This is a genomic window from Zooshikella sp. RANM57, assembly GCF_050749885.1.
GTDB lineage: Bacteria > Pseudomonadota > Gammaproteobacteria > Pseudomonadales > Zooshikellaceae > Zooshikella.
Genome location: NZ_JBOIUB010000001.1, coordinates 345,236 through 575,921, shown reverse-complemented (window position 1 = coordinate 575,921; position 230,686 = coordinate 345,236). Strand labels below are relative to the sequence as shown.

The 230,686-nt window shown below is 40.7% G+C and carries 173 protein-coding genes and 2 pseudogenes (1 of these 175 only partly in view); 57 read left to right on the top strand and 118 right to left on the bottom strand.

What is annotated here, in order from left to right; translation table 11 throughout:
- The 3 genes from ACQ96U_RS02065 to sufB all read right to left on the bottom strand — a co-directional run.
- A protein-coding gene (locus ACQ96U_RS02065; RefSeq protein WP_431719565.1) for a SufB/SufD family protein crosses the window boundary here: on the bottom strand, positions 1-1,104 show its 5' portion. Its footprint begins 258 nt before the window's first position; 1,104 of the gene's 1,362 nt are visible here — the first part of the coding sequence; the start codon lies at positions 1,102-1,104; its stop codon lies off the left edge, out of view.
- 64 nt (positions 1,105-1,168) lie between these two features.
- The gene (sufC, locus tag ACQ96U_RS02060) at positions 1,169-1,909 is read right to left on the bottom strand and encodes a Fe-S cluster assembly ATPase SufC (RefSeq protein WP_431719564.1); all 741 of its coding nucleotides are present in this window, start codon (positions 1,907-1,909) and stop codon (positions 1,169-1,171) included.
- Between the two features lie 9 nt (positions 1,910-1,918).
- The gene (sufB, locus tag ACQ96U_RS02055) at positions 1,919-3,367 is read right to left on the bottom strand and encodes a Fe-S cluster assembly protein SufB (protein ID WP_431719563.1); all 1,449 of its coding nucleotides are present in this window, start codon (positions 3,365-3,367) and stop codon (positions 1,919-1,921) included.
- 391 nt (positions 3,368-3,758) lie between these two features.
- Here sufB and ACQ96U_RS02050 point away from each other — a divergent pair, with 391 nt between their 5' ends.
- Positions 3,759-4,241 carry an SUF system Fe-S cluster assembly regulator gene (locus tag ACQ96U_RS02050; RefSeq protein ID WP_431719562.1) on the top strand — a complete coding sequence of 161 codons (483 nt, stop codon included), beginning with the start codon at positions 3,759-3,761 and terminating at the stop codon, positions 4,239-4,241.
- Positions 4,242-4,243: 2 nt separating this feature from the next.
- On the opposite strand, the gene ACQ96U_RS02045 is transcribed toward ACQ96U_RS02050, so the two are convergent.
- The 7 genes from ACQ96U_RS02045 to ACQ96U_RS02015 form a co-directional block, all read right to left on the bottom strand.
- Positions 4,244-4,651, bottom strand: a complete 408-nt coding sequence (locus tag ACQ96U_RS02045) for a phnA protein (protein WP_431719561.1) — start codon at positions 4,649-4,651, stop codon at positions 4,244-4,246.
- Between the two features lie 10 nt (positions 4,652-4,661).
- Positions 4,662-5,198, bottom strand: coding sequence for a hypothetical protein (locus ACQ96U_RS02040; RefSeq protein ID WP_431719560.1), 537 nt, complete (start codon positions 5,196-5,198; stop codon positions 4,662-4,664).
- Positions 5,199-5,333: 135 nt separating this feature from the next.
- Positions 5,334-6,269, bottom strand: coding sequence for a diguanylate cyclase (locus ACQ96U_RS02035; RefSeq protein WP_431719559.1), 936 nt, complete (start codon positions 6,267-6,269; stop codon positions 5,334-5,336).
- 72 nt (positions 6,270-6,341) lie between these two features.
- Complete coding sequence (locus ACQ96U_RS02030; protein WP_431719558.1) at positions 6,342-6,728, bottom strand: response regulator; 387 nt, start codon at positions 6,726-6,728, stop codon at positions 6,342-6,344.
- 2 nt (positions 6,729-6,730) lie between these two features.
- Entirely contained in the window at positions 6,731-7,246 is a 516-nt protein-coding gene (locus ACQ96U_RS02025; RefSeq protein ID WP_431719557.1) for a chemotaxis protein CheX, read from the bottom strand.
- A gap of 123 nt (positions 7,247-7,369) precedes the next feature.
- Positions 7,370-13,531 carry a transporter substrate-binding domain-containing protein gene (locus ACQ96U_RS02020; protein WP_431719556.1) on the bottom strand — a complete coding sequence of 2,054 codons (6,162 nt, stop codon included), beginning with the start codon at positions 13,529-13,531 and terminating at the stop codon, positions 7,370-7,372.
- 472 nt (positions 13,532-14,003) lie between these two features.
- Entirely contained in the window at positions 14,004-15,209 is a 1,206-nt protein-coding gene (locus ACQ96U_RS02015) for a multidrug effflux MFS transporter (protein WP_431719555.1), read from the bottom strand.
- A 138-nt stretch (positions 15,210-15,347) separates the two neighbouring features.
- On the opposite strand from ACQ96U_RS02015, the gene ACQ96U_RS02010 reads away from it, so the two are divergent.
- Entirely contained in the window at positions 15,348-16,325 is a 978-nt protein-coding gene (locus ACQ96U_RS02010) for a LysR family transcriptional regulator (RefSeq protein WP_431719554.1), read from the top strand.
- Between the two features lie 36 nt (positions 16,326-16,361).
- Here the strand turns inward: ACQ96U_RS02010 and ACQ96U_RS02005 are convergent, their stop codons facing one another.
- On the bottom strand, positions 16,362-16,727 hold the full coding sequence (locus ACQ96U_RS02005; RefSeq protein ID WP_431719553.1) for a hypothetical protein: 366 nt from the start codon (positions 16,725-16,727) through the stop codon (positions 16,362-16,364).
- Between the two features lie 295 nt (positions 16,728-17,022).
- Between ACQ96U_RS02005 and ACQ96U_RS02000 the strand changes: the two genes are divergently transcribed.
- The 3 genes from ACQ96U_RS02000 to ACQ96U_RS01990 all read left to right on the top strand — a co-directional run bounded on the left by ACQ96U_RS02000 (position 17,023) and on the right by ACQ96U_RS01990 (position 20,233).
- A complete protein-coding gene (locus ACQ96U_RS02000) occupies positions 17,023-18,249 on the top strand; it encodes an EAL and HDOD domain-containing protein (protein WP_431719552.1) in 1,227 nt (408 codons plus the stop codon).
- Between the two features lie 127 nt (positions 18,250-18,376).
- Positions 18,377-19,141 carry a substrate-binding periplasmic protein gene (locus ACQ96U_RS01995; RefSeq protein ID WP_431719551.1) on the top strand — a complete coding sequence of 255 codons (765 nt, stop codon included), beginning with the start codon at positions 18,377-18,379 and terminating at the stop codon, positions 19,139-19,141.
- A gap of 276 nt (positions 19,142-19,417) precedes the next feature.
- Positions 19,418-20,233, top strand: a complete 816-nt coding sequence (locus ACQ96U_RS01990) for a class I SAM-dependent methyltransferase (RefSeq protein ID WP_431719550.1) — start codon at positions 19,418-19,420, stop codon at positions 20,231-20,233.
- A gap of 5 nt (positions 20,234-20,238) precedes the next feature.
- On the opposite strand, the gene ACQ96U_RS01985 is transcribed toward ACQ96U_RS01990, so the two are convergent.
- Complete coding sequence (locus ACQ96U_RS01985) at positions 20,239-20,847, bottom strand: YiiX/YebB-like N1pC/P60 family cysteine hydrolase (protein WP_431719549.1); 609 nt, start codon at positions 20,845-20,847, stop codon at positions 20,239-20,241.
- Between the two features lie 257 nt (positions 20,848-21,104).
- Between ACQ96U_RS01985 and ACQ96U_RS01980 the strand changes: the two genes are divergently transcribed.
- Both ACQ96U_RS01980 and ACQ96U_RS01975 read left to right on the top strand, forming a co-directional pair.
- Positions 21,105-22,874: a bifunctional alpha/beta hydrolase/class I SAM-dependent methyltransferase gene (locus ACQ96U_RS01980; RefSeq protein WP_431719548.1), complete on the top strand. Its 1,770-nt coding sequence runs from the start codon at positions 21,105-21,107 to the stop codon at positions 22,872-22,874.
- A 134-nt stretch (positions 22,875-23,008) separates the two neighbouring features.
- Positions 23,009-24,274 (top strand): dual specificity protein phosphatase family protein, encoded by a 1,266-nt coding sequence (locus ACQ96U_RS01975; protein ID WP_431719547.1) that lies wholly within the window; start codon positions 23,009-23,011, stop codon positions 24,272-24,274.
- A 109-nt stretch (positions 24,275-24,383) separates the two neighbouring features.
- On the opposite strand, the gene ACQ96U_RS01970 is transcribed toward ACQ96U_RS01975, so the two are convergent.
- The 6 genes from ACQ96U_RS01970 to ACQ96U_RS01945 all read right to left on the bottom strand — a co-directional run bounded on the left by ACQ96U_RS01970 (position 24,384) and on the right by ACQ96U_RS01945 (position 37,431).
- Positions 24,384-24,794: a hypothetical protein gene (locus ACQ96U_RS01970; protein WP_431719546.1), complete on the bottom strand. Its 411-nt coding sequence runs from the start codon at positions 24,792-24,794 to the stop codon at positions 24,384-24,386.
- A gap of 45 nt (positions 24,795-24,839) precedes the next feature.
- Entirely contained in the window at positions 24,840-25,496 is a 657-nt protein-coding gene (locus ACQ96U_RS01965) for a hypothetical protein (RefSeq protein WP_431719545.1), read from the bottom strand.
- 248 nt (positions 25,497-25,744) lie between these two features.
- Complete coding sequence (locus ACQ96U_RS01960) at positions 25,745-26,638, bottom strand: glycosyltransferase (RefSeq protein ID WP_431719544.1); 894 nt, start codon at positions 26,636-26,638, stop codon at positions 25,745-25,747.
- Between the two features lie 295 nt (positions 26,639-26,933).
- Entirely contained in the window at positions 26,934-27,575 is a 642-nt protein-coding gene (locus tag ACQ96U_RS01955; protein WP_431720124.1) for an MBL fold metallo-hydrolase, read from the bottom strand.
- A gap of 141 nt (positions 27,576-27,716) precedes the next feature.
- Positions 27,717-35,639, bottom strand: a complete 7,923-nt coding sequence (locus ACQ96U_RS01950) for an amino acid adenylation domain-containing protein (protein ID WP_431719543.1) — start codon at positions 35,637-35,639, stop codon at positions 27,717-27,719.
- A gap of 616 nt (positions 35,640-36,255) precedes the next feature.
- A complete protein-coding gene (locus ACQ96U_RS01945; protein ID WP_431719542.1) occupies positions 36,256-37,431 on the bottom strand; it encodes a DUF5610 domain-containing protein in 1,176 nt (391 codons plus the stop codon).
- A gap of 170 nt (positions 37,432-37,601) precedes the next feature.
- Here ACQ96U_RS01945 and ACQ96U_RS01940 point away from each other — a divergent pair, with 170 nt between their 5' ends.
- Both ACQ96U_RS01940 and ACQ96U_RS01935 read left to right on the top strand, forming a co-directional pair.
- Entirely contained in the window at positions 37,602-39,080 is a 1,479-nt protein-coding gene (locus ACQ96U_RS01940) for a DnaJ domain-containing protein (protein ID WP_431719541.1), read from the top strand.
- A 151-nt stretch (positions 39,081-39,231) separates the two neighbouring features.
- On the top strand, positions 39,232-39,750 hold the full coding sequence (locus ACQ96U_RS01935; RefSeq protein WP_431719540.1) for a hypothetical protein: 519 nt from the start codon (positions 39,232-39,234) through the stop codon (positions 39,748-39,750).
- Between the two features lie 107 nt (positions 39,751-39,857).
- Here ACQ96U_RS01935 and ACQ96U_RS01930 read toward each other — a convergent pair whose 3' ends face one another.
- The 11 genes from ACQ96U_RS01930 to ACQ96U_RS01880 all read right to left on the bottom strand — a co-directional run bounded on the left by ACQ96U_RS01930 (position 39,858) and on the right by ACQ96U_RS01880 (position 47,767).
- Positions 39,858-40,253, bottom strand: a complete 396-nt coding sequence (locus tag ACQ96U_RS01930; protein ID WP_431719539.1) for a tautomerase family protein — start codon at positions 40,251-40,253, stop codon at positions 39,858-39,860.
- 67 nt (positions 40,254-40,320) lie between these two features.
- Positions 40,321-40,662, bottom strand: coding sequence for a darcynin family protein (locus ACQ96U_RS01925; RefSeq protein WP_431719538.1), 342 nt, complete (start codon positions 40,660-40,662; stop codon positions 40,321-40,323).
- Positions 40,663-40,729: 67 nt separating this feature from the next.
- On the bottom strand, positions 40,730-41,254 hold the full coding sequence (locus ACQ96U_RS01920) for a GNAT family N-acetyltransferase (RefSeq protein WP_431719537.1): 525 nt from the start codon (positions 41,252-41,254) through the stop codon (positions 40,730-40,732).
- Between the two features lie 46 nt (positions 41,255-41,300).
- Positions 41,301-42,317, bottom strand: a complete 1,017-nt coding sequence (locus ACQ96U_RS01915) for a hypothetical protein (RefSeq protein ID WP_431719536.1) — start codon at positions 42,315-42,317, stop codon at positions 41,301-41,303.
- Between the two features lie 96 nt (positions 42,318-42,413).
- Positions 42,414-43,172, bottom strand: coding sequence for an HvfC/BufC N-terminal domain-containing protein (locus tag ACQ96U_RS01910; RefSeq protein WP_431719535.1), 759 nt, complete (start codon positions 43,170-43,172; stop codon positions 42,414-42,416).
- Positions 43,165-44,079, bottom strand: coding sequence for an MNIO family bufferin maturase (gene bufB / locus ACQ96U_RS01905; RefSeq protein WP_431719534.1), 915 nt, complete (start codon positions 44,077-44,079; stop codon positions 43,165-43,167). Before bufB ends, ACQ96U_RS01910 begins: the two co-directional genes overlap by 8 nt.
- Positions 44,080-44,269: 190 nt before the next feature.
- A complete protein-coding gene (gene bufA2, locus ACQ96U_RS01900) occupies positions 44,270-44,533 on the bottom strand; it encodes a BufA2 family periplasmic bufferin-type metallophore (RefSeq protein WP_431719533.1) in 264 nt (87 codons plus the stop codon).
- 536 nt (positions 44,534-45,069) lie between these two features.
- Positions 45,070-45,204 carry a hypothetical protein gene (locus ACQ96U_RS01895; RefSeq protein ID WP_431719532.1) on the bottom strand — a complete coding sequence of 45 codons (135 nt, stop codon included), beginning with the start codon at positions 45,202-45,204 and terminating at the stop codon, positions 45,070-45,072.
- A complete protein-coding gene (gene cydB, locus ACQ96U_RS01890) occupies positions 45,204-46,205 on the bottom strand; it encodes a cytochrome d ubiquinol oxidase subunit II (protein ID WP_431719531.1) in 1,002 nt (333 codons plus the stop codon). Before cydB ends, ACQ96U_RS01895 begins: the two co-directional genes overlap by 1 nt.
- A 9-nt stretch (positions 46,206-46,214) precedes the next feature.
- Positions 46,215-47,615, bottom strand: a complete 1,401-nt coding sequence (locus ACQ96U_RS01885) for a cytochrome ubiquinol oxidase subunit I (RefSeq protein ID WP_431719530.1) — start codon at positions 47,613-47,615, stop codon at positions 46,215-46,217.
- A gap of 5 nt (positions 47,616-47,620) precedes the next feature.
- Positions 47,621-47,767 carry a hypothetical protein gene (locus ACQ96U_RS01880; protein ID WP_431719529.1) on the bottom strand — a complete coding sequence of 49 codons (147 nt, stop codon included), beginning with the start codon at positions 47,765-47,767 and terminating at the stop codon, positions 47,621-47,623.
- Positions 47,768-48,064: 297 nt separating this feature from the next.
- Between ACQ96U_RS01880 and ACQ96U_RS01875 the strand changes: the two genes are divergently transcribed.
- From ACQ96U_RS01875 to ACQ96U_RS01860, 4 genes are all read left to right on the top strand, one after another.
- Positions 48,065-49,969 carry an ATP-binding protein gene (locus tag ACQ96U_RS01875; protein WP_431719528.1) on the top strand — a complete coding sequence of 635 codons (1,905 nt, stop codon included), beginning with the start codon at positions 48,065-48,067 and terminating at the stop codon, positions 49,967-49,969.
- 3 nt (positions 49,970-49,972) lie between these two features.
- The gene (locus ACQ96U_RS01870) at positions 49,973-51,364 is read left to right on the top strand and encodes a sigma-54-dependent transcriptional regulator (RefSeq protein WP_431719527.1); all 1,392 of its coding nucleotides are present in this window, start codon (positions 49,973-49,975) and stop codon (positions 51,362-51,364) included.
- A gap of 295 nt (positions 51,365-51,659) precedes the next feature.
- Positions 51,660-52,271 (top strand): PH domain-containing protein, encoded by a 612-nt coding sequence (locus ACQ96U_RS01865; RefSeq protein ID WP_431719526.1) that lies wholly within the window; start codon positions 51,660-51,662, stop codon positions 52,269-52,271.
- Positions 52,272-52,518: 247 nt separating this feature from the next.
- Positions 52,519-53,280, top strand: coding sequence for a substrate-binding periplasmic protein (locus ACQ96U_RS01860; protein ID WP_431719525.1), 762 nt, complete (start codon positions 52,519-52,521; stop codon positions 53,278-53,280).
- Positions 53,281-53,363: 83 nt separating this feature from the next.
- Here ACQ96U_RS01860 and ACQ96U_RS01855 read toward each other — a convergent pair whose 3' ends face one another.
- From ACQ96U_RS01855 to ACQ96U_RS01835, 5 genes are all read right to left on the bottom strand, one after another.
- Positions 53,364-53,945, bottom strand: coding sequence for a hypothetical protein (locus tag ACQ96U_RS01855; protein WP_431719524.1), 582 nt, complete (start codon positions 53,943-53,945; stop codon positions 53,364-53,366).
- Between the two features lie 452 nt (positions 53,946-54,397).
- On the bottom strand, positions 54,398-54,985 hold the full coding sequence (locus tag ACQ96U_RS01850; protein WP_431719523.1) for a hypothetical protein: 588 nt from the start codon (positions 54,983-54,985) through the stop codon (positions 54,398-54,400).
- A gap of 648 nt (positions 54,986-55,633) precedes the next feature.
- A complete protein-coding gene (locus tag ACQ96U_RS01845) occupies positions 55,634-57,163 on the bottom strand; it encodes a DHA2 family efflux MFS transporter permease subunit (protein WP_431719522.1) in 1,530 nt (509 codons plus the stop codon).
- Positions 57,164-57,172: 9 nt separating this feature from the next.
- Entirely contained in the window at positions 57,173-58,267 is a 1,095-nt protein-coding gene (locus tag ACQ96U_RS01840; RefSeq protein ID WP_431719521.1) for an HlyD family secretion protein, read from the bottom strand.
- A 30-nt stretch (positions 58,268-58,297) separates the two neighbouring features.
- Positions 58,298-58,729: a MarR family winged helix-turn-helix transcriptional regulator gene (locus ACQ96U_RS01835; RefSeq protein ID WP_431719520.1), complete on the bottom strand. Its 432-nt coding sequence runs from the start codon at positions 58,727-58,729 to the stop codon at positions 58,298-58,300.
- A gap of 457 nt (positions 58,730-59,186) precedes the next feature.
- On the opposite strand from ACQ96U_RS01835, the gene ACQ96U_RS01830 reads away from it, so the two are divergent.
- Positions 59,187-59,786: a hypothetical protein gene (locus tag ACQ96U_RS01830; protein ID WP_431719519.1), complete on the top strand. Its 600-nt coding sequence runs from the start codon at positions 59,187-59,189 to the stop codon at positions 59,784-59,786.
- Between the two features lie 166 nt (positions 59,787-59,952).
- Here ACQ96U_RS01830 and ACQ96U_RS01825 read toward each other — a convergent pair whose 3' ends face one another.
- The 8 genes from ACQ96U_RS01825 to ACQ96U_RS01790 form a co-directional block, all read right to left on the bottom strand.
- Entirely contained in the window at positions 59,953-65,034 is a 5,082-nt protein-coding gene (locus ACQ96U_RS01825; protein ID WP_431719518.1) for an OmpA family protein, read from the bottom strand.
- Positions 65,035-65,131: 97 nt separating this feature from the next.
- The gene (locus ACQ96U_RS01820) at positions 65,132-66,169 is read right to left on the bottom strand and encodes a hypothetical protein (protein WP_431719517.1); all 1,038 of its coding nucleotides are present in this window, start codon (positions 66,167-66,169) and stop codon (positions 65,132-65,134) included.
- A 1,206-nt stretch (positions 66,170-67,375) separates the two neighbouring features.
- On the bottom strand, positions 67,376-68,413 hold the full coding sequence (locus ACQ96U_RS01815; RefSeq protein WP_431719516.1) for a hypothetical protein: 1,038 nt from the start codon (positions 68,411-68,413) through the stop codon (positions 67,376-67,378).
- Between the two features lie 38 nt (positions 68,414-68,451).
- Positions 68,452-69,996: a hypothetical protein gene (locus tag ACQ96U_RS01810; protein WP_431719515.1), complete on the bottom strand. Its 1,545-nt coding sequence runs from the start codon at positions 69,994-69,996 to the stop codon at positions 68,452-68,454.
- A gap of 275 nt (positions 69,997-70,271) precedes the next feature.
- Complete coding sequence (locus ACQ96U_RS01805; protein ID WP_431719514.1) at positions 70,272-72,587, bottom strand: pre-peptidase C-terminal domain-containing protein; 2,316 nt, start codon at positions 72,585-72,587, stop codon at positions 70,272-70,274.
- Between the two features lie 326 nt (positions 72,588-72,913).
- A complete protein-coding gene (locus tag ACQ96U_RS01800; protein ID WP_431719513.1) occupies positions 72,914-73,315 on the bottom strand; it encodes a VOC family protein in 402 nt (133 codons plus the stop codon).
- A 22-nt stretch (positions 73,316-73,337) separates the two neighbouring features.
- Complete coding sequence (locus ACQ96U_RS01795) at positions 73,338-74,012, bottom strand: hypothetical protein (protein ID WP_431719512.1); 675 nt, start codon at positions 74,010-74,012, stop codon at positions 73,338-73,340.
- 118 nt (positions 74,013-74,130) lie between these two features.
- Positions 74,131-75,072, bottom strand: coding sequence for a LysR substrate-binding domain-containing protein (locus ACQ96U_RS01790; RefSeq protein WP_431719511.1), 942 nt, complete (start codon positions 75,070-75,072; stop codon positions 74,131-74,133).
- 299 nt (positions 75,073-75,371) lie between these two features.
- Here ACQ96U_RS01790 and ACQ96U_RS01785 point away from each other — a divergent pair, with 299 nt between their 5' ends.
- The 6 genes from ACQ96U_RS01785 to choV all read left to right on the top strand — a co-directional run bounded on the left by ACQ96U_RS01785 (position 75,372) and on the right by choV (position 83,546).
- Complete coding sequence (locus ACQ96U_RS01785; protein WP_431719510.1) at positions 75,372-75,992, top strand: sugar O-acetyltransferase; 621 nt, start codon at positions 75,372-75,374, stop codon at positions 75,990-75,992.
- A 993-nt stretch (positions 75,993-76,985) separates the two neighbouring features.
- Entirely contained in the window at positions 76,986-78,452 is a 1,467-nt protein-coding gene (betB, locus tag ACQ96U_RS01780; protein ID WP_431719509.1) for a betaine-aldehyde dehydrogenase, read from the top strand.
- 68 nt (positions 78,453-78,520) lie between these two features.
- Complete coding sequence (gene betA / locus ACQ96U_RS01775; protein WP_431719508.1) at positions 78,521-80,188, top strand: choline dehydrogenase; 1,668 nt, start codon at positions 78,521-78,523, stop codon at positions 80,186-80,188.
- A gap of 129 nt (positions 80,189-80,317) precedes the next feature.
- A complete protein-coding gene (locus ACQ96U_RS01770; RefSeq protein ID WP_431719507.1) occupies positions 80,318-81,253 on the top strand; it encodes a choline ABC transporter substrate-binding protein in 936 nt (311 codons plus the stop codon).
- Positions 81,254-81,462: 209 nt separating this feature from the next.
- Positions 81,463-82,308, top strand: a complete 846-nt coding sequence (choW, locus tag ACQ96U_RS01765; protein ID WP_431719506.1) for a choline ABC transporter permease subunit — start codon at positions 81,463-81,465, stop codon at positions 82,306-82,308.
- Between the two features lie 62 nt (positions 82,309-82,370).
- Positions 82,371-83,546: a choline ABC transporter ATP-binding protein gene (choV, locus tag ACQ96U_RS01760; protein WP_431719505.1), complete on the top strand. Its 1,176-nt coding sequence runs from the start codon at positions 82,371-82,373 to the stop codon at positions 83,544-83,546.
- Positions 83,547-83,824: 278 nt separating this feature from the next.
- Here choV and ACQ96U_RS01755 read toward each other — a convergent pair whose 3' ends face one another.
- Entirely contained in the window at positions 83,825-83,980 is a 156-nt protein-coding gene (locus tag ACQ96U_RS01755) for a hypothetical protein (protein ID WP_431719504.1), read from the bottom strand.
- Positions 83,981-84,486: 506 nt separating this feature from the next.
- On the opposite strand from ACQ96U_RS01755, the gene ACQ96U_RS01750 reads away from it, so the two are divergent.
- Positions 84,487-85,161 (top strand): TIGR01621 family pseudouridine synthase, encoded by a 675-nt coding sequence (locus ACQ96U_RS01750; protein WP_431719503.1) that lies wholly within the window; start codon positions 84,487-84,489, stop codon positions 85,159-85,161.
- A 27-nt stretch (positions 85,162-85,188) separates the two neighbouring features.
- Here the strand turns inward: ACQ96U_RS01750 and ACQ96U_RS01745 are convergent, their stop codons facing one another.
- Together ACQ96U_RS01745 and ACQ96U_RS01740 are read right to left on the bottom strand one after the other, a co-directional pair.
- Positions 85,189-90,489: a hypothetical protein gene (locus ACQ96U_RS01745; RefSeq protein WP_431719502.1), complete on the bottom strand. Its 5,301-nt coding sequence runs from the start codon at positions 90,487-90,489 to the stop codon at positions 85,189-85,191.
- Between the two features lie 226 nt (positions 90,490-90,715).
- Positions 90,716-91,474 (bottom strand): hypothetical protein, encoded by a 759-nt coding sequence (locus ACQ96U_RS01740; RefSeq protein WP_431719501.1) that lies wholly within the window; start codon positions 91,472-91,474, stop codon positions 90,716-90,718.
- 793 nt (positions 91,475-92,267) lie between these two features.
- Between ACQ96U_RS01740 and ACQ96U_RS01735 the strand changes: the two genes are divergently transcribed.
- Complete coding sequence (locus tag ACQ96U_RS01735; protein WP_431719500.1) at positions 92,268-93,281, top strand: sphingomyelin phosphodiesterase; 1,014 nt, start codon at positions 92,268-92,270, stop codon at positions 93,279-93,281.
- Between the two features lie 411 nt (positions 93,282-93,692).
- On the opposite strand, the gene ACQ96U_RS01730 is transcribed toward ACQ96U_RS01735, so the two are convergent.
- Entirely contained in the window at positions 93,693-95,024 is a 1,332-nt protein-coding gene (locus tag ACQ96U_RS01730) for a VWA domain-containing protein (protein WP_431719499.1), read from the bottom strand.
- Positions 95,025-95,424: 400 nt separating this feature from the next.
- Here ACQ96U_RS01730 and ACQ96U_RS01725 point away from each other — a divergent pair.
- From ACQ96U_RS01725 to ACQ96U_RS01660, 14 genes and pseudogenes are all read left to right on the top strand, one after another.
- Positions 95,425-95,562: pseudogene (locus ACQ96U_RS01725) on the top strand (transposase); the annotation flags it as partial.
- Positions 95,563-95,571: 9 nt separating this feature from the next.
- A pseudogene (locus tag ACQ96U_RS01720) lies at positions 95,572-95,790 on the top strand (integrase core domain-containing protein); the annotation flags it as partial.
- A 375-nt stretch (positions 95,791-96,165) separates the two neighbouring features.
- Positions 96,166-97,716 carry a TerD family protein gene (locus ACQ96U_RS01715; RefSeq protein WP_431719498.1) on the top strand — a complete coding sequence of 517 codons (1,551 nt, stop codon included), beginning with the start codon at positions 96,166-96,168 and terminating at the stop codon, positions 97,714-97,716.
- Between the two features lie 387 nt (positions 97,717-98,103).
- Positions 98,104-98,712 carry a TerD family protein gene (locus tag ACQ96U_RS01710; protein ID WP_431719497.1) on the top strand — a complete coding sequence of 203 codons (609 nt, stop codon included), beginning with the start codon at positions 98,104-98,106 and terminating at the stop codon, positions 98,710-98,712.
- A gap of 25 nt (positions 98,713-98,737) precedes the next feature.
- Positions 98,738-99,832: a TerD family protein gene (locus ACQ96U_RS01705; RefSeq protein WP_431719496.1), complete on the top strand. Its 1,095-nt coding sequence runs from the start codon at positions 98,738-98,740 to the stop codon at positions 99,830-99,832.
- An 11-nt stretch (positions 99,833-99,843) separates the two neighbouring features.
- A complete protein-coding gene (locus tag ACQ96U_RS01700) occupies positions 99,844-100,302 on the top strand; it encodes a tellurite resistance TerB family protein (RefSeq protein WP_431719495.1) in 459 nt (152 codons plus the stop codon).
- A gap of 28 nt (positions 100,303-100,330) precedes the next feature.
- Positions 100,331-101,359: a TerC/Alx family metal homeostasis membrane protein gene (locus tag ACQ96U_RS01695; RefSeq protein ID WP_431719494.1), complete on the top strand. Its 1,029-nt coding sequence runs from the start codon at positions 100,331-100,333 to the stop codon at positions 101,357-101,359.
- A 38-nt stretch (positions 101,360-101,397) separates the two neighbouring features.
- A complete protein-coding gene (locus tag ACQ96U_RS01690; protein ID WP_431719493.1) occupies positions 101,398-101,970 on the top strand; it encodes a TerD family protein in 573 nt (190 codons plus the stop codon).
- Positions 101,971-102,020: 50 nt separating this feature from the next.
- Positions 102,021-102,599, top strand: coding sequence for a TerD family protein (locus ACQ96U_RS01685; RefSeq protein ID WP_431719492.1), 579 nt, complete (start codon positions 102,021-102,023; stop codon positions 102,597-102,599).
- A gap of 83 nt (positions 102,600-102,682) precedes the next feature.
- Positions 102,683-103,819 (top strand): phosphoribosyltransferase domain-containing protein, encoded by a 1,137-nt coding sequence (locus ACQ96U_RS01680; protein ID WP_431719491.1) that lies wholly within the window; start codon positions 102,683-102,685, stop codon positions 103,817-103,819.
- A complete protein-coding gene (locus ACQ96U_RS01675) occupies positions 103,819-104,565 on the top strand; it encodes an HAD family hydrolase (protein ID WP_431719490.1) in 747 nt (248 codons plus the stop codon). Before ACQ96U_RS01680 ends, ACQ96U_RS01675 begins: the two co-directional genes overlap by 1 nt.
- A gap of 14 nt (positions 104,566-104,579) precedes the next feature.
- On the top strand, positions 104,580-105,689 hold the full coding sequence (locus tag ACQ96U_RS01670) for a cysteine protease StiP family protein (RefSeq protein WP_431719489.1): 1,110 nt from the start codon (positions 104,580-104,582) through the stop codon (positions 105,687-105,689).
- Positions 105,686-106,564 carry an aldolase/citrate lyase family protein gene (locus tag ACQ96U_RS01665; RefSeq protein ID WP_431719488.1) on the top strand — a complete coding sequence of 293 codons (879 nt, stop codon included), beginning with the start codon at positions 105,686-105,688 and terminating at the stop codon, positions 106,562-106,564. The genes ACQ96U_RS01670 and ACQ96U_RS01665 overlap by 4 nt, the downstream gene beginning before the upstream one ends.
- A gap of 3 nt (positions 106,565-106,567) precedes the next feature.
- Positions 106,568-106,840, top strand: a complete 273-nt coding sequence (locus ACQ96U_RS01660) for a DUF6471 domain-containing protein (RefSeq protein WP_431719487.1) — start codon at positions 106,568-106,570, stop codon at positions 106,838-106,840.
- A gap of 256 nt (positions 106,841-107,096) precedes the next feature.
- Here ACQ96U_RS01660 and htpG read toward each other — a convergent pair whose 3' ends face one another.
- The 3 genes from htpG to ACQ96U_RS01645 all read right to left on the bottom strand — a co-directional run bounded on the left by htpG (position 107,097) and on the right by ACQ96U_RS01645 (position 110,796).
- Positions 107,097-109,010 carry a molecular chaperone HtpG gene (htpG, locus tag ACQ96U_RS01655; RefSeq protein ID WP_431719486.1) on the bottom strand — a complete coding sequence of 638 codons (1,914 nt, stop codon included), beginning with the start codon at positions 109,008-109,010 and terminating at the stop codon, positions 107,097-107,099.
- 82 nt (positions 109,011-109,092) lie between these two features.
- The gene (locus ACQ96U_RS01650) at positions 109,093-109,749 is read right to left on the bottom strand and encodes a hypothetical protein (RefSeq protein ID WP_431719485.1); all 657 of its coding nucleotides are present in this window, start codon (positions 109,747-109,749) and stop codon (positions 109,093-109,095) included.
- Positions 109,750-110,073: 324 nt separating this feature from the next.
- A complete protein-coding gene (locus tag ACQ96U_RS01645; RefSeq protein WP_431719484.1) occupies positions 110,074-110,796 on the bottom strand; it encodes a DUF599 domain-containing protein in 723 nt (240 codons plus the stop codon).
- A gap of 289 nt (positions 110,797-111,085) precedes the next feature.
- Here ACQ96U_RS01645 and ACQ96U_RS01640 point away from each other — a divergent pair, with 289 nt between their 5' ends.
- Positions 111,086-112,021: a DMT family transporter gene (locus ACQ96U_RS01640; RefSeq protein WP_431719483.1), complete on the top strand. Its 936-nt coding sequence runs from the start codon at positions 111,086-111,088 to the stop codon at positions 112,019-112,021.
- On the opposite strand, the gene ACQ96U_RS01635 is transcribed toward ACQ96U_RS01640, so the two are convergent.
- From ACQ96U_RS01635 to ACQ96U_RS01595, 9 genes are all read right to left on the bottom strand, one after another.
- Positions 111,927-112,793, bottom strand: coding sequence for a prenyltransferase (locus tag ACQ96U_RS01635; protein WP_431719482.1), 867 nt, complete (start codon positions 112,791-112,793; stop codon positions 111,927-111,929). The genes ACQ96U_RS01640 and ACQ96U_RS01635 overlap by 95 nt on opposite strands.
- A gap of 289 nt (positions 112,794-113,082) precedes the next feature.
- Positions 113,083-113,829, bottom strand: a complete 747-nt coding sequence (locus tag ACQ96U_RS01630) for a M48 family metallopeptidase (RefSeq protein WP_431719481.1) — start codon at positions 113,827-113,829, stop codon at positions 113,083-113,085.
- A gap of 358 nt (positions 113,830-114,187) precedes the next feature.
- Entirely contained in the window at positions 114,188-115,291 is a 1,104-nt protein-coding gene (locus tag ACQ96U_RS01625; protein ID WP_431719480.1) for an ACP S-malonyltransferase, read from the bottom strand.
- Positions 115,288-117,633 carry a thiamine pyrophosphate-dependent enzyme gene (locus ACQ96U_RS01620; protein ID WP_431719479.1) on the bottom strand — a complete coding sequence of 782 codons (2,346 nt, stop codon included), beginning with the start codon at positions 117,631-117,633 and terminating at the stop codon, positions 115,288-115,290. The genes ACQ96U_RS01625 and ACQ96U_RS01620 overlap by 4 nt, the downstream gene beginning before the upstream one ends.
- Positions 117,634-117,659: 26 nt before the next feature.
- Positions 117,660-118,853: an acyl-CoA dehydrogenase gene (locus ACQ96U_RS01615; RefSeq protein ID WP_431719478.1), complete on the bottom strand. Its 1,194-nt coding sequence runs from the start codon at positions 118,851-118,853 to the stop codon at positions 117,660-117,662.
- Positions 118,854-119,430: 577 nt separating this feature from the next.
- Positions 119,431-119,643: a hypothetical protein gene (locus ACQ96U_RS01610; RefSeq protein ID WP_431719477.1), complete on the bottom strand. Its 213-nt coding sequence runs from the start codon at positions 119,641-119,643 to the stop codon at positions 119,431-119,433.
- Positions 119,644-119,877: 234 nt separating this feature from the next.
- Positions 119,878-120,738, bottom strand: coding sequence for a PEP-CTERM sorting domain-containing protein (locus tag ACQ96U_RS01605; protein WP_431719476.1), 861 nt, complete (start codon positions 120,736-120,738; stop codon positions 119,878-119,880).
- Between the two features lie 450 nt (positions 120,739-121,188).
- Positions 121,189-122,190, bottom strand: coding sequence for a PilW family protein (locus ACQ96U_RS01600; RefSeq protein ID WP_431719475.1), 1,002 nt, complete (start codon positions 122,188-122,190; stop codon positions 121,189-121,191).
- Positions 122,191-122,390: 200 nt separating this feature from the next.
- Entirely contained in the window at positions 122,391-122,672 is a 282-nt protein-coding gene (locus ACQ96U_RS01595) for a hypothetical protein (protein WP_431719474.1), read from the bottom strand.
- Positions 122,673-123,212: 540 nt separating this feature from the next.
- Here ACQ96U_RS01595 and ACQ96U_RS01590 point away from each other — a divergent pair.
- The 3 genes from ACQ96U_RS01590 (at position 123,213) to ACQ96U_RS01580 (ending at position 126,117) form a co-directional block, all read left to right on the top strand.
- Positions 123,213-124,298, top strand: a complete 1,086-nt coding sequence (locus tag ACQ96U_RS01590; RefSeq protein WP_431719473.1) for a hypothetical protein — start codon at positions 123,213-123,215, stop codon at positions 124,296-124,298.
- 140 nt (positions 124,299-124,438) lie between these two features.
- Positions 124,439-125,245 carry a hypothetical protein gene (locus ACQ96U_RS01585; protein ID WP_431719472.1) on the top strand — a complete coding sequence of 269 codons (807 nt, stop codon included), beginning with the start codon at positions 124,439-124,441 and terminating at the stop codon, positions 125,243-125,245.
- A 119-nt stretch (positions 125,246-125,364) separates the two neighbouring features.
- Positions 125,365-126,117 carry a hypothetical protein gene (locus ACQ96U_RS01580; RefSeq protein WP_431719471.1) on the top strand — a complete coding sequence of 251 codons (753 nt, stop codon included), beginning with the start codon at positions 125,365-125,367 and terminating at the stop codon, positions 126,115-126,117.
- A gap of 346 nt (positions 126,118-126,463) precedes the next feature.
- Here ACQ96U_RS01580 and ACQ96U_RS01575 read toward each other — a convergent pair whose 3' ends face one another.
- On the bottom strand, positions 126,464-127,024 hold the full coding sequence (locus ACQ96U_RS01575) for a hypothetical protein (protein ID WP_431719470.1): 561 nt from the start codon (positions 127,022-127,024) through the stop codon (positions 126,464-126,466).
- A 684-nt stretch (positions 127,025-127,708) separates the two neighbouring features.
- On the opposite strand from ACQ96U_RS01575, the gene ACQ96U_RS01570 reads away from it, so the two are divergent.
- On the top strand, positions 127,709-128,143 hold the full coding sequence (locus ACQ96U_RS01570) for a SulA-like leucine-rich domain-containing protein (RefSeq protein ID WP_431719469.1): 435 nt from the start codon (positions 127,709-127,711) through the stop codon (positions 128,141-128,143).
- Between the two features lie 158 nt (positions 128,144-128,301).
- On the opposite strand, the gene ACQ96U_RS01565 is transcribed toward ACQ96U_RS01570, so the two are convergent.
- The 6 genes from ACQ96U_RS01565 to ACQ96U_RS01540 all read right to left on the bottom strand — a co-directional run bounded on the left by ACQ96U_RS01565 (position 128,302) and on the right by ACQ96U_RS01540 (position 137,077).
- Positions 128,302-128,538 carry a hypothetical protein gene (locus ACQ96U_RS01565; RefSeq protein WP_215819395.1) on the bottom strand — a complete coding sequence of 79 codons (237 nt, stop codon included), beginning with the start codon at positions 128,536-128,538 and terminating at the stop codon, positions 128,302-128,304.
- Positions 128,539-128,967: 429 nt separating this feature from the next.
- Positions 128,968-129,630, bottom strand: a complete 663-nt coding sequence (locus ACQ96U_RS01560; protein ID WP_431719468.1) for a hypothetical protein — start codon at positions 129,628-129,630, stop codon at positions 128,968-128,970.
- A 94-nt stretch (positions 129,631-129,724) separates the two neighbouring features.
- Entirely contained in the window at positions 129,725-132,391 is a 2,667-nt protein-coding gene (topA, locus tag ACQ96U_RS01555) for a type I DNA topoisomerase (RefSeq protein ID WP_431719467.1), read from the bottom strand.
- 303 nt (positions 132,392-132,694) lie between these two features.
- Positions 132,695-133,870 carry an acetyl-CoA C-acyltransferase FadA gene (gene fadA, locus ACQ96U_RS01550; protein WP_431719466.1) on the bottom strand — a complete coding sequence of 392 codons (1,176 nt, stop codon included), beginning with the start codon at positions 133,868-133,870 and terminating at the stop codon, positions 132,695-132,697.
- A 29-nt stretch (positions 133,871-133,899) separates the two neighbouring features.
- Positions 133,900-136,050, bottom strand: coding sequence for a fatty acid oxidation complex subunit alpha FadB (gene fadB / locus ACQ96U_RS01545; protein ID WP_431719465.1), 2,151 nt, complete (start codon positions 136,048-136,050; stop codon positions 133,900-133,902).
- A gap of 553 nt (positions 136,051-136,603) precedes the next feature.
- Positions 136,604-137,077 carry a hypothetical protein gene (locus tag ACQ96U_RS01540; protein WP_431719464.1) on the bottom strand — a complete coding sequence of 158 codons (474 nt, stop codon included), beginning with the start codon at positions 137,075-137,077 and terminating at the stop codon, positions 136,604-136,606.
- Between the two features lie 161 nt (positions 137,078-137,238).
- Here ACQ96U_RS01540 and ACQ96U_RS01535 point away from each other — a divergent pair, with 161 nt between their 5' ends.
- Complete coding sequence (locus tag ACQ96U_RS01535) at positions 137,239-137,670, top strand: universal stress protein (protein WP_431719463.1); 432 nt, start codon at positions 137,239-137,241, stop codon at positions 137,668-137,670.
- A gap of 66 nt (positions 137,671-137,736) precedes the next feature.
- Here ACQ96U_RS01535 and uup read toward each other — a convergent pair whose 3' ends face one another.
- On the bottom strand, positions 137,737-139,674 hold the full coding sequence (gene uup, locus ACQ96U_RS01530) for an ATP-binding cassette ATPase Uup (protein WP_431719462.1): 1,938 nt from the start codon (positions 139,672-139,674) through the stop codon (positions 137,737-137,739).
- 562 nt (positions 139,675-140,236) lie between these two features.
- On the opposite strand from uup, the gene ACQ96U_RS01525 reads away from it, so the two are divergent.
- Complete coding sequence (locus tag ACQ96U_RS01525) at positions 140,237-142,156, top strand: transglycosylase SLT domain-containing protein (RefSeq protein ID WP_431719461.1); 1,920 nt, start codon at positions 140,237-140,239, stop codon at positions 142,154-142,156.
- Positions 142,157-142,251: 95 nt separating this feature from the next.
- Here ACQ96U_RS01525 and ACQ96U_RS01520 read toward each other — a convergent pair whose 3' ends face one another.
- Both ACQ96U_RS01520 and ACQ96U_RS01515 read right to left on the bottom strand, forming a co-directional pair.
- Positions 142,252-143,718, bottom strand: a complete 1,467-nt coding sequence (locus tag ACQ96U_RS01520; protein WP_431719460.1) for a S8 family peptidase — start codon at positions 143,716-143,718, stop codon at positions 142,252-142,254.
- Between the two features lie 641 nt (positions 143,719-144,359).
- Positions 144,360-144,599, bottom strand: a complete 240-nt coding sequence (locus tag ACQ96U_RS01515; protein WP_431719459.1) for a hypothetical protein — start codon at positions 144,597-144,599, stop codon at positions 144,360-144,362.
- Positions 144,600-145,047: 448 nt separating this feature from the next.
- Between ACQ96U_RS01515 and ACQ96U_RS01510 the strand changes: the two genes are divergently transcribed.
- Entirely contained in the window at positions 145,048-147,021 is a 1,974-nt protein-coding gene (locus ACQ96U_RS01510) for a bifunctional 2',3'-cyclic-nucleotide 2'-phosphodiesterase/3'-nucleotidase (protein WP_431719458.1), read from the top strand.
- Between the two features lie 159 nt (positions 147,022-147,180).
- Here ACQ96U_RS01510 and ACQ96U_RS01505 read toward each other — a convergent pair whose 3' ends face one another.
- The 4 genes from ACQ96U_RS01505 to ACQ96U_RS01490 form a co-directional block, all read right to left on the bottom strand.
- Positions 147,181-147,534 carry a beta-eliminating lyase-related protein gene (locus ACQ96U_RS01505; RefSeq protein ID WP_431719457.1) on the bottom strand — a complete coding sequence of 118 codons (354 nt, stop codon included), beginning with the start codon at positions 147,532-147,534 and terminating at the stop codon, positions 147,181-147,183.
- A 142-nt stretch (positions 147,535-147,676) separates the two neighbouring features.
- Entirely contained in the window at positions 147,677-148,162 is a 486-nt protein-coding gene (locus tag ACQ96U_RS01500; RefSeq protein ID WP_431719456.1) for a GNAT family N-acetyltransferase, read from the bottom strand.
- 104 nt (positions 148,163-148,266) lie between these two features.
- Positions 148,267-148,620 (bottom strand): hypothetical protein, encoded by a 354-nt coding sequence (locus ACQ96U_RS01495; protein ID WP_431719455.1) that lies wholly within the window; start codon positions 148,618-148,620, stop codon positions 148,267-148,269.
- A 144-nt stretch (positions 148,621-148,764) separates the two neighbouring features.
- Positions 148,765-151,410: a M9 family metallopeptidase gene (locus ACQ96U_RS01490; protein WP_431719454.1), complete on the bottom strand. Its 2,646-nt coding sequence runs from the start codon at positions 151,408-151,410 to the stop codon at positions 148,765-148,767.
- A gap of 2,010 nt (positions 151,411-153,420) precedes the next feature.
- On the opposite strand from ACQ96U_RS01490, the gene ACQ96U_RS01485 reads away from it, so the two are divergent.
- Positions 153,421-153,906: an SPOR domain-containing protein gene (locus ACQ96U_RS01485; protein ID WP_431719453.1), complete on the top strand. Its 486-nt coding sequence runs from the start codon at positions 153,421-153,423 to the stop codon at positions 153,904-153,906.
- A 10-nt stretch (positions 153,907-153,916) separates the two neighbouring features.
- Positions 153,917-154,369: a hypothetical protein gene (locus ACQ96U_RS01480; RefSeq protein ID WP_431719452.1), complete on the top strand. Its 453-nt coding sequence runs from the start codon at positions 153,917-153,919 to the stop codon at positions 154,367-154,369.
- Between the two features lie 18 nt (positions 154,370-154,387).
- On the opposite strand, the gene tssA is transcribed toward ACQ96U_RS01480, so the two are convergent.
- The 18 genes from tssA to ACQ96U_RS01390 all read right to left on the bottom strand — a co-directional run bounded on the left by tssA (position 154,388) and on the right by ACQ96U_RS01390 (position 179,771).
- Entirely contained in the window at positions 154,388-155,455 is a 1,068-nt protein-coding gene (gene tssA, locus ACQ96U_RS01475) for a type VI secretion system protein TssA (protein WP_431719451.1), read from the bottom strand.
- 85 nt (positions 155,456-155,540) lie between these two features.
- Positions 155,541-159,503 carry a type VI secretion system protein gene (locus ACQ96U_RS01470; protein ID WP_431719450.1) on the bottom strand — a complete coding sequence of 1,321 codons (3,963 nt, stop codon included), beginning with the start codon at positions 159,501-159,503 and terminating at the stop codon, positions 155,541-155,543.
- Positions 159,504-159,559: 56 nt separating this feature from the next.
- Entirely contained in the window at positions 159,560-160,318 is a 759-nt protein-coding gene (locus ACQ96U_RS01465) for a DotU family type IV/VI secretion system protein (RefSeq protein WP_431719449.1), read from the bottom strand.
- Positions 160,302-161,696, bottom strand: coding sequence for a type VI secretion system baseplate subunit TssK (gene tssK / locus ACQ96U_RS01460; RefSeq protein ID WP_431719448.1), 1,395 nt, complete (start codon positions 161,694-161,696; stop codon positions 160,302-160,304). The genes ACQ96U_RS01465 and tssK overlap by 17 nt, the downstream gene beginning before the upstream one ends.
- 55 nt (positions 161,697-161,751) lie before the next feature.
- Positions 161,752-162,249: a hypothetical protein gene (locus ACQ96U_RS01455; protein WP_431719447.1), complete on the bottom strand. Its 498-nt coding sequence runs from the start codon at positions 162,247-162,249 to the stop codon at positions 161,752-161,754.
- A 38-nt stretch (positions 162,250-162,287) separates the two neighbouring features.
- Entirely contained in the window at positions 162,288-162,683 is a 396-nt protein-coding gene (locus tag ACQ96U_RS01450; protein WP_431719446.1) for a DUF4150 domain-containing protein, read from the bottom strand.
- A gap of 103 nt (positions 162,684-162,786) precedes the next feature.
- A complete protein-coding gene (locus ACQ96U_RS01445) occupies positions 162,787-163,356 on the bottom strand; it encodes a DUF3540 domain-containing protein (protein ID WP_431719445.1) in 570 nt (189 codons plus the stop codon).
- A gap of 39 nt (positions 163,357-163,395) precedes the next feature.
- Positions 163,396-164,466 carry a pentapeptide repeat-containing protein gene (locus tag ACQ96U_RS01440; protein ID WP_431719444.1) on the bottom strand — a complete coding sequence of 357 codons (1,071 nt, stop codon included), beginning with the start codon at positions 164,464-164,466 and terminating at the stop codon, positions 163,396-163,398.
- Positions 164,467-164,551: 85 nt separating this feature from the next.
- Complete coding sequence (locus ACQ96U_RS01435) at positions 164,552-167,251, bottom strand: DUF2169 domain-containing protein (RefSeq protein ID WP_431719443.1); 2,700 nt, start codon at positions 167,249-167,251, stop codon at positions 164,552-164,554.
- An 11-nt stretch (positions 167,252-167,262) separates the two neighbouring features.
- Entirely contained in the window at positions 167,263-169,962 is a 2,700-nt protein-coding gene (locus ACQ96U_RS01430; RefSeq protein ID WP_431719442.1) for a contractile injection system protein, VgrG/Pvc8 family, read from the bottom strand.
- A complete protein-coding gene (gene tssG / locus ACQ96U_RS01425; RefSeq protein ID WP_431719441.1) occupies positions 169,959-171,080 on the bottom strand; it encodes a type VI secretion system baseplate subunit TssG in 1,122 nt (373 codons plus the stop codon). Before tssG ends, ACQ96U_RS01430 begins: the two co-directional genes overlap by 4 nt.
- A complete protein-coding gene (gene tssF, locus ACQ96U_RS01420) occupies positions 171,035-172,858 on the bottom strand; it encodes a type VI secretion system baseplate subunit TssF (protein WP_431719440.1) in 1,824 nt (607 codons plus the stop codon). The genes tssG and tssF overlap by 46 nt, the downstream gene beginning before the upstream one ends.
- A gap of 1 nt (position 172,859) precedes the next feature.
- Positions 172,860-173,243, bottom strand: a complete 384-nt coding sequence (gene tssE / locus ACQ96U_RS01415) for a type VI secretion system baseplate subunit TssE (RefSeq protein ID WP_431719439.1) — start codon at positions 173,241-173,243, stop codon at positions 172,860-172,862.
- A 97-nt stretch (positions 173,244-173,340) separates the two neighbouring features.
- Positions 173,341-173,910 (bottom strand): Hcp family type VI secretion system effector, encoded by a 570-nt coding sequence (locus tag ACQ96U_RS01410; protein WP_027706630.1) that lies wholly within the window; start codon positions 173,908-173,910, stop codon positions 173,341-173,343.
- Positions 173,911-174,003: 93 nt separating this feature from the next.
- Positions 174,004-175,977, bottom strand: a complete 1,974-nt coding sequence (gene tssC, locus ACQ96U_RS01405) for a type VI secretion system contractile sheath large subunit (RefSeq protein WP_431719438.1) — start codon at positions 175,975-175,977, stop codon at positions 174,004-174,006.
- 436 nt (positions 175,978-176,413) lie between these two features.
- Positions 176,414-177,322 (bottom strand): DMT family transporter, encoded by a 909-nt coding sequence (locus ACQ96U_RS01400; RefSeq protein WP_431719437.1) that lies wholly within the window; start codon positions 177,320-177,322, stop codon positions 176,414-176,416.
- The gene (locus ACQ96U_RS01395; protein ID WP_431719436.1) at positions 177,319-178,023 is read right to left on the bottom strand and encodes a hypothetical protein; all 705 of its coding nucleotides are present in this window, start codon (positions 178,021-178,023) and stop codon (positions 177,319-177,321) included. The genes ACQ96U_RS01400 and ACQ96U_RS01395 overlap by 4 nt, the downstream gene beginning before the upstream one ends.
- Before the next feature lie 359 nt (positions 178,024-178,382).
- Positions 178,383-179,771, bottom strand: a complete 1,389-nt coding sequence (locus ACQ96U_RS01390; RefSeq protein WP_431719435.1) for a S8/S53 family peptidase — start codon at positions 179,769-179,771, stop codon at positions 178,383-178,385.
- Between the two features lie 160 nt (positions 179,772-179,931).
- Between ACQ96U_RS01390 and ACQ96U_RS01385 the strand changes: the two genes are divergently transcribed.
- Positions 179,932-181,473 carry a methyl-accepting chemotaxis protein gene (locus ACQ96U_RS01385; protein WP_431719434.1) on the top strand — a complete coding sequence of 514 codons (1,542 nt, stop codon included), beginning with the start codon at positions 179,932-179,934 and terminating at the stop codon, positions 181,471-181,473.
- A gap of 189 nt (positions 181,474-181,662) precedes the next feature.
- Here ACQ96U_RS01385 and ACQ96U_RS01380 read toward each other — a convergent pair whose 3' ends face one another.
- The gene (locus ACQ96U_RS01380; protein ID WP_431719433.1) at positions 181,663-183,861 is read right to left on the bottom strand and encodes a M14 family zinc carboxypeptidase; all 2,199 of its coding nucleotides are present in this window, start codon (positions 183,859-183,861) and stop codon (positions 181,663-181,665) included.
- 517 nt (positions 183,862-184,378) lie between these two features.
- On the opposite strand from ACQ96U_RS01380, the gene ACQ96U_RS01375 reads away from it, so the two are divergent.
- Positions 184,379-185,116 (top strand): substrate-binding periplasmic protein, encoded by a 738-nt coding sequence (locus ACQ96U_RS01375; protein WP_431719432.1) that lies wholly within the window; start codon positions 184,379-184,381, stop codon positions 185,114-185,116.
- A 55-nt stretch (positions 185,117-185,171) separates the two neighbouring features.
- On the opposite strand, the gene ACQ96U_RS01370 is transcribed toward ACQ96U_RS01375, so the two are convergent.
- The 3 genes from ACQ96U_RS01370 to ACQ96U_RS01360 form a co-directional block, all read right to left on the bottom strand.
- Positions 185,172-185,582: a phosphate ABC transporter substrate-binding protein gene (locus ACQ96U_RS01370; RefSeq protein WP_431719431.1), complete on the bottom strand. Its 411-nt coding sequence runs from the start codon at positions 185,580-185,582 to the stop codon at positions 185,172-185,174.
- A gap of 9 nt (positions 185,583-185,591) precedes the next feature.
- Positions 185,592-186,746 (bottom strand): porin, encoded by a 1,155-nt coding sequence (locus ACQ96U_RS01365; protein ID WP_431719430.1) that lies wholly within the window; start codon positions 186,744-186,746, stop codon positions 185,592-185,594.
- Between the two features lie 219 nt (positions 186,747-186,965).
- The gene (locus ACQ96U_RS01360) at positions 186,966-188,585 is read right to left on the bottom strand and encodes a methyl-accepting chemotaxis protein (protein ID WP_431719429.1); all 1,620 of its coding nucleotides are present in this window, start codon (positions 188,583-188,585) and stop codon (positions 186,966-186,968) included.
- 430 nt (positions 188,586-189,015) lie between these two features.
- Here ACQ96U_RS01360 and ACQ96U_RS01355 point away from each other — a divergent pair, with 430 nt between their 5' ends.
- Together ACQ96U_RS01355 and ACQ96U_RS01350 are read left to right on the top strand one after the other, a co-directional pair.
- Positions 189,016-190,092, top strand: a complete 1,077-nt coding sequence (locus tag ACQ96U_RS01355; protein ID WP_431719428.1) for an ABC transporter substrate-binding protein — start codon at positions 189,016-189,018, stop codon at positions 190,090-190,092.
- 360 nt (positions 190,093-190,452) lie between these two features.
- Complete coding sequence (locus ACQ96U_RS01350) at positions 190,453-190,815, top strand: hypothetical protein (protein WP_431719427.1); 363 nt, start codon at positions 190,453-190,455, stop codon at positions 190,813-190,815.
- Positions 190,816-190,828: 13 nt separating this feature from the next.
- Here ACQ96U_RS01350 and ACQ96U_RS01345 read toward each other — a convergent pair whose 3' ends face one another.
- From ACQ96U_RS01345 to ACQ96U_RS01335, 3 genes are all read right to left on the bottom strand, one after another.
- Positions 190,829-191,557, bottom strand: a complete 729-nt coding sequence (locus tag ACQ96U_RS01345) for a sulfite exporter TauE/SafE family protein (protein ID WP_431719426.1) — start codon at positions 191,555-191,557, stop codon at positions 190,829-190,831.
- Positions 191,558-191,920: 363 nt separating this feature from the next.
- Positions 191,921-192,685 (bottom strand): substrate-binding periplasmic protein, encoded by a 765-nt coding sequence (locus ACQ96U_RS01340; protein WP_431719425.1) that lies wholly within the window; start codon positions 192,683-192,685, stop codon positions 191,921-191,923.
- Between the two features lie 430 nt (positions 192,686-193,115).
- Complete coding sequence (locus ACQ96U_RS01335) at positions 193,116-193,691, bottom strand: hypothetical protein (protein ID WP_431719424.1); 576 nt, start codon at positions 193,689-193,691, stop codon at positions 193,116-193,118.
- A gap of 529 nt (positions 193,692-194,220) precedes the next feature.
- Between ACQ96U_RS01335 and ACQ96U_RS01330 the strand changes: the two genes are divergently transcribed.
- Complete coding sequence (locus ACQ96U_RS01330; protein ID WP_431719423.1) at positions 194,221-195,852, top strand: peptide ABC transporter substrate-binding protein; 1,632 nt, start codon at positions 194,221-194,223, stop codon at positions 195,850-195,852.
- Positions 195,853-196,040: 188 nt separating this feature from the next.
- On the opposite strand, the gene ald is transcribed toward ACQ96U_RS01330, so the two are convergent.
- Positions 196,041-197,162 (bottom strand): alanine dehydrogenase, encoded by a 1,122-nt coding sequence (gene ald / locus ACQ96U_RS01325; RefSeq protein ID WP_431719422.1) that lies wholly within the window; start codon positions 197,160-197,162, stop codon positions 196,041-196,043.
- 645 nt (positions 197,163-197,807) lie between these two features.
- Here ald and ACQ96U_RS01320 point away from each other — a divergent pair.
- On the top strand, positions 197,808-199,106 hold the full coding sequence (locus ACQ96U_RS01320) for a YdgA family protein (RefSeq protein ID WP_431719421.1): 1,299 nt from the start codon (positions 197,808-197,810) through the stop codon (positions 199,104-199,106).
- A 57-nt stretch (positions 199,107-199,163) separates the two neighbouring features.
- On the opposite strand, the gene iolE is transcribed toward ACQ96U_RS01320, so the two are convergent.
- The 7 genes from iolE to ACQ96U_RS01285 form a co-directional block, all read right to left on the bottom strand.
- Positions 199,164-200,051, bottom strand: a complete 888-nt coding sequence (gene iolE / locus ACQ96U_RS01315) for a myo-inosose-2 dehydratase (RefSeq protein WP_431719420.1) — start codon at positions 200,049-200,051, stop codon at positions 199,164-199,166.
- A 60-nt stretch (positions 200,052-200,111) separates the two neighbouring features.
- On the bottom strand, positions 200,112-202,067 hold the full coding sequence (gene iolD / locus ACQ96U_RS01310) for a 3D-(3,5/4)-trihydroxycyclohexane-1,2-dione acylhydrolase (decyclizing) (RefSeq protein WP_431719419.1): 1,956 nt from the start codon (positions 202,065-202,067) through the stop codon (positions 200,112-200,114).
- Positions 202,064-204,067: a bifunctional 5-dehydro-2-deoxygluconokinase/5-dehydro-2-deoxyphosphogluconate aldolase gene (locus ACQ96U_RS01305; RefSeq protein WP_431719418.1), complete on the bottom strand. Its 2,004-nt coding sequence runs from the start codon at positions 204,065-204,067 to the stop codon at positions 202,064-202,066. The genes iolD and ACQ96U_RS01305 overlap by 4 nt, the downstream gene beginning before the upstream one ends.
- A 107-nt stretch (positions 204,068-204,174) precedes the next feature.
- On the bottom strand, positions 204,175-205,071 hold the full coding sequence (locus ACQ96U_RS01300; RefSeq protein WP_431719417.1) for a 5-deoxy-glucuronate isomerase: 897 nt from the start codon (positions 205,069-205,071) through the stop codon (positions 204,175-204,177).
- Positions 205,072-205,105: 34 nt separating this feature from the next.
- Positions 205,106-205,888: an ATP-binding cassette domain-containing protein gene (locus tag ACQ96U_RS01295; RefSeq protein ID WP_431719416.1), complete on the bottom strand. Its 783-nt coding sequence runs from the start codon at positions 205,886-205,888 to the stop codon at positions 205,106-205,108.
- A gap of 138 nt (positions 205,889-206,026) precedes the next feature.
- Positions 206,027-207,142, bottom strand: coding sequence for an ABC transporter permease (locus tag ACQ96U_RS01290; protein ID WP_431719415.1), 1,116 nt, complete (start codon positions 207,140-207,142; stop codon positions 206,027-206,029).
- Positions 207,143-207,213: 71 nt separating this feature from the next.
- A complete protein-coding gene (locus ACQ96U_RS01285) occupies positions 207,214-208,140 on the bottom strand; it encodes a sugar ABC transporter substrate-binding protein (protein WP_431719414.1) in 927 nt (308 codons plus the stop codon).
- 441 nt (positions 208,141-208,581) lie between these two features.
- Between ACQ96U_RS01285 and ACQ96U_RS01280 the strand changes: the two genes are divergently transcribed.
- Both ACQ96U_RS01280 and iolG read left to right on the top strand, forming a co-directional pair.
- A complete protein-coding gene (locus tag ACQ96U_RS01280) occupies positions 208,582-209,442 on the top strand; it encodes a MurR/RpiR family transcriptional regulator (protein WP_431719413.1) in 861 nt (286 codons plus the stop codon).
- 58 nt (positions 209,443-209,500) lie between these two features.
- Positions 209,501-210,490: an inositol 2-dehydrogenase gene (iolG, locus tag ACQ96U_RS01275; RefSeq protein WP_431719412.1), complete on the top strand. Its 990-nt coding sequence runs from the start codon at positions 209,501-209,503 to the stop codon at positions 210,488-210,490.
- A 368-nt stretch (positions 210,491-210,858) separates the two neighbouring features.
- On the opposite strand, the gene ACQ96U_RS01270 is transcribed toward iolG, so the two are convergent.
- Positions 210,859-211,713, bottom strand: coding sequence for a substrate-binding periplasmic protein (locus ACQ96U_RS01270; RefSeq protein ID WP_431719411.1), 855 nt, complete (start codon positions 211,711-211,713; stop codon positions 210,859-210,861).
- A gap of 89 nt (positions 211,714-211,802) precedes the next feature.
- On the bottom strand, positions 211,803-212,717 hold the full coding sequence (locus tag ACQ96U_RS01265) for an SPFH domain-containing protein (protein ID WP_431719410.1): 915 nt from the start codon (positions 212,715-212,717) through the stop codon (positions 211,803-211,805).
- 529 nt (positions 212,718-213,246) lie between these two features.
- Here ACQ96U_RS01265 and ACQ96U_RS01260 point away from each other — a divergent pair.
- Positions 213,247-214,092, top strand: a complete 846-nt coding sequence (locus ACQ96U_RS01260) for a hypothetical protein (RefSeq protein ID WP_431719409.1) — start codon at positions 213,247-213,249, stop codon at positions 214,090-214,092.
- Positions 214,093-214,302: 210 nt separating this feature from the next.
- On the opposite strand, the gene ACQ96U_RS01255 is transcribed toward ACQ96U_RS01260, so the two are convergent.
- Positions 214,303-214,425: a hypothetical protein gene (locus ACQ96U_RS01255; protein ID WP_431719408.1), complete on the bottom strand. Its 123-nt coding sequence runs from the start codon at positions 214,423-214,425 to the stop codon at positions 214,303-214,305.
- A 902-nt stretch (positions 214,426-215,327) separates the two neighbouring features.
- Here ACQ96U_RS01255 and ACQ96U_RS01250 point away from each other — a divergent pair.
- On the top strand, positions 215,328-216,182 hold the full coding sequence (locus tag ACQ96U_RS01250) for a hypothetical protein (protein ID WP_431719407.1): 855 nt from the start codon (positions 215,328-215,330) through the stop codon (positions 216,180-216,182).
- A gap of 128 nt (positions 216,183-216,310) precedes the next feature.
- Here the strand turns inward: ACQ96U_RS01250 and sucD are convergent, their stop codons facing one another.
- From sucD to sdhC, 9 genes are all read right to left on the bottom strand, one after another.
- The gene (sucD, locus tag ACQ96U_RS01245) at positions 216,311-217,186 is read right to left on the bottom strand and encodes a succinate--CoA ligase subunit alpha (protein WP_431719406.1); all 876 of its coding nucleotides are present in this window, start codon (positions 217,184-217,186) and stop codon (positions 216,311-216,313) included.
- A 2-nt stretch (positions 217,187-217,188) separates the two neighbouring features.
- A complete protein-coding gene (gene sucC / locus ACQ96U_RS01240; protein ID WP_431719405.1) occupies positions 217,189-218,355 on the bottom strand; it encodes an ADP-forming succinate--CoA ligase subunit beta in 1,167 nt (388 codons plus the stop codon).
- Positions 218,356-218,681: 326 nt separating this feature from the next.
- Complete coding sequence (lpdA, locus tag ACQ96U_RS01235; RefSeq protein ID WP_431719404.1) at positions 218,682-220,124, bottom strand: dihydrolipoyl dehydrogenase; 1,443 nt, start codon at positions 220,122-220,124, stop codon at positions 218,682-218,684.
- 91 nt (positions 220,125-220,215) lie between these two features.
- Positions 220,216-221,448: a 2-oxoglutarate dehydrogenase complex dihydrolipoyllysine-residue succinyltransferase gene (gene odhB, locus ACQ96U_RS01230; RefSeq protein WP_431719403.1), complete on the bottom strand. Its 1,233-nt coding sequence runs from the start codon at positions 221,446-221,448 to the stop codon at positions 220,216-220,218.
- A gap of 65 nt (positions 221,449-221,513) precedes the next feature.
- Positions 221,514-224,348 carry a 2-oxoglutarate dehydrogenase E1 component gene (locus ACQ96U_RS01225; RefSeq protein WP_431719402.1) on the bottom strand — a complete coding sequence of 945 codons (2,835 nt, stop codon included), beginning with the start codon at positions 224,346-224,348 and terminating at the stop codon, positions 221,514-221,516.
- A 186-nt stretch (positions 224,349-224,534) separates the two neighbouring features.
- On the bottom strand, positions 224,535-225,242 hold the full coding sequence (locus ACQ96U_RS01220; RefSeq protein ID WP_431719401.1) for a succinate dehydrogenase iron-sulfur subunit: 708 nt from the start codon (positions 225,240-225,242) through the stop codon (positions 224,535-224,537).
- Positions 225,243-225,254: 12 nt separating this feature from the next.
- On the bottom strand, positions 225,255-227,027 hold the full coding sequence (sdhA, locus tag ACQ96U_RS01215; RefSeq protein WP_431719400.1) for a succinate dehydrogenase flavoprotein subunit: 1,773 nt from the start codon (positions 227,025-227,027) through the stop codon (positions 225,255-225,257).
- 3 nt (positions 227,028-227,030) lie between these two features.
- Positions 227,031-227,399: a succinate dehydrogenase, hydrophobic membrane anchor protein gene (sdhD, locus tag ACQ96U_RS01210; RefSeq protein WP_431719399.1), complete on the bottom strand. Its 369-nt coding sequence runs from the start codon at positions 227,397-227,399 to the stop codon at positions 227,031-227,033.
- A complete protein-coding gene (gene sdhC, locus ACQ96U_RS01205; RefSeq protein WP_431719398.1) occupies positions 227,393-227,767 on the bottom strand; it encodes a succinate dehydrogenase, cytochrome b556 subunit in 375 nt (124 codons plus the stop codon). Before sdhC ends, sdhD begins: the two co-directional genes overlap by 7 nt.
- Before the next feature lie 1,035 nt (positions 227,768-228,802).
- On the opposite strand from sdhC, the gene gltA reads away from it, so the two are divergent.
- Positions 228,803-230,092, top strand: coding sequence for a citrate synthase (gltA, locus tag ACQ96U_RS01200; RefSeq protein WP_431719397.1), 1,290 nt, complete (start codon positions 228,803-228,805; stop codon positions 230,090-230,092).
- Positions 230,093-230,258: 166 nt separating this feature from the next.
- Here the strand turns inward: gltA and ACQ96U_RS01195 are convergent, their stop codons facing one another.
- Complete coding sequence (locus ACQ96U_RS01195) at positions 230,259-230,513, bottom strand: YkgJ family cysteine cluster protein (protein ID WP_431719396.1); 255 nt, start codon at positions 230,511-230,513, stop codon at positions 230,259-230,261.
- Positions 230,514-230,686: the final 173 nt, after the last annotated feature.

The window sequence follows — 230,686 nt, the reverse complement described above, 5'->3', positions numbered from 1 at the left end:
CCGACTTTCTTTACTGAGCAACATATTACGACTGTACATGTTCCCTTCTGCTTGATGGGCTTCAGGTGTCATTAATATGCGGCCATTAAATACCCCTTTTGCCTTGCCGGCTAATAAGCCTTTATGCAAACAATAGCTCTCAGAATCCTCCGCTAAGTGGCGAAATACCATACGATGATCAAGATGCTGCTGTGCCTGTCCTAGCAACAACGCATTCACTTTGGCAGAACAGCCTTTACCCGCTAACCGATGAATAAGCTGCAAACGAGAGGTTCGACTGCCTAATGCCGCCAACCAACTCTGTATCTTTGCACTATCTTCCAGATCAACCAGTAATTGATGTATATGCTGGCATAAGGGTGAAAATTGATTGAGATACACATAAGAAACATCTGCTGAGGAAGCAATATGCAGTTGAGTCAAACTGTTACATAAACTGTCAACCTGAGGAATATCAGACACTGAAATAGCATGTTCCACGAGCGTCAACTGACTGCCTGTTGATACATGAATACGGAGACTGGGCTGAGTCCAGCCTATTTCTGTGACAACATAAACTATGTGTAATGACATTTGACTATCGGCGGGTATAGTCAGTTGCGGCAATGAGGTAGATAACGCTAGATTTAGCAGTGCAAAACCATCACTGTCTTCATCCAGTAAATCCTGAGTGGGCAAGAACAATGAAGACGGTGATGAGTCATGTGCTTGCCAATCTAGTTGAAACGCACTGTCATTATCGCCATAAAACTGACCATTCACACAATAAACAACCACCGTGTTTGGTAACGGGTTAATGGCTTGCTGAAGTTTATCTATGCTGATATTAGCCGATAACTGTTTTATATCGGCAATCACTTGCTTTTCTTTTTTAGGTGGAAAAGCACTCAGATTCTGTACAGGATGACTTAATAAAGACTCAGTAAAAAACTGTTCAGCCCGGGTATATTTCCAGGACTCATGATGACGTGTGGGTAATCCCTGTTGTTGCCAACGCAGCCACGCACGGTGTTGTGCTGGTGATACCGTATTAGCCGAAGAGTGTGTAACTGAATCCCACCACTGCTGGCAATGATCATAAATCGCTTGACGTGTCACACTCATTCACAAAACCCTCTGTGAAGAAATAGCCTTCAAATTACCTAATTTTTCATTTCATCAATAACCATCACGCTGCAAAAGCCTGAAACCCATGGTCTGCCACTTGATCAGCCAGTTCAGCTCCACCAGACTGGACGATACGACCACCCACTAAAATATGTACTTGATCAGGTGTTAAGTACTCTAACCAATGCGGATAATGGGTGATTAATAAAAAGCCTGTGCCTTGTTGCTGCAAATGCCGTATACCTTGGCCAATAATTTTTAACGCATCAACATCCAACCCTGAATCAATTTCATCCACGACGGCAAATCGTGGTGAAAGCAACAGCATCTGTAACAGCTCATTTCGTTTTTTTTCTCCACCAGAAAAACCATCATTCAGGCCTCGGTATAAAAAGTCCTCACTCAGACCCGATTGTTGTGCTGCGTCTTTCACTTGGCCCAACAGTTCAATCGCATCCAAAGGCTCCTGGTGTTGAGCCTGACGATGCGCATTCACCATGGCTTTGTAAAACTGTAAATTACTGACGCCAGGAATCGTTACTGGGTGCTGAAAAGCAACAAATAATCCCTGGTGAGCACGCTGCTCAATAGACAAAGGCAATAAATCTTGTCCTGCTAGCTGTACTGAGCCTGACTCAATGGTGTAGTTTTCATCGCCCAGTAATGCTCGAGTTAACGTACTTTTACCCACCCCATTAGGCCCCATTAATACATGGATTTCCCCAGAGTTAATGGTCAACTCAATCGCCTTAAGAATGGTTTTATTCGCTACGCTTACCGCCAATGAGTGAATTTCCAGCATATTTCCCCCTTAACCGATACAGCCTTCCAAACTGACTTGCATAAGACGATTGGCTTCTACCGCAAACTCCATGGGTAACTGTTCGAAAACATCCTTACAAAAGCCATTAACCACCAATGCAACAGCCTGCTCAGGATCAAGACCTCTTTGTTGTAAATACAACAATTGTTCATCCGCAATTTTCGATGTTGTGGCTTCGTGTTCAACCGTACCAGAGTGCTCCCCCGCTTCGATATACGGAAAGGTATTGGCAGAACATCCATCACCAATTAATAAGGAATCACATTGGGTGTAATTTCGGGCATCAGTTGCCGTAGGGTTCACTTTAACTAAACCACGATAGGTATTTTGGCTTTTCCCTGCTGAAATTCCTTTAGACAAAATCGTGCTTCGGGTATTTTTCCCGACATGGATCATCTTGGTACCCGTATCGGCCTGCTGATAATGACGGGTCACGGCCACTGAGTAAAATTCACCCACCGCATGATCTCCACGAAGAATCACACTGGGGTATTTCCAGGTGATTGCTGAGCCGGTTTCAACTTGTGTCCAACTGATTTTGCTGCGAGTACCTGCACAGAGGCCTCGTTTGGTCACAAAATTATAAATCCCTCCCCGTCCTTGCTCATCACCGGGATACCAGTTCTGTACTGTGGAATACTTAATCTCTGCATCATCTAATGCCACTAGCTCTACGACAGCCGCATGTAATTGGTTTTCATCCCGCATTGGTGCCGTACAGCCTTCAAGATAGCTGACATAACTCCCTTTATCCGCAATGATCAGTGTACGCTCAAACTGCCCAGTATTTGCTGCATTAATTCTGAAATAAGTAGATAGCTCTAAGGGACAGCGCACCCCCTCTGGTACATATACAAATGAACCATCACTAAATACCGCAGCATTCAATGCCGCATAAAAATTATCTCCTGGGGGAACAACACGCCCGAGATAAGTGCGGATAAGCTCAGGATGTTGCTGAATGGCTTCTGATATGGGGCAAAAAATAACTCCGGCTTTTGCTAAAGTATCCTTAAATGTGGTGGCTACAGAGACACTGTCAAACACGGCATCAACCGCAACCCCCGCAAGCATCTCCTGTTCATGCAGTGGAATACCGAGTTTCTCATAGGTTTGCAGTAACTCTGGATCAACCTCATCAAGGCTTTTTGGACGGTCGGCAAGTGATTTAGGTGAGGAATAATAAGCAATACTTTGAAAATCAATAGGAGCATACTTCACCTGTGCCCAGGTAGGAGGCTTCATTTTGCACCATCGTTGAAAAGCCTGTAGCCGCCAATTTAGAACAAATTCAGGCTCCTGCTTTTTAGCCGACAATTGACGAATAATGGACTCATCAAGTCCTACGGGAAAAGTATCGGCTTCAATATCGGTCACGAAGCCCGCACTGTAGCGTTGCTGCAAATGATGTTGTAAGTCGGTATTGGCTGCACACATAGTGACTGTCCTCTATCACTTTAGCCCTTAAACACTTTTGACAAACTTATTAGCAAGCAAATAACTACTCGCCTACACTGCGTGTCTTTAAAAAAATAGTCAACGTAGCAATCTATGCATACTAGAATATTTTCCTCCCAACCCGCCTAACCCGCCAAAAACCATACTAAATTAGTAAACTTTACATATCATGGTAATCCTTGAAAGCTTTAAAATCAATACTGATTTGGTATAGAATAAACAATAGAGGATGTCTGATATTAACGAAAACGGTCGCGATGAAAGCATTGTGTCATATGACTGAACACAAATTCTTAACAGCTCAACGACAGGGTTAGCTATCAAAGGCTGACTCTTTAGATATACTCAATCATAGAGGGAAGGGTTAAATATGCTTCGTATCAGCCGCTTAGCCGATTACGCGTTGATTATTGCACATCACCTACAACAGCAAGCCAACCTTATCAGTCTGGAAGCCATTGCAGAAAATACGAAAATTCCACTGGCTACCGTTCGGAAACTGTTAAGATGCCTAGTACAACACCAGATCGTTAAATCCGTTAGGGGTGCTCGAGGCGGCTATCTTCTCGCTAAACCTGGAGACTGCATTTCTGTCGCGGATATTATTGAAGCCATTGAAGGCCCTATCGCATTAACTGAGTGCGCCAAAGTCACCCAAAGCTGTCAGTGTGAACTCTCGCCTCATTGTCATTTAAAAGAACCCTGGCAGCAAATTAATCAACAACTCCATATGACACTTAAAACGGTAAAACTCACAGATATCAATGCCTCGATTTCATCTACACAACAAGCGCCCCTAGATGCACCACAGCCGATAACTACCATCGAACCTTCACCCATCAAAATTAATTAGGCCTAAACAAAGGACTCAACATCTGCCAGCCATTGATCCGCTTCCGGCGATAGGTACAACGTGTCTTCCAAATTTGTAGCCCAGTCATGCGTCTTCGCAAAATAACGTGTTAGCAATACAGCCATCACTTGAGCAGGCAAGTGATTACTCCATACCGCCGTAGAAAGGCACCGCCAATGGTCTATATTACGTTGCTTGGGATAACAGATTTGTTGCAAACAAGTTTCACATAGCAAAATACAATGCTCTATGTTGATATCAGAAGACACTGGCGGTACTTCAAATACAACTAATTTTGTTTTCCGTGCACCACAAAGTTCACACTGAGCACTGTATCGACGCACTAATTCTCTTGTGAAGTTTTCCAGCTGCTGTTTTCGCAACGTATCCCTTTGGAAACCTTTTGCCATTTGCTTTTATCTAATCTAATGCCATTAATGTATGGACCATAGCACTTGGTAACAGGAGATACCACTGTTGATTTTTGTAAGTTAATTCAACATTGACAACCTGTGACGTTTTTTTGTTACCCGCCACAGGTTCTAACCTGATAGTAACCTGCCCTTGGTGATTATTATGCCATGTACTGATTACCTTCAATTCACGATTCTGCCACGGTTTTTTTTCCATTGTCTGTTTTGCCAGCCACATCAACAATGCCTCACCTGATGTAGGCCACTGACATGGTTTCACAGCCAACTGTAAACAAACACGTTGACGATCACGTGCTGATGGCCATCGCTGCTGCAATGCACTTAACGTATCAGGGTCCACATAAGCAGCGGTATCAGTATAGTCTCCTGTGACAGAAGCTTTGGCTATCACCTTTGCTAAACACTCAATCACCTTATTGGTATTATTTGACTGATAACAGGGCAAGCTGGATTTATCAGATGAGGCAAATACACTTGTACTGAGGGATATTATTATCCCCAATAATAAACCGAATACTTTCAATTGTTGCTCCTAACCAAAGCGTTCTACCATCAGGAAAAAATCGTAAACACTTATTAAAGCACAGCTTAGCCACATTCAGAGGTAACTTGTCGCATAGTCAGTAATAAACAACAAAAAATGAGACCGAAAGAAAAACTAACCGGGAATTTCGCGAAGAGGGATTAAATTATTTGAATCAATCACGCGCACACAGTTACGCCCTGCGTGCTTGGCCAAATAAAGTGCATTATCAGCACGCCTAACCATTGTTTCAGGTCGATCGCCAGGCATGTAACTGGTTATTCCAAAGCTTCCTGTACACTGTGCAGTACCATGATTATAGTTTTCCAATGCACGTCGGAGCTTTTCAGCAAGATAAACACACTGCTGAGTACTCGTTTCTGGACAGATAATCAAAAACTCCTCTCCTCCCCACCGTCCCACCGTGTCAACTTTTCGTAAATTTGCTCTAAGCAGTCCTGCAATATTAATTAAGACACTATCACCCATTTGATGCCCATATTGATCATTGACCTCTTTAAAATTATCAAGGTCTAATAGCATAATTGAACACGGGTGCTTAAAACGTTCTGCCCGTTGTACTTCTTGGAGGTGAATTTCATCGAGTTTCAGGCGGTTATTCAGTGAGGTTAATCGATCTAAATTGGCCAGTTTTTCCAACTCACGATTTTTTAATGCTAATTCCGCATGCGCTTCAGCTAACGAATTTTGAGCGTCCTTGAGTTGACTGATATCGACAGAGATTGAATATTTAACAATTCTACCATCATGCCAAACCATGGCACTTTCCTGTAACTGATACCAACAGTCATTGGTATCATTAAAATACTCAAAAACAACCACTTTACCATTTGGTTTTCCTGAATCGTCCACCAGCTCAGGAATTTTGCAAAAGAGACATGGCTGATCCTGTTGGTAAATTTGTTGCCAACATTTTAATCCCGGCTTATGTTCTACCGCTTGTTTAAATGCATGATTAACATAAACAACCTCTCGGTAATTAACATCAACCACATAAATTCCAAATGGAATTGCATCAAACAACGCTTCAAAAATACTATCATCCAGCATGGACGAAATACCATTATTAACACTTATGGACTAAATACCATGTACTTCCTTCCTATTACCTCAAAAACCAAATTACTCAGCCTCATCACTGTATGTTTTCAATACTTTTCGAATGACTTCCTGTAACCGTGTTTCTTTGACGGGCTTCAACACGTAACCCTGAGCACCCGCATCAATCGCTTCCAGCACCATCTGCTCCTGTCCATGGGAAGTCACCATAATGATGTTAGCCTGAGGGTCACTGGCCATAATAGCTTTGGTCGCCTCAATACCATCCATATCAGGCATGGTAATATCCATCGTCACAATATCAGGCTTGACTTTTGGGTAGCTTTCAACAGCCAGTACGCCACTACGACACTGACTTACCACGTCATACCCTAGCTCCGTCAACATTTTCGTTAGCTTATTGATGGTAATGAGTGAGTCATCCACAACCATCACCCGCAGCCCTGTCATACTCACTCCAGATAGTTTAAATATTGATCAAACATATCCTTTGGTCCAACACAGACAATAACTAAATCCCCAAACTGGGTTTGTAGTGTGGTTCGATAAAACTGTGCATGACGATGTTTAACCAGACTTTTCCCTCCTGAAAACGCAACGGGAGGAGAAAAGTGAACAAGTTCTTTACAGCCTAGTAACGCTGTGCAATTACCAATAATGGTATTCAGTAAGTCACTGCCTGTTTCTTCTAAATACACTTCTTTTTCTTCAGGGGGAAAGTCAATACCAGACATGAAACAATTCATCAGATAATGCAGTAATGACACATCAAAACTGAATGCAATCATCATATTGACGGGGCCGCCCATACTTAAGATTGAAGTATAGTCACGTAGCGTTAATAACTGCACATCTTCTAAAACAAAGTCAGTTCTTTGTACTTCTATCGCGGCTTCTTCAACCAGAATTTCTTTCGCTCGGTTAGCTATGAGCGTCATTACATGGCCAATATCCACTGGCTTTGTCATATACTTACCCTTCAATCCGATACTTACTTCAGCGACTTCATTCCTAGCGTATCTTCATGCCATTTTGCTTTTTAACTCTATGAGCTTGGTAATATTCCACAGTTTAACTGAACAACTGAGCAATCACATATCATCATACTGCAGAGGAATACTCATTTTAAACTGAGTCCCTTTTCCTCGCTGACTGGTAACGCTGATCGTACCATGTAATTCTTCAACGGCTTCTTTTACGGCTGCCAGGCCAATGCCTCTACCTGATATTTCATTTGCACTTGAACAGGTTGAAATACCATGCTCAAAAACAAAAGGCAGTAATTCAGCATCACTCATCTTGGCAAATTCTGCTACTTTCGCTACATAACGCTCTTGTAACTGTGTCCGTAACGAGGTAATGGAAATACCTGCACCATCATCAACCACGGTAATTATGCAGAAACCTTCTTTGGCTGTTACTGTACAGAGTATTTCACCACAAGCTTCTTTGCCAGCTTCAAGCCGCACATCCGGAGCTTCAATTCCATGATCAACTGCATTTCTAAACAAATGAATCAAGCTATGAATTAACTTGGTGAATCGATCAGGATTAACAATGACTGACTCACCTTCCAACACAAATGACACTTCTTTAGCACAGCGTTTAGCCAAACGTTGTACTGTTTTTTCATAAGCAGCCAGCATAGTATGCAAATCGACTGCTTTCATATTCAATGCATAACGCGCAAGTGCCCTTGTTTGTTCAGGGTCAACTTCATTCGCTAACACCTGTTTAGCTTTTTTTACTAGCATATCTAACTGTTGATTACCGATAACAACCCCGCCCTTATTAGCTAAAAAGTCGTCACCAAACATTCTACGTACAACATTAAGATCTTGCTCTAAACATGTCATTAAATTACTCTCAACGACATGAATTAATACCTTTTTATAATCTTTTTTATCAGGAAGATTTATGATTTTTTGCTCCACTTCATGAATGGCATCAGGCAACCGCTTAAAACCATACTGATAAAATATACCTTTAAAGGTATGGAATTCCTGCAGAACCTGCCTCACATTGACACTGAGTGCGAGCGCTTGCGAAGATGCATATAATTGCTGTAAATTCGAAATAAACTGTTCAAATTCATCTAATAAATAAAAAATATCCTGCCCATCTGTCAAAATCGATACCACAAACTCAAGGTTTCGTCGCTCTTCTTCAAGATTTTCCTGTAATTCTTTTTCTTCTGTCATATCTGTTAAGATCATCATGATCTTTTGTTGCACATAGCGATATTCTGCGGCAATAAAACGACCAGCAATAACAAAACTTGAAGGCAACAAAGATAGAAGCATTTCTACTTTGAGAGGATTAACCGTTCTTTTTAACCGACTCAGCACTCGTTCATATAAACTAGCATCAGTATCATTGGCTAACGGTAGTAATGATGTTATTTTTTTACCCGAAGGGGGACAATGAAAAATTCGTTCACACTCAATACTGTATTGAGGCTCAACAAATAAGTTATCATCAAATGTTAAAAAGCCTTGCCCAGAATTATGTAATAGACTTTCAATTTGGTTAGACTTATATTGTAGCTGCCGATAAAGAGTGGTTATTTTTCTATTCCAAAAAACAACCACAATGATGATGCCACTGACAATCATTAATACATTCCATAGCAAACTATAATCAACGTACTCTTCCATGGTCACCTTCATCCAGTGGTTATAAATCTGCTCTTGATCTTGAACAGTGAGCGTCTCAATTGTTTTATCTAAAATACTTAATAACTCAGGGTAGTATTTACTTACACCAATACTCAGTACTTTCTCAAGATCTAATCGACCTGCAATTTTTATTTCATGAGCACGTTTTTTTTGAAGCCAGTAACTAATGGCCGCAATATCATCAACAAAACCATCGATATCACCCGAAACAACATCATTAAACCCTTTTTCTACCGTTTCATATTCAACAATATTGATACCCACATTATTTTTCTGCAGGATTTCTTTAGTAATACTGTTTGAAATAACACCAATACGTAGTCCCTGTAATGAATTAATATTTTCAATAAAAGATTTTTCCAATCTCACCGCCACCACCAACGGCAGGCGTAATAATGGTCTGGTAAAATTATACTTCTCCCGTAATGAAGGTAAATCCATTGCCGCCAATAACACATCACACGATGATCTTACGCCCTCTTTAGCGGTTACCAGTGAAAAACTCAATCCTGTTCTTTCAGTAATCAACTGCAAATAATCAGCTGTCATACCACTATGTTCACTCGTTGGTGTAATGAACTCCACAGGTTGCCAATGCTCATTAATACAGTATTTTATCTGCCGCTTTTGAGCGACAAATTTTTTCTCATTAAACGTTAAATCCAGTCTTAATCCTTCCATCACCGCATGAGAGTAGTCACCTATCCATTTCGCATTAATTTGCTGCACTTCATTTAAGCTTAATTCACTGATGCCTTTATTTAAAATACTTAACAATATTTTATTCTTTTTATTAACAGCAAAATGCAGTGCTTCATGCTGTTTATCAAGCTCAAGCACATTATTTGCAAGCACAAGATTAGTTATCCCTTCTCTTTCAATAAGGTATTTCCCAGTAGCACTACTTTCAATGGTTGCATCAGCCTTTCCTAAACTCACAAGCTTTAATGCTTCCCGACTACTATTCGTTAATCTGATATTTATTTTTGGAAAAGATTTTTTTAAAAATTCACCAATATAAAAACCTTCAGTAAATGCCAATACTTTCCCTGTTAACTGTTGTAACGTTTGATAATGATCCTCTTGACGACTAATTAATGTATTAGGAAGCTTTGCATAAGGCTTGGTAAAGACCAAATGTTCACTACGTTCAGGTGTTTTAACAATATTCACAAGGATATCAAGATTTTTTTCATACCCTTGGTTCAGCAATTTATTCCAAGAAGACTCTGTAATAAATTCAACAGTGAAACCAATTTTTTTAGCTAATAAATTGATATAGTCAACAGATAACCCCTGTGGTTTGCCATCTTCATAAAAGTCAAATGGAGGCCAATCTGTCTCATTGGCCACTTTTAACACCGGATTCCTTTTTAACCACTCTTGCTCCTCTGACGTAAGTTGTACTGTTTGTTGATGATCAGAAACGGTAGATTGTAACCATCGACTGCTTAACACCTGTTTCTCTGCATCAGATATATTGGTCAGCGCTTTATTAATAATATTTCTGAGTATTGGCCAATCATTCCTCACAGCAACGGTTAACTCATCATTGTCAATGTTCACATTGCTAGGCGCATCCACAACTTGCAACTGATGCATATTATATCGTTCTAATAAATAATGCAGCACAGGTTTAGAATCCATATACATATCTGCATCATTAAACAACACCGACTGTAACCCTTTTACGGGATCGGTTACAGAAACTAGTTTTGCTCCAGGAAAATACTCTTTTAACGTGCGCTCGTAATTATACCCTTTGACAATGGCTATACGTTGTTGCTGAAAGTTTGATTGCATTGCTTGTTGAGCTTTATTTTTATCAATCGCGGCAACAGCCATTGGTAAAATAAGGTAAGGTTGCGAAAACAACATGTACTGCTCTCGCTCGGGAGAAACAAACGCTGTATGCAATAAATCCAGTTCATGCTTACGCATCATATCGAGAAAATGTTGCCACGGAGGGCCCGTTATATACTCAAACCGTAATCCTAGATGCTTGGCAAGCAAATTCATTAAGTCAATGGAATATCCTTTTGGCACACCCTCTTCAGCATAATCAAACGGTGGCCAATCCGTTTCATTTGATACTCTAATTAATGGGTGTTGGCGAAGCCACTGCAATTCATCTTCTGTGAGTACCAACTTCATCCGTGAACTGGGTTCAAGCCTCGGAGATTTAATCCATTTTCGTTGTAATTGCTGTAATTCAATAGGTGTTATTTGTTGAATGCCTTCATTAAGGATACTAAATAATTGGGGGTCTTTTTGCGAGACGATAAAATGCCAGGAAAGGGATTTATCTACCGAGACTATTTGAGGTTGCCCTGTTATATAGATATCTGGTAGCCAATAATTCCGTGTAATATAATTAAATGTTGCTTCATGCAAAATAGCGGCATCAACATCCTGCTTACTTACTGCTTTCAACAGTGTCTGGGCATCCGAATAAACTTCCCACTGTGTTAAAGGATACTTTTTTACTAACAAATGGTATGCCGTGGTGTGCTCTACAACGCCTACTTTTTTTTGTTCAAGATCCTCTATTTGGGTTAACGCACTTTTTGCTCGGTTACCCACAAAGACTAAAGGATCAGTAAGAACCGTTGGACTGAGTACTGTATTACTGGTTGTCAGCAAATCTGGCAATTCACTGATCATTAATGAATAGTTTTCCTGTTGAAAATGCTGACGCAATGACATGACAGAATCAAGTGGAAAAAACTGAACACGTAAACCCACTTTACTTGCGAGCAGTGAAATATAATCAATAATGAACCCTTGAAACTTCTCAGGTTGCTTTTCAAATATAAATGGTGGCTGGTTATCGACTAAAGGTACTCGTAACACCGGATTTTTTCTAATCCAGCCTCGATGTTCAGGTGATAAATTCGCCTCTTCTAATTGCCTTTGTTTGGCACTTGCCTCTAAGGTTAATAAGGCTTGAGTTAAGATTGGGTATTGATGTTGATATTGAGTGATATACGCCAATTGTTCCTTAGCAGAGGTAACCGATGAAAAGGATTGAGAAAAAATATCATTTAACTGTTTTCCTCGACTATTATTCGCAAAAGCTATGTGTAATTGTTGCGTCCCAAGCCAGCGTTGGTTGAGTTTTAATGACTCCTCATTACCACGTAACTCAGGATGAGTTTGCATTAAATAGTAGTAAACTGCAGGATCAACCACACTGGCATCCACTAAACCTTTTGAAAGCGCTTGCAAGTTTCTTGCATCATCGACACTGTTATAAGTTTCAACCTCCCCAAGAGAAATCTTTCGATCCAATAAAGGATGATTTAAATAACCTTCTACAACACCAATACGATATTTTTCCAAGTCATCAATAATTCGCCAATGGATGGGATAAGCTTTACGCTGAGCCAGTGCAACATAACTTTGACCGACAGGCTTTGAGTAAATAAAACGCTTGGCTAATTCTGGATCATAATATTCAGGGAAATAACCATCATATTCTTCATTTGAAGTTCGACGAACCGCTTCCGTCCATGGTAAAAAATCAACCTTTACCTGATAGCCTACTTTCGCAAAAGCATCAACCACAATGGCTGAAGTCATCCCATTCTCAGGAAGTGTATTCCCCACAAATGGAGGCCATTCGAGTGATGCCAAACGTACCTGCTTCCCCTGCAAGCTCTCAAATAACATTTCATTTAGCTGCATATCAGAGCCAAACACGCCCATCGCCAGTAAAGCTCGACCCATCTTACGCAATTCCCCCCAGTCTGCACTGCCAATCTCAAGCTCTCCTTTTTCTAAAATAATTTCTTTTAAAGCATCAGCCTGCTGCATAAGTTTCTCTACACTGACCTGGGGTGAATAACGCTGATGAATGAGCTGTGCAGTCTCTTTGGGATGCTTTAATGCATATTGCCAACCACGAAGTGAAGCGGCGATAAAGTCTTTCACTAATTGCGGGTGTTTGGAGACATAAGCTTCAGAGGTAAATAAGTTTCCTTCATAAAAATGTATTCCCCAATCGCTCATACGCAGTACTGTATGAGGTATTTTCAATGCTTCTACTTCGGCTAACTGATCCAACCTTGACGTAAATCCGGCAATCTTTCCCTGTTGCCAGGCTTGTAGAGGATTTTGCTCCACGACAAGTTTGACCTGGTCCAAAGGAATCCCTTGTTGGTATAAAAAAACACGTGTCACCAAGTCAAGGTTATACGGATTCTCAACCGCTAAACGCTGCTCTTTTAACGCTTGAGGTGATTTATCTATTCCTTTTAATACAATCACCTTTGGGGTTTGCTTGAACAGATTGGCCAATAATAAAACAGGTTTATTCGCCAACCGTGCTTGAATAAGTTTGGCACCGGCAACGCCAAACTCAGCTTGCTGATTGCTGACAAGGTTAATGACATCATGGTCCGAGTCCCCAGTTTCAATCGTCACGGTAAGACCAAATGCACGAAAATAGCCATTATCTATAGCCGCATAATAGCCCGCATAAGCAAACTGATGAGGACCATTAATCTTGAGTTTTACATGGTGAAGTGAGATAGGTTCAGCAGCAAAAGCCACTAAGGGAGAAAACAAGGGCACAACTACACATTGAAGCACCAAAAGCCACAGAAATATGCACTGTATCAGCTTCATACAGCACAAATAATAATGAAGCTTATTTAATAATTGCTGAGAAAAACTCATTAAGCTTACTGCTCCAGGGATACCCTGATGTTTCCCTACTGCAAGTTACCTGCACTCCTTTAAAAAATTAATTACAAACAATTATCTTTCAGGCCATATAGGGTGAACCTGATTAATTTTTACTTCGTTGTAACAACTGCACATCATAAATCACATGTTCAGTAACATCACGCTTACAAATCATGTGAATCAATTATAGTCAGGTTACCTTGGTACTGCAGAAGTAATAACAAGACATATTACGTTATTGATTGGGCTTTTATTTTTTAAAAGAAAATTGCTATTTGCCTATTTGTTAAGCTTAAAAAAAAGCCGTACCCTGAATAAGAGTACGGCTTAATGGTAAGGCATTCAGTAAAAAAATAATTTATGCGCAGCTATGATTTTCCACAGGCATTGCTTGGCCTAACCAGCTTTTACTTATTAATAATGGAATAATAGCTAAGGTAATCATCACCAGCGCCAGCGACATAACATGAGGGAAAGGCATCTGCACAGTAATAATACTTGCCGCAGAAGCCATGACCATCTGTAAACAGCCTAGTGTTGCAGAAGCTGTACCCGCACTTTTGCCAAAGGGTGCTAATGCATAGCTCGCAGCCGAACCTAATATCAACGAAAAGCCACAACCCGCCACCATCACAGGTAATAAAAATCCGACTAAAGTGGTGCCTTGTGCCATGAACCCAAGTAGCATGAGTACCCCAGCAATAACAATCAGTAAACAACCCAACATCACACAGCGGTGACGCCCTAAGTAGGTCATAAGCTTGGGGGCAACTAAAAAGCTAGATGCCATAATAACCAATGCATTTGCACCAAAGCAGAGGGCAAACTGAATCTGGGTGAGCTTTAACGTTTCAATCATGATGAAGCTAGCCACAGATACATAACTACAGATCATGCCTAATGCAACCATGCAGCAGTAGCAGTAAAATTGAAAACGTCGATGTTGAAGAATTTCCCAATAGGGTCGCCAGTGCCAACGCACAGCCTCGGTATCACTGGGCCGGGTTTCATCCAACCAGCACCAAACCATAATACCTATGATACCGGCAAAGCAGGCTAAGAAATAAAAGTTTGCCTGCCATCCCCACTGAGTAGCGAGTAAGCCGCCTAACATGGGCGCCAGCGCTGGAGCAACACTAACGCAACCATTAAGATAACTATACATCTTCGCACCCTGCGCTGCAGAGAACACATCTCTAACCACAGCAAAGGCAACGACAGAGGCACAACAACTTCCGATACCCTGTAAAGCTCTCGCTGTGATTAACCAGTTTATTGTAGGAGCCCAGGCAGCGGCCAGACTACAAAGCAAATACACAACAATACCAACAAGCACGACTGGCCGCCGACCAAAACGATCACATAACGGACCCACAACCAACTGCCCAATACCCACCGTGAATAAAAACACACTCAATGTGTATTGCACTTGGTTTGCATCAGTGTGGAAGTAATCAACCAGTGACGCCATAGAGGGCAGGTAAATATCAATACCCATTGGCCCAAACAAAACAAGCGGCACGAGGGCCGCTACAAAAAATTGACTTACAACTTTAGACTTCATGTTGCAGTTTTTAAGCAGAAAGAGGTTAAAAAAAATCAACTCACACGAGGTGGTTGCGCGTTCAATTTAGTACGATTAAGATATGAATTCAAATGACTAATATTCAAGGTAATATTTCCGCCATGGAATATCACAGCCATGAAGCTAGATAAACTATCACGATATGACCTGAACTTGCTAATTAATCTTCAAGTATTACTGGAAGAGCAGAGCGTCAGTAAGGCAGCCAAACGCCTCCATGTCACCCAATCTGCCATGAGTAAAACACTGGCTCGACTACGCGATCTTTTTGAAGATCCTCTTTTTATACGCTCTGCACATGGTTTAAGACCGACACCCCGTGCCGAAAGCCTACAACCGCAGCTCGCCAGTGCCTTACAAGATATTCAGCAGCTTATTCAACCACCCAAGTTTGATCCCGCCACAACTCAACGAGACTTTACTATTGTAACAGTGGATAGTGCCTATCAGCTTTTCTTACCAAGTTTCTTTGCCCCCCTGCTACAAGCAGCTCCCAACATGGTACTTACTTTTGAAGACTGGTCTGAAGAGTCACTTCAATCGATTGCTCAAGGACGAATTGACCTTGGCATTACCGCGAGAGAGAACGCTATAGATTCTCGCCACCAACTGGAACCCATCCCACCTGGTGTAAAATTTCAACATTTATTAGAAGATCACGAAGACCATTTTGTTTGCTTAGTTCGCAAGGATCATCCCATCCTGTCAAAGCCTTCATGGCAAATTGCCGATTACCTATCACTCTCCCACGTGCAGGCTTCCTGTGAAGGGCATGACCGCTGGGCACTTGATATCACCCTGGCCAAACAAAATAAATCTCGCCGAATTGTAGTTCAGGTACCAGAATTCCATGCTGCGCTGGAAATTACCCGAAATAGTGACCTGGTATTTACCTGTCCCCATATATTTGCACGACATGCTGTACAAAACTATCCACTCGCCATGCTACCTCTTCCCATTACCATCGATACCATTACCTATCTGATGACTTGGCATCAACGGTATGAAAGTGACCCTGGGCACAAGTGGCTTCGAGAAACGCTCTACCAACATATTCGTGATAATCAAGCCTCAACAATCAACTTCAATTACTAAACAAAAACCAAGCAGGCTGTTGAAACAAATGATGGCTTATTCTTGGCGTTGGTAACTTAACAATGTCACCAATTGATCATAGAACTGATTAAATCCATAAGATCTAGCTAATACAGCTAACTGCTGCCAATCGACCTTAGGATTCATAAAAGCTTCCAACATAGGATGATCAGGAGGAAGGCGATAACGCCATTCATCCACTAGCCACTCTAACAAATCGTCAGGTAACCAGTGGTAAGGAAAGTTTTGCTGTAAAAAATGCTGCCGCGCTTGATGATTTGGCAAGTGCTGAAACTGCTCAAACAAAGACTCCATCTCTCTTTCTGTTGGGTATCGAATACTGTCTCTTTCCTCCGAGTCCATGGGAGGAGATTCTTGAAAGCACTCTCGAAATGTAGTCATGTGATAGCTCCTTGCCACATCTTTATGGGGTCGTCCATCCTCTGCCCCATTTTGCTTAATGAGTTGTTGTCCTACACACACTCACCCTGCATGCAGCAAACTTGAGGTAGTGTTCATTCAACAAACACCTGTAAACAGTATAGCTATGATTTATTCCATCAAGTTGCCAAACAGTGTCCAGAATATTAACCACAAACTAAGAGCTAATTTGATACCTCTTGTCTCCTACCCCCCATATTTCTCAGACTGAGCATCCTCATGTGCTATATTTTTTCGTGTATTAGAGATTCGCAGTATGAATGAAGAAACAACACAAATATTAATGGCACGCCAGCCTATCATTGACACTAGCTATCGAATTCAAGGCTATGAGCTATTATTTCGTGATGCTAACTTAGGTCCAACAGATATTAGTGGCGATAAGACAACATCTCGATTAATTGATCGCTTGCTGACAACCTTCACACTTGAAGAAATCACTGATAATAGTAGAGCATTTATTAATTTTACTCGCTTCTGGCTGCTCAACCCTCCCTCCTTATCTCCAGAAAACACGGTTATTGAAATATTAGAAACCGTACCGTTGGACGATGCCGTGCTTGCAGCCATTGCGCACTTAAAAAAACAAGGTTTTACACTCGCACTGGATGATGTCATTGATACTGAACGCCTGTCGCCTCTACTCAAACTCATCGATATTGTGAAAGTCGACGTATTGCATTTAAGTCCGAATGAAATTGAGCAAATAATACAACAATTAAAGCCTTATCAAATCACACTTCTAGCTGAAAAAATTGAAGATCATGAAGTTTTTCATTTTTGCAAGTCATTAGGTTTTTCATTATTTCAAGGTTTTTTCTTCAGCAAACCTCAACTTTTGTCAGGAAAGGAACTTAATGCCAGTAGTTTGGCTGTCATGAACTTGATAGCACAATTACAAGACCCCGATTGTAAAATCGAAAATATTGAACAAATTATAAAACAAGACCCTACCCTTTCCATAAAACTTTTAAAATGGGTCAATAGTCCTTTATACCGCCGCCGTAAAGAAATAGATTCCATAAAACAAGCCATACTACAGTTGGGGCTTGATAGAGTTCGTAACTTTGTCACTTTATTATCGTTAAGTCATTTGCAAGAAAAACCTTCTATCCTTTCTCAGATGGCTCTGACCCGTGCCAGCATGTGTGAATGGTTAGCAAAACATCACTTAAAGGTTCCCGCCGCCCCTTACTTCCTAGGCGGTTTATTGTCTTTAATTGATGCATTCTTTGACCAACCTAAGGCTGATGTACTTGATAAACTTCCTATCGACGCCAGACTAAAGTCAGCCATTCTTAATTACGAAGGTCAACTTGGACAAACCATTTTAGCGGTTTCCTATTATCAACAAGCATTATGGGACTACATTCAATTTTCAACGTTAGAGTCTATCCAAGCAGGTCTATCCGATTTAAATCAGGCATACATCAACGCGATTCAGGAAACCAACCAATGGCTGGACGTTGCCAGTGGTCAATAATATTCATCCATTGTTATTACAAATTATTCTAACCTTTCTGTAGAAAACTGCTCTCTGCATACGTATTATCCGAAATAGCACACATAAATAAAAAGAATTCAAGTGCTTAACAGAGGAGAGCTGTAATATGCGCTGTACGCTGCAAAAAGTACTTTTAGGAATCTGTTTTTCTCTCACCCCACTCGTTTCTTATAGCTACCAAAGCGATACCATCCAATTAGCCACCGGTGAATGGGCTCCTTATGTCACTGAATTTGAGCCAGGCAATGGATTTATCACTGAAATTATTAAAGGAACCTTTGAGACTCAAATGAAACTCACGCCTAACGTTAAATTCATGGCCTGGCGTGGTTGTGAAGCACATTTACGTTATAGTAAGGTAAGGGCCATTTATCCTTATTATCATAATAAAAAGCGAGAAAGATACTTTGCTTTTTCAGACCCCATTGCAGACTCAAATACTGTTTTCTTTTATGTTAAAGATAATATCCAATCTCCACCTCACCAGTGGGAGTCATTAGCAGACTTTACGCAATACCGTATGATTATTCCGAACGGTTACTCTGATGAAGAAAAGTTACGTGCCGCTAACTTACAAGTAAGCCTGGCAAAAGATGAAGAAACGGCTTTTATCGAACTATCTGCAGGCAAGCACGACTTTTTACCACTTGCAGAATTAGTTGGCTGGAATTTATTACTTAAAAAATTCCCTGACGCCAAACAACGCTTTGCGACACTGAAGAAGCCATTTAACCATGCCCAGCTTCATTTAATGTTTAATAAACATGACTCACGTGGTTTACAGATTATGGAAAAATTTAATAAGGCATTGAGTGCTTTCAAAACAACTGATGACTATCAAAAAATACTCAATAAATACGGCATAAATTAGAACCTATCTTATTATTGCCTTAATAGCCAAGGACGGTGAACACCACCAACATTAAACCAGTCTAAACCTTCTAAATTCTTTCACATAACCTTTCATAATTGATTTACATAAATTAAGCGATACTATTCGCTTTGTTTTCGCTAGAATAGTCAAACGTTGTACAGTGCTTAGTCCATGAAGCATAATTTTTTTGTTATCGATATAACGCTCCATAATAAAACCGGACAAAGCAATCAATTGCAAAGGATAGTGCTCTAGATACCAAGGAGGTGTCAAATGACTCCGCTGGCTACACGGTCAACACGTGCCAACACTTTTACTGTTACCACTTCTTCGCACCTAACGCCTGATGACGACATGAACCACTATCAACAAGAGTATAAAGTTGATTTCGTTGATAAATGGGATGAGGTCATCGACTGGAAACGTCGCCAGCAAAGTGAAGGAAATTTTTTTATAAATACGTTACATGAATATGGCGTAAAACGAGTACTTGATGTCGCAACAGGCACTGGTTTTCACTCTATTCAACTCTTAAACGCCGGTTTTGATGTAATAAGTGCAGATGGCAGCACTCATATGCTGACAAAAGCATGCAACAATGCAAAGCAATATGGTCTCCACTTAAAAGTAACCCAAGCCGATTGGCGATGGCTAAACCGCACCATTCATGACAAATTTGATGCAATTATTTGTTTAGGCAACTCATTCACTCACCTTTTTAAAGAAAACGACCAAAAAAATGCTTTAGCAGAATTTTATCGTTGCTTAAAACATAATGGCATACTGATTATAGATCAACGAAATTACGATGCTATTTTGGATACGGGATTCAACGCGGCACACCAGTACTACTACTGTGGAAAAAGCGTCTCAATTCAACCAGATTATATTGACGAGCAACTACTTCGTTTGCGTTATGCTTTTTCTGATGGCACTCAGCATCATCTTAACCTTCACCCACTCCGTTTTAGTAAAATGGTAGCACTTCTAAACGGAGCAGGATTCAAATACAAAAAAACATTGGGTGACTTTAAAGAGGTATACCATACCAATGAACCTGACTTTTTGATTCATATTGTTGAAAAATAAGTGGCCTAGTTTTCAGATAATAAAATGGTTTCTAACTGTTGATCAACTAACTGACTTTGAGGTGTGAGTGTTTTTCGGTTCCAAGGAATACGACCAAAATACCATAACCGCCAAAACCATAAATTTGTATCTGGGTTACTTTTTAATAATTCTTCAAATGTTACTACTTTACCCAGCTTCAAATTTAACGCCTCAGCATATACATGGTGGACAAATTTAGAACAATATTGTCGTTTAGCATTAAAATCAAAACCTAAGTGATACAAAATTCCCATACGGCTATCAATGCTTGCTTTCAGTAGCAATAACTGTTCTCTTGATAAACCTCCATTAAGACGACGTATACAAACTTGCGTACCCACGGTTCTTTTTAAAAACTTTTTTAATCGTGTTTTTCGGCTAAAAGGAACGGCACTTTCTGCTACCCACCATTCATTGTTTTCCCGAATCACAATACCTACGTGGGATGTCCAAGTATTCGTCGTTTGTGCAACCTGCTTGTATAATGCACTTTTGATCGAAATAAAAATTAAATCACCTTCCTGTAAATGACAAGCTACATGATCATGAAAATCTGTCAGTGAATCACTTACCTTTGCAATGACCTGATGCATTAGGACCTCTCCTTAAAGGGCTGTTCTATGGTGCGCTAAAGTTAAATGCACTGTAATCACTAAAAGACTTATAGCACAGCATCCTGATTAAGGTATTATATAGTGATACTTACGACGGTATGAGGTGAGAGGTTATCTATCCCCAGTGGCTCTTCCAGCAAAGTTAGGAGAAACTGGCCTAACTATGAATCACATCACATACTTATTTCCATTCAGCTTTTTTACCTGCAAAGAAAACGGTAGAGGGAGATCCACTCATGACACGTGCACCGTTAGAACGTAACTTCAATAGCTGGGATAACACACAACTGTTTTACCGGTATTGGCCCCCTCACCCAACTGGACACTACGCCATTATCCTCTTTCATCGAGGACATGAACACTCAGGGCGTTGGCAAGAAATGGTCGATCAACTCAATATCCCTACCCTTCACCTGTTTGCCTGGGATGCCCGTGGCCATGGATTATCGCCAGGTGAGCGAGGATATGCGAACAACCTGAATGAACTCGTCAAAGATGCTGATAGCTTTATTCGCCATATCGAAAAGGACTACCAAATTTCAATGGACCGAATGATTATTCTTGGCCATAGCGTGGGTAGTGTCATTGCCAGTACCTGGGTCCATGACTATGCTCCAGCGATTCGCGGTTTGATCTTAGGTAGTCCTGCACTACGCGTTCGGCTCTATGTACCCTTCGCCATTCCAGCATTACGGCTCCTCTTAAAGTACCGCCCCAAATCGTTTATCAGCAGCTACGTCAAAGGGCGTCTACTCACTCATGATCCAGAAAAAATAATTGAATATGACAATGATCCACTAATATGCCCTGCAATTGCTGTCAATGTCTTGGTTGATTTATACGATGCAGGTACTCGATTAATACAAGATGCAGGCGCAATCACGGCTCCAACCTTGCTACTTTGTTCTGGGGCTGATTTTGTTGTCAAACAACATGCTCAACGCCACTTTTATAATCACTTACCTAACTTACGAAAAGAAATGCAAGTTTTTCCTGGTTTTTTTCATGATACCTTCAATGAAATCAACCGCCATTTACCTATTGCAAAAACACGGATGTTTATTCAAGACTTATTAGCCCGGCCTACTCCAGACATCGATCTTACCAATGCGGATAAACAGGGCTATACCTATGAAGAGTACCAACGACTTTTAAAACCTTTACCTAAAACCAACCCTAAATTTTGGTGGTTTAAATTACAGCAGAAATTACTCTATTCTGTTGGTTCTCTGAGTGATGGCATTCGCATTGGTATTCAAGATGGCTTTGATTCTGGACGTATGCTTGATTATGTCTACGCCAATAAACCAGCAGGAAAATTCCTGGTCGGTAAATGGATAGACTGGTGTTATCTTAACGCTATTGGATGGCGTGGTATTAGGCTACGACGAAAACTGATTGAAGAAGTCCTAAATGATGCGATAGAGCAACAGCTCACACAGCTTAAAGAAGTAGCTATTCTTGATGTCGCTGCAGGTCATGGACGCTATGTGTTGGATGTCATTCAACGCTACCAAAACCAACCATTACATGTATTTTTACAAGATTATTCAAAAGCGAATGTCGAACAAGGACGACAACGTATAGCTGAACTCAATTTATCATCACAAGCCCAGTTTCAACGGGGAGATGCATTTGATGCACAAGCGATAGAACAACTTAGCTTCCGTCCCTCAATTATAATCGTTTCAGGGTTATACGAACTTTTTAGTGACAATGATGCAGTGATGGGCTCTTTACATGCGTTATATTCTATCCTCGCCCCTCAGGGTTTATTAATTTACACCAACCAGCCCTGGCACCCTCAGTTAGAGTCGATTGCACGAGTATTAACCAGCCACCAAGGGGGTAAACCATGGATAATGAGGCGTAGAACTCAACAAGAAATGGATCAATTAGTTCATAAAGCTGGCTTTTATAAAGTAGATATGTCCATAGAAAAGCACGGCATTTTCAGTGTATCAACCGCAGTAAAAAAACCACAGTGTCATCCGCAATTACCATGAAAAATCAAAACGTATTCAAGCAAGCATGTTTTTCACTGGCTCTTTTAGGGCCACTTTTTTTTATCAGTTATGGACTTGCAAACTATATAACTTTTCTACGAGCTCCTGTACCCTCAATATACTTTGAGTGGGAAATGTCAATTCCCGTCATCCCCTGGATGATTATTCCTTATTGGAGCATCGACCTGTTTTTTGCCTTATCACTTTTTTGTTGTAAATCAACGCAAGCTCTCGCTGTTCTGACCAGACGTTTAGGATTTGCTATTTTAGTCGCGGTACTTTGTTTTTTAATTTACCCTCTACAGTTTGCCTTTTCACGACCAGAAGTTAATGGCTTATTAGGTGACTTATTTAACTTATTGTATGCCTTTGATCAACCTTATAATCAGGCACCTTCACTGCATATTGCATTATTAGTTATTCTCTGGCTGCACTATCTCCCCCTTTGTAATCGCCTTTTTAAGTTTATAATCCATATTTGGTTTAGTTTAATTATTGTCTCTGTTTTATTCACCTATCAGCATCATTTTATTGATATTCCTACTGGGCTAGCACTAGGTTGGCTAAGCTGCTACCTGTTTCCAACCATCAACAACGAAAATCAGCAATCCCACCTGACTAGCCGAAATAGTTCATCTTTTTGGCAATGGCAAGGATTGATCAATTCGCGCTATAGTATCATTTATGGTTTGTCGGCATGTTTGTGTGTAGGACTTTCTTTTATCAATCCTCCAGCCACACTTATTTTTTTATGGCCTGCTTGCTCGCTACTGATTATTAGTCTTGGCTATGCTGGATTGGGTGCAAATATTTTTCAAAAAAATCGAGGTAAACTTCAACCAGCAGCTCGCTGGTTACTTTTTCCCTATCACTTAGGCGCTTTACTTTCATGGTTTTGGTACACAAAAAATCAACCCGCTTATCAAATTGTAGATACTCAATTAGCCATTGGTCGAAAACTGAATACAAGAGATTTAAATGCTTTATCAGCACTGAAACCTCTAGCAATGATTGACTTAGCAAGTGAGTATAGTGAGCATTTTCAACTTATAAATCCACAAGTACCTTATTTATCCATCGCCATCATGGACCTTACCCCACCTAATAATGAACAATACATCCAGGCCACTCAATTTATTCGTCATTACCAACAACAGGGCTATCAAGTTTTAGTCCATTGTGCACTTGGTTACTCTCGTAGTGCTGCCATGATTATTGCTTATTGGCTAGCAATTGATCGTTTTAACACGCTTGATGAAGCAATACATCATCTACAAACATTACGTCCTAATACCGTACTCAATCAGCACTTTATAAGCTCGCTGAATACATTCCATCAAAACAACGATTCACATCACTTAGTAGAAACATCCGTGAAAAACTTTTCAAATGCCTGCTGACACTTTTTATATAGCATTTTATACCAACAACATTGTTTAATGAGGCTAGCCTGATTGTCAAAGGCTAGCAATAATCATAAAAATGATTTATGAAGGGTATCAGGTATTATTACTCAGGTAGTTTGGGAATACACAACGCAAAAGCTGACTCACTATCGGCACCAGCCATACAAACTGCAGAAAGTTGATATTTTTTCCAACGTGCTTGACAGTCTAAAGTCATATTATGCAGCTCGTTGCTATTAGTAATAGCCAGTGTTAGCTGTTGAACTTGTTTATCCTTTGTTAAATCTACACCTTGTTTTGCTGCTCTTTTTTTTGCTTTATCGAGTATATTAGGCATGTAATGCTTCATATTTTTCATCGCTTTATTACAGTACTGCTTAATGGACTCTTGCTTCTGCTGTGTTTGTTCAACTGTTTCACTCACAGCCGCATTGACATTTATTCCTCCAAATAAAAAAAGACATAGTAGATAATGTAAAAAATGCTTTTTTATTTGCCATAACCTGAATTTCATGGGCATTACCCTCAAATTATAATAAATTGCCAGCGGTATAAAGAATCACATAATCTCTGCAATAGACCAATAATAAATATCACTAGGTGCTAACCAATAGACGGTTTCAAAAGGAAAATTCAAGGTAAACCAATAAAAGGCTTCACTAATCCCTAAACGTTGATAATATGCTAAAAAACTTTGATGTTCAGAGGACTCGGCAGTAAACTCCCAACCTTGTTTACCACTCACACCTTGCCAGGAATGCACCCCCAATCGAGCGTCAGAATGGATGTAACGCTGCTTGCCCGCGAGAAAAAAATCTACGCCGCCTGAAATGATGGTACTCTTTGCAGTTGCGCACAGTGTAATACCAGACTTTCTTATGATTACCCCAGCCTGTCGATTCGCCTCATCATCAATTGAGCCTGGTACATAGCCCATCACAATAAGTTTTATTGACTCATCACTCACTAATGCCTGAACTTTTTTTACAATAGAGCTATCAATCACCCCTTGCATTAAAACCCAATCCGCCCCCTGTTTTATAAAGGTCACAGAACCAACAAAAGAAGAAGTCGCTTGTAAAGTATGACAGGCTGTCAGGGGATTCGCCTTACAATAAGCATCACCAGAAAAATAAACACATAATGTGAAAGTCAAACAATATCCGTAGTGATTACATCGTGCCTGAAGGTCTATTAATATAGAATTTTTCTTCACAGCAACAGCCTTTAGAAAAACATTAGTTTATGAACAGAAATAGTTTTATAAGCGTAGTCTATTCAATAAATCCTTTTAGTTTTTTTTATAGATTCAGCATACCCTTTTATGCTAAACATTTATTTTGACCATAAAAAAATGGTTGATACTCTTATTACCGAGTCAACCATTTTTAGAAATCAGAGTCTAACCTTGCTGTTAATCATTACGACATATTAACGGGAACCTGAGTAAAATCATTCTATATACTAAGTTTCCTTATTTATTTTTCGCCAGGCCAATATATCAAAGTAAGTATCGAGCCCACGCCAACTTAACTGTATTTCTTGCAAATAATGTTGATACATGAACTTCACATGTTCAGGTAAGTATTGTGGACCTTTAGTCGTTAAAATGGCTTTTATCATTTTATTTTGCCAGTGACGAATGCTATAACGCTGTTTACGCCGGTAGTATACTTTCCACTCCTGCCAGGATAGCCAATTCATTGGTTTATATGTAAAACGTGCCAACTCACAGACACCTATTCGCGTTCTGTCCCAGCCTCTTGTTAAATCAAGATCAAAACATGCTAGTGCACCAACCAGGCTATCTTCACCAATCGTACCCACAGGTAGTTTGATATTTTCATCTCGCACACGTTTCACAAACTGGTGTGGTAATGCATATAAATTACCTGCCAAACCACCACGCGTAATCATTGTAATGGTCTGTTGCTTAGTTCCCCGTCCCACATCCATTGGTATCGCTGCCAGTGCATTCTTTTTAGGATGCGCTTTTTGATACTGATATAACTGGTATAGAGAATCGCCTACGACCTCACAGTCCCCATCCAAAAAAATGTAAGTTTCAGCCTCTGCCACGACTTCATGAACAAACACATTCCAGGCATTTGATTTATCACCTTCCTTGATATCCACTAGATTTACCCATGAATGTTGCTGCTGATACTCTGCAACAACCTGTGCCGTGTTATCAGTGCAACCATTTGCCAGCACATAACACTGGTATGCCCCTTCAGGCAACGCATTGTGTGGTGAATTGATAATACTGATACGAATGCTTTCTAAGCAGGTAGTGATACGAGCAGCTTCATTATGTGCAAAAACTGCAATCGCTAGGGCAGGATTTGAGTCCATCATGCATTTGAATCCGTGATTACTACTATTACGTGTATTGTTACGTGAACTATGGGTTTTTAAATCCCTTCTTCATCCCTAAACTGACACAACCCCGCATCAGTGACTAAAGGGTATTTAAACCACGGTAAGTTTCCAAAAAATAGACATGATGGCTAGCATTCACATACAAAAACGTGAACTAACGTGAGTAAAGTTGCTTATTTATCAAGGGAAATCACAAAATGCTGTAGCGACAAGGTGCCCTTATCCTCAAAGAACATGTTAAGAGCACCTTAATTAAAAAGGATGTATCAGCTCAACCAAACTGACCACTCACGAAAGGGTTGGTGCGACGTTCTCTTCCCAATGTGGAGTTGGGCCCATGACCGGGTATAAATTCTACATCATCACCCAACGGGAAAAGTACAGATTTAATTGAATGGATTAAAGTATCAAAGTCGCCTTGAGCGAAATCAGTTCGTCCAATAGACCCTGCAAACAGTACATCTCCCACAAACGCCAGCTTGCTTTCCGCTTGAAAAAAGACTACATGGCCTGGCGAATGTCCTGGACAATGCAATACTTGAAATTTCAGTGCACCTACTTGTACTTCATCCCCTTGCTGTAACCAACGATCAGGCTGGAAGCTCCTCACAGGTGGAAAACCAAACATTGAGGCTTGCATCGATAATTGATCAATCCAAAAACGATCCGCTTCATGAGGCCCTTCAATCGGCACATTATAGTGCTCTGCTAGGCTGGCGGTGCCTCCCACATGGTCCAAATGTCCATGAGTCAGTAACAATTTTTCGATAACCGCCCCCGTTTCGTCAACGGCTCGTTTTAAAATATCTGTATCACCACCAGGATCAATTAACGCGGCACGCTTTGTCTGCTGACAAATGACTAAAGAACAGTTTTGCTGGAAAGGTGTAACAGGAATGGTAAGAACTTTCATCGGGGCTAATGCTGTAGTGGTCATTGTTATCCAAAGACTAAAAAAGGCAGTTGTTATATATCCACATAGCACCAACCTTACTGTATCCAGTAAGGTTTAGCAATTTTGCCAAGGCGCATTGAAGCGCCTTAAAGCTTCATGTTAAATCATAGACAACTGATCTTCTTCAATTTCCTCTGTCGCATAATGGGTTGACTCATTTTCTTGTTGGTGGCAAGCCATTCTCTGTGAAATAACCACAGACTGAGCCTCTAGATAAGCAGATAGTGCTTCTTTTGACAGCAGGGGTTGTTGCAAGCCTAACTGATGTAATAAGCATTGCGTCTGCTGTTCGGTGACCTCTATAGCCTGATCAACCTTAGCATCTATTAACCCACTAAACAGGTAGGGTGCAAAAGGCAGCTCTTTTCCAGATGATATCCACGCCTCTGCTTTAACTTGCCACTCAGCCAAACTAATTGTTTTCAAGCCCGGCTTATCAGCTAAAAGCGAATTCCAGTCTATTTGTTGGCAACCTAGTAAATGAAAAACATGTTCAGAAACACTTTGCTGGCTTAATGTGACTATAGCTGCTGCCGTATAATCAACAGGAATGAAATGCTCTGTAAAAGACAGCATAGGAACACATTTAAGCATTAAACAACTTTGTAAATAGCGGGCAATAACATCTGTCGTATTGCCCAAGTGTGGATGTATAGCAGGTGTTCCAACCCTTCCTAAGCGTATTAGCTGTACATTCATACCTTGAGAGTAAGCTTCTTCAACAAGCTGCTCTGCCACCCATTTGGAGGCTAAATACCCACCATTTTGTACATGTTGCTGTTCACAAATAGAAGATAATTCATTGTAAGGGTGTTTGGCTGCCGTATTGAATACCCCTGAAGTGGAAATAAAAACAAACCGACATGCTGGACGTTTTACAGCTAAAGATAGCAGTTCAAATGTTGAGCCAACATTTGCCGCTTCCAGACACGTGTAGGGTAATAAGTGATTAACATGTGCACCATTATGAAGAATTAAATCCAGTTCACTTGATAGCGTATCCCACTGTAAATCCGTCAACCCTAGTTTGGGTGACGATAAATCACCTACTAAAACAGAAATTCGGTCAACAAATTCTGGTTGCCATAAACCATAGTCCTGTAAGTGTGTTTTAATTCTAACTAAAGCACTGAACTCATCTTCAGCACGAACCAAACAATAGCAGTGTATATGATCATTTTGAACTAACAACTGGTGCAATAAATGACCACCAACATAACCAGTAACACCCGTTAATAACGCATATTTTAATGTTCCTACACAAAAACTGTTGTCCATTTTATTTATTGGGCGTAACTGGTTTTTAGCCCGCAATAACCAGTCATCAGCAACAACGTTATCCACACTCAAACAATGCTCATTTACCTGTTTGCTAATAACCTGTCCACCCGCTTCATCCAGCGTATGCAGGTGTAAATAACGTGCTAACTGTTGTATGGTGGGATAGGCAAAAACAGTTTGCACGGTGATTTGTGCATTTAAGCGCTGCTTTATTTCTGAGACCATTTTCACCGCCAACATTGAATGTCCGCCAAGCTCAAAAAAGTCAGCCGTAATACTTAACTGCTTATGTCCCAACAACTGCTGCCAAATCTCACACAGTGAAATCTCTAATGTGTCGGTAGGTGCCGTATATTCTTGGGTAATATAGAAATCACTCTGTTTAGGATCTGGTAATAAGTGATGGTCAACTTTGCCATTAACTGTTAATGGTAAAGCATCAATAATGATATAAGCAGCAGGAACCATATAGCTTGGTAAGTGCTCAACCAATTTCATTCTTAATGCAGTGATGACATCTGTTTTTTCCACATCCACTGCTTGATTATCGTCGCATTTAACTGGATTATTAAGAATAATATAAGCCACGAGTTGCGCTTGTGGTGTATTCGGCGCATGCAACACAACACAAGCCTGATTAACCATTGCTTGCTCTGTCAACGCAGACTCTATCTCCCCAAGTTCAATTCGATAACCACGCAGTTTGACCTGATTATCTGCACGACCTAAAAAGCAGATATTGCCATCCGCTAATACCCTGACTAAATCCCCAGTTCTATATAGACGCAGCTTATTATTATCAGCAAAGCTATAATGAATAAAACTTGTCTCATTAAGAGAAGAACGATTTAAATAACCTCTCGCGACCCCTTCTCCACCAATATACAATTCGCCAACCGCCCCTTCAGGAACAACACGTTGCTGACCATCCAGCACCACTAACTGTACATGCGATAAGCCCTGGCCAATAGGTACATTTTCTCCCTTGAAGCCTGCTGGTACCTTATAAATACTGGCAGCTATTGTTGCTTCTGTAGGTCCATAGGCATTTAACAAATCACAATGACTCACTGCCACACTGGCAGCCCACTGTTGTGCAAAATGAGCATTCAATGCCTCCCCGCCCACAACAATTCGAGCCAATCGAGTTTGCCGTTGCCAAAACTCAATATCCTGTAATACAGGGCTAAATGCTTCCTGCGCATAAACGGGAGGAATATCAATATGCGTTATTTGATGAGTGATCAGCCACTGACGAAAAGCCTCTGCCGACCATAATGATTCCTCACGCATGACTAACGTAGCCCCAACGCCAAGTGCCTCCCATGCTTGTTCTAATGACGCATCAAAACCAATATTGGCAAAGGCCAATACACGGTCAGTGCCATTGAGCTGATACCAGTCAATCATTTCCTGTATATGTCGAGCAAAAGAGTGATGCTCAATCAACACACCTTTAGGTATACCTGTTGAACCCGACGTATAAATAATATAGGCCAGCTGTTTTATATTAATATGCTCCTGCGTTTTAATACTATTCATCAAACCACATACTTCATCCTTAGATTTAATCAAAGCATAATCCGTTAATGCATCGCTGGTATTCAGTAGGCCATCAGACGAAGTTATTAAACGGTGTCCTCGAGTCATTAAAGCAGGCTCTGAAATAATATGCTTAATTTCGGCATCTTGTAATATAAAATGTAATCGTTCATCAGGGTACTTTGGATCAAGTGGCACATAAATCCCACCAGCATACCAAATACCCAACATAGCGACGATCCAATCTATAGAGTGATGCGTTAATACACCAATAGTGTCTTCTGATTGAATACCACAAGCCACCAACTGCTCTGCTAAACGTAAAGCACAAGTTTGTAACTGCAAATAAGTGATTGAATTATTACCTGCTTGTACGGCAATATAATTACTTTGAGCGTGACACTGTGAATTAAATAAGTCGCAAATCGTTTTTGGATACGTCAATAACCATTGGTCAAACTGTTGAGTTAACCACTGCTGCTGTTGAATTTCTGAGTGTAATAAGCATTGGTCTAATGCTTGGTCTGGAGTTGTCGTCAATTGTTGAAATAACTGTAAAAAGCACTGATTAAATTGTGCAATCGTTCCTTCACTAAACAGCTCACGATTAAATTCCCACAGCAGATCCGCACCTTCAGCATTTTTGGTTAATTGCAAACTTAAATCAAACTTGGCAGGTAACTCTGGATAGGGTAATGCTGTAGCATGCTGACCTCCCAAGCTAAAGGTCGTATTTTCATCATCTTCAACCGTTAACATAATTTGAAATAGCGGGTGAAAACTTAACGAACGCTCAGGTTGAATCAATTCAACGACACGTTCAAAAGGATAATGCTGATGTGTATAAGCCCCTTGTACAACCTGCATTGATTCGTTGAGTAATTGATTAAAGGTATGGCACCCATTGACTCGCCATCGTAAAACGACAGTATTAACAAAATAACCAATTAACTCACTAAATGCTGGGTTATCACGATTGGCCATAGGGGTACCCATAACCACATCCTGTTCACCGGTAAAACGATATAAAAATGCAGTAAATAGCGCATAAACACCACTAAATACACTGACTCCCTGCTGTTCGCATAGTTGTTGCAACTGTGTTAGTTTTTCGAGTGATACTTTTGCGTGAAACAACCCTCCTTTATGTTGTAAACGATCAGGCCGACTGTAATCAAGAGGTAACTGATGCAACTTTGGTAAATCAGTAAGCTGTTGCTGCCAATAATCTGCTTGTTTTTTTGCATCATCCGTCATAAGCCACTGCCGCTGCCAGGCCGAATAATCCACATACTGAAAAGGTAATGGTAAACGTTGTTCAGGATGCTTCTCAAAATACTGTTGATAAAAAAACTGTAGCTCTTGAATAAAGAGTGCTACAGACCAACCATCAGCGGCAATATGATGAAATGTAATTAATAATACATGGCCGTTTTCTTCGCCAAGATCTAACCGCTTAACTCTAACTAAATAGCGATCGTCAGTTAAATTAAAGGATTGAAACACTTCTTCATATCGAAGTTTATTAACTTCATTCCACAGTTTATCTGTGCAATTTTTTTTGTTGTGAGAGTCTCTGACTAAGTTAACCACCTGAATTAGATTTTCATGAGGTGGTGGCAAAATTGTTTGTAAAACGTCACCCTGTTCAAGCACAAACTGAGTTCGCAGCGTTTCATGGCGGGTAATAATTTGAGTCAGCGCATAATTTAAAGCATTATCATCAATCGACCCTCGAATATGATAAGCCGCAGGCATATTATAATGCGTACTACCCTGCTCCATGTGATCAAGAAACCATAAACTCCGTTGTGCATAAGATGCATAAAGTTTTTTAGTTCTATCGGCTGATGTCATGACCTCTTTGCTATTCACTTCACTCTGAGCACGAAGAATCTCTTCAGCAATACCTTTAATGCTTGGATTTGCAAAAACATGACTTACTGGAAGATCTACCGAAAATATATTTCGTATAGCACCTACCATTTTCATAACCAGTAATGAATGACCACCTAAACGAAAAAAATTATCTGTTGTCTTCATCGCTGACTGGTGTGGTAATAGCATTTGCCAAATTTCACCAATGCGTCGTTCAGTATCATTCGAAAACAGGTCACACATATTAGTCGGTGATACTCGTTGTTTTTTCTCTACCATCAATGACAAAGCCCGATAATCCACTTTACCATTCACGTTTAACGGAAGCTTATCAACAATATACCACTTTGAAGGTAGCATATACTCTGGTAACTTCTGCTGTAATTGCTCCCTTAAGACTTGAATAATTTTATATTCGTCCTTGATATCAACTATTTTTCCCTGCTGACTTTCATTTTTTGTTATTTCTGTTTCACACACTATAAATGCAATAATACAACGACTCTCATCTTCAACTTCTGTGCTAACAGCAGCCTGGCAAACACCTGTAAGTTGCTCAAGTTTACATTTAATTTCCCCTAGCTCTATTCTAAAACCACGAATTTTCACTTGATCATCTGTTCTTCCAACAAATTCAAGATTGCCATCAGGTAGCCAACGCACTAAGTCACCTGTTGCATACAACCGCTGCTTAGTAGTATCAAAAGCTGATATTTCAGAAAATGGGTTTAACCAACAAAACTTTTTCGCGGTCAGCTCCGGTTGACCAAGGTAACCCAAAGTAACACCATTACCACCAATATAAAGCTCTCCTATAGCACCCAGAGGCAATAAATGTTGCTGCTTATCCAACACATAAGCAGAATACCCCTTTATTGGCTTGCCAATAGGTAGTTTATGCTGCTCCGCTTGATAGGCACCCAATGTAGCACATATTGTAGTTTCTGTTGGACCATAAACATTGATTAACGATACTTTTTGTGACCATTCTTCAGCCACCTGGATATTACACGCTTCTCCACCAATAAAGAGTTGTTGTAATCCACTCCAATACTTCACATCCAAAGAAGGTAATAAACCTGGTGTTAAGAAAGCATGAGTGATACCTAATTGATTTACTTGCTCATTTAATAGCCATGGATCATAATTGACTGACTTTGGTAGCAAATAAAGACAAGCTCCGGAGTAAAACGCTACCCCCCACTCAAGTACAGATGCATCAAATGTTATTGCTGCAAACTGTAAAACACGACTATTTGGATTAATACTAAAATATTCCACCGACCGAAAAAGATTGATGACATTAGCGTGAGAAACGAGTACACCTTTTGGTTGCCCCGTTGTACCCGAGGTATAAATAGCATACGCATAATTCTCACTGGGAACGGGTCTTTCACGCTGTAAATTTTTCTTAGGTAATTCCTGTAGCTTTTTATAAAAAAGCTCATCATCAATAATGCAAACAGAAGTATCTTGACAGTCTGGCAATAATCGATCAAGTGTACGTGAAATTGCTTTTTCTGAAATAATACACTGGCATTGGCTGTCATTTATAATATACTTCAAACGCGCATCCGGTAGTGCTGTACTTAACGGCAGATAACCAGCCCCTGTTTTTAATACCGCCATCATTACAATAAATAAGGCGGGAGAACGTTCGAGATAAATACCCACTAACTCATTAGACTTAACACCCTTATTTACCAAGTAATGAGCCAGCTGATTGGCCTGTTCATTAAACTCTTTGTAAGTAATAGTCTTACCGTCAAAAAACATAGCCGGGTTATTCGGAACTATCTCTGAGTTATGTTCCAACCAGTGATTTAAGTAATCAGTTTTATACTCAAACAGAGCCTTTTCATTATTTACACCATGCCCTTGAACCAACGCTTTTTTTATTATTTTTTCTTGTTCATCCGACACTTTATTCTCGACAATATTATTTTTCACATAATCAGGAAGAATATTGTCAGTATCTAAGGGATTTACAGACCAACTCAGTAATTGTTTATACTCATCCAAACAACAAATGCTGATATCATCAAGCAATTTGTCTGAATTTTCGGTCATAAATGTCCAAATTTTTAATAATCTTTTTGCTAACAGTGAGATTTCTAACGGTGCAAAAAAATCTTTACGATACGTGATAGCTAATTGTTGTCCAAAACAATCACCATGATCCAATATTCTAATATTTAACGGACAGTTTACGTCATCAGTATAGATATCATCTAACCGATATAATAATTTGTTAAAATCAGTATCTAAAGCAAATGTATTATAGGAAAATAACACATCAAATAATCGTTCATTAATACCACTCATATGTTTAATCTGACTGGTGGAGACATATTGATGACGATAAACTTGTTTAACGACCTGAGCAACGTGTTTGATTAGATCGCTACAAGATTTTGAGTGGTCAACGGTAATATAAAATGGTAATACGCCTGCAAACATTCCTACAACATTACGTTGATCTTTTCCTTTACGTTTATGTAATATCGATCCAAGTGTAATAATAGACGACTGCTGATAAATAGAAAAATGAAGGGCTAATCCAGCCAAACACAGTGCAAGAGGTCCACCGATATTCAACCTAGTTGAAGTGGAATACATGGCTTCTTTTAAAGAGCTTGGCATAGCACAACAGTATTTTTCCACTCCTTTATTGAATTTTCCCATATATTTTAAGGGTAACAACTCAACATTAGGATAGTTAGATTGAACTGTTTTCTTCCAATAGGCCTCACTTCTTTGGTAGGCTTCCGTCTTACAATAAGCTTCACTATCAATGACACAAGGCAAATACTTTAGGCAATTATTCTCCCACTCAAGACACTGCACATTGGCAACATAAGCGTCCCCCAAACTATTGACAAAGTTAATGATACCATAACCATCAACGACGATATGATGTGCTAATACCACTAAAACATGACGCTGATCAGACTCACTTAACAACGCCACTCGAACTAAATCACCACGCTCTAAAGAAAATTCATGTGATATTTCATTCTTTAGCCATGTCTGAAGCTGCTGACTAGGACTTAATGCCTCACTAAAGTCAATAATAGCGAGTTCAGGATATCGTTGTGCATTATACTGTTTGGGTACATTATCAATGATTGTAAACTGAAGCCCTGCAAAATCTAACGACTGAATTACCTGAGAGACTGCTTTTGATAACGCGTCTTTATCCAATACCCCATGCAAGTTTATAGATAAACCAAGCGTGTATTTTGTTGAAGTAGTATCCTGACACTGGTCAAAATAAATGGCTTGTTGCTCTGGGTGAAGTGGGTAGTGTTCAAACTTCATGTTAACTCCCTAATATATCAAGCATAATCGATTACTACGTTAAAATTACTTGTCATGCCCTTAGTGACGATGTGTTATATAAATTAATTAGCCATATGGCAGACAAAAGTCGAAAGCAAGTGGAGTCAATAAATCAAGTCATGACTTAATTTATTGACTCCACTTGCTAAAAATCACTTAGTAAACATATTTTCTGGGATAAAATAAAATGGAAGTGATCATAACTCCAATAGGTAAAGTAATTACACTATTTATCAACTAGTAAAAAGAATGAGTATCTTTTAGTCAGAAGAGTGAATGATATTCATACTATCAGCTCCATGATGCTCACCTGCTTTGCAGACTACAGGCGCGCTAATCCTAAAACAAGCTCAGTTATTCATTAAAACCCTTAACATAGGGTAAAATAAGACGGGTGAAGGGTAACAGAAATCAGCTGAATTACCATCCGTAAAATACGAAATAAATCAAGCTGAGCATTGATGTGTATCAGTCAGTGTAATTATAGACACTACTTCATTCATATAAGCCGTTAATTCAAAATAAACAAATACTAACCTATCTTCTTATAGAGAAAGAAAATAGGTTAGGTATTTAACTAATTTCAGCGTCAATATCAGCTTTCTAACGAAGAGAGTAAATAGTCAGTTACTTCCTGCAACTTTGCTAACTGTTCAGTTAATGTACTTTCCTGCTTCTCAGTGTTTTCTAATTTGACAGGTTCTAACTGACTCAATAATTTAGCTAACAGTTTTCCTGGTTGCTCAAAAAACAGGCCTGCTTTGTGGTGTGCACTCTGTAAGTCTTGACCAAATTCAGCTAATTGGGCAACAGGAGAGCGATTATTTAACGAGTGCAAGCCTCCACCATTAGCTGAAGCATATGCCTGCTGCATCTGTTGTACTTCAGTTTGTTGCAAAGTAAGAGAAAACTCGCTGAGTGTAGAAGCATCAATTCCCAACGACAATGCCTGATCGAATGCGCCACTGACATCGCCATCAAAAAAATCGTTGGCTAATGATGTCACATCAGATAATAACTCATTGATAGCATTTAATTCCGCTTCATTTAAATCGCCTTCCACTCGTAGCTGAAATCCGCTTTGATACTGCATTTGACTATAAGTTGCGGCAGCTTGTCCTTGTTGAAAGGAGCCATTCGACGTTGATAGTTGTTTAAATGCATTTATAGTCACCACATCGCCTTCTTTCGTGGTAACTTGAAAGGAAAACTGGTTATCTAGCTGGTAAAATTGCTGATGACTACGAAGGGTGACAGGTTGAGGCTCCCCACCTAATGCCGCTTCACTTAACGAAATTTTATCCGCATTACCCGTAAATTTATTGTCTAGCTCATCCAGTCCAGTTGTGACTAGATCATAGCTAGTATCAATATCAGCTTCTAAATTGGGGTTTAATAAGCCTAAAGCCTTAAGGTCTTCTCGCGCCTGATCAAATCCTTTTGCCACACCTTCTCTGGCTTGGCCTAATAAATTTTGCAAACGTTCGTTATCAGCACCTTCGGCTTGCTCAGCTAATAAACGTTGTTCAACAAACTTTAAAATAGTGTCAGCGACTTGCTCTGGCCGATACCCAGAAGACTCCACTTGCATCGGCTCAGTGGCACCTAATTGCTGTCCCACGCGATGCAATAAGGTATCTTGCAGTAACTGGCGGGTACTTCCTCCAGACTTTGATAACATCATTGCCTGACGACTGGTTGCCGTTTGCTGATGATGCTCGGCATGTTCTGGCCGCATTGATTTCAGTAAGTGCCCTGGTGCGATATTCATTGATGTAACCCTCCACATCGCTCTCTATGACACTGACATCCCCCAAACATGCCCTAAAGAACGCACTGTTTAGTCCTCTATAAACTTGTTATCGGCATATGCCGCCTATACTTTAAGGCTGCTATACTCATTTAAAAGTCATCAAAATTCATTGGAAACTCATTCAAGCCATGACGGCTCCGTCCAAGCAACGAATTCACGATTTACTGCAACAATTAGGCCTACCTCTTGATGCTTCACTACACGATGTTAAGCAAGCTTATCGACAGCGCGTAAAAACCTTACACCCCGATAAAAATCCAGGACAAGATACCACTGCTCAGTTTCAACAGCTGCAACAAACCTACCAAAGCCTGGTACAGTATTACCAATACGGGTCACACTCTTCTCCAACCCAGTCTAGCCCCCACTACTCCAAAGAAGAAATCACTACTCCAGTATCATTTACTGATCAAGACTCACAATCTCCCCCCCCCATTCCTAACCCCGTCATTAAACAAGTCATCGTGTGTCGTCGTTGTCGTAAGGACAAACAAGGACTACGTTATCGCCGTTGGCTGATGGTTACAGGTATCATCTTTATCACCCACCAGAAAACAGTTTCTGGTATTTGGTGCCAGCGCTGTAGCGCTCGCTTAGCACTCAAGTTTAATCTATGGAATTTACTACTGGGTTGGTGGAGCCTGACTGGCCCTTGGCACTCTATTCGTGGCTGGTGGATAAATACATTAGGAGGAGTAACCCCCCTTGCCGAAAATAGTAAATTAGAATATCGATTGGCTTTGCAGCATATTGCAAAAAGCCGGTTTAATGAAGCTATCGGTCACTTATATTGGTTAAAACATTATTGTCAAAACCAAGCTATGCAAGACAAAGTTAAACAATTATTACATCAATTAGGTGACCCCAGCGAGGCAGTTGCTCAACCGCCAGAATCTACTCATTTCTTTTTTAGCCAGTGTATCTTGCTAAGCTTACTCGTATTGCTTATTAGTCTCCCAATACTCATATGGCAGCAAGCCTTTGAGCCTCTTGCACTCGTAAACAAACCAGCGATTACAGCTAATCCCATTGTTCCAGAAGCTCAACATCAGTCACTTTATACAAGCCATCGTTTGGGTAAACATTATACCCTTGAGCCTGTCGCGCTACTCTCTACACCCGATATTAATAGCGCCATTGTGGCTCAAATAGCTCAGTATGCCCCTGTGAATGTAATCTCTGCAGAACCACAAGGTTGGGTGACGGTATCAACGCCTCAAGGTTTTAAAGGCTTTATTGCTGAGCAGCTTATTGGTTTTGGCAGTCATACCATTGCTAAACGTTATCAATGCCATCAGTATCCAGGTCCGCGTCCATTTAACGGCGAATTACTAGGACAAAATAATGGTAAAAAACGTTTATCTATCGAAAATCCTCATCCTAATGATGCCATTGTTTTATTTAGACAACAGAATAAAACCGTCCAACTCGTCTATGTTTATGCTCAGCAACAAGTTGATGTTCAACGCTTACCTAACCGAATTGACAATATAATTATTCGCCATGGGCTATTTTATAATCACGCCTGCCAGACGTTCACTGCCAACTTAGATGAACGGAAAGAACCTCTTACCCTTATTAGTAATCAACAGAAGCTAAAATTATAACACTCTTACATTAAAACAATGATACAGACTATATAGACGACGAATACCGTCTAAATAGGTCATTTTTACGCTAGAGTAGTTACTTAAATTTTCATACAATCTCTACGTTAGTTCGAATTGATACTAAAAATTTGGATAGGGAGATTCAATTGTGAATAAACACTTAGTAGGTATCCCATTAGCGTCACTTATACTTACACTATCTATGTCTTCTATTGCTGAAGAAACTATAGATACAAGCTTTTCTAATATTGAAAATGCACTGATGGCTCCTGCCTCCGATGCTGAGTATAAAGCCGCAGTAAAACTAAAAGCCATGCGGTCATCAACTGCACAACTATCGGATGCTGCTCTTAATGCTGCACGCCCACCTTGTTATAGTGCATTACCAGGTAAAACCAATCAATCTTTAATCATGGTACCACTGCCCGATAACCAGGTAGATCTTGATGCAGTTTGTCATGTTGCTATTAACAGTACCTGGCACGCAGGCGGAGTCGCAAAAGGTCATTATTACTATCAGAATTGCGGACAACTGGACAATAAATTATATGGCGGCGGGTATACATCGTTTGTAACTGAGCAGTATTTTGAAGCGAATAGAACAAAGTTCTCTAGCTGTAATGCCACAAATGCTGTTGTCTGTTGTTCACCTCAATTTAGCAATTAATAAATAGAAAAAATGCCCCTCGTTTAAAATAAACGAAGGGCACATTTTTTAATTTTTCCGATGCTCTTTTCATAATATGAGGAACATTTCAGTATTAAGAACTTACTTTACACCTCAACCTCAAATCCTAAATCAATATCACAAGCGGCATATCCACCTCTAATACCCCAATTTTCTGCTGTAATTTCTCGTAGCATAATTTTAATGTGATTATTTGGAATACCAAATGTCTCTAAGTTATTTACGATAGTTTTATAAAGCTGCCTTTTGGCATCACGACTACGACCCGCGAAGCAGTCAATGCTAATATGGGTGTAATATTCAGGTTGCTCTCGATCTGGAGGACATTGAAATCGATGAGACTCATGAACAATAAGCCTAACATTCCGGTCGCCTGGTAAAATTTTAAAACTCTCTCTTAGTGCAGAATGTACAGCCTCCATAATACCTTTCTCTATTTCGGCAGGGTATTGTTGGCGAACTTCAATCAGTACACTTGGCATTATACTATCCTTTTTGTTTAACACACACTTAAGGTCTCAAGTTCACATACGTTATATTTAATTTATATTATACATTGTTAGAAATACTGGACTCATATTCTATAAAGCCTTCTTCTATCGCAGGGAAAATATCCACTATCTCAAAGTAAGGCACGGTATATATTTTACTATCACGTAATGCATCTATTAAAAAATAATAATCTTGAATACTTTCAGTTTCATATACTGCTATATCACTACACTTTGAGCTGAATGCCTCGACATCATATAGTTTTATCGAAACACTTGGATATTTTGAAAAAATATCTGTTTGAATACTTTCAAAGTATTGAGTTCTTTCTTCTCTGCTAAGAGATAGCCATTCTTTTGTTGCATTCATATGGACAAAGAATGTGTATTTTCTTGGCATCACTGACTCCAAACTTATAAAAGGCCGTTACCCTCATTAAAGTTGACTACAAAATACAAAGAGTTTTTTATTTTTTTAAATACTGAGCTTTAGTAAGCTTAAATATATCACATTGTTTACCCATCACTGTTTGAGAGTGACTATAAACCTCTCCTACTTTTAGCGCTACACTCTTTGAGGCTTCATTGTCAGGATGAATGAGACTAATAAGCTCAGATGTATCCAGATAAGTAAATCCCCATTCAATGGCGGCCAATGCCGCTTCGGTTGCATACCCCTTACCCCAATATTCGGGCGCAATACCCCAACCTACTTCTATCCCAGGCCAACCTTCAGGCTCCCAAATGCCTACTCTACCCAAGAAGTCACTCGTTTTTTTATCTTCAACAACCCAATACCCAAATCCCTTTAAAACCCAATGGCCCGCAAGGATAGCAAGTACCCTCCAACTTTCTGCTTTATTTATTGGCTTTCCGCCACCAATATATTTAGCAAAATCAGAATTTGCATTTAGCTTTGCAAATGCATCAGCATCTGCTAATGACCATCCTCTTAAACGAAGTCGCGATGTTTCAATAATAGGGATTTCCATTGATATACTTCTCTTTTTTTCTTTGGTAACGGTTAACACCCAACAGCTATTCTTTGTCAACATAACGTGGTTTTATGTATCGATATGCATAAGGTGACTCTGAAATAGGATAGTCTGCTAATTGTTTACCTTCTTTACTCCAATCCTTTGGCATTAAATCGCCCAAGGGTTGAACTACAATTGGTTGTTGCTGACACACAAAAAAAGGCATCGCAGCAACTGGTGTAAGCGGTACCTGATGGACTTTATCTGTCGTACCCTCTTTATAGTAAAAAATATTGCCTCGGGGATGAGGTCTAATAACACGATAATCCGCAAACAATAACTCATTGTCTGGTAGCCCTTCCAGAGCCTCCACGTTCATTCTAAGACGTACCAATTTTCCGGGTGCTACATTGTTATCAAAATAAGGTTTAGAACAAGTACCTTTGCCATAGTGTGCTTCCGCTTCAGTAATCAGTCTGGATCGAAAATCAGCCACTGAAACTTGTCGCCCACCGACGCCTTTTCTGCGCCAATGGAATTGCACTTTGGCGATTGTAAGGGGGCGCACTTCATCTTCAGGTGAAAACAATGGCACTTGCCGATATGCCTGTAAAAATACAACGGTTTCTTGCCTTGGCCCTCGGACATATTTATGCATATGACGTCGTATTCTTTGAGGCAATGCAGCCATTGCCTGGCGTAACCTTTCTTTCTGGCTATTAAATAACTGAAGTTGCTGATAACTTTGCAAACTTACGTTTACCAACCCAGTCAACCGTTTAGTCGTATTGATATTTTGCTCTGGTGACTTATAAAAATCTGTTAAAATATCAATAATGGCTGCTCGTGTATCATGTGACACGGCGGGTAAAGGTTCAACATGAATTGCGGTAGGCACTTCAGCTTGATCACGGATAGGGATATGACTGGCACAGTAAACCTGCCACTCATTATCATGAGCTAATTGATCGCGTACGGAGTGAGCAACTGCTAATAATTTTTCAAATTCAATTCTGACAGTCTCTCGCAATAAAGACTCTTCAGCAGAAAATTTCGGTGTAGTGATTTGACCAGACATAAGCTCACTGTAATGTCCATTACCAAGAGTGAGCAGTTTTACTGATTAAAAAGACAAAAGCAAGTATACCCTCCTTTAAGAGTGATATTCGTAGAGCTAAGAAATCACTTGTTTAATAAGCTCATCACTTAACCATTGCTGTAAGAGTTGTACGACACGTGTAGTAACCGCTTCAGGTTCATGCCATTGACAAAGATGCTCACATAGTGAGGCAAAATTATGTCCTTGAAGCGTAAGTGTTAACGCCGCACGCTCATCATCATGAATTGAGCGAAAGTTTGTCACTAGCCCCTTGCGCCAAATAATCCAATCTGTATGCTCTTCGGCAATCGCAGGAGGTGTCTGCTGTTGCTCAAGGGCCTGCCATACAGCCACAGCATTTGTCTGCCAGGATACTAATTGTAGCGAAGGAACAAGCTCAAATCGTAATGTTGGCCACTGATCAGCCGTCAATTGTTGTACATGATTAATAACGGCTATTTCACTTCCTGCAGCATCAAAAGCTAGCCTCAAGCGCCACTCCCACTCCGCTAACTCAGCAACAATCGGCATTGCTTGATAATGTGCTTGTTCTCGGACAAATGCGGGTAAATGCTGGCCAAACCAGCGTAAAGAAGGATCTGATGAAGGATGGTAGGTAATATAATCAGACACCAGTTGATTAAATTGCTCATCACCCAATAAAAGACCTAGACAGGGATAATCGCCATCAAGTGCTTCCCTAAGCCGTTGGTGATAAGCATTGGCATATATTGCTAACCCAGGCTGTTCTTTCGCAACATAGTGTTTGATCGGTGTTAACTTGCCTTGTAAATGCGCCAGAAAAACCTTTTGTAAATTCTCCAACTCAACCATAGTGTTGCTCCTGCACACTCATCGTCTTAGCTGGATTTGCAAAATGAAAACGACTTGTTGTTGGTAATACGACAGATGTCTGCTGTTGTGTATAAGTTGGTTCTGCCAGAGTTCTAGCGTAATTTAATTCAGCCAATAACTCAGAGAATGGAGGCATATTATCATCCCGCTCAATCATTGTTGAAACGGGGCCAAATAATTCTGCAGCCACTTTATATAACTGCCATACAGGATCAACGACAGGTGCATCATGGGTATCAATAATGTATTCACCATAATCACTATGACCCGCCAAATGATGTTGCATAACACGTCCTGCTGGTACACCTTTTAAATAATCAATAGGATCAAACTGATGATTTCGTGCACTCACATAAATATTATTAATATCAAGTAATAATAAGCAGTCAGCACGCTCAGTAATTTCGCTCACAAAATCCCATTCCGTCATATCTGACTCTGCAAACATGATATAACTTGAAAGGTTTTCCAATAATATTTGTCGTCCTAAATAATCCTGGACAGCGTTTATACGCTCAACAATATGTTTGATTGACGCTTCAGTATAAGGAAGAGGTAATAAATCATGACTATTGATTCCCCCCACACTGGTCCAACATAAATGATCTGAAATAAATATCGGGTTAATACGATCGGCCAGGGATTTTAGATTTTTTAAATAGTGCGTATTTAAAGGATCAGTACTACCAATCGATAAAGAAACGCCATGCATGGCAATAGGATATTGCTCACGAATAGCCTCTAAAAAATAAAGCGGTTTTCCTCCATCAACAAAATAATTTTCAGAAATAATCTCAAACCAATCAACAGCAGGCTGTGTGGCTAAAATTTCACTATAATAGTCTTTTCGCAAGCCTAAACCAAAGCCATGGAATACTTTTTTCACAGCATGCTCTCACATATATACTTATAATTATCGAGTAAATCACCACGTCATCTATGGTAAAAAATACCTGGATTTTTTTTAAATCCAGGTACACTCGCAAGCATTCAATGAAGGGTTGAAGGTTTCTTGACCTCAACTAAAGGGCACAAACACCCCAACCCTTAGAAACTTAAAAAGGTAAAGCTAATGCTTACTCCTTAACTGTACCACCTTTTTCTTTACACTCTTCTGCAGACATATTCAAATAACCCTGACCTTTACATGAGCCCATACCTTTACAGTCATTCGTGGCTGTCGCACAGTCATTGTGGCCTTTACAGCTATTGATTCCCCAGCATTTCACCTGATCAGCTTGACCTGACTGACCTGCAACAGCTAACTCCGCACCCATCGTAAACAAGCCTGCTGCAGCAACGGCTAATGCAGTACCACTTACTTTTTTCATTGTGCTCATAATAAAGTTCCTAAACTCTGCAATTAATCATTTGCAGCTCAACTTATTTTAAGAAAGACAAGCTTTCAGTACGCTGAAGTCAGCGTTTATACCCTAACTTATAGGCATAATAAGCTGTGCTACAGTTTTTTTGTTCACATGTAAAAAGTCATTCACATTGACTTTCAACTAAAGACAGCTAAGGAAAGAAAAAAATTTCATTGATTTTGGCTATTTTTTTCTTCATATGAAAATAGTCGAGTTTTTTTTGGAAAGCACGTTTAGTATCTACTTAAAATCAATATTACGACATGGTGTACAAACAACATGTATATTTATGATGTTTACTTTTGCTGACTAGATTCATTAAAAAATGGTTTTAGTGAAAACACCCATCAAATGTTAGGATGGTCTATATAAACAACTAAAAAAACGACTTTCCTTCAAAATGAAGTACTCAACATATACAGCAGTGTGGGGTTGTATAAAACAAAGTAGAGGTTAGCTTGCTAGCTACTGTTGATTTGGGTAGCTAGCAACTAGTGTATTGCAGAATGTTAGAAAATTAACCAGCGAACACCATACGCAAGCAACGTTGTGCCACTAATGCCGACAAGGTATAGCAACAAAAACCACCCCCAGGGATGCTGGATCTGATCCGTTGCAGGTTGCTCAATCGATTTTTTCATCATTAATACCCCCCGTCTAAAGTATCCAGCTTTCCGCTAAAGACCTTATAGCCAAACAAGGTATACGCCAAAATCACTGGCACTAATACCAGAACCCCAGGCAAGATAAAGTTTAAACTTTTAGCGGGTGCGATTGCTTCCCAAAGAGTAAGCTGCCAGGGAATTAAAAATGGAAAAACACTCACCACTAAACCTATAAATGACAAGCCAAAGACTCCAATTACCCAGGCGAAAGGCAACCATTCACGCTCAGTGGGGTGCATTAAACCACGCCAAGCACGCCAAAGTGCATACCCTGTCAATACAGGCAAAGGCGCTAGCCAAAGTATATTAGGAAAACTAAACCAGCGATCCATAATGCGTTCGTCCAATAACGTGGACCAACCACTCACCACACACAATAAAACAGCAATGACAGCCAACAAAATAAGTGCAAGCCCACGGCTATGCTGTTGAATCGCCCCAGAGGTTTTCCATACCAGCCACAAACTACCCAGCAAGGCATAACCCACCATCAACGCAAACCCTGTAAAGATGCTAAATGGCGTCAACCAACTCCACGAACTTATGGTGAGTTGCCCCTCTTCCAGCGTTAAGCCTTGCAGTAATACGCCTAGCATTAAACCCTGACAAAATGTTGCAATAGAAGAACCTGCAAAAAATGCAAAATCCCACCAATGCTTACTGGTGGTTGCTTTAAAGCGGTATTCAAAAGCAACTCCACGAAATATCAACGCCCAAAGCATTATCATAATGGGCAGGTACAAATGGCTAAGTACTAAGCTGTAGGCGGGTGGAAAAGCCGCAAAGAGCAAGACGCCTCCCAGCACCAACCATGTTTCATTACCATCCCAGATATGCTTAATACTGTTCATCATCAACAGACGCTCATCAGGCTGATACCAGGGATAAAGAATCCCTAACCCTAAATCAAAGCCATCCAGCACGACATACATAAATACGCCAAAACCCAGCAATAAAAACCAAACAATTGCCCAGTCCATAATCACTCCTTAGGATGGTGTGCCGGTTGTTGAAGATGAAGTAGCCAAATATGCCGCAGATTGTGTCTGCCTAGGCTCTTTTTCATTAGCATGAGCCTCTATAGCAGGCAAACGTTTTAATAGCTTGCGCATAAAGTAGAGATAAACTGCAAACAACAGGCTGTAGACCACCAAAAAGAGGATTAACGTGAATAGCACCCGCTGTTCAGGATGTGCAGATACCATCGCATTCGTTCTTAAGAAACCATGCACCAACCAAGGTTGCCGCCCTACTTCAACAACATACCAACCTGCCAGCGTCGCCACTAAACCCGCAGGTATCATCCACTGTAACCCTTTATGAAACCAGCGGGTGGTGTACAACGTACCCCGCCAGCGTAACCAGGCACCCATCACTGCTGCTAATAACATCAACACTCCAATGCCAACCATAATACGAAAACTATAAAATACGACAGCGACTGGAGGTCGTTCATCAGCGGGCACAGACTTCAACCCTTGTAATGTGCCTTCTGCGTCATGAGTTAAAATTAAGCTGGCCAGATAAGGGATTTTGACTTCAAAGTGGTTTGTTTCCTGCTGTTGTTCTGGTACAGCAAATAAGCGTAACCCTGCTCCTTGCTCGGTATCCCAAATCCCTTCCATAGCAGCGACTTTCATAGGTTGATGTTCAAGCACATTGAGTCCATGAAGGTCTCCAACCCACGCTTGCAGTGGTGCGAGTAGCAAAGCAGCCCATAACGCAACACTTAACCCCTTACGCGCCACAGGATTCTGTCGATCTTGACGTAGATGCCAAGCCGATACCCCTGCTATCAGGAAGGAAACGGTTAAGAAGGAAGCCAAGAGCATATGTACCAGACGGTAAGGGAATGAAGGATTGAATATCACTTCCATCCAACTCACGACCTGAAATACACCATGCTTATCTAATACTACACCTGCAGGTGTCTGCATCCATGAGTTGGCCGCCAATATCCAAAATGCTGAAATAATGGTACCGATTGCCACGATAACCGTTGCCACAAAGTGCATTCGCTCACTGACCCGGTTCCAGCCAAACAGCATAATGCCCAGGAAGCCTGCTTCTAGAAAAAAAGCGGTTAAAACTTCATACGTCAGCAACGGCCCTAATACCGTTGATGTTGCCATTGAAAACTGACTAAAGTTTGTACCAAACTCATAGGATAAAACGATGCCAGACACCACCCCCATGCCAAAGGTCACGGCAAAGGGTTTAATCCAAAAGAACAACTGTGCACGATAAACAGGGTTGCGTGTTTTCAGCCACAAGCCTTCCATAATGGCCAAATAGCTTGCTAAGCCAATCGTCACGGTGGGAAATAAAATATGAAAGCTGACTGTCCAGGCAAACTGGATACGCGATAACAAAGCACCATCAATTTCCATAGTGATTACCCCCTGCCTTGCTCACCTACCCCAACATCAGCGCGTCGACTTTGCAGCACTTGACGCCACTGGGCAACTCCTCCAGGAACAAGTGCCAGACTGATAATACAAACAACGGTCAGCAGGTCTTGCCACACAAGTGCAGAACTCATATGCTTCTCCTACAACTTATACTTCACGGTAATAAATTAAAAAGTTTTAATACCTTTAATTAATACAAATATCGTGCCATAAAAAACATATACTTCGATTACACTGATTTACATCAAAACACACCCAAGTAAACCCAACCTCTGTAAACCTCGTTTACAGTTTGGTAAGCTTACAACTGTCAACGTTGTTCACACTTCTCCTGATTGCAATGACCTAAGATGCCTTTCAACAATTTCCGCTGTTGATGGGTAACGTTCTATAGTCTTGTTTAAGGGAATATTCACTCTGGAAAACGAATGTCTTTATTGCTTGTTTTTAATGCAGCGATGCTGATTACGACACTGGCAGGTACTGTCGTTGGCAGCTGGCTTTGCTGGGGTATCAAAGAACCAGAACATCTTGCCTTACGACCGCTTGGGGGATTTTGCTTAGGGATGGCTATTTGGTGTGGTAGCCATGTATTACTTCAACACACAAACCCCGCCATAAGTCAGCTAGCTCTGCTGGGGTTACTGGCGAATCCTTTTATTCCAACGACTTTTTTGCACTTTGCTTTACTGTTTATAGCCCCAGGTGACTCACCTCAAAGACTTCAACATCGTTTACGTACACCAGTAGCAGTACTTTATTTACTGGCCCTGGCGGTCACCTTTATCAGTTTTAAAACAACAAATGCCGCCTTTCCAGCTTGGCTCGTATTTCCCGCATTTATTATGTTGGACTCTGCTGGCTGGTTAAACCTGTTCTATACCATTGTGGTGGGTGTCGTGGCCCATGCTATTTTAATCTGGGGCTGGCATATTAGTAGTGCCAATAAACGACGTTCAATTGTGGCATTATTTATTGCGGGTGGTTGGGGACTGGTACTCGCCAGCAGCTTTGTACTGCCATCTCTGGGTATAGCCTGGTTTCCCTACCCCATGCTACTACTTCCCAGTTATGTATTACTACTGGTCTATGGCATCGTGCGTTATCAGCTAGTAGTTGTTAATCGTTGGGCTGTACGTGCCGTATTTTGGCTATGTATTTTACTGGCATTATTACTGTTTATTACGTTATTCACCACAATAGCCGATTTGCTCGGGGTTAAACCATTCACTGATATCCCCCTTTGGGAACTCTGGCTATATTCCGCCTTTGTATTATTAGTTGGCAGTTCACTCTATCGACCTGCACAACGTTTAGCCGAAAAATTAATTTACCCCGGAGCTCAACTTCGCGAACAAACACTCCAATATTGGCTCTCAGAATTACAAAGCTGTGGTAGTTGGGACACCTTAAAACAAACCGCATCGCTTTTATTAGAAAAACATTTGACGATGCCTGTACATATTTGCTTTGAACACCCTAATGCATCGATCACGCTACCTACCTTGTACTGCCAACGTTATCACGAGGGTTGGCAACTTCATTTATTACATTGGGAAAATGCTACACCTGGCGCTGTTCATGTAGCAGAAATGTTCGGCACATTATTAGCCAGCAGTTGTCGTGGACTTCAACAACAACTTCACCTGGCAGAACAAACCCAACAACGCTTAAAAGAACAGCATTTAGTTGAATTAGGTGCGTTAGCTGCCGCCATGGCTCATGAGTTACGTAACCCACTCAATATTATTGCTATGGCAAGCACTCAATGTGATCAAACCACCCGCCAACATATAAAAATACAAATTGATCGGGCTGATCACTTAATTACAGATATGCTTTGCTATGCAGGCCCTTTAACATTGCAGCGAGAACCACTCACATTACATCCCTTTTGTCAGTCAATCGCCCATTTCATTGGACAGCGTTATCAAGTACCTATCACCATAGACGTCGCCACGGATCTCACCTTAAATGCTGACCGCCATCGTCTACAGCAAGTGCTGACTAATTTATTAGAAAATGCCGCCGCTTTTACCCGCAATATCACCAATGGTCAAATACATATTTCGGCAGTTAAAACAATAAACCACTCTTTACAACTTGGGATTCATAATAATGGCCCCGCCATTCCAGATGAAATCCAACAACATCTTTTTCAGCCTTTTATTAGTAAACGGCAAGGTGGTAGCGGTTTAGGTTTGGCTATCGTCAGACGAATTATGGATGCACACCAGGGACATGTTTGGCACACCCATAGTGAACAGTGGCCCTGTAGTTTTATTTGTGAATTTTCCCTCACCACCCTTGATGATCATGCGAGTAGAGAATAAAAAATGGCAGAGCAACCTATTTTAGAACATATTCTACTTGTTGATGATGAGCCTGCCTTTTGTGAACTTTGTAGCCAATGGCTACATCAAGCAGGCTATCACGTTGATAGCTGTCACGATATAGCGTCAGCTCAGCAACAACTACAACAAAAGACGTATAGTTTACTATTACTGGACTTAGCACTCCCTCCTTCTTTTACACCACAAGAAGGCCTAAAACTGCTTAGCATCATTAATTCTATCCCTGTCATTGTACTCACTGGACATGCAGATCGAGAACTGGCGCTAGCCGCTATTGCACAAGGCGCATGGGATTTTCTAGCCAAGCCTGTTGATCCCGACATGTTAGCCATTGTCGTCAAACGCGCTTTAACCAAGCGCAGCTTAGAAAATGAAGTACGACAGTTAAAAGCTCAACTTGCTGAGCAACAATCAGTACTGGGTTTAATTGGTGTTAGTCAGCACACTGAAATGCTACGCAACCTTATTAGCCGAATTGCTCCTACGGATGTATCCGTATTAATCAGCGGTCCCAGTGGTACCGGTAAAGAAGTAATAGCCAAAGCCATACACCAGTTGAGTCATCGCAAAAACCAACCTTTTATTTCAGTACACTGCGGTGCTATCCCCAGTGAATTATTGGAAAGTGAATTATTTGGCTATAAAAAAGGCGCTTTTACTGGAGCAGATCGTGATCGACAAGGTCTTTTAGCACTAGCTCACCAAGGCACATTATTTTTGGATGAAATTGGTGAAATGCCACTGAATATGCAAGTCAAATTATTACGTGTATTACAGGAAGGTAAATTCTACCCCGTAGGTGGCAGAGAAATTGTGTCGATTGATATACGTTTAATCAGTGCGACAAATAAAGATTTACCAAGTGCGGTAAACACAGGTGTTTTTCGTGATGATCTCTATTATCGGCTTAAAGGTATTACAATTAATACCCAACGTCTTGCAGACCGGCCAGACGATATTCCGGTTTTAGCTCAACACTTCTTACAACGTTACAGCCAGAAACACCAGCGCCCCTTACAACTGGATGCTAATGCTTTACACTGGTTTATTACCCAATCCTGGCCAGGCAATGTGCGAGAGTTAAAAAATACCCTGGAAAGTGTCGCCGCCATTGCTCAACAGTCCATTATCGGTATAAGTGATATAGAGTTTCTCAATGGTAATAAATTTTCTCAATCGTCAACGACTATGCCTGAGCTCTCTGATGAAACCCTTGAGAATCAAGTAAGACATTTAGAGATACGATTAATCCTTGATGCATTACAACAATTTCAAGGCAACCGAACACATGCTGCCCGCAAATTAGGCCTATCCCGTCAGGGATTGTTAAAAAAGATGGAACGCTATGGCATTCAGGATATAGATCACAGTTAGCAATTGCCTATAAAAATAATTTGTAAGGCTGAGTAACGCTCGTAGAACTGTTCACTGTAAATGAAACAACCAATTATCCAAGGAGGGATTCATAGCATGTTCGAAGAGTATTATGCGATCTTTGAACAAAGAGGCTTTAGAAAAAGGCTTATTAAGTCGTTAAATTTAAAACTCTTGTTTTGTGCTATATTGACCAAATTAGTACACGACAACTGGTTCAGCAAAATAAAGTATGTCACCCTTATCTAACATGTAATAACACAGTTTAAGACTACTTATCACTCAGGAAGATTGTATGTTCAAACGTGTAGCGGCCGATGCTTTAGGATTAAGTGATATTGGAGAAATCATTGATCCACAGGACTTTGATAAAGTTGATGCTGATGATTATGTCATGCACGAAGATAGCGAAAAAATCTATTTTTTGATCAAATCAAAAACAGATGAGTATTGCTTTACCAACCTCGCACTTATTCACCTTGATGGTACGAGCGCACTTAGTAAGAAAAGATTATTAAAGCGTTTTAGTTATTATGACCACGACATTCGTGATGTCCTGCTTGAAACTGCAGGTACAGTGGACTTAGATGCCGAAATTAAATTCTCAATAGGAAGTACACCTTACTCAATCGATGTCAAAAAAACTCAAATTGAGCATCTGAAAGATTTATACAAAACCTTGTACACAATCAGTTCTATCCAAAAAGAAAATAGCTATCATTATCGCAACGCCGAACGCAGTATAGAAGTTGCATCAAATACAGTACATCGCTCCTCAAGCGCAACCACTCTCGAAGATCAGTTTAAAGAAATCAACCAACATACCTTCAACTGGCTCCATTCTGCTCGCAAAGCCTATTGTCGTAAAGATTTTAGTGAAGTTTTCGAAAAATACATTAATAGCTAATATAAATACTTAGGGTTTCATTTTTCTGGTGAAGCCCTAGCTAAACAGTTTATTTACCTCCCCACTTTATCATCTAACAAACCCTTTTAATGAGTTTCTTCACAAGCTTACATTAAATCAAAGAAACATTTTTTTAGTTTACGAGTTAACCTTTTTGCAAACTCAATTTTTTATTTAAGCTACTATAAATAGAGGCACATAAATATGCTTGGAATACAAACTCTCATTCAATAATTGGCTAAATCGTATGAAAAAAATCTTATTACTATTCACAGGAATATTAATATCAGGTCATTTACTAGCGGACAAACAGATAAACATTTGTACTGATAACAACTTTTGGTATCCCTTCACCCTGGTAAAAGAGGATATTCCCGCAGGTATACATATTGATATTATAAGCAAAGCGCTCAACAATTTGGGATACCAACCCAACTTCAAAGCATTGCCCTGGAAGCGTTGTCTTGACCAAGCAAAACAAGGTGAGTTTGATGCAGTAGCTACAGCATCTTATAATGAAGATCGTGCTTCTTTTATGTATTACCCTGATGATGCTGCTTCGGCAAGTAAATCTTCTCACCGGGTTATGCAAGTTGAGTATGTAGTGGTCACAGTAACATCAAATGATTATGAGTTCGATGGTAACCTGCAATCTTTACCCACCCCTATTAGAGCACCTCGTGGCTATTCAATTTCTGAAGACCTCAAAAAAGAAGGCTTAAATGTTGATGATAAAGCATCTGGTGATGAAAACAATATAAAGAAGCTATTAAGAAATAATAAAGGGTCAGTCGTTACAATTCCAGAAGTGGTAAATGTGTTAAGTAAACAATCAACCTACACAGGCAAGTTAAAAATAAGCTCAAAACCTATAAAGTCTAAGTCTTACTTTATGCCATTTTCAAAAGCGAGCAATATAGCAAGAGAGCAACAACAAGCTATTTGGAATGAAATTGCTAAAGTACGAGATGATACTGATTTTATGTCAAAAATCGCTTCAAAGTATTAATACTTCACCTATTAGTACATGCTACAATGACTGTATGATCCCCCTTAATTTTTTTATGAGGGGGATCGATTTTACTAAATATGTTAGCTTAGTTGACTGCTTGATCGTTTTTGCCACAACAGAGCAATCAAACCAATAAGGCCAAGTATGTGCATATTAGGTTCTGTAACTTTTGTATACGACACCGCATCTAATAGCAGATGCCCATAAGATCCCCCTAACAGGTTTTGAATAGCCAGAGCGCCATTCTCCGAGCCAGTAAACTCATAACTAAAAGAATGCCATGTCCCTGTTTGACCAGACATACCATCAGCAAAATTTCCTTCATATGGCCAATTAGGAAACAATAATAGTGCTCCTTGAGCAGCTTCTGTTAGCAAATACTTAAACGTTAATCGATCACCTTTTGACCACTCAAGGTCAGTCCAAATTAGTGCTGCACCGATGGGAAGCACTGCAAAATATTCACCAGATGCAGGGTTGTAAACTTGTCCTGCCGGGTCAGTAAACGATTGTACAATAGTAGGAGCTTCTAGACCTACCTCATACATTCGATCACCAAGTTCTCCATCTTCAAAATCATCTTGTAACAATAATGCTTGTGCATTACTTATCCAACCAATCATGATGAGACACGCCATTAACGCCTGAATTTTTTTTTGCATAGTTAATCCTCTTAATTCACTACCATTCTCAAACAAAACTTAATGGCTTAAAAGTATACAAAATATTCAATATAGTTGTTGATACAAAACCATATTTTTTGTAAGGATTAACATCCTTAACTAAATTAGTTATATAATTTGAGCAGTCACACATTCATCAACAGAATAAAGTATAAGAAACATAATTATATGCTTACACATTTTTACAATGGAAGGCTTGAACACACTTAGATTCGATATGGAGGTCGCTGTTTGTCAAGGTAGTTGCCGCATCCATGCAGCAAACAGTTCGATGTGCATTATTCATAGTTTACTACCAGAGATATACATCGAAATATTATAGGTGTTCATTTAATGATGAGGTAGAACAAAATGTGGATTTGTTGTACTTTCTTATTTGCACAACTAAATCACGTTTTTTAGAGGTATTCTATTTTCTCACCGACTCAAATTTATTGAATAATTTTCTCAAAAAATGCAGTTGAACGTTGTTCGAATGCTTGTATAAGCTCGTTACTCACTCGTCCATTTTGTATTTTATCACAAGGAATAACTTCAGCGTAATACATTGAGAAAAGTCTTCTATCATTCGGAGGCATTACTCGTATATAACCTTTTTCAATAAAACAGTTCTTTGTTCCCTCATTACAAAATGTAGATACATAGTAATGAGTAGAATAGTTTTTACCTTTTACAACACTGTTCCCATAATTAAAATACTCTTCATCCTTTAATGTTCTAGAAAAAGACAAGTTTGTTTCATAAAAATAAAACGAAAGCAGTTTTTCCTTTTTGCCTTTTTGATCGTAAGTAGCGAAAGCATATTTCTCTTTCTTACCATAATCGCCACTAAAGCCACTTACTCGATTAAAAAAACCACCACCAGAAGAACTGTTTACAAGTTTAAAATCATTTGGAATCTTGACATCAATTTTTGGCGAGATATTAGACGTTAAAACATGATTTTCATAATTACGTTGAATTTTAACACCACAACCTGAAACCATAAAAAAAAGCAAAAGAACTATAATCTTATTCATACAAATTTAACTCAATCATCCACGACAAAAAATATGAATTGGTCAAAAAATTTCGCGGATAATAACACCCAAAATGACGCCTACAAACCTCAACAACCATAATCATTGATTTAGCTCAAACCAATCCTTCAACTGCTATAAATAACTCAAAATTATTTTGAGAAAGTACTCAGTTTTATTCTGACAAGACTATCTTTTCTTTATATATTCTTTACCGGAATATTTTTACTTTAATAAAAAACAGCCTACAGCGCAAAATTTACAAAACAAACCCTAAAAATTACAAACAATAATATTCACAAAAAATAAAAACATTTATTCACCCTTAAATACACTTATATTTAGCCACAGTGAACCCACGTTTATCGCTATCTTACAGATTTTGATTAAGGGTACCTCTAAAAATGCACCTCATGCATGCCATATCACTTCTACAGAGCCTGACTATATAATAAACAACCAGATCGTTTGCGACTATTTAGACCTTTTTGATATTACTGCTTTCATATTAATATAGCACACCGAAACACACATAAGAGTCCACTGACATCACAGCAGAGTAACTTAGCAACGGTTGTATTTCTTCGGATACACACCAATGACCAACAAAGGCTGGATAACTCAGGTCGAACTGTTTCTAAGGTACAATTATTTACGATTCCCCTGATTTGTCCCCTGCAGCAAAAAGGTTAATGGCAAGGCCGCTAATGTAATCCACATCATTAGTCGAAAATCCTGCAAATACGCTAAAATAGTTGCCTGTCTAGAAACTTCACCATTAATAGCCATTAGCCCTTGCTGAGTTATTAAATTATATTTGCCTACCTCTGTGGCATGTTTCAACGCCTGATTAAACGGATTAATAAAGTCAGCAAATGAAGCATGGTTGGCTTGCACCATTTGTGCAAGATAAGTAATGACTAACGATATACCAATACTACTGCCAATATTTCGCATAAGACTAAATAATGCTGTACCTTCATTTCGATATTGCGGCGCTAGCGTTGCAAACGAAATTGTTGATAGCGGAACAAAAATAAACCCTAATCCTAAACCTTGAATAACACCCGTACGCACAATATCCCAACCAGAGATATTCATATTAAAACATGTCATTTCCCATAGCGAAAAACTGATTAAAATAAGGCCAAGGAAAATTTTATATCTGACATCAATTCTACCTGAAAGCTTGCCTACTGCCATCATCGCAACCATAGTACCCATACCGCGTGGAGCTAATAAATAGCCCACATCGATCACCGGGTAGCCCAGTAAATTTTGCATAAATGGCGGTAGCAACGCCATTGTTGCCAGTAAAATAATACCGACAATAAATATAAATATTAATCCAACACTAAAATTTCGGTCTTTAAAAATGGCTGGTTCAATAAAGGGGTGATCATGCGTAAAAATATGCGCGATGAAAAGATAAAAGCCAAAACCTGCTAACATCGCTTCAATAATGATTTCAGTACTGGAAAACCAATCAAGCGTTTCACCACGATCAAGCATCATCTGTAATGCACCAATGCTAAGACTCAAAAAGGCAAAACCCAAAAAATCAAAACGACGTGAACGGTTGATAGGCGTTTCATTCACAAACGCTGCCAACCCAAACCATGCTAAAAGACCAAAGGGAAGGTTAATATAAAAAACCCAACGCCAACTGTAGTATTCTGTTAACCAGCCGCCGAGTGAAGGACCAAGAATAGGCCCAACCATGACCCCTACCCCCCACATAGCCATTGCAGAACCATGTCGTTCAACAGGGTAAGTATCCAGTAACACCGCTTGTGATAGTGGTACCAGACTCGCGCCAAAAACCCCTTGTAACAGTCGAAATACCACAATTTGCGTTAAACTCTGGGCTGCACCACATAACATTGACGCAATAGTAAAGCCAATCACCGACCAAATAAAAACGCGTTTACGCCCTAGCTTCGCACTTAAAAAACCAGTTAAGGGCATAAAAATAGCAGCCGCCACAATATAGGAAGTTAACACCCAGGAAATCTGATCTTGGGTTGCCCCCATCGCACCCTGCATATGTGGAAGCGCAACATTAGCAATCGTTGTATCCAACGCCTGCATAATCGTCGCCAACATCACAGAGATGGTAATCAGTCCACGATGAGCGTTAGCTTTAGGCTCTGAGGTCACACTCGCTATACTAGTCATCTCATTCTCCTATAATGAGAGACCTAATAGAGTACGACGATGTCCCGTATCCACTTCAACAATAGCACTTAATCCAGCCCGCAACTGTCGTTGATCAAGAGGATCATTTATTTTAATTCTGACGGGTACGCGCTGACTAATTTTCACCCAATTTCCTGTCGCATTTTGCGCAGGTATCACGGAAAACTCTGCGCCCGTTGCAGGACTCAAGCTTTCTACGGTACCAATCCAGACTTTATTAGGATAAGTATCAACACGCACCTCAACCGATTGTCCAGGATTAATATAGGTTAAGTCCGTTTCCGTAAAATTAGCTTCAACCCATAAGTTATCAATGGCAATCAGTGCAAGTGCTGTTGAGCCTGCTGTCACATACTGACCTGGCTTAGGAAGTTTAGTCACAATTCCTGTTTTTGAAGCTTTAACGGCTGTTCGCTGTAAATCTAATTGAACCTGTGCTAACGCTGCTGAAGCCACACGAAAACGAGGATGTTGTTCTATAGGCAAATCAACACTTCCACCTAATGAGTCTGCAATACGTTTTAGATCTTTTTCCAAAACAATAATCTGCTGCTTTGCAAGGTCTGCACGTTGTTTAACATCATCAAACCGTGATGTTGAAACAAAATGTCGCTTAAGCAAGTCAGCCTCTCGGTGTAATTCTTTCAGCGCAAACGCATACTTGGTCTGTGCTAAAGTAATTTCTGCCTGTTTTTCTCTATAACTGGCTTTCAGTGCTTTTAAATCTGTTCGAACCTGTGCCAAATTTGCTTCCGCTTTAGTAACACGCACCTGAAAGGGCTCAGGATCTAAGCGAAATAATAAATCGCCAGCATTTACATATTGGTTTTCACTGACTAAAACATCGACAACAGCACCAGATACTTCTGCTGCAACAGGAATCATATCAGCTTTAACATAAGCATTATCCGTTTCTACATAACGCCCACCCATCAAATACATAACACCAATGGCTAATAATGTAAGGACAGGTACGACAATCAGCAGTAACAAGCGTCTAACTTGACGATTGAATGGACGTATCACTTTAAGTGAAGCAGCTTCCTGCACAGAGGGTGCATGATGGGTTTCAGCATGACTCATAAACGTGTTGACCCAATAACAAAATATTCATTAACTTCGTGAGCAAAGATTCTCCCGCATTGTTTTTAATGCAAAAAAAAGTGTTGCTACCTGTTCTTGATTCAGCCCTGCTAAAGCTTCAGACTGAACCTCTGCACCAAACTGACGGATTTTAGTCAAATGATCACCTGCTGCCGGCCGCAAAAAAATTTGGTGAGCCCGGCGATCGTTAGGATCAGGACGTCGCTCAACGAGATCAACTTCAACCAGTTGATCGATTAATCGCGCCAGGGTAATAGGTTTTACTTCCAACATTTCTGCCAGGTCAATTTGGCGTACGCCTTCAAAACGTGCGACATAAAGTAATAAACGCGCCTGGGCTAAAGTAAGTCCACAGCCTTCGATTCGCTGATAAGTTTGTCGCATTAACCTTGAGATATCAGCAAGTAGAAAGCCTAAGCTTTCCTGTTGTTCCAGAGCCATGAATCACCTTATCAGTATTAGTAAGCATTGCTTATTATATGTGTTACTTATTATTTTTCAATATGTACACTACGCAAAGTCGAACATCTGCAAAACTTATTAAACTCTTTACTTGTGATGAACATGCTATAAAAACGTTTGTGATTTTTTAAAATTTGTTAATCACGTTAATTTCCACATGCATCTTTTTTGGGAACAACAAAAAACCAAAACACTCACACCCTAAAATGACGTACTTTTTTTAAGATTATTTTTTGCAAAGAGTATAATGACGAATAGTATTTTAAAGACCAAACAGTCAAATAAAGTTTCTAACATTTGCGAAACTTTTTAAATTAAGCGCTATATTGAATCATAATAAAAGCTTTTTAAGGGAAACACTTAGGAATTGATTTTAACCTTTAACCCTTTTTCTTAAAAAAATAACTCATGACAGGTCTATCTTGGAGATAACATTATGCTTAGAAGGACCACTCAATCTCTATTTAGGCCGTTAACAATCGTCAAACGGAGCATAAGTTATCAGGTAAGTCCTACATCCGTGAATAATATTCGAAATGCGCGGAAACAATCACAACATATGGACAGTATCTTTAGCCAGATAGAACACCATGAATCACAACAAGATCAAAGAATGCGGCAACGCGCTCAACGACTTGAACAACGAGCTACTACATCACAAGGTTTTCTACACCCTGAGTTTACTGCACATAACTTATACCGTGTAATGAAAGCGAATAACCCTGAATTCACGATTACAAAAGATTCTTCACAAAACTACTATGATCACACAACCCAGAAAGCAGGACTTATTGAACCTGAAAAGTTTGAGAAAGTGGATATGATCGCACATGAAGCACAACACCATTTGGATAATCTGACCAATCCTAAATTTCACGAAATGCATGTTGTGGATAAAGAGTATTCTGCATTCTCTTCACAGTTTGAAGTTGCCAAACAATTAGGAATTAAAGCCAATATGCCTTTCCCTCAAAGCCCATTACAATCCGCAGAAACCTATCGAGAAAAAAGCACAAGTCGTTTTAAAAAGCTCTAAAAATACACCTGTTGTCAAGATAGTTACCGCATCCTTGCGGCAAACAGTTCGATGCGCATTATCCAGCCTTTGTCTGATCACGGCCTACATCGAAATACCACAGCGGTTCATTTAATCATGATTGAGGTATCGCCTATAGTGAGTTTACAAGGTTTATATCATAACATTACTCACTAAACACTTGGGCCTCTGGCTTCTCTGGTTTTTCAATCCAGTCTTTAATGGCTATTTTTTGATAATTATACTGACCTTTTTTATCCAGTTGGGTATAAAAATACCATTTAACGGCCGGTTCATTAGTTGGTAATTTAGGTAGTTTATCTTTAGTCAGGTTAAATTTTTCACCATTACGCTTCATATCCTGCAAAATATCAATAAATTTTTGCTCCGCGGCTTTGAGTACTTCGGGATCTTTTGCGTTGGCAGCCCAGGGCGCAACGGATTCATCCGTCCACTTTTTCGGCGCGGGAATATAAAAGAAACAATCATCATCGTCATGTTGAGGAGCTTTAAAATGTTCATCATTAAGACCTGACTCCCCCTGGCTCTTCATATTTCTAATCCAGAATTTAAAGTCATGCATTTTACCAGTATCAAGCTCGATTTTATCTTCATCAAGCAAACCAAATAAATCCCAAAACCCAGTATGCCCTGCTTTATTCCCAAAAGGTCGAAGACCATTTATTTGATGCCCTGCGGGTGCTTTATAACTCAATTTACTCACACTCGCATAAACATGAAATGTGAGCGTTTGCTTTGGTTGAAAACCGGCTGTATTTGTTTTTGTCATACCCGTACGGATGATTTCTAGCATCTGCTGTTTTTGTATCTTTTCATCCGTCATAAGCATTTTTATCAATTCGCGTGAGCGATAATGTTTTTCATATACATCTTCTGCCAGTATATTTTGAGCAAGAGCGCTAATTTTTAACAACTTGATCGTCGATTTATCAGCATTAATGGCATACGTATAACGTTCACTATTACCATAACCGACGGTTGTAACATCATACTTTGCCTCTACTTCAACCTGACCGACATAAACAAGCTGTCCTTTAATTTCAGGTCCTAAGGTTGAACCATTGGATTCTTCAGACAAGTTGACTGTATAAGACAATAGATCAGAACGGTGTTTCATTTCCTTATATTTTTGGGTATCCAACTTATCTGCAAAGACCAAAATACCCAGGTCAACTTCATCATTCCAATCAAAATCATCAAGCTTGTCCTGATGCTCTACCCCTTTATTCTTACCACTAAATGGCGTACCACTTAAACAATACGCATACTTCGACGACATAAAGAATGGGCCTTGATTACGCACACGTAACAAAGGCGCACCAATCGTATTACCTGTAAATAATTTGGGGTACTGATAAATACGCTCTTTTGATTTGAGAAATTCTTTATCAAACAGCAAATGCTCAAAGTGTTGGTCTTTAACATGTTCGCCCTCTGGATCCCAAATAGGATTATTTCGCGAACTATCCACTGAAAGCATAAATTGACTGTTTAAACTAATGTTAGGCGCATCTTTTACTAAACGCTCATACATTTCAACACCAAATCTAACCGTTGAAGCAACACCGGTTGTGTATTTAAGAATATCAATTACCGGTAAACTCCCATCTTTCATCAATTTATAGTAGTCGGCATCCTGGCCATCAATGCTAATTGGCCTTACCAGTCGTGTACTGCGCGTATCCCGACCGACTTTAACCTCATATTGATAGTGCATGGTGATACATTGCTCATTAGTATTCCATTGCGCCCAATCAGCGAGATAAACTGTTGAACTGCTCATAGGTTTGGTGCCTTTGATGATTTTATGTTCACCAAACTTAAATCGCGGATAAAAGATGGCACCGTAGTGATCTTTAAAGGCTTGTTCTTCTGTTAATAGCTCACCGTCATCAAACTTCTGAGTGATATCAGTGTAAGCAGGGCCTTCATTATCAGGCCAACCCGTATTCACACGAATGGGTTTAACACAAATAGGTAATGGCCGCTCTATGGTACGATTTGCATTTTTATCACCATCTTCATAATAGTCAGTATTGATGGTTTTATACTCTTCATCCCGACGTAGTACGATAATAATGCGTATTTCATCTAACGGAGAAATCGGCTTATTATCCGTGCGTTGCAAGTATTTATCCAGCCGTTCCCATTCCGTTTTTTCTTGAGTACAAGGCTTAATATAAATGGCCGTATATTTATAGATACCTTGGTCTAATCCCGCATAAGATAAATCCATTGTCGAAATGAGCGCCTCAGCACTGCTACTTCCCATATTATGAATAGGAAAACACCGCTGGAAGTTTACAGGAATCATGTTCTTATCAATATTCGCCGGTCCTACTGGCAAAAACATACCATTAACACTGATAGAATGTGATTCATGATTTTTCTTTAAAGCCTGTTTACTGTAATTTTCAAACTGTGTCATTAACAAAGCGGGGTTACTTTTCAACGTAACATTATCTTCCCAGATGTCTTCCATCCCCAAATAATCCATCCAAAACTGGTCCAGCGGATAATTCTGATAAGTATCATTTGGGTAAGGCCATTCTTTATTCAATACAAACAATTCGATAAATTTATCAATTTGATATTTTTTCAAGCCACGCTGATAACGATTCCAATCTAGTTCACGGGTATTTTTCAGAAAACTAAAGGTAAAGTCATATTCATGCGCAACGCGAACCAGCAGCTTAACTAAACTATTCAACACTTCAGCACGAATTCGATATTGGTTATTTAAATATTTAACGTAGTCGATTTCGCCTTTTTGTGGACTGTAGTTGGTAATAAACGTCCTATTATATTTTGATTTTTTTTCCAGATCACCTTCCAGTTTATTATAGGCAATATACTCATTAATAAGATTATCATGAAATAAATCATCTAAATGCTGCGCGACCGAGACCATGGTTTTAGAAGCTTCTCGAACAATTAAGATACAATTCGCGATTAACATCGTCTGCGGCACCATGGTTAATACGCCACATGCAGAGTCAAATAGCGTCCAAAGAAAATCACTGACGGCCTGTTCATAAGCACAATAAGCCGCCACCTGTTGCTGACGGGTTTGCTCCAGGTTATACATCGCTTCTCGTGAAGGACGAAAGATCCGCTCGCCACAAGGCACACTGATCATTAACTCAACACGCCGACTTGCTGGTAAATCAACCGTCTTATCCTTCTTACGCACAGGACGTGTTTCACCATGCCAGGTAATGGCCATGTTATCCGTCGCTATCCCGTTTTGCTCTAATTGCTGCTTGATATGCAATACACGCCGGCGTGATAAATCATCGTTATAGTGATCCGTACCTTCTGGGCTGGCATGCCCTTCTAACCCAATCTGTGCATCTGGTCGGGTAAGAAGCTGTTTAATTTTATTAAAGGGCAGATCTGCCGTGTAGTCTTCATCATATTCAAAAATTAAGGCCGTTCGCATAATATAGCGACCTTCTTTAAACCCGGATGTCACTTTCGATGTCGTTGACGTAAGCTTAGTTATTTCTTCTAATTGTTGCTGAGCCTGTTTAAAATCTTCTGTGGCAGATTCCCCTACTTTTTCTTCATACAGTGCCAGTGTTTCATCAAAAAAAGCTTTACTATCCTCAGCAGCCTCTCTCTTCTCGTTAACCTCAAGGCAGCTATTAATAACACCTTTAACATCCATTGCAAAATTATAAGCCGCAAATGCTCGTGTACCAAAGTGAATAAACCTGGGGTTAATCCCAATACGCGTGCCGTTAAGCCATGTATTTTCAAAGTCTTTAATCCACTTTTCCGCTTCCTTTAAGGCATTTTTACCTGGCGCGAACCACTCAGGCAGGTTATAAATTTGTTTAAGTTTTCCAAACTCAATATATTGCCTTTCCTGCAAACTTCGTAGAACCTCCATTGTGCCAACACGGCGACCAGCATGAGTAGTATTGTTAAGCAAGTGCATTGCGCGTGCTATTTGATCTTGACGCCGGATATATTTTTGCTGACTGGATAATGCATCTTTAAAATCACCCCAGGACTTCCACAATGCTTGACTATCAAAACCAAGACGTACGATAAGTGCAGCATCTGTATGGCCTTGCTCAGTTAATACATTCTCTAAAAGTTGGCCTGCACTTTCCAAGTAACTGGTATAACTGGTACCCGGCTTCTTTTCACTTGGATCAGGGTTAGGATTATTGGCATAAGCTGTTGCTTTACTTTGGTCCTGATGTATTGTCGTTATGACACCCTGTAAAATCGACGAATATTCATGACGCACACTAATATCATGCATATAACTGGACAAGCCAGGACGAACATCCTGTTTTAAGTTACCACTGGACATTTCACGGGTTATTTTTATAGTATCGCGAAACACATCTGGGAATTGCTTAATAATAGTTTCTTCAAGGCTGACAGGGTCAGCATTGATAAGACAAATATCCGCGGTTGGTAGCCTAACATTGAATTTTATTTGTTCTTTTAGCTCGTAATAGTACTGGCCACTTTCATTTTTAAAATAAGAATAATTTCCTTTATCAATAATACTGTTTGCCTCTTTAAGAAAAGTAACCCTAATATTATAAAGTCCCTCATTACTTGCTACTTTATCACTTACCAAAAAAGCAAATGGCATTATTCCATCTTTGTAGGTAACAGAAAAACTTTGACTTGGTATAAATGGAGTATTATGTCGCCAAATATGTACCGTAGCACCATCAAACAACTTAGATTGTGAAAAAGCAAATATCACTAAAGTGATTCGTGGAATTACAATTCCTTCATAAATATAATCATAAGGTTTGTTTGATTCCTCAGGCTTCTCAAGCATTTTCTGTTCAATTTTAGTATTAACCTTGACACTAATACAAGTATTAAGCTCTTTTTTACCTATAAGCTCTTCAATTTTTTCTAAGAATAAATCAGAACCATAACCTGCATAGAGTTGTGCAATCACTTCTAAAGGAGGGAAGTATAACTTGATTTCATCATCATTAGGAAAAGTTCTAATACGACAACCTAAAGTAAAGTCTCCATTAACTTGATCAATAAAACCTTCTTCATTCGTCGATAATAAAGCTGTTTTATCTTCTTTACCTACTACAGGACTTTCTGCCAGCAATAACATATTGGGGATAGGCCGTACCGTGCCAGGCTTAATATCACCTGAATGCAGTTCCATCTCAGCAGAAAAAAGATAACGCTCTTTAATAAAGCGACATTCATTTAATTTTTTTTTGCTCATATATAATACTGCTAGCTAATACTTTACAAAAAAACAAAATAAGTAATCGGCTTAGTAAATAGCTACCAAACTATTCAATCAACCAATATAACACTCATCAATCATTTAAATTTTTTCTATGATTGTAATAGTATGGATAACCCTGCCAACCTTGTAATCTCAACAAAGGCGATTCAATTTTAAAGCTTTCAAACTTATTATTTTTCGCATCCCATTCACTTAAAAAAGAATCTCTTATTCTTGTATAATTGTTCAGACTAAAGTCGTACATATGAGTTTGCACCTTCTCATTTTTCAATAAATCCCTATCAGGATTATTAATATTCTTAACAACAAAACCACCCTGTACTTTAAAACCAAATATTTTACCATCCTTATATTTTATTAAGCCATCATGATATACCCTGGGATAAGACTGTTGATATATTTTCTTTCCAGTTTCCACATCACGAATAATGAGTTCTTCATTACGAGTAAACACAAATTTAGTATCGTTATCCATTAGCAAAAATGAATTACCATGTTCTTCATACTTGGTTACAATAGACAGTTTTTGACTAGGCACATGAAACTTTTTCATATTTCCAGCTTCATTAAAATAAAGTGTATTACTGTCTTGCGTCCATTCAAATGCCGGCACTACAGGGCCTTCACTTACAGGAATCATTGTTTTTGTTTTAATATCGTAAATCTTTTTAACGACCTTATCTTTCAAAAACGCTAGAGCAACATAACGACCATTAGGTGAGGGCTTGGTGTCAAAAATAGTCCCCTCAATCAGCTCTTTTGGGACACGTAACTTAGGGTCTGTAAAGTCTGCTTTGACACTCCAAATTTCTTTACTCGTTTTTTTATTAATATCTTCTACTCTAGCCTCGGTAGGAGGATTATCCCAAATAAACTGTATTCTGGGTTGGTCATAACTATCAGGGTCTTGCCATACTTCTTCTTCAATCGTCATCCCTCTTTCTTCCAGCAAACTGTCAACGATCATCTCGTCTGTTTGCTCTTGTTGCTGGTCAGCAGAAGGCGGCGCCGTTGTTGACGAAGTGCTGTTATCTTCATTACAGCCACTGATAGCTAAACAGCCTGCCAGTATTAGTGTAAATAGGTGTTTTTTATAGAGTGTGCTCATGAATTTCATAATCCCCAAACCAACATTTACAGTTAAACTATTACAAGTCTCTCTAAAAATACCTTAACAACGTGGTATAAACATTGTCAGTTGCTTATTAATACTCGCTTTCAAGAGTACATCAACTTATACATATCTTACGCTCACTTCCCACTACTCCATAACTTGCTTGCATGAAGCTCAAGACGCAAAATCACCTATTTGAAATAGTTCAACTTTTATACTCAACAGCAGCGACCTCGAATAACCATAAGAAGTTTACGCGCCTAAGGCTTTCATTACTTTTTGATGTGTCTCAAAACATATGTAAGAATTAATCTATTTGTTACTTGTGTTGTATTTTGTAAGCATACCGTTAACGAAAGTTAACAATGCAGTCCCTCATCGTGTCGGTCTCTGGCGAAGATGCCATAAGGTAATGTCTAATCAGCATATTTTTAAAGATTAACGTTCTACCAATCCTCCACTCCGACATGCTGTTAATTCCTCCTGAAGCTTCATCGCTTAACAGCCGCCCTTTGAGCCCTAGAGAGTATAAAAACCTTCGTATTGGGTCTAGATTGTGCCAATGCAGCGCATGAATTAATTTGTTCCTCCCGCAGCAGAAGACCATCCTTGGTCTCTACTGCTCACGGTGCTCCCAGCACCTGCTTCACAAACCAATTCAAGCACTGCAAACCCACATGTTGCTATACCTCAATTATTATTCATCTATGGTATTTCGATGCACGCTAATGGTAGACAAAGGCTGGATAATGCGCATCGAACTGTTTGCCGCAAGGATGCGGCAACCAAGCCTCCAAGGAAGGATTCACGGCGTGTTCGAAGGGCGTTATGCAGACGTTGAACAATGGTGATTTAGCAAGTGGCTTTTATAAAGGTAAAGTTATAGGCAATTGCCCTACCTAACTTTAAAAAACTTTAGCCTCTTCTGTTACAACATTAAAGCGAGTTTCGTTTACTTGGTTCCTTTTTAGCTTAACCATTACTCGCCTTAATGTAGAGCTATTTACGCAAAGAATAACGATTTTTAATAAAACAACATTCATTTAATTTTTCCTGGCTCATATATAATACTGCTTATATAATTAACACTGTAGCAAACGAACTAAAACCACAAAACATATTAAAAAATAACATCCAGGAATATAAAAGCCTTCAATACGAACAAGCAACGCCAAAGAAAAGATTATTTATAAATTTTTATTATTGAACTCTATGATTATAATAATAAGGTTCACCCTGAGTACCTTGGCGTTTCAATAAAGGTGCTTTGATATCATCATTAATTGCTTTATCATTTTGTATATCCCACTCTCGAGTAAAATCAGCTTTAATTCGTGTATAGCTATGCAAACTAAAATCATGAACATAAAGCTGACCTCTCCCTTTGCGTAATAAATCCTTCTCTGGATGATCTATATGCTTAACAACAAAGTCACCTCGAACCTTAAAACCAAATATTTTATTATCTTTATACTTAATCAGCCCCCAATGATAAACTCTTGGATAACTTTGTTGATAAAGTTTTTTCCCCGTTTTCACGTCACGGATAATAATTTCTTTATTTCGAGTAAACACAAACTTAGTATCGTTATCCATTAATAAAAATGAGTTACCCCCTTCTTCATATTTAGTTACAATAGATAGTTTTTGGCTAGGCACATGAAACTTTTTCATATCCTTTGCCTCGTTGAAGTAAAGTGTATTACTGTCTTGCGTCCATTCAAATGCAGGCACTACAGGGCCTTCACTCACGGAAATCATTGTTTTTGTTTTAATATCGTAAATCTTTTTAACGACCTTATCTTTCAAAAACGCTAGAGCAACATAACGGCCATTAGGTGAGGGTTTGGTGTCAAAAATAGTCCCCTCAATCAGCTCTTTTGGGACACGTAGCTTAGGGTCTGTAAAGTCTGCTTTGACACTCCAAATTTCTTTACTCGTTTTTTTATTAATATCTTCTACTCTAGCCTCGGTAGGCGGGTTAGCCCAAATAAACTGTATTCTGGGCTGATCATAGCTATCCGGGTCCTGCCATACTTCTTCTTCAATGTTCATTCCTCTCTCTTCCAGCAAACTGTCAATGACCATCTCGTTTGTCTGCTCTTGTTGCTGGTCAGCAGAAGGCGGCGCTGTTGTTGACGAAGCGTTGTTATCTTCATTACAGCCACTGATAGCAAAACACCCCAAAAGTATCAGTGAGAGTAAGTATTTTTTATAGATAGTGCGAGCAAATTTCACAATCCAAAACCCAAATATGTTGATTATTTAATAGCGGTTTAACTTTGATAATTCAATGTTCGTAATGTCTCATAAGACATATTCCGAAAGATGTAAAACGGCTTTTTACTCTTTTCTTGCGGGTCTTGAATTAAGTTAAATGCGCCACTTTCAGGCACATCATGAAAAACAAGCTCCAACCATGATGTTGACGTACCATCGACATACTCACAGGTTTCGACGGTTGGTTTAGACGCATGTTGCCAACTATTATCGGTTGTTTTTAATGTGAAAAGATCATTACGTGATTTAGGTGCATGAGAGTCCATTTCAAAGTGCAAAATAATCCTTTTATCTATAGCTTTTAAATACACAACAGGAATTTTAGTCGCACGTTGTCTGTCTAATAATTTGGGATGTTTTGACAGACGTGGTATATCTTGCTCGTTTAAGTTTTGCTCTTCTTCTGTTTTGACTTGATGAGTTAATGCATTGACAATAGGACCAATACTCCCCGTTTGATGATCAAAATGTTTACCACTTTCATAGCTGATAATTTGATCGATTGAAGTACCTTCCGTTTGCAACTTGGCAGTATTATTTTCCAGCTCACTGATTTTGTCCCAGCTCCATTGCACTTGGCTATATAACAGATGAACCGCATTGGCTCCTTGTTGTATTTCGCCATTCAGTTTAAAAGGTACCCAAATGCTATGAAGCTGCATACCCAACGCAGGTCTTAGATCACCATTCACTTTGATAAGGCGACCATGACGTTGATTTCGAAAATACTCCACCCGCACATCGCGAAAAAACATACCATTAATGACTTTTAGTTCACGCCAAAGTTTTCCCTGCCAAAATACGTAGACCCATCCCCCATCAGGAAGCAGCGCAGACTGATCACGCCGCATCGCTTCAGTGATATAGCCCAGAGGTTTTAAAGGTACAATAATATTTTCCCAAATGGCTTTCTCTGTTGTGTCTTCCACAGGAGAAGCGGCTTCGACTAACCGTAAACGTAAAGCCGGTTCACCTTTCATGGGAATATAAATAAAGATTCCCCGAGGCTCATTGGGGATGCCTTTCAGTGTCACTAAACTGCGGTGTTTGCTCGCTTCAGTGTTATAGGGCTGCGGGCCTTGCATTGCATCCCGCCCTTCACTGTCTTTTGATAAATTGATACGTTGACTATCCCCAGGCCCTACACCTGCTACTTCCACCACAATTTTATAGTCGAGGCATTCACCTTCCGGTTCGGGTACTGGTGGGGGTTTAGGCAATACAATTTCAGGCTGTTTATATCGGGGCCTAACCATCGCTGGCATTTCTGTAGGAGAATCCAGCGTAACCTCCAGCTTTTTTTCCATAACCAGCTTAACGAAGGTGTCTTCCAATGCTTCCTGGGAATCACAGTGACGCAATAATGGGAGTTTTAAGAGGCTTTCTTTGGCATACCACGATTTAGCCAAAACCATTTGAATATAATCACGACACTCTTTTTCATTATAGAAATAACGATAGTTAAAGGCATTTCGCTTAGGAAATCCTTTTTGGATGACTTCATGTGGCTTGCCATCAATATAATACTGGGCAAATAGCATCTCAAACACCTAGACCAATAACCTGGAGTGGCTATTTTACGAGCCAGGGTGAGATAATGCCTCAAGCTATGTCTCATATTTTATGGTGCTATTGGATTAGCATGTAGCATTCTGTAACTAACTGCATAGATCTGTTAGTTTTTTGGTAGATTGGTAGGTACCAAGTGATAGGGATAAGTCACCGTGTTTAAAAAACACAACAGAAGCGATATGACTATCACTTCTGTTGGGTAAGTACTATGTCCTTTGCACAAACACAAATACTGTTGTCTTAGCTACTTCAACTTAGCACTAATAATAATCCCTTTATGGGCAGTCACTGCGGGTAATGTAATCAGGTAATCCTTACCCGTTTTGGCATTAGGAATCACCACTTTTTCATGACTTCCTGAATTGGTTGAGCCAAATACAATATCGGGACGTTGTTCATAATGCTCTTCATGAGGAAACTGACCTAAATCGGCTGAAACCAGCAAATCAGCATTACCTTCCTCACCATGTAAATTAATTTCCAACGTTTTACCTGCCTGATCATCAGCTAAGCGAATATAAAAATGACGATAATATTCTTTTGCCGGTGCTGCAGTGACACAAACAGGTTTATCTAAATAAATTTGTACTTCAGATGTTGGCTTTTGTGTTGCACACGCCCCTTGCTGATGATCGCCATGATCATCCCCGTCACTGGAGTCACTATCATCATCATAATCTGCCATTAATGACACACCTGAAAACGTACTTTCACTGTTTAAAAGTACATACCAAGTACCTTTCAGTCCCATTTTAGGATTATCAAATTGACAGGATTCTTTGGTGCCTTGCTCATAAGGGCGACAGTCAAATTGCTGTAGTGTTGGTTTTTTTCCATGGCGTACATACATGTCAACATCACCCGTTCCGCCCTTCATTGAAAAAGACAATGCACTGGGATTACCGTGGACATGCAATGTATATAACTGTTGTTTTCCCGTTTTACTACTCAGGTTCGCTAAGGCTTTGCCTTTAAATAATGGTTTAACGGGTAAACCATCTGTGTCATTACCATCGTCTGGTGGTGTAGGTTTATCACTATCGGGTGGTTCAGGAGTGCCATCGCCATTATCCGGAGGTTCTGGCTTATCATTATCGCCTCCATCATCGGGTGGTATTGGTTTACCATTATCATCGCCATCATCCGGTGATGCAGGTTTGCCAATAGTATCCGCACTAATATTATCTGCTAACAATTGACAAAAAGACGTGGTGATATAATCCATACTTTGGTGAATTCGTAAATAATCTATATCATAGTAGCTTTCCCTTGCTTTTTGTCTGGCTTCATTGCGTAATATCAAGTTTGCATACTGCTTGTGTTTAAAATGGCCTTTCAATGTTGAAAATGGATTGCCACAACTGGTCATACTCCAGGAAGCCGGATTGCTTTCTAACAGTTGATTAACCTGTGTATTCTCCTCTGCTAACTCTAATAAAATAATTAAATCAAACACTTCCCTAATACGACCAACGCCTGTATTCCAATCTAAATCTTGTCGAGTGACTTGGTCTTTTTCAGTTTCCAGTTTATGCAAAGGCAATTCATGCTCTGGATTTAATCCCCACAAACGCAGCACATCACTCCAATGGGGTAAACCATTATAACCTGTCGTTTTACCTTGTTTACTTTCTATTAATGCTTTAAGCTTTTCTTTTGCTTGCTGGCTTAATACGCCCGCAGATGTATCACAATAACTTAACGCTAAATATTCCTCTCTTAATCCATTATAATTAGCCGATTTTTTTGCTCTTTTATAAATACTTTCCGTTACAGCCCCTGCTAACTCATTATTAAAAATTGTCAATGCTGGCCCATAGACATGATCAGGTAAATGCATTGCAGTGCCAACCTGATCAAAATAATAATCAGCAATTTTTAACTGCTGAAAACGATCATTATTTTGCTGACCATTTTTAATATTATGCAACGTTTGCACTTGCCTGCTGGTCACTTGTTCCTGACCCTGGCCGTTATCAGAAAAAACGCCGGGCCAATCTAAATATTGTCCCCAAAAAGGCCGGGCTGGCTTGCCATGGCATTGTTGACAGTCCGAATCATTTTGACTTAAAACAGGTGCTCCTGAAGAAAAATCCAATGCCCGAAAATTCCAATTACCCTGGTCATCCAGCTGAGCCATATCCACTATTTCATAACGAGGATCTGTTTTTTTAGTACTAATATTCACCATAAAACGTGCATCAGAACCAAACATGAGTAATCCTGGATGATTAATATCGGTTTGCCCCAGTGCACGAGTTTTCTCAATAAGCGCATAGTTTTTATGCATACTATCCGGCAACGCACTAATGAATTCCTTCACACTGCGTATGTCTTTTTCCTTCAAAATCGGCATTATTTTTTGTATATCCAGTGGTAATTTTCCATCTGGAGATCCTGGGTCAGGGTCAGGTATAGGTACTGCAAAACGATCAGGTGCAGTTGGACAAGTATTAGCATAAACAGGCGAATATGCGGCAGAAATACATAAACTAAGATATAAAGAGACCTTACGAACACCTAATGCAATGTTCGTATTCTTGAATTGTTTACAGCTCATAGCAGGCTCACTTGTTGTTTTTTCACATCATAAGTGAAAATTAACTATGAACGATCATAAACAGTTCACAAGTAAAATAGCAGGGAATCAGTAAATAATAAAAATACTACTTATGTCGCTTAAACGCTCCATACTTAGAACCAACGTCCTTGCAACCCTAATATTTTTTCTAACCACCCCCCTCTACACTTTTTCTAGAGCTGTATTCTGTCAATTTACAACTTGCCGAATCTGATAATAAATGCCTCAATCGTGGCTCAGTAAAATACTTCGCTGTCAATATACGCCTAATAAACCTTTATAAAATTCAGGTTTTTACTTAAACTCTACACCTGCACAACCTCAACATAATTCCCCTCAGGATCCTGAATAAAAAAATACTGAATTCCGGTCTTTCCTTGTTGTATTTCTGAAGGTCTTAACTCAAGTTTATCGATAAACCACGCTCGGGCAGCCGTTAAATCAGTTACCTTTAAAGCAATATGTTGCCATCCTGGTTGTTTAAGATGTTGTGCTAATGGTTTGGACTTTATAAGGGGTGATGCATTTTCGGTGAAGGTAAAAAGTTCAAGACAAAAATTTTCCAACAACAGATGTATTATTGAGCATTGATCATCTGAATAACGACGTTGTTCCGTAAAACCTAAAGCTGCATAAAAATCAAACATTACACTCAGATTTTGGCATGTTAATGCAACATGGTGTATTGCAAAATCAGGCTTATTCATAAAAGTACCGTTTATTTTTCATTTAATCCAACTGTAGTGTATTCATTACCAAGGTTTGGACTGAGCTTGGCATATTTTTACCACGAATCACTAACATTTTATTTTCAACATATTCATTGGCAATAAATAACCAACGCGAGGTATCCCCTTCTGCCACAAAAACCAACCAATCATCCCATGCAATACGTGATAATTTTACAGGCTCCGTAAATAGTCCTTTCAGGCTATAACCTTTTCTTAGTTGGCGTTTAGTGTAGGGTAAAACGCCCTGTAAACGACTGGCAGGCGTTGTAAAAACAATATCCAGTAAATCCCGCGCTTGATAAAGGTCAAATATATAGTAAGCCACATAATAGTCAGGGTATTTAATAACGGCCATACTATCACTGGCTGAACGCATTCCCTGCGGCATCGCCGGTAATTGAAAAGCAAATTCCGCTGTACCAAAATCAACAGTTTTACTGTTAATCTTTGCATCGTCACTTGTTGCCATTTCACTCAATTGTGCTTTGTTAACAAAAGATTCCTTAGCACGTCTTTGGCTTTCTTTATCCGGTTTAACTTGTTCTGCCACTAATTCACAATACTCTACCTCACAAACATCATGAAAAACCCTAAACTCCCCTGTCATCCAAAAACAACCTGATAATAAGCCTGTCCCAGTGACGAGCAACAAAGTGGCAAATACACGAAACATAGTGGCATCCTATCGACTTAAGCAACAACTGAATTATCTTGAGCGCTATACAATAATGCGCCAGACTGTCCCTCACAAGCAGATAAAAGCCACTTCGTGAACCAAATGTTGGTGTTATTTAACGTTTAGTGTTCAAGTCCAATCCTGAGGGAAGGCTATGCTGGGTAATTTCATCATGAAGCCAGCGTATAAAGGTTTGGTAGCGAGGCCTTGCACCATGTTCACGCGGATAAATCAAAGTGTAATCCAAACCAGCGGGCACTTGCTGGGGTATAGGCGTCACCAGCGTGCCTGAGGCCAAATAATCAGCAACAAGGTGTAAGCGCCCCATTGCAATCCCCATATGCTGTAACGTTGCTTGCAGCGTCATATGATAGTGATTAAAAAAATACTCTGTGCAGCTTTCGCTGGGTCCTATGCCTACCGCCTGTTGCCACTGTAACCACTCGGCCCGAGGATCAGCATGATCAAGACATTCTGAACAATGTAACAGTAAGCACTGGGATAATCGTTCAGGATGATCATAAAGCTGGTGTCGTTCAGCATACTCTGGCGTACAAACAGGTACGAGCTGCTCACTGAGTAAGGTATCCACGACCACGCCTCGATAATCACTGCGCCCATAGTATATGCCCAAATCAACAGGTTCATAGCGAAAATCGAGAGCACTTGCTTTAATCCTAAGTCTTAAACTCAGTGCTGGATATAACTGTTGAAAACGTGCCAATCTGGGCATCACCCATAACTGAGCAAACGTGGGTGATATACCAATATAAAGCAAACCCCGTAAGTCATTACGACGAATATCTTCTATCTCTTCTTCAATACGGAGTAATGAATCTGTGAGTGTCACCAAAAGCTGCTCACCCTCTTTTGTGAGTTTTAGCTTTCTGGTCAGGCGAATAAACAACTTGAACCCCAGCTCTTCCTCAAGCCGTTTAATTCGATGACTTACGGCCGCTTGAGTCATATGCAATGCTTCACCGGCTTTGGTGAAACTCATAAACTGCGCCGCCATTTTAAATGTATGCAATAAATCTAATAATGCAGGATTATGCATACCAACCATCCCATTACGTCATTAAACTTCATTTCAAAGGGTTCCAGCGAAATATTCACTCATTATTTTTACTTTTTCTTAGCGATAGATTAGCGCTATTTATCTATAAAGTTTGACTTTTCATTTGTCAACAACTTGTTTTCTAATTTCAATAGAAGACACATAGCAATGCTTCAGGATACTCGCTGTTTACCTTTGATTCGTTGATGTACATTGGCTCCAGAAAAATCGAAAGCAAAGGTATGCGTATCCTAAAGAGCAAAACGAGCCAAGCCTAAAGCTTTTTGGAACGTAAATCGATGTGTGAATTAGAGAAAATGCTCGCAGGAGAAGTTTTTGATGGGAAAGATCAAAGCATTGCAGTACTTCGAAATCAAGGCCAATTTTATCTAACACAACTTAACCAAACACCCAGTAGCGACGCAGAACAAAGAACAAAAATATGTCAGCAGCTCTTTGCGGCATTTGATGAGTCAAGCCTAATCATGTCGCCCTTTATCTGCGAATTTGGCAGTAACATCATTATTGGTCAAAACACCTTCATTAACTTTCAAGTGACAATATTAGATGTTTCATCCGTGATAATTGGCAATAATGTACTCATCGCCCCCAATGTACAACTGTATACTGCAAGTCATCCCTTAAATATCAACCAACGCCGTCAGTGGGCAGTTTATGGCAAACCCATTGTCATAGAAGACGATGTCTGGCTTGGTGGTGGTGTAATTGTGTGTCCTGGCGTAAAAATTGGCAAAGGCTCTGTTATTGGCGCAGGTGCCATAGTGACACACTCTATTCCAGAAGGGGTATTAGCGGCAGGCAATCCTTGTCGGATCATTCGCTCACTTACTGCAGAAGAAATGAGTCCTTTAGGGTCAAAAGATTCTACCGCTATAACATTAGCGTCAACTGAAAGTTAATTACAGCTCAAAGTTTCTTTACTTCCCTCCTATCAACCAGTCAAGCGTATCATAACGAATATGACTGGTTTGTTATATTTAAATTTCAGGGTTGAAATTTAGATTTCAAAACAATAGTATAAAAAGAGAATCTTATGACTAACTACATTATTTTAAATGAGCATGAACTTAAACAACAAAAATTAGAGAGGAAACCAGCATTTTCATTATTGTATAAATAAACTTTTAACAACATAGCACTCAATGCGACTGTATAGTTTTAGCCGTTTGTAATTAATACTGTACCCTTACGTATAATATAACGCTTCACAGCTGAGCTATCTTTATAGCTGAGTTGGAGTGGTATTTTTAATTTAATCTACAGTTATCGTATTTTAGCTAAACTATTTAGTCATCGGCGTATTTTTCAATGCAATACACATTATTTAAAATAATTTAAGTATTTGCATGGGGGGTAAAAAACGCTAATTTTTCTGCGCCTTGTTCTCGTGACTTAAGGTTTATCCCTAATAAAAGCTAACTAAACGCCTGTTAACCCTGAAAAATGATAGTTAATAGTACTCACTGCCTACTTAGTTATTCGCAAGTATTGATAACATGAGTAAGTGAATTCGCTGACATAGCTATGGGTTTGGCTTTTTATTAAAAAAGGCGTCATGGCAAGAGGGCTGAAAAAGTTAAGGGTATCAAAACGCTATTTCTCTTTTTACAAATATAGCCTTTACAAAGGGCATAAATAAAATATTTATTATTTTATTTCATGAAATTTATTCAATTTTTTTAATCACTATATTGGTGCTCATTAAGATTAAACTATAACGTACTGTCTCGTTTTACGGTATTATCATCATTATGGGTGTATCGTATATCTTTGCAGAAATTAACCACAAAAATACAGTTTTTAAAGATAACTGTATAACCATGCATTAATAAATACAACAATAGCAGTGTAGAAAAAGTAGATTTTTTGTAATTATTAAAGGTTGAACATTTATGAGCTTGCCTTTATATCGCTCATTTATTAATGGCGATTATGTATCCAATACAACAGGTGAAAAATTTCCTGTCGTAAACCCTGCGACAGGAAATGTTATTTATGAGGTAGAACAAGCCGATAACACCCTGATCTCTGCAGCTATCCAATCTGCAGAAGAAGGCTTTTCTCAATGGTCTTCACTTTCGGGAATGGAACGCAGTCGAATTTTGATCAAAGCAACTCAATTATTACGTGAGCGCAATGATGAGCTGGCTAAAATAGAGGTTATTGATACAGGTAAACCCTGGCAAGAAGCCAGTACCGTTGATATTCAAACCGGTGCTGACAGTATCGAATATTATGCAGGGCTTGCTTCTTCTGCACTGACAGGTCAGCAACAGTCTATTGGCACTGATTTCTACTACACACGCCGTGAACCTTTAGGTATCTGTGCAGGCATTGGTGCGTGGAACTATCCATTACAAATTGCCTGTTGGAAAGCAGGTCCTGCATTAGCCTGTGGCAATAGCATGATTTTTAAGCCCTCAGAAGAAACACCCTTAGGCGCACTAAAACTTGCTGAAATATTTATCGAAGCTGGTTTACCGGCAGGTGTTTTTAATGTAGTGCAAGGTGATTATCGTGTTGGTCAAATGCTTACTCAACACCCCGCCATAGCCAAAATATCTTTTACGGGTGAAGTCAATACTGGCAAAACGGTCATGGCCGATGCCGCTTCATCGCTTAAATCAGTCACGATGGAACTTGGTGGTAAATCACCGTTGATTATCTTTCCAGATGCTGACTTAGATAATGCCATCAGTGGTGCTATGGTGGGTAATTTTTATACTCAAGGTGAAGTCTGCACTAATGGTACTCGTGTCTTTGTCCATGAAAGCATTGCTGATACCTTTATTGAAAAACTACTTACACGTATTCGCCATAATATTCAAATCGGAAACCCTCTAGACCCAGTAACAAATATGGGTGCACTTATTTCCGCCAATCACCTGGATAAAGTTTTAGGCTACATCGATCAAGCAAAACAACAAGGGGCGAAATGTATTATTGGTGGCCACCGTGTACATCCTGAAGGTCATGAGCAAGGCTTTTTTGTCTCGCCCACGGTATTTACTGAATGCACCGATGACATGAGTATTGTGCAGGAAGAAATATTCGGCCCAGTGATGAGTATTCTTACCTTTAAAGATGAAAAAGAAGTGATTCAACGGGCTAACCAAACTCATTACGGGTTGGCTGCCGGTGTTTTCACCCAGAATATTCAACGGGCTCACCGTGTTATTCAGCAACTTCAAGCCGGTATTTGCTGGATTAATCAATATGGTGCCTCCCCCGCCGAAATGCCTGTCGGAGGCTATAAACAGTCTGGTATAGGCCGTGAAAATGGCACAGTCACCCTTGAACACTATACCCAATTAAAAGCTGTTTATGTTGGCATGACGCCAATGGAATCCCCCTTCTAGCGTATTACACATGATATTTACCACCCTTAATGATTGGTATGTACAACGTGTAAAGGAAACTACTAACCATGCACTTTGATCAAGACGTTGACTATATTATTGTTGGTACTGGCTCTGCAGGCTGTGTACTGGCAAACAGATTATCTGAAGACGAAAACTGTCGTGTTCTTGTATTAGAAGCAGGTCGAAAAGATGATACCTGGAAAATCCATATGCCTGCCGCTCTCACCTATAATCTCAATGATGATAAATATAATTGGTATTATCATACTGAACCGCAAGCATTCATGAATAACCGCAAATTATACTGGCCTCGCGGTAAAGTGTGGGGAGGCGGTTCAGCATTAAATGCAATGGTTTATATTCGTGGGCATGCTTTTGACTACGACCGCTGGGAACAAGAAGGTGCATCAGGCTGGTCTTATTTTGATGTACTCCCTTACTTCCGTAAAGCAGAAAGCCGCGAACAAGGGGGCGATGATTACCGAGGCAATAATGGACCATTAAATGTTCATACTGGTAATGAGCCAAACCCATTGTTCAATGCCTTTATTAAAGCTGGACAACAAGCAGGCTATCCCTTTACTGAAGACATGAATGGTTTTCAGCAGGAAGGCGTAGGCCTTATGGATATGACAATAAAAGAAGGTAAGCGCTGGAGTGCGGCTCAAGCTTATCTTCGTCCCGCATTGCAACGCCCTAATTTATCGGCCGAAACAGGTGCAATGACAACGCGCATTTTATTTTCGGGTAAAAAAGCCATTGGGGTTGAGTACATACAAAAAGGTAAAACCTTTAAGGTCAAGGCTAATTGCGAAGTCATTCTAAGTGCAGGTGCTATTAATTCACCACAACTACTGATGCTTTCTGGAATTGGTCCTGCGACCACACTCAACCAGCTAGGTATTGATGTTGTTGAAGACCGACAAGGCGTAGGTCAAAACTTACAAGATCACCTTGAGCTTTATATACAACATGCCTGTAAAGAACCCGTTACGCTTTATAAATACACCTCCCAGCCTGGCAAAACCGTTGCCGGCGTAAAATGGTTTGCTAACCATGATTGGGGTCCCTGCCGAACAGCACATTTAGAAGTAGGTGGATTTATACGCACTGAGGCAGGTGTTCGCCATCCCGATTTACAGTTCCACTTCTTGCCTTCCCAAGTCATTGACCATGGTCGAAAAGATCCTGAGTGTCATGCATTTCAGGTGCATGTAGGTCCTATGCGAGCAACCAGTAAAGGTTATCTAACATTAAAATCTGCCGATCCTTTAACGCATCCTGTCCTACAACCGAATTATCTTAGTACAGAACGTGACCGATGGGAAATGCGCCAAGCCGTAAAATTAACCCGGGAAATGTTTCAGCAAACGGCTTTTGATGAATTTCGTGGCGCAGAGTTAAGACCAGGCCCGGCCACCAAAACTGATGAAGAAATAGATGAGTTTATACGGCAGTATGCGGATAGTGCCTATCATCCTTCTTGTACATGTAAAATGGGAAGTGCAAATGATCCGCTGTCGGTAGTGGATGCTGAAGCGCGTGTCTATGGAATTGAAGGATTGCGCGTCGTTGACGCATCCATTATGCCCAGTATTGTCAGCGGTAATCTTAATGCACCGACCATCATGCTCGCCGAAAAATGTGCAGATCATATAAAAGGAGCCCCTCTGCTTCCAACCTCCCCAGTTCCTGTATGGGAGCACCCACACTATAAAACAAAACAACGTTAAATAAATAAGCATAATCAACCAATGCGGTTATCTCTCAATTTGTCACCAACAATTTTCCCTCATTGAGGGAGGCATAAATAACGTGGCCCATCAATTCCCATTGAGAGAACATAATTTTAAGAGGACGTTATGAATTATATACGCTCACTACTTATACTTAGCTTGACGTTTTTTTCATCACTGGTTGCTGCAGATAATCAGTGCCGAACCATTCGTTTTGCTGATGTAGGCTGGACTGATATTACGGCCACTACAGCACTCACCTCTGTCATTCTGGAAGGACTTGGTTATCAAACTGAAACTAAACTGCTCTCAGTGCCTGTGACTTATAAATCGCTGGCCAGCGGTGATATTGATGTGTTCCTGGGTAACTGGATGCCAACCATGGAAAACGATATTGCCCCTTACCGCAAAAAAGACACTATCGATATTTTAGGCAAAAACCTGACAGGAGCGAAATATACATTAGCCGTACCCCGTTATGTTTATGAAAAAGGCGTCAAATCCTTTGCGGATATTGTCAAGTATGCCAGTAAATTCCAACAGCGTATTTATGGTATAGAACCTGGTAATGATGGTAATCGTATTATTCAAGATATGATTAACCAAAATGCATTTAAACTAGGCGAGTTTAAAGTTGTCGAGTCCTCAGAAGCCGGTATGCTTTCTCAAGTCAAACGCGCAATAAAAAGAAAAAAATGGATTGTATTTTTAGGTTGGGAACCCCACCCGATGAATACACAATTTGATTTAGTGTATTTGCCAGGTGGAGATAAATTCTTCGGTCCCAACTTAGGAGGCGCAGAAGTCTACACGAACGTCAGAAAAAACTTTGCCCAAGAATGTAGCAATGCAGGCCAGCTACTTAATAACATGCAGTTTTCCCTGACCATGGAAAATGCGGTAATGGATAGCATATTAAATCAGGGACTATCCCCCAAAGAAGCATCAAAACAATGGCTCCAAAAAAATCCAAAAGTACTTACCCAGTGGTTAAAAAATATTAAGACCGTTGATGGTAAACCTGGCCATAATGCCGTCACCGAATCACTGAAACAAAGTTAGTAAACACCACAAAAAAATGTTTCCCATGAGTGATTTTTACTCACACCTTATTGGAGATGCCCATATGGCATCTCTCGCCTATTTTAATACAAGGGCGCCTCTAAGTCGTTCAATCATGATTATTAGTTATGAGCGATGTCCTTCATTAATCGCCGCCAAAAATCACGATATCATGGGAATTTATTTACCACCTTTATTGTATTAAACGTATGAGCATTATTACTGAATATAAAATTCCGCTTGGTCAATACATGGAAAACTTTATTGACCTACTGGTTGAACATGGCAGTTGGTTTTTTGATTATACGGCAATCACCCTGGAATGGTTGATTGAATCCCTAACCCAGTTTTTACTTTGGTTCCCGCCTCTCATATTTATTGGTTTAATGGCAAGTTTAGCTTACCTGATCCACCGAAAAGTCGGTATTGTCATCTATACGGTTCTTTCATTATTACTGATTCTTAATTTAGGTTATTGGGCTGCCACCATGACCACGTTAGCCCTGGTGTTATATGCCACTTTTTTTTGTGTGCTGATTGGTACACCTGTGGGTATATATGCAGCACATCACCCCTGGTTATACCAATTGTTACGCCCTCTGCTTGACTTGATGCAAACCATTCCTACCTTTGTTTATTTAATACCCACACTTACCCTCTTTGGTTTAGGCGTGGTGCCAGGATTAATTTCAACCGTTATTTTTGCAATAGCAGCACCGATACGCCTAACCTATTTAGGTATTAGTGAAGTTCCTAAAGAATTAATTGAAGCAGGTAAGTCATTTGGTTGTACCCCACGACAACTCCTGTACAAAGTTGAGCTTCCTGCCGCTATGAGCAGTATTGCAGCAGGCATTACTCAATGCATTATGCTGGCATTGTCCATGGTAGTAATTGCTGCACTGGTTGGCGCAGATGGCCTGGGCAAACCTGTTATCCGTGCACTCAATACTGTTGATATCGCAAAAGGTTTTGAAGCAGGTTTAGCCATCGTTCTTATCGCGATTCTGCTTGACCGCCTTTTCAAGCAAGAGTCGGCCACACAATCGTCTTAAGTGCAAAAAAAGCAAAAAATGTGACCGTTATAATCGCGAATTTTTAAATAGAACCTGAGCATATGATTACGTTAAAAAATATAGATGTCATTTTTGGTGATCGACCTGAACAAGCTTTTCCTTTAATTGATCAAGGGTATAACAGAGAACAGATTCAACAAGCAACAGGCCTCATCACTGGCGTTCAACAAGCCAACCTGACCATTAAAAAAGGGGAAATTTGTGTTCTGATGGGGCTATCAGGATCAGGGAAATCTACTCTGCTCCGCTGCCTTAATGGTCTAAACACTATTTCCCGTGGTGAAATTTTAATTGACTACCAACAGCAACAAATAAACTTAAGTGAAGCATCTGCCGCACTACAGCGGGAAATTCGTATGCATCACATAGCCATGGTATTTCAAAGCTTTGCGTTGATGCCTTGGCTCACCGTAGCGGAAAACGTTGCCTTTGGATTAGACTTACAAAAAATCAGCAAAAAAGAAAAAACTAAACGAGTCACACAACAATTGTCGTTAGTTGGCTTAACTGAGTGGAAAAATGCTTTTCCTCATGAACTATCAGGAGGTATGCGTCAACGTGTTGGACTTGCCCGTGCCCTTGCCGCTGAGTCACCTGTCCTGCTCATGGATGAACCTTTTTCTGCCTTAGATCCACTCATTCGCCAACAATTACAAGATGAGTTATTAACGCTTCAGGCTGAACTGCAAAAAACCATCGTTTTCGTAAGTCATGATCTGGATGAAGCTTTAAAACTTGGGACTCAAATTGCGATTATGAAAGATGGGTGTATTGTGCAACATGGTACTCCAGAAGAAATTGTACTGAATCCTGCCAATGACTACGTTCGTAACTTTGTCGCCCATACCAATCCATTAGGTGTGCTGAAGGCCAATACATTAATGACACAATACGAAGTATCTGGAAAAGAAGCCGTCCCCATCAACAACGGTCATTATAGTCAATTACTGGTGAATGGCGATAAACTTCAACAGGCTTATATTAACCAAGAAGGGAAAAAACTCGATTTACAACACTGGCTACCTGGACACTCAATACAGCAGCTTAAAAGCTTACCGACAACAATTCCTTTAGATACACCCATGCAGGATATTATTGCTATAAAAAATGCGACCCGACAAAATATTTTTGTTGTGGGTGCAGATAAAATCATAGGCTACATCACGGAAAGCGAACTTTATCATGGGTTTTTAGGAAAGCATTTAGCTTCGGCATAATCCGCGTCTTAACGGCTCAGCGATTGTATTGGTACAAATAACCCAGACGACTAGCAAACTGAAGTACACGAAACACCGATTATGGTTATCATAATGGTGTACTTCAGTTTAGTCTTGACACCAAAGCACTAAAATTATCAGAACAAATCACGCTTAGACTCAACTAATAAGTGCAACTCACCAGAAAGCGGATTAAGGTTAGCCGCAAGAAAATAGTTTCAGTTGGAAAAGCTAATAAACCTCAAAAAGACAGGGTTACACTACTGTCCATGAAGCTATTATGACATTTGAATCGCAGAAAGAGCAGCTAAGGCACCAGTGAAAAGTACTGGAGCAACCAGCCAATAGGTCACATCTTCAACAAACTGCACAGTTTTGTTCAACAGAGTAAAACGAGTATTATCATTTTGTTTTTTGGATAGCTTTTTATTCATAATATAATTCCTTAGTCAATTACAACTCGTATAGCCTTTCCCCATTCCCAGGGATTCTGGTTATAAAGTTATAATATTTATGGTTGAATACCTCTTATAAAGTCCTCCTTACAAGTATAGGCATAGCTTTAAATTTTAGCATATTTTTTTTATATGAATACTAGTAGATTTGCTTATTTGTTAAAAGTTCCCAAAAAAAAAAACGCTTTCGTGCACCTCTTAATGTATTTTTTGATGAATGAAAACATGCTGGCGAACTTACATACATCACTAATACAACCAATCCTGGAAACGAAATACTTCTCCTCCCCAATCGAAGTTACCCCTTAAATACTACACTATTTGTATTTTAGGCTCATCATGAATGACTGACGGTCTCTATGCTCAAAATAGGCACCACTGACAGGAAACCAGTTGACATTAACAACACCCACAGTTAAAACCTTGCCAAGAGTACTTATTTATTATGACCTGAACCATCGCTATGCCCTTTACTGTGGATTTATATGCTTAACATTATTTCAGAACATCCAGATTTTTACGTTATTTATAAACCTGCAAATGTGAGTGTTCATCAAACGTCAGAGCAGCTAGGTATTATTCCTTTAGTACAAAATCACCTTGGGAACCAATCCCCCTTATGGCTTGTTCACCGACTTGATCAAGTGACCTCGGGTTTATTAGTTTTAGCACGTAATCAACAGGCAGCCCAAACATTTGGCCATCTATTTAGCGGTCAACAAATCACCAAGTATTATTTAGCCATTACGGCTGGCCGTCCGAAAAAGAAACAAGGAAAAATTATTGGGGATATGACAAAAACACGTAATGGTAGTTGGAAACTACTGCATACCAAACAAAACCCAGCCATTACAGAGTTTATCAGTACCCATTTAACACCTGGAAAACGTCTGTGCCTTATTCACCCCCTCACGGGAAAAACACACCAGATACGTGTTGCACTAAAAAGTCTGGGAACACCTATTTTAGGCGATCCACGTTATTACCCTAAAAACCTTGAGCCTGCTGATCGCTGTTATCTTCATGCTTTTGCATTACAATTTAATTGGCAAGGCCAACTACAAAGGTTTTGTGTGCCACCACAAGAAGGTCAGTATTTTTTAGGCACTCCTTGCCAAGAAGCATTATCGGGTTATAACCCGCCATGGACTTTTTTTTAGCGCTACCCTTTGCATAAACGACTTTGTCTATTTACTCACTTTTTCTGGTAATAAATACGACAGTGGAAGTAACAACCAATCGAAGGGTATATTTTCCTGCTCAATCGAAATAACATGCAACAACCCATTATGTTGAAATATCAACTTAAATTGATTGGGCATAGACTCTTCATGTTGAAGCCACTGCAATAAATTCACCGTACCAGGTATTTGCAATTGTTTTTCAGAAACCCAAAGTGCATCCTGATGGCTTCGTGTTACCTGAACAGGTGCCAACTGTTGCCACAGCATAGAAAATTGCTGCTCACCCTCTTGCCATTGCCAGCGTAACGCTGAATGTTTTGGTACTTTTTCCACAGTAAAAAAGGTGGGAGGATCAGGCCATTGTTGACGCGTTTGTTGGTAGGAAATAATTTTTTGCTTTAATGATTTAAAATTGGATTTCGCCGTGGTTAATGTCTTTTCATCCATTTTTTGCGCTAGCGATGTTTTATAGTGACCACTGCTTCGACTATGACTGTCCCTATTATGCTCAGCCTTTTTATCCGAAGCAGATTGATCTAACGTTTCACTTTCAGCTTGTTGGTCATACATCCCTTCTTCTGTAGACTGCACATCCAATTCACACATCATCCACGCTGTTGTAAATGATTCAGCCGATAGTGACTGGTTCGCTTCCAACGCCGCGTGACTAAAAAATTCGCAGGCCGTTGACAGTAAACCACCAGGTAACTGAGGCAGTGCTTTATCAATAATCTGCCACCAGGGCATAGCCGCTTTTTCTTTCTCCTGCCAGGCTAAGCGAGCCAAATAATAGGCTGCTGCGCCTTCACCTTTTTCCCACTGTTGCTGCCAAAATTGCCACAGTTTATCAAAATAGGGATCTTGGTAGTTTTTTGAAACTTTCTGCTGCATTTGCCATCGTCGATATGCCTGCTCTATCACCGGAAATAATGAAGGTATGACTAACTCAGGATTAGACTGTATTACCTGCATTATATTATTCAGTACTTGTTGTATATCTACCCGCAAAAACCGACCCGGTGAAAATAAATTATGTTGTCGAGCAAACAACAACGCCAATGCTCGCTGTGCATATGGATTTTGCTGCTCATTGGCAAGCTGAATAATCACATCCAATGGTTCAAAAGGCCCTGGCTCTAATAGAACCGTTAATAATTGAGCCATGACCTGCGCGTAAGGTTCCTGTTGTTGTGCCGCTTTGGTATACCAAAGCAATGATTGCTGTAAAACATACTCGTTACTGGCACTCTGTTCTAACCAATCACCCAGTTGCCGTTGTGCAGAAACTTCATTATCACTGGCTGAGCGCTGTATTCTTGTTAATTCAGCTAAATACTGCTCCCATAAACTGGCCAATTTATTTGCAGCTTGATCCTGGCGCTGTTGGTAATGTGCAATGAGTAAACGAACGGCTTCAGTATTACCCGCCGCAGCCAGCTGAACAGCCATAGCGCGTTGAGCTGGCTGCTTTGGCAACTGCTGTTGACTTTGCCATTGCTGCAATAAGTTAAGCAGCGCTTGCCACTTAGCCTTGTTATCTGGTGGCGGCCAGTTTCTGGTGCTGGCTTTAACCAACCAATGTGCGGCAAGATCAACATTCTTCTCTACACCCAGTCCCAATTGATAAAGCTGTGCGAGTAAGAATGCTCTTGAAGGGGGGACAACCGCCTGCTTATCTGCAATCAACAAATCAGCCACAACATCCTTGGCTATGTCGGGTTGACTCGCAGACAGCGTCTGTAGCTGCGCCAGCCCTTGTTGCTGAACACGATAATCTTGACTGCGTAACCAGTACTGCAAAGCCGGTATTTGCCACTGTTTATCCAGAGCCGCAGCCTTCGCGAGCCAGTATCTGGCCATTGACTGATCCCCCTTTTCCAGCAGCCACTGCCCTAACGCCCATGCAGATCGAGCATGTCCCCTTTGCGCTGCATGCTGCCACCAATAAACCGGGGGTACTAACAATTGCTGTGCTGGTACAACCACTAACGTATCATCAACTGCTAACAACTCTGCCAACCAATAGGCAGACTCCACATCCGTTTGAGCCTCTTTGTGTAGAGCCAAAGCCCAGGGTTTCATTGCCCCATGAACCGCTCTGGGTTCGAGGGCAAAGGCTTTACGGTAGTAGCCAATCGCCTTTTGCGGCTGAAGATCCAGTCCTTCTCCTTTTGCATATGCCTTAGCTACTTGCAACAGTGCAGAGACACTTAATGGCCCCTCTACAGCGGCTAACCCTTTAACGGCTTCAGGCGTTTTCATCACGGCCAGATGATCAATAATCAACGCACGCAACGGTTTGGATACGCCTGGCGGTTGCTGAAGCAGTTTAACCAGCGCAGACACAGTGACCTGTTGATCCAGTTTGTGCAGTGTCGCCATGATCGCCGTGAGTAATGCATCATCCGCACTTGGCAAATAGGCAACCAGCGCCTCTATAGTGTCATTAAAGCCACGAATGCCTATCGCTTCAACAGCCGCAATACGCATCATTGTATTGTCTGAAGTATCCAGAAGAGAAACGAGTACATCCGCTAAATTTTGATCCGAGGCAGTCAGTGACAGCCAATCCAGTAACGCCTGAGGATCGCCCTGTTGAGCAGCCTTTTCTAACCAGGTAACCGCAGCGTCTTGCTGATCGGTTGCCATCAGGTACTGGCCTAGAGCACGTTGTGCCTTTAGAAATCCTCGGCTTGCGGCCTGCTGTAAGTAATCTTGAGCTAATTCTGCAGGAATCAAAACCACCGCAGACTCTTTACCGGTTTGTAACCACCGCCATAAGGCATACTGAGCTTCCACTTCGCCTTGTGCTGCAGCCTGTAAATAGAGTCGAATAATATCGCTTTCAGTGCCTTGTAAACTTTCATCCTGCTCATACCACTGGGCGAGGATTAACTGTGCTTTTGCCTCACCCAGTTTGGCGGCCTCTTGATACCAGTGCAGAGCTTCATGGGGTTGTGGCCCCAATAAAAACTGTCCATGCTGGCTTTGTATGCCTTGATAGTAAAGATCAGCCAATTTCAACATAGCACCACTACTACCCTCACGAGCGGCATACTGGAAATAGCGATATGCCTCAAAAGCTCGATCACTTTGTTGATGCAATTGACCAAGGTAGTAATAACTTTGTGCTGAACCCAGCTCAGCAGACTTTTCAAGCCAGTACTGAGCCGCATTTAGATCTTGCTCTCCTGCTATGCCATACCAACAACGAAGACCCCAGAGCTGCCACAACCGCTGCTGAAAATCTCTGTTCGTTTCAGTTTTAACAGGAAAATCATGCGTCGTTAAACCTGTAAGCCACTGTTTTGCTGTTTCATCGTTCTGCGTAGCTGCTTTTTCCAGCCAAAATGCTGCTTGCGTTAAATTCCGTGGTTGTCCCCAGCCCACCAAAGCGCTCATGCCTAACCAACGTTGTGCAGACACCCAACCTAATCTTCCTGCGCGCAGCATTAACTGAAATGTTGTTATCTCTTTATTCCGCCCACTTTGACCTTGCCATACTCCTTGAGCCAAAAGCCAATAAGCCTCTGCAGCTTGAGGATTTGACTTAATCGCCTGTTGTAGCAGCTTGGCGGTATCAGCCCAAGCTACCGTCATCTGGTTTGCTAATTGCCACTTAGCCAGTTGAATAGCGGCATGACTGCTGCCACCCTCACTGGCTTTTTCTAATAACTGAATACTGGCCTCAGTCCATTCATCCTGCTGTTGATGCATCACCATCGCTAACCAGTAAGCGCCATCTGGATGCTGATGTTGTTGCCACGCGGACTGAGCCCAAAATAAGGCTTTGTCTAATTTTTTATCAGTAAAAAAGTGTTCTGCTAGCGCAAGCTGACTATAAACCCAGCCCTGTGCGGCTGACTTTTCATACCAGTGCAGCGCATCCTGCTCATTCACGGCAAAATAGCCACCATAGTGATAACTTTGAGCCAACTGAAACTGGGCGGCTGCATCACCTTTTAATGCTTTGGCAAGAAAGTCTGGTGTCGGCCTTTTTCCTGGCACAGACCTCAGGGGGACTTCCAATGAGGTTACTTGATCCTCAGCCAGGTTTGTCCAAACCGTCAACGTAGCGTGAGTCGCTTGCCAGGGTATGTGATAGATCGCATAGCCTTCGTTATCAGTCTGCCCTTCATAACGTTCACCAACCACTTCAAGCTTATAAGGACGACGACGCAGTACTTGCCCATTATCACCTACCAATTTAATCATTAAATAAGCATCACCTGGCTGCCGCTCGCGTGCTTCTTGTTCAAGCATTTGCTGTTCTTGTGCTAATAAAACTTTACTCTTAAAAATTTCACGGGTTCGGTGGGCTCGTTGTCGACGATGAAACGTTAACGCTTGAGTTTGTTTTGTACCTGGCAGTGTCAGTTTAAGTTGTAAAACCTGTTCGCCTAATTGGTGTATTGGCCAATGAAAGTCTTGTAACTGGTTAGCCATACCATCCCATTCAATGACATGAATGATTCGTTGTATGTTGTCAGGCTGAGAACGATCAACGTTTAGCTCATAGGTACAATAATGATGATCCGATAGCACCACATCACTCGGTGCACACAATAGCGGCTTATTTTTTTGGGCAAGTGCAAAATAATTATTGGGCTCCATCACCATAATAATGGCTTCACCTTCACTAAAGGCAACCCACTCACCGGGAGTAATGGTTTCAGCGTTATCATCTGGAGGTACTAAATTATTTAACAGCTGATGGGTTATTTGTTGACGTAAAGGCAATGTCAGTGAAGTACCTTCCATACCGACAAACTGTAACTCGCTCAACTGCTCGATACCTGGCAGCGCATTAATCGAAGTAGAGGCAATGTTCAAGTAAGCCAATTGTTGGAGATTTTCTAAACCAACCAATTTTTGAAGAGGATTATCACTCACCTCTAACACTTTTAATGTTTGCCAACTGGCAGGTATGGTGAGTTGATTTAAACCAACACCCACCAGCTGCAGCCCTTCCAGATTTTGTAATCCCAATAACGGTTCAATACTAATAACAGGTTGTCCATGTACCGCTAACCAGCGAATTTGTCCTTTCTCATCCATCAACACACACTGCTGACATAGAAGAGGTATCCACGTTACCAATTCTGTAACATCTGCATTATTAGGAAATGGGGGGAATTGATCCAGAGGCAGTAATTCAAAACCAGGAAAAAGGCCATTCACTTCTGCAAAGTGCACAACCCGTGTCGTTTCATCTATACGACCAGCAACCGCTAGTCCAAAACAGCTAAATATGCCAACTACAATGGCAATAACTGCGTTAACTTTGCGCAGCATAACGATCATCGTGTGACTACTCAATTTACTACTAGTATTCGTTAATACTCACTGACAGCACTGCGACGTTTTACAAGCTCATCAGTAATTCATTACTGTACTCATAAATGAAATAGGCAGTTTTCAGTAGTATAGGCAAAGACAGGATAGGCATTCAGATAAAATTAAATGAATAATGATTCATTTAATTATTTTAGAGTAAGGCATATCAATAATATGATTTATTTAGCCCCCCTTAAAGCACTACCTGAAAGGGAAATAAATCCGGTTGAACCTGCATCAACGTTATGATGAGCATAGCGAATAAACTACTGAGATAAAAACAACCTGGTAAAATCAAAAACCAACATATTGACCGCCACCCCTGTTGACTGTAACACGTTCGTACACCTTGATACGTTATCCATATGGACCATGCAGGTAATAATATCAAACCATATTCAACCATAAACACGGGATGTGCCCACGCATCAATATACATAGCATATTGACAGCTTTCATAGACTGTTAATAACAAAATAGGCAATGTGGTTATCAATGAAGGCAAAATAAATAATTCTTTAACGCCTGAATATATCAGTGACGAATGAGGCGGTTTTTTTGAATGAGAACTACAAAATATTATTCCCAATCTGACCCAGTAGCACCCTACAAAAACCACAATGATGCCAATGGGCAGTCCCATTGCGATAACACATAGCCAATACCAAAACCACTGTGTCATAACTATTTGCCAATATGCAAATGAGCCACCCAGTTGAATATCAAGCATTTGTCGATTAATAACATCGACCATAACAGCCATTCCCAACAACCAACTGCCGATAAATACCAGTTTAGGTAAACGACAGATTGAGTAATCTTTAAAAAACCGGGAAGGAAAAAAGAAAGCTTTGACTAATGCATACCATGGCACCGAAGAAGGCACCTGCTGATTATTTTCAAGTGGTTCAAGAAGACTCGCTTCAGGTGGATGATAAAACCTGTTTATCATAATACTCAAAAGTAAAATCTGACCAGTTTCATGTTAACTAGCCAAATAATGTAATCAGTTAATTATTTTATCACACTCAAAATGTAGTACAGCTCTCTTCTGTGTGCCACATCGATGTAATTAACGTTACCTTTAAGCCATTATCCCTTTCGTTCAACAGTCTGCATAACGCCCTTCGAACACACCGTCAATCCTTCCCTGGAGGCTTGATTGCCGTATCCTTGCGGCAAACAGTTCGATGTGAGTTATCCCGCCTTTATCTACCACACTAGCGTATACCAAAGTCCCAGAAGTTCATTTAATCCCGCAGATCCCTCATTCCAAACAAACGTTTAAAACTATTTAATTTTTGAAAGCAAGTTTTAAGAATAACGCGTATCAAAATTAAAGATCATTTTTTTCATTGTGCTGTTAAATTTCCGTCATATTCCTTTGCTAGAAATAAATACAACACTCAGTTACTCATCATTAGACAGCAAATATTTTTCACTGAACAACAGTCATAGCGATTAGCAAGCACTTAATTAACCTAAGATGGTATTAAGTATTTCCTTTATTATGCCATGTATTGGAGAAAAACTATGGATCCGCCTTAAGCTTAAATTTCAAATTTAACACAACGATGTCCTTATCTTATTTAGGTATATTGCTATTCAATAAAATCAAAAATAATCATCACACCATCACGTCAACAAAAAAACAATAATAAGAAAAATCAAATAAAAAAAACAATCATCAAACGAAAACTATCCCCGCAACGGAGGGATAGACTACTAACATGGGACACTAAAATATGTTAAACCTGAGCAAATATTTGCTATTGGCAACTATTGTTTTATTTTCTGTTTATTCCCAGGCCAAAACATCACTCACAGTGATGAGTTACAATATTATGCAGTTACCTTTTCAAGATTGGGATCAAACTGCTCGCTTGCAAAATACTGCAAAAACGATTCGTCATTTACCTGTTCAAGCCGATATTCTGGTTATTAACGAGGCGTTTACCGATGATGCCTATAATACGCTGACTCAAGCGCTTGGGGATATATATCCTTATGCAACACCTGTTGTCGGCCAGCATTGCTCGACCAATCACTCAAGTTGGCATACGATACAAGGCCGTTGCAGTAACTCCCCTTTCGTTATTCGAGGTGGCACTTTTATTTTAAGTCGTTACCCTATTCTCGAACAACATGCCTATGTCTTCACTCACTACAGCAAATTATTTGAAGCAGCTGACTATTTTTCTAATAAAGGGGCTGTTTTAATCAAAATAGCACAAAGTGGAAAATCTCGTTATATTGTGGGTACACATCTTCAAGCTGATTATAAAAAGTATGTAGACAAAGCACATAGCGTAAGGATGCAACAGTTTGATGAAATAAACAGTTGGTTAAAACAGTTCAAAATATCCCCTATCCACCCCATTGTGTTTGCTGGAGATTTTAATGTTGAATATAAAAACACCCCAAAAAAACATTTGGCCATGTTAGATCATTGTCAATGTATGATTAATTATTCTTTTGATGGCGGATCCTTTTCTTCTGCAACAAACTGGCTGGCCAAGGCTGGAGCTTATTATGATGGTTATGATTTAAATTATGATGATACGCTGGATTACATTGCCTACCACCAACACTATCAACAACCCATCCAGTATTATATGGAAATTATAAAAGCTAAAGCAGATACTCAATGGTATTGGCATTATTTAGCGGGCAAGTGGAATGACCAACTTTATCATAACGGATACTACAGTGATATTTCTGATCACTACCCTGCAATGGGTTACTTTTATTTTAATTAAATGATCACTAATACCGTGCAGGCTGCTTATTGTTAAACCCAATCATTATCTAATGAACACATGTTGTACTTCGGTATAGGTCAGTGGTAAACAAAAGCTGGATAACGTTCGTTGAACTGTAGGCCGCAGGTATGCGGCAGCCAAGCCTCCAAGGAAGGATTGACGACGTTATTCAGTCTTTGAACAAAGGTTCTTTAGAACATGCTTTTAACAGCAAATTTATATGCGATTACTCTGCTCTTCAAGGTGGGTGGAGCTGTGATTGATGTGGTGAGTGATGACGACGAAGATGAAGATGAAGATGATTAATCTGAGCCTTGGCTCTCTACCAAGGCATGTTTAAAAATTATTCAAACTGCTTAGTCAGAATGTCCTGAGTCTTTGGTATGCACCAATATTCATGCCTTTAGGTCAACTAATGATACCAACTCTTTTAGCTTCACGTAGCCAACCAGGGAATTCATTTAATAATCGATCATATAACTCTTGGTCTTGCACTTTCTTGAAGTCATCAATAGGAAAGAAGTCAGCATTGTCAACAGTGCGTCCCGCTAAATCATCTAACCTCTCTAGAATGCCATAATTCGAGCCACCTAGCCCTACAAACTGCCAAAATATTGGATAGTCTGCGGCTTGTTTGATAAGTTTTTCTATTTCTCTATCTTTATAAATGCCACCATCTGTAATAAAGATAATATAAGCAGGTAAATTTGAGGTTTGATAGTTTTTTATTATATCACTGATCACTGGCGGTTCATTATTACCAAAGCCTAAACCTTCAATTACTTCTGAAATCATTGAAGAAAAAAATCCTTTTTTCTTCGTTTTTTTAGTAAGCTCTTCTATATAATCATCTAAATTGTCAAGTGACACATCAGCATATTTTTTAAATTTATCAGCAAAAGCCCATAACTCTAGTGCTTCATCATCGTCAAACTGAACTGCAAGTGTCGTAATTCTATCTAATGCAGCTTGTACGTTGCCTTCCTTGAACTGGTTAGTCATAGAGCCTGAAGCATCTAACACAAAAGCAACTTTAGCTTTGACATCCGTAAGTTGTTTTTTCTCTAAGCAGACTTTAATTGGTTTGGCTAGATTAATTAGCCTAGGCGCTTTTTCTTGTAATCTCTTTTCTAAATCAATAGGTTTAGATGGGCTTGCCTGAGAAGTGGCACCTGACGTACTTGATTGAGAAGCTTGGTCGTTATGAGAAGGGCTGGTAGTATCATCTGTTGGTTTTTCAGCAATATCCACTCCGTAGCCTGTCGCCAAAGGTGCTAATCCCCCATTATAACCTTGACCTAATGCTTTAAACTTCCAGTTACCCTGATGACGATAGAGCTGTCCCATAATTAAGGCCTTCTCTTTCATCCCCTGGGTGATAGGTTGATAGTGAGTGATTCCTTCTATATTTAAACGGATACGCTTTGCGGAACCAAAATCACTATTAGAATGGATAACAATAGCGAAGGCCACTTTGTGGATATCTGGGGGAATGTTAGTTAGGTTAACAGCATAGGACTGTTTATTAGTGTCTGATGAGAGTTTTACGCTATTATCTGTTGAATTGGGCTGGTTATAAAAAATGAAGTCAGCATCTGACCTTACTTTTCCTTGGTCATTTAATAAAAACGCAGAGGTATCGATATCATCTTTGTTGATTAATGGGTGATCCCATTCAATCGTAATATTGATATAATCGCTATTTAACTTGATATTTCCACCTGATTGAAGCTCTATCATCTCTTATATTCACCTGTAATTTCTATATATGGATTATAGGTTACCATAACTTTTCTACTCCTGGCTTAGATAAAATTGTCAGTGTTAACTACGACCAGTGCATTCATCTAGTGCTCCTGCCCTTTAGTGTTGTATGTCTATTCTGGCCACTTTGTTTTCTATTGGGTATGCATGATGCTAGTTGGGATTCAGTTGGATATTGTTAGCTTACCGGGAGGTGTTTGTAATTGACAACAATTGCCTTGCCGTTTTTCTTTTCAGGCGTTGAATGCTTTGGTTGATTTTTATAAGGCATAAATAAGCTAATAAAGTTTCTCTGTAATCTAATTATTCTGTTCTGCTCTAATGTCATCGGACACTTAATTTTGAGACAACACTGTCAATGAATTAAAAGGTCTATATGAGTCTAAAAAAAACACATAAGAGCTATCCACAGTCATTTAAAGATGAAGCTATTCTGATGGTGCTAGAGCAAGGCTACAGTGTTGCTGATGCAGCAAAGTCTCTTGATATTGCTACTAGCCTGCTTTACAAGTGGAAAGAAAAGGTAGGTGCGTGTTGGGATAATGCCGTGGTAGAACGTTTCTTTGGTAGCTTGAAGCACGACTGGCTTTTTAAGGTGAGTCAGCCCACGAGAGAATTTATGAAACAAGATGTGGTTGCTTATATGAAGTACTACAACTTAGAGCAACTGCATTCTGCCAATGGTGATCTGTCACCCGTAGAGTTTGAAAATTCTCAACTAAATGTGTCCAATTTTGGTTGACCAGCACCTGTTTCACATCCCCATTCAAGCACTACCTACAATTTGATATACCTCAACCATGATTAAATGAACACCTGTGGTATTTCGATATACATCAGTGTGTGGACAATGAATAGATAATGCACAGAACTTTCCAAAAAATCTTATCTTTGTGATGGGGTTGGCCGACTATTGTCTTCTCAGCTGATGAATCAAATCAGGTTGACCGAGTTCTACAGAACACATCAAAACCTAGTATGGGCCGGATATCCCGCTTAATCCTATGTGTTCTAGCTCAATACGGTCACTAAACTAGGTCATTAACAGAAGATTTGCGACAGCTACTCAGCCGAAGTACACTCTCATTTTGTGTCTAATAGGTGAATACAGAGCGCTATGGAGTTAATCAGAGGTCAAAATATTTCTTTAGATTCAAAAAAGCCCTTACGTATTGACATCGGTTGGCGTAGCCTCACAGCGGACCTCAATCTGGAGGCCTACGGGTTTGCTATTAATAATGACAAGCAAGTTACGTCTCCTAGTCACTTTTTATGGGAGGCTAACCCTGAAATTCCTGAGCTGGTTACCCGACATCCACAAGGGAAACAGTTTGATCTGAATTTACCTGTACTAGCCACCCCATATGATAAGTTATGCATTATCTTATCATTACCCGTGAATAGCCTTCATAGCTTCAACCAAGTACAAAATATACAGGTAAGGATAAACAATGGGCAGCTAACACGTATCAATATCCCTTCTTGCACTTCTGAAACCAAGTCGCTTACCTTACTGGAAATTTATCGCCATAAGGGCCAGTGGAAACTCCGCTTTATTGGCTACGAAGGTCTTGGAGACCTTAGCACTCTAGCAGAGCAATTTCGCTTCAGCTTACCTTCAGCATTAATACCAGATGATGGTATTTCTCTGAGTGAAGGTGTTGAACTCTCTGCAGGAGAGAACTTATCTCTTACCGAGCATTTTGCTCATTGTAAAAAACTATTGTGGCAAGCTCGAAGTGTACCGAAGCTAGATGATATTGAGCTAAACCTAGTAGCAGTTGGTCCTGAAAATAAAGTCAAAAATATTAAAGATTTCTTATATCCGGCGAATCCTTCTCTACGTGGTGGTGGCGTTGCGCTAAAAAGCAATGAAGGTCAAATTAACCTAGAGCAATTACCTGCAGATATTGTCAAACTAGAGCTGTTAGTGAGTCGTACCCCAGAGACTAAACGTTTCTCTAGTGTCGACTATATTGAAACGCGTTTAGTCAGTGCCATTACCGGTCAGCCTGTGTGTAAATTTATTTTTGAAACTGCAGCAAAAAATTACAATAGTGCCGTGCTGTTTGAAATTTATCGCTATCGAGGTGAGTGGCGAGTACGAGGTCTGGGACAAGGCTATGCAGAAGGCATCAATAAAATTGCTGAAAAATATGGCTTTACTGCCCCTAAACAAAGAAAACCTCAAACAATGAGTCATCGCCCTCCTCCCCAATCGCCTCAGCCAACAGCCAGTGCAGGAGCAACGACTACACCTAGCACACAACTACCAAAATACCCTTATGTAGGTTATGGCATTGCTGCTATGGGTGGTGTTATTTCATTACTGGGCTACGCCAGTATTCCTATGCTATTAATCGGTGCGGGTATGGTTTCTGGTGGTGCTTTTGTCAGCTGGAAAACCTTTAACCAAACCAAAGCAGCTCAAAAAGAACACAATGAGCGAGTTATTCTCAATATGATAAAAGAACGGAACTACAGAGTCACCGCTTTTGAATTAGCCTCTAGCCATACAATGACCATTGAGCAAGTAACAGAAATACTACAATATCTGTGTGCCAAAGGCGCTGGACAAATAGAGATAGATGAAAATGGTAAAGAGGTTTTCGTGTTTGATAACATGCGTAGTGATAACATTCGCCAAAACCAGCCTGATAACTGGTAAAACTACTGAGCAATAATCTGTCACCCTGATAGTCTTTTTCTACTCCTGCTCACACTGAGCTACCGTGATATTGAAGCGTTCATGCACAATTGCAGTGTCCCTGTCGACCATTCCAGTATTCAGTGCTGGGTGGCGACCTACACTGCTCAACTCGAAAAATTGTTTCGAAAAAAGAAGTCACCTATCAGCAAAAGTTGGTTCATGGATAAGACCTACACTAAGATGAAAGACCAGTGGTATTATCCTGAGTATTTTTTGCGACAAAACTTGAAACTTTACGATGCGACCGCTTTCCAATCAGTCATGATTATTGACTTGCTATAGGCGGTATGTCAAAGTGCGAAATTCATATTATTGTATGATCATCGACTAAGGCTAGGAGTCTATATGGCAATTTCATTAACTAAAGGTCAACGAATTAGCCTTGAAAAAGAAGCAGGTAAAAGCCTGCAACAAATTTGTGTCGGCGTTAACTGGGGGGCTATAGAAAAGAAAGGTTTTTTTGGTACTAAAAAAGTGCCCGTTGATCTGGATGCCAGTGTAGGATTGTACAATGACAAGAAGGAACCTGTTGATGTTGTCTATTTTGGACAGCTCCGAAGCAAATGCGGGTCAATTCATCATAGTGGCGATGACTTAACCGGAGACATGGATGGCGATGATGGATTAGATAATGAAGTCGTTACCATTAGCCTGCAACAAGTACCAAATGAAGTTTCTGCTGTAGCCGTTGTGCTCAATTCATTCCGCAAGCAAGACTTTGCAGCCATTCCCTTTGCCTCTATTCGCTTATATGAAGGCTCTCCTTCCAGGGTAGATAATATTTTGGCTACGTATGACATTGCCAATGACCCTTCTTTTTCAGGCTCAGTTACAATGGTATTAGGCGTTTTGTATAAAAAAGATGGAGATTGGAAATTCAAGGCTGTAGGTGAGCCAACTAAGGATCAAGGATTAGAGCAAACAATAATAACGGTTGCTCGCTCTTATATTTAACCTTTAACAGCTAAGGTTGGTTGGCATGCAGTATTTGATACCTGGGCAAAATACCAAGTTAGAAAACCCTATTATCACCCTTCGTGTTGAGGGTAGTTTAGGTGTTAAATGGTTATGCCTCGTATTTGATGAACAACAGCAGATCATTCATGGCCATTGTTCAGGTATCAATCAAAGCAATGAAGTGACGTGGTTAGTGCAGCCTTTTGAGTTAGCTGACAATGTCAACAAAATAAAGTTTATTGCTTATAGCGACCAACCCTTGGCATCAACAGCCGGTCAATTAACGGTCTTATATACAGATACCCTTGCAGATCAACCGTTATTTGAAGTAAAAGCTGAATTAGCCAACCGAAGTGAATCCCTATTAATAGTGTCAGAACTTTATCGCCATCATGATAAATGGAAGGTAAGGTCAGTTTGTCAGGGGTTTAATGAAGGTATTGCCCAGCTAGAAAAACAGTATAATATCTCCGTTGAACGAACAGCAGAAAATCCTCATCAGCAGACTCAAAAAGTCCAGCCAGTAGTTTCTAAACGACTATCTACGGCAGCAGAACAGCATACAAATCCTATTTTAAATACCATTACTGAGGATGACTTTCTCATTACCTTGAGCTGGAAAGATAAGCTAAACCCGCATGACCCAATCAATAATGTGCTTGACTTTGGACCTGTTAACGACTTACGAATAGGTGCGTTTTATGAGTTGAGAAATGGTCAGCGAGGGTTAGTACAGTCTTATGGTGAAGCACAAGGTTCTTATTATGGAGTGCCTTATATTCAAGCGATCAGTAATGAGGATCAGCGAATACAGCAGTTGCAGCTAAATACACAATACTGGCATAAATCGTATCGTATTTTAGTTTACTGCTTTATTCTAGAAGGGTTAAGCCAATGGAATAAATTGGGTGCCAGTATAGATTTTAACAACCTTGATCAAATACGTATTAGTTCCTATCGTTGTGACCAGCCATTATGTGCCGTAGCGATGATAGAGCGAGTGGAACAGCAATATAAACTAACACCCTTAATAGAGTTTTTTGATTCGCTAGTTGCAATGGATCAAGCTTATGGGTGGCAACTTCCTTGGTATTCACAGCAAGAAAACCCAGAGTAGAGGATGGTATTATGGCCGGTGGATTTAGTAATTTTTTAAACTCATTAAAAGAAAAAGCTAACGAATTAAAAGATGATGTAATGAAGTTTAAAAGTAAAAATTTCTTAAATGCTGCAACAGGTGGTGCTGCATTAATTGCTTTAGCGGATGGAACAATCCAAGCAGAAGAAAAACAAAAGATGATCAAATTTATTGAGAGCAATGAAGCACTCAAAGTATTTAAAACGACTGAGGTTGTATCATCATTTACTGATCATATTAATAACTTTGAATTCGATAAAGATATCGGCGAATCAAAAGCTTTTGAAGCATTAAATAAGTTGAGAAGCGATGAAGTCGCTTGTCGTACAGTTATGCGACTCATTATTGCAATAGCATCTTCCGATGGCGACTTTGACAGTAATGAAAAAGCGGTAGCTAAAAAAATAGCAGTAGAGTTAGGATTAAATCCCGCCGAGTTTGAGTTGTAATTTTTCCAAGGCTAGGAAGTAATAAACTATGGAATCATTTGGTTTTCCATTCGAAGCTGTGATTGTGCTGTTTGTTGTCGTCATTGCTTCTGTTTGGTGTGACTTATTTAGTCACCGAAACTCCACTGAAATTAAATTTAAAGATGCACTAGTGTGGTCCATTTTTTGGGTATCACTTGCCATAGCATTTTATGCTTATTTGTATCTACGTTATGATGCTAAATGGGCAGACCTGTTCTTAACCGGTTATGTGCTGGAAAAAACCTTATCCATTGACAATATGATGGTTTTTATAGCCATTTTTGCCTCATTTGGAATAAAAGGTGCCTTACAGCATCGTGTCTTATATTACGGTATCATTGGAGCCTTATTATTTAGAGCGATTTTTATTTCTGTAGGAACCTCTTTATTTGGCTTAAGTGTTTGGGTGGAGTTTATCTTTGGCTTAATTGTTGCCTGGACTGCCGTTTTGATGTTGAAAGGAAGCGATGATGATGAAGTGGAGGACTATTCCAATCACTGGTCTGTGCGCTGGACTAAAAAGCTAGTTCCCGTATTGCCACGCTTAAATGGAAACCAATTTTTTATTAAACATGTTGATGTTGAAAAGTTGAAAGCGACAGATTCCAGTTTACAAGTAGTGGGCAAAGCCGCTTTTTATGCTACACCTTTGTTTCTTTGTTTAATGTGTATAGAAATCAGTGATATTGTTTTTTCATTTGACTCAGTGCCAGCAATTATTGCAGTGACTGAAGAGCCCTTCTTAGTTTATGCGGCTGTCATTTTCGCTATTCTTGGCTTACGTAACCTGTACTTTATGCTAGCCGTGGCTGCTAAGTACCTATGTCACTTAGAAAAAGCGGTTGCAATTGTTTTATTCTTTATCGCCTTTAAGTTGTGTGCTCAGGCCGCTGAACATGTGTGGGGGGTTGGCTTAGAGATTTCTCATAGTATGAGCTTGTTTATAGTGCTGGGCACTATTGCTTTAGGTGTACTTTCTTCCATTGTGTTTCCTGAAAAAGAAACGCAAAACTCAAATGAAGTTGATGTAGTTTAATATCCTTATTTTGTTATAACTTCGAAGGAAAACAGAACATGGCAATTAGCTTAGAAAAAGGTGGACGTGTTAATCTGGCAAAAGAAGCGCCAGGCTTAAGCAAAATGCATGTAGGGGTTGGCTGGGATATTCGTGCAACAGATGGTTCTGCCTTCGACCTTGATGCATCATTGTTGATGGTGAATAGCCAGGGTAAAGGAATTGGTGAGGGTGGTTTTGTTTTTTACAATAACACCAAATCTGCCTGTGGCGCTATTCAGCATATGGGTGACAACCTCACTGGTGCAGGAGAAGGTGATGATGAGGTCATTAAGGTCAATTTAAGCTCCATCCCTGCTGAAGTTGAGAAACTGGTAATTGTTGTTACTATCCATGATGCAGAATCTAGAAATCAAAACTTTGGTCTAGTGGAAAATGCATTTATTCGTATTTTGAATGATGATAACCAGCAAGAAGTTATACGCTATGATTTGACTGAAGATTATTCGACAGAAACATCACTGATCTTTGGTGAAATATACAAAAAAGACGGTGATTGGCGTTTTGTTGCAAAAGGCGACGGTTTTGCTGGTGGTTTAGGTGCATTTTTACAAACTTATGGATTGGCGTAATAAAACAGCGTTTCCAATCTCAGTACCAATATAAAGACAGGAGAGAAATAATGGGTGTTTCATTACAGAAAGGTGGTAATGTCAGCTTAGAAAAAACAGCACCTGGTATGACTAATGCGGTCATTGGTTTAGGTTGGGATGCTCGTGCAACAGACGGCTCCGACTTCGACTTAGATGCTTCAGTTTTTATGGTAAATGAAGCGGGCAAAGTACGTAGTGATGCAGACTTTATTTTCTATAATCAACTAAAAAGCCAGTGCGGTTCTGTTGAACACTTGGGTGATAACCGAACAGGTGAAGGTGAAGGTGACGATGAATCGGTGAAAGTTGACTTAGCTAAAATTCCTACCGATGTTCAAAAAATTGTTATTGGGGTCACTATTCACGATGCAGAGTCAAGAAATCAAAATTTTGGCCAAGTATCGAATGCTTTTATTCGTATCGTCAATGAAGCGAACAACGACGAAGTGGTTCGTTATGATTTAAGTGAAGATTACTCAATCGAAACAGCCATGCTATTTGGTGAATTATATCGCCATGGCGGAGAATGGAAATTCCGTGCAGTAGGTCAAGGCTTTAGTGGTGGTTTAAAATCAATGGCTACCCAATACGGCGTTAGTGTAGGCTAATTACACAGGAATATTTGAATTTTTAGTCTCAGGTCGGCGGTTGTGTCCGCCTACCTCCTCTCCTTAGAAGTTGTTTCCCTCCTATGGAAAAAATCGTTGAAATTCAGTCAGGCTCGTTAACATTTACGGTTAATCATCAGCTCAGTAGTAAACAATATACTCTGTTTGATCTATTAACATTTGGATCTCGACAAAATCCCAAGCGTGGTTTTCTCTTTATTTCAAAAGTATTAGGTAAACATATACCTTGTCAGCCTTCAGTCATGTCATGCGTTTACGCTGCATTAGCTGAACAGATTCAGCTTGAAGCAGGGCCATGTGTGTTAGTAGGGTTGGCCGAAACGGCTACAGGGCTTGGTGCAGGTGTTGCTGAGACATTATTTCAGCTTGGTCATGATGTGTTGTATACCCATACTACGCGCTATCATTTAGCGAATACCCCTATTATTTTTAGTATTGATGAAAGTCATAGCCATGCCCCTGTACACATTATTTATCAGCCAACCAACCCGTTTCAACTAAAACAGGCTCAAACAGCCATATTGGTTGATGATGAAATAACAACAGGTAACACCTTATTGCAATTGGCTGAACATTTAATTGATTACACGGAAGGATTAAAAAAAATTGTATGGGTAAGTTTAGTGAGTTGGCTTTCTGAGCAACGCAAATCAGAAATACAGCAGCAACTACCTGGCGTAAAAGTCGAGTTTGTCTGCCTCGTGGCTGGTCATTTCCAATTTACACCGCGTTCCATGCACAGTAGTCAATTACCCGCTAAAACACAATTGTCCATATCCTCTCAGGCGGTGCTGGCAGATATACGAACAGGTATAGATTTTAACCATAGTAATAATCACTTTTATACCATTACGGGCGAACGGTTTACTATTGAGAGCTTAGCGAAGACTGATCAATATACAGTGCTAGGATATGGTGAGTTTTTGTATCAGCCATATAAACTGGCAGAAGAAATGGAAAAAGCTGGTTTTGATGTGTTATTTCAATCAACAACCCGCTCGCCAATTTTAGAAGGTGATGGGATTCTCCACAAAGAAGTTTTTAGCATTGAAAATAATTATGAAAATTATATTTATAACCGTCCTAAAGAGCGTATTACGATAATTGCTTATGAAACCTATGCGCAGTATCAACATTGTGGTTTAGCACAAAAAATTAACTGTATTCCTATCATTAAAGATGCAACCGAGGTGAGATAATGTCATATGTTGTTTTTACCGACATTGACGATACAGTTATACAAACAGAGCGTAAGTGTTCAGCAAGCGATAATCTGTATCCAGGGGCTGTTAATAGAGAAGGGAAAGTCATCTCTTATTATACAGAACAACAGCATAAATTATTAAGCTTGTTCTATGCTGGCGTATTAATTCCGGTCACTGGACGCAACTATGCAGCATTGTGTCGAACTAAATTAGTATTTAAGCATGAGATTATTATCAATCATGGTGCATTGGTATTAAATCATAATCACACGCTAGATGAAGCATGGTATCAACAAATCAGTCCAGCGTTATCAACGTGGCAAGTGCAGCTCGCTGAATGGGCAAGGGATGTACAGTTAATAATAGCTGAACATAAGTTACCACTAAGAGTAAAAGTGATTGAAGACTTTAATATAAGCTGTTACGTCAGTATAAAGGTCGAAAATAAACAAAATAAGATTGAAGACTTTATCTCACAATTAGCTCCTGTTGTTAATGCAGTGAACAGTCATCAAGAAACTTTGGTACATATAAATGGGAGTAACATGGCCTTACTACCTCCTTATGCATCAAAAGCTAACGCAGTCACTTTTCTCAAACAAAAATATCAAGCCATAGATAGCCACACGTTATTTGTAGGCGCTGGCGATAGTCTCAGTGACCTGGGCTTTATGAAAGCATGTGATTATTTATTAGTACCGAAGTGTAGTCAAATCAGTGATAGCGCATTTGATGAGTAAATTAAGAGGTTAAGATGAAGCATCAACCATTATTGACAGGTAGCTATCACCCAGAAGATTGTCTGTTCCTATTACAAGAGGCCGTTGATGTAGCACTTTTAACGGTAGACGAGAAAGAACAGCGGTTACAAGCTGGCATTCATTACTCTCAAATGGTGTCCATAGAGCAAGCTCCCAGTAAAGCTTACCTTGATGTATTTTATAAGTTAACGGCCAAATATAAAAAACGACTCGCAACGGAGTTACTGCAGTTAGCACAGATACTCAGGCAACAAAAAGGCAAGACAATTACCTTAGTATCATTAGCACGTGCAGGTACACCCATTGGTATTTTGCTCAAACGTGCTTTACATATGTTAGGTGACGTGGCGGCCTCACATTATTCTATTTCAATTATTCGTGGTAAGGGAATTGATGAAGTCGCTTTACGCTATTTACAAACAATCAATGTGAGTGCTGAATCTGTTGTTTTTGTGGATGGTTGGACTGCCAAAGGGGCAATTACCCGTGAATTAAAACAATCCATTCAACACTGGAATGAGCAAAACCCTAGCTTTCAATTAAGTGATAAATTATGTGTCGTATCAGATATTGGATATACAGCACACTATGTCGCGACTCATGAAGATTATGTAATTCCTTCAGGTATTTTAAATAGTACCGTTTCTGGTTTGGTATCAAGAACCATTCGTAACCCAGAAATATCAGGCTTTCATCAATGTGTCACTTATAGAGATCTACAACAGGACGATTTAAGTAACTGGTTTATAGACGAAATTACCAGTGAAATGGCACAGGTGAACTTCACATCACTGGCTATACCTAACATACTAAACCAGCAGAATAGAGACCAAAAACATCAAGAGGTGCTCAGTTATTTGGCCAAGGTCATGAAAGCTCAGGGCGTTGAAGATATTAATAAGGTTAAACCTGGTATAGCTGAAGCAACTCGGGTAATGTTGCGTCGGATTCCAGACCTATTAATATTAAAGAATAGCCAGTTAGAAGATGTTGAACACTTACTTATTTTAGCTAAAGAAAAGCAAATAAGGGTTAAGATTGATGCCGAAATGCCATTCAATGCATTAGCGCTAATAAAAGATTTAACAAGGAATCACTCATGAAGCATGCTGAGCAACTGTATTACAGGTTAGGGGCAACCCTATACATGCCAGCCATCATGCCTGATCTGGCACAGCGCTTGACAACAACCCAGGCAGGTTCTGTCGTACTTTGTACTGAGGATGCGATTTCGGAACATCAAATAGAAAGTGCTTTGAAAAACATTAATAAATTGCTGATGAGCTTTCCGCAAATCAAAACCAATTTGTTTATTCGTGCTCGATCTCCACAGGTATTATCCAACTTATTATCCTTAGCAACCATCGAACAAATTAAGGGATTTGTGATACCTAAAATAGATCACAGTAATGTCTATGAATACAAGGAGGCGATTGAAGACTCAGGTAAAAACTCGTTTCATTTAATGCCAACGATTGAAACTGAAGTAGCATTTGATAACCAAGAACTTATTCGGTTACGAAAAATAATCGACACGTTCTCTGTAGGAATTCCGTGTTTTCGAATAGGGGGTAATGACTTACTTAACCTATTAAATATTAAGCGACCTGATTATGTCACTATTTATGAAACACCTGTAAGGATTGCTATCGATAACTGCATTACGGCATTTAGGCCTTTTGGTTATCAACTATCTGCACCTGTATTTGAATATATTGACGATGAAAACTTGCCTCTTCTCAAGAAAGAACTCATGCTTGATCGGGCTTATGGTTTTCACAATAAAACAGCTATTCACCCCATTCAAGTACCTCTAATTCAAGAAATTCTTTCATTTAAAAATGAAGAAATTGATTTAGCGAAAAAAATTATATTGCATCAAGATAAAGCTGTTTTTAAAGAAGCTGGGCAAATGTGTGAACCGTCCACCCATATCAATTGGGCAAAAAAAGTATTGTCTATTGATGGGAGAAAATGAGTGATGAAAAAGTTACTGGGCGATAAACCTGTTTGGAATAAAGTATGTGCCACCTTGGTACAACAGGCAAGACAAAAAAATAAACTTACTTTTCGGGAACTGGCAGAACTTATCAAACAGAAAGCCAATATTGATATTGAACCTAATAATCTAGCTAATCGAGTGAATCGAGGTAACTTCTCGGCATCACTGCTCATTGCTATTTTTTTTGCTATGGAGGAGCCTTTACCGAGTCAAGTTGAGTTGGAAAGAGTCGTAATTGAGGTAACAGAATGAGGCGCTATTTTGCACATCAGGCTCAAAGTCTCAAAGCTTTCTGACTAGATGATATATTGTAAATACCCCCATTATTTGCACAACACAATCAGATTGAATTTCACTCTCAAGAAAGAAAACTAGCTAATGCCAGAGACAAGATAAAGGCATTAAAATTCAACTTTGACCATTATTTAACCATATCTAGCTAAACCAAATGGCCAAAGTCGAATTAAAGTGACTTTCGCTAAACAGAGATGTTCAGCGTTATCTTTCCTTACCGGCTCATTTCAAGCAGCAGTTTATTTAAGCGATGCACATAGTTTGAAGGGTCTTCCAACTGTCCACCCGCCGCTAACTTCGCTTGATCGAATAATACTTCGGTCAGGTCATTAAAGCGATCAACATCCTGTTCATCATGAAGACGTTCAACTAGAGGATGAGAAGGGTTAATTTCAAACGTAGGCTTAGACTCCGGCATTTTTTGTCCTGCAGCTTCCATGACCTTACGCATTTGAATGCCCAGGTCATACTCACTCAATACCAGACAAGCAGGAGAATCTGTCAAACGATGACTTAATTTAACTTCTTCAACTTTATCTTTTAAAACTTCTTTAATTTTTTCAATTAAATCGGCTTTTTCTTTGCTGGCTTCTTCAATCGCTTTTTTATCCTCTTCTGAATCAAGTTTGCCTAAATCCAGATCACCTTTGGAGACATCAACAAATTTCTTACCATCAAACTCCATAAGCTGTTGGATAAGCCATTCATCAATACGATCGTAGAGTACCAGCGCTTCAATACCTTTCTTACGGAATATTTCCAGGTGAGGGCTGTTTTTCGCAGCCTGATAATTTTCACCCAATACGTAATAAAGTTTATCTTGCCCTTCTTGCATACGACTAATATAGTCTTCGAGCGATTGGTTTTGCTCTGCACTGTCGGTATGCGTTGTGGCAAAACGGAGCAGTTTGGCAATTTTTTCCTTGTTGCTGTAATCCTCAGCGGGTCCCTCTTTGAGCACTTGACCAAATGTTTTCCAAAATTCAGCATATTGCTCTGGCTCTTTCTTCGCCATTTTGCTGAGCATATCAAGTACGCGCTTGGTCAATGCAGAACGCATGCTATCAATTTTAGGGTTATTTTGGAGAATTTCTCTGGAAACGTTTAAAGGTAGATCGTTAGAGTCTACAGTACCTTTAACAAAACGCAGGTACAACGGCAAAAACTGTTCAGCGTCATCCATAATGAAAACACGTTGAACATACAATTTTAAGCCACGCTGTACATCACGGTTCCACAGGTCAAAAGGCGCACGCTTTGGAATATACAATAAACTTGTGTATTCCGCTTTACCCTCTACCTTGTTGTGGCTCCAGGTCTGAGGCTCATCAAAGTCATGACTGATGTGTTTATAAAACTCTTTATACTCGTCGTCTGTAATTTCATTACGTGGACGCGTCCATAATGCAGTTGCGGTATTAACCGTTTCGTATTCAACCACATCGTCAGTTTTTTTCTCTTCTTCTTCATCCCCTGTTGGTGTAGCTTCTTTCACCATTTCAATGGGTAAAGAAATATGATCAGAATATTTACGAATAATATTGCGCAGACGGAAACCATCAGCAAATTCTTCACAATCAGATTTTAAGTGCAGCGTAATTTTAGTACCACGACTCGCTTTTTCAGCTGGCTCGACAGTAAAATCACCTTCTCCAGCAGACTCCCAGCAAGTTGCTTCATCAGTACCGGCATGACGTGATGTCACTGAAACCCGATCCGCCACAATAAATGCTGAGTAAAAACCAACCCCAAACTGACCAATCAAATGCGCGTCTTTCTTTTGATCACCCGTTAGCGACTGCAAAAACTGAGCCGTACCTGACTTTGCGATAGTGCCAAGATTATCGATCATCTCCTGACGAGTCATACCAATACCGTTATCTTCAACAGCAATGGTATTGGCTTCTTTATCAAACTCAATGCGAATTTTTAAATCTGGGTCATCAGAAAGTAATTCGGGTTTATCTAACGCAGCAAAACGTAATTTATCGACTGCATCAGAGGCATTAGAAACCAGCTCACGTAAAAATATTTCTTTATTGGAATACAAGGAGTGAATCATCAGGTGAAGTAATTGTTTTACTTCCGTCTGAAAACCAAGAGTTTCCTTTTTAGTTTTTACTGTCATGTGCTGTTGACCTTCCACTGACGTTGAACTTACTCCGAGCAACCTCGGAATTCACAATTGACAGCAAGATGGGGTGATTTTTTTATTTTTCAAGGGGAGACATGGTTAATAATGGCTGCTCACCAGGTAATGGGTTTGAATTTTGGCTCCAGGGCAAGGTTCCACGTAACTGTGTCTGCTTATTTAAGCGTAAATCCAGTGTTATAAAACGTGGTGTCACATGAAGTATAAAACTTTGAGGTTTGGCTAAATGATCTTTAAGAAAAGGTCTCTTAGCATCAGTAGGTCGAGTCAATTGAGAAAACACCAGAGGGTAGTCACGCACATCCAACATTTGCCCCATCGCTAGCGTACTATCAGGAAACGTAACGCGTAGCTCGCGAATAGGCACGATATCATTGACCTGTTGACGCTCAGCAATGACCAGCTGGCCTTTCCGCCATTCAATATAATTTGGCGTAAAAGGTTCATTGTCTAAGGTTCCCATCATGGGTAAATGCAATAATGCCTGCTGACGCTCTGCTTGCCAGTCCTTAACAGGTGCCAACATAGGGCCAGGCTCATCATCAGGTTCAACCAGCCACACCTGCAATGGCTCAATCAACAGTGCATATTTTGCAGGATGAGTAAACTGCATATTATGAAGGGCGACAGCAGCAGTAATAAGACTAATCCCCTGCACTAACATAATCACTCTTAATCTATCCCAGTGATGCCAAACGTACTCTAACGCTAACACAGGCACCACCAGGCACTTCAGTAAGGACCATCCACTCTGTCGCCAGATAAAATAATAGAGAAATGGTAAGCTTAAACCGAATACCCCGAAAGCGGCGTACAAAATATATTCTTCTACAACCAAAATAGTGACCAATGCGTCAAAAAATCAGGTTGCCAACTTTATCACACCCCAAAGGGTAATGAATAGTTCATCTTAGCCCCTGCTCATCGCAACGCCTATCTCTCCGGCTAACCACCACTTACCACTAGCACGCCCTTACCACTGGCTTATACCACACCCTCTGTCTGTTAAAATGACATAATTTGCTGACTAACCGCATAATCATGAGGAGGGTTGCTCTGAAATAACGGTAACCTTAGGTTTAAGAGGAGTAATCACCATTGCTTTTAACACTGCTGAGTGAAACTCACGCTGATATAAAATAATAACCACCAATACTGTAGCCAATATATAAAACCAAGGATTAATAAACCAGGCTAAGGTAGCCAAACCAAAATAAAAAGCGCGTAATCCATAGTTAAAGCGGTTCGCCGCTAGGGACAATACTTTGGCTAACCGTAAAGCATAATTACTCCGTTCCTGAACACTCACATCTGTTTCAGAAGGCACAGGTGCACTACCTAGTAGTACAGAAGCAAAATTATATTGGCGCAAACTCCAGGTAAATGTGAAAAAGGCGTAAACAAAAATGACTAACAGTGCCATGATCTTTAGTTCCCAGGCCTTGCGTGATGGTGCAGCAACCCAAGGTAGATCGGATAATACTAATATGGCATGTTCTGTAGCAGTAAGAGCTGTCACCAACCCGGCAACGACTAATATTGAGGTGGACGCAAAAAATGTAACATTCCGTTCGAGATTTGCGGTGATACTGGCATCACTAATACGATTTTCTCGTAACAGTATGCGTGTTGCCCACTGCTGTCGGTAACGGTGTAATACCTTTGCTAAACAAAGTTGCCTTTGCCCCTGATATTTGGCAAAAAAACTATAACCAACCCAGGCAACGAGTGACCAGAGTAACGCAACGACATCCCAAAGCATTGCATTTATTTCCTTACTTATATCAACTGAATAGGTTAATTTGGGCCTGTTAACCCTAGCACTTACGTTAATGACTTATTATTACCGTAAAAGCAGCATGAGGTTGCAAAACAATTATCCACTTATAGCGTCACACCATGTTTTTTAAGCTGAAATACTGCTACTGTAGTATCTTTACTTGCATACATGGTTTACAACACCCGTTTATAAGACTAACCCTCTATACCTACGATGCGTTATCATTACGCAACGATGTCAATTTAAGTAGTTTAAAAATATACCGCTTTCAATGAGTCACCTTAACCAGCCACTGATTGGCGCAAGCTATGCCTTAGGTTCTGCGCTCGTGGGCAGCATAACTGCAGCTGCCACCAAGTATGTTGCCTCTCAGGTTCCCATCACTTCAATCATTTTTATACAGTACTTAGTGGGCAGCTTGATTCTGTTACCTTGGCTTATTCAGCATCGCAGATCAGCACTGCGTACACAGTGTTTAAAACTTCATATCTTGAGAGCAGTGAGTGGCTGGTTAAGCTTTTGGTGCTTTTATATGGCCTTGTCCCATATCCCTTTAGTCGATGCCATGCTATTACGCAATGCCGCCCCCCTATGCATTCCATTAGTACTATTAATCTGGCTTAACATTCAAATTCCCAAGGCACGTTGGTTACCCTTAGTTTTAGGGTTTATAGGCATTACACTGATCCTACGTCCAGGTATAAACACTTTATCTATCTGGCATATCGTAGGCTTTGGTTCAGCGATCAGTTTAGCCTGGTCAATGATTTCAACACGAGAACTGGCTGCAAGTGAGCCAAGCAAGCGCATTGTCTGGTACTATTTCACGCTATCCCTGTTGTTTAGCCTACCGATGACGTATATGGACTGGCAGCCTATACCTCTGCGGCTTTGGCCATGGTTAATCGGCATAGGCATAGGTATTTACGGACTCATGCGACTTTATACCAATGCTTATCGCTATGCTAAAGCCAGTATTGTTGCCCCCGTCAGTTACAGCAATGTCATCTTTTCTGGATTACTCGGCTGGCTAATCTGGTCCCACACACCCGACCTGATCAGTATTCTAGGTGCACTCTTGGTCATTGGTGGTGGCATACTTACACTTGGTCTTAATAAAGCGCCAGACTATAAGCCACCCCAAATACCAAAAAAAACAGCCCAGTCTTCGGTGGTAACAAATAACGATCTTTCAACTCCTTCTTAAGTAACGCCAGGAGTCCGGGTAACAATAATAAAGGCACAAAAAGCCAGTACACTGCAGGCAGTTTTCCCCAGTACCACATCAGCAAACTACTGACATAACACACCAGCAGTAAACCATAGTACAAACTAAGGCTTCGCCCTAAGCCCCAGCGAACGGTTAAGGTTTGCATACCTTGCTGCGCATCGACATCAATATCACGAATTTCATTACTTAATAACAACAAAGCAGAAAGCACACTGACTGGGATAGCTTCCAGCATAACGCTGTTACTCCAATCACCCGCCACAGCATAATATGCCCCTGCCACCATAAGCACTCCCATCAACCAAAAGACACAGGGCACACCCAGTCCTCTCGCCTTGTAATTAATCGGTTCACCGGTATAGCCATAGCCTCCTACTAAACCAACGGCACCTAACAGCAGTATCCCCCACCCCACCTGCCAGGTCAGCCATAGCCCAATGAGCACTGCGATACCCGCAGCAACCATACCTCCCAGAGTATGTTGTTGAATGGTCGCTAACACGTGAGCCTTTTGAGGATACTCGCTAACGCTAGCCTGCTCCCATAATGGCTGATCACTGTGATTATTTAATAAATTGACAGCAACCTGTAACAGTATGCCAGCCACCATCACTGCAACCGCACGAAGATCATCGCCCAATCCATCACGATAGGCGAGTAACACCCCCAAACCACAGGTAATAATGGCCACACTGTAAGAAAAAGGTCTGAGTGCTCGTTTTAAAGTGTATTTTGTTGGATCTAACATGATTATCCGCAAGCTAACTAAATCACTGCACATAGTGACTTCAATACGACATATTAGGCATATGCATTGAGGATATGTGCATATCGATGAAATAACAGAGGTGCAGTGTAATCAGTTACATGCACTGTGTCACATAGGCACTGTACGTATTCTATTAAATACACTACGCAGGGAAGTTTGCAGAAGGCGGCTAAAAATAATAAGCCAGAGCATGAAGTACTCTGGCTCCTATGGCTTTAGTCGCTAAGCCATGAACTCACTAGGATCACAGCTTAGGATCGTAAAGCGTTTAAAGCTGAGCTTTTATCTTTGCGATACGCTCAGAGGTAGAGGGATGGCTTGAAAAGAAACCGCCACCCTCACCTGAATAGCGCTGCAGTTTCTGAAAGGCACTGACCATGGCATTTGCATTGTAGCCATTCTGCTTCATAAACTTCACACCAAAGCTATCAGCTGCCAGCTCATCTTCCTGAGAAAAGTGGGCACCCACAAATTCTTCTGCTAACTCTCCCGCTTCAGATTGTGCGTACTCGCCAATTTTACCACCAGAGGCCGATAACCCTTTACGTGCAGCAGATGTGAGCAAGGTTGACTTATACTGGTTGAATGAGTGCTTAAGAATCACATGACCAATTTCGTGTCCAATCACACTGAGCAATTCTTGATCATTCATTTTATCCATAAGCCCAGAGTACACTCGCACGGTACCGTCAGGCATAGCAAATGCGTTCAGTTCATTATTTTCATACACTTTGTAGTTGAATTTTACGCCCTGAACATTCTGGTGTTTTTGCACAAGCTTATTAAGACGTTGTTGGTATTTGCTGTTGGCAGGTGCCACTTTAACTTTCTTATCCATCTCAGTAGCAGACAATCGAGCACTATCAATCACTTCAACTTCAGTGATTGTCATTGCGGACACTGCATCTCCCAACGCGTCAGATGCCAATGAGTTTGATTGCAACTCATCCAATTTACAACCGGAAAGACTGATCGCAAATACGGCAGATGCAGCCATTACAGTTAACTTCTTCATTCCTGATTGCCTCTCCACATGATAAAAAACAAGTTTTACCAACTGCCTTGATTCAAAATTAGTCAATAAATGTTCATCACAGACTTCAAGCTAAGGCAGCTGACAGCAAAAATAAACAACATACGGGTCACAGGGAATTCAGTTTACTCGCCACTTACCCTGCTGAAAATAACCCACTAGTACGTTAGATTAGTATGCAGGCGCGCAACATACATGGTGAAACGATCAATGGTCAAACCCATGATTAGACGCCTATCACAAAGCGGTGTTGATCCCACTAAAGAATTTACAATCCCTTACCTAGTCACACAAAATAGCCACACCAATTTGTCACATCAACTACACCTGACATCCACTATCATAAGTGATCAATCGCATGGGGCTGAAGGCGCGTGACTGCTGTCCGTTGATCTGCTAATCCCATTGAGACTAAGTTAAGCTGCTGTGCCTGTTGTTGTGCAAACTGTTGTTTATTCTGCCAACCATACCACTGTTGTTGGATAAGCACTTGTGCTGATGGTCCACCCAGCGTATTACCTGGTCCTAATAAAATAATACGGTCAGGTGCATACTCTTTGATAGCCACTTCAAGACTGCAACTAAAGTCATAAGGCGTTGTAACCTGGGTTTGCAACGTGTACTGCATTAATTCATCAACCCTTGTTGTCCAAGGCAGCCATTGATGCCCCCGTCCATCAATCAATGGGGTAGTCGGTGGATTAAGCGGTAAATCCTGTAATCGTTGGCACGCAATAGTGGATATAGTCTGCATCAACGAGGTATGAAAGGCGGCATGTCCTGCAATGACTTGAGGGTAACCACCAGGCTGAGGTTCTAATTGTTGTGCTAATAAACGAATACCCAGCTCGTTCCCTGCAATAATTAAGTAACCACCTAGCTCAATGGAAATAGACAGCTCAGCATCTTCATGAGCATGCGTAATATCATCCATCGTTTCCATCACCTTAGCCCGCACTTCAGGTTGGTAGTGCCATTTATCATCCACCCAGGAATAAATCAGTTGTTGGCCTGTCCCCTGCTGATCCATTAACCGCCCCATAGTGGTCACCAATGACAATCCTGCAACAGGCGATAATGCACCCGCCACTGCCAGTGCCGTATACCAACCCATGGAATTCCCCAGCACGGCTACAATATCAAACTGATCTTGCTCAATGGCTAAAAAATCAGCATAGCTACAGGCATAAATGAGTGCAGCGCCATTTTCACCCGAGTTATGTAACGGTCGCTGAAAACGTTCTGCCTGATCCAATGCACTTATCGTCTTTAAATGATGCTGTAATCGATACTCATCCAGCGCATACAACAACGCCCCCTGATGAGCATGAAAACGTTGTAAATACCCTAAATCAGCCCGTTGATAACTCGCCCGACCTGGACAGACCACAATGGCAGTTTGTTTTTGCCTCGCTGTTTTAACCGCCGTTTGCGACTGCTTCATGCGATGCCTCCTGCTGTCAGCTCTGAGTTAGTAGACGGCATGTCATGATTACCCCCAGGATAGTTATGATTAACTCCAGAATAGTTATGATTAACCCCAGAATAGTTATGCCACATGTGCCGTACTCGCTGAACAATTTCGTCACATTGAGGAAGTACCAAATTGGCTGCTGGGCCTAATGGAATAAAGCTATCCGCTGCCGTAAGGCGCTCCACCACAGGCAGGGGCTGAAGCTGCTCAACGAATAACGTCACCAGTTGTTCACTGATTGAGCCTGTTTGTCGGCATTCATCGACGATGAGGATATGAGAACAGTCCTGAATTTCTTTGACTAATGCCTCTGCACGAATAGGTGCTAACCACCGTAAATCAATCAGTTTGATGGGCAAGCCATCCTGTTGTTCAAGTATGCGGGCTGCTTGTTGTGCCAATCTCACACCATTCCCATAGCTGATAATGGCGATAGGCGCTTTGTTGCCATACACCCCAAACTCGCCAATCTCTATTACTTTATTCGTGGCAGGTTCTGGATAAGGAAAGGCCCATAAATTATCGCCAGCCTGATGTAAATCTTTTGTGGTATACAATGCTATCGGTTCAATAAAAACCACCACCCGTTGCTGTTGCCAGGCATAAGCTACTGCACGGCGTAACATCGCAACGGCATCAGCCCCATTAGCCGGACACGCTATCACCAAACCGGGAATATCGCGTAATACAGCCAATGAATTATCATTATGGAAATGACCACCAAAACCTCGTTGATAGGCTAACCCCGCTATCCGGATCACCATGGGGTTGGTAAATTGCCCTTGCGAAAAGAACGCTAAGGTCGACGCTTCTCCCCGTAACTGATCCTCAGCATTGTGTAAATACGCCAGAAACTGTATTTCTGCGATAGGTAGAAAGCCATTATGCGCTAACCCAATAGCCAGTCCCAGGATGCTTTGTTCGTCTAATAAAGCATCCATCACCCGGGCAGGACCAAACTTTTGCTGTAATCGACTGGTCACGCCATAAACGCCACCTTTTTTCCCCACATCCTCTCCACAGATCACTATTTGAGGATACTGTAATAATAAATCTGCTAAAGCATAATTCAGTAATTTATTCAGTGGCTGAGGTTGGCTCAACTGTCGCCATTCATTGCCAAATAATGATTTACGCTCAGCTTCAGAGGGTAAATCTGGAGTTGACCTCAATTGCGAGCAGGCCGTGATAGTTGACATCACCTGTTGTCGAGAGGTTAGTTTAGGACGTTTCACGACTTCCTGGGCCACCCGAGATATTTGATCCCAGTACTGCTGACAGCCAGCAATAATTTCCTGTGCCGACAGGATATTAAGATCGCGTACTATTCGTGCACTGTATAACAGTGGGTCCTGCTGTTCTTGTCGCTGAATTTCTTGGGGGGATAGATAACTGGTTTGCGCATCAGAACCTGCATGGCCATATAAACGAATCGCTTTTAAATGCAGTAATGCAGGACGACGATAACGTCGCACATAATTAACGGCTTTAATTGACACTTGATAAGCCGCAAGCATATCCAAACTATCGGCATAAAAATATTTTATACCTGGCCGTTGCTTACAGCTCATGGCCACCCAATCATTGGGGGTTTTCACTGAAATGCCTAAACCATTATCTTCACAGACAAATAATAAAGGTAAAGGTAAATGCCGATAATGAATCCATGCTGCAGTATTTAAAGCACCTTGTGCCGTAGAATGATTGAGTGATGCATCGCCAAAACTGCACATCACCAGTGCATCACCCGCGAGAACACCTTGGCTGTTCAACTGTTTATGTAAAGGAATGCTATAGGCTGTACCCACCGCTTTGGGTAAGTGTGAGGCAATCGTGCTGGTTTGTGGGGGAATATTCAGTGGTAAGCTGCCAAAGACCTTATGACGCCCACCGGCAATAGGATCTTCCGCCGAAGCGGCAAAGGCCAGTAACATATCATAAAGAGGTGTACTATCGGGTAATAATTTACTCCTTTGCATAAACAGTGCACCACTGCGGTAGTGCAAAAACAATATGTCCTGCAACCCCAACAACTGGCCCAGTACGACATTCCCCTCATGCCCAGCACTACCAATGGTATAAAACCCTTGCCCCTGTTGCTGCATTTGCCGGGCTTTCAAATCCAGCAACCGACTCAGCAGTTGACTATGAAACATATCCTTGACTAATTCAGGCGTGATCCCCGCCTCTTTGAGGCCAACCTGATGCTCTCTTTTAGGTAGTTGATCTTTTGCAACTAATTCGCAGAACGCATTTACTCGGGCTTCATCCACTTGCCTCATTCTACCCTCCCTGGCCTGTGTACCATTCATTCTTAGCCTCATTCGCTAAAGCGGTATTAACTAAATGCGGAAATCCCGGTCTGCGCTTTTCCTAAAATCAGAGCATGAATATCATGGGTACCCTCATAGGTATTGACGGCTTCCAAGTTGAGCATATGACGAATCACAGGAAATTCATCAGCAATCCCATTTCCACCTAACATATCCCGTGCCTGCCGAGCAATGATTAACGCCTTGCCACAGGCATTACGCTTGACCATAGATATCATTTCTGGCGTCACTTGGTGTTCATCCATGAGTCGCCCTACACGCAAACTGGCTTGTAATGCCAATGTGATTTCAGTTTGCATATCAGCAAGCTTTAACTGCACCAGTTGGTTAGCCGCTAAAGGCTGGGCAAACTGTTTTCTATCTAACGTATATTGACGTGCAGTATGCCAACAACACTCAGCCGCACCTATCGCCCCCCAGGAAATGCCATAACGGGCTTTATTTAGACAGCTAAAAGGACCTTTTAAGCCAGCCACATTGGGTAAAATTTGTTCTTCAGAGACAAACACATCATCCAGTACAATTTCACCTGTGACAGAGGCACGCAATGAAAATTTGCCATGAATGGCCGGTGTGGACAGCCCTTTGCAATCCCTTTCCACTAAAAAGCCTCGCACTTGCCCCTCAAGTTTGGCCCAGACCACACAGAGATCAGCAATAGGTGAATTGGTAATCCACATTTTGTTCCCTGTAAGCCGGTACCCCCCTGTCACTTTTACTGCCCGGGTTAACATACTGCCTGGGTCTGACCCTGCATCAGGTTCCGTCAAACCAAAACATCCCACCCACTCCCCTTTAGCTAATAAAGGCAAATATTTTTGTTTTTGTTGATCAGAACCAAATGCCCAAATGGGATACATCACTAATGACGACTGGACACTTAAAGCCGAGCGATACCCACTATCCACACGTTCTATTTCTCGGGCAACAAGACCATAGGCTACGTGATTAACATTGGCACAACCATAGGCTTCAGGTAATGTACAACCTAATAAACCTAAACGACCCATTTCACTCATTATTTCTCGGTGAAAAAACTCTTTTCGAAATGCTTCTGTGACTCTAGGTGCTAGCGCTTGCTGGGCGTAATCTCTCGCACTATCCCTGATCTGTCGTTCTTCAGCGGATAACTGTTGCTCGATCAACAAAGGGTCTTCCCAAATAAATTGAGGTTTTGAAATAGTCGACGCTTGATTCATAATCGTTACCACACACCCTAACGCGTTTTATACCCTTTATGACGGATATAAAAACACGCCTACATTTTAGTGAATAATTATTGTCATTTTCCTTCCTTCGCCGCATTATGCTAAAGCGCTCTTAAAACTACAAGCTGTATGCTATTTAAAACAGTCTATGCCTTCAACGAATGGGGTTTAATCTTTATTACCACGTTAAAAATGATGCAGGACTAACACTTGAAATATTTCTTTAAAATAAATAGTGTAATACTGTAATCATATTAAAACCTATTCTTTAGTAGTGAGATCATAGCGCAGTAAAGACCAAGGATGGTCTTTTGTTGGGGATGAACAAATAATTCAAGCACTGCATTGGCACAACTTATACTCATCACGAATTATTTTTATATGTAATTGCCTGCATTTATAATGCATAAGGATAAAATCATTATTTCTAAAATTAATTAAAGGGGAATAATTTAAAATTAGCTACCCTAACAGGCTTCCTTGCCTAATAGAGTATATAGGAGGTGAGAATTGCTAGCAGGCACTTTAGACAAAAACATTATTAAAGATCATCCTGATCAAAAAAAGTCTATAAAGGAATAACATGCGTTGCTAAATGAGTGCCATGGTGTTGTCCTGAAAGATGAAGCCTTACCTCTTGTCCAGGTTTTAGCTGATAACGACCTGGTTCATTAAAACTCATATGATTAATATAAACCTTGCTAACTCCATCAATATCAATGCACCCTATTCCATTATTTTGACAATACCATTTTACATGTCCAGTATATTGATTATTCACTTTGTTGCTCCTTATATATCCCTTCCACTTTTAACCTAATCTTAAATCAAAAATACACTACCCGTATTCTACAAACCATTACCAAGATCAAACAAACACACTCTATTTTCAGCAGAGAAACTAATAATCTTAATAAAAAACCTTCTTTGCGGAGCCTTTACTACTAAGTACAACCAGGCTAATAATTAACACACCTTTTTAATACTCAACAAAGAAGCAAATACCAGACACAATTTATTTTTTAAACTTACGACGGCCAGCCATCAGTAAACCCAAGCTTAATAAAGCCACAGAAGTAGGCTCAGGCACTTTAGTTAATGTACCAAAGGTATATAAAGCAGTTGCATCGTTCTCAGCGGTAAAGTAGTCTGGACCCAGCTCAATCGTTGAGCCATCTGCATCAAATGAACTATAAATGAATAATTCATAGGCCATATCATCAATCATTAAATCTATCGTTACAGGAAAGCCTGCTAACGTCGTTAATGAGAAAAAGTCATCACATATTGAACCCTGAGGATTACCAAAAGGACAACCTGCGGCATTGAGTGTTTCATTAAATTCAATATCAAATAATGTCACTAATGTCTTGCCATAATCTCCAACAGGTACTAAAGCAGGAACATCAGGGTCTGCAATTTGAGCTGCTGTTGCGAGAGCCAAAGCCGTACCCTCAATAGAAGCTGACTGGAAACCCACTCCAAGTGTACTACTCAGAGATAAAGCACCTAAAATTTGAGCAGTCTCTAAAGTAGCAAATGAACCATCCAACACATTATTATTATGTGTGATAATTGACAGCTCATAAGGAGTATCCAAAGCCGCTATTGAAATTGTTTTATGACTTACTAGTTCCAAATTACTTTGGTCACCACCAGCACTAAAAGGTACCCCCCAACTTAATGTACTGCTTAGGTCCGCACCAAGATCAGCGTCAACAATAGTTGCGGGAGGAATTGCACCTGGACCTACAGTAGGGTTTTGGAAGATACCAGAACCCGAAACAATTGATAGATCAAGTATACCTGCTTGTGAATTTACAGCAGCAGCAAGACAAGAAACCGCAAATAATTGAGTAAGTTTTGATAAGCGCATTTTCATTTCTCCTTTACCATATTTATTGAGTGTTCAAACTGTTCCACCCTCAATAGTGCAAGGAGGTTGCCAATACAAAAAAATATCAAAATATCAAGATGTTACCTTTTAGTTAGACAACAAGAAAACGCTTATTGATAAGTGACTCAACAACCAGACTCCGTTATATTTCAGATAATCAGGCTATACAACATATTTCCTATAATAGTGGTGTAAAAAAATTATCGTCCCTTTGATAAAGCCTGGCTAATCCCTACTCGAAAACACCGTGAATCCTTGCTGGAGACTTGGTCAACCATTAACGTACATTGAAAGACCACAGGTGTTCATTTAATTATGATTGAGGTATAGCAAAATGTGGGGTCGCAATGCTTGAATAGGGTTGTGAAACAGGTGCTGGGAGCACGGTAAGCAGTAGTAACCCCGGAAGGTATCTAAAAATAATACACGCTAGGTATTTCTTACTTTAATAAAAAAGTCAAAATCACGGGCAATAGTATTTCCCTGACTACTCACTTCATCAACCGTGTTTAAACGTAAGTGAATACGAATAGCCACCACGCTACTCATATCAGATACTAAATCGGCAGTAACATAGCGATTGGGTACTTGATCAACATTGGTATCCTCGCCATACAGAAAGGTCATTTCTTCAACACCTCTGACCAGTTCTTCTGCAGCATTTAAGCCTTCCTGACGCCACAGTGACGTAACAGTATTACCTTGGTTATTTGGAAAAGTAGAATTGGCCAAGTAATAAATGGTTGACTGCATTTTATAAATAGCCGCATCTTCGCCATAAGGAATACCATCATCACTTAACTCTTTTTTTGCATTACCTGGGTCAATTGACCCACCTGTATTATGAACAATGTTGTATTCAGAACCGCCTTTAGTTGAAGCTATATTTGTTATTTGAAATAAAGTGGCTTTTGTACAGTCACTGATCAGAACAATCTCTTCAGCAGCCAGTGAAATATTCGCCTCTACTTTAATATCCGCTGAAGTATCGGGCATCGCTTTGGTTACTTTAGCGCCCTCATCAGAAGCACGTCGAATCACTAATATATCCGCAGAAGTGCTGGGGTTAAGGTTCTGTATTTGAGTATTCAGTGTTGGTGACCATATGCCACTTTTGTAAATATATCCTGAAAAAAGAGTCCCCATATCCATCAAATAATTAACTTCAGAAGGCTTTAAACGATTAATAAAATCTCCTGAGCTTACTTTTGAAAGGCAACCCATATAACCTGCCATCCGGATATCGTGACTGATTAAGTCAAATGCCAGGCGAGCATTATCTTGTAATCGGGATAATCCATTAACAATACGGTAGGATTGCTGATTGGCGTTAAAAATACTAATCATCCCGCCCATTAGTACTAATCCAAGCATCATCGATATCAATAACTCAATCAATGTAAATCCTTTTACACGACCAATTGAGTACATAGCTTAAATGTCCTTTTTTAACGTCCTCTTGTCATAAAAGTGTATACCTTAGTTTTTATATCGAACAGAAAGTCATAAAAACTTAACAAGCCGACGTGACGTGTTGATTAAAGATCAAACACACCAAATCGGCTGATAAAATATGACTAATTTAATACACAACGAATAGTTATTTCGCTAGCCTAAAAAGGCGTGTAAAACTAATCATTATGTATAAAACTTTGCGCGACTTTCATTCCATAAGCATCAAACTTTGCATAAACTAAGGGTGCATCATAATAATGATTCGGATTTACCCTTAACACTTTGTAACTGGCATTCAACTGCCCATCTTGCGTAAATTCTTGAAAAACAAACTGCTCTTTTATCTTTTCACTCACTGAACTTTTATACTTTTTTAACCTAAACTCATTTTCCTCAGGAATATCAAGTAAACGTTTAAACAATAACTCATTTACAGATGATTCATCCAACAGTACCATCTCTAGCCTCCTTGTAATTGATAAACCTCTTAAAAACATCTACAGCGATAAAGGTAAGCTAGGGCTAGGCATAAATAGTGCCAACCAGACTAATAATTTAATAGCCACTATAATCTTAAAGCCACGTACCAAGTAGCATAAGCACCAGAGCAACAATAATTATTAGTGACAATTTTATTAGCCATTAAAATCATCTCCTCTAATTCATTATTTGTAAAACAATTCAACAATATTGTATTTTTTAAACCGCTATAAAAATCTGCATCAGCTAATATCTATTCATTTAAAAATCACAACAACCTGACTTTACATTCCCTTACTAGTTTTAAACCATACTTTCCCTGATTTATCTCACCATTAAATTAATTTTCGGCATACATCAGTTAGTTTGTTCTATGTTAACCAGCCAAATAATTTTACAAAAACGATGATTCATTCACTTTCATGGTTAATAAGTATTTGAATGAAAGTACTTTTTTAAAACTGGAATAGTTCCTGCTGAGTACCAGTTGTCTAAACAAAATCAATTAGGAATGTGCCATGAAAACTCCATTTAAAAGACTACCACTTGCATTACTTGTGACGGCAGGTATTTCAGCACCTTTTAGCCAGGCAGCTGAATTACCTTATATGTTGCCTTCAGTGATGCTGCCTTATGCAATTCAATATGATGATTTTTCCTCATTTTCAATGCCTGTATTGAATTATTTTACCCAAGCAGATAATTCAGTTGGTTTGGTTCCTGGACCTTATGGAACAACAATTCAACCGAGTGAACCCTGGTACATTAAGTCTGCTCCAGGTGAGTTAGGTATGGATGGTGAGTATATCGTGATTGCCACTGGTACCAATAATGCTGGCGTTAATAGTAATGCCGATATCAGTAATCTTATTGACCCAGCTTATCAAACCCCTTCTGGCGGATCATCTAACTCACTGGACTTCAGCACCGTGACAGCTGATCCAAACTTAACTGGTGTGGCCGACCCTGGCGGTATTAGTGGTGAGGCTAACTTCAATGATTTAGAAGACAGTTGGGATATCAATGTTGGTACTTTATTAGATTTTTTAGGTGCAGAAACTCAAATGGTGGTGATGTTTAACCACAATGAGTTAAACAGTGATGATGAACCTTTCGGTTCTCAAGCCTTACTGGCTTGGGCAAAAGTCTGGATTACGGATAATGATGGCAATGACTCTGGCTTAGGTCCTTTTTACTTGCGTGCGAACGAAACAGGTGGTGCCGATAACCCCAATGCTGACGACTGGGTACTTGCGGCAGGTGATGTGTGTCTTGATCCAGATACATTTATTCCTGACCCAGGTTGTAATAATGACCCAGATAATGATGATATTTACTTCAGTCATAACCTGGGGGCTGATAACGCAGCTTACGGTGTAGTATCGTCTTCTCTTGACGAAGCTATGCGCAATCTAGTTAATCCTGAAAACTATACCTTACATGCTGATATTCGCCTGGATGATGAAGATGATGGTTATGAGCAGGCCTTTATTATGGCTGCCCGTGTCATTACGCCTGATGAACCACCTCCCGTACCAACTCCAGGTATTCTTGCATTGTTTGGGTTAGGGTTGTTATCAATGAGATGGTCACGTCGTAAGTAACTGAAAAACCAGCCAGTGTCAGCGAGTAAGACTATACATAAGCCGTAAACTCTCGCTGACAATTCTTTCCAAAATAAACTATGCTTAAAGGAAACATTAATTTAAAAAAAGTGAAATTTAAGTCAACTGTAGGATAGGTTATGGCGTTTCAGAGACTCATGCTCTGTTGTATATTACTCATGCCCTTTTCAGTTGCTTTAGCTACATCGCCAAAGCCTGTTCTACAGTTACATATGATGAGCTTTAGTAATAATAACCACCTCTACTTCCATGAATTATTATCTTCTGCTTTACAAGCTATCAACCAGCCAGCAACCATCATAGCCTACCCTGAAACACCACAAACCCGCATTATTAAATACCTAGAAGAAGGTCGAATTAGTTTACATTGGATGCTACAAACACCTGCTCGAGATGCTCGTTATACGCCTGTTAAAGTCAATTTAACAGGCGGCTTAATCGGCATTCGTGTTTTACTCATTCCTCAAGGTAAAGCCTCTATCTATCAAAACATCAATACTCTGGATGAGTTTCGTCAGCTTCCAGTGGTCGGTGCACTAGGTAAAACCTGGTATGATGCAGAAGTATGGGAAACCAATTCACTCAACTTTATTCCGTTGGAAGGTGACTGGCGGCAAGTCTATAAGCCACTGGCCTTAGGCAACCGAGGTGTGGATTATTTTCCACGAGGTGTTAATGAAGTGCTTAATGAAGCAGCAGAACACCCTGATTTAATGATTGAACCCCGACTAGCATTAATTTATCACCGAGACTTTATTTTTTACCTTTCCCCGGCCTATGCCTCATATCAGCAAATCATTGAAAAAGCCCTAAAAAAAGCAGAGCGTTCTGGTTTACAAACAAAACTACTCAACAAACATTGGGGGCATATCACCCGTACCTTAAAGCTTAACAGTCGTGTACACTTATACCTTGAAACGCCATAGTTCAACAATTACCAATACGATAAATGACAAGATGAAATACGCCCATTATGACGTATATGTCGATGTGACGTATCTAACAGTGTGGCGTGAAACAGCAAAACCAATAGGATAGATTGATTATGACGCGTATGGCCTATTTGCTCACCATACTCTTATTCATGATAGCATTTCCCCTCTCAGCGACTACCCTTGTTGAAGCAACAGGTAAAGCCTTTGATTTAAAATCAGGCCAACTCGTTTATATTGAAAAGCATACCATTCACCTTGTAAAACCAGCAAAGACAAACACACTGAGTGTAACCATGCCCCTTAGAGATACGGTTACTTATACCACAGCTGATGGTAAAACCTTTGCGACCAAAACAGTAGACTATGAAACAACGCCACTTACCCCCACTATTGTGTTTAATAAATTGAAATTAAACCAACGCGAATCTGTACTCATTAAGTCAAATAACGTCATTATCATTCACGAGGAGAACAACCAACGGCAAGAACATCAACTACCGCTTAAACCAAACCTGGTAATTGATGCCGGTTTCGATACGTTTATTCGCAGGCATTGGTCAAAACTCCTCGCCAACCAATCCTTTCGCTTTGAATTCTTAGCCATCGATGACAATAGCACTTACACATTTCAAATTAAGAAGTCTCAGGAAGATTCAACAACGGTAAGCTTCACGATGAGCCTAGACTCATTTATTGGTGGTTTTTTCATAGACCCAATTATTATTACCTATGAAAAAAAAGAACAAAAACTTATTCGTTATCAAGGACTCACCAATATTCCTAAAGATAAAGACACTAACTTCACGGCAAAAATTATTTATACCTATATTGAAAAACCTATAGCTAACAAAAAAAACAAATAGTAACGCTCAACCCTTATTTCTCAGCTGTAATTTCATCCATCATCAGGGTAATTGCCTATAAATATTGATTATTAAACAAACAGCTGTCGTATTCCGATGTACTCTAAGGGTCAACACAAGGAGGATAACGCACGTTGATCTGTTTGCCACAAAGATATGGCAAACAACCCTTCAGATAAGGATTCACGGCATGTTCGAAGCGGGTTAAGAAATGGCTGCTAAGCTAACGTTATACGCCATTGCCCTACATCCACCAGAAAGTGACAGCATGATTATCACATCAACACTCTGATGGATGATGACTATTTTTTATTTGTTATTGTACATTTATTTTACTATACCAATACTAAATCTTGCTATCCTTTAACGCTCTCGATGGCGTACTATTACTGTCTCTGGGTAGATCCCGATATTTTTCTAATGCTTCATCGGCATTATCGATTTCACATTTACCCACTCGACGCCACAGCGCATTACCCCAGCCGAAAGTTCGACCAAACTTCTCATCGGTTAGCCATTCTTGCCAATGACCACTACCAATCGTCCTCTGACCAGTAACAATTTCCCACTGCAGTGCATCATGTCCTGCATAAGGAATATTGTAATACCACTGAAAATCACCATGCATAAAGACTTGATCGCCTTCTTGTGTTGCTCTGCCATTCCAATCGGGGTAAGTATCTGAAACCCACACATACTGCTGATGTGTACCTACATTACCTGTTGGATAAAAACAAATACCTTGTGTTGCCCACTGATCATGATTAGGACTGGTATCATTGTAAAAGGTGACTAGCCACCGATTACCACCTTTGGTCAGGTCCGGATAGTGTGGTGGAACAGCATAAACGGCTGTCGCTGTGCACACACACATCCACGTGAGTGTAAAAAGTGTTACTTTTTTCATTACAACCTCCCTGCCTCCTACTGATAAGCAAAAGAAACTTGACCAAATTACTTTACCTATGCTTCAAATGCATAAAAGCTTCACGTTAAAAATTCAGCCAATGCTTCTTGTTATTTTTACTTATCAGAATAAGTCACTTAGTGCTCCTACAATTACCTCTTGCCAATGCAATTCCACTGGTCTTTATAAGCGGTAACGTAACGTCCCTTATTTAATACACCATTTTTAACTGCATTATTATCTATATAACAAAGTATCCTGCCCTGTTTAAAATACTCTTTCTTACTAATATCACGGTTTAAATTGCAAAGCTTTATTGTATTTTGGCACACAAAAAATAGCTAAAAAAACCATTGACTTACACTCTGAGTAACTTATTTTTTAGTCAATCAAAAAAATGTGACTTAAGTAGCAAAAATAAATTTATATAATATAGGGCACCGCTAAAAATCCTGCCAAGCCGCTTTATAAGTCTTAAGCATTTCATCACTATTTTTAGCGGTGCCCTTTAATTATTTTTTGCAAGTGCTTACTCAATCACGATCATTAAGAAGAAAGTAGATGTTAATCACTTTAGTTTATTAATAAAGTAAAAAACACAATAAGAGTGAATTACTGCAAAGTTGAAATTATGCTTTGTTGGTATTATCCGTCTCGGGTTTTGGAAAAAATGGAAGGATATTCATGTCTATTCAGGTTGAAGCCCGACCTATTATGCAACGACAACATCATAAAAACAGTAAACGAGGTCGAGTCAGTGAATTTGTTTTTTCAGGGCCTGAGCAACTTCTGGCATCAATAATACCCTCCATATTAGCGGATCTTAATCATGATGGCAGTAAACGTTGGCTGACAATTGTTTGCCCTCCCGAACTTAAGTCTCTTACCGTACGCTGGTTACAGGACTCCAAACTTAATCGGCAAACAACACTGTTTCTCACAGCAACGAGTGAGGTTTCATTATTGCAATTAACCTTACAAGCTTTACAAATGGGAAAAAGTCATACTGTCGTCTGTTGGCTGGATTATGTTGATGAGCATACGGTGGAATTACTGGAGAACGCTGCCCAACGGGGTAATAGTCAAGCGATTAATATTTTACAAAAAATTCTTGTCTAACAATATAAGTGAATTAACCATTGCTAAATTGCTATATCACCAACAACGAAGAAATTTATTAGGAAAAGAAGGGACTTACAACAAAAGAGTCGCCACCAGCAACAGCTAATGGCCTAAAAACGGTAGGTATGCATCAACGTTTATTGGCAGGATGCCTGTTAATGCAAAACGTGGTCTTTTTCATCAGCTTCCAGCGTTGACTCTGACATGAGGCCTACCATCTGAATACCAGCACTCATCATTGCCTTGGCGACCTCAACGTGGTTCTCTTGCAAAATTGCTTTTGCCTCTTCAGAAAAGCTGATAGTTACCAGTGGCTGCTCTTCTTCGGCGTCCGTTCGCTGCAATGCAATATCTCCATCCGGTAACTCAATAATTTCCAAATAAGAAGGCATGATTTCTTCTCAATAACAGTTAAACACTTTGGCCATTCTACCACTACAAGAGCAAGGCACAACCCGAAAGCATAAAGTTATCAGGGAACGCCTACCAATACAAACAGTATAATTAATTTATTACCTGTTAAAGACGCTTAAAAAAACAACACTCTTTAGTGTGAAGGTCAATCCCATATCTTGACAAACGCAACCAAAAAAGATCAAAAAACAGCCAAAAAATGACCACTATTGCGTAAATCACCAACAGTGACTGCTATTTCCGGTTAGATATATTCCAGCATGCATCATCTTCAGTATAGGTGAGAGTCTTTTCAAACCATAACAATTAAAAAATGAAGCTAACATGACAAATTGCTAATTATTATGTTCTTCTTATAAAACCAACTGCATGACAGTTCAGGGATCAGGGAAGATAGCGAGGGTTATTTAATACTCTACTAACAACATTCGTGCTCGATTAATCTCTTCTAAAAAAGAAGTCAACCATGCATTGCCAAACTGAGTGACTAAATCAGTAACACTCATGTTATTACCTTGGACACCCATGTTATTAACTTGAAAGTCACTAGCCTGTAACAAAGAAGTTGTTTCTGTTTGAGTATCAATATGGGTTACGGGTATTTGATTATTAAACTTATTTTTTTTACGGGTATTACTTTCTTCATCTGTTGTATCTGCTGATGACCAGGAAGATAAAGATGGAGAGGTGATCAAGCTTGCACCAATAGCAACCTGTTTAACCGCACATAATAACTGAGCAAGCCAGGAATTAGATTGCCTGGCTAACTCAAACAAATGCTGTAAGTCCGCAGGTAAAGAAGCTTCATCAGATAGTTGTTCAGGATGAAGTAACTGAGTAGCCTCACACTGACAATGGTAATGTGCATTTAACTCACGAACCCAACCCACTACAGCTTGCCACATCAACAATACAAAGGCATCGGCTAAAGAATGCTGAACAGGCACACTTTCGCCTTGTTCAGTATCCATTGCGGAATGCTGCTGCCAATACTGCATCAGTTGCGCTGCGCGCTGATAGCGTACATCAACATAGCGTTGGCAAGCTGGTAACGGTGTTGTGTCTGTCAAACAGGACATTTCCTATACAACAATGCCTATAAAAAAATGCCTATAAAACAATTAATGTATAATTCATCATTTATCGGCTAATTACAGTGACTATTTAAACCCCTGCACTTTTCTTACTGGTTTTAGCGGCCGTTTTACGTTTAGTCTGTTCTGCAACCCACTTTCCATCACGATAGAAAGCTCGCCAACCTGTGGCTTTTCCATTCACTTCAGTCATTACATACTGCTCTTGTGTTTTACGACTGTAGCGAATGACTGAGGGATTCCCCTCGGAATCACTTTGAGGCGCTGACAGTAAAAAGTGATACTTAGCCTCCAGCGCTTGTTGATGAGGCAATAATTCTTTCACTAACGGCGCACGTGTTTCACGATTTTTCGGGAATTGGCTTGCCGCTAAAAATAAGCCGGATGCACCATCACGCAGCACATAAGTATCATCCACTTTCTCACAAGCCAGTTCAGGCATTGGGATAGGGTCCATTTTGGGTGGCGCAGGTTCACCGCTTTTAAGTAGCTTACGGGTGTTTTTACAACTGTCACTGGTACAGTCAAAGTACTTACCAAAACGCCCAGTTTTAAGCTGCATTTCAGCACCACACTTATCACACTCAAGGACAGGCCCCTCATAACCCTTCAGTTTAAACTGACCAGTTTCAATCTCGTAGCCAGAACAGTCTGGGTTATTACCACAAATATGCAACTTACGTTGTGCATCTAAAAGATAACTATCCATCGCGGTGCCGCACTTGGCGCAACGGTGTTTAGCTCGCAGTGCATTGACCTCACCTTCTTCATCATCGGCAGCAACCGCTTCTTCACCAGGCACCAGATTGATGGTTGACTTACAACGTTCTTTGGGGGGCAAAGCATAACCAGAGCAGCCTAAAAATACACCGGTACTGGCCGTACGAATTTGCATTTTTCGCCCACAAGAAGGACAGTCAATATCGGTCATGGTGGGCTCGTTGGCCCGCATGCCTTTTTCAGTATCATTGGCGAGCGAAAGCTTGCGTGAAAAGTCTGAGTAAAAACTATTCAACAACTGTTTCCAATTCAACTCACCTGTTGCAATATGGTCTAGATTCTCTTCCATATTGGCCGTAAAGCTATAATCCATTAAATCCTTGAAGTTTTCTGTCAGCCGATCCGTGACAATATCGCCCATTTTTTCGGCATAAAAACGACGCCCTTCTAATTTCACATAACCACGGTCCTGAATAGTGGAAATAATGGAAGCATACGTTGAGGGACGTCCAATACCTCTTTTCTCAAGCTCTTTTACCAAAGAAGCTTCCGTATAACGGGCAGGAGGCTTGGTATAATGCTGGCTAGGATCGAGTTCTTGCAGAGCCAATAATTGCTTAACCGTTACTTCTGGAAGAATGATATCCTCACCTTTCTTACTAACAGGCGCGAGTACTTTAGTGAAGCCCGCAAACTTTAACACTCGACCACGTGTTCTTAATTCAAAGTTACCTGCTCCGACAACAATACTGGTACTGAGGTATTCTGCAGGGGACATTTGACACGCAACAAACTGCCGCCATATTAATTCATATAAGCGCTCTGCATCCCGCTCCAAACCATCAATAGAACCAGGTTTGGCATTGACAAAAGAAGGCCGAATTGCCTCGTGCGCTTCTTGTGCCCCTTCTTTGCTGGAGTAACGATTAGCGGCTTCTGGTAAGTAGGTTTTATCAAAATGTTCTGTAATATATTCACGACAACTGTCCACTGCATCCTGACTCAAATTCGTTGAGTCTGTACGCATATAGGTGATATGACCCGCTTCATACAGTCGTTGTGCTAACGTCATGGTCTTTTTAACACTAAAACCTAAACGGGTACTGGCAGCCTGCTGTAGGGTCGAGGTAATAAAAGGTGCAGGTGGTTTGGTTTTAGTGGGTTTTTGCTCAACATTTTTGACAACATAACTGGCTTCTTGCAGTTGAGCTAAGGCTGCATCTGTCTGTGCTTTATTGACAGGTCGAAAAGCCTTATCATTTTGCTTGGTCACCTGTAAACGTAATGCATGACCATTATCGGCAGTTAAATCTGCAAAAACTTCCCAGTATTCTTCTGGTACAAAGGCGCGAATTTCTCGTTCCCGCTCAACAATTAATCGAACAGCCACTGACTGTACACGCCCCGCGGATAATCCCCGAGCAATTTTTGCCCATAACAGTGGAGAAACCATATACCCCACTACTCGGTCCAAAAATCGCCGCGCTTGTTGTGCATTGACTCGATTTGTATCAACCTGAACCGGATGTTCAAATGCTTCCTGAATGGCTTTCTTGGTAATCTCGTTAAAAACCACACGACGATAGCGTTCACTATCACCACCAATGATTTCTTGTAAATGCCAGGCAATGGCTTCTCCTTCGCGGTCCAAGTCCGTTGCCAGATAAATTTGATCAACCCCTTTAGCCAGCTTCTTTAACTCATCCACCACCTTTTCTTTGCCTGGCAACACTTCATATTGTGCTTTCCAGTCATTTTCGGGATCAACCCCCATGCGACCAACAAGTTGCTCTTTAGCCTTACGCTCCTTATGGATAGCGCGTTGTTCAGGCGTCAGTTTACGTGTTTCTGCCGCCGCTTTTGCGCGTGCCTTAGGGTCTACCGCTTTATTACTACCACTTACGGGTAAGTCACGAATATGACCCACACTGGACTTAACGATATAATTGCTACCCAGGTATTTGTTTATTGTCTTTGCTTTTGCTGGCGACTCAACAATTACTAATGATTTACCCATGCTGACCTGTCATTTCCAGAACAAACGTAAATTTATCCATAAAGATAGAAAATCTATTGAATTTTGCGACATATATAAGGACGATCTCACACACATTCAAGCGAGTAAAGAAACGAAATTCCTCCAATATGTACTAAAAGCAACAACCTGTACTCCACGCCACAATGGTCATCAAACTGAATTTACCTTCAATATACTATTAGTCACGCAGGCTCATAAAAACAATGACAACACAATAAAAAATAAAGCCTCTTGAAACAAAAAAGCCGGAGTTAACCTCCGGCTTTTGACGTATATCGGATATTAGACCCGTTCAAAGACCGTAGTGATCCCTTGGCCAAGTCCTATACACATGGTGGCTATACCCAAAGTACCGTTCTGCTGTTGCATAATGTTCAACAATGTACCAGAGATTCGGGTGCCAGAACAACCAAATGGATGGCCAAGCGCAATTGCTCCTCCATTGAGATTGACTTTTTCATCCATTTTGTCAAGTAATTTTAAATCTTTTAATACAGGTAATGCTTGTGCAGCAAACGCTTCATTGAGTTCAAAATAATCAATGTCATCAATGGTCAAACCCGCGCGCTTCAACGCTTTCTTGGTTGCAGGTACAGGTCCATACCCCATAATAGAAGGGTCTACACCTGCTGTCGCCATCGCTCGCACTTTTGCAATAGGCGTTAAACCTAAATCCTTAGCACGCTGGGCTGACATTACTAACATGGCAGATGCACCATCAGTTATTTGTGATGACGTGCCTGCTGTAATTGTACCCGATTTGGGATCAAACGCGGGTCGAAGTTGACTCAGCGTTTCATAAGTGGTTTCTGGACGAATCGTTTCATCTTCAGCAAATATGGTTAAATTGTCGTTTTGATCCAAGCCTTCCATCGGCGCAATTTCGTTGGCAAAACGTCCTTCAACTGTCGCCTTATGTGCCCGCTGGTGAGATCGAGCACCAAATTCATCCTGCTGTTTACGACCAATGCCGTGCATTTTACTGAGAAATTCTGCGGTAATTCCCATCATCCCTGCCGCTTTAGCCGCATAAAGGCTTAGCTCTGGGTTTGGATCAACACCATGCATCATGTTGATATGGCCCATATGCTCAACCCCACCGACCACAAACACATCACCATTGTTGGTCATGATCGCTTGTGTTGCAGTATGCAAAGCAGACATTGATGAACCACACAGGCGACTGACAGTCTGACCACAGGAAGTATGTGGAATGGGTGTCATCAGCATGGCCATACGGGCAATATTCCAGCCTTGCTCTAGGGTCTGGTTAACACACCCCCAAATCACATCCTCCACTTCAGCGGGGTTTACATCCGCATTACGTGCTAACAGCGCAGTAATCAGCTTGCCTGAAAGACTATCCGCCCGCACATGGCGATACATTCCACCTTTGGCACGGCCCATAGGGGTCCGTACAAAATCAACAATGACAGCATCTCTTGGTTGTAAGCTCATGGTTCTTGTACCCTCTTCCAGTCACTGAATTAGTTATCAAAAAAAACCTGGCCGTTCTTTGCCATTTCCCGAAGTTTTGCTGTGGGCTGGTAAAGTGGCCCCAACTCAGCGTACTGGTCTGCTAGTGCACAGAACTCAGCAATGCCCATGTCTTGAATATAACGTAAGGCACCGCCACGGAAGGGAGGGAAGCCTATGCCATAAATCAAGCCCATATCAGCCTCATGCGCACTGGCAACGATGTTGTCTTCAAGACAACGCACGGTTTCAAGACACAGTGGAATCATCATTCGTGCAATAATTTCTTCTTCAGTGAACTCTCGTGCGGGTTGCGTTACCTCTTTAAGTAATGCGGAAACATCAGCATCCACTTTTTTCTTCGGCTTACCTCGCTTATCAGGCTCATAACGATAAAAGCCTAACCCGTTTTTCTGTCCATAACGTTTTTCAGCAAACAGAACATCTAACGCACTCTTGAAGTCGCGTTTCATTCGATCAGGGAAACCATCAGCCATCACTTTTTCAGCATGTGCCGCAGTATCAATCCCGACAACGTCCAGCAGATATGCAGGACCCATAGGCCAGCCAAAGCGCTCCATCACCTTATCGATTTGTACCATGTCAGCGCCATCACGCAGTAACAACGCAAAACCGCCAAAGTAAGGAAACAGTATGCGGTTAACCAAAAAGCCTGGGCAGTCATTGACTACAATAGGCGTCTTACCTAACGACTTAGCATAAGCAACCACAGTGGCAACGGTTTCTTCGCTGGTTTTTTCACCACGAATAACCTCAACCAATGGCATCATATGCACAGGGTTAAAAAAGTGCATACCACAGAATTGCTCAGGACGCTTAAGTGGTTTGGCTAACTCTGTAATAGAAATCGTTGAAGTATTGGAAGTTAACACGGCTTCTTCAGCAAGCTGAGCTTCAACTTCAGGCAATGCTTTATGTTTTATTTGCAGGTTTTCAACAACCGCTTCCACCACCAAATCAACATTTTTTAACTCACCGAAAGACAACACAGGAACAATACGGTTTAACACCTCAGCCATGCCTGCGGCTGACATGCGACCTTTATCCACCCGTTTTACCAACAGCTTGGCTGCTTCTTGCAAGCCCAAATCCAGACCCTGCTGATTAATGTCTTTCATGACAATAGGCGTGCCTTTGTAGGCAGATTGATAGGCAATACCACCACCCATAATCCCCGCCCCTAAAACGCCAGCCTTAGAGACCTTAGCGGCCTTTTCCTGATAGTCCTTGGCTTGTTTCTTTAACGCCTGATCATGCAAAAACAGATTGATTAAGTTTTTGGCTACATTGGTTTTAGCCATTTTTACGAAGCCTTTCGCCTCGATTTTCAATGCATCATCCCGACCTTTAGTTGATGCTTTTTGCATGGTTTTAATGGCTTCAACTGGCGCCGGATAATTAGGTCCAGCCTGGGAGGCGACATAGGCTTTTGAGGTTTCAAATGCCATCATCGACTCAATATTATTCAGCTTTAATTTATCGTATTTTGGCTGACGTTTTGCCTGATAATCCAGTTCACCACTCGCACAGCGCTTCGCCAAATTGACTGCGGTGTCATGTAACTTATCCAAGGGTACGACCACATCGGCCACACCAATCTTGCGCGCTGATTCAGCATCATGCTCTTTGCCTGCACAAATCCACTCAATGGCATTATCAGCACCTACCAGACGCGGTAAGCGAACGGTACCACCGAATCCTGGGTAAATACCGAGTTTAACTTCAGGTAATCCGACACGTGCAGAGGATGCCATGACACGATAGTCACCCGCTAAGCACATTTCCATACCACCACCCAGAGCGATGCCGTTAATCGCAATCACCGTAGGAAATGGCAGATCCTCAAATGCATTGAAAATAGCATTCGCATCCAGGGTTAATGCCATCAACTCTTCTTCAGGCAGGGAGAAGTTTCCTAAAAACTCACCAATGTCTGCCCCGACAATAAACACATCCTTGCCGCTCGTAACCACCAGACCTTTTACTGCACTATTTGCCTTAAGCTCCGTAACAGATTCCTGTAGTTCCAGTAGTGTTTGTTGATTAAATTTATTAACCGATTCGCCTTGCAGATTAAATTGCAGCTCGGCAATACCCTCTTCCAGGAGCTTAACCGTTATGGCCTGACCTTCATAAATCATCTAGTGATCTCCACGCTGAGTTAGCTTGTGTTCCGATCAAAAACTGTGTGGCCTAGTGACATTCACTGAGGTAATCGCTAGCCAAAGGCAGGTGCAATGAGAAAGCATGTTTGTCATAAGGTACACAGTCTGCCGGTGCCACCGGCTTATAGTTCTACAAATTTATAGTTCTACAAATTGAGTAAGCTATAATAATTCATACGTTTGTTTAATTATAGATAGCAACCTTCGTTAAAAACAGACAGTTTGTCAATAACCCTTAAATCAAAAGTCGTTCGACCATTAAGTCACGCTAATAACTTTCTGGAACATCTTTGTTACTGAACGAAGAAAAGTATTGTTAACACACCGTTAAAATACTTGTTGTTTTATAGTGTGAAATAACTACTCCCTAACCCTAGCGTCCTTGCAGTTGCAATATGATGATCAATGAGAAAAAGGTTTAAGCAGACTAATCACCTTACTGGTAAAACAATCCAACCATCATGACATTTTAGTGACAACTGTTGTACAAACTAGTATCCCAAATAAGTAAAGGAGCATTTTCACTGGCTTAACGGGAAGGCTCTAACCACTCTTTGATTTGGTGTAAAAATGTCACAATGTTGTTGAGCGCGTCCTCCGTTCCTTTTTCCAACCATAAAACAGAGACATAAGCTGACGTAATTGAAACTTGCACAACATCATCAGGCAGTGACTCAACCATTTTCTGTAACGTTGCCCAGTGAGGCTGTAAGCGGTTATCACCACTTTCCTCTGGCCAGCCAACCCAAGGCTGAGGCGTATCTGGTTCATGCTGAATAATTATTTCAACGTTGCCCTTTGGACGTGTTATACGACAAGTATAACCAATGCAGGTAATTGGTTTTCCCTTTCTATCTTTATAAAGCGTTTGACGTACTTCTACTCCTTTTGCTATGGCTAATTGGCGAAGCACCATCCGTTTTCGATCAGCGGGAGAAGGTAATATCCACATTAGCGACCCTACAATCGCTAATACACCCAGCAAGATAATGAGATACGTCATAAATTTTTCCTACAATCCCGTTACGATAGACTTAATGGCACTTCAACTTAGTTAGCCGTATGTTATAGACAACACGTTATGGGTAATGTGTTTTCCAGGGCGCAAGGACACATAAAAAAACCCTGTTAATAAATCACATAAAATATCAAGGAGTCACTTTGATGAGTCGTTACAAACATATTCTTGTGGCAGTGGATTTAACAGAAGAAGCCGATATTGTATTACAACGAGCCCAGGAGATTGCCAAAGACCATAATGCTGATATTACCTTGGTTCATGTGGTTGAACCATTAAGTGTTGCTTATGGCAGTGATATTCCACTGGACTTAACCACTTTACAAGAGGAAATCGCACAACAGGCACGGCAACGCATCAGCGAATTAGCTAAACGCCTTAATAATGAAGGTCATCAACATGTTGTTTATGGTCGTCCTGAGAAAGAAATACACCGTATTGCAGAAGAACGAAATATTGATCTGATTGTTGTCGGTAGCCATGGACGACATGGCTTGGCACTGATACTGGGTTCAACCTCTACGGGTATTCTTCATGGTGCGCAATGTGATGTACTGGCTGTTCGGGTCGGTAAATAAATCATTTATTTTAAGGGATCATGAGCGATCCCCATTGTTAGGGATATCGCTCATTTTAGTGTGTAATTAATCCGATTGCATCGCTTCTAACTCAGTCCAACGCTCAAGTTTATCTTCAATTTGTTGTTGTAACTGTGTCAGCTGGTGCAATGTGGATTGCACCAGTGCTTGCTCCTGCTGGTAAAAATCTGGCGCATTAACTTGCTGCTCAAGGATATTTTGCTGTTGCTCCAGATCTTCAATTTCCTCAGGTAGTTGCTCTAATTCACGCTGTAATTTATAGCTAAGTTTTTTTCGTGAACGCTTTGCCTCACTTTCAGCTTTATCTTGCTTAAGGTTTTCCCCTGATTTTACTGGCGTTTGATTTGTACTCTGCTGGGTTTCTTCTGGCTGAGCTGCTGCCACAAGGTCTTTAAATGCACCGCCTTGTCGAATCCAGTCCTGATAACCACCAACGTACTCATTGACCTGTCCATTCCCTTCAAATACAAAGGTTGATGTCACTACATTATCTAAAAAGGTTCTGTCGTGGCTGACTAAGAGTAACGTACCATTAAAGTCCAGTAGTGCTTCTTCCAAAAGCTCAAGTGTTTCAACATCCAAGTCATTGGTTGGCTCGTCCATAACCAGCATATTGGCTGGCTTACTAAACATACGAGCTAATAGTAATCGATTACGCTCCCCTCCCGACAATGCTTTGACCGGGGTACGAATTCGCTCAGGCGTAAACAGAAAATCCTGTAAATAACTCATGATATGCCGTGATTTACCACCAATTTCGATGCTATCGCGACCATCAGCGACGTTGTCTAATACCGTTTTTTCTTCATCCAGCTGCAACCGTAACTGATCAAAATAAGCCACCTCCAGTTTGGTACCATGTTTGATCGTGCCTGACAGAGGCTTTTCCTGCCCTAGCAGTAAACGTAACAGCGTACTTTTACCGACGCCATTGGGTCCAATTAAACCGATTCGGTCACCTCGTAGCAGCCGGCATGAGAAATCATTAATCAGTGTGGTTCCGTCATAGCCATGACAAATATGCTCAGCCTCAACGACCAGTTTGCCCGACTGCTCTGCTTTATCTAATTGCAGTTTTGCCTTACCTTGGACCTCTCGACGCTGTGCGCGTTCTTTACGAAGTGCCTGTAACGCTCGCACGCGACCTTCATTTCGAGTACGCCGCGCTTTAATCCCCTGTCTAATCCAGGCTTCTTCCTGCGCGAGCTTTTTATCAAACTCTGCATTATGACTTGCTTCCACTTCAAGCTGATGCGCTTTATGCTCTAAAAAGCTAGTGTAATCACCACTCCAGCTGGTGATTAATCCTCTATCCAGTTCAATGATTCGGGTTGCCACCTTCTGTAAAAAAGAGCGGTCATGGGTAATGAATAATACGGCACCTTTAAACTCAGCCAACTGCTGCTCTAACCATTCAATGGCAGCGATATCCAAATGGTTGGTAGGCTCATCTAACAGTAACAGCTCAGGCTCACTGACCAGGGCCTGGGCCAGAATAACACGTCTACGCCACCCCCCTGATAACTCAGCCATGGTTTTATCTTCAGGCAAGTTCAGTCGCTTAATCATGGTTTCAATTCGCTGATTTAAGCGCCAACCATCTTTTTGCTCTAAGGCAGACTGGACATGGGCTAATGTTTGCAGGCTGGCTTCATTGTTTGCCTGATGAGTCAGCTGATGATAATGAGTTAAGAGTTCACCCACTTCAGCCAAACCTTCAGCCACCACTTGATAAACGGTTTTATCATCAGCTTGGGGTAACTCTTGAGGAAGCGCACTAATACGTAATTCAGGCTGACGCCATATAGAGCCACCGTCAATATCCAATAGCCCCTCAACTACTTTCAACAGACTGGATTTGCCCACCCCATTTCGCCCAATAAAACAAATGCGCTCACCACTATCAACTTGAAAACTGACCTGATCTAATAACGGCATTGCACCAAACGCGAGAGAAACATCATCAAAGCGCATAATTGGCATAAAGGATTACAACCTCTTTCTTCACAGCAACTTAGCAGAACACATAATAAAATCGGCCAACAAATGAGATGCAAATCACAGTAAAAACATCTTATTTATCAACCTACTGCACATTAGGTTCATGTCCTGCAACAATTCAACAAAATAATGATAGTTAACCAGCAATAGCTCAAAAACGTTGTATAAAACGTTAAAGTGCCTACTCAATTAATTGACCAAAGCAATATCGATGACTTCATTATGACATGTATGCACATTCAATCTGTAGTATAGAAGTGGTTATGCTGGACCTTAGCGCCCTAACAAAAACAAATGTGCAAAGTCACAGAGTGATTTATCAACATACCACATAATTGACTGAGACAAATGTTATCAACGGAACTCCAAGACGACTATTATTATCTGTACATAGATACTATTTTTGACATAGTCCTTTTAAACAAAATCTAACCAAGACAGCAAATCCATGATGCCTATTAATTTTTTACTCAAGCCCATCCCCTTCACTCAGGTGTTGCGCGTCGGGTTCTTGCTGCCCCTCTCCGCCTGCATGACACTGGCAATGACTACCAACACCGCTTCTGCCAGCGCTAATACCTCCTATAGCAAAGAACGTAATTACTATAAACAGGCAATAAAAGCCTATCGTGCTAATAATAACAAGCAATTTAGCACCTTAAAAAGTAAGCTGAATCACTATCCCCTTTACCCTTACCTTGAGTACTATCAGTTAAATCGTGGCCTATCTTCAAAGAGTGATAGTACTATTGCCAAGTTTGTGAATACCTATCAGGATTTTCCACTCACCTCAAAAATAGAGCATAAATGGTTACAATCCTTAGCGAGTAAAAAACAGTGGCAAACACTGCTTAAACACTTTCCAAAGGATAATAAGTCAAAAGACCTGCAGTGCAGCTTTCATTATGCACAATTGCAAACAGGTAATAACCAAGCTGCCTATGCTGGTGCTCAACAACTATGGTTAACAGGCAAATCTCTTCCTAATAGTTGTGACCCATTACTTGACCACTGGCGAGCGGCAAATAAACTCACGCCCGATTTAGTCTGGCAGCGAATGGTCTTAGCCTATGCAGAAAACCAAGGTACATTAGGTCGCTACCTTATTCGCTACCTTCCAAAATCGCAACGTGCACTGGGCAACCTTTATTTCAATACCTATCACCAGCCCAAACGATTGAAGAAAACAGCAAGTTATGCGGCAAAAAGTACTCGTATGGGTGACATTATTAGTACAGGTCTTGTGCGCCTAGCCAACACTAAACCGAGTACCTCTCTCTCACTCTGGAACACCTACCAAAAACAGCACCGGTTTACAAAGAAACAGCAAGCTTATGTGGAAACCAAACTGGCTTCCCACATCATGCGCAAATACTCAAAAAAACACCGAGAATGGGTTGATCGCGTCCTGGCAGAACACCAGGAAACGGATTTAATTACCTGGCGATTACGTCAAGCCTTACGTCAATTAGACTGGGCCAGCATTACCAAATGGACACAGGCTTTTCCAAAAGAGGAACGGCAAACCGGTCGCTGGCAATACTGGTATGCTCGGGCAATTGAAGCCAACAATCCATCTCAAGCCATGCGCGATAAAGCACATGCCATTTACCGAAAACTGGCAGATAGTGAGCGGGATTTTTATGGTTTCCTCGCGGCAGATCGTATGAATCGAAGTTATGCCTTACAACATAAACCCTATCCTGTTTCAACGACAACAATGAGCCACGTTAAACAATTACCTGCTATTCAACGCGCTCAAGAATTTTTCCAAATGGAAGATCTATGGCCTGCACGACGTGAGTGGTATCACATGGCCAGCCAAATGAATCGTGAAGAATTACTTGCCGCGGCTGAAATTGCAATGAGCTGGAACTGGTATTTTCCTTCCATTATCAGTACAGCACGTGCAGAGTATTGGGATGACTTGAATCTTCGCTTTCCTGTAGCGTATAAAAAGCCCATCTTGAAAAATAGTCGTGCCCAAGATCTTGATAGTAGCTGGGTGTTTGCCATTACTCGGCAAGAAAGTGCTTTTATGTATAAAGCTCGATCTCATGCAGGGGCGATGGGTCTTATGCAACTTATGCCTGCAACTGCCCGTTATGTTGCACGCAAAAACAGCATTCCCTATCAAAGTACCAAGCAACTCTTAAAACCAGAAACAAACATTAAATTAGGTAGTGCTTATCTTGCAGAGCTTTATAAGCAATTTAATGGTAATCGTATTCTCGCCACTGCCGCTTATAACGCAGGACCTCATCGAGTTAATCAGTGGCTGAAGCGCCATCGCAAATTACCTCATGATGTATGGGTAGAGGTGATTCCCTTTAATGAAACGCGCAAATATGTACAAAACGTACTTGCTTATCAGGTTATTTATCGGGATAAACTGGGTTATAAACCCATGTTCTTAACCAAAAATGAAACTAATTACAGCTACGAACCGGTTAAAAAACCCTAATACAAATTCTAATTTACGCATTAATTGAGGAAATAAAAAAAGGTCAAGCAATGCTTGACCTTTTTTTATCTTTTAAACTTAAAGCCTTCTATTATTTACCAGTAGTAAAGCTTAGCTTTCTTAACGGCTTTATAAGCATCTACAACACCAGCGCCACACTCATCACAATCAGTTTTTCTCGCAGTGCTTCTTAAAATGGAGCGAACAGTACTGGGCTTAATTGTTGGATTAACAGCATACATTAATGCGACTAATCCAGCGACATGAGGGGTCGCCATACTGGTTCCTTGGTAGTAGTCATAATTATCACTTCCAGGATAAGATTGCCCTGCATTTAATGTTGATAAAATGCCACCTTCAGGGCGTTTTTGCCACGTGTAGTCACCGGACATGCTATCAAACTTCTTCACTCTGGTTTCACCACCCGGTGCGGCAATATCAACATAATCACCATAATTTGAGTAGTATGAACGTTCCCCACTCATATTATTAGCCGCAACCGTAATTACACCTGAGCAGTTAGCCGGCGATGCATTACGACTATTGATGCGTACGCCTTCATTGCCCGCAGCAACCACGACTGTTGTGCCTTTTTCAGTGATATCTTCAATGGCTTCCTGATAAACACGACCACATGGTGATTCTCCCCCTAAACTTAAATTCACCACTTGTGCAGGGTATTTATTGGCAGGAACACCATCAACATGCAAGCCAGCAGCCCAACGCATACCTTCCACAATATCACTGGTATAACCACCACAGCGACCTAAAACTCTCACCGGTAAAATCTTACTCTTCCAAGCCACACCAGCAACCCCAATACCATTATTACTTACAGCAGCTATCGTACCGGCGACATGGGTGCCATGCCATGAGCTTGTTTCGTCTCTTGACGGCATAGGTTGACCATTTGAGTAACCACAATCGCCTTGTCGAGTAAAGTCACCAGAATCGAGCGGGTTATCGTCTCGCCCATCGCCATCATTAGCGACAAATTCGTCTGAAATAAAATCATATCCTGGGACAATATTATCCATTAAGTCTTCATGATATCGAATGCCTGTATCCACCACAGCGACTACCACATCTTCACTGCCTTGAGTAATCGACCAGGCATTAGGTAAATTCATACCACCCGTGACTTCATCATTACTATGATAACTCCACTGTTCTGAATACCGAGGATCATTCGGATGCGTTTGCTGAATCGTCATCATATAATCAGGCTCAGCATATTCTATACGGCTATCGTTGCCTAATGAGGCAGCAATCGCTTCGACTTTTGCTACATCCATCTGCTCATCAAGTGTATAAATGACTTTATTCTTATCTATTTTTTTGAGCTGGTTAAGCTTTTCTCCAGCAGCGGTTGCCAACATGCGAGGTTGCGCATTAACAGCAGGAGCAGACATTGGACCTGTATGTTTTTTTGAGGTGGATTGCTTATATTTAATAATTATGCGATTTGTCTTTGGTGCTATCCCTAATACTTCTTCAGCTAATACGCCCCCCGACAAACAGCCTATAGAAATAGACACAAAAGCACATAATGTTTTCGTCATTGATAGCCCCTAATCACTCAGATAATAGTCAATCTATTTGTTTGATAGCTTCCTGCTACCTTTATATTTTTAAGACACTCCCTGCCTAATATTTTGCAGATTTAATTATTAATTTATGGAATTTCTTACGCCCTTGAGGCAGTTATAGTTTAGTTAAAGTAAACTTTTCCATGTTTACAGCTCCAATATATTACAATGAGATTCATAAATGCAATATTTTTTCAAATAAAAAAATGACTCTCCAGATTATCAAATAATTTGCCTATTAATAGTGCTCCAATAGCACCGACGCACCAAAAATTATCACATTAAACGACTGAAAAGTCTGAAAGAAAAAACGAATTGGTTAACTGATTAATACTATAAAAATATACTGTCGAATGATGATTAGGACATTATATTTTGGTAAGGAAAGCTAAACGTAAACGAAAAAAGTGGTTATTTATCAGGAAGGTAATAGAACAGACTACAAATAACTATTAACGGCTGTCTCTCACAACAGTTGTCTAATCTACCCTCTCTCGAGAGATAGTGTAAGCTATGTTGGACAAAATGGCCCAATAATTACTTACTTTGTATAGACAACTGTATTGTTTTATTAACAAGAACTCACCACAAATAAAGCCCACACAATAATCAGATTAATGATCTTCATTTGCGCGTTTAACAACAAATCGTTCACCCCGTGGCGTTACCACAAGCCAACTGTGTCGATGAATCAGTGGCATGGTAAACCCATGAGAACCTGACAATCGATCGACTAAAGTAGCACCTGCAGGGCTGTTGATCGCTAAATGATCAATAAATTGAGTCCATCCCTGAAAAACACCTTGATCACTGGTAATCATGGAATCCTTTGTGGTCAATGTTACTGTCTTCATCAATTAACCTCTTACCCGAATAATCATCTATCATGCTTACGTCAGCTCGCCCTTCAAGGACCATTACTCCATCTCAGACAATATGTTTATAAGGATATGGTACCTCTCAAGGTATACCCCCAATGTAGGGTAATTACGCGAATGACTCAGAAGTTAAAGTATAGATGGTCACTGTAAACCTACCTTGTCTAGCATCAAGAATGTATATCCCAACACCATATTAATTCTTCATTAAAATGAATTGATTAAAAACAGTGAATATAAGGTCGAATACGCCTTGCTTTTTTTTCAAGGCCTATGGTTTGATAAGGCTTCAAGACTACACATGACAAAACAATTCAAGGTGGTGTGAAAACAACCTCAGACTCAGTTGAGGAGCGTTCTCACGTAATGCCCTCATGGCATGTCACACACCCTTTGGATACAACCTTACTTAAGTGAGCAATAAATGAGTATTCATATAAAAGCGGTTATGTCCATTGTTGCACTTACTATTAGCTCAAGTAGTTTCAGTAGTACCCCAGAAGCAACCATTAAGCTTCGTATAATCGAAACAACGGATATTCATGCCAACTTAATGGACTTTGATTATTATAAAGGCAAACCCAGTCCAAAAATTGGCTTAACGCGAGCAGCAACATTGATCAAACAAGCTCGTAAAGAAGCAAACAACAGTGTATTAGTCGATAATGGAGATCTTTTACAGGGCAGTCCTTTAGGCGACTATATTGCCTCACGCGGCATCCAAAAAGGACAGCTTCACCCCGCTTATAAAGCCATGAACCAACTGCAGTATGATGTGGGTAATATTGGTAATCATGAATTTAACTACGGCCTGCCATTTCTTAAAGAGAGCATTAATGACGCTAAATTTCCCTATGTCTGTGCTAATGTTTTTCATGACAATGGTAAAGGTAAACCTGGTAAGCCTTATTTTCAGCAATACATAATTAAGCCAACACCTGTTACAGATAAAGACGGACAACAACATACCCTCAATATCGGTTACATTGGTTTTGTCCCTCCACAAATCATGCAATGGGATAAGCGTAACCTGACAGGCAAAGTTGTTACCACAGATATCAAAAAAACCGCTGAGCAACTCGTCCCAAAAATGAAGCAGGCAGGGGCAGATATCATTATTGCAATACCCCATTCCGGATTAAGTGCAGCCCCCTATAAAACGATGGCTGAAAATTCCGTGTACTATTTAAGCCAAGTAACAGGCATTGATGCTATTCTCTTTGGCCATGCCCATGCGGTTTTTCCTTCAAAACAATTTAGTAGCATCCCAGGCGCAGATATTAAACAAGGCACCATCAACGGTATTCCCGCCGTGATGCCAGGGCGTTGGGCAGATCATATTGGTATCGTTGATCTCACTTTAACGCAAAAGGATAAAAAGTGGCATATTACCCACAAACAAGGCTCAGTCAGGGGTATATTTAATGAAGACAAAACTAAACAAGTTAAACCTGACCCAGCCTTAACCCAGTTGCTTGCAGAAGATCATCAAGCCACGTTGAAGTTTGTGAATCAACCTATTGGGCAATCCAGTGATGATATCTATAGTTACCTTGCCCTTTTCCAGGATGATCCATCTATACAAATCGTAAATGATGCCCAAAAAGCCTACGTCGAACGTTTTATTCAGGGAGATCCAGACTTAGCTGAAATTCCTGTATTATCTGCGGCAGCACCCTTTAAAGTAGGTGGTCGTAAAAATGATCCCAGCAACTTTACAGAAGTTGCTAAAGGCACCTTAACCTATCGCAATGCTGCAGATCTGTATTTATATCCTAATACCCTTGTTGCGCTTAAAGTAACAGGAAAGCACATTAAAGCCTGGCTTGAATGTGCCGCTGGACAGTTCAATCAAATTAATCCAAACCAAAAGAACGCGCAACACCTGATTAACTGGGATAATTTTAGAACCTATAATTTTGATGTCATTGATGGCGTAAAATATCAAATCGATGTAACACAACCCACTAAATATGACGCAAGCTGTCAGCTTAAAAATGCAAAAGCCCAACGTATTCATAACCTGACCTATCAAGGAAAAGCAATCACTGATGATCAGCCCTTCCTCCTGGCCACCAACAACTACCGCGCTTATAGTGGTGCATTTCCTGGTACCGGAGAAAAATTCATTGCTTTTGCTGCGCCAGACGAAAACCGCCAGGTGCTTGCTAACTATATTCAGCAGCAAACCAAGCTAAAGGGTAAAGTAACCCCTACCTCTGACAACAACTGGTCTTTTAAACCTATTAACAGCAAAACTCCATTAAAGATCCTGGTTGAAACTTCAGCAGATCCTAAAGCAGCGACATTTATCAAGCAACATAGTCAATATCCTATGAAACCGGTAGGGAAAGATGATATTGGCTTTGCGGTGTATGAAATGACACTAACGCAATAACCTATTACAAAGTATTAAAACAGTACATAAAAAACTTCACTAAGCGTAACTACCTGTCTTTTATTAGATCTAGCGAGAAAGACAGGTAGTTTTTTTATCAATAACAGTCAATTATGTTTTATTTGGAAATAACCAAGCTTATTTCCTCTGAGAGCAGGCTTAAAGATCGACATAACATTTCATACGGCATATCAAGCATTTAAACCGTTTTTGAAATTGGTAACCTTGCTGTTCATGCTTTAAAATATGCGCAGAGTGATGCATTGCTACAGTATCAAGCTTGCGTTGGTTACACGCTAGCTGTAAGAGGGTCGTTTGATTTAACGTCCCGGTTATAACAAATAACCCTTTTTCAAAGCCAAGTAAGTCAGCAACTTTATTTTCTAATTTTTCTATTAACTCACCCTCTCCATAGATATCATGTTGAATATTGTGCTGCTTACACCACTCACTCATCGCTAAATAATCTTCTGCCGCAGATACAGCATGGTGACCATAAAAAAAGTATGGCACTTATTTTTTAATTTATTTGGCATATATGCTTTCCAACTACGCTTAAATTACTCGCCATTATATTTTCAGTATTTTCTATAGACCTGTTAATACCATTTCCATGGTTGCCATTTTCAAAGAGCACTAGCAACTCCTAACTTTTTTATGACATCATTTTTATCATTAACTGCCCATTAGGACCATAGCTATGGCATATATCAACATAATCAACTTTCTTAAATCCATATTTTGACCAAAATACCTCACTCTGTTGGACAGAAACTAATATAATCTCCTGATAGTTGTACACTGATACTGTTGCCAAGAAATCCTCCATTAAACGACGAGCAACCCCTTCATGTCTTGCCTGTTGAGCTACCGCCAAGTCATGTAGATATATTCGTGAGCATGCTTCCTCAATACATTTAATTTCTTCATGAAGTTTTGGAGGCACCAGACGAGGCCAAGGATGTGCTAATAAATACCCCATAACAGCTTCCCTACGGATACATACCTTACATGTTTGAGGTGATACACGACATTTACTTTTTAGCACACTGAGCGCTTCAGGCTTTATTTCATAGTAAGATTGAGCTTGAATCGCTTCAATGTGTCGCCAATCATTATCTACAACTTCTCTAATATACATCAAATATCACTCAGACCATTAAACCGTGATGGTACATTCACACTCATTAATTAAGGCCCTCCCTGGTCTCTACTACTTATAGCCCGTTGAGAACAAAGATACCCTTAGCCTGCCCGTGAGCCATTCGGAACTAAAATCTCAGGAACTGCCAAACAAGGCGTAATCCCATCACTATACCCAATATCAAATAACATCCCTTGTGAAATTTCTCCGGCCATTTTTCGTTCAGGTAAATTAACCACAAAGAGTGCTTGCTTACCTTGAATCTCATAAGGATTTTCTCGCTCCTGCTTAATGCCTGCTAATATCGAACGAACATGATCACCAAAATCCACAGTCAATTTCATGAGTTTTTTAGAATCAGCGACAGGCTCAACAGCCGTAATCGTCCCAACTCGAATATCAAGCTTTTCAAAATCGTCAAATGAAATCATTTCTTTAACGGGTGCAGGCTTCATCGTATTACTCCTAATGATCAATTTACGTTAATAATACATATTGTGAATCAGGTGCTGAAAACACCGTGAGGAGGAAAGACATACAAAAAAGCTAGCCTACAAAAGTAGGCTAGCTTTTTAATGGATTGAAGACAAATACGACAATTAGAACTTAGCTTCTAATTTAACATCTTCATAAGCCGATTTAGGCTCTAGTAGAAAGTGATAATAACCTGAAGCAGGATTGGATATTACAATTTGTTCAGTATTTCCAGGCTGTGTAGAAGACTGATCAAAGTTTTCAGTGGTAGGCCAACCGTCTTTAATCATATATAAATCTACATTACCAGAACCACCTTGTGTACTCACCGTCAACTTGGAAGTATCAGCAGGTACGTACACATAATAGTACTTACTATAGGCACTGCTTATTTGTTTAGGAGAGCAATTTATCAGTTCATCATCTCGATCACTCTGACGCTGCTGATTACAATCGTTTTGATCAGGTTTTGGTGTTGTCACCACATCATTAAAACTAACACTTAGTTTAGCACCATTAAACGCTGATTTTGCAGACAATAAAATATGGTAATAGCCATTTTTCTCTGGTGATTGAATCACTAATTGCTCATTATTGCCTTTACCTGCAGAGTTATAATCATAGGCGTCTTGCGTCGGCCATCCTTCATTATTGACATATAAATCAGCATCACCCGTTCCACCTGATACTGAAAGGGTTAACTTATTGGCACAATCAGGCGCTTGAACAAAGTAGTAAAGTACACCACCCGATAAATTCGTTTTGGGTTGAGCACTGACCAACTCATCATCACGATCTGTAGACTGTTTACCTACACAAGTGCCATTATCATCACCGTCTCCGTTGTCATCTCCATCACCGTTATCATCACCGTCCCCATTGTCATCTCCATCGCCGTTATCGTCACCATCCCCGTTGTCATCTCCATCGCCATTATCGTCGCCGTTGTCGTCTCCATCATCATTATCTAAAGCATCAACCCAGCTAAAAAACTCTTCATCATAGCGCGTATTTATACCACTCATAAACTCACTATACGCCGAGTAATCTCCATTTCTAAAGTACGTCAGAATTTGTGTAATATCTGCAGCGTGCTTTTCATACATAAAACGACTGGCTAGGTACCCCCAATAATAAATACGGTCTACACCACTATTATAATCATTTGCCAGTATTTGACTAAGAAGGTAAGCCTTTGACTTTCCTAAGTCGATAGCGTGAGGGTTAACATTCCGTTTGTCCATGTACTCAGCCATACCTTCAATCCACCATACGGTAAGTGCTGATATTGCATCATTGAAGTCACCATACATGTTAAAGCGACCATCTAAATAATGGTTAAACTCATGTCGCAGGTTCCATACCTCAAAATTATCAGTGCCTACTTTTTCATAAGCAATAAAACGCGCCTGGTTTCCTTTCTTACTTGGATCGCCTTCCAGATACATCCCACCATTATCAGTGCTCATATCGAATAAAAAGCCTGCATAGGTCTGGTAATCTTCACGGGTATGGAAAGCAACTACTTCTAAGCTGTCGTTATAATCATCTTTAACTGGCTGATAGTTGGTTTTAAACTGTTGATGGAAATAAGTAGACTGCCCATTCAACTCATTACAGCTTTTTTCCATTTGTTTCGTGGTTGCTTGCTGTGCACGCACCACAATATTTTGTTTTGCACACTCATAGCGCTGCTTAAATACCTGTTCATCAACACGACTTCTTAAATTACATACACCATACTCACTGCAATTACTGTTATCATAATAATCTGCCATTTCAGCAGCACCCATCCAAATGGCACCACCTTTACCGCCTAGCTGATAACGTTGTAATAGATTAAGCACTAACGGTTTTGTCTGTTCTTTTAGCTTACCGCTGTACTGTAAAAATCGTCCTAATTCGCGAGACGCGTTAGGTAGTAAATAGGCATAATCACCGCCAAGCATGTCATCATTATTGGTAATAAATTGATGCAGGCTATTAATAATTGCAGAGTTGGACTGAATATTAGTTTTAAAGTCTTCGAAATTATGTCCGCGGAAAAGCACTGTAAATACACTATTCAGTGCCGCTGCCATATGCCAGTGCTCTTTATGCTTATCTCCAAAGCTAGACAATAAACGTTCCAAGGTTGGAATAAATTGTCCATTTAACTCAGCACTATCAATTAAGGTAATAACTTCTCTTAATACTTCGCCATGCTCACGACTGACATCATTAAAGTGATTGCTTTTAGAAAAGTTAGAAATAGCTGTTTTCACTTTTTGCTTTAATGCTGGGCTATAGTCACCAATTTGATCTTTATTGCCCCATTGCTGATAATAGCCAGCGCGTAAAAACAGTACTATTTGTAAAATTTTGTCATTATTATTGCCATTATAGTCCTCAGCTAAACTAACAAAGCTATCAGCGACTGTTTGCATTTGCTGATCTTTAAACACATGCTGAGCACTGCTCGCAGGCATACCAAATAAATTGTAAACACAGGTAGGTTCAACAGAAAAGATTTTATTAACCAATGCTCTACCTGTTAAATTAACAAAACTTTGCGTATCACATTTTTCGGTCGTCATCGCCTCAACCATTACCTTATTATCATCAGTAATAGGTGGGCGAATGTCGGGTGTTATTTTCTCATGTTGATGGTGGTGATGGTTATGCAATCCAACATCACTATTATGTTGAGGTATACTAGTGGGAGGAAGATCTGCAGCATAAGAATTTAAGCAATAGCTTGCTAAAGCAATACACAATGAAAGCTTTTTCATTACAGTGAACCTCTTTCGGCTTGATGCTCTCTGTTTAAATGAAACAATTTAAGCCAGAGAGTATTTTTTATAAAAAGACATATGCCAATGAGAAAGCCATGTGTTTTTTAGGCAAAAACAGTAAAAGGCGAAGCACCTAAAATAGACACATAGTCAGCATTGGAAACCGCACTTTATTAAAATCTCCCAACAAAAAGGAGAAAATCAAAGTTTAAAATCAACTATTTTATTATCATTTAAAAATTAACCCTGCAGCATTTTCAAATACTACAACTAGACTCTATATTTACCGTATGTCTTCTCTATTTACTTTAACAATCACTTTAACTATCCATGTTAAGCTATATTTCCATCTCATTTTCCCTATTTAGCTATCCCCTTCGTAGAGAGAATACCCCTATATTGCACATCATTATTAACTCATAAACATCAATTTACATCCGCATAAGTAGCTCATAAAATAACAACCACAATAATTGACCTTAGTCATCAAACTGCTGACTAACCATTCAACCAAGACTATTTTTTATACATTTTTCAAATATTTCATTTACCATATATAATTTTTTCTTCAACTTATTTGCTTCTGACACCACAAATACAAATTAATACCATTTAATACATATTAACAAACCAAGTGTACCTGTCGTGCATTTTGATTTCATTACACGTCATAAAGCCTCCTAAGTGCTCACGCTATACTATAGAAACAGTAATAGCACCTAGTCTTTTTTTGAAGAATGAAGAGGTTATTGACAACAAAAATATAACGCTATAGCAGATACCTATATCAAAGGAATTGTTTTGGTGTGGGGTATTACTATTTTTAGTGGTGCCATTATGACTACTTCTAAAAATACAATCATCGTTCGACTAACGCAGCAGGGAAATTAATATTAAAGATAGACATGGCATTAAAACTTAACTAATTAAAATGTATATATTGTTTAAACAAAACGTCTTATAACTAAAATTCAAGATTTATTTCCCCATTAGGGTGCCAGTATTCACTGGATGCGACTGACTTGATATACCCATATGCAGTCTTTACTAAAGATAAAAATTTAGCAATAACTGATATAGTAATTGCTATGAGCTATGGGACATAATCCCACAACCAACATCGCAATAAGTACAGTATCAGCGCAACAATACTAATGTTGTCTCCACCGATCAACCTCTACTAGTGTTTTAGAATTTCACAGTAGAATCAAGAGGTTTGCCCATATTATGCTAAAACTGTGATATAAATAATCTTCTAAATTCGCAATATTACTCACATAATCCTGTTTACTGATTTATTTGATAGAGGCAGATCAATAATTACCACCAAAACCGCACAAACGTCCTATTTTTTATTTATAAAACTTATCAGCCAATCGAAATTCATTCTACGTCTTAGACATTACAAGCAATACAGATTTTTTTCATCAAACGTTATAAATAACCAGAACAATCGAATATAATTTCACTTTATTAAAATCCATTTTTCTAAAGCTTCCTTTACCCAAAGACTGGAAAGGCTTGGTTACCGCCGTCCTTGTTACAAACAGTTCGAGGTGCGTTACCTAACCTTTACCGACTATTAGTACACACCTCAAATACGACAGCTATTCATTTAATCATGTCTAGGGCATAGCAAAAAATTAGGTTGCTATGTTTGAGTTGGTTTGTGAAACAGGTGTGGAAGTACCGAGAATAAAAGAAACCAAGGAGTATATTCTACTGCGGGAAGAATAAATTAACTTAAACACGACATTAGCACAATCCTATAATTCAATTGCACTCTATAAATGACCTAATAATAAACTCAATATTTAGTAAAAAGTTATAACAGTATCAGCGTAATCAAAAAAACAATTTGCTGTAACGTTTCAGCCATATTTTATACTGTCATATTTGTGTATTTTTCATTGACCTATCTTCCACCTAAACTAGTAAGCAGAAGTCGTAAAAATAAAACTCTATACCTTGATCAAAAAGAATAAGTTCTACTACAGGAAGGATGTTATGCTCAAAAAGTCAGGCTTTATCATGCTTATTATCTTTTTTGGGGCTATCATGTTTTTATTAGGTATTGTCAGCCCGAATAAAGTCCGTCAACCCATTTTAGCCCAACTCTCATTACTCCCTGACTGGCTTGCTATCCCTCAGCTGATGTCTAATTCAGTAGAAGATGCTCAAGCTGAGTTATCGCTTATCTCCTATGAAAGTCTCTTGATAACCAATCTTAACGCTGATAAATCATCCTATACCCTACAAGTTGGCTTATTCCCTGAGAAACCTCAGGCTGATGCCATGGTTCAACGATTAAACCATTATGGCTATCAGTCCAGTATTGCACGTGTCGTCGACAAATATGGACTACCCTGGCTATTGGTTACAACCGGCACTTTTGATACTCAAGACAATGCCAAAAATGCAGAACTATCACTGGTCATTGATCTTGGTCTGTCACCAGAGTTAACCATTTTAAAGACTCCCCCTACCAGCTAGGAGCAAAAAAATGAAACTGCCTTTCCATCTTGGGTTGCGTAATCAACGACATATGGTAAGTATCTTTCGTGTCAACAACCAACACTGGTTAGCATTGGGGCAAGCATTTGGTAAAGAAAGTCATCGCCGCGAACACATTCTCAACCAATGGGGCATTAATGGCTTTTCACCACGTTATCAATCACCAGAAGAAGTACATATTCCATTCGCAACCCGACATCAACATATACTCAGTTATCAACTTGATACTGTGCTCCAGCAACAACTTCAACCGGGAATAACCAGTACCATTGCTAACCGTCAACAACTTATTCCAGGATTACAGCATCGTGCCCATCTAGGACAAGGTCATGCTGTTTTACCCGTTCGACAACAAACTCATAGCGTATCCGTTGACGATGCTGCCAGCAGTCAACGTGCCCAACATGCCACATCATCAAGTAGCGGTGCTCATAAAAGTTAATACAAAAATTGAATGTGCTTAACTGCGAGAATTTGCTATGTGATCCGGTTTAATACCCAGCATCTCAAAAATATTAATTTGCCCCTGTCGTGTAATAAATAGCTCTTGATATAATGACACAGTATCTAACGTGCCCCACTCCACCGCTTTTTTTAATAAATAAGGCACTGGACTATGAATATCCGTCATCTGTAAAAAGTCTGCAATTTGAGTGATATAGGCATAAGCTTCATTTCGATCATTAATCGGTAACCCTGCAAGTGACAATGACTGTTGAGCGTGGCTGACCGCAGGTACTGTATTAAACTGTCCACGTCGCTGTAATTCAGCCTGGGTGAATGTGTGTAATGCTTTGAGTTGTGCTTGTAACGCAGTAAAAAGTGTTTCTGTTGAGGGCATCAGCGCATGTAAACTATATTGTAAATCCATTAAACATTGCTGAGCCAAGAGTAATTGCTCAGACAGTTGCTCATAAAACTCAACACTCGTGACTGCCAGTACTTGTAACCAATGCTCTCTGTTTTTAGTTTCTACATTCCCTTTGCGCTGTAATTCATACTGTTCATTACGGCTAACCTGCTCCCAAAGCGTCCAATTAAGCTGATCTTCGCCTTCCGATAAAGGCATTAAACGCAACCATAGTGTCCACTGCTGTTCCAGCCAACATAAAATATTGCAACGGTGTTCTATGTCTTCATCCACTACCTGAGGCTGCATAACTGACCAAAACTGCTCACAAAAAAGTCGAAGTAATGTGATACCTGCAGGAAAAACTTCCATTCCCCACCGTTGAACCAAAGCCTCTAACATCCATACCATCAGCTGAAGATCTTTACTCTGATTCACCAGCCCATCACAGGTTAACTCAATGACTTCCTGCCAGTCGGCTTGCTTGAGTTCGTACTGCCATGCCCCTTGCGGCAAAGTGGCATCATCCGCCCGCCGTGCTTCTCGGATAGCATGATATAGACGGCTACCTGTTAAATTTTCACCCCCAGGCTGTTCCTCAGAAATAGGCGACAGTATGGCTTCTACAGGTAACTCATACTGACTTAAATAATCGTAATAGGCTTCTAGTGTATTCATTGAAAGATCATCCTAATAAGGCATGATGTGCCTCACATATTGTTATTATGATTTTTATATCCTTAAGCTAAAAACATCCCCCTCACTACCAGATAACGGGCGCTTGTGTTGGAAACTTAATTGGTAATGCAAGTGTTTGCTCCTGGCCATCTTTCGCCTGACGTGCCTGCATCGCTAAAAAGAGCCTGCTTTCTCCTTGTGGCGTCGATTGATCACGATGTTTAACGGGCACTCGAAATGACAATAACACTTCGTCTGCCGTACTAGTTGTCTCAGTGCCGAATGCCTGTAACCATTTGAAAAGTGACCATTGACCTGATACGGCAAATCGTGCCGTTCGTTCATCAACAATATCCATGGTTGCGCTTTGTTTAGGATCAACTAAAGGTAATAGTGAAGATTGTGTTGCCCAGGTTAAATCAAGCTGAATAGGATCACCCATTACCCAGGAAAGCTGATCATTACCATTGGGGTAAGTCGAACGTTCATTACCGCTTAATAGCGCCCAACTGATTAATTGTTCACTGCCTGGTGAATCTTTTGGTTTAGCTCGAAACGTCAGTTTTAATTTAATACCACTTTGTTGTTGTGTTTGTTCTGCCAAATACGTTTTAAAAAAAGGCATGACGCTATCAAGCTGAGTCAAAAAAGCAGCGACTTTTTTCCAATTAGTATTTTTATTAAATTTTTCACTCAATCCTGAGTCACTTAATTCTCCAGATGTCGTAAACGTAGAGTTCTGTATAGGCAGATTTTGTAAAATAGCTAAAGTGTCTTGGTGCTGCTCATAAAGTGATAAGAACTGCTGGATTGCCTCCAGTGAAGCATCGGTGGCTGTTTGTTGTGCAAAAGGATACCGGCCCGATAAGAGGCTATTAAATGCCTGTGCTAATTCGCGATATTGTTCGTAAGCAAAAGCAAGTTGTTGGTTATCACACCACAAATTAGCATGTTGTTCCAATTGCTGGTATTGGCGTGAATATAAGTCACTTGCTGTTTTTACCAAGGTATCCGCGGTTAACTGCTGACTACAGTTATCAAGCGTTAATACACTCAGCTGATTTGCAATAAAACCATTGAGTTTACCCACTTCACCTTTGTCATTATGCTGTACTTGATAGGCTTGCATTTCATTGATGGTATTACGCCAAAACTGTTTTACGGTTTCTGACCCAGCTGATCCACTATGTTCATAGGTATTGTTCAATACAAATAAATAAGGTGTAGTATAACCAACAATAATTTGGCTACGCTGCCATTGCTGCTGTAAAAACTCCTGGACTTTGCTTTGGTCACCCAGGTTATACAATAGTTGATCGGTATTCTTAGGCTGCTGGGGATTGACCTTAGGCTCATACAGCTTACTAGACACCGCCAATAATTTAATATCCTGCAATTGTGCGAGTGCAAACTGCTGAATACATTGTGATAGTGCTTGCTGTTGCGCTATCAGTTGCACTTGTTGCAACTGTCCCATAATTAATAACAACGCTGACAACACTTCCTTAAACTGTTGCTCAGTGTTAATAATAAGACTCTCTTGGGCCAATACGATATTGCTTGTTGCATTACTCATGGTATCAGCCAGCCTGCTGGTAAGCTGAGCTTTAGTCAAAAGGTGTTCACTGACGCCTTGTAAATGGTCTTTCGCCATAGAAGCATACAATGGTAAATCTGTTTGTTGTAATTCCAGCTTACGATTCACCATAAACTGCTGATACTCACGTAATGCCGTGAGTAATGTTTGCAGTGGTTGAGCATTCCAACCCCGCAAGGTTGCAGGGCACTGCATCTGTTTTTTAGGCTCAATGGTAAAATAATCCAGTTCACTGACCGCATAAAACCCAGCCACTTCTTCTTTCAATGCATCGGCTAAGTAAATTCCCCCCTTAGGTCCATTAATAAATAAGTGACCATAAGGAGAAACTTGCATGGCTAACAATCGATTATCGATGGGAAGGTCACAGTGATCTGGTTGGAGACGAGCAGTAAATGTAGAGGATGGCAGTGGATACTCATAATCAGCTTCCAGTGCTTTGACATGAGGTAACCACTGATGCCTAAGCTGCTCACAGTTATTTTCCTCCAAACCACTGGCAAGCCACTGTTGATCAATCCATGTCAGCCAACTGGCTAAACGCAGAAGCTGCTGCTGATCACGAGCCCCTGTCTGACGCAGGTTACGTAGCCAGTTTTCTCCCAGGTTCAATGCTTCCTGGAGGTTTTGTTGCCAATCTGCAAACCCTTCAGTAATCCGTTGACTGACCAAAATACGGGTAGCTTCATTCACTGAAGGCCACTCTTGATAAATGACATTAGCTAACGCAGCACGATGTAATCCACTGACACGTTTAGAGCTGATGGGTAGTTTTTCCCCAAAAACATAATCAGTCAGTTGTTCAAACAAAGAAAATACTTTGTCTACATGGTACTTATCCGAAAATTCACTGACTTCCCGAAAGAGTGCCAGATTCTTTTCCAGTTCTTGCCACTTCTGTGTGTAACTAATTAATGCCTGCTCTACTTCTAACAAGTGCTCTGGTGACTTATCTGCGCCTAAAGTAGGTAAAGTTTGACTGGCTAACTCCTCAATATTATGTCGAAGATGACACGCCATACTGGGGAAAATAACGGCGGCAAATGCTTGTTCAGCAACATAACGGGTAGTCTGTCGGCCAACACGATTATCAACCCAGGATAACGGTATCGCGACAAAGGACATATGGGTATCCAGCCGGGCAATATGATCCAGCAAATCAAACACCGTCGCCTTACTGGTACAACCTTGTTCATTTTGTACATTCTGACTAGGCTGCTGAAGGAGCTTTAATGAGTAAACAACCGTATCAACCTGCTGCTGGAGCTTTATGCTTGTTACTGTTAACCCAGCAGCCAGTAATAATGCCCCTATAGCAAATCCCCAACGCCAACGATGATTTTGCTTGTCTCGCTGCCAAATCCCTTGATGACTGGGTTGTGCTAAATGCTTTTCAGAAAAGCACTTCTGTCCAAATAAGTGACTAAGAAACCAAACATCACTCCGCACTTCTTTACGGATATGACCAGCAGCCTCCACACTGCCACAGCAGTACAATCCCCTAAACAGCAGCCCTTGTGGTGCCTCCGGTTGCCCAAATAGCGCCACCAACCAATTCATTAAGGGTGTTTGTAAACGATTAAACTGCTCTGCAAATAAAAAAACTTCATCAGCACTTTCTAACTCACCACTGGTTGCTCGCTGCAATAAATAGTGCTCTAACCCCTGTCGGATCGCCGCCAAGCTCTCTTCACACCATTCTCCGTTAAACGGTTCGCCAACGGGATAAGGGTTGGACCACCCCACCATTTCCCCTTGGTGAGCTTCATCCAGTTCCTGCCAAAACAAACTAAAACCAGGCAAGACATCCGTTTGGCTCAGCAGTACATAGACGGGCAACTGAAAACCCAGATTATCGGGTAAGCTGTGCAGTAAATATTGGTAAAGTTTGATTTGCTGCGTTTGGGTTAATGGTTCATCCATTAACAGTTGTGGTACAGAAATAACCACAACCACGCCATCAAGCGGTCGTTCAGATCTCAACACCACTAAATGTTTTAAGTGATGCTCCCAGTCCTCTTTAATCGGTTCTTCCGATTGAGGTAGCGTAACCAGTACTCCGAGATCCGTTGCCAGCCAGTCCCACTGCGTCTGGTGAGAAAATCCCCAGCAGTCCTCATGACTCAGTAATTGTTGTTGTCGCTGTAGCGATGCCAACAGACTGTGACGACCCGAGTCGTTATCCCCTAACAGTAAAACCCAAGGTAACCAATAAGCACCTTGCCGACGCTGACGCCATCGCCACCATTGTCTATCCAGGTAAGCTTTGCTGCGCTTTAGCCACTCCCAGACTAATGTAAAGAACTGATGCCAATACGAGGTAGGAGATGATACGGGTAATGCTTGGTAGCGAATAGGCTTATCAGCCCGACTGCCAATAAACCACGCCATTACGGCAAAAATAATCAAGCCAATCAGCAAAATAATAAAAAACACAATCCATGAGTTCACAGTCCATCCCTATTCTTACCTTAACGATCCAGTATTGAAGTCATCTGAACGCTAAGCTAGCTGGCTATAACGTGTTGAATCCGTTGAATTGAAATCAGCCAAATAACAGAAGAAATAATCAGGTACGTTGCTGCTCCTGCACCCATCATAATCCACCAGCGGAGCATAGGCCGAAGTTTGGCTAACTGGACATTGCCCAACTGCCCTTGATACGCCTGGCGAAACAACCGCTCCGTATTCAGACTTACGCCTGTGCCCAAAAACCGCCCTAATTTCTGTCGATATTGTTCAATGACAGGCGCACCAAGTGCTCCACGGAACTGGCCTCGAAAGCCTAGTTGTAAAGCCATCAGAAATATCGCCGCCAAAGAATGATGCACAGGTTTTTTAAGGCGGATTGATAGCAATTTATCTAAGTAGTGATAAAACCCCTCACCCCCGGTTGCACTATTAAATAACTGTGTTTCGAGTAAAAACTCAGTCCAACAGCCTTTTCCTTGCCACTCACATTCCAATAGCAAAATTTCGTCAGCCAGCACTGCCATCACATACTGCGCCATACGATAAGCACGCACTTCTGCCTGAGACCCCATTGTCTGTATCATTTCAGCTTGCTGTTGCAATTGGGCTAAAAGACGGCTTTGTACCAATGCCGATAGCTCAACATCATTAATGGCCAGGGTTTGATTTTCCTCCAACAGCCAGGTACTTAACTCCCCTTCACGCTGTAATGATTTTAATTGTGCCAATTGTTGATAAAACGAGGTAAACAGTCCAACCAACTGATGATCACCTTCATTAACATGCATCGACATCAGCCAGTTCCTTTTTCACCGTTTTTGTGACTTTACGCCGTGGCCGATAGAGTGTGATTGCAGCAGGTCCCGTTTGGCTTACCGAACCTTCAATACACAGTGGTTGCTGTTGGGCAATAACAAGCTCCGCTTTATCTTGAAGTGTGACCTGTTGGTTTCTCAACAAGAACCAACAACCATTATCTGTTAACCCCCACTGCGAGCACTGTGCCGTTGAAAGGCGACGTACCAATGCCCCTGTAAGTCTGCGCTGCCGCAAAACAGGCATAATCTGTTCACTGGCAATACGTGCTGTTTTCAACCATTCCATCATTTGTCGGCTTGATTGCCCTGGGTGTGGTGTTAATTCCAGCAGTAATGGTTCCTGTAATTGACTTTCCCCCAACACACGAATAAACCGTCCAGCGGCTTGTTTTTCAAAGGGTAAAGCGTCATAGGCCACATTAACTTTACTGATCAGCCGCTCAATGGCCTGCAACACAGGATGGAACACCGCAGCAATATTATTGTGGTCGTACTTGGGTAAACGCATGGGCAGCAAGCTTAACTCCAGTGGTGACAAGGCTCCAATCACTTCAGCTAGCTGTAAATACAAAGTAAAGGGGTGCACCTTTTCAGAACGGACCAACACTTCCAGTGCAGGGAGCGCTGAGACAAGTTGATAAATGGTTGGCCGTTGTTGTGGACTTGCCGTAGCACCATGACCTGGTGTACTCCCGGCCAATTCGGTGGCCTTCATTCTAAGTCGTTGGACCAGAAGTTGAACTCGACTGAGCAACGCCTGATCTCCCATCACCGCACTACTTTCCAAATACAGCATGGGTGGGTGATAACCAGTAAGCTGTAACTGTCCATTGTGACTCGATTCAATCTCAAAGAGCTTAAGGGTTTCCCATTGTGGTGGTAATGTCTCTCCCATTTGCAAGGTCAGTTTGGGACGTATCCGATAAATCGCCACCTCACCCACACCTGTATTTTCATCCGCCACTAACTGCTGCGAACCTGTTATATAGCGTTGTATAGGTTGGCTTTGTCCTCCCCCCTGCAACGGCCGAGGGACTGCCAGTTGCACAGTACATTGCGATCCCATCTTTAGTTCAGAGAGGTCTACAGCCAAAGGGGCTTGCTGCTCAGGCGGTGGAAACTGGACAAATAAACCTGAAGGCATCATAGCCGTGAGCTGTTCAACCACTAACTGCCCTTCCAGCAAGGCAGCCTTATCAATCTGACAGTCCACAATACCCCAGTGATAAGGCTGTTGCAGGACTCGGCTAAACTGTAACATCGCCTGCCAATAGTGATCCTGCTGCTGAAAATGTTGTGGGGTCAGAAGCATACCTTCTGCCCATTGAATCTTTTCTGGCAAACGATTACTCATGTATCACTCCATTGATCTTATTTTTGCACCCTGCACTCTTTAATTGGCCCATTATTTAATTTGCCGCGTTATCGACCACGTCAATACGATCCGCTTGTAAACGAATCTGAACCTGGGTTAGCGGGGTGAGATTGACTGGATATTGCCCTTGTTCCGTCAGGTAGTTGGCAAATCCGACAATATACTGTGCTTCCCCCACACGCGCTGGCAGCGTAACCTGCTTAACCTGTTGGCCAGGCGGAATCTGCAATGATATCCATTCAAACTGTTGTGGATACAGCTGTTGCCACTGGCCTCGTGTTTGAAACCACTTGGGTCCGGTATCAGGAAGCTGTTTAACCAGTTCATTTTCATACACAAAAACAATATCCAGGGCGGTCGCAGAATTTTGATTCGCTTTTGGTTCAGCCACCACCGCTATTTCCTTTAGCGAGTTAGGCGATGACCACCAGCTTGTTATCTTATCAGTCACACCACTGCAGCCACTCATGACAGCAATGATGGATACCCAGCAAAAGGAAGTTAGCCAACTGCACGTGTTATTCTTCATCATTCATCCCTCTGCATCCCTGAATCACTCACCTCTGGTGCTTAACTCAACAGCAATACGACTACTTGACCTGGTGTCAGCGATGCACCTATGGCATTAGAAATATAACCATTTTGCCCCGTCAAACTGGTTAAACGCGTTGCGGGTACTACACTCACAAACGTTTTAGTGCTACCCATTAAGTACAGATCTGGCCCTATAATCATGCCTGACACCATGCCCAGCTCTACACCCGTTTCATCCCCTGTACTGACTGTGCCCGTCGTTAATAAATTTTCCGCAAGGCCCGTCCCAAAATACAACTGATACTGACTAGGTACATGCGTTGAAGAAAATGCCATATTTAATAAAGGAAAAGGTACAGGGCCAGGCGTCGGTTCATAACACACATCAGGAAACGCAAAATTCATAACGCTTAAATTATTATTGGCAAACACGCAACGTATCCTTTTTCTTTATTTATTATTTTTCCCTGCAAGCGGTTAAGCATAATTAAACTGATATTGCCTCCCCTTTTTTTTGGTTAGTGTGATCTGGTAATTACCCCATGGTTATCCGATCAGCATCCGCTTTAATTTCTTTTTCCGCCGTAATTAACTGATATTCACCGTGAAGTTTGAGTAAATGCTTGGCCGTCAATGTGTAACTATCCACTTGCTGAACAAAATGCTGGACATGACTGACCGCGGTTTCCCAAGCGGTATAAACCTGGTGCTTACCTTGAATTAACAACTGCTCCAAACTACCTAAATCCACTTGCTGGGCGGCAAATAATGTCAGCTTAGTTTTAGCCAATAGCGAAATTTGCCCTTGCTGCCACTGTACTTGTGTCGCACCAGGAACCGTTAATTGCACTGTTTCGCAACTTTCACGCTGTAAAATATGCACAATGAAGCACTCAGCAGCTGCTTGGCTACTGTCATTCGACTCTGCAACAAGCACATGATCCCCCACTTTGGGTGTCACTAAACAGCTCACCGCTTGCTTCACTCGGCGACCATCAGCCAACCGCCAGGTACCATCCTGTGCCTGTTGGCTTACCTGATAACACTGTAGCCGCCATACAGGGTCTTCCGTCATTATTTGCACCTGAGTATTTAGTGCGGTCATTGCATGCTCCTTATGCTAAAACTGAATCCTGTTGTTTAATTAGCTTTGCTCCCAATGGAGGATAGGTTGCTCAGCGTTAAGCAGCTGGTCATTGGTTCCTTGAACATAGGCCGCATTTTTCCAGGCTGACAAATCCCCCTCGGTATTATGTATCTGACTATGGTTTAACGCGGTGCCCAACCATTGATTATTGGTTAACAGCCCATGCGAAAAGTCGGCATAACTGCAGTCAGCGCCACTAAAATCGACGGTATTAACCTGAGCAAATCGCCAACACGTTTTTTGCAGTTGCCCTCGAAAAAACCGACACCCTACCAAGTCCGCTTTTTGAAAGATGGCACTTTCCATACAGGCCTCAGTAAAATCGACTTCATGTAACTGAGTGTTAAGCCACAGCGAACGAGTTGCCGTGATACCTTTGCAAACCGCGTGCTGCCACTTGCTAAAACTGAGATTAGCCTCCGTCAGATCAGCCCCAGTGGCATTCACTTGGGAAAAATTACCTTGCTGAAGATTACATTGTTGGAAGCTGATCCCTCTCAGGTCACACCCTTGCCAGTCCCCTTGTTTTAATACTGACTGGCTAGCCCGCATCCCTTGCAGGGTCATTGATCGCCAGGGCACATCCAGTAAGGCAGATTGTTGAAGCACCGTGTTTCTAAAATCAGCAGCTCTTAATTCACATTCCACCATGCAAGACTGTACCACCGTTGCCTGTAGCCACTGACTACCTTGCAGTTTACATTTCAGCCAAACACAACGTTGCCAGTGACAGTCTGCCCAACAGCTCAATTGCAAATCACTTTCAGAAAAACTAATACCTTGATAATGTCCTGGACAGAACAGCGCTGCAGGCAATTGACAACGGACAAAGTTGGCATGCAACAATGACACTGACTGCCATCGTGACTCTGTAAAGTCACACTCAATAAAAGCTGATTTATCCAGTTTACAGGAAACCCACTGGCACCCTCGGAATGAGCACTGAATAAAGGTCAACTGCTCCCAGTTTCGATGGAATAATGTTTGTCCATCAAAGCAACGCTGTTTGATCGGTAAGCCAAGCTGTATACACTGCTCAATGCTTGGTATGGATGCATCATCGTCCATGACTTGTCATCCTATTCATACCCTTAAGGGGTGTTGTTTATAGATTTAACTTCTCTGATCCATAGTTGAGCGTAGCACCAGAACCCTAGCGATACACATTGGTTAGCGAACAGTCCTCCAATCGTGCATGGGTAAAGTCTGTTTGAATCAAGCTGGCATTGTTCAGCTCACATTGATACCACTGACTACTTCGACAACGACTTTGTAAGAAATTAGCACGGGTAAATTCACTCTTCTGTAACTGGGTATGACCAAACAAACAGCGGTACCAGTGGCTGTCACTGGCCTGGCAGTTTGATAAATCACTGTTACTGAAGTCGCAATAGGCAAACTGAGCCTGCTCCAGTTGACTCCCTAACAGCTGACTCTCACGCCAGCTACATTGATAAGCCTGAAAGCCAGCTCCCTGCCAATGGTGACATGCAGCACTTCCACAAAAGACTTGTTGCCAGTGCGCCTGCTGACAGTTTGCCTGCTCAGTTTTGGCACCCATCAACACACAACGAGAGAGCCGAGTTTGCTGCCAGTTAACAAAATTAAAGTCAGCCTGATAAGCAATCACCTGATGCCATTGACTCTGCTGCCACTGCGATGCTGTACCTTTTGCACCCAGTAGTAATACATCCGCTAAAACCGCTGATTGCCATTGGCTGTTTGGGCACAGTAATGCACGCGCACGCCAATGCTTCGCTTGCACCCCCTGACAATTAGCACGGGTAAAATCAGCCTGTTCGGCAAGTCCATGGTCAAGTATTGCGCCTTCAAAACAAGCATCATGCGCTGTCACCTGTGACAGGTTGGCGTTTTGCAACTGGCAACGACTAAAATTTGCAGTATTCAGGCAAGCCCCAGTAAACACAGCGCCTCGAAAATCGCCTCCTGCACAATTCACACCCTGTAAATTACAGTTTTCAAATAGGGCTTCCTGAGCATCAATTCCCTGCAAATCAATGCCGCGTAAGTCCACCCCAGAACAATCCATACCTTTTAACGAAAAGTTTTGCTGTAAATGAGTAATAATAAAATGCCGCTTGGTTTGTGAGTCCAGTTGATCATCCACCACAATGACTGTAGGTGAATGCAGTCGGGCCTGATAGCGGCCTTGATCCGTTTGCTGCTTCCACTGGGCTAACTGAAGACGATCAGGAGCTGAAGATGCATCCGTTTTTTTTACAGATTCATCTGATTCATGGTTAATTTCAGCATCAGGTGATGTTGATGAACTTGCTTCAAGCTGTTGCCATGGGTCCTGCTTTGAACCTTGCTGCAATGTGCTTTTTTCCCCAGCCTGCTCAGCTGCAACATCTTTAAGTGGCGTTAAAGCAGCACGTGCTTGCTGTTGTTGCTGTTTTGCCTGAGTCTTAACATCGTCGGCTATAGCACGAGTTTGTTTGAGCCACTGGTAAAGATCCTGTTTACCTTGTTGTACCGCTGACCAACTGGGTGGAGATATTTTTAACGGCTTAGAATCCACATCTAAAGGGAGTACTTTCACTGTATTATTGCTTGCTGAAGGTGTAGCTACTTTGGGTACACCCTTTGTTTTAAGCTGATCACCAACTAGCTGCTCAACATAACCCTGCATTGCCGCCTGCTGCGTTGCTGCTTTGGTTTCCGTCGATGGTTGCTGATCTTGCGCAGAGTGGGCGGTTGAGGCTGGCTTCGAATGTAAAGACTTAATGTCTGAAGGTAACAATAGGGATTCATTCAGCCGTCGACACACTTGCTCTTCAAGGCTCTGCCCCTCAGTTTCTAATAGGGGTTGATAATGATGATAAGGACGAACAGGCTCTTCCGCATGCTCATAGGCTAACAGCACCTGCTGAATATCTTCCGCATCAGGATGATTGAGCTGACATGTCCCTCGATAAACAGCTACTCCTAAATCGGCTTCAGGAATAAACCAGATCGTATCCAGATTGAGGGGTAGTTCATGAATAGCGAATGTTGAGGCATCCTGGCTTTTTTGTTGCACCCAGCTACGCACCCGAAATGTCGGTAGAGTCCCTTCAATGACAGGAAGTGTTGGATGCAAGTGGGTTAATCTGAACTGTTCTCCCCCTTGCCAAAAACCTTGCTTTAACTGTTGATCTATGGCTGCACGATTACCTAATCGTGGATCGGCATCGCTCGCCAAACCAGGAAAGTTTTGGGCTATCCACTGTTGATCATAGGTTCCCGCCCAACGCTGTCGTTGTGGCCAGCTCAAGTCAAGTGGTAAAAAGGACACCGGTTCATAGTGCTGCCAGGGCTTGGTCACAGGGGTATCGGGATCTTCAATATTAGGCAGCTTACCTTGAGCTGGTCCCTTCCACCGTGTTTGTGAAGCAGAAATAAACCCCACCCCCAGAGGATTTTCTTTATACCCTTTACCGCCAAAGCTGTGGGCATAATCAACAGGTTGCTGCTGAAAAGGTAAAGGTTCTGTAAAAACCACTTGCCCCGCTAAGTTGTAATGCCACTGCCGATCACCGACAACACGCAGGTTTTTCACCAATGATCCTACTTGTACCCCCACCATGAGCGTGGTGACAGGTTCATGAGGGGCATAGCCTTGCCCCACTAACAGCCACTCTCCCACCGGCTTGATCAATAACTCATCAGGTGGGCACTGTTTAGGTAAGTGTTTAACCCAGCCAGGCCAACCTTGTTGCTCAGGTAAAAAACACGTACAGGGTTGACGTAATGGGAAAAAACCCAAAACAGCCAACACCCAATGATCACGCTGTTGCATACGTAATGGTTTGTGTAACAGGCTTAATGAATGGGGTTTTATGACCTGCATAGCCTCATCACTCACATAATCAGTTTAATGGCGGACAATAACGAAATTTCAGTGCCTATAATTTCTGTTTTTACCAGTGCTGAGCTGGACTGAAACCGAATGCCACTGGCTACAATATCAACCACGGCAATAGTGTCTTTGATTGACACGGAGTTGGACGATGTCACCACACTGACATCATTACTCACCCCCGTTACATTGACCTGAGTGCTTTCCCCTACCACACTGACTCGCGTCGAAGCCCCCGTCACACCTATGTCGGTACTACTGCCAATAACATTGGTATTAGTGCTTGCCCCTACGATAGAGGTGTTAACACTGGCCCCAGTAATATTCGCCGCCACACTGCTACCCACCACTGTATCACTCACACTTGTTCCCGTTACGTTAACCGCCGTACTACTACCCACCACATTGGCACTATAAGTGAGCCCTATGGCTGAAGAGTTCATGCTGACACCTGTCACAGTGCCTTGTGTAGCACTGCCAATGACATTGGCACTGGTTGTGGCACCAATAGCCGAAGTACTGGACTGTGTGCTGGCGGTCATGGAACTGCTCACTTGATTCATCGTTTGCGTTGAATCACTCAAACCATCCACTTGCTGGGTACTGATGGAATCCCCTTTAATCACGGAGTCTTGCTTATTGTCTTCATTAATGGTGCTTTTGGACTCAACGGAACCTAACGTTGACTCACTGTAACTGAGGCCCTTAACGGTGCTGTAGCTGCGAGTATCCGTCAGAATTTCACTGTGCTGCTCTGTTTCGCCAATGGTGCTATAGCTCAGCGACTTATTTTGAATCGTGGTATGGCTCTCCGTATCAATCATCAACTGTTCGCTATACGAGCTATCTATTTCACTGTAATTCCAGCTTTTTTGGCCATAATGTTCACTATAAGTCGAGCCCCAGGACTTGCTCCTACTCAATAAGCCAGTCTTACCCGCTTCTGCTGTTGCATAACTAAAACTGGCACCTTGTGAGTAGCTGCTATCACGATACTGCCCTGTATTATAAGCCCCTTGTACAATACCGATGGCTTCACTTAAACGCACCTGAGATAACTTTCCAAAGCGAATACTTTGACTATCCCCATACTGCGTACTGTATTGACTCCCCACATGGGTCGATGCTGTCCAGCCGGATGGGGTCACCACCTTAGTGCCATTGTTCTGCACAATACTCTGGATTTCTGGCAGCTCTGAGTCATCATTAGCCCGGGTTACCACCACAATGGCTCCCACTTCAGGAATGTTTTGCATATGCGCGGCCAGTTTGACCCAACAGGGTTCAGACTGAGTTCCCTGCACACTAAATTGCACAAATACTCCTTTAGCTTGAAGGACGGCATCGGTACTATTCCGATCTCGACACTGTTGTAACTCCAGGTCAAAGACCGCCGGTGCATAGTATTTCCATTCTCCAGCACTGACCGCAGAACCACCCCCACCATGATCAACGACAGTTGCTAATACACTGCCTTGATGGGTTTCCTGAATCGAAAAGGCCGTAATCAAGCCCTGAGGCTCTGTTGCTTTAAAGGTATTTTGATACTGCCCATCGATAGTGACTTGGTGTGAAACTTCGGTAATGACAAAGGTTTGTCCAGCAAGCGTCGGCTGAATGGGATTAGGGGTATGGCTTTCACCTTGTTGGTTTGCCAGTGAAAACTTATAACCTGCTTGTAATGCAGGACACTGGCTGCCTCCAGAAAACTCCGTGGCAGAGGCACTGATCATTTGCTGTTGAGTGTCTGCCTCATGTTGGGCCTCTTGATCACTACAGCCGTATTGATAGATCTTGTAAACGTAAAACGGTAAGGTTCCCTGGGCCACATCACTCTTACCTTCATAGGACTGAGTATTAGCGACAGTATCCGCCTCCCAGGCCGCTTGCTGACGAGTTTGTGTCGCCGCAACACTACTTGATACCATTTGCTGCTGATAGTGGTAATGGGTTACGACATCATCTTCATGTTGCTCAGGTAAATGGCTATAGGTATAGCGCAGCGCTGGCTGCTCAGGTAACGCCCAGGGATAGTCTGTACTATTACTGAAAATAACCTCATCAATCCAGGGCTGGTGCTGATAATAGAAGAAAATATGGGCTTTTCGGATAATTCGCTGAATAAACGCTAATGCCGTTTCCCCTGCTTGAAACCAATCCTGTACTCTTGTTAATGCTGAATTACTACTTCCGGTAATACCGATCATAGAATACGTAATACCAAATTGTTTAAGTACCTTAGCTACCACATCACGTAACGATAGCTGCGGATAAATCTGATAACCATTGGTTAGTGTTAATTGCCAAAGCGATGGCCGCATCACTAACTGATAATTCCCTGGTTGCTCCATTGCCATACTGGCGACGATTCCGCTACGTAACACCATGCCTGGAACAGAGGAACCCGCTAATGCCGCTTTGAAATCTTGTGGAGTTGAGCCTAGCTTGGGATAAACAATACCAATCGTCATCGGTTGACCCAGTAATTCATCAAAGGTCAGGGTAAAGCCATTGGCATCAGTATTACCGCGCAGGGTCAGTTGAAACTGAAACAAATCACCTGTCTTTTCCTGACCTTGCAGCTGAATCAAGCGAAGTGTCTCATCTCCTATCCATTCTCCACTCTGCAGTTTAACGGCCCAATAAAGAACAACCTCCTGATAACCATGTTGCTGAAGCTGCGTTTGTCCAATTGCACTCATGATGCATCTCCATGCTGACCATCACGCTCACCATTCACTTGGTATAACCAAAACTGTGCAGGGTCCAAAGCCCTGGTTTGCAGCGTATTACGCTCCCCTTTCTCCCCTTTTTTATGCTTAGCCATGGCGGGTAACCAAGCGGTATAACTTAACCGTAACCCATGGAATAATGGCTGTTGCTGTGGTTGAGAGTGTGGTTGTGGTTGAGAGAGCCTGCTGGCAGGCACAGTATCTTTTGCCAAAGAAAGTACCAACCAACAGTCCAGTCCCCCCCCCGTCAGCACCAGTAACCAATGTCGTAATGTTTCATTAATCGGCTCTCCTGGCAGCATGCGACAAAAATGAGTGTATGGTAGTGGGCCAATTTCCAACTTGATGGCAGCTTGCTGACACCAGTAATAACGACCAATAAAACTGTCTGCCGATAATGTCTGACCAATGTACAGGCGTTCTTTCGCAGGAATAGTTAACCAACAACCATGAAGGGGTTGTATTGAGACAGGTGCATTCACCAAGATCATTAATATCCTTCGCCAACTATCAGGATTACTGCGCTGCATCAAACGTAATCCTGATAGTCCCAGCAACTGTCGTGCAGCCAGTCCATGTATATGGTTTACATCACACCAACCTGCCAGTCGTGCGAGTCGTACCCCTACTGTTGACTGCTCAGGAGAGAGATTATTTAAGCCTGGTACACAGTGTGATTTAACCGCCCAACGTAACCAGTGTAACCGTTGTTGAAGCAGGTCCAGGAAATCACTGGTCACTTGATGTCCCTGTAACTGACGCCGCCAAATAGCATCCCAAAACAAATTGGGTAATGGTCCATGGCTACCGGCCAAACTCAAGTTATTCACCCGAATGTGCCAGCCTTGCTGGTGAGCAAGTGGTACCACAAACTCTATTTCACTGGCAGGAAAAGCAGGCGAATATCCCCCTGAGAAATAAAGGCTCTGATGCTTTTTTTCCTGATCAGCGGAGGGGCTGTCATGCCCTCCTCCTTGCCAGGTCAATAACCGAACTAACTGGTAAAAATTAACCAGTATTGGCTGTTGCTGCCAAAGTGAAACTAAAGGATGACTTGTTCGCCAACCTGTGCTGGCCAACGCTTCCATAAGCCCTTCCGTTGCTTACTATGTAACACGAGAGACACAAAGTGATTGCTGTTCACGTAACGTGCGAGTACCTGCTGTAAAATCTCGCCCAGTAGTAGAGGACTCCCCTGACCAAACTGGGTTTCATTTACCGTCATTGTGAGCTCTACCCCCTGACAAAAACCACGCCATAACTCATTCCCCATCCGCTGAACAGCGGCTTTGCCCTGTATACTCTGAAGACTGGTAATCTGTTTCCGGTTAGCCTCTCCCCGCATGCCACCATGTAATAACAACAACTGACGTAGATTTGCTAACAGTGACTCACTATCATGCAACGATAAATGCAGATTATTCACCTGAGCTAACAGTAACCACGGAGTTTGGCTTAGTAGCGGTGGCGGATGATAAGCTGTGGGCGACATCAGCAATGTAAGGTGATTAACCGGCCCAGCGCCTTCTAGCTGTAACTCATCACCTTGTCGCAATTGTTCTGGTAATGTTCGGTTGGTACTCCACACTAAACCGCTTAACGTATCGGCCACGGGATTGGTCAGTGACAAACTGGGATCCAACAAACTAATCCATAACTCGGTACCAGGAATATCTGGACGCTGGCTTAGCTCTCGACGACAAAGGTAAAAATAATCATCTTCTTGCAGCTGCCAAATATCACTTAACTCAAAATAAGATGCGACTTTGCGAACAGGCTGGCCAGGACGAAAAGCTTCCAGGTGAATGGGTTTAACGACTTCGCAGTACTGGTGATGAGAATAATCGGCTACCAGCCGATACTCATAATGATGATGATCCATTCGTAATGGATCTAAATGCTGTTTAAATAAATTAACCAAAGGCACACAGTTCATCCGCAACGATGCTGCAGATAAATGAAGTTGTTCGGGTAATACGGTATTACTCAGCAGTAATAACTGAAATTGATCTGTAGCCCCCGTTAATTCCAGGCCATTAATATCAAATAATAAAAATCGTTCAGGAAAAGCAAAATACTCCTGCAGCAATCGGTAACCTGAAAATGAGGTTGGCTCATCCAGTAGTAAGGCTTCCTCTTCTGAAAAACCACACCCGACTAACGCCGCAGTTGGTAGCTTACGCCATGGACTTTCTTCATTTACCTTGACCCATAACGAAACAACATGCTCATGTAATAACTCGTACAGCTTAAACTGCTGTATTGTGTTTCCTGCTATATAAAAACGTAGTTGAGAAATTGGCAGGGTTTGAACAGGGTCCTCCCCCAAATTGGTAATGGTTAAATGAACCCCACCTACGACATCTGCCGTAATAACTTCACCTGGCAACCCAGCCAGCGATAACCAATGAATGTGTTGAATAGCCAGTGGCCACAAAGCAGTATCACATGCCACTTGAAAACGACAACGAACCAAATCACCTCGTCGTTGTTCAGTTTCAATAAACACATTTCTACCACGGGCTAATTGCCAACCTGCACGAAAATTAGCGCCATCAGGTTGCACATTAACCTGAGCCATCACCATGGCGGGTAAGGGAGAAACTAAATGAGGATATAACTGATCTAATAAAACAGAAGGTAATAGGTTACGATCAACATCCAGTCGGTAATTTAATCGCCCTGTTAAATACGCAACCCCCTGTAACAGCATTTCGACATGAGGATCTGCAGACACACCCGCACTTAACCCAAGTGCTTGAGCATATTCTGGGTGCGCTTTCGCAAATTCAACCCCATCACGCCGCAAATACTGTATTTCGCGATAAAAATAATCAGCCAGCGGGTGAGAATCCCCCCAATTCATGCTACTCCCCCTTGAGTGCACTGGCAGGTAAAGAAAACTGTACTGGAATAGACTGAGCTTGCCAGACAAGCTGCGCGTTTATTCTTAAGCTAAAAGGATTTAACGGATCACTTTGGTCCGTCAAACTCACTTCAACATGCTGCAAACGAGGCTCAAAAGTTAAAATTATTTTTTTTATACGATCTGCTACTTCCTGTAACTGACTGCGATGATTTGTGGCTAAATCAGCTACCGCAGGAAGTCCCAAATGTAAAATATCAATGGGGCTATTGACCGTTGCAGGCACTACACTTAATAAACGCGTTATATTTTCAATAACCAGGTCCAATACATCTTCTTTTGTTATTTCTCCCAATACATCCAGTCTTTCCAATAGGTAACGCATAAGTTGCGTTTAATTCCTTAATTATAATATTTATCTATTTTTCTATAATTTAATCTACCTGCAATTTAACTATCTACTGCTTAATAATTAAAACAATTTAACTGGTAAACTGTCCAATAACACGGTTGCGTGCCAAACTCCAACCAGAAGACTTTTTACCCGCACGGGTTGTATCCGCATTTTGTACCGTAAAGTCCCACAATATTTCAGTAAAATTCAGCTTAAATTGTTCCGTTGGCATATCATCTGGATGAGACTGAAATTGAATTTCACTGATAATCGCATCCCGAATGGTAAATGTCATAATATTCGCAGTTTTATCACCAGAGTTTCGACAAATATATATTTTGGTAGGTTGATCAGTGCCCTTCCCCAAAGGCTCAGCACGTAAACAATATTCATAAAACTTTACTGAGGTTTTATCAACATACTTAACACAGGTAAATTCTGTAATAATTGGTCTACCCGATGTTCGTGCAGAATTACTGACATCGGTAGTGACTTGCTGTTTCATTCCTTGGTGAACGGAAACCAATTCTATACACTGTCCGAAATTCAATATTTCATCCCGGTCAACAGGGTCAATTAAACTTCCCCCTGTTGTCCAACTATTATCATCACCACCGAAAACTTCCTTATTCCCTGGCTCTAATAAAATCAAATCCATGACATCATTCCTATTTTAATTGAAACCTCATTTATACTTTTTGTGATCAACTCCATCATTAAGGGTATATCCTTCACTTGGTTATTTATCAAATTATGCAGGCAAATCTGCAACCAAACGAATTGAAGTTGTTAACTCTTCTAGTTGAAAGTGAGGTTTAATAAAAACCGTTGCACGATAAGCACCAGGTTTTCCAAGTACATCAGTAACTTGGATCTGCGCAGCACGCAAAGGATATGCAGCTTTCACTTCTTGCGAAGCATCATCATCAAGTAAAATATATTGAGAGATCCAATTATTTAAAAACTGCTCCACATTGGCGCGCGTCATAAATTTACCCACTTTGTCACGCATAATGACTTTAATAAAGTGAGCAAAACGTGATGCACATAAAACATAGGGTAACATCGCTGATATTTGCGCATTTGCATTAGCTTCGTCAGAGATATACTTTTTCGGTTTATTGGTGGTTTGCCCACCAAAAAATGCGGCCTTATTTGACCCTTTACAATGGCAAATTGCCATAAATCCCAAGTCGTTTAACTCTTTTTCCCGCCGATCAGTAATAGCCACTTGTGTAGGACACATCATCGCGATGTCTCCCTCATCCGTCTTATATTTGTAAGTCGGTAAGCCGCTAATAACACCACCACCTTCTACTCCTCGAATAGCTGCAACCCAGCCATAAAGCGCAAAGGCATTGGTGATTCGTTCTGCTAACATATACGCAGGATTTCCCCATAAAAACATTTTATAATTTTTGCTGGAGACTATTTCCTCAAAAGGTAGTCCATCCACAGGTAATGTATTCATACCATAGGGTAAACGTAATAGAACATTAGGCAGCGTCAGTGAGATATAGCGTGAATCTTCTGTTTCCCTGAATGTACGCCAACCATCCATCTCAACACTTTCAAAAATTTTAGCCAGATCCCGAGGACGCCCAAGTGCAGTAAATGTATCAAGATCAAATAACGGTGCACTTGCCGCAGCAATAAAAGGCGCATGAGCGGATGCTGCAATGCTGGACATTTTTATCAGTAATTCAATGTCCTGTGGGTGTCGCCCAAACTCATAGTCACCGACCAATAAACTGTAAGGATAACCGCCATACGTACCATATTCCGCTTCATAAATCATTTTAAAAATAGCACTTTGATCAAACTCGACGGCTTTTTCTAAGTCTTTTAGTAAATCATGTTTACTAATATTTAATACTTTTAATTTTAATAATTGTCCTGTTTCAGTACGCGATACAAGATAATATAACCCTCGCCAGGTGGACTCTAATTGTTGAAATGGTGGGTAGTGAAGAATGAGGTTTAATTGACGTCCCAGTAAGTCATCAAATTTGGCGATACTGTCGTCAATAAGCAAAGCAGTGGTCACACCTTTAGCGCGTACATCATCTAACGTAGCTACAATCGTCTGGACAAATTGCCCTAATAATAACAAAACATGAGTACGTTGCTGTTCATTTAACAGCATATAATCTCGCGATAATAATGTATTCAGAGAATCATTTGACTCTGCAGATGCCCATTCTTCAACAGTTTTACCATTAAATGCGGCCAATAAATCATCCTTCACTTTATTAGCATCATCTGAGGGAGAAGTAGACACCATATCATCTAATAACTGGCATAACGCATCACTGGACTCAAGCTTGGCTTGCATATCACGTAATCGACAGCGTTGCTCATAGATCTCATTTAATTTAGGTATTTTTTTGACCACTGAAAGCGGATCAAAGTCTTCTAATTGGGAAAATAACAAATCACCAGATAGCTTGCCCTGCCCGTCAATTTCATTAGCAATCGCAGACAGTTTTACTCGTGGTGCTGCGGCCGCTAACACACCGTCAAAATTGTCCCGATCAATATCAATCATTTTACGTACTTTCACAGGTGGTAATGGCTCTACGGGGTCTCCTGTCAAGTCTGCAAAGATACCAACAATAAAAGGCAACTCTCGCTGTTCAATTGCCCCACCTGTTTCAACATCATAGGTAATTTTAACACGAGGTGGTCTTACCCGGTTCAGTTTTTCCTGCACGCTTCCTAACATGAGACACTCCGTCGTGATTTTTTCCTTTATTTATTTCAATCGTAGACAACGTTTCATCGTTATCTAACATTGAGTCACAGGTCAAAATGCAACCATATATACTTACAATCCGAAAAAACTTGACTGATTATTCTTAAGATCGCCTCTAAAAATGCACTTTTTTAGAGGTGACCTTGATAGGGAACATCCCTGAATACAATCCATTTTAGGTAAAACCCACCAAGTGAAATTTTAGATATACTTGTTTGCTATAACGATGTTAGTTAGTGTAGAGCATAAAATCAAAAAGCGAATAATACTTAATATGACTTTTTTATGTCTTCATTCTATTGTCATAATTATCGTGACATGCTCATGCTTATTTTCATTAAGATAGCAGCAGTCATGCTGCAAAAGAAGGAAAGTTGCATCATAAAGATGCAACAAAAGCTAGGGCCTAGTGCTCAATCCTGACTTCAACTTTTTGATGAGTCATTGATCGCATGACTAAAAAGCCAGAAATAATAGAAAAAGTTATTGCAACTATATAACTTATAAGAAGTGGTTCCTGAAAAAATAAGACCAACCAAGTTGTTGAAAGAATGGGAGTCAAAAACACAATAGGCGCAATCTTTGCTGCATCTGCTTTTGCCAGGGCGGTTAACCATAATATATAAGAAAGCCCATTAATGATTGCACCATTGAGTAGTATCACCAGCCAGGCTTCACCTGTAGGAAATGAAAATTGACTCCATTGAAATAGCGTCAATAACGAAAATACCGCGCCCCAAAAAAATAAGAAAAAAGTGCCTGTGTACGAATCTATGCTCTGGTATTTTGATAATACAGAAAAGAGTGCAAAACCCAATGCGCCAGTAAAAACGACTATTAATACCCAAGGGCTACTCACCTTAATTGCGGTCAAATCACCTTTGGTGACAACAATGACGACAGATAAAAAGCCCATAATTAAACCAACTACCCCAAGAACTCCCAGCCGTTCACTGAAAAAAAGCAGAGAAATGACGGTAATGAGTATTGGCCACGTATATTGAACCACAAGCACTTCAACGCCATTTGTGGATGCATATCCATAATAGAGACATAAATAGTAAAAAAAGCACCCCAGAAATCCTAATGGTGCACACCATAAAAACTGGCGTTTACTCCCACTAACCATTATTTTTCTATTTTTCAGCCATACAAAGGCTAAAACAACAACGGATGAAAGAATATTGGACCAAAATAGAAACTGAAAAACATCAAGTGAATGCTGTCCTATTTTCGCAACAACAGGTATTAAACTCCAGGCAAGCACACATAATAAAGCGAAAGTTATCGCTAATTTAACCCCCGAAACATTCATTGTAATAACCTTACCATATGAAACAAATAAAACACTTTGGTACTAAATGTTTTAGCCACTGAAAAACCTACCTGATCAGCCATTGCAAGAATATAATCACAAGAATAAGAGCTAGATTGAAAATCATTGCAACAAAACGTATAGTGATTATCATCATCAACTTCATGGGCGATATCAAGGCCACACTTCTGATAATAGGCTCGCCTTATTGAATTTGCAGGTTCTCCTATTTGAAAAGAAGAAATCACAATATCCATACCCGTTGAATAGTACTTTCTTAAAATTTTTGAAATATTCGCAACATTACCAATAAGGTTAAAAGGAAAAAGACACAATACACGTTCCGACTGATTTATTTTATCACTTAAAATATGGTCAATGTCTGCAAGGCTTCCATGTAAAAAAAATGCTTTTGATGCTTGACACTGTGAAAAATAATGCCTTGACTGTTCTGCTAGCTTTGTCCTGACATCAATACCAATATACTTCACATTATTCATAGCGGCTGTTTCAAATGAGCGTACCTTATCACAGCCAATTTCAATCAGTGTTGAATACGTCTGATTCGCTAGAATACCTGAAATAAATGCTTGCTCATGGGCGAGATAACGGATGATATGATCATCAAAATTATGAGTATTCATAATCTCATGACCAATATTACTTTGATAGTAAGCGGTATTGTCCGATAATATTGGCATAATGCCTCCTTGCATATGGCTTTTTTATTCCTTTATAACACTCCTTATTATTGTCAACATCATCATTAAAACAGCTTAAAAATAAGCTTATAAATAGACTTACACCATTAAATCGCTACTAAAAAGGTATATTTTACACGATTAAATACGCCTAGTTTTCAGTGCTTAGTAGATGGCATCTGCACTCAAAAGTAAAGATTTAATAGTTAATTAGGAACGTCTTACTTATTACAGCATTTTATAGCCGCAAGCGAACACTCAAATAGGTCATTCAAACCTATTTGAGTGTCCTATTGACTAAACGCAGAAAGCACCGTGTTAATTGTTTTAACGTCTACCTGCGTTATTATGGGTATAGATTACATAGCGGCAGGATCATATACTAAAAAAGACAGCGCTTTATCACCATTGACTAAACCTATACCTGTTTGAGTGCTATCAAGTACTGAGATACGAGCACTCTGTTTAAGGATATCCACAATGTGCCCCACACTTTGTGACGACTGACCCGTCGACTGTTGATAAGCCTGTAATAGTAAGGCTGTAATGGCTGTCAGTTGTGGTGCTGCAAATGAGCTACCTGATTCATAGTTATCTGTAGCCCATGTATACACAGCTTCCGCCGGAATACCAAAACTTTGGTTAGCGACCATTGGATTTTGACCCGGTATTGTCGCCGATAACGCAATATCGTCAGCAAATGTGTTCAAATTAATCGCAAATAATAAATTATTAGCATAATTTTCATGTTCAATTAAAGCTGTAAACGTTTTAATCAGTGGCAAATCATAGGCAAATAAATTACCCGTATCAGATAAACCTAAGCGTTGTCGCAAAGGTGTTATGTTTCCGTCAAGATCTGTCCCCGTATTGCCCAAAGATTTAATAACAATTTTACTCATCAGTGCTTTTTTGAGTAATCCAGCAAACTCGGTATCTAACTCCCCCTCTTTTTCAGCAAAACCACGACTCATATTAACAATCAATACATCATCTCTTGTTAATAAATACGCCATTGCCTGATTATATGTTTTGGCTTCTGCACTGATAGGAACAACCTGAGCTTGAGGGGCAATGGTTAAGATAATATCAATAACGCTATTTCCATGGTTCAACGCAACAGGGTTACCAAAAGACTGTAGCGTTTCAATGTGTGCCAGAGGGTAATGAGCTCTTTGCCGTTCCAGCAGAGTAGGCTCAAACACATCAATGACCGCTATGACAATCCCGTTACCTTGATAGTGTTTAGCCAATTGCTGAAATTCAAGATCAAGACCTGGATGGTATTGAGTCACCAAGTCATTGATTGACTTTCTAAATTGCGTCAACGTGTGTAACGCTTCTTGAAACACAGGCCGATTTGCTGTCTGGTATTCATTTGACTCAAAAGAAAACAGTAATTCAACCATATTGATAAACTCAGTTATCTTATTACCCCATTGATGCATACTGAGCTTTTTCAACAAATACTCGGCTTTCTCCTGTTCGTTATATTGATCAAAATCTGCCTGTTCATAAGCTGAAACTAATGGCGAAACTTCATCATCTCCTGGCCAATGAACAATAGTCTTTACCTGCGAAATCGCTTGTTTTATCTCATCCACTTGATGAATATCTGCACGCACCGCTAGTGACATGCAAAAAACAAGCAACCCAATAACAACGCTATTTAACTTAAAAATACGCTTAAGCTTTTTTAGCCCGTAATCCATTTGATTCCCTAGTAATGATTGACTGGTCGATTTCATAACACAATGCCGATCCATTAGCTTAAGTTAATAAAATATTAACCCTTACAACGTCAGCTTGTATTTAGCAACATTGAGTTATACCTGCTAACTTCCTTTATAACAAGGAAGCTAAAAGTGCACCCTGACTGAAGGGTATCGTGTCAAGGAATAAAACAAAATGAACCAAAAGTCATCATTTACTATTGACGAAGAGGTCACCTTCGACTCATCAGAAGAGCTTGTATCAACGACAGATACTCGGGGAAAAATAACTTATGCCAATAAGAACTTTTGTCGTGTATCTGGATACAGTTTGGAAGAACTGGTAGGAAAACCACACAATGTTGTTCGTCATCCTGACATGCCTAAAGCTGCCTTTAAAGATCTGTGGGAAAAACTAAAAGCTGAAAAACCCTGGCGAGGCTTAGTTAAAAACCGTTGTAAAGATGGGCGCTATTATTGGGTTGATGCATTTGTCACCCCCATTTATGAAGATAACCAACTCATAGGCTATCAATCTGTACGTAGTCAACCTAAAGCACAACATGTTGCTACCGCTGAAAAACTGTATAACAAGTTAAACCACGGCTCAACGCTATCCGCCTGGCACAACATACCACAGATAAAGTATGCTTTGCTGGCTACCTGTTGGTTAGTAACAGGGGTTATTACCTATAATTTTTCACTACCGTGGGTACAAGTGTGCATTTCCCTTATCCTCCCCTTTATTATCTTTAAACATGAGTTATTTGCGACGCCTGCCTTTTTATACGAAAAACAGCAACAGTATGATAGCATTTCCCGTTTTGTCTTTTCTGGAAATAAACCTCACGCTATTGCTGATTTTCATTTAAAACTCCTTGAAGGCAAAGTTAAAACGATCCTTGGTCGGGTACAAGACAGTATGCACGCTATGCGAGAGGTGGTTGAGTCACTATTATCTGCAGCACAATCAGCACAGGAAGGCTCTGAAACTGAAACCAAAGAGTTACATCAACTCGCTACAGCGACGGACCAAATGGCGGCAACCATCAGCGAAGTCGCTAAGAATACCGAGCAAACATCCGAAAAAACACATCAAGCTCATGATGATTGTGATCAAACCAATCATGCAATGGCCAAAACAGCAAAGTTGATTAACCAACTGGCACAAGAAGTAGAATCCTCTGCCGATGCCAGTAAGGAACTTGCGAGTAAAGCAGAAAAAGTCAGTCATATAATGTCTGAAATCCAAGGTATTGCAGATCAAACCAATTTACTCGCGCTCAATGCGGCTATTGAAGCCGCCAGAGCTGGAGAACAAGGTCGTGGATTTGCCGTGGTTGCAGAAGAAGTTAGAGCATTATCACAACGAACCCAAAGTGCCACAGAGCAAATTCAAAGCTCAATACAGGATATTCAGGACACTCTGCTTTCATGGGCAACCAAAATGAACAGTGAAAAAGAAAACGCTCAACATTGTGTCGAAGATGCGGTCAATACGCAGGAACGAGTGCACTCTATTTATCAACTCATAACGGATATCACTGAACTCACAACACAAATTTCAACGGCAGCAGAAGAGCAAAGTGTGGTATCCCAGGAAATCAGCCAAAATATCAATAAAATAAGTCATGCATCCCAAAGTAATTTAGATCAAGCCACTATTGTACAAAAAGAAGCACATGCATTAGAAGAAAAAACAAACAAGCTATCTATGTTAACTAAGGCATTTGGTTAATCAACGCCGTTTCTCATTATTTTAATTCACGCTAGCCTTATCCTATCAGGCTAACCCAAAAAACCTTTTGTATGGGGTATTGATATATTTCACTTGAAAATAGTTGTACCCATAGCAAGTAACTTTTTGCCGTTTACTCTTTGTTGCTTACTCTGCTATGGGTACCAGCGACTAAACGTCGTCGCAATATTAATTTGAAGGAATTTCTACGGTATAGTCTTCAACTTCACCATAGGTAAATCGACCACAAGGACTTGGTGCATCTTTATAACGCATGATCACTCTCATACGCGTTTTAGTATTAGACGGCTTGTGAGGTATCATGTGACTTCCAATCGTAATCACTCCCCGTTGTGTGCTTGTTGAACTAGTACCAGGATCAAAAACCATTTCACCACTATCCTCAAAGTCGCCATCTCGATTAAAATCAATCCATATTTTCCAGTATTCTCCATAAGCACGCCCTGCAAAATCTGGTGTTAACGTAACATTATTTGCCCCTAGGGTAAGCGGTATCGTTTTACCCGTTTTTGCCTCGGTAAAATCACTATACTGTGATGCACCGGAGGTATGACTAAACTGACCAACGTGTATTTTGCCTATCCATTCATCACTACTGTTAATACTTTCAGCTTGGCAATAATTAATATCAGGACCATCCGTTACCGGTAAAAAAATTGCTGATACTGCCCCCCAATGACCATCCGCATCCTGACTGCGTACATACAACATATGCTTACCAACAGGTAATTCACTGGTGTCCACTAAGCCAGAAATCGCTTCTGTCTTTTCATCAAAACGACCATCGACTGCCTGTAACGGAATAGCTATTGCCCCTTTTTTCCATGGAGGAACATCAATATAGTACTCCGCGGCCATAATAGTCTGTGTTGACTCACTGCCATTTCGCGTACTAAAACGTGTGTCAGTCACACTAGCGGAAAGTGTAACAGGCACCCCTTGAGCAATGCCTTTTTTATTATTTAACGTTAAAGCAGTAACGTCAGGTCCAGAAGGAATCATATAGGGAGCACGTACAACTTTTGCTGCATAGATTAATGCCGATAAGTTATCGGGTAATATTTTATTTTCAAATGTTGAGCAGGATTGAAAAAACTGTGTACCAAGCTCAAAGGTATAGGCAGGTACTCCCAGTTCACCATAACTTACGCCATCACTGGTACCATCCGTTGGATACAGACCTATTGACTGTTGAGGCATATACCCATTAAAAAAAGCAAATTTTCTCCCCAGTGTTTGCAACTGCTTGCCATTTGGAGCCGCTTTATTTGTTGTGCCCCATGGCCAAAGTACCAGTTCGCTGTAACTATGAATATCTAAATGTAAGCCCATAGTATCTAACGGAGCGGCATCATCGTCATTGGGACCACGCCGATCAGGAAATAAGTTACGTACATAATGTTCAATCGCTTTTATTTCCGGTTCAGATGCTGGGGCTGAGCCACGATAGGTTTCACTGCATTGATTACCACTCGAACCACCACTCACGGTATTCCAGCTAAAACTGAAGTTTCTATTTAAGTCTGCCCCCCGATTACTACTGGTTGCTCCACAATAATTTTGATTGGTATTTTTCCGCCAATAATTTCCTGACTCTGCTTTTTTACGGCCATCAGGATTCGTCATTAACATTAGATGAACTTCATGATTATCCAGTATCCAGGTAGCATCAGCATCTTCACCATACCCTTCCAATAAATATCGCGCAAAGGCCATACTTAAGGGAGCTGTTGTATATTCCCGAGCATGTATAGCACTATTGGCAAAAAGAATCGGTTTAGGGCCTGCGATATTTTTATTCGTTAATTTTAATACTTTAATATCATGACCTCCTTTACCTGCCTCTTTTTCCCAGGAGTTACCTACATCTAACCATTCAGCCAGCGCCGGGTAATTCTGGGTAAATGTAAGTGCTGCCTGAAATGTCTCTTCAACGGTTTGATAACACGGATAACCAGGGATACCCGCCATTAAAGCACGTCGTTCACCACGCTCAGAAAGTATCGCTCTTTGTTTTATTTGCTGGCGTATCGCTTTTAACTTACGATCACGCTCCTTTATCCACTGCTCAGCGGATTCAAAAGTAAATCCATAAACCTTTAGCTTTAGTTTGTCCTCATCCGTTAATTCCATAATCATATAACCTGACGTATAGTCAGTTTCCAATAATTGTCCATGAAAGCTAATCGCAGCTTGTCTGGCCAGTGATTCACTAGGAAAATAAACTTTATAAATAGTTTCCTGATGCTCAATAACAACATCATTATCATGGTTTAAAATTGAAGGTTCTTTCGCCAGACTCCCCTCTATTAATAGCCATGATAAAGGCAATAAACACCATATACGTTTGTTAGTTGATTTAAACATTTTATTCTTCCTTGAAAAGGTTATTCGTCCTAAAAAATGGTTACCTAATTGTAAAAACTATTTCCCTAGCGACTGACAACTAGAGTCAGAATTATGACATATTCGTCGATACATGATCAGAATAGACTCTACATTTCACCTAGAACAACCTATGAATACTCGTTTTAGGTTAGTCCAAAGGGTCATTCAAGTTGCATTTAGAATGATAGTAAAGTGTGGTCAAACAATTCAGAATATTCAATATTTAAACGTTAGGGTGCAGGGCAGTCCCATATAACATTTCATGTTTGAGGTATAGCAAAATATGGGGTTACAGAGAGAGCTATATGCTCTTAACAACATGCATCACCCATGAACACCTGCAATCTACAGGCTAGTTGATAGATCAGTTTCTGGATTTAAATAAAAATTAATACCATACTTCAAGCAGCATTCACTTATTTAGATATATATGCTCTACATAAAAGAAGTAAATAAGTCAATATTCAAGCCGCTTATAACATCATTTTCAATTTATATGATGTCTGTTAATACGTGGGCAAGTACACCATTATTTTTAGCTGCATCACAAAACTTCCCCCCTTACAGCTTTTTAGATAAAAATGGAAACTTGTCAGGAATTGATATTGATATTGCATATAAGATAATGAAATTATCAGATATCCAACTTTCTATTGAATTAGAACCAAGTTCAAGAATTGAGTATTTAATAAAAAATGAAAAGCTGGATGGCGTTATCACTACTACACCCCATATTACCGAAACATTATCACATACCATGTGGTTTTCGGAAACGCTTTACAGCACTACACTCTCTCTTTTCATTAATCCAAAGAAAAAAGAAATTTTCAGGCAACAACTACCCTATCAAAAGGTATGTCAACGAGCAGGTTTTTTGAATGCTTCAATTTTAACCTCTCCAGAGTTTTCAACGACAAGTTTCATTGATGTCAGATCGGTTAACTATGTAAGCCAACTTGTTGATCTTCTATCAAGTGATAGAGTAGACTGCGTTATTGCTGAAGATATTGCTTTTATCTATCAAGCCAAAGAAATGAAAAAACAGAATCAAGTACTTCTTATAAAGGAAATCACCGATAGGGATATATTTATTGGGATACAAGATCGTATCGTTAAAAAGTATCCAGAGCTAACCAACAAAATAGATCAAACAATTAAAGAGTTACACAAGCAACAAATTATCGATGACATTATTATAAAATATTTAAAATTACCTCTAAAAAAAGCTCATTAACTGCCATTCCATGGCTTTTTGCTTACCTACACATAAAACACATAGATAATCTATTTCAGTACTTATTAATAAGTTTCACCGTTTCATCCATATCACCTGAAGGAATAAAACCGATATAGTTAGCATTCCCTGCTACCAACTTTTTAACTTCACTACTGTTTTTTGCTTCTATCATTGGCGCTGCCTTTCCAGTAAAAACTAATCTAGACCAATAAGATAAAAACTTCCTGGGTGGTTTATCAATCACTTTAAAACAGAATTCATCGAAGATATCAGTAGAGTGATCAATCGTCACAAGTTTTGCTTGGCTTCCACTTGGAAACGCGATTTTTTTACCTAAGAAAAGTTGCTTAACATAGCCTGTATCAATTGAGTCACTAAATGATGGATTTACAATTACTGATATTTCTGCACTCGCGAGTACACTTTGAACACTAAATAGTGCAGCCACTATTATTTTTTTCATACCCCCCCCTTAAAATACAAAATTTGCTGAAATGGAATATAAAGGTGCATCAACCCTCGTTACACCATCTTCAACTTTATAATCATAATAACTGTAATCAAATTTTATGGCTGCACTACGATGGAAGTCATACCGAACACCAATGGTATATACTTGAAAATCCTCTTCGGTTTGCTCAATTGCAGCAGCAAATGCATCTCTTGTTGGCCCTGCGGGCTCTTTTTCTAACAGTTCATACTGGGCATCAGGGTCAAAATTTTCATACGTAATATGTGGTGTAAAATCACCAATGGTATATCCTGCAGAGACATAATAAGCCAGAGGATTAGTAAAAATAGTATCTTCGACATCAGACTTAGTTATTTCTGCAACAGCAAAAAAGTTATCGTAATCAATTCGTAAAGAAATACTCGCAAAATACGCATCATCTTGATCTATTGATGCTGCGTTCACAGCTTCTGTTGATAATGAAGGTGCTCCAGGTGGTGGAGAAGCTAACATTAAAAATGCGGGAGCAAAAGGAAAACTTGCTTCTGCTTGAAAATATGAAAATCTTAGTGAGAACCAGTCTCCACTTAAACCCCAAGATCCCCCAAATAAATGACTAAGATCGACACTAGTACTACTTCCTCCTGGAAAATCTACTCGTTTATTGACTTTCCCATAAAATAAATTAACGGTAGAGACAAGTTCCCATAGGTCCGTAGAGTGTGTTAAGTTTAAACCATCAAGATTTTTGAACAATGGTGCATAAACACTGACAGGCGGTCTAATCCAATGATAAGCATAGCCCACATCAACAACATCACTGTATTGAAAAAAAGGCGTTCGAAAACGTCCACCTTTAACCGTCCATGTGCTATTAACTATATAGGTTAAATAGCCCCATTCAAACTCAGCATCCCAGTCCTCAGATCCTCTTGCAACAATTTGTGCAGTACCCGATAAACCTTCTTTTAAATCAGCTCTTACTTGCAGTCCAAATAAAGACTCAGGTTTAAAATCTATGTCGTCATCTCGATAATCTCGAAATGGTTTTTTGTCATTAAACGTACTAGCACCTGTCACTGTGCCAAAACCACCGATATCCACTCTATCAATTGCAAATGTACTCCCAGAACACAGCAATAGTGTACTACAACTATAGCATAAAAATTTCTTCATTTTTCACTCCAATGGACTTCTTCTTATTTACACTCTTCGCGATTGATATTTTCGAAACTATCCTTAGTTATCTTGCAGAATAAACAAAGCTATTTTTTTGGTTTTAGATACAATAGTAAAATTTCATTAGCTTTACACTTCGCTATGAGAATTTCGATCTATTTCTAACCCCTGAAATTGACTTACAATGAATAATATCCAATAACATCCTCCCCCTACTCACAGTTTAAATTGATCAGTAACCTCCTTAAGCTTGCGTGATATTTCCTGTAAAGTATGTGCTGTTTCATCCACTCTATTTACAGTTTCTGCAGCGGATTCAGCATTATGTTTAATACCAACAATATTTTCTTTAATTGAAGAAGATACTTGCTGTTGAGCTTCAGTCGCACTTGCGATGGCTGCATTCATTTCTGCAATAAGCTCTACTTTTTCTGCAATTGTATTTAACGATGTGCCTGTTTTTGCGGCCATCTGTACACTTTCAGCTGCTTGCTCCTGGCTATCCACCATTGCATTCACTGCACGTTTTGAAGCACCTTGTAACTCTTCAATAACAGACTGAATTTCCTTAGTAGATTCTTGTGTCTTGGATGCTAACGTTCTTACTTCATCCGCAACAACGGCGAATCCTCGTCCTTGCTCTCCTGCTCTTGCCGCTTCTATGGCTGCATTTAAAGCAAGCAGATTTGTTTGCTCTGCTATACCTTTTATAACATCTAAAATACTTCCCACATTAACAGTATAATTTTCGAGTTTCGTAATTACTTCAGAAGCTTGTTCCACATCATTAGCCAAAGAATTGATAGTATGTACTGTTGAATTGACTATTTCACTACCACCTTTTGACTCTTCATTAGCAGAATTCGTTTCTTCAGCTGCACTTAAGGCGTTTTCAGCAATACTTTTTACATTACTAAGCATATGGTCAATATCATTTGATATTTTATCTGTTGCTGCCTTTTGCTCAAAAGCAATTTCAGATGTTTTCGATGTCATTTGACTCAAATCACCTGATAATGAAGCTAAAGGCTCAAATGACTTAACAATTTCAGAAATAGTTTTATGAAGCTTATTCATAAAAACATTAAACCAATAAATAAGTTCACCAATTTCATCTTTGGTTTTTTGCTCAATTCTTTTTGTTAAATCACCTTCACCTTCAGCGATATCTTTTAAAGAATCTCTCACCAATGAAATGTTTCTGGTAACCAATACAATTACACTACCAGATATTAAAATAATGAGGAAAATTGATATACCTGCGGTTATTAAAGTCACGGTAAATACTTCTTGTGATGCTGTATTGGATTTGGCAATGGTTTCTTCAAATGCTTTGAGTGCAGCAGAGCCTATTAATGAGAACTCTTCTTGAGCATCCTTTAATAAGTCTTGCATACCTTTCACTTCTGAGGCGATGTTACCCATGTCAATCTTCCCTTCAACCATCCCGCTGGATACAAAAGCAGCTTTTTTATAGTATGCATCAATTGCTTTTTTAGTTTTTTGTATCAGAATGGCTTTATCTGGCCATATTTTTTCTTGCATTTCTATATCAGCAAGAATCTGCTTATAAGTTTCTTCTGCTTTCTTAATGGGTTCTTGCTCCCCAATTGAAACAGCTGTATTAAATAATTCTTCTAACCGACTCAATCTGTATAAGTTAGTTTTCGATGTTTGTACCAAAGGAAAATAAACATCCTCAACTTCACCGAGTCTTTTGGTGTTTTCCACATTTATTGAATAGATAACAAATAAAATCATTAAGAATGAGATCACTGTTACTGCAGGAATAACCGTAATCTTCGTTTTGACTGACATTTTACTTACGATATTCATCAACGAGTCACTTCTCTATATTCGAAGTTAAAGCTCTAGCTAAAACCGAGTATATATATTTCTTGAACGTTATTAAAAATACTCTTTGATTTAACTCTAATTAACGAGTCAAATTATTATACTCAATAACTACTTTGCTCCGTTTTCCATGATAGAAAACCGTCAATTTGATAGTAGCAATAGCAAAGTTGATTGCAAGATTTTCTGACACCTATCGAGAGCAAACCTGTTCAATAATAACCACCCTCATTTTGTACGTGCACAGTGACTTGCAGGTTATTTAGCCTAAATAATTGCATATCACTTCATTTTTATATGCAATTACCCTGACTATTTAACTAACGATCTCACATACAACACCCTATAATAATCAAAGCCACTATCATTACAATTAAAAAAAAGCAACTCCATTGGTTTATATCATTTTATTATGAAGTATCATTTAATTACTTTTCTCCTTCTTTTTCATCCATTATTTTTATGTAATGCAATGGAGTGTGTATTCATTAACCCCAGCCCTAAAGGAGAAGTTTTTTGGGATAAAGTAACTAGTGTCATGCTAGCAACAGCGACAGATTTAGATGTCAAACTCACTATAAAATATGCCGATATTGATAACCGTAAATATCTGGTTTTAGCTCAAGAGATAGTGAGTCAACATAAATCCGTTGACTATATTTTATTTATACATAAAAACATAACGGTCACTCAAAAATTATTAGAACTTTTTGAACAACATAAAAAGAAATCAATTTTGTTTAACACTCAACTTTCCGAAAAGGAGTATCAACTACTAGGACAGCCTCAAATGCGTTATAAATACTGGCTAGGCGCCATTTCTCCTGATGATACACAAGCAGGCTTTACACTTGCTAAAGAGCTTATTGAACATAGTCAACGCTTACATCCACAAAAAAGTCAGTTGATCTTATTAGGATTAGGGGGAAATGAAACAAGTAACCCTGCTCTTCAGCGAAAAAAGGGGTTATTCAATGCAATTAATCGTTATCCAAATATTAAACTCATTCGCTTCATTCCAAGTCAGTGGTTTTATAAAACCGCCTATGAACATACTCAATATATACTGAAGCGTCATAAACGCGTGGATATAATTTGGGCTGCCAGCGACTTAATGGCAATGGCTGCATTACAAGCCGTTCAAGAAGCAGGGCTAAAGCCTGGTTATGATACCATCATTGGCGGTATTGACTGGGTGCCTGAAGCAATCCATAAAATTAAACAACAACAATTATCTGTTTCTGTTGGAGGGCATTATCTTGAAGGGGCTTGGGTACTGATTAGCGCTTTTGATCACCACCATATGAACACGGCTATCGGTCAACATTTAACCAAAATGTATCCAATCACACCAGATAACATCAAACTCATTAGCAATAAAATATTGAGTGGCGACTATTCCTCAGTTAACTTCAGCCAATTTAGCCGGTTTTTAACAGCTAATAATCCTCAGGATAAAAATAAAATAATCTTTACAACCACCCCGTAACTCATGCTTTCAAAATAAACACATTACATACTTCAGCAATGAATGAGTAGTATGGTTATGGGGTATTTCTAAACCTAATTAAATATACAACGTTACACTTTCAAAAAATGTGATACAGACTGACATCATATCGATAAGTTTGCTAATTACGTGAACAAATACCTACTTCAAAACCAGCAAACTTGGACTGTTATCCAATATACTCTAATCTGACACTCAACCTATTGTAATTACACCATTAGACTATTTCTGGTGAAAATAAACTAATATAGTCGTTTTAGTAGAATATCATTGACTGTAAACCTCATGAACAACAATCATGAACAACAATAGTAGTAAGATGGAATTAACAGAAGGCTTATGGACTCTATAAAACACATCGCACAAACCAAAATGATTCATTTTGTAGTTAATAACAGCGCAAGCATGTTATTAAATGACTTATCCTTACTATTGACTAAGTTACCTCCAGAAACAATTCAAGATGACGACAAATTTAAACAAACTGTTTTAGCCGTCACTCAATCAAGCATTAATAAACGTTTTTCAGGCATCGTACGTTTTATTGATAATTTCGATCAATTATTTGAACAAGCAATGTTTTATCTACGTGATGAATTATTAATTACAAAAAATAACGCTATAAAAAATACTACGATTGAATCATCTCGTTTTAGCTGGGCCTTAAAAAGAGGTTTTCAAAAAGCACTTGTCACCCACTAAGACATGATACGTACTATACCATCACCTTAATTAACATCAGTATTACAGCCGTTATGCATAAGCATAATGTCACGTATCGTATCAATGATTTATTCACATAATCAACAATTTTATAAGCAATATAATTACCTATTAGAGTAGCAGGTAATAAAGGTAACGATAATAACAAGTGCTCGTAAGTAAATATACCCATGGGTACCAAAATCATCAATGATGTTATACAACTAAAAAGAAAAAAACCTGCTAGATTTGCTCTTATAAAACTTGCCTTTTGACCTTGAAGCAATAGCGCAATAGGCGGTCCACCAATCGAAGTACTAATACCCATTACTCCAGATACAAAACCAGCCCAAAATAAATTACGGGCGTTTACAGGTAATGAAAATTTGAATATATTCATTACCACTGCAAAGCAAATTGATACAGCAATTAATATCGCTAAATAATGTTGATTAGCAACAAGCAGCAATCCTCCCCCGACAATACACCCGGGAATACGACCTACAATTGCTGACTTTAAACCCGAAATGGACAAAGACGAACGAAATCGATATACATTGGCCAGACAGTTAAACAAAGCCGCAAAAATGATAGGACCAGGCACATACTCTGGGTTTAAGAAAAAGAGAATAGGTGCGGCAATGACAGCCATACCAAAACCAATCACTGTTTGTACAAAGGAGCCCAAACAAACTGTTAGTGCGGCAACAAACAACATACTCAAAGCATAATCATCGCTCATACCCAAGCCTCTTCGATCTAGTGCTATCTTGAGTAGCAAATACTATAAAACTAAGTTGGTTAATGCCAGCATTCTTCATAATTCAAGCATCGCAAACCCACATTTCGCTATGCCTCAATCATGATTAATAAATAAACACCTGTGGTATGTTGATGTACATCAGTGGTAGATAGCACATTGAATTGGTTGCCGAAAGAATGCGGCAATCAAGCCTCTTGGGGAGGATTCACGTTGTACTCGAAGGGTGTTATGCAGATCAGACCTGGCACCTCATTTCCTGGTGGCTGCCAAAAAAAACCTTCGTCGTGGGTATTGTTTAATACAGTTTTTAGGACAAAAGAAAAACACCAAACAAAATCACTCTTACTCTGCAGTATTATTTAAATATTTCTGCCTAATTGCTTCGTACTGTCCACCCTCTTTAACTTTTTCTAATGCTTTTCTTAATGTAATAACCAAATCATCTGGCGTTAAAATACTAAGCGCCATATAGAGCTCTGAAGAAAGTTCTTCTATATAGAAAGCACGCTCAAACTCAGATAAATTGTAGCCTAATTTTTTTACTGAATAGCTAAAGGCAATTTCATCAAAGGGTGTTAAATCTATACGACCATTAGCTAGCATAATAAGATTTTGCACATCGCTTTTTGATAAAATCAAATGGTCTCCAACCTCAAACCCATACCCCAATAAATAATCAAGCTTAACATCTTTAGGTACACCTCCTGTTAGGTATTGTTTAGCTTGCTCAATTTTATTTACTTGAATATCTTTTCGTTTTTTTAATTTCCAGAGATAAACACTGTAGGGAGTAATAGTACCAATCCATTTAAAATGATGCTCTCGTTCTCGTGTGCGGGCAATAGAATAAATCAACACATTTGTTTCCTGTAATGCCCGCTTATAAGCACGAGCCCATGGGTACATTCTAATTTCTGTTTTAATACCCGCCTCTTTCAGTACAAACCTGACAACTTCAGTCGCCATACCCTGAACTTTTTTATTTTGATCCAAATACTGAAAGGGAGGAAACTCTTCAGTAACTACATCCAGTGCATAACCATAGGCTGTTGCATTCAATAATAATGCTACTGTAAATACCTGACAGAATTTGCTACAAAAGTTCATAATCACACATAAGTCCCCAACAAAACTTACTGTTCTTAACTAAACCAGTAACAAAGACGATGTATCAGTACCCTTATCTTCAACCCTTGACTAGGTTTCCTCTACAACGCTTCGTTACAGAAAAGTAACATGTAAGTGAATTAAGGATAGTTGGATATCTTAAGTGCGTAAATATAGCTACTATAAAACAAGACTTTTATCAAGATAATGAAGACTCATTAAAGCTCAACAGTAAATGTTATCCACCAATATTATTAATTTATCAACTTTCATTACCTTCAAAAATATTCGTTATGAAAAGCTAGCCTATGATTTCTAGACTAGCTACAAAATTTTTACTAGAAAATAATATAACTTTTTAATCCTGCCATTTTTTATGGTTCGACAATAGGACAACGTTATTTCACAAAATACCAACAATTCATTAAGCTTAACTGTCTTCTCCGATACAATGGTACACATCCATACTTTTAAGCCAGGATATTAATGGTTTAACCGCTGCTGAGTCATTATTGATCGGTGTTCCGCCAGTCATCTTTAAGACAACCTCTTCATACTGGTCACTATCATCGGCTACACGTTCATAAATAGCACAGCCCGCAGGAGGTGCATCATAAATAACTTGTCCATCAAAACTATATTTACCTTTTACACCTTGATCCATTAATTTCCTGTATGTCACAAGCACAGCGAAATCTATATACCCAACACGCTTTACCTTTTTAAATTTTTTTTCTAACACAACTGACGAAACAAGGCGACCATCTTTGATGTTATCTGCTGTCACAAACTCCCAATAATCCTCAGTAAAATAATGATAAACTTCACCTCGTTCATCAATTACATAACCTTTCATCTTAAAAAACTCAGGTAACCAGCGATACATAGTGACTTGATAACAGTCGATTATTCTACTTCCCAGATCAATCTTACCAGGTTCTGCATTCACGCATACGGTTAATCCAATAGATATGAATAAAAATAAAAAATGTTTTGCCTTTTTCACAAACAACTCCTTTTGTTATACTAGTAACTTACAAAATACGTACCAGCCCTTAGCGCCATAAACAACACAAAACGTGTGTTCAATGTAAAAAGATACCGAAATAGCCTAAAAACCTAGCATTAAGCTCATATTCCGTTCAGCTTATTGCAACATATGAAGCTACATCAACTTCATTCAAGCGTACAATCGCTTGTGGTATTTATCTAAAAATTATTATATTTAAAGAAAAAAATCGTAGATAGTCTTATATATTGACACAAAACAATATTCGTTAAAGTTACTTTTTTATTTTTTTTGCAAAGCATCGCAAGATAGAAATAAATTAAGCTTACCTTTAATACACTACATAAACTCCAGTAGCAACACCCTTATTTTTACCAACAAATGACTAATCGGTACTAACAAAGAGTTGAATTGCCTCGCTTCATACAGTGGTATAAGGTATACCACTTGCAAAAGGTTACGTATTTGTATATTAATTTAATTCATTATCAAAAATAATAAAAAACTAATATAGGTTTATCGTATTATGACGTTTAAATCAGCAATGATAGCTGCCCTAGCACCTTTGGCACTGTCAACCTCCCTCTTTTTTTCTCACATTACAACGGCTGCTGAAGTTCCTCCTGAAACAAAACTCGACAAAACTCAACATCTAACACGTGGTATAGGCGCTGAACCTAGCTCCCTCGATCCTCATTTAGTTTCTGGAACACCAGGTGGGTTTGTGATTCGCGACCTTTTTGAAGGACTTACGACCGAAGACCCATATGGTAAGATTATCCCAGGTCAAGCTGAACGCTGGACAGTGAGCGATGATAAGAAAGTATATACATTCTACTTACGTAACAACCTTAAATGGTCTAATGGCGATCCAGTCACAGCACATGACTTTGTATTTTCCTTTCGTCGCTCTGTAGATCCCAACCTTGCTTCCCCGTACTCCTGGTATATTGAGCTGATCGGAATCAAAAATGCCAATGAAGCTTTACGGGGAAAAGTGAAACCTGAAACAATTGGCGTCAAAGCACTTAATGATACAACCCTTGAGATCACATTAAACCAACCCACCCCCTACTTTATAAAAACGTTAGCTCATTACACGACATATCCAGTACACTCAGCATCAGTGAAGAAATATGGAAAAAAATGGACACTACCACAAAACATTGTATCCAATGGCCCTTATAAATTAACCAAATGGGTTGTTAATGAGCGAATAGAATCTGAACGCAACCCATATTATTGGGATAATAAAAAAACTGTCATTGATCATGTGACTTACTACCCTATCGAATCCTCCAACACCGAATTAGATCGTTATCGCGCTGGCGAGCTGGATATCACCCATACCATTGCAGAAAATCATTTCAAAAAACTAAAAAAGACCATACCTGATGAAGTAAAAACACACGGCATTGTTGCTACATACTACTATTCAATTAACTTACTCAAAAAACCCTTTGATGATGTTCGGGTCCGTAAAGCCCTTTCGCTCGCCATAGACCGTGATATTATCGCCAACAAAGTCCTGGGATTAGGTGAAATTCCTGCCTATAACTACATTCCACCTTATGTTGATGGCTATCAAGCCGTTGAATCAACTTATGCCAGTATGACACAAAAAGAGCGAATTCAACTCGCCCAAAAGTACCTAAAGGAAGCAGGAATTACAGAAAAAAACCCGTTAAAATTCCAAGTTTTATACAACACCTTAGAAGCGCACAAAAAGGTTGCTATTGCCCTCTACTCCATGTGGCAGAAAAATTTAAAACACGTCAAAGTTGAAATATTGAACCAAGAGTGGAAGACCTTTCTCACCAACAAAGAGCAAGGTAACTTTGTCGTAGCAAGGGATGGTTGGAATGGTGACTATAATGAAGCATCCACTATGCTTAGTACATTACTAAGCTACAGCAAACAAAACTATGGGCGCTGGAACAATAAAACATTTGACCAGCTATTTACAGAGGCAACTGTTGCTGAAAACCCCAGCCTATACTATCAAAAAGCAGAGAAACTTATACAAGAGGAAATGCCAATTATTCCCTTGTACTATTATGTTTCAAAGAATCTGGTAAAACCATCTATTGGTGGATTCAGTAACCGAAATCCTTTAGATAACTTCTTATCTAAAGACCTTTACAAAGTCCAGCTGTAACACAACAAGCCTCTTGTTCCCTAAGGGGATAAAGGCAATTTGTGAGGGGACATAAAAAAACGCAACCCTGCCTTTAATAGGTATGGGTTGCGCCAATCATCGGTTTTCTCGCTTAACTGCTCTCCTCCTAAGATTGTGTGCAAGGTATACAATCCATCATGCATACCATACACACACCACTTGAGGTGTTATATTTCAAGCAGCATATCGCGGGCCGGAGTATACGACAGATTTTGTGCTTCTGCTACACTCTTACAGGTAATTTTGCCTTTCGCAACATTCAAGCCATTCAATAAGTGCTCGTCTTCTTCCAAAGCACGCTTTGTACCTTTTTCAGCGATTGCCAGCACATAAGAAAATGTCGCATTGTTGAGCGCAAGGGTTGATGTGCGTGCAACAGCACCGGGCATATTGGCCACACAATAGTGCACCACATCATCCACAATAAAAGTAGGGTCCTGATGAGTTGTCGCCACCGATGTTTCTGCACACCCCCCTTGGTCGATAGCTACATCAACAATAGCAGCGCCTGGCTTCATTTGTTTAATATGCTCACGAGTAATCAGTTTAGGAGCGGCCGCACCAGGGATCAGTACCCCACCAATCACCAAATCCGCTTCTAAAATATGATCTGTAATGGCGTGTGCAGTGGAGAACACGGTTTTAATACGATTACCATAGTGCTGATCTAGGCGACGTAATACATCCACATTTTTGTCCAGAACAATCACATCAGCCCCAAGACCCACAGCCATTGCAATTGCATTCTGACCAACAACACCACCGCCTAACACAACCACTTTGGCAGGTTCAACACCAGGCACGCCACCCAATAATAGACCTCGACCACCGCAATATTTTTCAAGACAGTGAGCACCAGCCTGAATTGACATACGTCCTGCCACTTCTGACATAGGTGCTAATAGAGGTAAACGACCAAAGCTGTCGGTAACAGTTTCATAAGCAATACAGGTAGCACCCGATTCAATCAGGTCATTTGTTTGGGGAACATCGGGAGCTAAATGCAGGTAGGTAAAGAGTGTTTGATCCGCTCTGAGCATCTTACGCTCAATCGCTTGTGGTTCTTTGACTTTAACAATCATCTCAGCCTGAGCAAAAATGCCTGCCGCATCAGCGACAATTGTAGCCCCTGCATGAATGTAATCATCATCACTAAAGCCCACCCCATCACCGGCTTTAGTTTCAACCAAAACCTGGTGATTTCTCTGAGTAAGCTCACTCACAACAGCGGGTGTCAAGCCAACACGGTACTCATGGTTTTTTATTTCTTTAGGTACACCAATCAACATGGTCTACTGCCTCCCTTATACTTGGGTCATTAGTCCAGCATTAACAATAAAAGCTGCTTGTTGTATGATTAGTAGCTGAGTTTGTTACAGAAATTTTTCACAAGTTTAGCCCAAAATGTACAGTTATTCTTATTATTTTTTCTTTATACACAGTGATATCTACTAGTATCGGAATAAAACACAGAAATATTCACCTGACCTATTATTCATTTACCTGCAGGATTTGACTGTCTCAATTTGACTATCTCAAATAGTTACTCACCGAGAAGGATCAATCAAACAACTCACGTTTTGCTACCTGATTTCACTAAAAAACAACTTAACGCTACTATTTTTAGCCCTTAAATACGCCTGTAAGGTTGCCAGCACTTATACGCAGATGGGAGAATATATTTACAGGTAGCCCTCCAGCGTAAAGATAGACATTGGCCAATAGTCACTCATTCTACTTAGAGCCTTTTCTCTAAGTGGTCGTTTTTATCCTAGGATTAAAAACAATACGACTATTGTTTACTACGTTAGACTGTTTACTACGTTAAACGCGCACCAATAAAACTTAAGTGTGGGCTGTTGTCATATGTATTACGTTTTGTTTATAGCTTTTATGCTGGGTATATCTATTAACAAAAAGAGTGGACGTTTATTGTGAAAAAATTACTGTTTATTATTGTTATTCTTGCTGCAGTGGTTGCCGGAGGACCTTTCGTGTCCGGTATCCAGGCTGAAAAGCATTATGATACAAGTGTTGTTCAGTTAGAGCAGGCTTTGACTGAATATCAACACTTATTAAGTTATTCTGTCAAAAAAGATTACCAACGTGGCTGGTTCCAATCACAGGCAACAACTGAGTTAAAAATTACACCTAAAAATGAAGAAGCGCCCATTACCCTTAAAATGCAGCACAGTATCCAGCATGGTCCTGTTTTTTGGGGCAAAAGCCCACTCTTTGGTTTAGCCAGTACAACGACTGACTTACAATATTCAGCAGAAGCTCAAAAAACCATCAAAATGCTTTGGAAAGACAAAAAGCCTTTGGCTATTTCCAGCGTAACAGGCTTCTCTGGTGAAACCACATTTGACATTAAACTCACCCCCTTCACCCTTGAGGAAGGAGGCAATACCGTTGAGGTCAAACCAGCCCAAATCAATGCCAGAATTACCCCTCAAGCTGATAAGCTGAAGGCCTCAGGTAATTGGCAAGGTATGAGCTTAACCAGCCAAGATGGCAAACTACACGTTGGGAAAATGACATTCAGCTCTGACAAAGCCCGTGCTCTCGAAACACTATGGATGGGTGACGATAAAGTCGATATTGATTTTATCAATGTTACAGACCCCAGTGGTGCTTCATTTCGTGAAGTCAATCTACAAGACTTTTCCATGGAATCCCACTCAGAATTGCAAGCGGAAGCTGTTAATGCGCATGCTAACTTACGTTTTGCCGCTATCACCGTTGACGAAAAAAAGCTGGCCAGTGATGTTATCCTTAACTTAAAACTCAACAATATTGCCGCTAAACCCCTTGTTGCTATACAACAAATCGTGACTGACTGGCAAAAGCAAACTATGCAACAAACCAGTTCAACACCACCCGACTTTACTCAGATCCAGCCTCATTTACAGGCGATTTTAAAGCAAGGACCTACTATCGAAATTTCCAAACTGCATGCTGAAACAGACAAAGGTAATGTTGATGCTGATTTAATAGCGTCTATCAAAACAGATAACCCCATGCTATTAAGTAACCCACTTTTTATGCTGGGCGCTATTCAGGCAAAAGCTAATGTCAGTATGCCTAAAGCCCTATTAATGGAATCACCTATGGCGCCACAATTGGATATGTATATTCAACAAGGTGTTCTGAAAGAAGAAGCAGGTCAGTTAAAAGCAAAAGTGAATTTTACGGATGGTAGTTTAACCATTAACGATAAAAAAATGATGTAACCCCTCTCCCCCCCAGTGAAGAAAATATTAACACTTCTCTGGGGGCCACTTTTTATTTTACCAACCCGCTTGTGTCGCTTGCTGCTCAAGGTATTCATAACCTTTTCGTGCATAAGTCAATGGGTGAGCAATGGCAGGGTCCTGCTCTGCTTCAACAACCAGCCAACCTTCATAGCCTTTGTTAGCCAACGCGTTTAATAACGCTGAATAATCAATACAGCCATCTCCTGGCACGGTAAAAACACCCTGTAACACCGCATTTAAAAAGCTACTATCCGAATTTTTGGCCCACGCTAAAATCTCAGGTCGAATATCCTTACAGTGCACATGACAAATTCGTTGGCCGTAACGTTGAATAATGGTTAGGGGATCGCCCCCACTGTAAGTTAAATGCCCCGTATCCAACAGCAATCCGATGGTATCGTCAGTCATCTTCATTAACCGGTCAATGTCACTCTCTGTTTCAACGACCGTTCCCATATGATGGTGATAAGCCAATCTCACCCCCTCGGCTAAGGTATAAGCGGCTATCTGGTTTAGTTTTTCTGTAAACATTTCCCACTGCGCGTCGGTCATAACCGGTCGGTGAGACAATGGCGTATCTTGTCGTCCATGAATACACCCCGTCACTTCTGCAAACACCAATACCTCCGCGCCCAATGCTTTCAATAAATTTAAATGACCTTGTAAGGCATTTATTTCATCGTCTACATGTCGCTGTAAAAGTTGACCGCTATACCAACCAGACACCAACTCAAGTTGAAATTGCTGCAGTATTGGTCCTAATACATTGGCTTCACGTGGAAATTTATTACCTAATTCAAACCCCAAATAACCCGCCTGTTTCCCTTCTCGTAAACAGGTTTCTAATGGCGTATCAGCACCCAGTGAAGGTAAGTCATCATTGGTCCAGGTTAATGGATTAATGCCAATTTTTATTGTCATTGCTAAAACTCTCTCTAGCACTTATATACAGCATATTTTTATGATTATTTGATGTATTGACTAATACGGCTGTTGTCGTTTAGCGTGCTCATACGCTGTTCTAGCCTTATTTATCTGGTCCCGCTCCGATACCTCTGGTACAGCAACATCCCACCAAAAACCACCCGCTTCTGTTGACTGCCGAGAATCAGTATTGATAGTGATCACATAGGTTCGAATAGCGGCTTTAGCTCGGGTTAGTGCCTGTTCCAGTGACTGAATTGAGCTAACGTGCTCAGCATCTGCTCCCAATGAACGTGCATGGGCTGCAAAGTTAACCTGTAACGCCTCGTCTTCAGACCTGTAACAGTCCACTAACAGATTATTAAAAGGCGCACTGCCACAATGCTGCTGTAATCGGTTAATACAGCCAAACCCCTGGTTATCCAACACCACAATAATAAGCTTCATGCCCATCATCACAGATGTGGCAATCTCACTGTTCAACATGAGATAGCTACCATCACCAACCATCACAAGCACATCTTTCTGCGGATCAGCCAACTTAACACCTAGTCCTCCCGCAATTTCATACCCCATACAGGAATAGCCATACTCCAAGTGATAGCTACCCGGTTGAGAGGCACGCCATAGCTTATGGAGCTCTCCTGGTAAACCACCAGCAGCCCCCACTACTACAGTATGCTCATCAGCCCACCGCTGCACAGCACCAATCACTTGAGCATCACTAATACCTGTATGGTTTTGACCTAAGGCCTGCTGTGCCAACTGAGATATGGTTGATTCTGTACGTTCTGCAAAAGGTGCAGCCAATACCTGATCTGCCTGGGTAAACCATTGCTGACGATGGTGTTGAGCCTGAGCAATCCACTCGGCTGACGGTTGCCATGTGCTATGTTGCAAAGCACTAAAAAGCTGTTCCAAGCCAACCCTAGCATCGCAGATAAGGGGGATTGCTTGATGTTTATGCGCATCAAAGCCGTTAACATTTAACTGAATAAGCTTGAAATCGGGGTGGTTAAACAGTGTGCGAGAGCCAGTGGTAAAGTCCTGTAACCGCGTGCCAACCGCAAGTACAACATCCGCTTGAGTCGCCAGTGCATTCGCCGCGCTGGTTCCAGTAACGCCTATGCTGCCCATATTGCATGGGTGCTCCCAACTTACCGCCCCTTTCCCCGCCTGAGTTTCAACAATCGGTATCCGGAACCGCTCTGCCAAATTCAACAGCGCTGTAAACGCTTCACTGTAGTGCACACCTCCTCCCATCACGAGCAAAGGACATTGGCTTTGCTGTAGTAATGCCACAGTCTCCTGCAACTGTCGAACATCGGGTTGTGGTCGGTAAATACTGTGCCATTGTGGGGTAAACCAGTACTCAGGATAGTCATAACTCATCGTCTGGACATCTTGTGGCAGCGCTAAGGTGACGGGTCCACAATTCACTGGGTCCAATAATACAGACAGAGCGGTAGGCAGGCTGTTAATAAGCTGCTCAGGTCGAGTAATTCGATCAAAATAGCGAGACACTGGGCGAAAACAGTCGTTAGCCGTAATGGTCGGATCAGTAAAATACTCCACCTGCTGTAACACGGGATCAGGCACCCGACTGGCAAACGTATCGCCTGGCAGCAATAACACTGGAAGCCGGTTAACATGGGCCAATGCAGCTGCCGTCACCATATTCGTTGCACCTGGCCCTATTGAAGTGGTGCAGGCCATCATTCGCCGACGTCGATGCGCTTTGGCGAAAGCAATCGCAGCATGAGCCATACTCTGTTCATTATGCGCACGAAATGTTGGGAGTTGCGCTTGGCTGTGATAGAGCGCCTCACCAAGCCCACTGACATTACCATGCCCAAAAATAGCAAAGACACCTGCAAATAATGGCGTGCTTTCAGGCTTAGTTTCTTTATTCAGAGTTGTCGTTGCAGAATTAGTCTCAGCTTCAATCTCAATAAACTGGGCAGCAAGATAGTTGACCAATGCCTGCGCCATCGTCAGCCGAATAGTTTTCATGCCAGCCTCCTTGCCTTATCTGTCACCCTCGTACTTTTAGTGTTATGAACAGATTCTCCAATACATGGGCTGTTCGCTGAATTTAGCGGCTTGCGGTACTCACGCCATCCATGGATCAACTGTTGATATTGGCTAGCCACCGTTTCTATCAGCACATCATTGGTTATTTTTCCCGCCAACCACTGCCGGCATGGCTGCCCAAACACACTCCTGCCAACCGCAAAACCTTTAACAATTGAAAACTGAGCCGCACTAGCAAAACCTGATAGAAGCTCAGCAATAGGGGCTTCTAGCCCAAGCATAACTACCCCTCGACAATGGGGTGCCCGTTCACTTATCAGCGTAGCAACCTGTTGCCAGGATGAGGCTGACAGCGCAGGTAGCTTCCACCAGTCTGGATAAATACCAAGATTATAAAAACGCTGTAAGGTTAATGACACCGTTTCAAGGCTGGCATCAAGGCCTGGGGGCACAACTTCTACCAACAGCTCATGACCTGTTTGCTGACAAACTTGATATAAACTCAGTAGCTGCTGCTCTTGTGCTAACCGGAGTGCAGACGAATCTTCCGGATGGTAATACACTAAACATTTAACAATATGTTCTAAAGGCCAGTGTTGAAGTTGTGCCAATAGTGCATTCCCCCGCTCAAATACCAGAGGCCTTGAACCGGGCTGCTCTACTGGCCTCGCCACCCACCAATCCTGGCCACTGATATGCAGGAGTGCTTGCTGCCCATAGGTACTGTCCAGCAACGTGGCCGGTCTAACCAGATCAGCACCTGCGGCACCTTGTGCTACCGCTTGTACCAATAACTGTTTTAACTCAGGCAATCGGTTCAAATCGGCACCCGTCTCATGAGCCATAGCAACAAACTGACGCCGATGATCCAGTGCTAAAGCGCAAACCTCGTCATCTTGATACACCCTACGGGTGGTAACACGATGCAAATAATCTAATTGGCGATCTACTGCAGGGTGAGAATGCTCAGCTTGCTCCACAGACTGCAGAAAGTAATCCAGCTCTTCCGCAGTGGGCATAGCGGGGGCGCAACCATGGCGTGATACCACGATCGCACCACAGGCATTAGCATAATGACAACACAGCTCAATGGATGCACCCTGTAACCAGCCACGTAAAAAACCACTCAAAAAAGCATCACCTGCACCAAGCACATTGAGCACCTCAACATTCACTCCATTTACGCAAAGGCCTTGCTCAATCGCCTCAGGAATCGCTTCTGGAAATACGACACACCCCAAAGGCCCACGCTTCATCACTAAGACCGCATCAGTGATTGTTCTAATAGCCTGTAAACTCCTTGTTAAATCACTTTCTCCTCCAGCTATACTGATTTCCTCCTCTGTGCCCACAGTTAAGTCACAATAAGGTAAAATGGACTGAATATGAGCAGTAACTGTTGCGGCAGAAACAAAACGATTTTCACCATCACCCAACTTCGTGAGTCCCCAAAGCACAGGCCGGTAATCGATATCCAGAATCACTTGTGTGCCATTCGCTTTTGCCCAGCGTATAGCCTGCAAACACACCTTATATGTGTGCGCAGTTGATAAATGAGTTCCTGTAATTAACAGGGCTTGTGCTGATGCAATAAATGCTTCGTCGAAATCTTCCAGACTCAACGCCATATCTGCACAATCATGCCGGTAAAACAGTAGTGGGAATGTGTCCTTATCTTTAATACTTAATAATACGAGTCCTGTTAGTCGCTCAGGATCACTCACCACATGACTGACATCGACTCCTGCTTGCGCTAACGTCTGTCGCACAAACTCGCCCATTTGTTCATCACCTACACGGGTCAGCATGGCTGATTTCAACCCCAGACGAGCACAGCCATAAGCAATATTGCCTGCAGAACCGCCCAGATATTTAGCAAATGTTGATACGTCCTGTAACGTTGCCCCCACCTGCTGACCATATAAGTCTACAGCAGCCCTTCCCACACAAATCACATCAAAAGTTCGTTCTGTCGCCATAAAGCACACTCCCGTTTATTTCACTTACTCACTGGTCTCACTCGCATGCCACTTGTAGCCTAATCACTGACTGACCTTGACAACTCACATCAGTAATACCGTTTTGTTTAACACTCTTTTTCAAACGTATAGGGCTGCCAAGAGGGATTATCCGCAAACATTGTCCAACGATGTGCTTCACGGAATGTGGGTGCAATATAGGGGTTATTCGGCAAGTGACGTATAGCCCAGACATACCACATACCATAACCAGGAGCTGCCACTTGTGCATGATCATGTCCAGGCATAATTTTCAACGTGTCATTGGCTTTTATTTTGTATACGTCTTCCCCATGTTCGCCATGTCCAAAGCCTTGCAGCTCAGTAAAACGATAATGGTAAATTTCTGGTTGAGGATGATGATGCGGTGGATAGCTTGACCAACGTCCTGGTAAAGTCACAACCTCACCCAAAACTAATTCCGCATTAATGTCACTATTACTTCGGTCAAATAAGGTCCTCACTAAACGTAGACTGGTATCACTAACAAGGCCTTTACCACGCGCTTCATTTGCAACCTGAGTAATTACCTTAGTCGCAAAAGGTTTATCATTAGCTACTTCAAAAACGGCAAATTCCGTATCCGTATGAAAGAAATAAATGACCTCAGTGCCTGCACATACATGCAAGCATTGTGGCTCATCATCAAATAATGAATCTCTATGTAATATGATTTCGCTGGGATCCTTAACATTATTTTTATTACTTTTTTCTGTTCTTTTTAGCACTTCATTTTTTTTAACATGAGCCGATACGTGTGTCATGGGTTCAGTAAAACGCAAAGTAACTTTTCCACGAATTAATAACCATGCCATCTCATGCTGAGTAATGATACGAAAGCTTTCGCCAGCTATAAATTTATAAATAGAAAATGCAATGCCTGTATTATCTTCCGATTCATCAAAACGCGTAATTTCAGTTTTTCCCTGAGCAAAGCCTTCTCTATACTGTGTTATATGAACCATAATGACACCCTTTATACGTTTTTATTATCCCTAACTAACCATGAGCCAGCTCAGACGATAAATTATCCATTTCTTCCCCACCGGCCATCATACTCAACACATCTTCACGGCTAACTTCACTTTTACGAAATGAGCCAAAACACGCACCTCGCTTTAAAATAGTAAATACATCACCTATGGGATAAGCATGATGCACATTGTGTGTTATAAAAATCACTCCCAAACCTCGGGTTTTTGCCTGAGCAATATAACGTAAAACAATAGCCGCCTGTTTAACGCCTAAGGCTGATGTTGGCTCATCCAAAATCAACACTTTTGCCCCAAAATATACGGCCCGAGCAATGGCAACACATTGACGCTCCCCTCCAGATAATGTACCCACTGGCTGAGAAGGATCACGCACATCAATGCCGATTTTTGCCATCTCTTCTTTAACCACTTCATTGGCTAAACGCCAATTAATTCGACGAAAAATACCCCAGCCGATCATAGGCTCCCGCCCCATAAAAAAATTACGGGTGATGCTCATTAAAGGAACCATCGCCAAATCCTGAAAAACAGTTGCAATACCATTATCTAGTGCCTCTGCGGGAGAATAAAATTCCTTACGCTTGCCACCTATATACATTTCCCCCTGACAGGGTTTATGTACACCTGACAGCGTTTTAATAAGTGTTGATTTGCCTGCGCCATTATCCCCCAGTAAACACATTACTTCACCAGCACTAACCTGTAATGAGATATCATTCAATGCAATCACATTACCAAAATATTTATTCACATGACGTAATTCAATGAGCGGTGGTTGCTTGCTCATGGACCACTCCTGTTTTTTTGATACCACCAATTAACAGTGGCAAATACTATTTATTGTTATTGTAATTTTATCTATAAATCATAATTCACAATGTTCTGACGGAAAACCAATAGCGCTTATAAAAAAAGTATTGTCAGATCAGGTTCCAGTAGCTTTTCTACGCACATAATTATTAAACATCACCGCCAGCAACATCATGCCGCCCATAAATACTTTAAACCAATCGGTATTAACGCCAGTATAAAAAATCCCCATTTGTACTGTGCCAAAAATAAGCGCGCCAAATACAGCCCCAATAGCCGAACCATATCCACCGGTTAATAATGTGCCGCCAATCACAACCGCAATAATTGCTTCAAACTCTTTTAACAGCCCTCGATTGGTATCTGCAGAACCGGCATCCATTACTTGTAAACAAGCAAATACGGTTGCAGCCAAAGCCGTCATCATAAACAACATAATCTTGACACGTGCAACTGGTACCCCTACATTGCGAGCAGCATTAGCATCACCTCCACAGGCAAAAATCCAATTGCCAAAACGCGTCATCAGTAATACCCAAGTTGCCATGGCGGCAATCACTAACCACCAGACAATCGATACTGGTATGCCCGTTACCATTGGCAGACCAGCAAAGTTTGTTTCTAACCAACCTATTTCAGCAAGCCAAGTAAAAAAGCTTTGACCAACCTCACCAGAAAACAAACCCACCAATGCATCATTTTCGGTAAGTTCTTTTAATCCACCCACCTGTGTACGACCTGTCAGTAAACGAGTAAGACCAATAGCAAGTCCACGAAGAATAAATAAAAAAGCTAACGTCACTATAAAGGATGGCAACTTTGTTTTTACTACTAAACAACCATTAATAACACCAATTCCCAGCGCAGCAATAAATGCAAATACAATAGATAACCACAAGGGCCAATCCCAAACCGCCACGGGAATAGCCACAATAAGCCCTGAAAAAGCAATCATTGAACCTATTGATAAATCAAACTCTCCCGCAATCATCAGCATGGCAGCTGCTATGGCTAAAATTCCCAGCTGGGCAGAAACCTCTAAAAAATTAATAATACCTGCGGCACTAAACATGCCACTGTCACTCGCAAAAATACCAAAAAACCCAAAAATCAATAGTACACCAGCAACAGCACCTAACTCTGGTCGGTGCAAGGCTTTTTTGAGTAAATGCTGGTGTCTTAATCGCTCATCATGGTTTTTATTTTCCACAGAAGTAATGTTAGTCAACATATTGCCACCCTTAAATGATTTATTGTTATAGTCTTAAAGGTATATATCTTTCACCAAGAGCCCGCAATACATTACCGAATACCTTTTTTACTTAATGCGACTACCTGATCAGCATTTTCCTGTGTGACAAAACCTGGACCCGTTTGAACTTCACCATTTGGTAAAACACCATATTTAGTGTACTGTGCTAAAAATATGATAGGTAAATAACCCTGTAAATACTGCTGCTGATCAATTGCAAATACCATATACCCTTTTTTTATTGACTTTAAAATAGCAGGCGAAAGGTCAAAGGTGCCAACTTTAATTTGGCCATTAGCACCGGCTTTGGTCAGTGCCACAATGGTAGGATCTGCACCAATTGACCCAAGAGTTAAAATACCATTAATATCACGGTGCTTATTTAAATAAGCTAATAATGCATTACGAATTTCTGTGGGGTCCGTCGTAACCGCCAGAACCGTGGCATGCCCTTCCATCCCATCAATAAAACCTGCACACCGTTGATCCAAACCCACATTGCCCTGCTCATGATTAACACACAGCGCTTTATTCACTCCCATTTTGCGCATTTTTATCCCAGCACCTTTTCCTGCTAAGTACTCACTTTGCCCCACATGCAAATGTACGCCTAGTGCTTGGTAACTATCAGCTCCAGAGTTCATTGAAATTACAGGAATACCTTGAGCAACTGCTTTTTTAATAGAGTCTCGCAGAGCGTCTTTATCAGGAATGGATACCACTAATCCTGCAGGCTGTGATGCAACTGCCGCATCAATAATTTGAGCCATTTTCACCATATCAAAGCTGTCGGGGGCACGATATTCTATTTTTACTTTGGCTTCTTGTGCCGCATTATCAACACCATTTTTAACCACTGACCAAAATGGATCTTGTGGCTGTCCGTGACTCACGACCACTATTCGCGGCATATCGGCTAACACAACAGAACACCAAATTCCACACACACTCATGCAAAGTAATAGTAGGCGTTTCATACGGTACAATTCCCTTTTTCGTTGTTATTTTTAACGGCTAGGCGCATTCTATTATTTTTATATCCTTTAGCCTTTACCTGAATTCGTCAATACTATTCTGATTACAGCTTCAATTCCTTTAGTTTTATCTGAAATACTCATTCAGCTAGCTCATCTAAAGAGTGATCAGCATAAAGTGTTCTCTCTTAGTTCTTTTTTTAAGGCTTAATTCTACCTTTCCTTATAGGTATACCTTTAAAAATGCACTTTTTTAGAGTGTGCCCCTAGATTTATCTGAATTTTAATTAGTGAGTCAATGAATTTATACCCCCCTTAACAATGAAATATTTATTTCAATTTCACTCTAATTTTATGAACTAGATGCCTTATAAATAAAATATTTATTTCATTTTTTACCATTTTACGCTATAACGACGCAAGAATAATAAGAGGGAATTGTTTATGACCAGCATACCACCAGAGACGCTGGCAGAACTTGAAGCAGAAATAACTACCAGACACAAAACATTAAGCAAACGCTTACGTCAAGTTGCTCACTTTATGCTTGAAAGGCCAAAAGATGTTGCTTTTGGTACTGTTGCCATTATTGCCCGTGATGCGGATGTTCCTCCCTCCACCTTGGTCAGGTTTGCTAACGCTTTTGGTTTTCAAGGCTTTAGTGACATGCAAAAGCTTTTTCGTGCCAAGCTTGTGGAAGATACACCAAGTTATAACGAACGTGTTCGACTGGCTCGCAAGCAATCACACACTACCCAGCATACCTCACCCATGGAATTACTTGAGGAGTTTACTACCAGTAATATGGTGGCCATGGATCAACTGATTAAGGAAGTAAATGCAAGTGATTTAGAAAAAGCTGTCAGTATCATTTATCAAGCACAAGCTACTCATATTGTTGGTTTTCGCCGCTCATTTGTGGTTGCCAGTTACTTTGCTTATGCACTTCGACATATTGAGCAACGAGCCTTTTTAATTGATGGCGTTGGTGGTATGTACCGTGAGCAAGCGACAACTGTCTCTGAAAATGATGCTCTGATTGCAATAAGTTTCAAACCCTACGCTACAGAAACACAAGACACATTGATAGCAAAACCAAAGGGTATACCGCTGATTGTAATTACTGACAGTCAGCTCAGTCCTCTGACACAGTATGCTGATGTTTGTTTTGTGGTAAAAGAAGCCGAAGTACGTTCTTTCCGGTCATTGACAGCGTCACTGTGTTTAGCACAGGCCATTGCTATCGGCTTGGCCTATCGGGTCGAAGAAGAAATAAATAACTCGTCTCAAAAATTAAATCAATAAAACGCCGTCTACCACAATAAACCTTACCAGGAAGGGTATAAATCGTTAGGAGTCTGCAATGATTAATTTAGCTTTATTTGGTGCAGGTCGCATTGGAAAAATCCATGCAAACAATGTCGCTCAACTGGCAAGTGTAAACTTAAAATACATCATCGATGTTAACCAAGCCTCTGCTGAAACATTAGCCGCACGTTATCAAGCACAATGCGTAGATACAGCAACTGCTTTACATGATCATTCCATCAATGCTGTCATCATCGCCAGTCCTACAGATACTCATGCAGATATACTTATTCAAGCCGCACTAGCTCAAAAAGCAATATTTTGTGAAAAACCTATAGATTTAAATAGTGAGCGTGTAGACGAATGTCTACGAATAATACAGCAACAAGACACATTATGTGTTATTGGTTTTAACCGACGTTTTGATCCACAATTTGCACAACTTAAACAAGCCATTAATCAAGGCAAAGTAGGTCAAATCCAACAAATAGGTATTACCAGTCGAGATCCCTCTCCTCCGCCAATAGAATACATTGCACATAGTGGTGGATTATTTCGAGATATGATGATTCATGACCTAGATATGGCACGCTGGTTACTTGATGAAGAGCCTTGTGAAGTTTATGCCAATGCCAGTTGTATCATTGATCCTGCAATAGGTGATCAAGATGATGTTGACTCTGCAATGGTTATTTTAAAAACCCCCTCTGGTAAACTGTGTCAGATTAACAATAGTCGTGCAACTACCTATGGCTATGACCAACGAATTGAAGTCTTAGGCAGTCAAGGCATGCTACAAGCCAATAATAATACCGCAACTAACCTTTGTTTCAGTGGTGGCAGCGGTATAATACATGAAAAGCCATTACACTTTTTTTTAGAGCGTTATGCTGATGCTTACCGACTAGAACTTGCTTACTTCGTACATGCCCTACAAGAAAAAAACATAAATTGCACACCTAATGCCTATGATGGCTTACAAGCACTTCGATTAGCGGATGCTGCCTTACTATCTCTCAAAAAAAATGCAGCCGTTAGATTGTAACCTGTTTTATCTTTTTGCAATACCTCCTCCCTCTTTTCTAACTTAAATCACCTTTTATGCCTTTTGGATAGCCAACAGCATAAAAGGTCTTCAGGTGGCATATTTTATCTGTTTTACTATACTAGCCTGCTCCATTGTAACCCATACAGAAACGTATAACTAATACCAAAAAAACACTTACTAAAACACCGATATTAAACACACATTTAACAGGTACAAATAAGATAAAATGATATATTTTCAATCATCCAAAACCACAATAGACTGCTATAGTTTTTATATTTTCACCGGCAAGCAAAAACAAGTTAACTATCGGTTACATGATGAATAAGCCGTTAATAAGAAGGACTTGAAGAGCAATAAGCTATTCACTGTTGTTCTATAAGCCCTTCTTCCCAATATTGACTTATAATTGTTTGTAACTCGCCAGATAACTCCAACTCCCCTAAAATCTGATCAAATTGATTAACAAAATGTTGCTTAAATGGGTACTTTTCTAAATTTTGGTTCGTATAACCCAAATGTCCATACTCGACAGATACCGCTGTTCCTTCAACCAAAAGATCAATTTGCTTAATAGGTCTTTTCTTTTTCAGATACTGCATAGTCCATAGAATTGCTTGACGATCATTCATATAACAATCTGTTTCGTGTGCAATTAACATTTGTATTAAATTACTTTGATTATTTGGATATTCTTTTATCGTAATTGCGCCCTCTTGAACGGCCTTATGAAACTGTGCGCCCCCCATAATAAACCCCACATTAAGACCAATAGTCAATCCATAATAATCCTGAGGCCAACGTGGACGTTTAACGGCCAAAATATCTTCTCGACAAAAAACGGATACAACCTCCTTCATCAAGGGTTTTGAATAAGGATCAATAAAAGGACGAGAAACTCTTTTTTTATAAGGAGGATACATCGCAAATGCTTTCCCCTGAGCAAGCATTTTTAGACCTCTTTTCCAAGGCACCGCCTGTATTGTAACCTGATAACGATGCATATCCTGTAATATCCGATTAATGATTTTCGTATAGACACCTGTTACCTTACCTTGTTCAACAAAACTATAGGGGTAGTAATCTATATCGGCTAAAACAGTCAATGGTATTCTTTCTGCACTAACCGATTTAGCAAATATTAAGCAAAGTACTATTTTCCAAAGAAATTGGCAGATAACGATTATCCTTTTTACAGACAACACCAAAATATTACTCAATATTGCTTACCTATGTTACATATAATATTCAAACATCGTATCAGTGTATTAAATAACATTTCTTGCCCTACAAAAATGTATATAATTTCTCATCTCATTTTAGACACTGTAAATAGCGTTTTACACTTAGTACAGGAAAGCTGAATTCCTGGTAGATCAGTATCTTTATCATAGCGCTCGTTTTTAGCTACCTCTGAGATATTAAAGCGCTGTTCACAACTAGGACAATAACAAAAAACCTGATTATTAATAACTTCAATATCAGCTACTGGAACAATGTCATTATAATAGGCTGAAGTGCTAGTTGAACCTGATAGCAAATCAATTGGAATAGGTACAACCACTGTGGACTTATCACTACTAATATCACTTAGTGTTTGTAAAATCCTCAACGTCATCGCACCAGGTGATGATGCTAAAAGGCGTGCAGCTTTACAAAAGATATCCGCTGTTACTTGATCAGATTCAGCTTTAATCCGTTGAGCTGTTGCTTCTTTTTGAGCCTCGGTTTCTCGCATCATTGCTCGTAAGAGATTTGGTTCCATACTAGCATCAGTTAAACGAATGTCTATATCACCCAATCCCCACTTCTTTGTTGTGACCCGGATAACATCCTCGATTTCTCCTGCGATGGCTGCTTTTTGTCCTCTTACCTCTTCGATTGTTTTGGTACCAATAACATCAGAAATTGTTGTCAACGCCAGCTGTTTAATACTCTGCTGATAGTCAACAACCTCAAGTAATGCCTGCTGGGAATCAACTACACGAAAATGAACAGTTCCTGAAATTGTAACAGATACATTACCATTCAAAACCACTTGCTGATCGGGTAAGTCAATAGTTTGAATACTGCTTTTAGTCGTATATATTTTTTGTAAAATGGGTATACAAAATCCCAACCCAGGAAAGACATGACCAGAAAATTTGCCCAGTGTTAATCTCACACCCAGTTCATCCTGATTAACCACATAAAACCCCAAAAATGTGATTACTGATTTTTTCATATATTAATATCACCTTATTTTTAAACAATTACTCATCAACAAACAGGAGATTCTTTAGAGTGTATACCCTCATATATTAGTCAATACTGTTACTACAAAACTGCCCCATCGACAGGTTTTAATTGCACTATTTACTGACTACTGATTAAAATATCTTGTTATAGCTTAGCTTTTCTTATTCCTATCCGTTTTAATGTAAAATAAGTTCGCGCATTACAACAGATTGCTTATGGTATTAGTAAGAACCTGTCTTATTGACCAAATGCTCATAATATTATTCCCAAAACGAAGGTTCTTTATACCCCTTGTGCCACAAGCGTATAAAAATGATTTGTGAAAGGTATATTCGGTAACAGTATATTTACACCATTCATAAGTTATTCAAGCCACCTTGCTGCCAAGTAGAGGGAATACTAAAATATCAAAAGCAATGAATTCCACATGTAATTATAAAAGGAGCTTAGCAAGACACTGAATTTAGTTTATAACCTTATCAGTCTAGATTAAGGTCTACATAATAGGACCAGCCATGAGTATACTTTTAAAAAAAATTAATTTTTTTCGACATTTACATTACGCCTTTTATATCTTTTCTATTATCTGGATATTACTTATACCCCCTTACTCATGTGCCAGCCCTGAAAATAACCAACGACCCTCAATCAACATTGCGACGGTTAACTGGCCAGGGTATACGAGTGAAGATGGCAGTGGCTTATACTTAGCAGTACTAAAAGCTATTTTCGAAGAAAAAATGGCTACATTGAATGTGTCATTAATGCCATACCTAAGAGCTAGACACTCAGTTGAAACATATCAAAATGATATTTTTTTAGTCGAAAGTGAGTTTTCAAAATCGTTTAAACTCATTTACTCACACATTCCTATTGATATTGGTAATGTTGACTTTTTTCATAGCCAAGATATTTTTTTCACTGACGCAACATCATTTTCAGGTAAAACTCTCGGTTGGGTAAAAGGTTACGAATTTCAAAGAAAAATTACTTTACCCGAAAGTCACTACAATACATTTCTTGTAAAAGATGTTCTTCAGGGTCTTATAATGACCACCCAAGGTCGTCTGGACTATTTTATTGATTATGATGAAGGTATAAGACAAGCAGCTCAAGAGCATAATATTGACATCAATAACTTTAAATTTACCCGCGGATTTCAAGAAGTCTACCTAGTCGGTTTTTCTACAGATACAAAAGGACGAAAGCTTAGAGTCATATATAACACGGGTATAAAGAAGCTTTTTACAACAGGCCAACTAGAAAATATCTTATTTGAACATGGTGTAATACCTCATATCATTGATGAACAACAAGTGACTGCTATATTGAGCTATTATAACAAACTATTTAGCCAATAAGATCCAATATAAAATAATATAATCGTTACAACAACCAAGGCAACCACGTATAATTGTACCTTTATTACAAAAGCCATTTTCTATAGCACTTTTGTTCAAAGTCATCATAACACCCTTCAAACACGCAATAAATCCTTCCCTGGAAGCTTGGTTGCTATCACAAAAAAAAGCACTATTTTTAAATAGTGTCTATTTATATCAAATCGAATTTTACAGTAATTCCTTACCATTAAAATAACGAACAGGTATTTTTGTAATTAACTCATCAGATGACATTCTAAAGTTAACAGCAACCCTAGGCTCAGGGCTTCCAGCAATTGTACGATAGTACATTATACAACCACAATTAGTGCAATGTATAAATTCAATTTCTTTATCTCCCCAGATATAACTTTTTTCGCCAGCAGCGCCTATACTGATTTTAACATCATCTGGTTTATAATAGCTCCATAATGCTTGATAACGATGGCATATAGAATAATTACAGCTCGTTACTTGTTCTGGTATAGCAGCTTCTACTTTAATATTCTCACAGTAACAATTATAAATACTTCATTCAAAACTAAGAATATTCATACCTATAAAACGATAAAGTATAGTTAAACAATATTTCCCATTCCAGCTAAACATAAACGATTTAATTTCCCCATAGAGAAAGCACCTGCATTTTGAGATTTTCCTACAATAGAAGACTACCCTTGGTAGCTACTGCACACAGTGCACCCTTTCAAAAAAAGTTCAAACTCTGCAACCCTATCCATCAACCATCCTTAAATAAACAACAGTGATACCTCAATGTCCGACTGACAAGACTAAGGCTTGGTAACGCACTTCGAACTATTCATTGAAAGAAAGGAAACGGCAGCAAAAAATTCATGATTTTAATTAAATAATAATATATTACAGCTGTTTTTATACACTAATATTGATAACATAAAACCGAACAAAGCAACTACTACGAGTTCTTAAGTAAAAAAACAACAAGCTAACCATGTTATAAGTATTTTTTTCAGTTTTTTTTGCAAAAATCAAAATCAGCTGATCAAACCCCAAACTCTTAACGTTCCAAAGTTTTTTAGTCAGGTAAATACTTATTTTAACAAAGCTGAAAATTATACTATTAAAGCACAACACTTATATCATTTACTTGCATAGTGATTTAAATCATACAAACTTATACATCTTTTGATGTATATAATAAAAATATTCTATTACTAACAAGCAAGGAAATAATAATGAAAAAACTCACCATAAAGAAAAATTCTGCGATGCTAGTCATGCTACTTGTAGCCATATGCAACCAACCAGTGACATACGCAGCTCAAGAAACCGATAATGGATACCACAGCTACCGAGTTGCCATTGGTGATAATTTCAAAGGAATCCAAAATGAGATAATTATACCCTGGGCGTATGGAGCGACAGGTGATCGAAGTATTGGTACCAATACCAATCCAGAAATGTTTTTTGGATTTTATAAAGATGCGGGTAGTGGCTGGAAAGGTTATGACGCTGGTGTAATTTATGATAAAAATGAAGGATGGCAAATTATTTTTAGTGGGAGTAAATGGGATGACACCAATGTTTCATTATCACCTGGTAAAAAATATTTAATGTCATCTGAAATCATCAAGAAATCCAATAAATATTATGCTGAAACTACCATTAAAAAAACCAATGGCAGCACTATACAATCACTTCGGTACTTAATACCAGATCAAACTTGGGCTAAGTCTATGTACCAAAATGGCGGACAACTCTCAAGACACATTGCATTGGCTTCCAATAAGGCAAGCACCGATGATTATATTTCTGATGGAGCATCACTTAAAGGCGCTTATTTTGGTAAAGGAACGCTGATTAAAGCAAATAACAGAACGTTAACTTGGACTGAGGCACTCTCAACAGATACATCTTTTTATAGCAACATTGATTTTGTAAATGATACAAGATATGGAGAACTTTCTGCCTACAAAACATATCATGATTATAGAGATAACTATAAACCCAAAAGCCGACTATTTTCTCTAAAACCAGAAACAAGATTAGGTTATGCAGCTGAGACAGTAGACATTATTTACAACGACTAACGTCTTTTGGGTAACATCATTAACGGTTTTATAGCTACTTTACGTCAAAATTTTCATCGATGAAATCAATAAAAAAGGCAGCTTACGCTGCCTTTTTTGTTCAAAGTCTAATTTTATTAAACTTTGATTTATTTCCAACCCGTCACTTCAGCCAACGCTTGACCAATATCAGCCAGACTACGTACTGTTTTAACACCAGCGTCTTCTAAAGCTGCGAATTTTTCATCGGCTGTACCTTTACCACCGGCAATAATCGCACCAGCGTGTCCCATACGTTTACCAGGAGGTGCGGTTACCCCTGCAATATAAGACACCACGGGTTTAGTGACATTGGCTTTAATGTAAGCAGCGGCTTCTTCTTCTGCAGTACCACCAATTTCACCGATCATCACAATGGCTTCAGTTTGTTCGTCTTGTTCAAACATCGCCAAAATATCAATAAAGTTGCTACCAGGAATGGGATCACCACCAATGCCAACACAGGTAGACTGACCAAAACCATAATCTGTTGTTTGTTTAACGGCTTCGTAAGTCAAGGTACCTGAACGAGATACGATTCCTACTTTACCTGGCTTATGTATGTGACCAGGCATAATACCAATCTTACACTCACCAGGAGTAATCACACCAGGACAGTTAGGACCAATCAAACGTACACCTAACTCGTCGCACTTCACTTTACAGTCAAGCATATCCAGCGTTGGAATACCCTCTGTAATACAGACGATCAATTTAATACCTGCATTCGCCGCTTCTAGAATAGAATCTTTACAGAAAGGTGCAGGCACATAAATAACAGAAGCTTCAGCCCCTGTGGCAGCAACGGCTTCAGCAACGGTATTAAATACAGGTAAGCCTAGATGGGTTTGACCGCCTTTGCCTGGTGTTACACCACCGACCATTTTAGTGCCATAAGCAATGGCCTGTTCTGAATGGAAGGTACCTTGTGAGCCAGTAAAACCCTGACAGATTACTTTGGTGTCTTTATTTATCAGTACGCTCATGCCTAGTTACCCTCCGCAGCCTTCACTACCTGTTGAGCAGCATCGGTCAGACTTGAAGCTGCGATAATTGCCAGTCCACTGTCTGCTAATTTTTGTGCCCCTAATTCAGCATTGTTGCCTTCTAGGCGAACAACAACAGGCACACTAACGCCGACCTCTTTCACTGCACCAATAATGCCGTCAGCAATCAGGTCACAGCGAACAATACCACCAAAGATATTCACCAGAACGGCTTTGACATTGTCATCTGACAGGATAATTTTAAAGGCTTCAGATACACGCTCTTTCGTTGCACCACCCCCGACATCGAGGAAGTTAGCCGGTGCGCCACCGTGTAACTTAACAATATCCATGGTGCCCATAGCCAAACCCGCACCATTGACCATACAACCAATGTTACCGTCCAGCGCTACATAGTTAAGCTCCCAACGTGCGGCATGGGCTTCACGAGGGTCTTCTTGCGAAGGATCATGCATATCCTGCAGTTTGGGCTGACGATACAACGCATTACTGTCGATATTAATTTTTGCATCCAGACAATGCAGATTACCTGCATCCGTAATAACCAGAGGGTTTACTTCAAGCAGTGCCAGATCATGCGCTTTAAATAGCTTGGCTAAGCCCAAAAAGATTTTAGTAAACTGTTTGATTTGATCGCCTTGTAGTCCCAGTTTAAAGGCCAAATCACGCGCCTGATAAGGTTGAGCACCCACTAATGGATCAATTTCAGCCTTGAGGATTTTCTCAGGCGTTTCTTCGGCAACCTTTTCAATTTCTACACCACCTTCCGTGGATGCCATAAATACAATACGGCGAGTGCCACGATCGACAACTGCACCCAAGTACAGCTCTTTCGCAATATCGGTACAGGACTCAACCAGAATTTTACTAACAGGCTGCCCTTTTTCGTCCGTTTGATAAGTGACCAGGTTATTGCCAAGCCATTTTTCAGCAAATTCTTTAACATCTTCTTTGGTGCTAACAACCTTAACGCCACCCGCTTTACCCCGTCCACCCGCATGGACCTGAGCTTTAACGACCCATGTGTCACCACCAATACGATCGGCCGCTTCAACGGCTGCTTTTGGAGTATCTACCGCGTACCCTTGAGATACGGGCAAGCCATATTCAGCAAAGAGTTGCTTTGCCTGATATTCGTGCAAATTCATGCCTTATTACCATTTTGCCTGGTTACGCCAAGTTACCAGCAGAAATCTAGTTCTGCGGACCAAATGGGCGGCTAAGCCCGACAGCCTCCCAACTGCCCTACAGCAACCGTCACTACCTCTTTACTTATTCATTATCAATAATGGGAATAGATAACGGGTAATGCTTCATTGTTATCTGGCTGCTGCTTATTTTACTTCCCAACCAATCGCAAGTTTGCCTTCGATGTTCTCAAGTAGCTGAACTCACTATTAACGGGAAGAGGAATTCTTATACTTAGGCTGGGTAACTTCCCACCAGCCTAAATATATATTGCGTTTAATCAGAGTTATTTACGTTTTTTGCGGTTCGCAATATGAATCGCATGTCCATCAACTGCCAACGCAGCTTCATGCAATGCTTCAGAAACAGTGGGGTGAGAGAAAATCATCAAGCCCAAGTCTTCAGAACTAGAGCCAAACTCCATAGCAATAGCACCCTGCTGTACCAGTTCTGCTGCACTTGGTCCAATAACATGAACACCAAGGATACGGTCAGTTGCTTCATCAGCCACCACTTTCACCATACCTTCTGTCTCGTTAGAGGCCATTGCACGACCACTGGCCACAAATGGGAAAGTACCCACTTTGTAGGGTTCACCACTGGCTTTCAATTCTTCCTCTGTTTTACCGACCCATGCTATCTCTGGATGAGTGTAGATGACTGAAGGAATAAGGTCATAATTCATTTGTGCAGCCTGACCAGTAATCAACTCTGCAACCATGATGCCTTCTTCAGAACCTTTGTGAGCCAACATAGGACCACGAACCACATCGCCTACTGCATAAATGCCTGGTACGTCTGTACGGCACTGGTCGTCAACAAAAATTGCGCCGCGCTCATCCAAGTTTACACCACAGCCAGGTGCTAACAGGCCTTCGGTATAAGGGCGACGACCAACAGCAACAATTAATTTATCAAAGGTAATTTGTTGCTCTTCACCTTTGTCATCCAGATATTTTACGATGACTTCCTGGCCTTTATTTTCAGACCCCGTGACACGACAGCCTAAGCGAATATCCAATTCTTGTTTTTTGAATACTTTCAAGGCTTCTTTGGCAATTTGCTGGTCTGCTACTGATAAAAAGGCTTCTTGTGCTTCAAGAACAACAACCTCAGACCCTAAACGCGCCCAAACTGAACCCAACTCTAAACCAATAACACCTGCACCAATAACGCCTAAACGCTTAGGCACTTCGGTAAATTCCAGCGCACCTGTGGAGTCAACGATTAACTCTTCCGTTAATGGAGTTGGTGGGATATCGATAGGCACAGATCCAGTGGCAATAATAATATTTTCAGCGTCCAAAACTTCGCTGCTGCCATCCTGTTTGGTCCATTCCACTTGTTTGCCAGGAAGCACCTTGCCCATACCGTGTAAAGACGTCACGCCGTTGGCTTTAAATAAACCTGCAACACCTGTCGTTAGATTATTTACAATCTTGTTTTTCCGGGCCAGCATAGTTGAAACATCAACTTTCAAATTATCCAGGCTGATACCGTGTAATTTAAATTCTTTATGTGCCGACTCATACTTGTATGAGCTATCTAATAGTGCCTTTGATGGAATGCAGCCCACATTCAAACACGTGCCACCTAAAGCTTGTTTACCATCTTCACGTGTCCACTTTTCAATACAAGCGGTTTTCAAACCTAATTGGGCAGCACGAATAGCAGCGACATACCCTGCAGGCCCTGAACCAATAACAACAACATCAAATTTTTGTGCCATTTCTGTTTCCTAACTTGCGTTTTTTCGCGATGCAAACAGTACCACTTCTCCTCAAAAAAGAGGAGAAGTCAGGCCACTATTTCCAATAACATCAAATATCTAAAAGCATCCGCGCAGGATCTTCCAATAGCTCCTTGATGGTCACCAGAAAAGAAACGGCTTCTTTACCATCTAACAGCCGGTGGTCATAAGATAACGCCAGATACATCATAGGTAAGATCTCTACCTTACCATTTACCGCCATTGGGCGATCCTGAATCTTATGCATTCCCAAAATGGCGCTTTGTGGTGGGTTCAGAATGGGGGTTGATAATAGCGAACCAAAAACACCACCATTGGAGATGGTAAAGGTTCCCCCCGTCATTTCGTCAATTCCCAGTTTACCATCACGCGCTTTGAGTCCGTATTCACGAATAGTGGCTTCTATTTCTGCCAACCCCATATTCTCGGCACTACGCAAAACTGGGACAACCAATCCCCGATCTGAAGACACAGCAACACCTATGTCTTGATAGCCATGATACACAATATCATTACCATCGATAGATGCATTTACCGCAGGAAAACGCTTCAGCGCTTCAACTGCTGCTTTAACAAAGAACGACATAAAGCCAAGCCGAACACCATTGTGCTTCTTCTCAAACAGCTCTTTATAACGGCTGCGAAGTTCCATGATGGGCTGCATATTGACTTCATTAAACGTGGTCAACATGGCTGCGGTTTGCTGTGCTTCCACCAGTCGCTGAGCAACACGGGCACGCAGCCGCGTCATAGGTACGCGTTTTTCCACTCGCTCACCAGCGAATACAGGTGCTTTAGGTTCTGGCGTGACCGTTGTGGGTTTAGGTGTCGAAGGTGCTGTTGTCGTCTTGGTCGTAGACTGTGACTCAATATACTTGAGTGTATCTTCTTTAGTAACACGTCCCCCTTTACCAGAGCCAGGAATCTCTTGTGGATCAATACCATGCTCTTCTGCCAGCCTACGTGCTGCTGGACTTAAAATTGGCGACTCATCATTCGTTTTTGCTGCTGGCGAAGCAGGCTCTGCGGCTTTAGCGGATGCAGCAGGTTTAGCGGAGGTAACAGCACCTTCAGCAAAAATAGCAATCAGTTCTTCGCTAGTGACGGTTTCACCTTCCCCCTTCACGATTTCCTGTAGCACGCCCTCGGCAGGCGCTACAACCTCCAATACCACTTTATCTGTTTCAATATCCACCAACAGGTCATCGCGAGAACAAGCATCCCCAGGCTGCTTGTGCCAAGTGGCTACCGTACCATCGGCAACCGATTCAGGAAATGTAGGCGCTTTTATTTCAGTGGCCATGAGAATTCCTTTAATACTTATCGTTAAATACAGCGTATTACCAAAGTAATCGTTATTAGCGTGAGTTACACAGTAAAAGCAGTGTCGACGAGACGCTGCTGTTCTTCCACATGGGTGGACATAAAGCCACTGGCGGGTGCCGCAGAAGCCTCTCGACCAGCATATTCTAAATACAGCGACGGATTACTATGTTCAGCAATCACTCGACGCATATGATGCTGACTGGAATACCAAGCCCCCTGGTTCATCGGCTCTTCCTGGCACCACACCACTTTTTCTATGTTTGGATACTGCAAGAAAATGCTCGATAAATCTTCATGAGGGAAAGGGTAAAGTTGCTCAATGCGCACCACAACAGCATCTTGAATATCATCGGCCAATTGTTTTTCCAACAGGTCGTAATACACCTTACCACTACACATAATAAAGCGTTTTACTTGCTCTGCAGGCAGCTCTTGATGGTTTGGCAGTACGGTCTGGAATGAGCCTTCGGCCAAATCCTCCAGTGAAGAAGTTGCTGATTTATGACGCAACAAGCTTTTAGGCGTCAGCGCAATCAATGGCTTACGCAATGGACGTAGCATTTGGCGACGCAACATGTGAAAGACTTGTGCAGGTGTCGTCGGGATACATACCTGAATATTATGTTCAGCACACAACTGTAGAAAGCGCTCAAGTCGTGCTGAAGAATGCTCTGGCCCCTGCCCTTCATAGCCATGAGGTAACAACATGGTGAGTCCACATAAACGTCCCCACTTATGTTCACCACTGGTAATAAACTGGTCAATAACAACCTGTGCACCGTTAGCAAAGTCACCAAACTGCGCTTCCCATACGACCAATGCATTAGGGGTTGTCGTTGCATAACCATATTCAAAAGCCAACACGGCTTCTTCTGATAAAATGGAGTCGTAAATATCAATACGTGGCTGATTTTCAGCTAAATGACAAAGTGGGATATAGACTTCATCTTCTTTTTGACTATGCAGCACAGCATGACGATGAGAGAAAGTGCCTCGGCCAACATCCTGCCCTGTTATGCGTACTGGATGACCTTCCATTAATAACGTGGCATAGGCCATCGTTTCAGCAAATCCCCAGTTGATCGCTAACGCACCTGCAGCCATCTTCCGGCGGTCATCATTAATTTTGCCCACCTGACGTTGTAGGACAATACCTTCTGGAATTTCACACAGTTTATGGGCTAATTCCTGTAATGTTTGTAAACATACAGACGTATCATGTCGTGCTGTCCATTCATGACCCAAGTAAGGTGTCCAGTCAACAAACAGTTCCCGGTTTGGCTCTTTGACCAGACTTTTGACCACATGCTGCCCGTTGTCTAATGCCTGACGATAATCTTCAATCAGACGTGTATCGTCTTCTTGAGTCAAAACATCATCTTGCACTAATTTTTCTGCATACAGTGTACGCGTAGTGCTGTGTTTTTTAATCACATCATACATTTGGGGCTGAGTTGCGCCAGGCTCATCTGCCTCGTTATGACCTCGACGACGGTAGCACACCAGGTCAATAACGACGTCTTTCTTAAACTGCATCCTGTAGTCCAGCGCTAATCGAGTTACAAACAACACGGCTTCAGGATCATCCCCATTAACATGCAGAATTGGCGCCTGTACCATTTTGGCAATATCAGTACAGTATTCCGTTGAACGTGCATCTTCAGCACTGGTGGTAAAACCAACCTGATTGTTAATGATGATATGAATGGTACCACCTGTCTTATACGCCCGAGTTTGCGACAGTTGCAGGGTTTCCATCACCACCCCTTGTCCAGCAAACGCAGCATCTCCATGCAGGGTAATGGGCAACACAAGTTCTTGCTTATCGTCTTTACGACGGTCCTGACGGGCACGCACAGAACCTTGTACTACAGGTGCAACAATTTCCAGATGTGAGGGGTTGAAGGCCATCGCTAAGTGGACTTCACCACCCGGAGTCATCACATTCGAAGAAAAACCCTGGTGATATTTAACATCGCCCGAGCCTTTTTCAAAAAACCGCTTACCTTCAAACTCACTGAATAAATCAGCTGGATTTTTACCCAAGATATTAACCAGTAAATTGAGCCGGCCACGGTGTGCCATACCAATCACTAGCTCTTTTACATCATAAGCACCCGCACGCTGAATAATTTCATCCACCATGGGTACCAGCGTCTCACCCCCTTCTAAGCCAAAACGCTTAGTACCAGGATATTTTGTGCCTAAGTATTTTTCCAAACCTTCAGCAGCCGTTAAACGCTCTAAAATATGTAGTTTAGTTTCAGCACTGTAATCTGGATGAGCACGCACACTTTCTAAACGCTGTTGAAACCAGTGCCGCTCATCAGAGTTCACAATATGCATAAACTCTGCACCGACAGAGCTACAGTAAGTTTGCTGGAGAGCCTCAACAATGGTGCTTAGTGGCGCTTCTTCTTGACCAATATTTAAAGATGTTGAGCGAAACAACGTATCCATATCCGCTTTGGACAAACCATGATGCTCAATGGTGAGGTCTAACACGGGGGGACGTTGTTGCAAACCTAATGGGTCCAATCTAGCATTTTGATGCCCACGTAAGCGATAGGCCTCAATCAGCTCCATTACCTGAACCTGTTTTTTCTCATGCTCTGTAGATAATGAGGCTGGGGTTAATAGCTTGGATTTAGCGCGATTTTTTCCCAGTAATAAGAAATGTTCACGAATGGTAGAGTGGGGAACGTCTTGAGTAGAAATACCACTGATGACGGGTAACTTTTCAAAGTAATTTCGCCACTCCTCAGGAACGGCATTGGGATCCTGGATATATGTTTCGTAGAGCTCTTCGACATATGCAGCATTACCACCGGATATATGGCCTGTCTGCCACATCCGCTGCATGACACCTTCTTGCATTCTTAGCTACCCCATGAGATACAAGGCTTAGTGGACGTTGTGAGAACACCATGGCTCACCGGTCACTATAATTCATTCCTTTAGGGGCCAGTAAAACCAGGCACTCATTTCACTGCTATTGCTGAGTACGCTATTTCAGCGTTTTTTATGGCGCAAGAAAAAAGCGTACATCCAGCATAATTGCGATTAAGTACCGCTCTTCAACAACATTTGTCGTATGTGTCCAATGGCTCGGGTTGGGTTCAACCCTTTGGGACATACATTGACACAGTTCATAATGCCGCGGCAGCGAAATACACTAAATGGATCATCTAGTGCAGCAAGACGCTCTTCGGTATGCGTATCACGGCTATCCACTAAAAAGCGATAAGCCTGAAGCAATCCCGCCGGACCAACAAACTTGTCAGGGTTCCACCAGAATGAAGGGCATGATGTAGAGCAACAAGCGCAAAGAATACACTCATAAAGACCGTCGAGTTTCTCCCGTTCTTCCGGTGTTTGTAATCTTTCGATCGCAGGAACGGGTGTATCGTTCTGCAAATAAGGTTTAATTTTTTCGTATTGTTTATAAAACTGGCTCATATCCACGACCAAGTCACGAACTACAGGTAGTCCAGGCAATGGTCTCAGCACCAGCTTATCACTATTTCCCACCGCTTGTGTTACAGGGGTAATACAGGCTAAGCCATTAGTACCATTGATATTCATTCCATCTGAGCCACATACACCCTCACGACAAGATCGGCGATAAGTGAGAGTTGGATCCTTTTCTTTCAATAAACCCAGCACATCCAGCACCATCATATCCTTACCCTCAGGTAACTGAATATCAAAGTCCTGCATAAATGGGGCGTTATCTTTCTCTGGATTGTAGCGGTAAACACTAACTAACATCTCGACCTCCCCTTAATACGTTCTTTTAACTGGTTGGAAAGCTTCTACAGTCTTAGGCGATTGATTGACATCTCGCTTACCAACGCGTTTTTCGAGAGGAAAGTACAGTGAATGTTTCAGCCAGTTCTTATCATCCCGCTCAGTATAATCTTCACGTGCATGAGCACCTCGACTTTCTTTACGGGCCTCTGCCGCAACAGCCGTAGCCATCGCGACTTCAAATAAATTCTCCAGCTCAAGAGCTTCAATTCTTGCAGTATTGAACGCTTGGCTGCTATCTTCCAAGCACACATTTTTCATGCGCTCACCAATGCTATTCAGCATTTTCAGACCTTCCTGCATAGCTTCCCCAGTGCGGAATACACCAAAGTAAAGCTGCATGGTTTTCTGCAAGTCAGCACGTACATCAGCCACTTTCTCGCCTGATGCTGTATTATTTAAGCGGTTAAGACGAGCCAGTGCCTGTTCAATATCGGTATCAGTCGCATCTGCCGTATCAAAGCCTTCATTTAGCATTTTTTCAATATGCAGGCCTGCAGCACGACCAAACACCACCAAATCCAACAGTGAGTTACCACCCAGACGGTTAGCACCATGTACTGATACAGAAGCTGCCTCACCACAGGCAAACAAACCGTCGATAGTGACATCACGTCCTTTATGGTCTTGGGATAGAGCTTGACCACCAATATTAGTGGGTATACCACCCATCATGTAGTGACAGGTTGGAATCACAGGGATTGGTTCTTTAACAGGGTCAACATGGGCAAATGTTCTGGATAGTTCCAAAATGCCAGGCAAACGAAGGTTTAGCGTTTCTTCACCCAGGTGATCCAGCTTCAACAGTACGTGGTCTTTATTCGGCCCACAGCCACGGCCACCAAGGATTTCCAAAATCATGGAACGTGCTACCACATCACGGCCCGCTAAGTCTTTCGCATTAGGAGCATAGCGCTCCATAAAACGCTCACCTTCGCTATTGATAAGGTAACCACCCTCACCACGACAACCTTCTGTGACTAACACACCCGCTCCATGAATACCCGTTGGGTGGAACTGCCACATTTCCATATCCTGTACAGGGAAGCCTGCACGCAGAGCCATACCAATACCATCACCAGTATTAATCAAGGCATTGGTGGTTGACTGGTAAATACGCCCTGCTCCACCAGTCGCTAAGATGGTGGCTTTAGCTTTAACGTAATAGACTTCACCCGTCTCTATACAAATAGCAATGACACCCACTACTTGGTTTTGCTGATTTTTAACCAAGTCGACGGCATACCACTCATTAAGGAACGTGGTACCGCCTTTTAAATTAGCTTGGTAAAGGGTATGAAGTAAGGCGTGTCCTGTTCGATCTGCCGCTGCACAGGTCCTGGCAGCCTGCCCACCTTTACCAAAATCTTTGGACTGTCCACCAAATGGACGCTGGTAAATTCTACCCTTCTCTGTTCGAGAAAAAGGCAATCCCATGTGATCCAGCTCAAAGACAGCTTGAGGACCCACTGAGCACATATACTCAATGGCATCCTGATCGCCAATAAAGTCAGACCCTTTGACCGTGTCATACATATGCCAACGCCAATCATCATTTGGGTCAGCACTGGCAATGGCACAGGTAATCCCACCCTGTGCAGAAACAGTGTGCGAACGAGTAGGAAATACTTTACTGATACAGGCTGTATTAATACCTGCCTGAGTAAGCTGATGAGCAGCCCGTAGACCAGCACCACCACCGCCAATAACAATTGCGTCAAAACTTAGAGTACGTAGTGATGTCATCAGTTATAGCCCCCAAAGAACCTGAATACCCCAAACAAAATAAGCAAACATGGCAATGCCACACAGCGCTTGAAAAGCAAAGCGTACGACAACAGCTTTACTTCCCAGAGTTTGCTCAGTGAGATAATCAGTTGAAATTGTCCACATACCTACCCAAGCATGTGCACCTAACGACACTATTGCTAATAAACTGAAGACACGTACCCATGTTGAACTAAATAACTGCGTCCACTCGGTATAAGTCAAACCTGGGTGAAACAACAAATACCCCAGCATAAACACGACATAAGCCGCTAATACAATGGCTGAGACACGCTGCACCATCCAGTCATACAAACCACTTCGTGACAAGTTGGTTACATTGGTTACCATATCCACACTCCTGCCAATACAATCAGTACCACTGATACAGCGATTGTTGCTTTGGCACCTAATGTGCCGCTTTCCTTACCATCACCGATATCAATATCCATCAGTAAGTGCTTAATACCCGCCACAAAGTGGTATAACAAAGCTGACACTAATCCCCAGGTAATTAATTTGGCGAATGGGTGAGCAAGTGTTGCTTTAATGGCATTAAACCCTTCTTGGCTGCTTAATGAGGTATCAAATGCCCAAAGTAGAAAGGCAATACCAATAAACAGGATGACACCAGAAATACGGTGCAAAATCGATGTGTAAGCAGGAAGTGGAAGTTTTATTGTTCTGAGGTCGAGATTAACAGGTCTCTTGCTATTCACGGTTCTTCACACTCAATAAGGCCTAATATATAACTAAGGCGATAATTATTTGGATGAGGCTATTTTGATGACAGGTTCCTTAATTAGGTTAGAATTTATTAAAGGCGTTAGCCAGCCTGTCAATATCGGCAAGAAGTATAAATAGAACGAGTATTAATTACAATCGTGTAATGTTACGTAGCTAGGACACAGCAAGGGCTGCACAAGAAATGCAAAACAGTTGAAGGGAAATTCACTGCTTAAAAAAAACCATGCTTTTTCTATGGATAAACTTTATTTCAGAAATTTACCTCATAATAATCATGAAATGTAGGCTATTGTTTGACAAATATACTGACTGCTGATCGATTGTTTTTTTAAGCATTACTCAACAGATGTGCTATTAGGTAATAGAAAAAGTGACTCACAATTCACTTTTAGCGCCAGTCAAACTTTTGTAGTCAAATACAAGAATTTTCGTAATGTTACTGATCTTACTTACAGGTTATAATCTAACTATTTGACAAAACGATGAATCACCTTATAGTCTTGCGCCACCAATTAGTAGTTATTTATATCTAATGTGTGTCATAGTCACTTCTAGCGAACAGAAAATGATTGCTAATAGCTGACGTTATTAGGCATAAAAAATAAAAGCAATACCAATTAATAACCACACAAATGGTGCATAATACTAGGTGCCGGTTAACCATAAAATGACTGACCTATAACCACGTTAACCGCCCTTGATAACCAGAGCCCATCCCTGTCACAAAAAAATACTGAGGCTCTAACGTTATTTTATCTGTGCAGCTTAATCTAGAAAGAAACTGAGTTACGTAATTAGTCTTTGATCAAAACTATATTGCTACGTGATTAAATAAACTTACAAAACACCTTTCTTGGGCTACTGTCCAACAAGAGAGAGGTGAGCGGATCATCGCAGTAAGTGATCAGGGAGAAAATAATACACATAATACGTAACACAGTATGGTTGGTGTTCCCTTTTATTACTATGCATGAGCTTTACAAGAATGACATGATAGGAGGCCATCTATGGCTGAAAAAAAAGCATTATTAACCATTGACGGGAAGCAGCTTGAACTACCTGTTTACTCTGGTAGCATGGGCCCAGATGTGGTAGATGTTCGCAGCCTTACTGGCGAAGGCTTGTTTACCTACGATCCTGGGTTTGTATCCACTGCAGCCTGCGAATCCAAAATCACTTACATTGATGGTGACAAGGGGATTTTGCTTCATCGTGGCTATCCTATTGAACAGCTGGCTGAACATTCCACCTACTTGGAAAGCTGTTTTTTGCTGATTTATGGTGAACTGCCATTACAATCAGAGTTACGGGAATTTGAAGAAATTATTCGTAAACACACCATGGCGCATGAACAGTTGCGTAACTTCTTCAATGGTTTCCGTCGTGATGCACACCCGATGGCCGTTATGTGTGGTGTGGTGGGCGCATTATCAGCGTTTTATCATGACTCGCTTGATATTAGTAACGAACGTCACCGTGAAATTGCCGCATTCCGTTTAATATCAAAAATGCCTACCCTGGCGGCAATGAGTTATAAATACTCAAAAGGTCAACCTTTCGTATACCCACGCAATAACTTGGATTACTCAGCAAACTTTCTACACATGCTTTTCGGTACCCCCTGTGAAGACACAGAAGTGAACCCGATTATTGCACGGGCAATGGATCGGATTTTCCTGCTTCATGCTGATCATGAGCAAAATGCTTCCACGTCTACTGTGCGTTTAGCTGGTTCCTCAGGCGCTAACCCTTTTGCCTGTATAGCCGCAGGTATTGCCGCATTATGGGGACCTGCGCATGGTGGTGCCAATGAAGCCGTATTAAATATGCTGCAAGAAATTGGCGATGAAAAACATATTGATAAATATATCGCCCGTGCCAAAGATAAAGACGACCCCTTCCGTTTAATGGGTTTTGGTCACCGTGTCTACAAAAACTTTGACCCCCGCGCCAAAGTGATGAAACAGACGTGTGATGAAGTATTGAGTGAATTGGGCTTAGAAGACGATCCTCTCTTCAAAATAGCAAAACGTCTGGAAAAGATTGCATTAGAAGATGAATACTTTGTAGAGAAAAAGCTTTACCCCAATGTGGATTTCTACTCAGGGATTATTTTAAAAGCGATTGGTATTCCTACTGAAATGTTTACCGTTATTTTTGCCACAGGAAGAACACCTGGATGGATAGCTCACTGGCATGAAATGATCAGTGGCCCCTATCGCATTGGCCGCCCCCGTCAATTATATACAGGCGCTCAAACGCGTGATTATGTTCCTGTAAACCAGCGTAGCGTTTAAACGGCCCGCTCCCCAAAAATTCTCGTCCTCAACATTATTGAGTTTATTGCCGTTACACCAAACAGCAATAAGCTCAATATTCCCATCCTATTTATTCATCTGATTGGCTAAGTAAGCGGCCTACCAATAATTTCAATATTCTTTCTTACTCTTGGGCAACACTTGCTTATCCTTGGGTTGAAATTTCCAGTAACGTCAAAATTTCAAAAGCTTGTTCTGCATTTGCACCACAAACGGTGTCCTCTGCACGAAACTGACCACAAACCGTCGGTCGACGAGGATCATTGAATAAGGCGCAGCGATAATCAGACAGTAAATGGAGGCAACGTTGACCTGCAGGCTTACCATTTGGCATACCCGGCAAAGGCGAACTAATTGAAGGTACTATACAACAGGCTCCACAATCACTTCGACAATTCACAATGTGCTCTCTTACAACTCGTTTCACGACATATTTACGGCAAACTGAGCAGAGTATACCTAAATTAGGTCACACATTTATAGTTAAGATAGTACTAACTCAATTTATGCTTAGGTAAGTCAAAAGGGATCATCTATGATTATTAATTGTCACTATCAAGGCGTGTTACTTGG

Coding starts and splice junctions, on each gene's coding strand:
- ACQ96U_RS01830 (WP_431719519.1), top strand. CDS start 59,187: ATGCTTAGAAGGACCACTCAATCTCTATTTAGGCCGTTAACAATCGTC.
- ACQ96U_RS01305 (WP_431719418.1), bottom strand. CDS start 204,067: ATGGCGACAGAACGAACTTTTGATGTGATTTGTGTGGGAAGGGCTGCT.
- ACQ96U_RS02030 (WP_431719558.1), bottom strand. CDS start 6,728: ATGACAGGGCTGCGGGTGATGGTTGTGGATGACTCACTCATTACCATC.
- ACQ96U_RS01745 (WP_431719502.1), bottom strand. CDS start 90,489: ATGATCGTTATGCTGCGCAAAGTTAACGCAGTTATTGCCATTGTAGTT.
- ACQ96U_RS01750 (WP_431719503.1), top strand. CDS start 84,487: ATGCTTAACATTATTTCAGAACATCCAGATTTTTACGTTATTTATAAA.
- ACQ96U_RS01660 (WP_431719487.1), top strand. CDS start 106,568: ATGAAAAAGTTACTGGGCGATAAACCTGTTTGGAATAAAGTATGTGCC.
- ACQ96U_RS01485 (WP_431719453.1), top strand. CDS start 153,421: ATGCTCAAAAAGTCAGGCTTTATCATGCTTATTATCTTTTTTGGGGCT.
- ACQ96U_RS01870 (WP_431719527.1), top strand. CDS start 49,973: ATGGCAGAGCAACCTATTTTAGAACATATTCTACTTGTTGATGATGAG.
- ACQ96U_RS01510 (WP_431719458.1), top strand. CDS start 145,048: ATGAGTATTCATATAAAAGCGGTTATGTCCATTGTTGCACTTACTATT.
- htpG (WP_431719486.1), bottom strand. CDS start 109,010: ATGACAGTAAAAACTAAAAAGGAAACTCTTGGTTTTCAGACGGAAGTA.
- ACQ96U_RS01525 (WP_431719461.1), top strand. CDS start 140,237: ATGACTACCAACACCGCTTCTGCCAGCGCTAATACCTCCTATAGCAAA.
- ACQ96U_RS01385 (WP_431719434.1), top strand. CDS start 179,932: ATGAACCAAAAGTCATCATTTACTATTGACGAAGAGGTCACCTTCGAC.
- ACQ96U_RS01370 (WP_431719431.1), bottom strand. CDS start 185,582: ATGAAAAAAATAATAGTGGCTGCACTATTTAGTGTTCAAAGTGTACTC.
- ACQ96U_RS01250 (WP_431719407.1), top strand. CDS start 215,328: ATGAAAAAACTCACCATAAAGAAAAATTCTGCGATGCTAGTCATGCTA.
- tssK (WP_431719448.1), bottom strand. CDS start 161,696: ATGAGTAATCGTTTGCCAGAAAAGATTCAATGGGCAGAAGGTATGCTT.
- ACQ96U_RS02035 (WP_431719559.1), bottom strand. CDS start 6,269: ATGCTGGATGATAGTATTTTTGAAGCGTTGTTTGATGCAATTCCATTT.
- ACQ96U_RS01940 (WP_431719541.1), top strand. CDS start 37,602: ATGACGGCTCCGTCCAAGCAACGAATTCACGATTTACTGCAACAATTA.
- ACQ96U_RS01355 (WP_431719428.1), top strand. CDS start 189,016: ATGAAGTATCATTTAATTACTTTTCTCCTTCTTTTTCATCCATTATTT.
- ACQ96U_RS01435 (WP_431719443.1), bottom strand. CDS start 167,251: ATGCAGGTCATAAAACCCCATTCATTAAGCCTGTTACACAAACCATTA.
- ACQ96U_RS01910 (WP_431719535.1), bottom strand. CDS start 43,172: ATGGTTGAGTTGGAGAATTTACAAAAGGTTTTTCTGGCGCATTTACAA.
- ACQ96U_RS01465 (WP_431719449.1), bottom strand. CDS start 160,318: ATGTCGATGCATGTTAATGAAGGTGATCATCAGTTGGTTGGACTGTTT.
- ACQ96U_RS01985 (WP_431719549.1), bottom strand. CDS start 20,847: ATGCATCAGGTCATTGCAAAGGTAAGTGATTCACTGACAGATTTTCAT.
- ACQ96U_RS01490 (WP_431719454.1), bottom strand. CDS start 151,410: ATGAAAAAGCTTTCATTGTGTATTGCTTTAGCAAGCTATTGCTTAAAT.
- ACQ96U_RS01810 (WP_431719515.1), bottom strand. CDS start 69,996: ATGCTATTTGCCCAGTATTATATTGATGGCAAGCCACATGAAGTCATC.
- ald (WP_431719422.1), bottom strand. CDS start 197,162: ATGTTGATTGGTGTACCTAAAGAAATAAAAAACCATGAGTACCGTGTT.
- ACQ96U_RS01855 (WP_431719524.1), bottom strand. CDS start 53,945: ATGCAAAAAAAAATTCAGGCGTTAATGGCGTGTCTCATCATGATTGGT.
- ACQ96U_RS01695 (WP_431719494.1), top strand. CDS start 100,331: ATGGAATCATTTGGTTTTCCATTCGAAGCTGTGATTGTGCTGTTTGTT.
- ACQ96U_RS01400 (WP_431719437.1), bottom strand. CDS start 177,322: ATGAATGTTTCGGGGGTTAAATTAGCGATAACTTTCGCTTTATTATGT.
- ACQ96U_RS01970 (WP_431719546.1), bottom strand. CDS start 24,794: ATGAAATTCAGGTTATGGCAAATAAAAAAGCATTTTTTACATTATCTA.
- ACQ96U_RS01705 (WP_431719496.1), top strand. CDS start 98,738: ATGCAGTATTTGATACCTGGGCAAAATACCAAGTTAGAAAACCCTATT.
- ACQ96U_RS01280 (WP_431719413.1), top strand. CDS start 208,582: ATGACCAGCATACCACCAGAGACGCTGGCAGAACTTGAAGCAGAAATA.
- ACQ96U_RS01345 (WP_431719426.1), bottom strand. CDS start 191,557: ATGAGCGATGATTATGCTTTGAGTATGTTGTTTGTTGCCGCACTAACA.
- ACQ96U_RS01825 (WP_431719518.1), bottom strand. CDS start 65,034: ATGAGCAAAAAAAAATTAAATGAATGTCGCTTTATTAAAGAGCGTTAT.
- ACQ96U_RS01455 (WP_431719447.1), bottom strand. CDS start 162,249: ATGATGAAGAATAACACGTGCAGTTGGCTAACTTCCTTTTGCTGGGTA.
- ACQ96U_RS01690 (WP_431719493.1), top strand. CDS start 101,398: ATGGCAATTAGCTTAGAAAAAGGTGGACGTGTTAATCTGGCAAAAGAA.
- ACQ96U_RS01995 (WP_431719551.1), top strand. CDS start 18,377: ATGCGCTGTACGCTGCAAAAAGTACTTTTAGGAATCTGTTTTTCTCTC.
- tssE (WP_431719439.1), bottom strand. CDS start 173,243: ATGCGTTACCTATTGGAAAGACTGGATGTATTGGGAGAAATAACAAAA.
- ACQ96U_RS01835 (WP_431719520.1), bottom strand. CDS start 58,729: ATGGCTCTGGAACAACAGGAAAGCTTAGGCTTTCTACTTGCTGATATC.
- ACQ96U_RS01865 (WP_431719526.1), top strand. CDS start 51,660: ATGTTCAAACGTGTAGCGGCCGATGCTTTAGGATTAAGTGATATTGGA.
- ACQ96U_RS02010 (WP_431719554.1), top strand. CDS start 15,348: ATGAAGCTAGATAAACTATCACGATATGACCTGAACTTGCTAATTAAT.
- ACQ96U_RS01365 (WP_431719430.1), bottom strand. CDS start 186,746: ATGAAGAAATTTTTATGCTATAGTTGTAGTACACTATTGCTGTGTTCT.
- ACQ96U_RS01570 (WP_431719469.1), top strand. CDS start 127,709: ATGTCTATTCAGGTTGAAGCCCGACCTATTATGCAACGACAACATCAT.
- ACQ96U_RS01920 (WP_431719537.1), bottom strand. CDS start 41,254: ATGGAAATCCCTATTATTGAAACATCGCGACTTCGTTTAAGAGGATGG.
- ACQ96U_RS01990 (WP_431719550.1), top strand. CDS start 19,418: ATGACTCCGCTGGCTACACGGTCAACACGTGCCAACACTTTTACTGTT.
- ACQ96U_RS01540 (WP_431719464.1), bottom strand. CDS start 137,077: ATGACGTATCTCATTATCTTGCTGGGTGTATTAGCGATTGTAGGGTCG.
- betA (WP_431719508.1), top strand. CDS start 78,521: ATGCACTTTGATCAAGACGTTGACTATATTATTGTTGGTACTGGCTCT.
- sdhA (WP_431719400.1), bottom strand. CDS start 227,027: ATGACATCACTACGTACTCTAAGTTTTGACGCAATTGTTATTGGCGGT.
- ACQ96U_RS01755 (WP_431719504.1), bottom strand. CDS start 83,980: ATGAATAAAAAGCTATCCAAAAAACAAAATGATAATACTCGTTTTACT.
- ACQ96U_RS01800 (WP_431719513.1), bottom strand. CDS start 73,315: ATGAATAAGCCTGATTTTGCAATACACCATGTTGCATTAACATGCCAA.
- ACQ96U_RS01615 (WP_431719478.1), bottom strand. CDS start 118,853: ATGAATCAAGCGTCGACTATTTCAAAACCTCAATTTATTTGGGAAGAC.
- odhB (WP_431719403.1), bottom strand. CDS start 221,448: ATGGCCACTGAAATAAAAGCGCCTACATTTCCTGAATCGGTTGCCGAT.
- ACQ96U_RS01795 (WP_431719512.1), bottom strand. CDS start 74,012: ATGTTTCGTGTATTTGCCACTTTGTTGCTCGTCACTGGGACAGGCTTA.
- ACQ96U_RS01730 (WP_431719499.1), bottom strand. CDS start 95,024: ATGATAGAGCTTCAATCAGGTGGAAATATCAAGTTAAATAGCGATTAT.
- ACQ96U_RS01575 (WP_431719470.1), bottom strand. CDS start 127,024: ATGAAAAAAGTAACACTTTTTACACTCACGTGGATGTGTGTGTGCACA.
- ACQ96U_RS01980 (WP_431719548.1), top strand. CDS start 21,105: ATGACACGTGCACCGTTAGAACGTAACTTCAATAGCTGGGATAACACA.
- ACQ96U_RS01595 (WP_431719474.1), bottom strand. CDS start 122,672: ATGGTACTGTTGGATGAATCATCTGTAAATGAGTTATTGTTTAAACGT.
- ACQ96U_RS01895 (WP_431719532.1), bottom strand. CDS start 45,204: ATGATGAAAAAATCGATTGAGCAACCTGCAACGGATCAGATCCAGCAT.
- ACQ96U_RS01295 (WP_431719416.1), bottom strand. CDS start 205,888: ATGAGCAAGCAACCACCGCTCATTGAATTACGTCATGTGAATAAATAT.
- ACQ96U_RS01670 (WP_431719489.1), top strand. CDS start 104,580: ATGAAGCATCAACCATTATTGACAGGTAGCTATCACCCAGAAGATTGT.
- sufB (WP_431719563.1), bottom strand. CDS start 3,367: ATGTGTGCAGCCAATACCGACTTACAACATCATTTGCAGCAACGCTAC.
- ACQ96U_RS01685 (WP_431719492.1), top strand. CDS start 102,021: ATGGGTGTTTCATTACAGAAAGGTGGTAATGTCAGCTTAGAAAAAACA.
- ACQ96U_RS01700 (WP_431719495.1), top strand. CDS start 99,844: ATGGCCGGTGGATTTAGTAATTTTTTAAACTCATTAAAAGAAAAAGCT.
- ACQ96U_RS01885 (WP_431719530.1), bottom strand. CDS start 47,615: ATGGAAATTGATGGTGCTTTGTTATCGCGTATCCAGTTTGCCTGGACA.
- ACQ96U_RS01680 (WP_431719491.1), top strand. CDS start 102,683: ATGGAAAAAATCGTTGAAATTCAGTCAGGCTCGTTAACATTTACGGTT.
- ACQ96U_RS01950 (WP_431719543.1), bottom strand. CDS start 35,639: ATGAAGTTTGAACACTACCCACTTCACCCAGAGCAACAAGCCATTTAT.
- ACQ96U_RS01410 (WP_027706630.1), bottom strand. CDS start 173,910: ATGGATTTGATTTTATTAGAGCCAGGGAATAAGGAAGTTTTCGGTGGT.
- ACQ96U_RS01220 (WP_431719401.1), bottom strand. CDS start 225,242: ATGTTAGTTAGTGTTTACCGCTACAATCCAGAGAAAGATAACGCCCCA.
- ACQ96U_RS01605 (WP_431719476.1), bottom strand. CDS start 120,738: ATGCGCTTATCAAAACTTACTCAATTATTTGCGGTTTCTTGTCTTGCT.
- iolG (WP_431719412.1), top strand. CDS start 209,501: ATGATTAATTTAGCTTTATTTGGTGCAGGTCGCATTGGAAAAATCCAT.
- ACQ96U_RS01875 (WP_431719528.1), top strand. CDS start 48,065: ATGTCTTTATTGCTTGTTTTTAATGCAGCGATGCTGATTACGACACTG.
- ACQ96U_RS01600 (WP_431719475.1), bottom strand. CDS start 122,190: ATGTACTCAATTGGTCGTGTAAAAGGATTTACATTGATTGAGTTATTG.
- ACQ96U_RS01820 (WP_431719517.1), bottom strand. CDS start 66,169: ATGAGCACACTCTATAAAAAACACCTATTTACACTAATACTGGCAGGC.
- ACQ96U_RS01915 (WP_431719536.1), bottom strand. CDS start 42,317: ATGTCTGGTCAAATCACTACACCGAAATTTTCTGCTGAAGAGTCTTTA.
- ACQ96U_RS01640 (WP_431719483.1), top strand. CDS start 111,086: ATGAGTCACCTTAACCAGCCACTGATTGGCGCAAGCTATGCCTTAGGT.
- ACQ96U_RS01790 (WP_431719511.1), bottom strand. CDS start 75,072: ATGCATAATCCTGCATTATTAGATTTATTGCATACATTTAAAATGGCG.
- ACQ96U_RS01565 (WP_215819395.1), bottom strand. CDS start 128,538: ATGCCTTCTTATTTGGAAATTATTGAGTTACCGGATGGAGATATTGCA.
- tssC (WP_431719438.1), bottom strand. CDS start 175,977: ATGTTAGGAAGCGTGCAGGAAAAACTGAACCGGGTAAGACCACCTCGT.
- ACQ96U_RS01840 (WP_431719521.1), bottom strand. CDS start 58,267: ATGAGTCATGCTGAAACCCATCATGCACCCTCTGTGCAGGAAGCTGCT.
- tssG (WP_431719441.1), bottom strand. CDS start 171,080: ATGGAAGCGTTGGCCAGCACAGGTTGGCGAACAAGTCATCCTTTAGTT.
- ACQ96U_RS01495 (WP_431719455.1), bottom strand. CDS start 148,620: ATGAAGCCTGCACCCGTTAAAGAAATGATTTCATTTGACGATTTTGAA.
- ACQ96U_RS01635 (WP_431719482.1), bottom strand. CDS start 112,793: ATGTTAGATCCAACAAAATACACTTTAAAACGAGCACTCAGACCTTTT.
- ACQ96U_RS01445 (WP_431719445.1), bottom strand. CDS start 163,356: ATGACCGCACTAAATACTCAGGTGCAAATAATGACGGAAGACCCTGTA.
- ACQ96U_RS01290 (WP_431719415.1), bottom strand. CDS start 207,142: ATGTTGACTAACATTACTTCTGTGGAAAATAAAAACCATGATGAGCGA.
- ACQ96U_RS01860 (WP_431719525.1), top strand. CDS start 52,519: ATGAAAAAAATCTTATTACTATTCACAGGAATATTAATATCAGGTCAT.
- ACQ96U_RS01515 (WP_431719459.1), bottom strand. CDS start 144,599: ATGAAGACAGTAACATTGACCACAAAGGATTCCATGATTACCAGTGAT.
- ACQ96U_RS01630 (WP_431719481.1), bottom strand. CDS start 113,829: ATGAAGAAGTTAACTGTAATGGCTGCATCTGCCGTATTTGCGATCAGT.
- ACQ96U_RS01665 (WP_431719488.1), top strand. CDS start 105,686: ATGAAGCATGCTGAGCAACTGTATTACAGGTTAGGGGCAACCCTATAC.
- topA (WP_431719467.1), bottom strand. CDS start 132,391: ATGGGTAAATCATTAGTAATTGTTGAGTCGCCAGCAAAAGCAAAGACA.
- iolD (WP_431719419.1), bottom strand. CDS start 202,067: ATGAAAACTATTCGGCTGACGATGGCGCAGGCATTGGTCAACTATCTT.
- choV (WP_431719505.1), top strand. CDS start 82,371: ATGATTACGTTAAAAAATATAGATGTCATTTTTGGTGATCGACCTGAA.
- ACQ96U_RS01740 (WP_431719501.1), bottom strand. CDS start 91,474: ATGATAAACAGGTTTTATCATCCACCTGAAGCGAGTCTTCTTGAACCA.
- ACQ96U_RS01945 (WP_431719542.1), bottom strand. CDS start 37,431: ATGAATATCGCACCAGGGCACTTACTGAAATCAATGCGGCCAGAACAT.
- iolE (WP_431719420.1), bottom strand. CDS start 200,051: ATGACAATAAAAATTGGCATTAATCCATTAACCTGGACCAATGATGAC.
- sufC (WP_431719564.1), bottom strand. CDS start 1,909: ATGCTGGAAATTCACTCATTGGCGGTAAGCGTAGCGAATAAAACCATT.
- ACQ96U_RS02025 (WP_431719557.1), bottom strand. CDS start 7,246: ATGACAAAGCCAGTGGATATTGGCCATGTAATGACGCTCATAGCTAAC.
- ACQ96U_RS01590 (WP_431719473.1), top strand. CDS start 123,213: ATGAAAACTCCATTTAAAAGACTACCACTTGCATTACTTGTGACGGCA.
- ACQ96U_RS01260 (WP_431719409.1), top strand. CDS start 213,247: ATGAGTATACTTTTAAAAAAAATTAATTTTTTTCGACATTTACATTAC.
- ACQ96U_RS01880 (WP_431719529.1), bottom strand. CDS start 47,767: ATGAGTTCTGCACTTGTGTGGCAAGACCTGCTGACCGTTGTTTGTATT.
- ACQ96U_RS01620 (WP_431719479.1), bottom strand. CDS start 117,633: ATGAATGGTACACAGGCCAGGGAGGGTAGAATGAGGCAAGTGGATGAA.
- ACQ96U_RS02050 (WP_431719562.1), top strand. CDS start 3,759: ATGCTTCGTATCAGCCGCTTAGCCGATTACGCGTTGATTATTGCACAT.
- ACQ96U_RS01375 (WP_431719432.1), top strand. CDS start 184,379: ATGATGTCTGTTAATACGTGGGCAAGTACACCATTATTTTTAGCTGCA.
- ACQ96U_RS01390 (WP_431719435.1), bottom strand. CDS start 179,771: ATGAAATCGACCAGTCAATCATTACTAGGGAATCAAATGGATTACGGG.
- ACQ96U_RS01850 (WP_431719523.1), bottom strand. CDS start 54,985: ATGAATAAGATTATAGTTCTTTTGCTTTTTTTTATGGTTTCAGGTTGT.
- bufA2 (WP_431719533.1), bottom strand. CDS start 44,533: ATGAGCACAATGAAAAAAGTAAGTGGTACTGCATTAGCCGTTGCTGCA.
- ACQ96U_RS01645 (WP_431719484.1), bottom strand. CDS start 110,796: ATGCTTTGGGATGTCGTTGCGTTACTCTGGTCACTCGTTGCCTGGGTT.
- ACQ96U_RS01925 (WP_431719538.1), bottom strand. CDS start 40,662: ATGCCAAGAAAATACACATTCTTTGTCCATATGAATGCAACAAAAGAA.
- ACQ96U_RS02000 (WP_431719552.1), top strand. CDS start 17,023: ATGAATGAAGAAACAACACAAATATTAATGGCACGCCAGCCTATCATT.
- fadB (WP_431719465.1), bottom strand. CDS start 136,050: ATGATTTATGAAGGTCAGGCCATAACGGTTAAGCTCCTGGAAGAGGGT.
- tssF (WP_431719440.1), bottom strand. CDS start 172,858: ATGAATTGGGGGGATTCTCACCCGCTGGCTGATTATTTTTATCGCGAA.
- ACQ96U_RS01535 (WP_431719463.1), top strand. CDS start 137,239: ATGAGTCGTTACAAACATATTCTTGTGGCAGTGGATTTAACAGAAGAA.
- ACQ96U_RS01330 (WP_431719423.1), top strand. CDS start 194,221: ATGACGTTTAAATCAGCAATGATAGCTGCCCTAGCACCTTTGGCACTG.
- ACQ96U_RS01960 (WP_431719544.1), bottom strand. CDS start 26,638: ATGATGGACTCAAATCCTGCCCTAGCGATTGCAGTTTTTGCACATAAT.
- sucD (WP_431719406.1), bottom strand. CDS start 217,186: ATGAGCGTACTGATAAATAAAGACACCAAAGTAATCTGTCAGGGTTTT.
- ACQ96U_RS01585 (WP_431719472.1), top strand. CDS start 124,439: ATGGCGTTTCAGAGACTCATGCTCTGTTGTATATTACTCATGCCCTTT.
- ACQ96U_RS01430 (WP_431719442.1), bottom strand. CDS start 169,962: ATGAGTGCAATTGGACAAACGCAGCTTCAGCAACATGGTTATCAGGAG.
- ACQ96U_RS01255 (WP_431719408.1), bottom strand. CDS start 214,425: ATGTACTATCGTACAATTGCTGGAAGCCCTGAGCCTAGGGTTGCTGTT.
- ACQ96U_RS01735 (WP_431719500.1), top strand. CDS start 92,268: ATGTTAAACCTGAGCAAATATTTGCTATTGGCAACTATTGTTTTATTT.
- ACQ96U_RS01225 (WP_431719402.1), bottom strand. CDS start 224,348: ATGCAAGAAGGTGTCATGCAGCGGATGTGGCAGACAGGCCATATATCC.
- uup (WP_431719462.1), bottom strand. CDS start 139,674: ATGCCAATTATGCGCTTTGATGATGTTTCTCTCGCGTTTGGTGCAATG.
- ACQ96U_RS01625 (WP_431719480.1), bottom strand. CDS start 115,291: ATGAAGCAGTCGCAAACGGCGGTTAAAACAGCGAGGCAAAAACAAACT.
- betB (WP_431719509.1), top strand. CDS start 76,986: ATGAGCTTGCCTTTATATCGCTCATTTATTAATGGCGATTATGTATCC.
- cydB (WP_431719531.1), bottom strand. CDS start 46,205: ATGGACTGGGCAATTGTTTGGTTTTTATTGCTGGGTTTTGGCGTATTT.
- ACQ96U_RS01300 (WP_431719417.1), bottom strand. CDS start 205,071: ATGGTTCATATAACACAGTATAGAGAAGGCTTTGCTCAGGGAAAAACT.
- ACQ96U_RS01710 (WP_431719497.1), top strand. CDS start 98,104: ATGGCAATTTCATTAACTAAAGGTCAACGAATTAGCCTTGAAAAAGAA.
- ACQ96U_RS01955 (WP_431720124.1), bottom strand. CDS start 27,575: ATGAAAGTTCTTACCATTCCTGTTACACCTTTCCAGCAAAACTGTTCT.
- tssA (WP_431719451.1), bottom strand. CDS start 155,455: ATGAATACACTAGAAGCCTATTACGATTATTTAAGTCAGTATGAGTTA.
- ACQ96U_RS01380 (WP_431719433.1), bottom strand. CDS start 183,861: ATGTTTAAATCAACTAACAAACGTATATGGTGTTTATTGCCTTTATCA.
- sdhD (WP_431719399.1), bottom strand. CDS start 227,399: ATGGTAACCAATGTAACCAACTTGTCACGAAGTGGTTTGTATGACTGG.
- ACQ96U_RS02005 (WP_431719553.1), bottom strand. CDS start 16,727: ATGACTACATTTCGAGAGTGCTTTCAAGAATCTCCTCCCATGGACTCG.
- ACQ96U_RS01360 (WP_431719429.1), bottom strand. CDS start 188,585: ATGAATATCGTAAGTAAAATGTCAGTCAAAACGAAGATTACGGTTATT.
- ACQ96U_RS01265 (WP_431719410.1), bottom strand. CDS start 212,717: ATGAAAAAATCAGTAATCACATTTTTGGGGTTTTATGTGGTTAATCAG.
- ACQ96U_RS01340 (WP_431719425.1), bottom strand. CDS start 192,685: ATGAACTTTTGTAGCAAATTCTGTCAGGTATTTACAGTAGCATTATTA.
- sucC (WP_431719405.1), bottom strand. CDS start 218,355: ATGAATTTGCACGAATATCAGGCAAAGCAACTCTTTGCTGAATATGGC.
- ACQ96U_RS01805 (WP_431719514.1), bottom strand. CDS start 72,587: ATGAGCTGTAAACAATTCAAGAATACGAACATTGCATTAGGTGTTCGT.
- ACQ96U_RS01395 (WP_431719436.1), bottom strand. CDS start 178,023: ATGCCAATATTATCGGACAATACCGCTTACTATCAAAGTAATATTGGT.
- ACQ96U_RS01845 (WP_431719522.1), bottom strand. CDS start 57,163: ATGACTAGTATAGCGAGTGTGACCTCAGAGCCTAAAGCTAACGCTCAT.
- ACQ96U_RS01580 (WP_431719471.1), top strand. CDS start 125,365: ATGACGCGTATGGCCTATTTGCTCACCATACTCTTATTCATGATAGCA.
- ACQ96U_RS01350 (WP_431719427.1), top strand. CDS start 190,453: ATGGACTCTATAAAACACATCGCACAAACCAAAATGATTCATTTTGTA.
- ACQ96U_RS01715 (WP_431719498.1), top strand. CDS start 96,166: ATGGAGTTAATCAGAGGTCAAAATATTTCTTTAGATTCAAAAAAGCCC.
- ACQ96U_RS01500 (WP_431719456.1), bottom strand. CDS start 148,162: ATGTATATTAGAGAAGTTGTAGATAATGATTGGCGACACATTGAAGCG.
- ACQ96U_RS02045 (WP_431719561.1), bottom strand. CDS start 4,651: ATGGCAAAAGGTTTCCAAAGGGATACGTTGCGAAAACAGCAGCTGGAA.
- ACQ96U_RS01770 (WP_431719507.1), top strand. CDS start 80,318: ATGAATTATATACGCTCACTACTTATACTTAGCTTGACGTTTTTTTCA.
- choW (WP_431719506.1), top strand. CDS start 81,463: ATGAGCATTATTACTGAATATAAAATTCCGCTTGGTCAATACATGGAA.
- ACQ96U_RS01440 (WP_431719444.1), bottom strand. CDS start 164,466: ATGGACGATGATGCATCCATACCAAGCATTGAGCAGTGTATACAGCTT.
- ACQ96U_RS01930 (WP_431719539.1), bottom strand. CDS start 40,253: ATGCCAAGTGTACTGATTGAAGTTCGCCAACAATACCCTGCCGAAATA.
- fadA (WP_431719466.1), bottom strand. CDS start 133,870: ATGAGCTTACAACCAAGAGATGCTGTCATTGTTGATTTTGTACGGACC.
- ACQ96U_RS01785 (WP_431719510.1), top strand. CDS start 75,372: ATGTGTGAATTAGAGAAAATGCTCGCAGGAGAAGTTTTTGATGGGAAA.
- lpdA (WP_431719404.1), bottom strand. CDS start 220,124: ATGGCACAAAAATTTGATGTTGTTGTTATTGGTTCAGGGCCTGCAGGG.
- ACQ96U_RS01285 (WP_431719414.1), bottom strand. CDS start 208,140: ATGAAACGCCTACTATTACTTTGCATGAGTGTGTGTGGAATTTGGTGT.
- ACQ96U_RS01520 (WP_431719460.1), bottom strand. CDS start 143,718: ATGACGAAAACATTATGTGCTTTTGTGTCTATTTCTATAGGCTGTTTG.
- ACQ96U_RS02015 (WP_431719555.1), bottom strand. CDS start 15,209: ATGAAGTCTAAAGTTGTAAGTCAATTTTTTGTAGCGGCCCTCGTGCCG.
- ACQ96U_RS01975 (WP_431719547.1), top strand. CDS start 23,009: ATGTCAATTCCCGTCATCCCCTGGATGATTATTCCTTATTGGAGCATC.
- ACQ96U_RS01480 (WP_431719452.1), top strand. CDS start 153,917: ATGAAACTGCCTTTCCATCTTGGGTTGCGTAATCAACGACATATGGTA.
- ACQ96U_RS01675 (WP_431719490.1), top strand. CDS start 103,819: ATGTCATATGTTGTTTTTACCGACATTGACGATACAGTTATACAAACA.
- gltA (WP_431719397.1), top strand. CDS start 228,803: ATGGCTGAAAAAAAAGCATTATTAACCATTGACGGGAAGCAGCTTGAA.